At 72.3% G+C, this 229246-nt stretch carries 186 protein-coding genes and 20 pseudogenes (2 of these 206 cut by a window edge); 84 read left to right on the top strand and 122 right to left on the bottom strand.

The annotated features are described in order from the left end of the window. Positions 1-808: the 5' portion of an RNA polymerase sigma factor SigF gene (locus KGS77_RS05860; protein WP_242587308.1), read on the bottom strand. Its footprint begins 11 nt before the window's first position; 808 of the gene's 819 nt are visible here — the first part of the coding sequence; it begins with the start codon at positions 806-808; its stop codon lies off the left edge, out of view. Positions 809-1361: 553 nt separating this feature from the next. On the opposite strand from KGS77_RS05860, the gene KGS77_RS05865 reads away from it, so the two are divergent. The 10 genes and pseudogenes from KGS77_RS05865 to KGS77_RS05905 all read left to right on the top strand — a co-directional run bounded on the left by KGS77_RS05865 (position 1362) and on the right by KGS77_RS05905 (position 9418). Next, on the top strand, positions 1362-2453 hold the full coding sequence (locus KGS77_RS05865) for an enolase C-terminal domain-like protein (protein ID WP_242579173.1): 1092 nt from the start codon (positions 1362-1364) through the stop codon (positions 2451-2453). Between the two features lie 309 nt (positions 2454-2762). Beyond that, entirely contained in the window at positions 2763-2894 is a 132-nt protein-coding gene (locus KGS77_RS34570) for a hypothetical protein (protein WP_277994192.1), read from the top strand. Beyond that, on the top strand, positions 2891-3379 hold the full coding sequence (locus KGS77_RS05870; protein ID WP_242579175.1) for a DUF2269 family protein: 489 nt from the start codon (positions 2891-2893) through the stop codon (positions 3377-3379). The genes KGS77_RS34570 and KGS77_RS05870 overlap by 4 nt, the downstream gene beginning before the upstream one ends. A gap of 2 nt (positions 3380-3381) precedes the next feature. Continuing rightward, positions 3382-3666, top strand: a complete 285-nt coding sequence (locus tag KGS77_RS05875; protein WP_347404443.1) for a DUF3817 domain-containing protein — start codon at positions 3382-3384, stop codon at positions 3664-3666. A 445-nt stretch (positions 3667-4111) separates the two neighbouring features. After that, entirely contained in the window at positions 4112-4495 is a 384-nt protein-coding gene (locus tag KGS77_RS05880; protein WP_242579179.1) for a DUF2795 domain-containing protein, read from the top strand. Between the two features lie 97 nt (positions 4496-4592). Beyond that, complete coding sequence (locus KGS77_RS05885) at positions 4593-5096, top strand: CBS domain-containing protein (protein ID WP_242579181.1); 504 nt, start codon at positions 4593-4595, stop codon at positions 5094-5096. 156 nt (positions 5097-5252) lie between these two features. Then, a pseudogene (locus tag KGS77_RS05890) lies at positions 5253-6736 on the top strand (phosphatase PAP2 family protein). Between the two features lie 109 nt (positions 6737-6845). After that, a complete protein-coding gene (locus KGS77_RS05895) occupies positions 6846-7676 on the top strand; it encodes a methyltransferase domain-containing protein (protein ID WP_242579183.1) in 831 nt (276 codons plus the stop codon). Between the two features lie 111 nt (positions 7677-7787). Beyond that, a pseudogene (locus tag KGS77_RS05900) lies at positions 7788-9001 on the top strand (CapA family protein). Between the two features lie 36 nt (positions 9002-9037). Then, positions 9038-9418: a VOC family protein gene (locus tag KGS77_RS05905; protein WP_242579185.1), complete on the top strand. Its 381-nt coding sequence runs from the start codon at positions 9038-9040 to the stop codon at positions 9416-9418. 88 nt (positions 9419-9506) lie between these two features. On the opposite strand, the gene KGS77_RS05910 is transcribed toward KGS77_RS05905, so the two are convergent. From KGS77_RS05910 to KGS77_RS05930, 5 genes are all read right to left on the bottom strand, one after another. Then, positions 9507-9893, bottom strand: coding sequence for a VOC family protein (locus tag KGS77_RS05910; RefSeq protein ID WP_242579186.1), 387 nt, complete (start codon positions 9891-9893; stop codon positions 9507-9509). Beyond that, a complete protein-coding gene (locus tag KGS77_RS05915) occupies positions 9890-10183 on the bottom strand; it encodes a metalloregulator ArsR/SmtB family transcription factor (RefSeq protein ID WP_242579187.1) in 294 nt (97 codons plus the stop codon). Before KGS77_RS05915 ends, KGS77_RS05910 begins: the two co-directional genes overlap by 4 nt. An 89-nt stretch (positions 10184-10272) precedes the next feature. Next, complete coding sequence (locus tag KGS77_RS05920) at positions 10273-11196, bottom strand: NADP-dependent oxidoreductase (protein ID WP_242579188.1); 924 nt, start codon at positions 11194-11196, stop codon at positions 10273-10275. Positions 11197-11356: 160 nt separating this feature from the next. Beyond that, a complete protein-coding gene (locus tag KGS77_RS05925; protein WP_242579189.1) occupies positions 11357-13483 on the bottom strand; it encodes a DUF5107 domain-containing protein in 2127 nt (708 codons plus the stop codon). A gap of 250 nt (positions 13484-13733) precedes the next feature. Continuing rightward, complete coding sequence (locus KGS77_RS05930) at positions 13734-14639, bottom strand: arginase family protein (RefSeq protein WP_242579190.1); 906 nt, start codon at positions 14637-14639, stop codon at positions 13734-13736. Positions 14640-14841: 202 nt separating this feature from the next. Between KGS77_RS05930 and KGS77_RS05935 the strand changes: the two genes are divergently transcribed. Further along, complete coding sequence (locus tag KGS77_RS05935) at positions 14842-15177, top strand: DUF6204 family protein (RefSeq protein WP_242579191.1); 336 nt, start codon at positions 14842-14844, stop codon at positions 15175-15177. Between the two features lie 94 nt (positions 15178-15271). On the opposite strand, the gene KGS77_RS05940 is transcribed toward KGS77_RS05935, so the two are convergent. From KGS77_RS05940 to KGS77_RS05980, 9 genes and pseudogenes are all read right to left on the bottom strand, one after another. Beyond that, positions 15272-15643, bottom strand: coding sequence for a glyoxalase superfamily protein (locus KGS77_RS05940; RefSeq protein WP_242587309.1), 372 nt, complete (start codon positions 15641-15643; stop codon positions 15272-15274). A gap of 94 nt (positions 15644-15737) precedes the next feature. Continuing rightward, positions 15738-16301, bottom strand: coding sequence for a GNAT family protein (locus KGS77_RS05945; RefSeq protein ID WP_242579193.1), 564 nt, complete (start codon positions 16299-16301; stop codon positions 15738-15740). A gap of 193 nt (positions 16302-16494) precedes the next feature. After that, complete coding sequence (locus KGS77_RS05950) at positions 16495-17088, bottom strand: 4'-phosphopantetheinyl transferase superfamily protein (protein ID WP_242579195.1); 594 nt, start codon at positions 17086-17088, stop codon at positions 16495-16497. A gap of 387 nt (positions 17089-17475) precedes the next feature. After that, entirely contained in the window at positions 17476-20217 is a 2742-nt protein-coding gene (locus KGS77_RS05955) for a condensation domain-containing protein (protein WP_242579199.1), read from the bottom strand. Beyond that, entirely contained in the window at positions 20214-20444 is a 231-nt protein-coding gene (locus KGS77_RS05960; protein ID WP_242579201.1) for a phosphopantetheine-binding protein, read from the bottom strand. Before KGS77_RS05960 ends, KGS77_RS05955 begins: the two co-directional genes overlap by 4 nt. 8 nt (positions 20445-20452) lie before the next feature. After that, complete coding sequence (locus KGS77_RS05965; RefSeq protein WP_242579202.1) at positions 20453-21085, bottom strand: isochorismatase family protein; 633 nt, start codon at positions 21083-21085, stop codon at positions 20453-20455. Positions 21086-21213: 128 nt separating this feature from the next. Continuing rightward, a pseudogene (locus tag KGS77_RS05970) lies at positions 21214-23012 on the bottom strand (AMP-binding protein). A gap of 32 nt (positions 23013-23044) precedes the next feature. After that, complete coding sequence (dhbC, locus tag KGS77_RS05975; RefSeq protein ID WP_242587310.1) at positions 23045-24250, bottom strand: isochorismate synthase DhbC; 1206 nt, start codon at positions 24248-24250, stop codon at positions 23045-23047. A 616-nt stretch (positions 24251-24866) separates the two neighbouring features. Beyond that, positions 24867-25661 carry a 2,3-dihydro-2,3-dihydroxybenzoate dehydrogenase gene (locus KGS77_RS05980; RefSeq protein WP_242579205.1) on the bottom strand — a complete coding sequence of 265 codons (795 nt, stop codon included), beginning with the start codon at positions 25659-25661 and terminating at the stop codon, positions 24867-24869. 188 nt (positions 25662-25849) lie between these two features. Here KGS77_RS05980 and fhuB point away from each other — a divergent pair, with 188 nt between their 5' ends. Continuing rightward, the gene (gene fhuB, locus KGS77_RS05985; RefSeq protein WP_242579207.1) at positions 25850-28219 is read left to right on the top strand and encodes a Fe(3+)-hydroxamate ABC transporter permease FhuB; all 2370 of its coding nucleotides are present in this window, start codon (positions 25850-25852) and stop codon (positions 28217-28219) included. A gap of 122 nt (positions 28220-28341) precedes the next feature. Continuing rightward, a complete protein-coding gene (locus KGS77_RS05990; RefSeq protein WP_242579214.1) occupies positions 28342-29670 on the top strand; it encodes an alpha/beta hydrolase-fold protein in 1329 nt (442 codons plus the stop codon). A gap of 17 nt (positions 29671-29687) precedes the next feature. Here KGS77_RS05990 and KGS77_RS05995 read toward each other — a convergent pair whose 3' ends face one another. The 6 genes and pseudogenes from KGS77_RS05995 to KGS77_RS34895 all read right to left on the bottom strand — a co-directional run. Further along, positions 29688-29840: a hypothetical protein gene (locus KGS77_RS05995; RefSeq protein ID WP_242579216.1), complete on the bottom strand. Its 153-nt coding sequence runs from the start codon at positions 29838-29840 to the stop codon at positions 29688-29690. Continuing rightward, the gene (locus KGS77_RS06000) at positions 29837-30079 is read right to left on the bottom strand and encodes a hypothetical protein (protein WP_242579217.1); all 243 of its coding nucleotides are present in this window, start codon (positions 30077-30079) and stop codon (positions 29837-29839) included. Before KGS77_RS06000 ends, KGS77_RS05995 begins: the two co-directional genes overlap by 4 nt. 69 nt (positions 30080-30148) lie before the next feature. Then, positions 30149-31669: a DHA2 family efflux MFS transporter permease subunit gene (locus KGS77_RS06005; protein ID WP_347404444.1), complete on the bottom strand. Its 1521-nt coding sequence runs from the start codon at positions 31667-31669 to the stop codon at positions 30149-30151. A gap of 209 nt (positions 31670-31878) precedes the next feature. Further along, positions 31879-32043, bottom strand: a pseudogene (locus KGS77_RS06015) (MbtH family protein); the annotation flags it as partial. Beyond that, positions 32036-38200: pseudogene (locus KGS77_RS06020) on the bottom strand (amino acid adenylation domain-containing protein); the annotation flags it as partial. The pseudogenes KGS77_RS06020 and KGS77_RS06015, both read right to left, overlap by 8 nt. Before the next feature lie 233 nt (positions 38201-38433). After that, positions 38434-39519, bottom strand: a pseudogene (locus KGS77_RS34895) (condensation domain-containing protein); the annotation flags it as partial. 153 nt (positions 39520-39672) lie between these two features. On the opposite strand from KGS77_RS34895, the gene KGS77_RS06025 reads away from it, so the two are divergent. After that, positions 39673-41067 (top strand): amidohydrolase, encoded by a 1395-nt coding sequence (locus tag KGS77_RS06025; RefSeq protein ID WP_242579219.1) that lies wholly within the window; start codon positions 39673-39675, stop codon positions 41065-41067. Between the two features lie 10 nt (positions 41068-41077). On the opposite strand, the gene KGS77_RS06030 is transcribed toward KGS77_RS06025, so the two are convergent. Then, entirely contained in the window at positions 41078-42430 is a 1353-nt protein-coding gene (locus KGS77_RS06030; RefSeq protein WP_242579221.1) for an alpha/beta hydrolase, read from the bottom strand. A 45-nt stretch (positions 42431-42475) separates the two neighbouring features. Further along, positions 42476-43477 (bottom strand): ABC transporter substrate-binding protein, encoded by a 1002-nt coding sequence (locus KGS77_RS06035; RefSeq protein ID WP_242579222.1) that lies wholly within the window; start codon positions 43475-43477, stop codon positions 42476-42478. Between the two features lie 194 nt (positions 43478-43671). On the opposite strand from KGS77_RS06035, the gene KGS77_RS06040 reads away from it, so the two are divergent. After that, on the top strand, positions 43672-44517 hold the full coding sequence (locus KGS77_RS06040) for an ABC transporter ATP-binding protein (RefSeq protein ID WP_242579224.1): 846 nt from the start codon (positions 43672-43674) through the stop codon (positions 44515-44517). Positions 44518-44576: 59 nt separating this feature from the next. On the opposite strand, the gene KGS77_RS06045 is transcribed toward KGS77_RS06040, so the two are convergent. Next, positions 44577-46214 (bottom strand): CocE/NonD family hydrolase, encoded by a 1638-nt coding sequence (locus KGS77_RS06045; protein WP_242587312.1) that lies wholly within the window; start codon positions 46212-46214, stop codon positions 44577-44579. A 233-nt stretch (positions 46215-46447) separates the two neighbouring features. Between KGS77_RS06045 and KGS77_RS06050 the strand changes: the two genes are divergently transcribed. After that, positions 46448-47158 (top strand): TetR/AcrR family transcriptional regulator, encoded by a 711-nt coding sequence (locus KGS77_RS06050; RefSeq protein ID WP_242579226.1) that lies wholly within the window; start codon positions 46448-46450, stop codon positions 47156-47158. A gap of 104 nt (positions 47159-47262) precedes the next feature. Here the strand turns inward: KGS77_RS06050 and KGS77_RS06055 are convergent, their stop codons facing one another. Next, positions 47263-47451 (bottom strand): DUF397 domain-containing protein, encoded by a 189-nt coding sequence (locus tag KGS77_RS06055; protein WP_242587313.1) that lies wholly within the window; start codon positions 47449-47451, stop codon positions 47263-47265. 7 nt (positions 47452-47458) lie between these two features. Continuing rightward, positions 47459-48295: a helix-turn-helix transcriptional regulator gene (locus KGS77_RS06060; protein WP_242587314.1), complete on the bottom strand. Its 837-nt coding sequence runs from the start codon at positions 48293-48295 to the stop codon at positions 47459-47461. A 207-nt stretch (positions 48296-48502) separates the two neighbouring features. Here KGS77_RS06060 and KGS77_RS06065 point away from each other — a divergent pair, with 207 nt between their 5' ends. Then, positions 48503-48718: a hypothetical protein gene (locus KGS77_RS06065; protein ID WP_242579228.1), complete on the top strand. Its 216-nt coding sequence runs from the start codon at positions 48503-48505 to the stop codon at positions 48716-48718. A gap of 465 nt (positions 48719-49183) precedes the next feature. Here KGS77_RS06065 and KGS77_RS06070 read toward each other — a convergent pair whose 3' ends face one another. Beyond that, positions 49184-49636 carry a VOC family protein gene (locus KGS77_RS06070; RefSeq protein WP_242579230.1) on the bottom strand — a complete coding sequence of 151 codons (453 nt, stop codon included), beginning with the start codon at positions 49634-49636 and terminating at the stop codon, positions 49184-49186. A 21-nt stretch (positions 49637-49657) separates the two neighbouring features. Here KGS77_RS06070 and KGS77_RS06075 point away from each other — a divergent pair, with 21 nt between their 5' ends. Continuing rightward, entirely contained in the window at positions 49658-50278 is a 621-nt protein-coding gene (locus KGS77_RS06075; protein WP_242579232.1) for an ABATE domain-containing protein, read from the top strand. Positions 50279-50450: 172 nt separating this feature from the next. On the opposite strand, the gene KGS77_RS06080 is transcribed toward KGS77_RS06075, so the two are convergent. Further along, positions 50451-51473 (bottom strand): DUF2867 domain-containing protein, encoded by a 1023-nt coding sequence (locus KGS77_RS06080; RefSeq protein ID WP_242587315.1) that lies wholly within the window; start codon positions 51471-51473, stop codon positions 50451-50453. Positions 51474-51518: 45 nt separating this feature from the next. On the opposite strand from KGS77_RS06080, the gene KGS77_RS06085 reads away from it, so the two are divergent. From KGS77_RS06085 to KGS77_RS06095, 3 genes are all read left to right on the top strand, one after another. Beyond that, entirely contained in the window at positions 51519-52226 is a 708-nt protein-coding gene (locus KGS77_RS06085; RefSeq protein WP_242579234.1) for a TetR/AcrR family transcriptional regulator, read from the top strand. 237 nt (positions 52227-52463) lie between these two features. After that, entirely contained in the window at positions 52464-53651 is a 1188-nt protein-coding gene (locus KGS77_RS06090; protein WP_242579236.1) for a cytochrome P450, read from the top strand. Between the two features lie 26 nt (positions 53652-53677). Continuing rightward, complete coding sequence (locus tag KGS77_RS06095; RefSeq protein ID WP_242579238.1) at positions 53678-53872, top strand: ferredoxin; 195 nt, start codon at positions 53678-53680, stop codon at positions 53870-53872. Between the two features lie 175 nt (positions 53873-54047). Here KGS77_RS06095 and KGS77_RS06100 read toward each other — a convergent pair whose 3' ends face one another. The 7 genes from KGS77_RS06100 to KGS77_RS06130 form a co-directional block, all read right to left on the bottom strand. Further along, a complete protein-coding gene (locus KGS77_RS06100) occupies positions 54048-55877 on the bottom strand; it encodes a CocE/NonD family hydrolase (protein WP_242579240.1) in 1830 nt (609 codons plus the stop codon). 212 nt (positions 55878-56089) lie between these two features. Next, the gene (locus tag KGS77_RS06105) at positions 56090-57040 is read right to left on the bottom strand and encodes an LD-carboxypeptidase (protein ID WP_242579242.1); all 951 of its coding nucleotides are present in this window, start codon (positions 57038-57040) and stop codon (positions 56090-56092) included. Beyond that, entirely contained in the window at positions 57037-59037 is a 2001-nt protein-coding gene (locus KGS77_RS06110) for a prolyl oligopeptidase family serine peptidase (protein ID WP_242579244.1), read from the bottom strand. Before KGS77_RS06110 ends, KGS77_RS06105 begins: the two co-directional genes overlap by 4 nt. Positions 59038-59050: 13 nt before the next feature. Continuing rightward, positions 59051-60466, bottom strand: a complete 1416-nt coding sequence (locus KGS77_RS06115; protein WP_242579246.1) for a M20/M25/M40 family metallo-hydrolase — start codon at positions 60464-60466, stop codon at positions 59051-59053. Continuing rightward, the gene (locus KGS77_RS06120) at positions 60459-61292 is read right to left on the bottom strand and encodes a M55 family metallopeptidase (RefSeq protein WP_242587316.1); all 834 of its coding nucleotides are present in this window, start codon (positions 61290-61292) and stop codon (positions 60459-60461) included. Before KGS77_RS06120 ends, KGS77_RS06115 begins: the two co-directional genes overlap by 8 nt. 326 nt (positions 61293-61618) lie before the next feature. Continuing rightward, positions 61619-62341, bottom strand: a complete 723-nt coding sequence (locus KGS77_RS06125; RefSeq protein WP_242579248.1) for a class I SAM-dependent methyltransferase — start codon at positions 62339-62341, stop codon at positions 61619-61621. Between the two features lie 53 nt (positions 62342-62394). After that, on the bottom strand, positions 62395-64887 hold the full coding sequence (locus tag KGS77_RS06130; protein ID WP_242579254.1) for a SpoIIE family protein phosphatase: 2493 nt from the start codon (positions 64885-64887) through the stop codon (positions 62395-62397). Between the two features lie 549 nt (positions 64888-65436). Between KGS77_RS06130 and KGS77_RS06135 the strand changes: the two genes are divergently transcribed. Beyond that, on the top strand, positions 65437-66336 hold the full coding sequence (locus tag KGS77_RS06135) for a helix-turn-helix domain-containing protein (RefSeq protein WP_242579256.1): 900 nt from the start codon (positions 65437-65439) through the stop codon (positions 66334-66336). An 85-nt stretch (positions 66337-66421) separates the two neighbouring features. Further along, on the top strand, positions 66422-67423 hold the full coding sequence (locus KGS77_RS06140; protein WP_242579257.1) for a carbohydrate-binding protein: 1002 nt from the start codon (positions 66422-66424) through the stop codon (positions 67421-67423). 132 nt (positions 67424-67555) lie between these two features. On the opposite strand, the gene KGS77_RS06145 is transcribed toward KGS77_RS06140, so the two are convergent. Further along, positions 67556-70018, bottom strand: coding sequence for an MFS transporter (locus tag KGS77_RS06145; protein WP_242587317.1), 2463 nt, complete (start codon positions 70016-70018; stop codon positions 67556-67558). A 360-nt stretch (positions 70019-70378) separates the two neighbouring features. Then, positions 70379-70834, bottom strand: coding sequence for an SRPBCC family protein (locus KGS77_RS06150; protein ID WP_242579258.1), 456 nt, complete (start codon positions 70832-70834; stop codon positions 70379-70381). A 418-nt stretch (positions 70835-71252) separates the two neighbouring features. Here KGS77_RS06150 and KGS77_RS06155 point away from each other — a divergent pair, with 418 nt between their 5' ends. Next, a complete protein-coding gene (locus KGS77_RS06155) occupies positions 71253-71663 on the top strand; it encodes a RidA family protein (RefSeq protein ID WP_242579259.1) in 411 nt (136 codons plus the stop codon). Here the strand turns inward: KGS77_RS06155 and KGS77_RS06160 are convergent. Then, complete coding sequence (locus KGS77_RS06160) at positions 71620-72078, bottom strand: MerR family transcriptional regulator (protein ID WP_242579260.1); 459 nt, start codon at positions 72076-72078, stop codon at positions 71620-71622. The two genes, KGS77_RS06155 and KGS77_RS06160, sit on opposite strands and share 44 nt — an antisense overlap. 64 nt (positions 72079-72142) lie before the next feature. Continuing rightward, positions 72143-72916, bottom strand: coding sequence for an SDR family oxidoreductase (locus KGS77_RS06165; protein WP_242579261.1), 774 nt, complete (start codon positions 72914-72916; stop codon positions 72143-72145). Between the two features lie 58 nt (positions 72917-72974). Between KGS77_RS06165 and KGS77_RS06170 the strand changes: the two genes are divergently transcribed. Next, a complete protein-coding gene (locus tag KGS77_RS06170) occupies positions 72975-73607 on the top strand; it encodes a GNAT family N-acetyltransferase (protein ID WP_242579263.1) in 633 nt (210 codons plus the stop codon). 51 nt (positions 73608-73658) lie between these two features. Here KGS77_RS06170 and KGS77_RS06175 read toward each other — a convergent pair whose 3' ends face one another. Next, a complete protein-coding gene (locus KGS77_RS06175) occupies positions 73659-74282 on the bottom strand; it encodes a HEAT repeat domain-containing protein (protein WP_242579264.1) in 624 nt (207 codons plus the stop codon). Between the two features lie 365 nt (positions 74283-74647). On the opposite strand from KGS77_RS06175, the gene KGS77_RS06180 reads away from it, so the two are divergent. The 9 genes from KGS77_RS06180 (at position 74648) to pssA (ending at position 85643) form a co-directional block, all read left to right on the top strand. Then, entirely contained in the window at positions 74648-76504 is a 1857-nt protein-coding gene (locus tag KGS77_RS06180) for a 3-hydroxybutyryl-CoA dehydrogenase (RefSeq protein ID WP_242579265.1), read from the top strand. A 157-nt stretch (positions 76505-76661) separates the two neighbouring features. Then, positions 76662-77501, top strand: a complete 840-nt coding sequence (locus KGS77_RS06185) for a TetR family transcriptional regulator (RefSeq protein WP_242579266.1) — start codon at positions 76662-76664, stop codon at positions 77499-77501. 378 nt (positions 77502-77879) lie between these two features. Next, entirely contained in the window at positions 77880-79217 is a 1338-nt protein-coding gene (ccrA, locus tag KGS77_RS06190) for a crotonyl-CoA carboxylase/reductase (RefSeq protein WP_242579269.1), read from the top strand. A gap of 9 nt (positions 79218-79226) precedes the next feature. Then, positions 79227-81239: a protein meaA gene (locus tag KGS77_RS06195; RefSeq protein WP_242579271.1), complete on the top strand. Its 2013-nt coding sequence runs from the start codon at positions 79227-79229 to the stop codon at positions 81237-81239. Then, complete coding sequence (locus KGS77_RS06200) at positions 81236-82255, top strand: CoA ester lyase (RefSeq protein WP_242579274.1); 1020 nt, start codon at positions 81236-81238, stop codon at positions 82253-82255. Before KGS77_RS06195 ends, KGS77_RS06200 begins: the two co-directional genes overlap by 4 nt. A 4-nt stretch (positions 82256-82259) precedes the next feature. Continuing rightward, complete coding sequence (locus KGS77_RS06205; RefSeq protein WP_242579276.1) at positions 82260-82784, top strand: MaoC family dehydratase; 525 nt, start codon at positions 82260-82262, stop codon at positions 82782-82784. Between the two features lies 1 nt (position 82785). Then, positions 82786-83994, top strand: coding sequence for an acyl-CoA dehydrogenase family protein (locus tag KGS77_RS06210; protein ID WP_242579278.1), 1209 nt, complete (start codon positions 82786-82788; stop codon positions 83992-83994). 169 nt (positions 83995-84163) lie between these two features. Then, complete coding sequence (locus KGS77_RS06215; RefSeq protein ID WP_242579280.1) at positions 84164-84811, top strand: phosphatidylserine decarboxylase; 648 nt, start codon at positions 84164-84166, stop codon at positions 84809-84811. Further along, a complete protein-coding gene (gene pssA / locus KGS77_RS06220) occupies positions 84798-85643 on the top strand; it encodes a CDP-diacylglycerol--serine O-phosphatidyltransferase (protein ID WP_242579286.1) in 846 nt (281 codons plus the stop codon). Before KGS77_RS06215 ends, pssA begins: the two co-directional genes overlap by 14 nt. A 743-nt stretch (positions 85644-86386) precedes the next feature. Here pssA and KGS77_RS06225 read toward each other — a convergent pair. Together KGS77_RS06225 and KGS77_RS06230 are read right to left on the bottom strand one after the other, a co-directional pair. Further along, positions 86387-87514 (bottom strand): glycerate kinase, encoded by a 1128-nt coding sequence (locus KGS77_RS06225; RefSeq protein WP_242579287.1) that lies wholly within the window; start codon positions 87512-87514, stop codon positions 86387-86389. Positions 87515-88115: 601 nt separating this feature from the next. Next, positions 88116-88799 carry a TetR/AcrR family transcriptional regulator gene (locus tag KGS77_RS06230; protein WP_242579289.1) on the bottom strand — a complete coding sequence of 228 codons (684 nt, stop codon included), beginning with the start codon at positions 88797-88799 and terminating at the stop codon, positions 88116-88118. Between the two features lie 159 nt (positions 88800-88958). Here KGS77_RS06230 and KGS77_RS06235 point away from each other — a divergent pair, with 159 nt between their 5' ends. Next, a complete protein-coding gene (locus tag KGS77_RS06235) occupies positions 88959-90935 on the top strand; it encodes a carboxylesterase family protein (protein WP_347404445.1) in 1977 nt (658 codons plus the stop codon). 280 nt (positions 90936-91215) lie between these two features. On the opposite strand, the gene KGS77_RS06240 is transcribed toward KGS77_RS06235, so the two are convergent. The 7 genes and pseudogenes from KGS77_RS06240 to KGS77_RS06270 all read right to left on the bottom strand — a co-directional run bounded on the left by KGS77_RS06240 (position 91216) and on the right by KGS77_RS06270 (position 99023). Continuing rightward, positions 91216-91848 (bottom strand): methylated-DNA--[protein]-cysteine S-methyltransferase, encoded by a 633-nt coding sequence (locus KGS77_RS06240; protein WP_347404446.1) that lies wholly within the window; start codon positions 91846-91848, stop codon positions 91216-91218. Positions 91849-91855: 7 nt separating this feature from the next. Beyond that, positions 91856-93327 (bottom strand): annotated as a pseudogene (locus KGS77_RS06245) (DNA-3-methyladenine glycosylase 2 family protein). Positions 93328-94145: 818 nt separating this feature from the next. Beyond that, positions 94146-95138, bottom strand: a complete 993-nt coding sequence (locus KGS77_RS06250; RefSeq protein ID WP_242579291.1) for a winged helix-turn-helix domain-containing protein — start codon at positions 95136-95138, stop codon at positions 94146-94148. Positions 95139-95486: 348 nt separating this feature from the next. Further along, positions 95487-96032 (bottom strand): O-acetyl-ADP-ribose deacetylase, encoded by a 546-nt coding sequence (locus KGS77_RS06255; protein WP_242579293.1) that lies wholly within the window; start codon positions 96030-96032, stop codon positions 95487-95489. Between the two features lie 94 nt (positions 96033-96126). Then, positions 96127-97545, bottom strand: a complete 1419-nt coding sequence (locus KGS77_RS06260) for an NAD(P)/FAD-dependent oxidoreductase (RefSeq protein ID WP_242587319.1) — start codon at positions 97543-97545, stop codon at positions 96127-96129. A 43-nt stretch (positions 97546-97588) separates the two neighbouring features. Then, complete coding sequence (locus KGS77_RS06265; protein ID WP_242579295.1) at positions 97589-98533, bottom strand: inositol monophosphatase family protein; 945 nt, start codon at positions 98531-98533, stop codon at positions 97589-97591. 106 nt (positions 98534-98639) lie between these two features. Next, complete coding sequence (locus KGS77_RS06270; RefSeq protein WP_242579297.1) at positions 98640-99023, bottom strand: hypothetical protein; 384 nt, start codon at positions 99021-99023, stop codon at positions 98640-98642. Positions 99024-99164: 141 nt separating this feature from the next. Between KGS77_RS06270 and KGS77_RS06275 the strand changes: the two genes are divergently transcribed. Further along, positions 99165-100232, top strand: a complete 1068-nt coding sequence (locus KGS77_RS06275; RefSeq protein ID WP_242579299.1) for a biotin/lipoate A/B protein ligase family protein — start codon at positions 99165-99167, stop codon at positions 100230-100232. A gap of 32 nt (positions 100233-100264) precedes the next feature. Here KGS77_RS06275 and KGS77_RS06280 read toward each other — a convergent pair whose 3' ends face one another. Then, positions 100265-100873: a TetR/AcrR family transcriptional regulator gene (locus KGS77_RS06280; protein ID WP_242579300.1), complete on the bottom strand. Its 609-nt coding sequence runs from the start codon at positions 100871-100873 to the stop codon at positions 100265-100267. A gap of 178 nt (positions 100874-101051) precedes the next feature. On the opposite strand from KGS77_RS06280, the gene KGS77_RS06285 reads away from it, so the two are divergent. Further along, positions 101052-101717 (top strand): nitroreductase, encoded by a 666-nt coding sequence (locus tag KGS77_RS06285; protein ID WP_242587320.1) that lies wholly within the window; start codon positions 101052-101054, stop codon positions 101715-101717. Positions 101718-101787: 70 nt separating this feature from the next. On the opposite strand, the pseudogene KGS77_RS06290 reads toward KGS77_RS06285, so the two are convergent. From KGS77_RS06290 to KGS77_RS06305, 4 genes and pseudogenes are all read right to left on the bottom strand, one after another. Continuing rightward, positions 101788-101907: pseudogene (locus KGS77_RS06290) on the bottom strand (IS5/IS1182 family transposase); the annotation flags it as partial. 161 nt (positions 101908-102068) lie between these two features. Beyond that, a complete protein-coding gene (locus tag KGS77_RS06295; protein ID WP_242579301.1) occupies positions 102069-102263 on the bottom strand; it encodes a hypothetical protein in 195 nt (64 codons plus the stop codon). Beyond that, a complete protein-coding gene (locus tag KGS77_RS06300) occupies positions 102260-102418 on the bottom strand; it encodes a hypothetical protein (RefSeq protein WP_242579303.1) in 159 nt (52 codons plus the stop codon). Before KGS77_RS06300 ends, KGS77_RS06295 begins: the two co-directional genes overlap by 4 nt. Before the next feature lie 49 nt (positions 102419-102467). Continuing rightward, on the bottom strand, positions 102468-102734 hold the full coding sequence (locus tag KGS77_RS06305) for a hypothetical protein (RefSeq protein ID WP_242579305.1): 267 nt from the start codon (positions 102732-102734) through the stop codon (positions 102468-102470). 209 nt (positions 102735-102943) lie between these two features. On the opposite strand from KGS77_RS06305, the gene KGS77_RS06310 reads away from it, so the two are divergent. Both KGS77_RS06310 and KGS77_RS06315 read left to right on the top strand, forming a co-directional pair. Continuing rightward, the gene (locus KGS77_RS06310; protein WP_242579307.1) at positions 102944-103780 is read left to right on the top strand and encodes a helix-turn-helix transcriptional regulator; all 837 of its coding nucleotides are present in this window, start codon (positions 102944-102946) and stop codon (positions 103778-103780) included. Continuing rightward, the gene (locus KGS77_RS06315) at positions 103777-103983 is read left to right on the top strand and encodes a DUF397 domain-containing protein (protein ID WP_242579309.1); all 207 of its coding nucleotides are present in this window, start codon (positions 103777-103779) and stop codon (positions 103981-103983) included. Before KGS77_RS06310 ends, KGS77_RS06315 begins: the two co-directional genes overlap by 4 nt. A 118-nt stretch (positions 103984-104101) precedes the next feature. On the opposite strand, the gene KGS77_RS06320 is transcribed toward KGS77_RS06315, so the two are convergent. From KGS77_RS06320 to KGS77_RS06335, 4 genes are all read right to left on the bottom strand, one after another. After that, a complete protein-coding gene (locus KGS77_RS06320; RefSeq protein WP_242579311.1) occupies positions 104102-105103 on the bottom strand; it encodes a TIGR03842 family LLM class F420-dependent oxidoreductase in 1002 nt (333 codons plus the stop codon). A gap of 116 nt (positions 105104-105219) precedes the next feature. Then, positions 105220-106626: a dihydropyrimidinase gene (gene hydA / locus KGS77_RS06325; protein WP_242579313.1), complete on the bottom strand. Its 1407-nt coding sequence runs from the start codon at positions 106624-106626 to the stop codon at positions 105220-105222. A gap of 260 nt (positions 106627-106886) precedes the next feature. Next, positions 106887-107111, bottom strand: coding sequence for a hypothetical protein (locus tag KGS77_RS06330; protein WP_242579315.1), 225 nt, complete (start codon positions 107109-107111; stop codon positions 106887-106889). Between the two features lie 144 nt (positions 107112-107255). Continuing rightward, positions 107256-107648, bottom strand: coding sequence for a hypothetical protein (locus KGS77_RS06335; RefSeq protein ID WP_242579317.1), 393 nt, complete (start codon positions 107646-107648; stop codon positions 107256-107258). A gap of 252 nt (positions 107649-107900) precedes the next feature. On the opposite strand from KGS77_RS06335, the gene KGS77_RS06340 reads away from it, so the two are divergent. Next, the gene (locus KGS77_RS06340; RefSeq protein WP_242579319.1) at positions 107901-108785 is read left to right on the top strand and encodes an SDR family oxidoreductase; all 885 of its coding nucleotides are present in this window, start codon (positions 107901-107903) and stop codon (positions 108783-108785) included. Positions 108786-109017: 232 nt separating this feature from the next. Next, positions 109018-110520, top strand: coding sequence for an FAD-dependent oxidoreductase (locus KGS77_RS06345; RefSeq protein ID WP_242587321.1), 1503 nt, complete (start codon positions 109018-109020; stop codon positions 110518-110520). Between the two features lie 53 nt (positions 110521-110573). Here KGS77_RS06345 and KGS77_RS06350 read toward each other — a convergent pair whose 3' ends face one another. After that, a complete protein-coding gene (locus KGS77_RS06350; RefSeq protein WP_242579321.1) occupies positions 110574-110786 on the bottom strand; it encodes a hypothetical protein in 213 nt (70 codons plus the stop codon). Positions 110787-111018: 232 nt separating this feature from the next. Continuing rightward, positions 111019-111390, bottom strand: coding sequence for a hypothetical protein (locus tag KGS77_RS06355; protein WP_242579323.1), 372 nt, complete (start codon positions 111388-111390; stop codon positions 111019-111021). 466 nt (positions 111391-111856) lie between these two features. On the opposite strand from KGS77_RS06355, the gene KGS77_RS06360 reads away from it, so the two are divergent. Next, on the top strand, positions 111857-112684 hold the full coding sequence (locus KGS77_RS06360) for a SigB/SigF/SigG family RNA polymerase sigma factor (RefSeq protein WP_242579324.1): 828 nt from the start codon (positions 111857-111859) through the stop codon (positions 112682-112684). A gap of 89 nt (positions 112685-112773) precedes the next feature. Here KGS77_RS06360 and KGS77_RS06365 read toward each other — a convergent pair whose 3' ends face one another. After that, on the bottom strand, positions 112774-114048 hold the full coding sequence (locus tag KGS77_RS06365; protein WP_242587322.1) for an aspartate aminotransferase family protein: 1275 nt from the start codon (positions 114046-114048) through the stop codon (positions 112774-112776). Positions 114049-114209: 161 nt separating this feature from the next. Next, positions 114210-115052: a nitrilase-related carbon-nitrogen hydrolase gene (locus KGS77_RS06370; RefSeq protein ID WP_242579326.1), complete on the bottom strand. Its 843-nt coding sequence runs from the start codon at positions 115050-115052 to the stop codon at positions 114210-114212. Positions 115053-115241: 189 nt separating this feature from the next. Between KGS77_RS06370 and KGS77_RS06375 the strand changes: the two genes are divergently transcribed. From KGS77_RS06375 to KGS77_RS06385, 3 genes are read left to right on the top strand one after another with little or no spacing between them, the layout of a single operon-like run. Continuing rightward, a complete protein-coding gene (locus tag KGS77_RS06375) occupies positions 115242-115673 on the top strand; it encodes a MarR family transcriptional regulator (protein ID WP_242579328.1) in 432 nt (143 codons plus the stop codon). After that, entirely contained in the window at positions 115670-117118 is a 1449-nt protein-coding gene (locus KGS77_RS06380; RefSeq protein WP_242579330.1) for an MFS transporter, read from the top strand. Before KGS77_RS06375 ends, KGS77_RS06380 begins: the two co-directional genes overlap by 4 nt. A 46-nt stretch (positions 117119-117164) precedes the next feature. Beyond that, positions 117165-117734 carry an isochorismatase family protein gene (locus KGS77_RS06385; protein WP_242579332.1) on the top strand — a complete coding sequence of 190 codons (570 nt, stop codon included), beginning with the start codon at positions 117165-117167 and terminating at the stop codon, positions 117732-117734. Between the two features lie 97 nt (positions 117735-117831). Here the strand turns inward: KGS77_RS06385 and KGS77_RS06390 are convergent, their stop codons facing one another. After that, a complete protein-coding gene (locus KGS77_RS06390; protein WP_242587323.1) occupies positions 117832-118419 on the bottom strand; it encodes a TetR family transcriptional regulator in 588 nt (195 codons plus the stop codon). 56 nt (positions 118420-118475) lie between these two features. Next, a pseudogene (locus KGS77_RS06400) lies at positions 118476-120000 on the bottom strand (amidase). Positions 120001-120228: 228 nt separating this feature from the next. Here KGS77_RS06400 and KGS77_RS06405 point away from each other — a divergent pair. Further along, positions 120229-121386, top strand: a complete 1158-nt coding sequence (locus tag KGS77_RS06405) for an RNA polymerase subunit sigma-70 (protein WP_242579334.1) — start codon at positions 120229-120231, stop codon at positions 121384-121386. Positions 121387-121486: 100 nt separating this feature from the next. After that, positions 121487-121939, top strand: coding sequence for a hypothetical protein (locus KGS77_RS06410; protein ID WP_242579336.1), 453 nt, complete (start codon positions 121487-121489; stop codon positions 121937-121939). 35 nt (positions 121940-121974) lie between these two features. Here the strand turns inward: KGS77_RS06410 and ggt are convergent, their stop codons facing one another. Then, positions 121975-123864, bottom strand: a complete 1890-nt coding sequence (ggt, locus tag KGS77_RS06415; protein WP_242579338.1) for a gamma-glutamyltransferase — start codon at positions 123862-123864, stop codon at positions 121975-121977. A 215-nt stretch (positions 123865-124079) separates the two neighbouring features. Here ggt and KGS77_RS06420 point away from each other — a divergent pair, with 215 nt between their 5' ends. After that, complete coding sequence (locus KGS77_RS06420; protein WP_242579340.1) at positions 124080-124841, top strand: hypothetical protein; 762 nt, start codon at positions 124080-124082, stop codon at positions 124839-124841. A gap of 180 nt (positions 124842-125021) precedes the next feature. Here the strand turns inward: KGS77_RS06420 and KGS77_RS06425 are convergent, their stop codons facing one another. Next, the gene (locus KGS77_RS06425; RefSeq protein WP_242579342.1) at positions 125022-126296 is read right to left on the bottom strand and encodes a cytochrome P450; all 1275 of its coding nucleotides are present in this window, start codon (positions 126294-126296) and stop codon (positions 125022-125024) included. 803 nt (positions 126297-127099) lie between these two features. On the opposite strand from KGS77_RS06425, the gene KGS77_RS06430 reads away from it, so the two are divergent. From KGS77_RS06430 to KGS77_RS06450, 5 genes and pseudogenes are all read left to right on the top strand, one after another. Next, positions 127100-128074, top strand: a complete 975-nt coding sequence (locus tag KGS77_RS06430) for a cytochrome P450 (RefSeq protein WP_242579344.1) — start codon at positions 127100-127102, stop codon at positions 128072-128074. A 245-nt stretch (positions 128075-128319) separates the two neighbouring features. Next, a pseudogene (locus KGS77_RS06435) lies at positions 128320-128527 on the top strand (DUF1992 domain-containing protein); the annotation flags it as partial. A gap of 220 nt (positions 128528-128747) precedes the next feature. Beyond that, positions 128748-129329, top strand: a complete 582-nt coding sequence (locus KGS77_RS06440) for a TerD family protein (RefSeq protein WP_242579346.1) — start codon at positions 128748-128750, stop codon at positions 129327-129329. A 154-nt stretch (positions 129330-129483) separates the two neighbouring features. Continuing rightward, positions 129484-130035 carry an Rrf2 family transcriptional regulator gene (locus KGS77_RS06445; protein ID WP_242579347.1) on the top strand — a complete coding sequence of 184 codons (552 nt, stop codon included), beginning with the start codon at positions 129484-129486 and terminating at the stop codon, positions 130033-130035. A 72-nt stretch (positions 130036-130107) separates the two neighbouring features. Next, positions 130108-131319, top strand: coding sequence for a globin domain-containing protein (locus KGS77_RS06450; protein WP_242579349.1), 1212 nt, complete (start codon positions 130108-130110; stop codon positions 131317-131319). A gap of 166 nt (positions 131320-131485) precedes the next feature. Here KGS77_RS06450 and KGS77_RS06455 read toward each other — a convergent pair whose 3' ends face one another. Together KGS77_RS06455 and KGS77_RS06460 are read right to left on the bottom strand one after the other, a co-directional pair. After that, positions 131486-132727, bottom strand: coding sequence for a flotillin (locus KGS77_RS06455; protein ID WP_242579350.1), 1242 nt, complete (start codon positions 132725-132727; stop codon positions 131486-131488). A gap of 63 nt (positions 132728-132790) precedes the next feature. After that, positions 132791-133015: a hypothetical protein gene (locus tag KGS77_RS06460; protein ID WP_242579353.1), complete on the bottom strand. Its 225-nt coding sequence runs from the start codon at positions 133013-133015 to the stop codon at positions 132791-132793. A gap of 285 nt (positions 133016-133300) precedes the next feature. Here KGS77_RS06460 and KGS77_RS06465 point away from each other — a divergent pair. Then, positions 133301-134918: pseudogene (locus KGS77_RS06465) on the top strand (alpha/beta fold hydrolase). Between the two features lie 42 nt (positions 134919-134960). Here KGS77_RS06465 and KGS77_RS06470 read toward each other — a convergent pair. Genes KGS77_RS06470 through KGS77_RS06485 form a run of 4 tightly spaced genes read right to left on the bottom strand, consistent with a single transcriptional unit; the run spans position 134961 to position 138169 of the window. After that, entirely contained in the window at positions 134961-135824 is an 864-nt protein-coding gene (locus KGS77_RS06470; protein WP_242579355.1) for an amino acid ABC transporter permease, read from the bottom strand. After that, positions 135821-136465, bottom strand: a complete 645-nt coding sequence (locus KGS77_RS06475; protein WP_242579357.1) for an amino acid ABC transporter permease — start codon at positions 136463-136465, stop codon at positions 135821-135823. Before KGS77_RS06475 ends, KGS77_RS06470 begins: the two co-directional genes overlap by 4 nt. A 16-nt stretch (positions 136466-136481) precedes the next feature. Next, positions 136482-137411 (bottom strand): glutamate ABC transporter substrate-binding protein, encoded by a 930-nt coding sequence (locus KGS77_RS06480; protein ID WP_242579360.1) that lies wholly within the window; start codon positions 137409-137411, stop codon positions 136482-136484. Between the two features lie 14 nt (positions 137412-137425). Further along, positions 137426-138169 (bottom strand): amino acid ABC transporter ATP-binding protein, encoded by a 744-nt coding sequence (locus tag KGS77_RS06485; RefSeq protein WP_277994194.1) that lies wholly within the window; start codon positions 138167-138169, stop codon positions 137426-137428. A 224-nt stretch (positions 138170-138393) separates the two neighbouring features. Here KGS77_RS06485 and KGS77_RS06490 point away from each other — a divergent pair, with 224 nt between their 5' ends. After that, entirely contained in the window at positions 138394-139149 is a 756-nt protein-coding gene (locus tag KGS77_RS06490) for a GntR family transcriptional regulator (protein ID WP_242579362.1), read from the top strand. A gap of 87 nt (positions 139150-139236) precedes the next feature. Here KGS77_RS06490 and KGS77_RS06495 read toward each other — a convergent pair whose 3' ends face one another. Then, a complete protein-coding gene (locus KGS77_RS06495) occupies positions 139237-139755 on the bottom strand; it encodes a DUF6278 family protein (protein ID WP_242579365.1) in 519 nt (172 codons plus the stop codon). Positions 139756-140181: 426 nt separating this feature from the next. On the opposite strand from KGS77_RS06495, the gene KGS77_RS06500 reads away from it, so the two are divergent. Further along, positions 140182-141984: an SGNH/GDSL hydrolase family protein gene (locus tag KGS77_RS06500; RefSeq protein WP_242579367.1), complete on the top strand. Its 1803-nt coding sequence runs from the start codon at positions 140182-140184 to the stop codon at positions 141982-141984. 147 nt (positions 141985-142131) lie between these two features. Here the strand turns inward: KGS77_RS06500 and KGS77_RS06505 are convergent. Both KGS77_RS06505 and KGS77_RS06510 read right to left on the bottom strand, forming a co-directional pair. Continuing rightward, positions 142132-142910 (bottom strand): annotated as a pseudogene (locus KGS77_RS06505) (exodeoxyribonuclease III). An 80-nt stretch (positions 142911-142990) separates the two neighbouring features. Then, entirely contained in the window at positions 142991-143629 is a 639-nt protein-coding gene (locus KGS77_RS06510) for an MBL fold metallo-hydrolase (RefSeq protein WP_242579369.1), read from the bottom strand. Positions 143630-144151: 522 nt separating this feature from the next. Here KGS77_RS06510 and KGS77_RS06515 point away from each other — a divergent pair. Beyond that, positions 144152-144960: pseudogene (locus tag KGS77_RS06515) on the top strand (SDR family NAD(P)-dependent oxidoreductase). 270 nt (positions 144961-145230) lie between these two features. After that, a complete protein-coding gene (locus KGS77_RS06520) occupies positions 145231-146010 on the top strand; it encodes a GNAT family N-acetyltransferase (RefSeq protein WP_242579370.1) in 780 nt (259 codons plus the stop codon). A 195-nt stretch (positions 146011-146205) separates the two neighbouring features. Here the strand turns inward: KGS77_RS06520 and KGS77_RS06525 are convergent, their stop codons facing one another. From KGS77_RS06525 to KGS77_RS06570, 10 genes and pseudogenes are all read right to left on the bottom strand, one after another. Then, positions 146206-146883: a hypothetical protein gene (locus tag KGS77_RS06525; RefSeq protein ID WP_242579373.1), complete on the bottom strand. Its 678-nt coding sequence runs from the start codon at positions 146881-146883 to the stop codon at positions 146206-146208. A gap of 20 nt (positions 146884-146903) precedes the next feature. Beyond that, positions 146904-148025 carry an ROK family glucokinase gene (locus KGS77_RS06530; protein WP_242579377.1) on the bottom strand — a complete coding sequence of 374 codons (1122 nt, stop codon included), beginning with the start codon at positions 148023-148025 and terminating at the stop codon, positions 146904-146906. Between the two features lie 280 nt (positions 148026-148305). Further along, entirely contained in the window at positions 148306-149268 is a 963-nt protein-coding gene (locus tag KGS77_RS06535) for an ATP-binding cassette domain-containing protein (RefSeq protein ID WP_242579378.1), read from the bottom strand. Further along, positions 149265-150329: an ABC transporter permease gene (locus tag KGS77_RS06540; RefSeq protein WP_242579379.1), complete on the bottom strand. Its 1065-nt coding sequence runs from the start codon at positions 150327-150329 to the stop codon at positions 149265-149267. Before KGS77_RS06540 ends, KGS77_RS06535 begins: the two co-directional genes overlap by 4 nt. Then, positions 150326-151299: pseudogene (locus KGS77_RS06545) on the bottom strand (sugar ABC transporter substrate-binding protein). The gene KGS77_RS06540 and the pseudogene KGS77_RS06545 overlap by 4 nt, the downstream one beginning before the upstream one ends. Before the next feature lie 251 nt (positions 151300-151550). Further along, positions 151551-152624, bottom strand: coding sequence for a substrate-binding domain-containing protein (locus KGS77_RS06550; protein ID WP_242579380.1), 1074 nt, complete (start codon positions 152622-152624; stop codon positions 151551-151553). A 107-nt stretch (positions 152625-152731) separates the two neighbouring features. Continuing rightward, positions 152732-153505: a GntR family transcriptional regulator gene (locus KGS77_RS06555; protein WP_242579381.1), complete on the bottom strand. Its 774-nt coding sequence runs from the start codon at positions 153503-153505 to the stop codon at positions 152732-152734. Positions 153506-153701: 196 nt separating this feature from the next. Further along, positions 153702-154967, bottom strand: coding sequence for a cytochrome P450 (locus tag KGS77_RS06560; protein WP_242579382.1), 1266 nt, complete (start codon positions 154965-154967; stop codon positions 153702-153704). Between the two features lie 245 nt (positions 154968-155212). Beyond that, positions 155213-155875, bottom strand: a complete 663-nt coding sequence (gene eda, locus KGS77_RS06565; RefSeq protein ID WP_242579383.1) for a bifunctional 4-hydroxy-2-oxoglutarate aldolase/2-dehydro-3-deoxy-phosphogluconate aldolase — start codon at positions 155873-155875, stop codon at positions 155213-155215. Positions 155876-156401: 526 nt separating this feature from the next. Further along, positions 156402-156878, bottom strand: coding sequence for a ribonuclease domain-containing protein (locus KGS77_RS06570; RefSeq protein WP_242579384.1), 477 nt, complete (start codon positions 156876-156878; stop codon positions 156402-156404). 231 nt (positions 156879-157109) lie between these two features. On the opposite strand from KGS77_RS06570, the gene KGS77_RS06575 reads away from it, so the two are divergent. The 3 genes from KGS77_RS06575 to KGS77_RS06585 all read left to right on the top strand — a co-directional run bounded on the left by KGS77_RS06575 (position 157110) and on the right by KGS77_RS06585 (position 159032). After that, entirely contained in the window at positions 157110-157820 is a 711-nt protein-coding gene (locus tag KGS77_RS06575) for an XRE family transcriptional regulator (RefSeq protein WP_242579385.1), read from the top strand. 20 nt (positions 157821-157840) lie between these two features. Further along, entirely contained in the window at positions 157841-158218 is a 378-nt protein-coding gene (locus tag KGS77_RS06580) for a DUF6126 family protein (RefSeq protein ID WP_242579386.1), read from the top strand. A 382-nt stretch (positions 158219-158600) separates the two neighbouring features. Beyond that, positions 158601-159032 (top strand): hypothetical protein, encoded by a 432-nt coding sequence (locus KGS77_RS06585; RefSeq protein WP_242579394.1) that lies wholly within the window; start codon positions 158601-158603, stop codon positions 159030-159032. A gap of 119 nt (positions 159033-159151) precedes the next feature. On the opposite strand, the gene KGS77_RS06590 is transcribed toward KGS77_RS06585, so the two are convergent. After that, the gene (locus KGS77_RS06590; RefSeq protein WP_242579395.1) at positions 159152-159991 is read right to left on the bottom strand and encodes an NAD(P)H-binding protein; all 840 of its coding nucleotides are present in this window, start codon (positions 159989-159991) and stop codon (positions 159152-159154) included. Positions 159992-160085: 94 nt separating this feature from the next. Here KGS77_RS06590 and KGS77_RS06595 point away from each other — a divergent pair, with 94 nt between their 5' ends. Together KGS77_RS06595 and KGS77_RS06600 are read left to right on the top strand one after the other, a co-directional pair. Then, on the top strand, positions 160086-161144 hold the full coding sequence (locus tag KGS77_RS06595) for an AraC family transcriptional regulator (protein WP_242579396.1): 1059 nt from the start codon (positions 160086-160088) through the stop codon (positions 161142-161144). Positions 161145-161165: 21 nt separating this feature from the next. Next, entirely contained in the window at positions 161166-161900 is a 735-nt protein-coding gene (locus tag KGS77_RS06600) for a transcriptional regulator (protein ID WP_242579397.1), read from the top strand. A gap of 31 nt (positions 161901-161931) precedes the next feature. Here KGS77_RS06600 and allB read toward each other — a convergent pair. Next, positions 161932-163274 (bottom strand): annotated as a pseudogene (gene allB / locus KGS77_RS06605) (allantoinase AllB). A 254-nt stretch (positions 163275-163528) separates the two neighbouring features. On the opposite strand from allB, the gene KGS77_RS06610 reads away from it, so the two are divergent. After that, a complete protein-coding gene (locus KGS77_RS06610) occupies positions 163529-164362 on the top strand; it encodes an IclR family transcriptional regulator (RefSeq protein ID WP_242579398.1) in 834 nt (277 codons plus the stop codon). 84 nt (positions 164363-164446) lie between these two features. Here the strand turns inward: KGS77_RS06610 and KGS77_RS06615 are convergent, their stop codons facing one another. Beyond that, a complete protein-coding gene (locus KGS77_RS06615) occupies positions 164447-166306 on the bottom strand; it encodes a serine/threonine-protein kinase (RefSeq protein WP_242579399.1) in 1860 nt (619 codons plus the stop codon). A gap of 278 nt (positions 166307-166584) precedes the next feature. On the opposite strand from KGS77_RS06615, the pseudogene KGS77_RS06620 reads away from it, so the two are divergent. Together KGS77_RS06620 and aceB are read left to right on the top strand one after the other, a co-directional pair. Further along, positions 166585-167174 (top strand): annotated as a pseudogene (locus tag KGS77_RS06620) (nucleotidyltransferase family protein). 255 nt (positions 167175-167429) lie between these two features. Beyond that, positions 167430-169057 (top strand): annotated as a pseudogene (gene aceB, locus KGS77_RS06625) (malate synthase A). A 94-nt stretch (positions 169058-169151) separates the two neighbouring features. Here aceB and KGS77_RS06630 read toward each other — a convergent pair. Both KGS77_RS06630 and KGS77_RS06635 read right to left on the bottom strand, forming a co-directional pair. Then, positions 169152-170651, bottom strand: coding sequence for a YfcC family protein (locus KGS77_RS06630; protein ID WP_242579400.1), 1500 nt, complete (start codon positions 170649-170651; stop codon positions 169152-169154). Positions 170652-170759: 108 nt separating this feature from the next. Next, positions 170760-171836: an FAD-dependent monooxygenase gene (locus KGS77_RS06635; RefSeq protein WP_242579402.1), complete on the bottom strand. Its 1077-nt coding sequence runs from the start codon at positions 171834-171836 to the stop codon at positions 170760-170762. Positions 171837-171899: 63 nt separating this feature from the next. Between KGS77_RS06635 and KGS77_RS06640 the strand changes: the two genes are divergently transcribed. Further along, positions 171900-172454, top strand: a complete 555-nt coding sequence (locus KGS77_RS06640) for a TetR/AcrR family transcriptional regulator (protein WP_242579403.1) — start codon at positions 171900-171902, stop codon at positions 172452-172454. Positions 172455-172575: 121 nt separating this feature from the next. Here the strand turns inward: KGS77_RS06640 and KGS77_RS06645 are convergent. Beyond that, positions 172576-173474: pseudogene (locus tag KGS77_RS06645) on the bottom strand (bifunctional helix-turn-helix transcriptional regulator/GNAT family N-acetyltransferase). 147 nt (positions 173475-173621) lie between these two features. Between KGS77_RS06645 and KGS77_RS06650 the strand changes: the two are divergent. Further along, complete coding sequence (locus KGS77_RS06650) at positions 173622-174518, top strand: chitosanase (RefSeq protein WP_242579404.1); 897 nt, start codon at positions 173622-173624, stop codon at positions 174516-174518. Positions 174519-174597: 79 nt separating this feature from the next. On the opposite strand, the gene KGS77_RS06655 is transcribed toward KGS77_RS06650, so the two are convergent. The 7 genes from KGS77_RS06655 to KGS77_RS06685 all read right to left on the bottom strand — a co-directional run bounded on the left by KGS77_RS06655 (position 174598) and on the right by KGS77_RS06685 (position 182365). Next, complete coding sequence (locus tag KGS77_RS06655) at positions 174598-176052, bottom strand: nucleobase:cation symporter-2 family protein (protein WP_242579406.1); 1455 nt, start codon at positions 176050-176052, stop codon at positions 174598-174600. 355 nt (positions 176053-176407) lie between these two features. Continuing rightward, the gene (locus KGS77_RS06660) at positions 176408-177853 is read right to left on the bottom strand and encodes an 8-oxoguanine deaminase (RefSeq protein ID WP_242579408.1); all 1446 of its coding nucleotides are present in this window, start codon (positions 177851-177853) and stop codon (positions 176408-176410) included. Between the two features lie 75 nt (positions 177854-177928). Beyond that, positions 177929-179302 (bottom strand): nucleobase:cation symporter-2 family protein, encoded by a 1374-nt coding sequence (locus tag KGS77_RS06665; RefSeq protein ID WP_242579410.1) that lies wholly within the window; start codon positions 179300-179302, stop codon positions 177929-177931. A 157-nt stretch (positions 179303-179459) separates the two neighbouring features. Continuing rightward, positions 179460-180440 carry a factor-independent urate hydroxylase gene (gene pucL, locus KGS77_RS06670; protein ID WP_242579412.1) on the bottom strand — a complete coding sequence of 327 codons (981 nt, stop codon included), beginning with the start codon at positions 180438-180440 and terminating at the stop codon, positions 179460-179462. A gap of 7 nt (positions 180441-180447) precedes the next feature. Next, the gene (gene uraD, locus KGS77_RS06675) at positions 180448-181440 is read right to left on the bottom strand and encodes a 2-oxo-4-hydroxy-4-carboxy-5-ureidoimidazoline decarboxylase (protein WP_242579413.1); all 993 of its coding nucleotides are present in this window, start codon (positions 181438-181440) and stop codon (positions 180448-180450) included. Positions 181441-181655: 215 nt separating this feature from the next. Further along, the gene (locus KGS77_RS06680; protein ID WP_242579414.1) at positions 181656-182030 is read right to left on the bottom strand and encodes a helix-turn-helix domain-containing protein; all 375 of its coding nucleotides are present in this window, start codon (positions 182028-182030) and stop codon (positions 181656-181658) included. Further along, positions 182027-182365, bottom strand: coding sequence for a hypothetical protein (locus KGS77_RS06685; protein WP_242587325.1), 339 nt, complete (start codon positions 182363-182365; stop codon positions 182027-182029). Before KGS77_RS06685 ends, KGS77_RS06680 begins: the two co-directional genes overlap by 4 nt. Before the next feature lie 189 nt (positions 182366-182554). Between KGS77_RS06685 and KGS77_RS06690 the strand changes: the two genes are divergently transcribed. From KGS77_RS06690 to KGS77_RS06715, 6 genes and pseudogenes are all read left to right on the top strand, one after another. Next, positions 182555-183391, top strand: coding sequence for a TIM barrel protein (locus KGS77_RS06690; protein ID WP_242579415.1), 837 nt, complete (start codon positions 182555-182557; stop codon positions 183389-183391). Between the two features lie 89 nt (positions 183392-183480). Continuing rightward, positions 183481-184380 carry a 2-hydroxy-3-oxopropionate reductase gene (locus tag KGS77_RS06695; RefSeq protein ID WP_242579416.1) on the top strand — a complete coding sequence of 300 codons (900 nt, stop codon included), beginning with the start codon at positions 183481-183483 and terminating at the stop codon, positions 184378-184380. Between the two features lie 196 nt (positions 184381-184576). Next, positions 184577-186033: pseudogene (locus tag KGS77_RS06700) on the top strand (catalase). 250 nt (positions 186034-186283) lie between these two features. Next, on the top strand, positions 186284-187015 hold the full coding sequence (locus KGS77_RS06705; RefSeq protein WP_242579417.1) for a hypothetical protein: 732 nt from the start codon (positions 186284-186286) through the stop codon (positions 187013-187015). Positions 187016-187107: 92 nt separating this feature from the next. Beyond that, the gene (locus tag KGS77_RS06710; RefSeq protein ID WP_242579418.1) at positions 187108-187635 is read left to right on the top strand and encodes a GNAT family N-acetyltransferase; all 528 of its coding nucleotides are present in this window, start codon (positions 187108-187110) and stop codon (positions 187633-187635) included. A gap of 23 nt (positions 187636-187658) precedes the next feature. Beyond that, on the top strand, positions 187659-188030 hold the full coding sequence (locus KGS77_RS06715) for an MmcQ/YjbR family DNA-binding protein (protein WP_242579419.1): 372 nt from the start codon (positions 187659-187661) through the stop codon (positions 188028-188030). Positions 188031-188066: 36 nt separating this feature from the next. Here the strand turns inward: KGS77_RS06715 and KGS77_RS06720 are convergent, their stop codons facing one another. The 8 genes from KGS77_RS06720 to KGS77_RS06755 all read right to left on the bottom strand — a co-directional run bounded on the left by KGS77_RS06720 (position 188067) and on the right by KGS77_RS06755 (position 197503). After that, positions 188067-189809 (bottom strand): AMP-binding protein, encoded by a 1743-nt coding sequence (locus KGS77_RS06720; RefSeq protein WP_242579421.1) that lies wholly within the window; start codon positions 189807-189809, stop codon positions 188067-188069. Between the two features lie 198 nt (positions 189810-190007). Further along, the gene (locus tag KGS77_RS06725) at positions 190008-190664 is read right to left on the bottom strand and encodes a LuxR C-terminal-related transcriptional regulator (RefSeq protein ID WP_242579423.1); all 657 of its coding nucleotides are present in this window, start codon (positions 190662-190664) and stop codon (positions 190008-190010) included. A 231-nt stretch (positions 190665-190895) separates the two neighbouring features. Continuing rightward, positions 190896-191411 (bottom strand): hypothetical protein, encoded by a 516-nt coding sequence (locus KGS77_RS06730; RefSeq protein WP_242579425.1) that lies wholly within the window; start codon positions 191409-191411, stop codon positions 190896-190898. Positions 191412-191460: 49 nt separating this feature from the next. Further along, positions 191461-192765 (bottom strand): glycosyltransferase family A protein, encoded by a 1305-nt coding sequence (locus tag KGS77_RS06735; RefSeq protein WP_242579427.1) that lies wholly within the window; start codon positions 192763-192765, stop codon positions 191461-191463. Positions 192766-192814: 49 nt separating this feature from the next. After that, the gene (locus KGS77_RS06740) at positions 192815-193858 is read right to left on the bottom strand and encodes a GDP-mannose 4,6-dehydratase (protein ID WP_242579429.1); all 1044 of its coding nucleotides are present in this window, start codon (positions 193856-193858) and stop codon (positions 192815-192817) included. Further along, positions 193855-194637 (bottom strand): sugar phosphate nucleotidyltransferase, encoded by a 783-nt coding sequence (locus tag KGS77_RS06745; RefSeq protein WP_277994195.1) that lies wholly within the window; start codon positions 194635-194637, stop codon positions 193855-193857. Before KGS77_RS06745 ends, KGS77_RS06740 begins: the two co-directional genes overlap by 4 nt. Positions 194638-194681: 44 nt before the next feature. Continuing rightward, positions 194682-195713, bottom strand: coding sequence for a polysaccharide deacetylase family protein (locus tag KGS77_RS06750; RefSeq protein WP_242579433.1), 1032 nt, complete (start codon positions 195711-195713; stop codon positions 194682-194684). A 248-nt stretch (positions 195714-195961) separates the two neighbouring features. Then, on the bottom strand, positions 195962-197503 hold the full coding sequence (locus KGS77_RS06755; RefSeq protein ID WP_242579434.1) for an AMP-binding protein: 1542 nt from the start codon (positions 197501-197503) through the stop codon (positions 195962-195964). Positions 197504-197648: 145 nt separating this feature from the next. Here KGS77_RS06755 and KGS77_RS06760 point away from each other — a divergent pair, with 145 nt between their 5' ends. Then, complete coding sequence (locus KGS77_RS06760) at positions 197649-198593, top strand: helix-turn-helix transcriptional regulator (protein ID WP_242579436.1); 945 nt, start codon at positions 197649-197651, stop codon at positions 198591-198593. Between the two features lie 210 nt (positions 198594-198803). Then, positions 198804-200621 (top strand): protein-arginine deiminase domain-containing protein, encoded by a 1818-nt coding sequence (locus tag KGS77_RS06765; protein ID WP_242579447.1) that lies wholly within the window; start codon positions 198804-198806, stop codon positions 200619-200621. A 267-nt stretch (positions 200622-200888) separates the two neighbouring features. On the opposite strand, the gene KGS77_RS06770 is transcribed toward KGS77_RS06765, so the two are convergent. From KGS77_RS06770 to KGS77_RS06795, 6 genes are all read right to left on the bottom strand, one after another. Then, the gene (locus tag KGS77_RS06770; RefSeq protein WP_242579448.1) at positions 200889-201236 is read right to left on the bottom strand and encodes a PRC-barrel domain-containing protein; all 348 of its coding nucleotides are present in this window, start codon (positions 201234-201236) and stop codon (positions 200889-200891) included. 196 nt (positions 201237-201432) lie between these two features. Next, positions 201433-201615 carry a 4-oxalocrotonate tautomerase DmpI gene (gene dmpI, locus KGS77_RS06775; RefSeq protein WP_242579449.1) on the bottom strand — a complete coding sequence of 61 codons (183 nt, stop codon included), beginning with the start codon at positions 201613-201615 and terminating at the stop codon, positions 201433-201435. Between the two features lie 115 nt (positions 201616-201730). Beyond that, on the bottom strand, positions 201731-202654 hold the full coding sequence (locus KGS77_RS06780; protein WP_242579450.1) for a LysR family transcriptional regulator: 924 nt from the start codon (positions 202652-202654) through the stop codon (positions 201731-201733). Between the two features lie 120 nt (positions 202655-202774). After that, complete coding sequence (locus tag KGS77_RS06785) at positions 202775-204022, bottom strand: GNAT family N-acetyltransferase (protein WP_242579451.1); 1248 nt, start codon at positions 204020-204022, stop codon at positions 202775-202777. Positions 204023-204143: 121 nt separating this feature from the next. Continuing rightward, positions 204144-205181, bottom strand: coding sequence for a hypothetical protein (locus KGS77_RS06790; protein WP_242579453.1), 1038 nt, complete (start codon positions 205179-205181; stop codon positions 204144-204146). 279 nt (positions 205182-205460) lie between these two features. Next, positions 205461-206294: an MgtC/SapB family protein gene (locus tag KGS77_RS06795; protein WP_242579455.1), complete on the bottom strand. Its 834-nt coding sequence runs from the start codon at positions 206292-206294 to the stop codon at positions 205461-205463. A gap of 293 nt (positions 206295-206587) precedes the next feature. Here KGS77_RS06795 and KGS77_RS06800 point away from each other — a divergent pair, with 293 nt between their 5' ends. Continuing rightward, a complete protein-coding gene (locus tag KGS77_RS06800) occupies positions 206588-207601 on the top strand; it encodes an endonuclease/exonuclease/phosphatase family protein (protein WP_242579457.1) in 1014 nt (337 codons plus the stop codon). 120 nt (positions 207602-207721) lie between these two features. On the opposite strand, the gene KGS77_RS06805 is transcribed toward KGS77_RS06800, so the two are convergent. Further along, a complete protein-coding gene (locus tag KGS77_RS06805) occupies positions 207722-208174 on the bottom strand; it encodes a helix-turn-helix domain-containing protein (RefSeq protein WP_242579459.1) in 453 nt (150 codons plus the stop codon). Between the two features lie 199 nt (positions 208175-208373). On the opposite strand from KGS77_RS06805, the gene KGS77_RS06810 reads away from it, so the two are divergent. After that, a complete protein-coding gene (locus KGS77_RS06810) occupies positions 208374-209942 on the top strand; it encodes an MFS transporter (RefSeq protein WP_242587326.1) in 1569 nt (522 codons plus the stop codon). Between the two features lie 39 nt (positions 209943-209981). Here the strand turns inward: KGS77_RS06810 and KGS77_RS06815 are convergent, their stop codons facing one another. The 5 genes from KGS77_RS06815 to KGS77_RS06835 all read right to left on the bottom strand — a co-directional run bounded on the left by KGS77_RS06815 (position 209982) and on the right by KGS77_RS06835 (position 217092). Next, positions 209982-211328: an XdhC/CoxI family protein gene (locus tag KGS77_RS06815; RefSeq protein ID WP_242579461.1), complete on the bottom strand. Its 1347-nt coding sequence runs from the start codon at positions 211326-211328 to the stop codon at positions 209982-209984. A gap of 45 nt (positions 211329-211373) precedes the next feature. Beyond that, positions 211374-212891: an NCS2 family permease gene (locus KGS77_RS06820; RefSeq protein ID WP_242579463.1), complete on the bottom strand. Its 1518-nt coding sequence runs from the start codon at positions 212889-212891 to the stop codon at positions 211374-211376. 218 nt (positions 212892-213109) lie between these two features. Further along, entirely contained in the window at positions 213110-215566 is a 2457-nt protein-coding gene (gene pucD / locus KGS77_RS06825) for a xanthine dehydrogenase subunit D (protein ID WP_242579465.1), read from the bottom strand. A gap of 6 nt (positions 215567-215572) precedes the next feature. Then, positions 215573-216202 carry a (2Fe-2S)-binding protein gene (locus KGS77_RS06830; protein WP_242579467.1) on the bottom strand — a complete coding sequence of 210 codons (630 nt, stop codon included), beginning with the start codon at positions 216200-216202 and terminating at the stop codon, positions 215573-215575. After that, positions 216193-217092 carry an FAD binding domain-containing protein gene (locus KGS77_RS06835; RefSeq protein WP_242579469.1) on the bottom strand — a complete coding sequence of 300 codons (900 nt, stop codon included), beginning with the start codon at positions 217090-217092 and terminating at the stop codon, positions 216193-216195. Before KGS77_RS06835 ends, KGS77_RS06830 begins: the two co-directional genes overlap by 10 nt. A gap of 452 nt (positions 217093-217544) precedes the next feature. On the opposite strand from KGS77_RS06835, the gene KGS77_RS06840 reads away from it, so the two are divergent. The 4 genes from KGS77_RS06840 to KGS77_RS06855 all read left to right on the top strand — a co-directional run bounded on the left by KGS77_RS06840 (position 217545) and on the right by KGS77_RS06855 (position 222421). Next, a complete protein-coding gene (locus tag KGS77_RS06840) occupies positions 217545-219221 on the top strand; it encodes a PucR family transcriptional regulator ligand-binding domain-containing protein (protein WP_242579471.1) in 1677 nt (558 codons plus the stop codon). 424 nt (positions 219222-219645) lie between these two features. Continuing rightward, a complete protein-coding gene (locus KGS77_RS06845; RefSeq protein ID WP_242579473.1) occupies positions 219646-220425 on the top strand; it encodes a hypothetical protein in 780 nt (259 codons plus the stop codon). Between the two features lie 356 nt (positions 220426-220781). Beyond that, a complete protein-coding gene (locus KGS77_RS06850) occupies positions 220782-221669 on the top strand; it encodes a hypothetical protein (protein WP_242579475.1) in 888 nt (295 codons plus the stop codon). A gap of 323 nt (positions 221670-221992) precedes the next feature. Next, positions 221993-222421, top strand: a complete 429-nt coding sequence (locus KGS77_RS06855; RefSeq protein ID WP_242579478.1) for a hypothetical protein — start codon at positions 221993-221995, stop codon at positions 222419-222421. Between the two features lie 225 nt (positions 222422-222646). On the opposite strand, the gene KGS77_RS06860 is transcribed toward KGS77_RS06855, so the two are convergent. Beyond that, positions 222647-223606, bottom strand: a complete 960-nt coding sequence (locus KGS77_RS06860) for a GntR family transcriptional regulator (RefSeq protein WP_242579480.1) — start codon at positions 223604-223606, stop codon at positions 222647-222649. 130 nt (positions 223607-223736) lie between these two features. On the opposite strand from KGS77_RS06860, the gene KGS77_RS06865 reads away from it, so the two are divergent. Further along, entirely contained in the window at positions 223737-224576 is an 840-nt protein-coding gene (locus tag KGS77_RS06865) for a (2Fe-2S)-binding protein (protein ID WP_242579482.1), read from the top strand. A gap of 286 nt (positions 224577-224862) precedes the next feature. After that, positions 224863-225984, top strand: coding sequence for a DUF2637 domain-containing protein (locus KGS77_RS06870; protein ID WP_242579484.1), 1122 nt, complete (start codon positions 224863-224865; stop codon positions 225982-225984). Between the two features lie 131 nt (positions 225985-226115). On the opposite strand, the pseudogene KGS77_RS06875 reads toward KGS77_RS06870, so the two are convergent. The 3 genes and pseudogenes from KGS77_RS06875 to KGS77_RS06885 all read right to left on the bottom strand — a co-directional run. After that, a pseudogene (locus KGS77_RS06875) lies at positions 226116-226570 on the bottom strand (ATP-binding protein). A 261-nt stretch (positions 226571-226831) separates the two neighbouring features. Further along, positions 226832-228574: a pyruvate dehydrogenase gene (locus KGS77_RS06880; protein WP_242579486.1), complete on the bottom strand. Its 1743-nt coding sequence runs from the start codon at positions 228572-228574 to the stop codon at positions 226832-226834. Between the two features lie 189 nt (positions 228575-228763). After that, on the bottom strand, positions 228764-229246 hold the 3' portion of the coding sequence (locus KGS77_RS06885; protein ID WP_242579488.1) for a protein phosphatase 2C domain-containing protein. Its footprint extends 1083 nt past the window's final position; 483 of the gene's 1566 nt are visible here — the last part of the coding sequence; its start codon lies off the right edge, out of view — the gene reads right to left on this strand; its stop codon occupies positions 228764-228766.

Raw genomic sequence — 229246 nt, forward strand, 5'->3', positions numbered from 1 at the left:
CCTTGCCGCCCGCCTGGTCGCACAGCCGGGTGCAGGTGCGGTTGATGAGCCGGGACACATGCATCTGCGAGATGCCCAGCCGGTCGGCGATCCGGCTCTGCGTCATGTCGCAGAAGAACCTCAGGTACAGGATCTGCCGCTCCCGCTCGGGCAGCGTACGCAGCTTGGGCTTGACGGCCTCCCGGTCGACGATCAGGTCGAAGCCGGGCTCCGGCGCGCCCAGGGTGTCGACCAGGGCGTACCCGTCGTCGGCACCGGGGAGTTCGGCGTCCAGGGAGAGCGTGGAGTAACTCTCCAGGGCCTCCATGCCCAGGAGGACCTCTTCCTGTGTCATCCCGGTGTGCTCGGCGATCTCCTCGGCGGTCGGCCGGCGGTCGTCCGGGCTCTGGCTCAGTTCCTGGGTGGCGGTGCGCACCCGGTTGCGCAGCTCCTGCACCCGGCGCGGCACGTGCAGTCCCCACATGTGGTCGCGGAAGTGCCGCTTGACCTCACCGACGATCGTCGGCACGGCGAAGCTCTCGAAGGCGCACCCGCGGTCCGGGTCGTAGCGGTCGACGGCCTTGACCAGGCCGAGCGCCGCGACCTGCGCCAGGTCCTCGGTGCTCTCGCCCCGGTTGCGGAACTGCCGGGCCAGGCGTTCGGACATCGGGATCCAGGCGCAGACGATGCGCTGCCGGAGCGCGTCCCGCTCCGGGCCCGGCGGCAGTGCGATGAGCCGGCGGAAGTCCTCTCCGGTGTCCGGCGCGTCATCGTGCGGATGTTTGTTCTGCGGGCGGCGAGGACGGTGGATACGCTGCGGGCGCTGCATGAGCGGCGTACGTCCAGAAGGCATGGTCCGGCTCCCTGATCGGTGGGCGGGGAATCCTCGCGGGAGCGCGGCGACCTGCACGCTCGCAGAGCAGACTGCTCCCGCGGGCGTGCCTCCGGTCCGAAGCACATCAGTTCGCGTGCCCTCGCCTCCGGGCCGTAAACACCGATTCCGGAAGGCGGATTGCCGCCGTCCGATTGTGAGCACACTTGATCATCTTTGCCCGGCAGTTGGTAATTCTTCGCTGATTCACGCCTACTCGCCGGTCCCGGAAGGTTTCCGGCAGGTCGCCACGGCTACCCGGAGGTGACAGCCGCTCAGAAACAGGCGCGGACGCCGCGGACGCGTGCTTCACGCCTCCGGTCCGGCACGGCTGTTCCGGCACGACCGACGGCGGCCACGACCGACGGCGGTGCGACCGCCCCTACGAACGCCCCCTACGACCGATCCGTACGACCCGTCCCCGTACGACGGAAACGCCCAAGGCCCCCGGCCCGGCCGTCCTCGCCCCTGGGAGCCCGGCCCGACCCTCTGGAAGGAGCCACCGAGCCCCATGAACGTGGAGCGGCTGGACGTCACGGCCTACACGATCCCCACCGACGCCCCCGAAGCCGACGGAACGCTCGCCTGGGACACCACCACCGTCGTGGTGGTGGAAGCCAGGTCCGCCACCACCACCGGTCTGGGGTGGACCTACGCCGCCGCCGACGCCGGCTCGGTGGTACGCGACCTGCTGGCCCGGCCCGTGCTGGGGCGCAGCGTGCTGGACGTGGCCGGCGCGCACGAGGCGATGAGCCGCGCGGTGCGCAACGCCGGCCGGCCGGGCCTGGTCGCCTGCGCGCTGTCCGCGGTGGACATCGCGCTGTGGGACCTCAAGGCCCGGATGCTGGAACTCCCCCTGATGCGGCTGATCGGCGCGGTCCGGGACACCGTTCCGGTGTACGGTTCCGGCGGCTTCACCACGTACCACAGCACCCACCTGGCGACGCAGTTGAACGGCTGGGTGCACGGGCAGGGGATCGGCCGCGTCAAGATAAAGATCGGCGAGGAGTGGGGCCGGGCGGTCGAACGCGACCTCAAGCGCGTACGCCACGCCCGCAAGGCGATCGGGCCGCGCGCCGAACTGTACGTGGACGCCAACGGCGCCTACGCCCGCAAACAGGCGGTACGGGTCGGGCACGCCCTCGCGGACCTGGGGGTGGGCTGGTTCGAGGAGCCGGTCTCCTCCGACGACCTCACGGGGCTGGGGATCGTGCGCGACCTGGTCGTCAGCGATGTGGCGGCCGGTGAGTACGGCTACGACCTGCCGTACTTCGCGCGGATGGCGCCGGTCGTGGACTGCCTCCAGATCGACGCCACCCGCTGCGGGGGGCTGACGGTGTGGCTGCGCGCCGCGGCCCTGGCCGAGGCCCACGGCCTGGAGGTCTCCGCCCACTGCGCCCCGCACGTCCATGCCCACCCGGCCGCCTGCGTACCGAACCTGCGGCACGTCGAGTGGTTCCACGACCACGTCCGCGTCGAGTCGCTGTACTTCGACGGCGGGCTGGACCCGTCCGGCGGTGTGCTGCGCCCGGCCGCCAAGGGCGCGCCGGGGCACGGCCTGGACTTCCGTCACGAGGACGCGACACCGTACCGGGTTCTGTGAGTGCCGGAGCGGGCCTCGCCCCGGCGGACGGCCTGGAGGGCCGGGAGCCAGAGGCCGGGGGCCGGAAGCCGGAGTGCGCGGTTGCGCAGACGGCGGCAGGGCAGCAGGGCAGCAGCAGATGGCAGCGGACAGCAGCAGGCGGCGCCTGACGGCACCTGATGGCGGCAGATGGCAGAAATCCGGGGGAACTTGTCATTTGCGCCCATGGTGACCGGTGAACGGCCGTCCTAGCCTGTCGCTGCGCGCCTCCCCCCGCCCTCCGGGCCGTCCGCCGCGCGCACCCCATCGGAAGAAAGCACCCCGTTCACCATGTCTGTCAGCGCTGTCAGCGACGGTTCCCGGGACCCGGCCTCATACGCCCACCCGGAGAACCCGAACGTCCGTGGGCGGCTGCGCCCCGCGCCCGCCGTCACCCGTCAGGACACAGGAGCCGGCCGGTGACGAAGTTCCTGCTCTCCGTCCACGTCCTGGCGGCCATCATCGCCATCGGGCCGGTGACCGTGGCGGCCAGTATGTTCCCCGCGGCGGTCCGCCGCGCCCGGGCGGCCGGACCGGAGACCGCCCCACTCGCCGGAGTCCGGCTGCTGCACCGCATCTGCCGGGTCTACGCCGTCATCGGCCTGGCCGTCCCGGTCTTCGGCTTCGCCACCGCCAGCAGCCTCGGCGTGCTCGGTGACGCGTGGCTGATCACCTCGATCGCGCTCACCGCAGCCGCGGCCGGCGTCCTGGCGCTGCTCGTCCTCCCGGGCCAGGAGCGGCTGCTCGGCCGGCTCGACGCCGCGAACGACACCGCGAACGGCGCCGGGGCCACGGCGGGGCCGGATGCCAGCGCCCGGCTGGCCATGTTCACCGGCGTCTTCAACCTGCTGTGGGCCGTGGTGACCGTACTCATGATCATCCGTCCCGGCTCCACCACGGGAGTGTGACCGTGCACCGCACCGGAGCGCCGCTGCGCATCGCCGCCGCCGTCGAACTCGCCTCGCTGATCGTCCTGCTGGGCAACCTCGCCACCGTACATCTGCCCGCCGTCACCACGCTGATGGGCCCGGTCCACGGCTGCGCCTACCTCTTCACCGTCGTCGCCACCGCCCGTGACCCGCGGCGCACCTTCGCGGCCGTCGCCTCGTCCCTGCTGCCGGGCGTCGGCGGGCTGCTCGCCGTACGGCTGCTGAACAGGGCCACGGAGCGCGCCGGCCGGGCTCCCGCCAACTGAAGCGCCCGCACGCGAAGAAGCCGGCGTACTCAAGGAACCCGCAGTATCCGGCCTGGCCATGTACGTACGCGTCCGGGCGCGGGGCCCCACACCCCGCGCCCGGACTCCCATCCCCTTCTTCCTCGCTCCCCCCGGCCTCAGAGCCCCCAGGCCACTCGGCCGAGGCCCGGTGCCCGGGTGCCCGAGCGCCACGGCACCAAACTCCCTTTCCGTCAACGACCGCAGCCGGCACGGGAATACGCGCGGGAATCGGTGCGGGGATCACCGCGTCCGTGTGGCGTGTGGCCCGTCGGGTACCCGGCCGCCACAACCGCCCACCCGTGTCCGCGTACGCAAGGTCCGGAAAAAGGGCCGGGCGCGCGACACACCGAAGGGGTCCGCTCGCACCGGACCCGCAGTCACCGGGCGCACGCGGCCGGCGCGAGCGCCCAGGGAGGAGGCCGTCATGCAGCGTCGGAGCGACCGTATGAGTGCCCGCCGGGACGATGAGATGAAGCACGAGCTCAAGGGTCTGCTGAGGTCCGGGCACTCCACCCGCGTCGAGGAGTGGCACGATCCCGAGCCCGCCGCCGCCGACGACCCGCGGGTGGCGGCGGGCCCGGTCCCCCGCCCCGGGCCGTGGGGCGAGATGGAGCTGCTGCGCTTCGAACTCGCCCGTCACCTGGGGCGCAGCCGCTTCCCCGCCAGGCGGCGGGCACTGGTCCGTGAACTGCTGGAGCGGCGTGCGCCGGACCAACTGGTGGAGGCGGTACGGGCGTTGCCGGCGGAGGGTTCCTATCGCAATGTGCAGGAGGTCGTCTCGGCACTCCTGCGGGACGGCTCCGCATAGGGGACGCCCGTACGGGTACTGCGGCGAGGTCGGCCCCACCCCGGGCCGGCCCGTCGGCTCATCCGTCGGACGCGACCGAGAGAAGGCGAGCAGATTCATGGGACTGTTGGTAAGGGACGTCATGACACCGGCCGTCGCGGCGGTGCCACCGGACGCCTCCCTGGTCGAGGCGGCGCAGTTGATGCGTGCCCAGGACATCGGCGATGTACTCGTGGCCCAGGACGGGCTGCTGCTGGGGGTGGTCACCGACCGGGACATCACCCTGCGGGCGGTGGCGGACGGGGCCGATCCGCTCACCGTCTCGTGCCGGTCGGTGTGCACCCCGGAGCCGGTGTGCGTCGGCCCGGACGAGCAGATCTCGGCGGCGGTCGCCCTGATGCGGACCAACGCGGTGCGCCGGCTGCCGGTGGTCGAGAACGGCACTCCCGTGGGCATGGTCAGCATTGGTGACCTGGCCCGGGAGCAGGACCCCGACTCGGCGCTGGCGGACATCAGCCGGGCCGCTCCGGACACCTGGCCGGGGAACCCCGGGAACGGGATCCCGGGGATCGGCGCGCCGGGGCCGGGGGTGCCCGGAACCGGCATCCCGGGGCTGGCCTGATGAGGGCCGTGACACCGGGAAGCCGGGGTGGCCGGCCGTGACGCCGGGAAGCTGCGGCGTACGGCCGTGACGCCGGGAGGCCGTGGTGTGAGGAAGACGACGCGGGCCGCGCGCCGCCTGCGGCCTGTTCCGCCTTCCATGGGGTACAGGTGGCGCATGCGAAAGCTGTTGAGCACCTGGGACCGGGAGATCTTCGACAAGGTGGCGAGCCGGCACTGGCCGGGCGCGCAGCGTGTGCTGCCCCGGCTGACCCGGTGCGCCGACCACGGACTGCTGTGGATGGGCATCGCGGGCGGCGCGGCCCTCCTGGGCGGCCGGCCCGCACGCCGGGCCGCGCTGCGCGGGGTGGCCTCCCTGGCGGTGGCCTCCGCGACCGTCAACACGCTCGCCAAGCGTTCCGTACGGCGCGAGCGCCCGCTGCTGGACGCGGTGCCGGTGATACGGCAGCTCACCCGGCAGCCCTTCACCACCTCCTTCCCCTCCGGGCACTCGGCCTCGGCGGTGGCCTTCGCGACGGGCGTGGCCTTCGAGAACAAGTGGTGGGGCTGGCGCTGGCACCGGTGGCCGCCTCCGTGGCGTTCTCCCGCGTCTACACGGGCGTCCACTATCCCGGTGACGTGCTGGCGGGTGCCGCGCTCGGCGCGGGCGCCGCCTTCGCGGTGCGGGGCCTGGCGCCGACCAGGGCCCAGTTGGCGCCGCCGGCCCGGCCGCGGGCCGACGCCCCGGCGCTGCCGCGGGGCGAGGGACTGGTCGTGGTGGGCAACCGCGATTCGGGACAGCGGACCGGGCAGCGTACGGACCGGGCGCAGGAGGTACGGGAGGTGCTGCCGCGCGCCGAGGTGGTGCTGTGCGGCGGGCCGGAGGACCCGCCGCTGGAGAAGGCGCTGGAGGAGGCGGCCGAGAAGGTCAAGCGGCAGGGCGGCGCGCTGGGGGTGCTGGGCGGTGACGGCACGATCAACACGGCGGCCACGGTGGCGATGCGGCACGGGCTGCCGCTGGCGGTGATGCCCGGCGGGACCCGTAACCACTTCGCGTACGACCTGGGGATAGAGACCTTCGCCGAGGCGGCGCGGGCGGTGGGGACCGGTGAGGCGGTGGCCGTGGACCTGGCGCGCTTCAGGGCCGGGCCGCACGGGGAAGCGACGCACTTCCTCAACACCTTCTCCATCGGCTCGTATCCGGAGCTGGTGCGGATCCGCGAGGAGTGGGCGGGCCGGATCGGGGCGTGGCCGGCCGGGGTGCTGGCCGCGTGGAAGGTGCTGCGGACGGCCGCGCCGGTGACCGTGGAGGTCAACGGCCGGCGCCGCTCGGTGTGGCTGCTGTTCGTGGGCAACTGCGCCTACCGGGGGCTGGGGCTGGCGCCGGTGCGCCGCCACGACCTGGCGGACGGGGTGCTGGACGTGCGGGTGGTGCACGGCGGGCGGCTGGCCCGTACGCGGCTGCTGGCCGCGGCGGTGACGGGCGCGCTGCGGCACTCCCCCGTGCTGAGCGAGTCGCGGGTGCGGACGCTGCGGCTGAGCGGGCTGGCGCCGGGCGCCACGCTCGCGTACGACGGCGAGGTGGCGAACGCGCCGAAGGAGCTGGTGTTCGAGAAGGAGAACGAGGCCCTGACGGTCTATCGGCTGCTGCCCGATTCCTGAGGGTGCCCATGACTCCCTCTCTCCGTCCATGATGTGAGATCCGGTTCTCACAGTGCGGTCGTCCGGCGTACGGTGTGGTGGCCCTCCCCGGACAGCGAAGGAGCCCGCCGTGCCGCAGGATTGCGCCGTATACACCCATGGCCACCACGAGTCCGTACTGCGCTCCCACACCTGGCGCACCGCCGCCAACTCGGCCGGCTACCTGCTGGACGCGCTCACCGCGGATCTGCGCGCACCGGGCACGGAGATTCTCGACGTCGGCTGCGGGCCCGGGACCATCACCGCGGACCTGGCCGCGCTGGTGCCGCACGGCCGGGTGACCGGGCTGGAGCGTGCGCCGGAGGTACTGGAACAGGCCAGGGCCACCGCCGCCGCGCGCGGGCTGCGCAACGTCCGCTTCGCGGTCGGCGACGTCCACGCGCTGGACCACCCGGACGGCTTCTTCCACGTCACCCACGCCCATCAGGTGCTCCAGCACGTCGGCGATCCCGTCGGGGCGCTGCGCGAGATGCGCCGCGTCACCCGGCCCGGCGGGCTGGTCGCCGCCCGGGACGCCGACTACGCGGCGATGACCTGGTATCCGGCGCTCGACGGACTGACGGACTGGCTGGATCTGTACCGCCGGGTCGCGCGGGCCAACGGCGGTGAGCCGGACGCCGGGCGGCGGCTGCACTCCTGGGCCCGCCGGGCCGGCTTCGCCGCCGGGGACATCACCGCCTCCGCCGGGACCTGGTGCTACGCCACCGCGCAGGAGCGCGCCTGGTGGAGCGCGCTGTGGGCGGACCGTACCGTCCACTCGTCCTACGCCCGCCTGGCGGTGGAGGGCGGACACGCGAGTCGGGCCGAACTGGAGCGGATCGCGGACGCCTGGCGGGAGTGGGGCAGCCGCGAGGACGCGTGGTTCGCCGTGCTGCACGGCGAAATCCTCTGTCGCGTCTGAAGCCCTTTCCCAGAAGCCCCCACGAAGTCCCTTCGCTGATTTTCCGAGGATATGCCCTGCCTATGCCCGTATATGCAAGGCATATGGCACTACGCCCTGTATGAAGGGTTCGTGACACGGTGGGCGACACAGGGGGCGACGGGACTCCTGGCGGAGCTGGTGGCGTGGCTGGTGACGGCGGTCGTGGCGGTGCTCGTGGCGGGGGGCCAGACCGCGCGGCCCACCACCTCGGCCGCCACCGGCCCGGCCGCCACCGCGCCCACCGCCGGCTCCGCGGCGGGCCGCGGGTTCACCCTCCTGGCCACCGGTGACGTCCTGGCGCACACGGAGGTCATCGAGCAGGCCCGCAAGGACGCCCACGGCCGGGAACACGACTTCCGCGCCCTGCTCGCCGGGGCCGCGCCGGCCGTCTCCCGCGCCGACCTGGCGATCTGTCATATGGAGACGGTGTACGGGAAGGAGGGCGGCCCCTTCAGCGGCTACCCGGCCTTCCGGACCCCGCCGCAGATCGCCGCCGCCCTGAAAGCCACCGGCTACGACTCCTGCTCCACCGCCTCCAACCACTCCCTGGACGACGGAGCGGCCGGGATCCGGCGGACGCTGGAGGCCATGGACGCGGCCGGCCTGCGTCACGTGGGTTCGGCCCGTTCCGCCGCCGAGGCGGCCCGGCCGGCGCTCCTGAAGACGGCGGGGGCCACGGTCGCCCAGCTCGCCTACACCTACGGCACCAACGACATCCCGCTGCCCGAAGGCCGCCCCTGGGCCGTACATCTGATCGATCCGGAGGCGATCGTCAGGGACGCGCGGGCCGCCCGCCGGGCGGGCGCCGACGTGGTGGTGGTCAGCCTCCATTGGGGCACGGAATGGCAGCAGGCCCCCGACGAGCAGCAGCGCACCCTCGCGCGTACGCTCACCGCCTCCCGTACCGCCGGCCGCCCCGACATCGACCTGATCCTGGGCACCCACAACCACGTCCCGCAGGCGTACGAGAAGGTCAACGGCACCTGGGTCGTCTACGGGATGGGCGACCAGCTCGCGGGCTTGATGTACAACCCGCGGGGGCGGTGGACGGGCGCGGCAACCAGAGTTCGATGGCCCGGTTCACCTTCGCACCACCGGATGCGGCGGGCCACCGCTGGACGGTCCGTGCCGCGCAGTTCCGGCCCCTGCTCACCGACGTCAAGGGCGGCTTCCGGGTGGTCGACCTGACCTCCGCCCTCGCCCGTCACCCGCGGCGCGCCGACTTCCTCGCCGCCCGCGACCGCATCCGCGAGGCGGTCCTCTCGCGCGGCGCGGCGAAGGACGGCCTGGAGGAGGCCAGGTGACCACGCGCCGCGCCCGTCCCAACTACCCTTGCCCCTATGGACATTCTGGGGACCTCGCTGCGGGTCTGCGTCGATGACCTGGACTCCGCGATCGCCGTGTACGAACGGCTGACGGGCGCGCAGGCGATGCGCTTCCGGCACGGTGGCGTCTCGGTCGCGGCGGTCGGCTGCTTCTTCCTGATGAGCGGCCCCGAGCAGCAGATGGCCGTACTGCGGAGGATCACGGCGACGCTGGCGGTCGAGGACGTGGACGAGGCGGTCGCCGACCTGACCGCCGTCGGTGCCCAGATCGTCGCGGGCCCCCTGCCGTCCCCCATCGGCCGCAATGTCATCGCACGCCACCCTGACGGGTCGGTCTTCGAATACGTGGACCGGAAGGCCGCAAAAGCCCCCGCTTCCCCTCACCTCGGCAACTGAGCCGCCCACCCGTCACGGCACGCGCGTTGCGGTACGTCACCCACATGCCGCGGGAGCGGTTCCGGCCGATGGCGCCTGGCCCGGTTCCTTACTTGCTGTGCGCGATCTGGATCAGGTTGCCGCAGGTGTCGTCCAGGACCGCCAGGGTGACGTCATCCATCTCCAGCGGCTCCTGGGTGAAGTGCACCCCCAGCTCGCGCAGCCGGTTGAACTCCGCCGCCACGTCGTCCACGGCGAAGGAGATGGCCGGGATGCCGTCCTGGACCAGCGCCGTCTTGTACGGCTGCACCGCGGGGTGGTCGGAGGGCTCCAGGAGCAGTTCGGTCCCCTGGGGTTCCTCCGGTGAGACCACGGTCAGCCACCGGGCCTCGCCCATCGGGATGTCGTGCTTCTTCACGAAGCCCAGCACATCGGTGTAGAAACGCAGGGCCTTTTCCTGGTCGTCGACGAAGACGCTGGTCATATTGATCCTCATGGGGTGCCCTCCGGGGCATCGGGCCTGAGCCACCGGGTCACGATGCGCTCAAGAGGTTCGGTGTTCAGATCGTGCAACTTGTAGCGGCCCTGGCGCCGCGAGAGGACCAGACCCGCCGATTCCAGTACGGCCAGGTGCTGGCTGATCGCCTGGCGGGACAGCCCCAGGCCGTGCTTGGTCACCAGCCGGGTGCATATCTCGAACAGGGTCTGGCCGTCCCGTTCCGCCAGCTCGTCAAGGATGCGCCGGCGGGTGGGGTCGGCCAGGGCCTTGAAGACATCCTCCGCCATGACTCCACCATAGGCAAGCGAGAGCTTGCCTATCAAGCAGTGGCGGTGGCGGCCCGTGGAGGGAAGCGGGCCAAAGGCTCAGGAGACCTTCAGGAGACCTCCAGCACGATCTTGCCGCGGGTGCGGCCCTCCTGGCTGCGGCGGAACGCCTGCGCCGTCTCGGCCAGCGGCAGCACCGCGTCGATGTGCACGGTGAGCTGTCCGGCGTCGGCGAGTTCACCGAGCGCGGCCAGGCCGGCGGCGTCCGGGCGGACCCACACCATGTGACCACCCTTGGCCTTCACCTCGCCGTCGGTGATGGACACCACCCGGGAGCGGTCCTTGAGCAGTTCCTGCGAGACCTCGACGACCCCGCCGCCCACGAAGTCCAGGGCCACGTCCACGCCCTCGGGAGCCAGCGACCGCACCCGTTCGGCCAGGCCGTCCCCGTACGTCACGGGCTCGGCGCCCAGCGATCGCAGGAAGTCGTGGTTGCGCTCACTGGCCGTGCCGATGACCCGGGCGCCGCGGGCCACCGCGATCTGCACCGCCAGCGAACCGACGCCGCCCGCGGCGGCATGCACCAGGACCGTGTCGCCCTTGCCGGCCTCGGCCCGGTCCAGGGACTGCTGGGCGGTGAGCCCGGCCAGCGGCAGACCGGCGGCCTGCTGCCAGCTCAGGGCGGCGGGCTTGCGGGCCAGGGTCCGTACGGGAGCGGCAACCAGCTCGGCGAAGGTGCCGTGCTGGACCTCGTCCTTGCGGACGTAACCCATGACCTCGTCGCCGACCTCGAACTCGGTCGCGTCCACGCCGACCGCTTCCACCACCCCGGCCACGTCCCAGCCGGGGATCAGCGGGAAGTGGGCGTGCATTATGGGGTCCAGGTATCCGCCGACGATCTTCCAGTCCACCGGATTGACGCCGGCGGCCTTGACCCGGATCAGCACCGAGTCCGGGGCGACCTTGGGGTCCGGCTGGTCGGTGTAGCGAAGCACATCGGCGTCGCCATAGCTTTCCGCGATGATTGCCTTCATGATCGCTACAACGTGTGACGATCCGGGATGATTCCCGGATCGTCACCGAGTTCCGGACATGCACTCGAACGGCCTACGCGGCGTCAGTTGCCCACCGGACGCGCCCGCGCACGGAGCCGGCCGCCCGCCCGGTGCCCGGCCGCCGTGCCGGACATCCGCCTCACACCGGCCGCATCCGGAACTCGTACCGCCCGGGCAGTGGATGCTCGGCGCGCGCGGTCTCCCGTACGGCGTCGGTGACCGGGCCGTCGCCCGCCACGAGCCGTTCGGCGATCGCGTACCAGGTGTCGCTGATCGTCTCCTCGCTCTCGCGCAGGTCGGCGACTTCGAAGCCGCGGTCGAAGACGGCACGGGCCCCGCGCGCATCGCCCAGCGCGCACATCACCTGCGCCGTCAGCAGTTCGAAGCGGCCGTGCGGAATCCGGTCGGCGGGCGGCAGTTGGGCCAGCGCGTCCGCCGCGTCCCCGGCCCGGCCCGCGGCGAGCAGGACGGGAACCGCCTGGCGTACCAGCGCCCGCAGGACGGCGCCCCACCCCTGGGCCTCCTCCTCCGCCTGCCGCTGCCCGTGCCCGCCCCGTTCGGTCCGCGCGCGCAGGGCGGCGCCGGCCGCCTCCGTCCGGGCCAGGGACGCGCAGCGGCATGCCTGCGTGTACAGCTCGGCGGCCCGTTCCGTCTCGCCCGCCACCCACTCCGCCTCGGCCAGACAGTACAGCGGCCGGCAGTCCGCCCCGCGGGTCAGCGCCCGCTCCCAGCTCCGTACGGCCTGTGCCCGGTCGCCCGCGTGCCACTGCGCGATACCGAGGTGGTAGTCCGTCACCGGGCCGGGGTGGGCGCACTCCAGCAGGTCGCGCCAGGGCCGCGAGACCAGGGGAGCCGCGGGGACGGGGCCGCCGGCCGGGAAGTCGCCGGTGTGCAGCAGTTCCAGCCAGGGCCGCTGCTCCTCACCTAGGGTGTCCTCCTCGAACGGGGTGCCGGGCAGGTCGTAGTCGCCACGGGCCCGTTCGAGCGCTCCCCAGCCGGAACCGGTGGCCAGGCGTTCCTTGGGTTCGGCGTCGGCGTACGGCCGCCAGGCGGCGTAGGCGGCGTCCACCTCGGTACGCGGCAGGGCCGCCGCGAGCCGGGAGCCGGCCTCGGCACGGGCCGCCGCCCAGTCGGCACCGTGCACCGTCGCGGGGTCGGCGGCCAGCGGCCCGTACGCCTCCAGCCAGGACAGCTCCCCGCCGCCTTCCAGGCGCAGGTGTTCCAACTGGGTGCGGGCCAGGCCCGCCTGGATCTCGGCGTAGCCGCCGGCGCCCGGCTCGGTGAGCCACTCCTGCCAGCGGCGCCCGGCCCGGCCCGCGCCCCACAGGAACAGCTTGCGGCCACGGAGTGTGTCGGTGGAGGTGTGGACCAGGCCGTGGCCCTCGCCGTCCAGGGAGGCGATCCAGCGCCGGGCGCCGTCGGGGATCTCGTAGAAGTAGTCCGCGGGGAACTCGCTGTTCAGCGGGTACGTACGGTCGACGCCGTCGCGCACGGGGACGGGCACGCGGCGCAGCGAGCGCTCGTACCCGAAGTGCCATGCCTTCTCGGCCGGGGCCAGGACGCGGGTGGCGGGCCCTTCGGGGACGGCGATGTTGGACCACCAGTACACGGGCGCGGCGTGGAGGTGGGGATTGCGGACGCGGACGCCGACGTAGAGGAAGTCGGAGTCCGCCGGGAGCCAGAGGTCCACCTGGAAGGGCAGGTCACGCAGCCGTTCCCATTCCCACAGCCGCAGCATGGTGCCGCCGTCGGGCGCCGGGACGCGGGCGGCGTGCAGCGGGGCGCAGGTGAGGGCGGAGTGACCGGTCGCGCCGATGTTCCATTCGATGCCGCCGGAGAACCAGGCGCCGTTGAGGGCGAAGTCGGCCGGCTGCAGGACGGGGTTGCGGTGGAGCAGTTCCCGGTCGGTGGGCTTGTGGTGCAGGGAGTACACGCGTCCGCCGAGGCCCGGCAGGACGGTGGCGCGCAACCGGTCGTTCTCGATCACGATCGCGTCGAAGGTGGTCAGCGAGCGCTGCCGCCCGTAGCCGTCCCGGCGGCGTACGGGCAGCAGGGAGCGCAGCGGCTCGTAGGCGATCCCACGGGCCATGTCGGCGGGCAGGGCGGCGTCCGGGTCTGTGCCTACGCCGCCTGCGTCCTCTTTGGCGGCCGGCTCGATCGCTGCCCGGTGGGCGTCGCGCGGGGGCCGCAGGGCGGGCAGCGGGTTGTCCGGGCCGAGGGGAGCCGCGGGGAGGGTCAAGGTGGTGCGTCGCACACGGGTGGCCACGGCTGCCTCGCAAAGTGGACCGGGCCACCTCGGTTACGGCGGCCGTCTGTTGACCATGGAACCTCGTCGGCTCGCCGCTGAACAGGGCCTTTTGCGGCCAGGTGCGGGGGAAAGGGATCAGGCGGCTCGGGAGGGTCAGGCGGAACAGGCTGAGGCTGATCAAGCGGATCAGCGGGCTCGGGGCGGGCCGTGGCGGCGCCGGCCGTCGTTCGTGGGGCGGTGCCAGGAGGGCGGTGATAGGAGGGCGGTGTCAGGAGGGCGCCAGGACGCTCTCCAGGAGGTCGGCCAGGAGCACCGCACCGGCCCCGTCGGGGTCACGGTCCGGGTCGTAGATCGTCAGGTTCAGTCCGACACAGCGCGGCGAGGCGGCCAACGGCGCCAACAGGTCGTGCAGTTCGCCGGTGAGCAGACCGCCGGGGTCGGGGGAGTCGACGGCGGGCATGACGGACGGGTCCAGGACGTCCGCGTCCAGATGGATCCAGAACCCGTCGAGCGGGGAGCGGCCGATCCGGGTGAGTACCTCGCGCGCCACGGCGTCCGGCCCCACGCGCCGGATGTCCCCGACCGTCCGGGCGTCGATGCGCAGCGAGGTCAGTTCCGCGTGGTCCTGGTCGCCGTCGCGGATGCCCAGGACGCTCAGGTCTTCGTCACGTACGTACGGCTGCCGTCCCTCGATGCCGGTGAGGTCGGCCTGTCCGCGCCCGGTGATCTGGGCGACGCCCTCACCGGCCGCGGCGCCGAGGGGCCCGGAGGTATCCGTGTTGCCCGGGTGCCGGAAGTCGCCGTGCCCGTCGAGGTAGGCGACGCCGTACCGTCCCAGGCGGCGCAGAGCCAGCACGGCGCCCAGCAGGATGCTGCAGTCCCCGCCGAGCAGTACGGGGAACCCGCCGGCGCGGACATGGCGTTCGACGCGGTCGGCGAGGCGGCGGGTGTACCCGGCGAGGGCGGCGGCGTTGAAGTCGCCCTCGCCCTCCTTCCAGTCGCCGAAGTCGTAGCGGGGCGGCACCACGACGCCGCCTTCCTGTGCGCCCAGGCGCCGCAGCAGGTCCTGGTCGCGCAGCGCGCCGGCGAGCTTGTAGCAGCCGGGTACGGTGCCGGGCGCGGGCGGGCGCAGGCCGAGGTTGGACGGGGCGTCGATCAGTACGGTGCGGCGCATGCCGCCATCCCACCGGACCGGCAGACGATCTTCAAGCGATCTTCGAGGAAATTGTCCACCGCGAAATGGTCCGCCGCGAAATTACCCGCCGCCATGAACGATCATCAACTACCGTCGACGCTCAAGAACGACCGCGAGGCGGTCATGCGCGGTACGGCACCCACGCGGCTGTGCCGCAGCGGGGCACACAAGGACAGGAACAATGGGAACTCAGCACACATACCGGGTGATCGTGCGCGGCAAATGGGACGGGCTGTCCGAGGCGGCCCGCGCGCGACTGCTGGCCGAGGTCGAGCAGCACGGCCTGGCACAGATGCAGTTCACGCCCGAGGGGTCGCTGTCCTACGACGCCGCGCTGAAGTCCTTCACGTACCGCTACGTCATCGTCTCCGACGCGCAGGACGGCGAGGAGATGGCCGCCGCCCTCGCCGAGGAGAAGGCGGAGAACGCGCTGTCCGCGGCCGGTTACGGCTTCCGGGACCTGCGGTCCTTCCCCACCGACATGGACACCATGAAGGTCAACCGCAAGCGGCGCTGACCTGGCGCCGCTGACCTTGCCCCGCCGGCCTGACGCCGCTGTCCTCGGCCTCGCCCGGGTCCGCGCCCCTCCCTTCGTTTCTCGGGGGGAATCGTTACTTCGGAGGCTCGTTGAAGCGGAGGCGGTTGCCGAAGGGGTCGGTGAGCGTCAGCGACGTACCGATTTCACCGTCCTCCTCCAGCTCGGGCGCCAGGAAGGCGTACTGCTTCGCCGCCAGCTCGGCGTGCAGTGCGCGGACCCCCTCCAGCTCCACGTACACCGCGGAGCCGGGGGTGGCGTCCCCGTGGTGCTCGGACAGGTGGAGGACGAGATCGCCCCGCGATACCTGGGTGTAGAGCGGCATGCCCGGGGCGAAGCGGTGTTCCCAGTCGACGGAGCACCCGAGGTGGTCGAGGTAGAACTCGTGCGCCTTGGCCACGTCGAAGATGCGCAGGATGGGCACCGCACGGCTGATGCGGATCTCCATCGGGTCGCCGTTCGTCATGGATTCGCCGGTCTCCGTGGGGTCGCCGATCCCCGTAGGGTCGCCGGTCTCCGTGGGGTCGCTGTTTTCCATGACGTCACTGTGCCTCATGGGGTGCGGTGGTGTCGCGGCACATTTCGGCGGTCATCGCCCAGCGCTGATGGTCCCGCCAGGCACCGTCGACGAACAGGAAGTCCGGCGAGTACCCCTCCAGCCGGAACCCGGTCCGCTCCACCAAGGCGATCGAACGGTGGTTGTCCGGCTGGATGTTCACCTCCAGCCGGTGCAGCCCCAACTCACCGAACGCGTAAGGGATGACGAGTCCCAGCCCCTCGCTCATCAGGCCGCGCCCGGCCGCGTGCGCGAAGGCGCCGTAGCCGATCGCCCCGCAGCCGAAGGCGCCGTGGACGATGTTGTTGATGGTGAGGTAGCCGGCGATCCGGCCGGTGTCGTGCTCGCAGAACAGGAAACCCTCGCGGGAGGGCTCGCACACGCCGGCGAAGTAGGTGTCGTAGGCGGCGTCGGTGGTCGGCGGGAAGAGCCAGGGACGGTGCAGCGGCACGCTCGCGCGTGCCAGGGCGGTGAACTCCTCCCGGTCCGCGGCCGAGAAGGGACGGATGCCCACACGGGGTCCCCGGGCGAGGTAACGGTCGTCAGCCATCAGGAGATCGTACGGAGTGACAGGGGCGTCCGGCCACGGCGCGCGGAGGGGGTTGACAGTGGCGCACGTATGAACTCACGCATCTGTGGGCCGATGGACGTCGTGGACGTGTGGGCATGTGGGCGTGTGAACGTGTGGGTGTGCGGGCGTGTGACGGACCGGCCCTCAAGCCTGAGGGGAGAACTGGCCCGGCCTATGAAGGGCTGCCCGCCGTACGTACTGCGCAGGCTGCCGCGTACCCCTCGGGCACCGGTACGTCCACCGTCTCCCAGCCCTCCACCGGGGCCGGGTCGGGACCGGTCCCGACCAGCGTCGTCGTCATCAGGTCCCCCGCCAGCCCGGTACCCATCCCCTTCAGGCACGCCTCCTTGCGGGTCCAGCAGCGGGCGAAGGCCGCGGCCCGTCCGGCGGGCGGCAGCGCGGCCAGTTCCGCGCGCTCCTGTGGATGCAGCACGCTCGCCACCTCGTCCACGACCTCGGGTGCGGTCAGCGTCTCTATGTCGACACCGATGGGCGTACGGGCGAAGCCCAGCAGCGCCAGCCCGCGGGTGTGGGACAGCGAGAAGTGCAGCGGCGCGCCGGCCAGCGCGGGACGGCCGTGCGGCGCGTCGCAGCACGGGCAGGGCTCGCGTACGAACCGGAGCGCCGCCGGGTCGCGGTCCAGGTAGGCGCCGAGCAGCCGGCGCAGCGCGGAGTGGGAGGCGATGTAGACATCGCGGTCGACGGGGCGTACGAAGGTGGCGGCGCGCCGGCGCTCGGCCGCGTCGAGTACCTCGGTGTCCCGCACGGCCGCCTCCTCGGGAGCGCTGAGTACGAGCCACAGAGCGACGCGGGGGCCGTTGTCTTCGTTGGCGCCGAGCGGGGACGGCAAGGCGCTCGGGTCGTAGGTGCGGAGGACGGGACGGCCGTTGGTCAAAGAGCTTGTAAGGCTTTTGGGATTTGTGGGGCTTGTGGGTTCCGTGGGTTCCGTCGGGCTCATAGGGCCCGTGGGGCGGATTTCGCCGGTGGTCATCCGTCGCTCTCCTCTTCGGCCGCTCGCAACTGGGGGTGCTGGCTGACCGTACCGGTGCGGCGGGGGCCCGAGCAGCGTGGGCCGCCCGTTCCGGTCTTCGGTTCTTCCGGGGCCGGAAGGGGCGACCGGTCCCGGCGGCGGCATCCACCGGGACCGGAGCTCTCACCGCCGGGACACTTCCTGAGCCCCGGGCCCCGCGAGGCGTTCGACCTCGCCTCCGGCGGTCCGGCGGGCCCGCTCACCGGTGCGGTACATCCGGGAACCCGCCGGCCCGTACGGATCGGCGACGAAGCGGGCGGCGGTACGGGCCGGGCCGCGTACGTACCCGGTGGCGAGCGACGCACCCGCGACGTACAGCTCGCCCGGGACGCCGGGCGGGCAGTGCCGCAGAGCCGCGTCCAGGACGTACAGGCGGGTGTTCCATATGCACTCGCCGACGGCGGTCACCGCTTCGGTGCCGACGGTGCCGGCGATGTCGATCGTGGCGACCGTGGCGGCCGTGGCGGCGGTTCCGGCGCTGCCGGCCGTGGCGGCTTCCTCGGTGAGGACGAGTGTGGCTCCGGCGCGCAGCGTCCGGAGGATGTCGACCAGGTCGTCCGTCATGTCGTCCGTCATGTCGTCCGCTGCCTTGCCCGTCCCGCCGCCCGGCTCCCCGTACGGCACCCGCTCCCCGGCCCGCGGCCCGTACATCTCCTGCGACCAGCGCAGCCGGTTGTCCAGGGCCGAGTGCGCGAGGAGCACTCCTGTGGGGCGGTCGCCGCCTGCCGCGGAGCGGGCACGGGGGTAGCCGACGCAGGCCGGGTGCCGCGGGGTGAGCGCGCGGCCCGGGTCGGTGGGCAGGTACGCGGACAGATCGGTGCCGTCGACGAGGACCACGGAGGTGACCGCGGGGGTGCCGGCTCCGGCGGCGAGCGCGGCCCGTACGGCGGGTGCGGTGGCCGTGTCGGTCAGGAGGCGGACCGGCCCGGCGTCGGCCGTCGCGTACGCCAGGTGGCCGGGCGGACCGTACGGATCGAGCGGCAGACAGGCGCCGCCCGCCTTGAGCACCGCCAGCAGGGCGACGATCCGGCCGACGCAGCGGGGCAGCACCACGGCGGCCACCGTGCCGGGCCGCACGCCCAGGGTCTTCAGATGCCGTGCGAGACGGTTGGCGCGGGCGTTGAGTTCCGCGTACGTCAGGTCGTGGGCGCCGTCCGTCAGTGCGACGGCGGCCGGGGTCCGGCGCACCCGGGCCTCGAAGGGACCGATGAGCGTGGTCGGCGGAAGGTCGCGCCGGGTGGCGTCGAGGGCGTCGCGGAGCGCGGCGCGTTCGTCGGCGGTGGCGGTGTCGTGGCCGGCGAGCGGGGTGTGCGGGTCGGCCCTGGTGAGGCTGGTGAGCAGGTGCAGGAAACGGTCCTGGTGGGCGGCGAGTTGGTCCTCGTCGTAGAGGGCCGGGTTGGCCTCGTGCACCAGACGCAGGCCACCGGCGGCACGCGTCCCCGCACGGCCGTCCGCATCCCTGTCGGCACGCACGTCCGCACGCCCGTCCGCATGGCCGTCCGCATGACTGTCGCCACGCCCGTCCGCGTGACTGTCCGCGTGGACGGTGAGCGCGAGGTCCTCCACCGGCCCCGACGCAAGGGGACGGACCCACGAGGGCGCGCCCGCGAACACCGGCCCGCGACCGCCCGGCAGCACCGTGACCGGCGGTCCGGCCACCGCTCGCGCGTCCGGCAGGCCGAGGTCGCGCCGCAGGTCGGCCGGCCGGTAGCGCTGGTGCCCGCGGGCGGCGCGGATGCCGAGGACGACCTGTCGGGTCAGCTCGGCGAACGTCCGGTCCGGGGTGACCGTCAGGGGCAGCGGCAGAACGTTGCGGGCCAGGCCGGGGACGCGCAGGGCGGCGGGCGCGGTGCGTCCCATCACCGGCAGGCCGAGTACGACGCGCGCCGAGCCGGTGGCCCGCGAGAGGTACAGCGCCTGCGCGGCGATCAGGACGTCGGTCGGCCCGGCGCGTACGCAGGAGGCCAACTCCCGCAGGGCGGTGATGGCTTCGGGGGCGAGGCGGACCTCGCGGCGCAGCGCGGCGCGGGACGCGGGTGCCGTACGGCCGGCCGGTGAGGGAATGTGCGGGTGCTCCGCGAAGACCGCACCCCAGTAGGCGCGGTCCCTGTCGTACGCCTTGGAGGAACGGTACGCCGCGTCCTGCGCGACGAGGTCGGCGAGCCGGCCGAAGGGGCTGGGGCCGGGGGCCCGGCCGTCGGCGAGGGCGGTGTAGACCTCGGCGACCCGGCGGGCCAGCAGCCCGAGCCCGAAGCCGTCCATGACGGCCTGGTGCACGCGCTGGTACCACAGCCAGCGCTCTTCCCCCGTACGGAAGAGCGCCTGGGCGAACAGCGGCCCGGTGTCCAGCCGGAAGGGTTCGCCGAGGTCGGCGCGCATCCACGCCCCAGCCAGGGCGTCGGGGTCGGCCGAGCCCCGGAGGTCGAAGACGCGCAGCGGGAACGGCACCGCCGCCCCGCCGTCACCGGATGCCGACGCGCCGTCCGCCCGGCCCGGGCCCACCGGCTGCCGGTACGCCTGCCCTCGGTCCGCCGGCCCCCGCGCCCCCTGCCACCGGTCCGCCGGCAGGCCGTTCTCCACCACCAGGGGCCGTGGCACCGGGCCGATGAGCAGCGGCACCTGCCGCGGCCCGTCCGGCGTCCCGGCGAACCGCACCCGCAGCGCCTCGGCCTCGCCGGCCACCCGGTGCAGCGCCAGCGCGAACACGGCGGCCTCCAGCGGGCCGTGGATCTCCACGCAGGTGCCGGTGTTCTGCGCCGGGCTGTCCGGGTCGAGGGCGTGGGCGTGCCACAGCTCCGACTGGGCGGCGGTGAGCGCGAGGCCCGGCGCCAGCGCGCCGACGGCCGCATCGAGCAGGGCGGTCACGGCCGGGCGCCCAGCAAGGGTGCCCACTGCTCGATCGCGGGCTTCTCGGCGAGGTCCACGAAGGTCGCCTCGATGCCGTGGTCGGCGCGCCAGCGTTCGACGAGGGTCATGATGCGGATGGAGTCCAGACCGTAGTCGACGAGGTTCTCGTCGTCGGGGATGTCGGCGGGGTCCTCGCCGAGCACATCGGCGACGTCCGCGCGGATCTGTTCGACCGTCAGCGCCATGGCCGGGCTCACTTTCCTTCGAAGACGGAGTCGGTACGGGTGACCACGGCACACTTGGCGGCGGCCCAGCGCAGCGCCATGTGGTGGTCGGCCTCGCTGAAGTCGGCGACGGCGTCGGCGACGACGAATGCCTGGATGTCCCGCATCCAGGCGTCACAGGCGGTCATCAGGACACCGATGTGGGCGTAGACGCCGACGACGACCAGTTGGTCGCGGCCCTGCTCCCGCATCCGCTCGGCGAGGTCGGTCCGTACGAACGCGCTGTACTTCCACTTGGTGAGGACGGTGTCGTCCGGGCCCGGCGCGACGGGCGCCGCGATGGCCTTGGCCCGCTCCTCGTCCGGCAGGCCCGGCCCCCAGAAGTCCTGCTGGAGACCTCGCTCGGCGGGGGTCTGGCCGCCGGGCTGGGCGGAGTAGACGACCGGTACGCCGAGCCGCGCGCAGTCCTTCTTCAGACGGGCGATGTTCTCCAGGAGGGGGGTCAGCGGGGAGGTGTCCTGGGTGAAGGCGTCCAGGAAGTAGTTCTGGAGGTCGTGCACGAGCAGGACGGCCCGGTCCGGATCCACGTCCCAGTCGACCTTGTTGGCGGGCAGGGCGTCCCTGGCGGGCATGGGATACGGGGCGATGGCGGGGAGTGCCATGTCGGGGCCTTTCGAGGAGCGTGGGGGTGGTGACGAGGAGTACAGGCGGGGACGAGGGATACAGGTGAGGGCGAGGGATTCAGGTGGTGATGAGGGGGTTCAGGTGGCCTGCGCGGGCGTACGCGTGACTACGAGGAGGGCGGCAGGGCGCGCAGGTCCTTCTTGCTGACCTTGCCGATGCCGGTCTGCGGGAAGGCGTCGACGAACTCGACGCGGTCGGGGACCTTGTAGGCGGCCAGGCCCCGTTCCCGGACGAACTTCTTGATGGTGACCGGCCGGACCGGACCGGTGTCCGTCCCTCCCCCGCGCCGGCTGCCCCGTTCACGCCGTCCGCCCCGTTCACGCCGTCCGCCCCGTTCGCGCCGGCCCGGTCCCGCTCCGGGCGCAGGATCACGTACGCGCAGGTCCGCTCGCCGAGATAGGGGTCGGGCACAGCGACCACGGAGACGTCGTGGACGGCCGGGTGGGCCAGGATGACGTTCTCGACCTCCTCGGCCGCGATCTTCTCCCCGCCGCGGTTGATCTGGTCCTTGGCTCGTCCTTCGACGACCAGGTGGCCGGTTTCCGTCAGCCGTACGACGTCGCCCGTCCGGTAGAAGCCGTCCTCGGTGAAGGACCTGGCGTTGTGCTCGGGGGCGCGCCAGTAGCCGCGGATGGTGTACGGGCCACGGGTGAGCAGATGCCCCGTTCCGCCCGGCGGGACGTCCCGGTCCTGATCGTCGACGACCCGGATCTCGTCGTCCGGGGAGATCGGCCGGCCCTGGGTGGTGACGATGGTCTCCTCGGGGTCGTCCAGGCGGGTGTAGTTCACCAGCCCCTCCGCCATGCCGAAGACCTGCTGGAGGGTGCAGCCGAGCGCCGGGCGCACCCGCCGGGCGGCCTCCTCGCTGAACTTCGCGCCGCCGACGAGCAGCACCTCCAGGCTGGAGAGGTCGTGTGCCGCGTTCTTCGCCGCCTCGGTCCACACCAGCGCCAGCGGCGGTACGAGCCCGGTGAGGGTGACCCGCTCGCGTTCGATGAGGGGGAAGGCGGTCTCGGGGTCGGGGCGCGGGCACAGGACGACACGGCCGCCGGCGTAGAGGGTGCCGAGCGAACCGGGCGAGCTGAGCGGGAAGTTGTGGGCCGCGGGCAGCACGCACAGGAACACGCTGTGCTCGTCCACCGCGCAGATCTCGTTCGAGCCCCACAGCGAGTAGATGTAGTCGTCGTGGGTGCGCGGGATCAGTTTGGGCACGCCCGTACTGCCGCCGGAGAGCTGGAGGAAGGCCAGGTCACCGGGGGCGGGCCCGTCGGTGACGGCGACCGGTTCGCGTCGCAGGTCGCTCAGCGGGGTGTGCTCGCCGGGCTCGCCGACGACGAGGACGTGCCGCAGGGTGGGGACCTGGGACCGTACCGAGGTGGCCAGTTCGCGGTGGTCGAAGCCGCCCTCGACGTCCGGGATCACATAGGCGACGGCCTCGGTGAACTCGCAGAAGTAACGGATCTCCGTCTCGCGGTGCGCGGGCAGCGCGAAGACCGGCAGCGCGCCGATCCGGAAGAGCGCGAAGATCACTTCGAAGAACTCGGCGACGTTGGGGAGCTGGACGACGACCCGGTCGCCCTTCTTGACGCCCTCGGCCAGGAAGCCGGCGGCCAGGCGGTCCGCCCGGTCGTCCAGTTCGCCGTACGTCCAGTGCCGGCCGGCGCCGCCGGGGTCGGTGATCGCGACGCGGTCGGGATGGTTCAGGGCCCGCTCGCGCAGCATCTGGCCGAAGGTCTCGCCGCGCCAGTACCCGGCGGCCCGGTAGCGCTCGGCGAACTCGGCGGGCCACAAGGGCGCGTCGGCGGGCGCGTACGCGGGCGCGTTCCCGGATGCGTGCGCGGGCGCGTCCACGGGCTGGTGCGCGGGCGCGGGCGCGTCCCCGGTCAGCGGTCCGTCGGCGGTCATCGCTCCGTCCACGGTCATCGGTCGGTCCTCGGTCATCGGTCGGCTCCCACCGCGTGCAGGAAGGTACGGAACTTCGCCTCGGTCTCGTCGGTCTCCGCCTCGGGCGAGGACCCTGCCACGACCCCCGCGCCCGCGTACAGACGCAGCCGCCGCTCCTCGGCCTCGGCACAGCGGATGGTCACCACCCACTCGCCGTCGCCGCTCGCGTCGCCCCAGCCGACCATGCCGGTGTAGAGCCCGCGGTCGAACGGTTCGAGTTCGCCGATGACTTCGCGGGCGAGGGCGGTGGGGGTGCCGCACACGGCCGGGGTCGGGTGCAGGGCGCAGGCCAGTTCCAGCGCCGAGGTGGCGGGGTCGGCCAGTTCGCCGGTCACGGTCGTCGACAGGTGCCACATCGCGGCGGTCCGTACGAGCGTGGGGCGTACGGGCACCTCCAGCGTGCGGCAGTACGGCGCCAGCGCCGCGCGCACCGCGTCCACCACGACCGCGTGCTCGTGCAGGTCCTTGGCCGACTCCAACAGGGCCGCGGCCCTGCGTACGTCCTCGGCGAGGTCCGTGCTGCGCGGTGTGGAGCCGGCGAGCGGGTTGGCCACGACACGGCCGGCGCGGCGGGAGACCAGTAGTTCGGGGCTGGCGCCCAGGAGGGTGCGGCCGGGTCCGCAGGGCAGCGCGAAGGTGTAGCCGCCCGGGTCACGGCGGGCCAGGCGCTGGAGCATGGCGGGCAGGTCCACCTCGCGCGGGGAGGTCAGTTCCAGGGTGCGGGCCAGGACGACCTTGTCGAACTCCCCGGCGCGCATCCGGCGTACGGCCTCGGCGACCGCGCCGGCGTACTCCCGGGGCGCGGGCACCGGCCGCAGCTCCCAGTCGGCCACGGGAGTGTGCGGCGCGGGCAGGGCGATCAGGGGGTCCTCGCGCAGCGCGGTGGCCCGGCGCACGGTCTCGGGGACGACGAGGGCGGCGGGGGCGGTGTGGTCGAAGGGCACGGCGCCGACCACGAGGGGCGCGGGGGCGCCCGCGCGCCGGCGCGCGTCCAGGATGTGGGCCACGCGCTGGGCCAGGGGCCGTTCGTCGTGGGGTACCTCGGCCCGTACGCCGCCGGTGAGCAGGGTACGGGTCGGGGAGGCGAAGAAGCGGTCGGTGCCGGGGCGGTAGGCGTCCAGGAGCGCGGTGGCGGCGCCGACGGTGCCGGCCGGGGACGTGCGGTCGGCCTGGGGCGGGCGCGGGGTCGCGCGACGGATGGCCGCGCGCCGTACGGACACCGTCGCGCCGGGCGCGTCGGACGTGCGGGGCGCATCGGCCGGTATGGAAACGTCGGCCCGTACGGGGGCGTCGGCCCGTACGGGCGCGGCACCAGCCGGCGTCGCGGCATGAACTGCTGTGGGGTCACCGACCGCTCCGGGAACGTCGGCCGGTTCGTGCGGTTCGTGAGTAGCGGCTGTTACAGAAACCACGGCCCGTTCGGGGCCGGGGTCCGCCGGTGCGGCGCCGTCCGCCCGCGGGCCGGGTCCCGGCCGCTCGGCGACATCGTGAGCCGTTATCACCTGGTGCTCCAATTCTCTCGGTGCGCCGGCACCGTGTCTTCTGGTCGGGCCGGTGGTGGCCGGCCGGGTCCGGTCGGGGCCCGGCGCCGGCCCGGCCCGGCCGCCGGTCGGACCGCTCGTCGCCGGTCCGGCGGGATCGGTCCTGGGGTCGGGGGGGTGGGTGGTCACGGATGTACGGCGGGCCGCTGCCGGTCCGCCGGGGCGCGAGGTGCTCTCGGACGTTCGGACGTTCAGGCGCTCGTACAGCGCGCGAGTCACCCGATGCGCCGTCAGGCGGCCCCGTACGCCGCCTGGCGCGCCGCCCGTCGCGCCATCAGGCGCGTAGCGTCGCACCGCCGTCGACGTACAGGTCGTGCATCGTGATGTGCCGGGCCCGGTCGGAGACCAGGAAGGCCACGGCCTCGGCGATGTCGGCCGCCTCGGCGAGCCGGCCGAGCGGGATGCCGACGCGGTAGCCGGCCGGGTCGCCGTCGATGACGCGCAGCGGAGCCTGCGGGTCGGTCCACAACTGCCGCTGCATGGCGGTGTCCGTGGAGCCCGGGGAGACGACGTTGCACCGTACGCCGCTGCGGGCCAGTTCCAGGCCCAGGCACTTGGTGAACATGGTGGCGGCGGCCTTGGACGCGGCGTAGGCGGCCATGCTGGTGCGCGGCACGCCGGCCGCGTTGGAGCCGACGGTCACCACGCAGCCGCCGCGCCGCTCGCCCATCCGGCGGGCGACGGCGCGCGAGGTGTGGAAGACGCCGGTGGTGTTGACGGCGAAGGTGTCGTGCCAGTCCTGGTCGGTCAGCTCCACGACGGGCGAAGTACGCAGGATCCCGGCGACGTTGACCAGGATGTCCAGCGGGCCGATCTCCCGCTCCACGTCGTCCACCACGGCTTCGACGGCCGCGCTGTCGGTGACGTCCAGCGTCCGGGCGGTGATGTGCGGCGCACACTCGCCCTCAAGGGACTTCACACCGTCAGGGCTCCGGTCGGTGGCCACGACCCGTGCGCCGCGGTCGGCGAGGACCCGGGCCACGGCCTCGCCTATGCCCTGTCCGGCACCGGTGACCAAGGCGGTGCGCCCGGCGAGTTCTGGCTGCTGCACGGAATATCTCCTCGACATCCGACCAACGGAATTAAGGTAAGCCTAACCTAACTTTTCAGCCCCCGGCGCCACGAAGGAGGGACTTCCGCACCCCGTCCCGCCCCACACCCACCCCCAGGCATCCCGCATTCCCACATCTCACATCCCGCATCCCGCATCCCGCATCCCGCACACAGGCGCGAATACCATTAGGTTAGCCTTACCTTATGACCCTCCCGCAAGTGGGCCCGCGCACGCCGGACGGCCTGACGGACACCTCCACCCCCGCGCCCCCCGGCGCGCACCCGTCGCCCCAAACGGACGCCCTCGACGCCCCGTTGACCCGTCCGCACGGCTTCCGCAAGCCGCTCCTGATCGCCGCCGCCGTGACGCTGGCCGTCCTGGTCCTCGCGGCGGTCTCACTGTCCGTGGGCGCGGGCGAGGTCGGCCCCGGCAGGGTGCTGGACTACCTGCTCGGCCGGGCCGGCGCGCGCGAGGACTCCCGGCTCATCCTGGTCGTACGGGACCTGCGGCTGCCCCGCACCCTGACCGCGCTGCTGGTCGGCTCGGCGCTGGGCGTGGCCGGCTGCCTCCTCCAGGCCGTCACCCGCAACCCGCTGGCCGAGACCGGCCTGCTCGGCGTCAACGCGGGCGCGTCCCTGGGCGTCGTCACCGGCATCGCCTTCCTCGGCGTGCAGACCAGCTACGGCTATCTGCTGTGGGCCTTCGGGGGCGCGGTGCTCGCCAGCGCGCTGGTGCTGCTCATATCCGGCAGCCGGGGCGGCGGTTCACCGATGCGGCTCGTCCTGGCGGGCGCCGCCCTGGGCGCCACCTTCGGCGGCGTCACCAGCCTGATCGTGGTCAACTCCGCCGCGGCCTACGACGGCTTCCGCCACTGGGTGCTCGGTTCGCTGGCCGGTGTGGAGGGCTTCGGCGCGCTCGGGCCGCTGACCCCCGTACTCCTGGCCGGGTTCCTGGTCGCGCTGCTGGTCTCCCGGCCGCTGTCGGCGCTGGCGCTGGGCGACGACCTCGCCCGCGGCCTGGGCCACCGGCCGGGTCTGATCCGGGTCGTGGTCGCCCTCGCCGTCACCCTCCTCACCGCGTCCGCGGTCGCCCTGGTCGGCCCCATCTCCTTCCTGGGGCTGCTGGCCGGCTTCCTCGCCCGTGCCGTCACCGGGCCGCGGCTGGCCGCGCAGACCGTGCTGGCGGGGCTGATCGGCGCCGGCGTCCTGACGGGCTCGGACGTCCTGGCGCGGGTGGTCTCCCAGCCGTACGAGGCGCCCGTCGCCGTGATCGTCGCCCTCATCGGCGCACCGGTCCTCATCGGCATCGTCCGCTCCAAGCGGCTCGGCGCGATGGGCATGACCGAACCGGCCACCGGGGAACCGGCGCCGCGCGCGGTCCGTTGGAGAGGCAGGCGGGGCGGCCGGGGCCGGAGCGGACAGGAGGGCGCGTACGGGCAGAAGGAGACCTGCGGGCAGGAGCACACGTACGAGCAGGTGAACGCGTACGGACAGGAGCACGCGTACGGACAAGGCGCGGCGAACCCCGCCGGGCGGCCCCGGCGCGAGGCGCTGGTGCTGCGGCGCGGACCCGTCTCCGTACTGCTGGCCTACCGGCCCGCGCTGGCGGCGCTCGCACTGGCCGGACTGCTGCTGGTGGCCGTGGTGTTCGGCGCGTACGCCGGCCAGAGCGACATGGACGTGGCCCGCACCTTCCGCGCGGTCTTCGGAGTCGGTGACCACTTCGACGTCCTGCTGGTCCAGAAGTTCCGCCTGGGCCGGATCGTGGCCGCGCTCACGGCGGGCGCGGCCCTGGGGCTCGCGGGCTGCCTGACCCAGACCCTCGCCCGCAACCGCCTGGCCACGCCCGAACTGCTCGGCGTCAACGACGGCGCGACCGCCGCCGTCCTGGTGTCCGTCACGCTCTCGGCCACCGGCGGCTTCGGCGCCTGGTGGGCCGGCCCGATCGGAGCCCTGGTGGCCGTCCTGGTCGTCACGACCGTCTCCGGCGGCCTCGGACAGCGGGGCCACCGGGTGCTCGTGGTGGGCCTGGCCATGTCGGCGCTGGCCTCGTCCGTCACCCAGGTCGTGCTCTCCCGCCGGTCCCTGAACTCGGCGAGCGCGCTGTACACATGGACCTCGGGCAGCCTGAACGGCCGCGGGTTCGACGTGGCCGGGCCCGTACTCATCGGCCTGGCCGTGCTGGTTCCGGCCGCCCTGGTGGTGGCCCGGCAGCTCAACGTCCTGCGCTTCGACGACTCCACCGCCGCCTCGCTGGGCGTGGCGCCGGCCCGGGTCCGCACCGTCTGCCTGCTGCTGGCCGTCGCGCTCGCGGGGCTGGCGGTCGGCATCTGCGGTCCGGTCGGCTTCGTCGCGCTGGCCTCGCCGGTCATCGCCGGCCGGCTCGCCGGGCCGCTGCGGGTGCCGGTGCTGGGCTCCGTACTGGTCGGTGCGGCGCTGGTCGTCCTGGCCGACACGGTGGGGCGGACCGCCTTCGACGGCACGGAGATCCCGGTCGGCGTGGTCACGACGGTGCTGGGCGGCCCGTTCCTGCTGTGGGTGCTGCTGGGACGGTCCTCCGCCGCCCGCGTGTAGCGATACGTACGCGGACGTGCGGACGCCCGAAGCCGTGTTGCCGTACGCGTCGCGGACGCCTGACGCCCGTCACCCCGCTGCCCATCCACCCACCACCCCACGAACCGAAGAGGAAACCGCCCATGGAAAGCCCGTCGCTGCGCGCGCTCGCCGAGGACGTGCGGGCCGGCCGGCCCGGCGCCGTACGCGAGTTCTGGGAGCGGACCGCCGCGGCGGGGACGCCGCTGGTCGAGCCCGACCCCACCGACCCGGCGTACCGTCTCGTCACCTTCCTGTGGCGGCAGGACCCGGACGCCCCGGCCGATGACGTCCTCGCGCTGCTGCACACCGTCACGGACAAGGACCGGCACGCCCACGACCTGACGCCCCACCTGATGTCCCGCCTCCCGGGCACCGACGTATGGGCGCTCACCCACCGGCTGCGCGCCGACCACCGTGCCTCGTACCAGTTCCATGTGGCGCGCGGCCCCCGTGAGGAGACGCTGCGTACGGACCGGGAGGCGTGGCTGCGCGTCCTGGACGCGGCCGTGCCCGACCCGTTGAACCGCGCGCCCGTACTGGCGGCGCGGGACGGGCGGCACCCCTCGTCCGTGATGGAGCTGCCGGACGCCCCCGCCCAGCCGTGGTGGCGGCCCACGGCGGCGGCTCCGCGCGCGGCGGGCCGGACGGTGGAGCGGGAGGTGTCGGGCCGCCGGGTTCATGTGCACCTGCCCGCCGGGCACCGCCTCCTCGCCGCGGACGGGGACGGGGACGGCGCCCCGTCTGTGGGGCACGTCGGGCCCGCAGGGGACGCCGGCTCCGTGGTCGCGGCCGACGGTCCGTACGCCGTCGCGGTGCTGCTGGACGGGGAGATGTGGGGCCCGGTGCTGCGGTTCGGTGACACGCTGGACGCCCTCATGGACGACGGGTGTCTGCGGCCGACCGTGGCCCTGCTGGTCGACACCATGGGCCGGGAGCGGCGGATGGCCGACCTCAGTTGCAGCGAGGCGTTCGTGGACTGGCTCGCGGACGAGCTGCTGCCGTGGGCGGGCGCCGAGTTCGGCGCCAGTACGGATCCCGCGCACACGGTCGTGGCCGGGCAGAGCGCCGGCGGACTGACCGCCGCCTTCGCCGCCTTCCGCCGCCCGGAACGGTTCGGGAACGCGCTCTCCCAGTCCGGCTCCTTCTGGTGGCCCGACGGGACGGAGTTCGACACGGGCAGCGAGTGGCTGACCCGCCAGTACGCGCGCACGCCCCGGCGGCCGGTCCGCTTCCATCTGGAGGTGGGCCTCCAGGAGTGGATGCTGCTGCCGCAGAACCGCCACCTGCGCGATGTGCTCCAGGCCCGCGGTTACGAGGTGAACTACCGGGAGTTCAACGGCGGTCACGACTACGCCTGCTGGCGCGGCGGCCTCGCCGACGGCCTCGCCGCCCTCCTCCCGCCGGCCGGTACCCCGACCGCCGCCGGCTGACACCCGGCCCGGTGCGGCTATCTGCGCCAGGTGGACCAGGTGCCCGAGACCGTACCGAGGGCGACCACGAGCGTCCCGGCCCAGACGAAGCCCGGGTGGATGCCGGTGCCGAAGAACCTGGCGGGGCTGTCGCGCACGCCCAGCTCCGGGCGGTCCGGGGCGTATGTCACATGGGCCGTGCTCCCCGGCTTCGGCTCCCCACCGTACGGCCGTTGCCTGCCTTCAGCACCTCGGCGGTCCACGCCGCCGCCTGGCCGCCCGGGCCGACCGCCTGGCACAGGGCGGCACCGCTGGTCAGCGCGAGAGCGAAACCCGGCGCGCAGCGCATCGCTTGCGACGCCGGAGCGAGGCCCGGCACGGTCGCGACGTACGCACAGAGCAGCGTGAGCCACCCGGTCAGCCTGGTCATGTCCGCTGCGTAGGCGCGCACCGGGCCGGGGAGCGGCCGGGCTTCGGGCGGCGCTCGTCCTCCTGGCGCTCAGGCTGTCGCGGACCCTGAAGTCCCTGTAGATCCCGTAGACCCTGAAGTCCCCGCAGAACCCGCAGACCCCGCAGACCCCGCCGACTCCGGCTGTGAGCCCGGCGCCTCACCCTCGCCCTCGCCCTTCTCCTCGTCCTCGAAGGGCGGCGGGGGCGGCAGGGCCTTGGGCAGGCACAGGGCGCACAGCGCGCCGAGGGCGACGACGACGGCGGTGGTGAGGATCGCCACCTGGTACGGGAAGGGGTCGGCGGCGCGGGTGCCGGCGGCGCCGAGCGCGCCGGTGACCGCCGCGACCGCGGCGATGCCCAGGGCCCCGCCGAGCGTACGGACGATGGTGAACAGCCCCATCGCCTGCCCCATGCGCGGCGGCGCGATGTCCTGGAATCCGGCGATCTGCACCGTCAGGACGCCGCTGCCGAGTATCAGCCCGACGCAGAACATCACGCCGCGTACGGCCCAGGGGCTGTCCGTCACCGCCCGTACGGCGAGCGCGGCGAAGACGGCGGCGGCGAGCAGCAGGGCTGGTACGGCCAGGGCGCGCGGGCCGGTCCTGGGCAGCAGCCGGTCGGCCACTTGGGAGGCCAGCATCAGGCCGAGGGCCTCAGGAAAGACGCTCAGGCCCGCGTCCAGCGCCGAGCCGCCGAGCACCGCCTGGTACAGCAGCGGGAAGACGAACAGCACGCCCATCAGTCCGGCCGAGGTCAGCGCGGCCAGCAGCGTGGCCGCGCGGAAGACCTTGTCCGCGAGCAGACGCAGTTCCAGCAGGGGGTGGCCGGCGCGGAGCTGGTGGATGACGGCCGCGGTCAGCAGGAGGAGCCCGAGCAGGGCGCCGAGGGCGACGGGAGGCGTGGACCAGCCCTGGGAGGGGCCGAAGCCCAGGGCGTACGTGAGGAGCCCGAGGGCGGGGGTGGCCAGCAGGAATCCGGGGACGTCGAAGCGGGCCGCGACGCCCTCGACCTGCTCGCGCAGGCCCAGGACACCCAGCAGGACGGCGACGGCGCCCAGCGGGACGTTGACGAAGAACAGCCAGTGCCAGGAGAGGTGTTCGGTGAGCAGGCCGCCGAGCGGCGGGCCCAGCGCCGGCATCAGGGCGGTGGGCACGATCAGTACCTTCGACAGCTTCGTCCGCTCGTGCGGCGGGAAGGCGCGGAAGAGCAGCGTCATGCCGACGGGTGTCAGCAGCCCGCCCGCCAGTCCTTGTACGGCGCGTGCCAGTACCAGGGCGGTCAGGTCCTGGGAGAGGCCGCAGGCCGCCGAGGCGGCGGTGAACAGGGCGAGCGCGGTGAGGAAGACCCGCTTGGTGCCGAAGCGGTCGCCGAGCCAGCCGGCCACCGGCAGCGTGAGGGCCAGGCTGACCAGGAAGGCCACTTCGACGGTGTTGGCGGACGGGGCCGGTGCGCCGAAGTCCTGGGCGATGGTGAGCAGGGCCGGGTTGACGATGGTCGAGTCGAGCCCGTTCATGCACATCGCCGTCGTGTAGACGAGCACGACGGCGATGCGGGGCGGTATGCGGCTCACCGGGCCGCCGTTGCGGGGGCGGAGGGGCCGGCGCGGTCGGGGGCGGGTGCGGACGCGGGCTCGGGGCCGGGCACGGGTGCGGTCACGGGCGCGGGCGCGTCGGTGTGGCCGGGAGCCGGCTCGGGCGCGGGCGCGGAGTCCGCCTCGCGCTCCGGCGCGCACGCCGGTGCGGGCTGTGCGGCGGGCGGCGCCAGGTCGGTCCAGCGCTCGGTGATCCAGTCCAGGGCGTGCTGCCGCTCGCAGGGCCCCAGTCCGGTCCTCCAGCCTTCCGGTACGGCGGCGAAGGCCGGCCACAGGCTGTACTGGCCCTGGTCGTTGACGAGGGCGAGGAACTCGCCGTCGCCGTCGAAGGGTCCGGCGGGGGCGTCACTCATGGTCGTTCTCCAGGTGGGCGGCGACCACGCGGGCGATGTGCGCGATCGGTCCGGGCAGGGTCATGTCCTTGTGCGAGCAGGCGACGTCGGTGTTGTCGATCCGGCCCGTGACGTACGGCGCCCAGGTGCCGGGCGTCAGTGTCTCGTCGATGGTGTCGACGGTGGCGCGGAAGAACAGCACGTCCCCCTCGAAGGGGCGGTGGTCGAACCCGCGTACCAGATGGTTGGTGTTGAGGTAGATGTCGTTGAGTGCCTCGATCGTCGCGTCGTCCAGGCTGGCCAGCGGGCTGCCCTCGCAGCGCAGCACCTCGGTGACGGTGCCCAGTTCCAGCGGCTTGCCGTCCAGGCTCTCCGGCCCGTACCCGCCCATGGTGAGCAGTGCTTCCAGGGCCTCGGCCTGGTCGGGTACGGGCAGTTCGCGGAAGCCCTCGGCGGGGTAGGCGTCCAGGATGGCCAGCAGCGCCACGTCCTCGCCGAGTTCCTGGAGGCGGGTGGCCATGGCGTGCGCGATGATGCCGCCGGTGGACCAGCCGAGCAGCCGGTACGGCCCGCTGGGCTGCACCTCCCGCAGCCGCTCGACGTAGTGGGCCGCCAGTTCCTCCAGGCTTTGCGGGAGCGGCTGTCCGGCGGTGGCGGGGCCGACTCCCTGTGCCTGGAGGCCGTAGATCGGCACGTCGGCGGGGAGATAGCGGATCAGGCCGGCGTAGCACCAGCTCAGGCCGCCCGCCGGGTGCACGCAGTACAGCGGGGCCCGGTCGCCTTCGGTGGCGGGCCGCAGCGGCAGCAGCACGTCCAGGGCGTCCGCCGCTCTCCCCGGCGCGGTCCAGGGCCTCGTCCAGAGCGGCCGGGGTGGGTGCCTGGAAGAGGGTGCCGATGCCGACGTCGGTGCCGAGCGCGGCCTTGATCCGGCCGGCGAGGCGTACGGCGAGCAGCGAGTGGCCGCCCAGGTCGAAGAAGTTGTCGTGCACGCCGGCCCGGGGCAGGCCCAGCACCTCGGCGAACAGGGCGCACAACTGCTCCTCGCGCGGTCCGCGCGGGGCCCGGCCGCCGCCGGCGTCGGCGGTGAGGTCCGGCGCGGGCAGCGCCTTGCGGTCCAGCTTGCCGTTGGCGGTCAGCGGCAGCCTCTCCATGAGGACCACGGCCGAGGGGACCATGTGGGCGGGGAGGCCGGCGGCGGTGTGCGCCCGCAGTCCGGCGGGCGTGGTGGGGCGTGCGGGGACCGCGTAGCCGACCAGCCGCTTGTCTCCGGGTGTGTCCTCGCGTACGACGACGGCGGCGTCGGCGACGTCCGGGTGCCCGGCGAGCACGGCCTCGATCTCGCCCAGTTCGATGCGGAAGCCGCGGATCTTGACCTGGTGGTCGGCGCGTCCGACGTACTCCAGGGTGCCGTCGCGGCGGCGCCGGGCGAGGTCGCCGGAGCGGTACATCCGGCTGCCGCGCTCGCCGAAGAGGGGGGCGAAGGGGTCGGCGACGAAGCGTTCGGCGGTCAGGGCGGGGCGGCCGAGATAGCCGCGGGCCAGGCCCTCGCCGGCCACGTACATCTCCCCCGTGACGCCCGGCGGTACGGGCTGGAGGTAGCTGTCCAGGACGTAGACGCGCAGGTCGGGGAGGTTGACGCCGATGGCGCTGCCGGGGTCGGCGGCGGCCGTGGCGCGGTCCAGCGCGAGGTAGGACACGTGCACGGTCGTCTCGGTGATGCCGTACATGTTGACGAGCGTGGGGGCGTCCTCGGCGTGCCGGGCGTACCAGTCCTCCAGGCGTGCCGGTTCCAGTGCCTCGCCGCCGAAGATGACGTACCTCAGGGCCAGTTTGGTGCCGGGGTTCTCCCGGTCGGCGGCGCTGAGCTGGTGGAAGGCGGACGGCGTCTGGTTCAGGACGGTGACGCGCTCTTGGCCCAGCAGGGCGAGGAAGGCCGCCGGGTCACGGCTGACCAGGTGCGGGACGACCACGAGCCGGCCGCCGTGCAGCAGGGCGCCCCACAGTTCCCACACCGAGAAGTCGAAGGCGTAGGAGTGGAAGAGCGTCCATACGTCGTGCGGCCCGAACCCGAACCAGTGGTCGCTGGTGGAGAACAGCCGCAGCACGTTGTGGTGGGTGACCTGGACGCCCTTGGGACGGCCGGTGGAACCGGAGGTGTAGATGATGTACGCGGTGTCCTCGGGGTGCAGCGGACGGGTGCGTTCATGCTGCCCCAGGGGCGTGCCGGCGAAGGCGTCCTGTGCGCAGCCGTCGACGAGGATGCGCGGCCGGTCGTGGGCGGGCAGCCGGGGCGCGGTCACGGCGTCGGTCAGGACGGCGGCCGGGGCAGCGTCCTTGAGCATGTAGGCCAGGCGGTCGGCCGGGTAGTCGGGGTCCAGCGGCAGGTAGGCGGCGCCGGAGGTGGCCACGGCCAGCAGGGCGACGACGAGGTCCGCGGAGCGGGGCAGGGCGAGCGCGACCACCGATCCGGGGCCGATGCCGCGGGCGGCCAGCAGGCGGGCCAGGCGGTTGGCGCGGGCGGCCAGTTCGGCGTAGCCGAGGGAGGTGCCCTCATAGGTGACGGCGGTACGGGCGGGGTGTTCGCGGGCGGTGCGGGCGAACAGGTCGGGGAGGGTGGCCGGGGCGCCTTGGGTGCTCGCGGCCTCGGGTGTGGTCGCGGTGTTCCAGGTGACGATCGCGCGCCGCCGTTCGTCCTCGTCCAGGAGCGGCAGCACTCCGATGGGCGTGTCCGGGTCGGCCGCGGCGGCGGTGAGCAGCCGGGCGAGCCGGGTGGACAGGGCTTGGGCGGTGGGGCGGTCGAAGAGGTCCGTACGGAATTCCAGGAAGCCTTCGATGCCGCCTTCGGGCCGCTCCCCCGCGTTCAGGGTGAGGTCGAACTTGGCGGTCCCGGAGGGCACCGCGGTCGTGCGGGCCGTCAGCGGTCCCATGGTGAAGGGCCCGTCGGGTACGGACTGCCAGGCCAGCATGGTCTGGAACAGCGGGTGCCGGGCGGTGGAGCGCACCGGGTTCAGGTCCTCCACCAGCCGGTCGAAGGGCAGGTCGGCGTGCTCGTACGCGGCCAGTACGCAGGTGCGGACGCGGCGCAGGAGGGCGCGGAAGGTCGGTGTGCCGGCCGCGGTCTCCTCGGGGTGCGGGGGGCGGTGTCGGTGCGCAGCACCAGGGTGTTGACGAAGAAGCCCACGAGGTCGCGGGTGGCCTCGTCCTCGCGGCCCGCGACCGGGATGCCGAGCGGGATGTCCGTACCGCAGCCGTGGCGGGTCAGGAGGGTGGCCAGCGCGGCCTGGACGACCATGAAGACGCTGGTGCCGGTGGCCCGTGCGAGTGCCTGTACGACCGTGTGGCCGGCGGCGTCGAGCCGGAAGGGGACGGTGTCGCCCTCGTAGGAGGCGGTGGCCGGGCGTGGGCGGTCGGTGGGGAGTTCGAGGTGGTCGGGCAGGCCGGCCAGGGCGTGGCGCCAGTGCGCGAGCTGGCGCTCGGCAAGGGGTGTGGGGGCGTCGGCGGTGCCCAGGAGGCGTTCCTGCCAGGCCGTGTGGTCGGTGTACCGGACGGGCAGCTCGGGGAAGCGGGGCGCCTTGCCCTGGACCCGGGCGGCGTAGGCGGTGGCGAGGTCGCGGGCGAGAGGGGTGGTGGAGGCTCCGTCGGCCGCGATGTGGTGCAGGAGCAGCAGCAGGAGGTGGCGCTGCCCGCCGTCGGTGAACAGCGTCGCGCGCAGCGGGGGTTCAGCGGCCAGGTCGAAGCAGTGGCGTACGGCGGCACGCAGTTCCCGCTGGTCGGGGCCGGCCGGCAGGGGCTCGACGGACAGCCGCTGACCTGCCTGTTCCGGCGGCAGAACGGTCTGGAACGGCTCGTTGTCAGTGGCCGGGTATACCGTTCGCAAGGACTCGTGACGCTGCGTGAGGTCGTCCAGGGACTGCTGGAGCGCGCCGCGGTCGAGCGGCCCGTCGAGGGTGAGGAGGAGAGGGATGTTGTAGGTGGGGCTGGGCCCTTCGAGGCGGTGCAGGAACCACAGCCGCTTCTGGGCCGGGGAGAGCGGGGACCGCTCCTGACGGGGGGCGGGTTCCAGGGCGGGGCGCGCCTCGGGGGCGGCCAGGTCCTGGAGGACGGTGGCCAGCGCACGGGGGGACGGATGGCGGAAGATGTCGGCGAGACCGAGGCCGTGGGCGGCCGGGAAGGTCTCGCGTATGCGGGCGGCGAGCCGCCCGGCGAGCAGCGAATGGCCGCCGAGGGCGAAGAAGTCGGCGTCGGGGCCCGGGGTGCGCTCCAGGTGGAGCACGTCCGCGAACAGGCCGCGCAGGATCTCCTCGCGGTGGGCCCGGGGGCCCGCGGGCGCGCAGACCGCCGTCGGCGCCCCGCCCGTGTCCGGCGTGGTGTCCGCGCCGGGTTCCGGGTCGGGTTCCGGGTCGGGGAGCGCCCGGTGGTCGAGCTTGTCGTTGGCGGTACGGGGCAGCGCGTCCAGGAGGAGTACGGCACCGGGCACCATGTGGGCGGGCAGCCGCTCGGCGAGGTGGGCGCGCAGGGCCTCCCCGTCAGGAGCGGCGGCGTCCGGGCGGGGTACGGCGTAGCCGAGCAGGCGCTTGCCGTGTGCGGTGTCGCGGGCGATCACCGCGGCCTGGGCCACGCCCGGGTGGGCCGCCAGGGCGGCCTGGATCTCGCCGAGTTCGATGCGGAAGCCGCGGATCTTGACCTGGTCGTCGGCGCGGCCCAGGAATTCCAGGGTGCCGTCGGCCCGGCGCCGTACGAGGTCCCCGGTGCGGTACATCCGCGCGCCGGGCTCGCCGTGCAGGGGGCCGAAGGGGTCGGCGACGAACCGTTCGGCGGTCAGGTCGGGCCGGCCCAGGTAGCCGCGGGCCAGGCAGGCACCGGCGAGGTAGAGCTCGCCGGTGACCCCGGTGGGGGCGGGGCGCAGGGAGCCGTCCAGGACGTAGGCGCGCGAGCCGCGTACGGGCCGGCCGAGCGTGGGGTATCGGACCGCCGCTTCGGTCCGAGCGCTCTGTGGGCCGTTGCCCTGCGCGCCCTTTGTGTCCTGTACGCCGGCCGCACCTGCCGCGCCCTCGCCGCTCTCCGTGCCGTCCGCGCCATCCGTGGCGTCCGTGCCCTCTGCGCCGGAATCGGCGGGCAGCCAGAAGTAGGCGTCGACGGTGGTCTCGGTCGGCCCGTAGAGGTTGACGGGGGTCAGGCCCTCGGTCGTGGCGAGTTGGTGCCACAGCCCCTCGGGGACCGTCTCCCCGCCGACGACGAGCACCGCCGGGCGGTACCGGCCGTCCTCCAAAAGCCCCTCGGCGATCAGGGCCTGGGCGTAGGAAGGGGTGACGTCCAGGTAGTCGATCCGCCGCTCGTGGACGTAGGCGGTCAGCGCGGCCGGGTCGCGGTAGGTCGCGTCGTCCAGCATGTGCAGCTCGTGGCCGTGGACCATCCAGATCAGCGGGTCCCAGGAGGCGTCGAAGGCGAAGGACGCGCTGTGCGCCACCCGCAGCCGGTCCCGGCCGGTGCGGCGCAGGACGGGCGCGAGGAGGTCGGTGCCGTGTCCCGCGTGGAGGTTGGCCAGGGAGGCGTGGGTGACGACGACGCCCTTGGGGCGGCCGGTGGAGCCGGAGGTGTGGATGATGTAGGCGGCCTGCTCCGGGAGCGGCGCGGGCGGCGCCGTCGCCGGGCGCGCGTCGATGCGGGCGCAGGTGGCCGGGTCGTCCAGGAGCACGGGCCGCGCCGGGTGCGGCGGCAGCGCGCGTACGGCCCCGGCGGTACCCACCACGCAGACGGGCCGGGCGTCTTCGAGGACGGCCGTGAGCCGCTGCGCCGGGTGTCCGAGGTCCAGCGACTGACAGACGCCGCCCGCCTTGAGGACGGCGAGCAGGGCGGTCACGGTCCGCGCGCCGCGCGGCATGGCCAGGGCCACGGCGCTGCCCGGTCGCACCCCGGCGGCCAGGAGTTCGTGGGCGAGCCGGTTGGCGGCCGTCTCCAGCTCGGCGAAGGTCAGGGCCGTGGTGCCGTCGCGCAGTGCGATTGCCTCGGGGGTACGAGCGGCCTGGGCGGCGAAGAGTTCGGGCAGGGTGTGCGGCGCGGCGCCTTCGGCGCGCCCCGCCGTGACGTGGCGGATCTCCTGCGGCTCCAGGAGGTCCAGGGTGCCGACGGGCCGCTGCGGGTCGTCCAGGAGGAGCGCGGTGAGCCCTTCGAGGTAGCGGCGCAGACCGGCCTCGTGCCGGGCGAGGGCGGCGGCGTCGTAGCGGGCGGGGTTGGCGTCCAGGCCCAGCCGTACGGTGCCGTCCGGACCGGGGTGAGGGTGACGGCCAGGTCGTCGACGGGCCCGGCGGCCAGGTTGCGTACGACCCCGGGGAGGTCGCCGAACCGCAGGTCGCCCTCGAACGCCTTGATGTTGACCATCGGTCCGAACAGCGCCCGGTCGTCCCCCGAGAGCCCGAGGTCGTGGCGCAGCTCCTCCAGCCGGTAGCGCTGGTGCCTGCGCACGGCCCGCACCTCCAGGACGACGCGGCGCAGCAGTTCGGCGCCGGTGTCCTGGGGCCGTACGGCGATCCGCAGCGGCATGACGTTGACGGCCATCGCCGGGGTGCGCAGCGCGGCGGGGCTGCGGCGGTTCATCAGTGGCAGGCCCAGGACGACGTCCTGGGTCCCGGTGGCGCGGTGGAGGTATCCGGCGACGGCGGCGATCACCAGCTCCGCCCAGGTGGCCTTGGCGGCGCGCGCGGCCCGGTCCAGACGGGCCGCCGGGCCGGCGGGCAGCGCGCGGGTACGGCGCGGGGCGGGCTGCGCGGGGGCCGGCGGCCGGTCCGAGAGCGAGGCGGGCCGGGGCCGGTCGGCGAGGCGGTCGAGCCAGAAGTCCCGGTCGGCGGTGTGCTGTTCGCCGGCGAGGTAGGCGTTCTCCTCCTCCAGCAGTTCCTGGAGGGTGCCGAAGGGACGGGGGGCAGGCTCCTGGCCCGTCACGAGCGCGGTGTAGACCTCGGCGACGCGGCGGCCCAGGAGGACCAGCGCGTAGGCGTCGACGGCGATGTGGTGGACGCGCTGGTACCACCAGTAGCGGTCATCGGCCACGCGTATCAGGGCCTGGGTGGCGGGGCCCTCCTGGGCCAGGTCCGCGACCCGTGCGAGGTCCGCCCGCATCCACGCCTCGGCCGCTTCCTCCGGCCGGTCGGCCGTGCGCAGGTCCAGGCGGTGCAACGGCCAGGCGCGGCCGGTCTCGACGCGCTGGGCGGGGGTGCCGGTGGTGGCGGTGGCGGGGGTGCCGGCAGCCCGGGTTCCCTCGGCGGCGTCGCCGTCGGGGCAGGTACCGTCCGAGACGAGGATGTTCAGCGTGTCGGCCTCGGCGACCGTGCGCCGCAGTGCGCGTTCGAAGGCGTCCTCGTCCAGCGCCCCCGTGATCTCCACGACGTCCCCGGTGTTGTACAGGGGGTTGTCCGGGTCGAGGGACTGACCGTGCCAGATACCGGACTGGGCGGCGAGCAGCGGCAGTTCGACGGCTCGGGAGGTGGCCTCGGAGTGCGGCATGACGTGGGGATCTCCCTGGAAGGAAATGGCAGACCGGCGCACACCGGACCCCCGGAGCGCCACTTAGGTAAGCCTAAGCTATGTTCTGGTCGGGCGGTGCCGCGCCCCGTCCACACGGGCCGGAGCCGAGCCGGGACGAACAGGAGACATGCGATGGCCACCCCTCAGCACACCTCTCAGGACGCGCCGCCGGGTGCGCCGGACATCGCGCGCCCGGCCGGGGCGGACCTCCCGCCGGGCGCGCCCCCAAGCGTCAAGGACGGTATCCGCGACCGCATCACCGGGCAGCGGGAAGCCCTGCTCTCCTTGAGCCGGCGCATCCACGCCCACCCGGAAACCGCGTTCCAGGAGCACCGCGCCGCCGCCTGGTGCGCCGAACTCCTCGCCGAGCACGGCTTCGAGGTCCTGGCCCCGGCGTACGGCCTCGACACGGCCTTCCGCGCCACGATCGGGTCGGGCCCGGTCACCGTGGCCGTCGCCTGCGAGTACGACGCGCTTCCCGGACTCGGGCACGCCTGCGGCCACAACCTCATCGCCGCCGCCGGGGTGGGCGCCGCGCTCGGCCTGGCCCCGTACGCGGACGAACTGGGACTGACCATACGGGTTCTGGGCACCCCGGCCGAGGAACGTGGGGCCGGCAAGGCGCTGCTTCTGGAAGCCGGCGCGTTCGAGGGCGTGGACGCCGCGATGATGGTGCATCCGTGCCCGTTCGACATGGCCGAATTCCGCTCGTTCGCGCTCGGCACCCTGGACGTGGCCTATACGGGAAGGTCCGCGCACCCCAGCCTCAACGCCCACGAGGGCCGTAACGCCGCCGATGCCCTCACCGTCGCCCAGGTCGCCCTCGGCCTGCTGCGCCAGCAGCTCCCGCCGCACTGGAAGGTGCACGGCATCACGACCGCGGCGGGCACCTCCCCCAACGCGATCCCGGACAGCGCCACGGCCTCCTACGAAATACGCACCTCGGCCGCCGAGGACCTGCGCGAACTGCGCGAGCGCGTCGAGGCGTGCTTCCGGGCCGGTGCCCTGGCCACCGGGTGCGAGGTCACGCTCACCCGCCCGGAGCCGGACTATCTCGACTTCCGTACCGACCCCGTGCTGATATCCCTGTGGCGGGCCAACGCCCGCGCGCTGGGCCGGCCCGAGCCGCAGTCGCGGGAGCCCTTCGCCTGTACCGACATGGGCAATGTCTCCCATGCCGTCCCGTCGATCCATCCGGTACTGGACATCAGCGGAGGCGACTGCGGCCCGCACGAAGCCGCCTTCGCCGAGGCGGCGACATCGGCCAGGGGCGAGGCGGCGCTGCTGGACGGCGCCGTCGGCATGGCCTGGACGGCAGCGGACTTCGCCGCGCGCCGCACCACGGCCGGGGCTTCCAGGACCGCCACGACCGCCGGAGCCGCAGGGACTTCCAGGACCGCCGGGGCCGGTGGGGTCGCCGGTGCCGGTGGGACTGCCGAGGCCGCTGGGACCGCCAGGGCCGATGTGACCGCCGAAGCCGGCCGGACTGCCGAGACCTTCGGAATCTCCATACGCTCCGGGACCTGAACGCCCGGCGTCAGGAGCGCCAGGGAATGGTGACCTCGGGGAAGCGGCTGCCGGGATCGTCCAGTTCCGGCGCCGGCCGGCCGCGCAGCCGGTGGTCGAAGAAGGCCCGGACATAAGCCGCGGTCACCTCCTGGGAGCGGCGGCCGTCGATCGTGCCGAAGTACTTGGCGAACTGTTCGGGCGTCCAGACCTGGGCCAGGCCGAGCCCGACGCCCAGGGGCGCCAGGTCGGTGAAGCTGTAGTGGCGGGCGCCGGCCAGGACCATCCGGCGGCCCCAGGCCCGGTGTCCCGCCATGAAGTCGCGCCAGCTCGGCAGCTCCAGCGGCTCGGTGAAGAGCATGAAGGGACGCGTCAGGCCCGTTTGCGCCGCCGCCGTCTGCAACGCGCCGTCCAGGCAGGCGCCGGCGGCGAAGCGGTCGTCGGTACGCATGACTTCGGCCGCCGCCGAACCACCCAGCGAGTGCCCGAAGACCCCGACGCGCTCACGGCTCACGGCGGCCGTCAGACACGGCGCGGGACCGGGCCCCCGGCGTCCGGTGAGCGCGTCGAGCACGAAACTCAGGTCGGCGGCGCGGACGTCGGAGTACTTGCGCAGCAGCGCGGGGTCGCCCGTGGCCGGGTTCTGTTCGATGACCCGCCCGTCCGGGAACTCCACCGGGCCGTCGTAGGTGTGGTTCACGCCGAGGACGACATAGCCGTGGGAGGCGAGGTCCTGGGCGAACGCGGTGCCGGTGGCGGCCGGGTCCTGCCGCCCGGGGCCGAAGAACACCACCGGCGCGTCCCGCAGCGCGGGGTGGACCGGCGCGCCCGGCCGGGCATCGGTTCGTACGCGTTCCAACGAGCCCTGGGGCAGCGTGAAGCGGCGCTCGACCATGGGGACCAGGCCCGCGCTGAGGTACGGTGCCCGCCCCCGCCCGCCCTTGCCGTACCCCGATGCCGCCGATACTGCCGGTACTGCTGATGCCGTAGATACTGCCGATGTCTCCGACGCGGAGGCCGCCGGGCCGATCGTCGGGTACCAGACCTGGACCATCAGTTCGCGCGGTGTGACGGTCGGCGCGAACGGGTCGTTGCGCCGGTCGTCCACCAGGTGCAGGTGGCGCGTCCCGACGGCGTACGGTCCGGTCGGCACCGGCAGCCGTACCGGACCGTCCTCGGCAACCCGCGTCCCCGCGGCTCCCGTAACAGCGCGCGCCCCCGTGTCCGCCACGTCGCCCGTGGCCGCCGGACCGGATGCGGCAGGAGCAGCCGCCCCTGCCGGTCCCGCGCCCGCGCCCTGGGCGGCGACGGCGGCGAGCGTCACCGCTCCCGCCGCCCCCGCCCGCAGCAACGACCTACGGGAGAGCGAAGCCCCCGTATCCACCGGCGTGCCCCCTTGAGTCCGTGGTTCCGGTCACCGGCGCCGTCCTCACTTGTCCAGCGCCTTCTTGAAGTCCTCGATCACCTTGTCCGCCGCGAGCGGGCCGCCACGGGTGGACCACACCGAGCCGTCCACCGTGACCACGTGCCCCTTCTTCACGGCGTTCAGTTCCTTGTACGCGGGCTTGCCCTGCACGTCCTTCAGCGCCTTGGCGCCATCGGCCGTGAGCGTGCTCAGGAAGATCCAGTCGCCGTCGATCTCGTCGATCTTCTCCAGGCTCAGCGTCGGGGTGTGGGCGTTGCCGTCCTTGTTCTGGTTCTTGGGCCGCTTGAGGCCCATGTCCGTGGCGACCAGGCTGGCGAACTGCTTGTTCTCCATCCAGCTCGGCCCGTCCGGGTTCCAGCGGACGATGCTGACCTCGGCGCCCTTGCCCTTGCCCAGTTCCCCGCCGGTCTTCTTGGCCTTGGCCTCGTAGTCGGAGATGACCTTGTTCGCCGTGTCCAGCTTGTTGACGGCGTTGCCGACGCCGCGCAGGGACAGCTTCCAGTCGTCGGTCGGGGCCATGGTGACCAGGGTGGCGGGGGTGATCTCCCGGAGCTGCTTGAGCACCTGCTCGTCCTGCATGTCACCGGCCAGGATGAGGTCGGGCTTGGCCTTGATGACCTTGTCCATCACCGGCTGCAGCAGGTTGCCGACCACGTCGACGTCCTTGACCTTGTCCTTCAGGTAGGCCGGCGGCTCGCCGAGGCCCTGCCCGTTGGTGATGCCGACCGGCTTGACGCCGAGTGCCAGCACCGCGTCCAGGTCCTCCTGCGTGAGCGTCACGACCCGCTTGGGGTGGGCCGGCACCTGGACCGCCCGCCCGGTCGCGTCCTTGACCGTACGCGTACCGCCGCCGTCCGCCGCGGACTTGGCGTCCGCATTACCCTTGCCGTCGGAGTCCGACCCGGACCCGCAGCCGGCCAGCAGCACCGCGGCGGCACCGAAGGCGGCGACGCCCCGGAACGTACGGCGGCGGGTGGAGGAGGAACGGCGACTGGTGGACGTCATGGGAATGCTCCGGTCATCAAGGGACAAGCATCGAAGGGCAGGTCACGAACAGCGGGTCATGAACAGGGCGCAAGGCAGGCGTACGCGGGGGATTTCGAGCCCCCACACCGTACCCGGCAACCATTAGGTTAGCCTTACCTTACGACTTTCCCGCACAGGGGATCGCACAGGGGATCCAGAAAGGCCCGGTATCCGTGGAACTCCAGGTCGACCAGCTCACCGCCGGCTACCCCGGTCACCTCGCCGTCAGCGGCGTGGACCTGACCATCCCCTCCGGCCGGGTCGTCGCGATCGTCGGCCCCAACGGCTGTGGCAAATCCACCCTGTTGCGCACCATCGCCCGGCTCCACCAGCCGCAGTCGGGCACCGTACGGGCCGGCGGCGCGGACATCTGGCAGCTCAAACAGCGCCGGGCCGCACACCGCATCGCGCTCCTCCCCCAGTCCCCGCAGGCCCCCGAAGCGGTCACGGTCGCCGGACTCGTACGGTACGGGCGCCACCCGCACCAGGGCCTGTTCCGCCAGTGGTCGCGCGAGGACGAGGCGGCCGTGCGCGAGGCACTGGCGGTCACCGGCACCACGGAGCTGGCCGAACGCCGTCTGGACCAGCTCTCCGGCGGCCAGCGGCAGCGCTGCTGGCTGGCGATGGTGCTGGCCCAGCAGACCCCGATCGTCCTGCTGGACGAGCCGACCAGCGCCCTCGACCTCGGGCACGCGGTCGAAGTCCTGGAGCTGGTACGGGAAGTGGCGGCGGCGGGCCGTACGGTCGTCATGGTGCTGCACGACCTCGCCGGTGCCGCCCGCTACGCCGATGTCGTCGTGGCGATGCACGGCGGCCGGGTCGTGGCCCAGGGGCCGGCCCGCGAGGTCGTGGACGCGGCGCTGGTCAAGCGGCTGTACGGCATCGAGGCGGACATCCTCGCAGCGCCCGGCGACGGCTCCCCCGTCGTCGTCCCGGCCGCCCGTGTCCCGTCACCCACATCACCCCCGGCGCCGGTCCCAGCGCCGGCCGCCGCCACGGCCTCCGCACCGGCAGCCTGACGCGGCGGACCGCCGCAGGCCCCCGTACATCCTCGTACGGCTCCCCACGCCCGCAACGCCTATGACTCTTCCGGCACCTCCGCGACGGGCAGGACGAGCGCGGAGGGGTGGTGGAGGGAGACCTTCGTGGCCACGAGCCGAGTGGCCGTCGCCATCGGTTCACCCGTACCGGTGTTACGGGCGAACCGCGGATGGGCCCCGCCGCTGATCTGCAGCCGGATCCGGTGACCGGCCGGGAAGCAGTGGGCGGTGGCGCTCATCGGTACGGTGACATCGACCGGGTCCGCCGCAGCGGCCGGATCGCCCCCGGCGGGCCGCAGCCGCCACAACCCGTCGCAGACGTTGACCGAGCGGCCCGACCTGTCGACGTCGCAGAGACGGGCGAAGACATCGGCATGGCCGGTGTCCGTGCTCACCCGCAGCTCCACGCCGACCGGCCCGATGACGCACAGCGGCTCGGCGAGCGGCGCGCCGGTGAAGGTCAGTACGTCGTCCCTGGCCTCCAGGGCGGTGTTGTCCCGGGGCCCGGACTTGTCGGACAGCAGGGGCCCGCCGACCGAAGGGGTGGGGTCGGCCGGGTCGTAACGGAAGGACGGCAGCGCCGCGGCAGCATCTTGAGGGGCCCGGTCGTCCAACGTACCGTCGGCGCCCGGATACCAACGGCGTTCCGTGGTGGCGGCCGAGGGCCAGTCGGGAAGGTCGTGCCAGGTCTGCCGGCCGCCACCCAGGTGTACCCGTACCCTGCTCTCCCGTAGCCCGGAGGGGTCCAGGCACAGATGAGCCCGCAGCCAGGCGAGGCTGTCGGCGAAGACCTCCGGCCAGCCCTGCGCCAGCGCGGAGTTGTGCGTCCAGGGGCCGACCAGCAGGGCCGCCTCGCAGTTGGCCCGGCGCAGCCGGTCGTACTGCTGGAGGGTCTGGTCCAGGCACACGTCGTACCAGCCGGTGATCAAGCTGGTCGGTACGGACGAACGCCCGGCCGCGGCCCCGGCGTCCGCCCCGCGCCAGTGCGGGTCGTCCGCGTCGGGGTGGGCCATCGCCTCCTCCAGGAACGGCACCCGGCCGCCGAGACCGGGCACATACGCCTCACCCAGGGGAAGGGCACGCGCGATCTTCGGGAGGTGGCGCCGCAGCCGCAGGGCGGACCACATCAGACGGGCCGCGCCCCGGTGGGACGAGACCCGGCCCATGGTCATGATCAGGGAGTTCTCCAGGGAGAAGGACCCCGACGGGTAGAAGAAGCCGTGGATGTCGTGCAGACTGACCTGCACCACCATCGCCCGCAGCTCCGGCGGCGGGTCCACGGCCAGCGCCCACTGGACGTAGGCCAGGGCGCTGGGGCCGATCGTTCCCAGGACCCCGGTGAACCAGGGCCGACCGCGCAGCCAGTCTACGGTGGCCAGGCCGTCGGCGGCCTCGTGCTCCCACAGGGCGTACGTACCGCCGGAACCTCCCGTGCCGCGGCAGCTCTGCAGGACGACGTGGAAACCCTGTTCGGCCAGGAGCACCCCGTACATCGGCGCCCAGGGAAGTTTCCGGCCGTACGGCGAGCGGACCAGCACGGTGGGGAAGTCGCCCTCGGCCAGGGGGAAGTAGTGGTCGGTCAGCAGCGGGCTGCCGTCGGCGGCGGGGACGGCGAGGGCGGGCTCGTAGCCGACGTCGTACAGCTTGGGAGGCAGGCCCTTCCAAGAGCGCCTCATGAGACGGGCGGACAGGGGCGGCTTCTTCGCGGTCGGGCGGTGTGCCTTGTCTGCCGGGCGGTGTGTAGCCGTCGTCACGGTGCCTCCTCGATTCCCGGAGCAGCGCACGGCGCCACCCCCGCATTCATTCCCGTACTAAGTACGAGAATAGCGGGTGGTTGGATGGACGGCGAAGACAGGGAGAGGTTGAGGTTGCCGTGACGCGTACAGGCTCATCCGGCCGCAGAGCCGGCGTGGACCCCGAGACACTCTGGTCGCGGGCCGAACGCCCGCGCCGCGGACGGCCACCGGCGCACAGCCGCGCCACGATCACCGCCGAAGCCGTCGCGCTCGCCGACGCCGAAGGGCTCGCCGCGGTCACGATGCGCGCGGTCGCGGCCCGGATCGGGGCCGGGACGATGTCCCTCTACAGCTACGTCCCCAACAAGGAGACGCTGCTGGAGCTGATGATCGACCAGGTCGGAGGCGACCACCGGCTGCCGGCCCGGCCCTCCGGCGACTGGCGCGAGGACCTGCGGCAGCTCGCCCACGAACAGCGGGCGCTCATGCGGCGCCACCCCTGGCTGCCCGGGGCGCTGCTGGTACGGCAGACCTTCGGCCCCAACACCCTGGCCGTCCTGGAGTACGCGCTCGCCGCCCTGGCCCCGGCCGGGCTGGAGGGCCGGGCGGCGCTGGAGACGTTCAGTCTGCTGACCGGCTTCGTGTCCAGCCATGTCTCCTACGAACTCACCCAGGAACAGATGGCCGAGGCGGCGGAGGCGCCCGGCCCCGCCTCCGCCGACCTCGGCGCCGCGCAGGCCCGCTACCTCCGCTCCGTCGCCGCCGCGGGCACCCACCCCCGAGTCGCCCGGGCCCTGCTGGCGCCGAGCGAGGACCCCACCCCCGAAGCCGTCTTCGACCGCCTCCTCACCCGCCTGATCAACGGCCTGACAGCAGGCGCCTGACCCCCGCGCGACCTGCACGGATAGCAACGGGCCGCGTAGGACATGAAGATGCCCCGCCGCCCGGTTGGGGGTGGCGGGGCTCGTGGGCGGGCCGGCCGCGTAGGTCAGATGGCGGCTTGCCGGGCGAACTCGACCAGTCCGGTGAAGGTGGCGGGATGCAGCAACAGGACCGGACCGTTCGGGTCCTTGCTGTCCCGCACGGGGACCACGCCGCGTGAGGCGACGAGGTTGGTGGCGACCTCTATGCAGTCGCCGCCGTTGTTGCTGTATGAAGACTTGACCCAACGGGGGATTCGGTGGTCACAGGGTGCCCTCTCGTAACTGCTTGATCATGGCCACAGATGCCGCCTGCGACAACGCTTCGGCCTGCAACTGATGGTATGCCGTCAGCACGGGCGCCACCGAGGTAGTCTCCCGGTCCAGGTTTCCTTGGGCCTGAGATTCGGCATAACAGATCAGGGATCGGTCCGGCAGCGTCAGGATGTTGACGGGCAGGTCAAACGTACGGCGCTCCCCTAGTTCGTACGGTGCCACCTGCAACAGCGTGTTCGGCAAGTCGGCAAATTCGACCAGCCGAACCAACTGTGCGTCCATGACAGCGGGGCCGCCGACCTGCCGACGGATACAGCTTTCGTCCATGGTCACGAACACCATGGGTGGCTGAAGCCGCTCCAGCGCTTCCTGGCGCTTGGCCAGGAACGCGACTCGTTCATCCGCCTGTTCGGGCGTGATGGCCCCCCGCCGCACGGCGCTGTCCGCCAGCACGCGTGCGTACTCCGGTGTCTGCAACAAGCCGGGGATGATGCCGATGTTGTAGAGACGGATTTCTACTGCCCGACCTTCGTACTTGACGTACTCCGGGAATCCCTCCAGCAGGCTGCCATGTTTGATCTCGCGGAACTCGCGCTCGAACGTCTCCGCGGAGCCGACGAGCCCAAACGCCCTGTCTGCACTACGCGAGAACGGAAGGGTTGGAACCTTGCGACCAGTTTCGACCGCCGAGATATGCACGCTGGAGTACCCCATGCGTCCGGCCAGGTCTTCCTGAGTCCAACCGCGCGCCTCGCGCAAGCTGCGCAGACGCGCCCCGAAGGCCGCCTGCGGGCTACTGTCAGGGTTCAACTTCTTGCGATTCAGGGGGGATCACTGACCTTCCATGCCGATCTGGTGAGTGGTCGTGTTCGTGGGCCCGGTCGGCGGCGGACGCGAATGGACCACCAGCCCCGCGACACTGCACCGGCTGGAACGGATGCGGTGACCACCGACACGGATCAGCCCAACTCGTCCGAATGACACGGGCCTTATCCGTGGCCGGAGTGGGGCTCCAGCGCAAGGAATGGTCAGATGACCCGACGCACCCAAGCCGAGATCAAAAAGGCCCAAGCCGCAGTGATTGCCGACAAGGAGAACGTGACCAGGCAATACCAAAGCGGCAAGAGCGCGACACAGATCGCCGCACAACGTGGCGTGGACCGGTCATGGTTGGCCCTTCAGCTTGACCTGTGGAATGTCCCACGCCGAGGACGCGCCGAAGCAGCAAGAACCCGCAGAGCCCATTGACCCCACCAGCCCCCGTCCGTCTGGCCACCCCCTGGCCGGACGGGCGGGGCGCCTCCATGTCACCGTCCGCACTTCCACCCGCCTTTGCGTAGCTGGAGATTACAGGGCTGTGTCACCTCAACTGCCGTCCACGGCGCCCCACGATCAAGGTGAGCAGACAGGTAACGTGTCGCCCTCAATCAGCGTGCACCACTGGAGTATGGAAAAGGGTGATCCCGCAGCACCCGGCTGGGGAGCTTTCAAGAAGGCTCGGGAAGAGTTCGTAAGCGCTGCAACGGCGCACCTCAAGAGCATTCTTCCGGAAACCTGACCCGCAGGCCCCGCTGACTTTTCCGTATGACCCCGTACACGCCACCCCGCCAGGGCGGGCCACCCCGGCTTGGACGAGGGAGCACCAGACAGCGGGGCTCACACCACGAATCGGGCTCGCGGCAGGACCGGATGCCGAGCTCCACCGCCAACGGCCTAAGCCGCGCAGAACTCATTCCCTTCCGGGTCCCGCATGAGCCACCAATGCCCGGCAGGACCCTTGTTCACCTCGCGGACACGGGTCGCCCCCAAGTCCTCCAGTCGGGCCACCAGCTCATCGAGGCCGCCGGGTCCGCTGTGGATGTCCAGGTGGAGGCGGTTCTTGCCGGTCTTGCCCTCGGGCACCTCCTGGAAGAGCAGCCGTCGGCCGCGGCCGACGCCGCTGGTCCGGTCGAACGGGTCCTCGGGGTGGCGGATCGCGGCGTACCCGCGGAAGATCTTGCGGCCACGGTGCTCGGTGACCGCGCCCTCACCGATGTGGCCGGCGGCCAGCAACTGCCCGATGAGCGCGCTGGGGTCCTCGACCTCGTAGTCCAGGGCCGCTGCCCAGAAGTCCGCGAGGGCGGGCGCGTTCGTGCTGTCGATGACCAGCTTCCAAGTCAGTGCCATGTAACTAGTTATATTGGTTACATGGACTCGCCCGCAAACAAGGCACCGGCCCCGGCCAGGGGGCTGACGCTCTATTCGCACACCGGCGCCGCCTACCGGTTCGACCCCGGAGCGCTGTGCCTGGAGCTGCTGACCACCGGCGGTCCCGGCCCCTATCGGCGGTACGAAATCCTGTACGAGCCCGCCGACCTCGCCGGCTGGGCGGACCGGTCGCGGCTGACGCCGACGCCCGTACTGGAGATCTCCGAGGCGGAGGTGGCGGAGGCTCGCCGACTGCGTGACGCGCTGTTCCGGGTGGTCCTCGCCCATACGCGCGGCGAACCGTACCCGTACGGGGAACTGAAGGCCGTCAACGAGGCAGCCGCCCGCCCGGCCCTGGCTCCCGTCGTCACCCCGGCCGGACAGCGGCAGTGGGCCGGCACGCCCAGTGGCACACAGCTTCTGGCCACCGTCGCGCGGGACGCCGTCGAGTTGCTGACCGGTCCCTTCGCCCACCGCGTCCGGCTCTGTGCTGCCGAGGACTGCCACCTCCTCTACGTCGACACCTCACGCCCCGGCCGGCGCCGCTGGTGCTCCATGGAGCACTGCGGCAACCGGCACAAGGTACGGGCGCTGCGGGCCCGTAGTGCCGGGGAGGAGTGACCGCGAGGGCGAGCGGCCTCACGGGGACGCTGCCCCGTGCGGCGGGTACGGCCGCGGGTGGCGGGTCGGCCGCGGGTGGCGACCTGGCCCCGCACGGTGACTCGGATCCGTTCGGCGGCTCAGACCCGTTCGGCGGCTCAGACTCGTTTGACGGCTCAGACTCGTTTGCGGCTCAGGCCCGTCCGGCGGTGTGGGGCGCGGCGAGTTCCCGCTCCCCCGCGCTCGGGGCGGCCAGGGCCAGCCGGCGGTGCGTACGGCGCAGCATCCGCCGTGCCATCAAGCGGTGCCCCGGTTTGATCGCGGCCATGTAGAGCCGGCCGCCCGCGTGGTGAGTGCGTACGACGGTGCTGAGCGTGACACTCTCCTCCTCCACCAGGATCGAGGCCCGGAAATCGAGGTGGCCGGCGTCCTTGCCGAGCAGGATCTCCCCGTCCGCACGGCCGAGGACGGGGAACGCGCCGCGCAGCACACCCTCCCATGCCCCGGGCTCCCTCGGCATACCGGGCGGCAGCGACATCCGCCAGGCGTCCTGGAAGTCGGTACGGGCGAAGGCGGTACGGGCCAGCCGCGCCCCGGCGGGGATCTCGGCGGCCCGGGCACGTTCCCATTGGAGGCCGTTGAGCAGCCGTACCCACCGCGACCAGCGGACCGGTTCCCGCACCCGGCCGGTGACGACCCGTTCGACGTTGTCCAGGACCTCCTCGACCACGGTGCTGTGCAGCGGGCGCAGCACCGTGATCCACAACAGCGTCCGGGCCGCACCCATGCGCTCCTCCAGCTCGTGCACGACCCGGCAGCGCCCGTCGCCCAGCGGCTCGACCCGGATCTCGTGGTACCCGCCGGTCCCGGAAGCAGGCGCCTCGGAAGCAGGCGCCCCGGAAGCGGACGGCCCGGAAGCGGACGGCCCGTAGGTGCGCGACTTGGAGACACGCGGCCCGCGAGCGCGCGACTGGACCGCGGGCGAGGTGAAGTCGAAGCGGATACGGCGCCCCGGATCGTACGCGCTGACGCGGTAGCGGACGGGGCCGTGGCCGCCGTACGCGCCGACGCCCAGCGGCCGGTCGAAGCGCATCGGGGGCCAGGCTGGCGTCGGGAAGAGCGGGTCGCGCTCGCCGGCCAGCCGCTCCAGCAGCGCTCCGGCGTGCTGTGCCGGAACCTGGAGTGTGCGTACGTGGACGTCGCGGACCGTGCGTATCGGGCACCTCCATACGGTGGCGTATGTTTGACCGTACGGTAGCGTATGGACATGGCGCCACAGCGAGAGACGACGGCCCGCACGGGCGGGGCACGGCAGCGCGGAAGCGGGACCCGGCAGCGGCTGACCGCACAGGACTGGGCCGACGCCGCCCTGGCGGCCATCGGCGAAGGGGGTCTGGCGGCGGTGGCCGTCGAGCCGCTCGCCGCCCGCCTGGGCACCACGAAGGGCAGCTTCTACTGGCACTTCGCCAACCGCGAGGCCCTCATCGAAGCCGCGCTCGCCCGGTGGGAGCAGTCCCGGACCGAAGCGGTCATCACGGCGCTGGAGACGGAACCCGACCCGGAGAGCCGGCTGCGCGTGCTGTTCGCACGGGCCACCCGCACCGCCGCCGAGGACCCGCTGGAGATGGCGTTGCTGGCGACCGCCGCCCACCCGGGCGTCGCCGCGGTACTGCGACGGGTGACCGACCGCCGGATCGGCTATATCGCCGCGCTCTTCGCCGAGTTGGGCTTTCCGCGGGCCGAGGCACGTCGGCGCGGCCTGCTGGCGTACACGTCCTACCTGGGGCACAACCAGTTGGGGCATGCCGTGCCCGGGGCCGTACCGAGCGGTGCGGAACGGGACCACTACCTGGATGCCATGATCGACGCCCTTCTCCACCGCGACGGGGACGACCGCGGTGACGGGGGCGGCCATCGCGGCGGGGACGGCCGCAGTGACGAGGACGACCGCCGCGACGGGGGCGGCTGAAACGCCCGCAGCGATCGGGCGTCCGGAGTGACCCGCACGGACGGACAGTTCAGGACAACCGGGGCACAAAGGGCCTCCCGGGAGGCATGAAGTGCCCGGCAGGCCCTGGCCAGGATCCACCCCGCTTTGGCCGGTCTACGCATAGACGATTCACATGTAGACGGCATGAAGTGGAGATCAGCACCTCTCGCACCACCCTTTTGGCCAACCGCCAAGAAGTGACTTCGGAGGCCCCTCGTGCCGGACATCATGTCCTTCCCCCAGGACCGCACCTGTCCCTACCACCCGCCCGCCGCCTACCAGCCGCTGCGGGACCGGCGTCCGCTCTCCCGCGTCTCGCTCTACAACGGCCGTACGGTATGGCTGGTTTCCGGCCACGCCGAGGCACGTGCGCTGCTGACCGATCCGCGCATCTCCTCCGACCGCCTCAACCCCGCCTTCCCGACCCCCGCACCGCGCCTGGAGCGTGTCCAGAAGATCAGGACCCCCCTTCTGGGCGTCGATGACCCCGAGCACAACAGGCAGCGCCGGATGCTGATATCGAGCTTCAGTCTCAAGCGTGCCGCCGCCATGCGGCCGGGCATCCAGCGCATCGTCGACGAGCTGATCGACAAGATGGTCGAGCAGGGGCCGCCCACGGAGCTGGTGTCGGCGTTCGCGCTGCCGCTCCCGTCCATGGTGATCTGCTCCCTGCTCGGAGTGCCCTACGCCGACCACACGTTCTTCGAGGAGCAGTCGCGGCTGGTGCTGCGGAGCAAGACCGCCGAGGACGCCGAGCGGGCCCGTAGCACCCTGGAGGCGTACTTCATCGACCTGGTCGCCCGCAAGGAGGAGAACCCCGGGGACGGCCTGCTCGACGAGCTGATCGCCGAGCAGCTCAAGACGGGCGCGCTGGGGCGCGAAGAGCTGGTCCGCATGGCGATGCTGCTGCTGGTCGCGGGCCACGAGACCACCGCCAACATGATCTCGCTGGGCACCTTCACCCTGCTCCAGCACCCGGAACAGCTCGCGGCACTGCGCACCCAGGACTCCTTGATTCCCACCGCGGTCGAAGAGCTGCTGCGGTTCCTGTCCATCGCCGACGGCATGGTGCGGCTGGCGACACAGGACATCGAGGTCGCCGGGGAGACCATACGGGCCGGTGACGGCGTGGTGCTCTCGACGTCGCTGATCAACCGGGACGAGTCGGCCTACCCGGAACCGGACACGCTGGACTGGGAGCGGTCCGCCCGCCACCACGTCGCCTTCGGGTTCGGTATCCACCAGTGCCTGGGCCAGAACCTGGCGCGCGCGGAGATGGAGATCGCTTTTCGGACACTCTTCAGCCGGCTGCCGGGCCTGCGGCTCGCCGCGCCCGCGGACGAGATCCCCTTCAATTCCGCGGACACCCTTCAGGGCATGGTCGAACTTCCCCTGACGTGGTAGCACTTGACGGACGAAAGGGAACGGTCATGCGCATCGACATCGACAGGGACGTCTGCATCGGCGCCGGGCAGTGTGTCCTGACAGCGCCGGGGGTCTTCACCCAGGACGACGACGGCTTCAGCGAGCTGCTGCCCGGGCGGGAGGACGGCGGCGGGGATCCGCTGGTACGGGAAGCCGCCCGTGCCTGCCCCGTCCAGGCCATCACGGTCACGGACGGCTGACCGGCAGCCACCGGCCAGGCCCGGCCCGTACAGCCCGGCCCGTACGGCACGGCACGTACGGCACGGCACGGCATCGGCCGGACATGGCACGGCATCGGTACGGCACGGTACGGCACCACATCGGTACGGCATCGGCACGGCCGGTCGATGGCCGCTCCGCCCCGGCCCGCCCCGGTTACTCCAGTGACCCGCCGACGACCGGAAGCTGGAGAACGCCGGTGTCCTCGGGCGCGCTGGTCACCGTCACCGGCTTGATCCCCCGGTTGCCGACGTAGGCCGTGTCACTGGCCGCCACCACCAGCCGTACGCGATGCCCCGGCGCGAAGCGGTGCACGATGCCCGGGAGTTCCACGGTGAACTTCCTGGTGACATCGGGTACCCGCGCCGGGGCGACCAGTCTGTGCACCAGGGACTGCGAGCCGTCCGGAGCCACGTCGTAGAGCTTGACGAACAGCACCAGCTTGTCCGCCGCGTCGCGGGAGAGCTGGGCCTTCTCGGCCTGCGGGGAGATGACCCGCAGTGTCAGTCCGGGGGCGCCGACCACGTCCACCGGGGCGCCCTTGACCCGGCCGGACGTCCAGTCCAGGAACGTGCCCTTGATGTCGTACGGCCGTCGGTCCCGCAGCCCCAGCATTCCGGCCATCGAGCTCTCCGAATGGCTGCTGGCCCGCCGGCGGTTGCGGTACTCGCGGCTGCCCCGCGTCACCTTGCTGCGGCGGGCGACCAGTTGGCCGTCGGCCGAGAGGTAGAGCGTCTGTACGCTGCCCACGGGGAAGGTGTCGGACGTCCCGTACGCCGGCCCGCCGCGTACCCAGTCCCGGTAGTACGCGAAGGCCGGCCCGGTGTCGGTGGTCCGCCGGTCGCGCAGATAGCGGTCGAACCACGCCAGGATCCGCCGTCCCACATAACTGGTGTGCAGGTTCCCGCGGGCGAGGTCCAGTTCGCCCGGGCGTGGGTGGGAGATGCCGCCGCTGTGCCCCCAGGACTGCCAGATCATCTTGGTCTCGGTGCCCTGTGCGGCCAGCGCCCGGTAGGTCGCCGTCGCCTCGTTGAGGTTGAAGAGACTGTCCGCCTGCCCCTGCACCAGCAGGGTCGGCGTGGTGATCGCCTTCAGGTACGACACCGGCGACACGCCGCGGGTGTGGGCGAACATCTTGGCGGTACCGGCGGCCGGGAAGCGCCCGCTGCTCAGCAGCTTCTTGGTCTCGCAGGCCGGCGCGACGAAGTGCAGACAGCCGGCGCCACCGCCCCGGGACGGGTCCAGGCGCGGGTGGATCAGCCCCTGGGCCTCGCCGATGAGGAAGAAGCCGTTGGTCCACTGGTACTTGTACGCGCCGGGCAGCCCCTCGGCCCTTCCGGACTCGCGTTCGGCGTTGTTGGGGGCCAGGGAGTACGCCAGGTCGTGCCAGGTGATCAGCGGCACCAGCGCGTCCACCCGCCGGTCGATGGAGGCGGTGGCCATCTGGATCGCGCCGCCGTACGAGCCGCCGATCATCCCCACCCGGGGGTCGCCGTCGCCGTCCTTGGTGACGAAGTCGATCCGGGTGCCGTCGTCCGCCGCCCGGGTACCGGCCAGGAAGTCCAGCAGTTGGGCGGCTGCCCGGCCGTCCACCCTCGGGTCGTCCAGGGAGATCGGGCATCCGGTCTTGCCGAAGCCCAGTCCCGAGTACGCCAGTACGACATAGCCACGGGAGGCGAACGCCTTGGCGAAGGCGTCGGTGGAGCCGTCCGCCTTGCTGCCGCCGAAGCCGTTGGTGGTCACCACGGCGGGCGCGGGGTGGGCGGCGCCGGCCCCGGCCGGGCGGTAGAGGTCGGCATCCAGGACGCACCGGCGGCCTCCGGCCCGTACGGTCACCTTCACAGCGGTGACCTTGTACGGGCCCTTGCGCGGACCGGAGGCCGTCGCGTCGCCGGGGGCGGCGAAGGCCAGCGGTACGGCGAGGACGGCGCCGGCCGCGAAGGCCAGGGACATCCGCAGGACGGGGCGGGCGGCGGCCCTGGCCATCCGGGACGTCAGGCGGACGGGGGTCGGCTCTGTCGGACGGGGCTCGTGTGACTCAGGGGATCGGGTGGGCACCAGGACCTCCACAACGACGCGTCGTACCGGCAACACGACGTGTCAACGCGCGGGCCCGAGGACAGGTTGTGTCCCCACCCGCCATGCGGCCGTCCCGCGTACCCCTCCCCCGGTTCTGTCCGGCCGGGCGGATCAGGCTCTCAAGGGGCCGGGCACAGCGCCGGTACGTCGTAGGTCAGCGTGCCGGCGTCGGCGTCCAGCACCGCGGGGAGGCCGAGAGGGAGCGTCAGCGAGGAGTCGCCGTGGCCGAAGCCGAACTCCTCGACCACGGGGACCCCGAGCCCGCCCAGCCGGTCCAGCAGCACCGCCCGTACGGCCTCGTACGGGCCGCAGCCGGCCCAGGACCCCAGGACGATCCCGGCGACGCCGTCCAGGTGGCCGCAGCGCAGCAACTGGGTGAGCGAGCGGTCCAGGCGGTACGGCGGCTCGCCCACGTCCTCCAGCAGGAGGATGCCGCCGGCGGCGTCGGGCCGGGCGTGCGGGGTGCCCAGGTCGGAGGCGAGCAGGGTAAGGCAGCCGCCGAGGGTGACGCCGGCCGCCCGCCCCGGTATCAGGGTCCGGGCAGTCGGCGGCGCCAGGGCGCGGACGGATTCGGGGGCGAAGAGCGTACGGCGCAGGTGCTCGCGGGTCGGCTCGTCCTTGAGGAAGACCTCTCCGGCGACGGCCGGGCCGTGCAGGGTGGCCACGCCCGCGCGGACCGCGAGCGCCTCGTGCAGCACCGTGATGTCGCTGAAGCCGACCAACGGCTTGGGGACGGCCCGGCGGATGGCGTCCCAGTCCAGCAGGTCGACCATGCGCTGTGCCCCGTAGCCGCCGCGCGCGGCGAAGACCGCGGCGATCTCCGGGTCGCACCACGCCTCCTGGAAGTCGCGGGCGCGCTCCTGGTCGGTTGCGGCCAGATGCCCGAGTGCGGGGTGTACGCCCCGTACGTGGGGCGCCGGGACGGGGTCGAGGTCCCAGCCGCGCAGCAGGTCCAGTCCGGCGTCCAGCCGCTCCGGCGCGATCGGGCCGCTCGGCGCCAGGACGCTCACCCGGTCGCCGGCCACCAGCCGCCGGGGCCGCAGGGCGTGGGCCCCGGCACGTACGGTCATTTGCTCAGCTCCAGGGTGGGGACGTCCGTCCGGGGGACTCCGAATGTCTGTGCGTACAGGGACAGCTCGGCCTCGACGGCGCGCACGATGGTCTCCGCGCGGCGGAAGCCGTGCCCCTCGCCCTCGAAGGCCAGGTAGGCGTGGGGTATGCCGCGCCCGGCGACCTCCGCGAGGAACCGCTCGCTCTGTGCGGGCGGGCAGACCACGTCCGCAAGGCCCTGGAGGAGCAGGAAGGGCGCGGTGATGCGGTCGGCGTGGTGCAGCGGAGAGCGGTCGCGGTAGCGGTCGGGCACCTCGGCCACCGGGCCGACCAGCGACTCCAGGTACCGCGACTCGAAGTCGTGGGTGCCATCGCTCACCCAGCCGAGCAGGTCCAGGACCGGGTAGCTGATGGTGCCGCAGGCGTACAGGCCGGTGGTGGTCAGGGACGCCGCGGTGGTCCAGCCGCCCGCGCTGCCGCCGCGGATCGCCAGCCGGGTGCGGTCGGCGGTGCCCTCGTCCGCCAGCGCCTCGGCCACCGCCGCGCAGTCCTCGACGTCCACCACGCCCCACTGCTCGCGCAGCCGCTCGCGGTAGTGGCGGCCGTAGCCGGTGGAGCCGCCGTAGTTGACGGCGGCCACGCCGATGCCGCGCGAGGTGAAGTAGGCGATCTCCAGGTCCAGGACGAGCGGCGCGTAACTGGTGGGGCCGCCGTGTGCCCATACCACGTACGGGGGCAGTTCGCCGTCCGGGGCGGCGTGGTCGGGGTTGTGCGGCGGGTAGATGTGGGCGTGGATGTCCCGGCTGTCGGGGCCGGTGAAGGTACGGATCTGCGGCTCGGGGTAGTACGCGGGGTCCAGCGCGTCGATGTGCCGGGCGGCGATCACCCGGGCGCGGCCCGTACAGGTGTCCAGCTCGACGATCTCGAAGGAGCTGCGGGGGCTGGCGGCCACACCGACGACGCGGCTGCCCTGTACGGCCAGGTTGGGCGCCCATTCCGTCCAGGGGCCGGCCGCGTCCACCAGTTCGCCGGTGACCGGGTCGAGGATGCCCAGCGAGGTGGCGCCGCGGCCGTGGATCACCGCGATCGTCCCGTTCTCCAGCGGCAGGAACCAGCGCTGCCCGATCTTCCACAGCGGCCCGCCGAACTCCTCCTCGCGGCCCCGGCACAGGCCCGTGCCCACCGCCGCGCCGTCGCCGGCCGCGCCCGGGGCGATGCGGTGCAGCTCCCACCAGCCGCTGATGTCGGAGACGTACAGCAGCGTCCCGTCGGCGGCCCATTCGATCTGTGCCACGGATTCCTGGTCGCCCCCGACCAGCGGCCGGACGGCGGTGAACGCGCCGTCCGCGGTGATGTCGGCGAGCATCACGACCGTGCCGTCCCACGGCATCCGCGGGTGGTCCCAGGCGATCCAGGCGGCCTGCCGCCCGTCCGGGGAGATACGCGGCCCGGTGACGAAGCGGTGCCCGTCCCCGCTCAGTTCCCGTACGGCGGACCGGTCCCCGGCGGCGGAGCCGTCCAGGGGGACGGCGGCCACCACCCTGCGCAGATCGGTGGGAGCGGGGCCGGTGAACTCCTCCAGGACGCACCACACCTCGCCGCGGTCCAGCCGCAGCACCGGGTCGGCCCAGCGCAGACCGAGGCCCACGGGTGAGAGCGGGGTCAGCGGCCGGGGCGGGGCGCCGGCGTCCGGCTCGTACGCGTACAGCCGCTGGTCGGCGAAGTCGCTGAAGACGATCAGCGGCCGGCCGTCGTCGGTGAGCGCTCCGGCCCAGGGCTGGCCGCCGTACTCGATGACCCGGGTGCGGACGTTCCACGGGGCGGGCAGCACCGATTCCTCGGCGCCGTCGGGCCGGCGCCGGATCAGCGCGCGCCGGCCGCCCTCGGCGGGGCGCGGCTCGGTCCACCACACCTCGTCGCCGACCGCTCCCACGTACTCGGGGCGGCCGTCGTGGACGGCGACCAGCCGGGCGTCTATCGGGGACTGCCAGGCTCCGTAGGGGGCCGTGGTCACCATGTGGTGCTCCTCCTTACGCGTGGGACCGCCCAGCCTTTCGTACGTACTGCGGCTGTTCAACCCGCCCGACACCACCGGCCACCGCCGGCCCGTCCGCGCGGCCCGTCAGGAAGTGGTCCAGCACCCGGACGCCGAAGTGCAGGGCCTCCACCGGAACCCGCTCGTCCACGCCGTGGAACAGCGCCTGGTAGTTGAAGCCTTCGGGGAGCCGCAGCGGTGAGAAGCCGTAGCCGGTGATGCCCAGGCGGGCGAACTGCTTGGCGTCCGTGCCCCCGGACATGCAGTACGGGACCACATGGCCGTCCGGGTCGAAGCGTTCGAGCGCCGCCCGCATCGCCGCGTAGACCGGCCCGTCGACCGGTGCCTGCAGGGCGGATTCGCCGTGGTGGTAGTCCCAGGAGACATCCGGCCCGGTGAGGTGGTCCATGGTCCGGCGGAACTCGGCCTCGCCGCCGGGCACCACCCGCCCGTCCACATAGGCGACGGCGTTCCCCGGGATGACGTTGACCTTGTAACCGGCTTCCAGCATCGTCGGGTTGGCGCTGTTGCGCACCGTCGGCTCGACCAGGGCCGCGGAGGGCCCCAGTTTGCTCAGCAGGACGTCCACGTCGAAGTCCGGCGCGTCCAGGTCCGTCTCGATGGCGTGCAGCGCGGCGAGTTCCCTCAGCGCGGCCCGTACGGTCGGGGTGAGCCGGGCCGGCCAGCGGTACTCCCCGATGCGGGCCACCGCCGCGGCCAGCCGGCTGACCGCGTTGGAACGGTTGACCTTGGAGCCGTGTCCGGCCCTGCCCTGGGCGGTCAGTTTGAGCCAGGCCGTGCCGCGCTCCCCCGCCCCGATCGGGTACAGCCGCATCCCGCCGCCCGCGTGGAAGGTGAAGGCGCCCGATTCGCTGATGCCTTCCGTGCAGCCCTCGAAGAGGCCGGGGTGGTGATCGGCGAGGAAACCGGCGCCGTCGACGGCGCTGGCCTCCTCATCGGCGGTGAAGGCCAGGACGATGTCGCGCCGTGGCCGTACGCCCGAGCGGGCCCACCGCCGCACGACCGCCAGCACCATCGCGTCCATGTTCTTCATGTCGATCGCGCCGCGGCCCCACACCACCCCGTCCCGGACCTCCCCGGAGAAGGGGTGCACGCTCCAGTCGGCGGGCTCGGCGGGCACCACGTCCAGATGCCCGTGGACCAGCAGGGCGGGTGCCCCGGGGTCGGTGCCCTCGATGCGCGCGACGACGTTCGTACGGCCCGGGGTGCGCTCCAGCAGCGTCGGCTCGATGCCCGCGTCGGCAAGTTGCCGTGCGACGTACTCGGCCGCCGGGCGCTCCCGGCACTCCCCTCCCCCGCGGTTGGTGGTGTCGATGCGGATCAGGTCGGACGTCAGGCGCACGACCTCCATCAGGGCCTGCTCGTCGACCCCGTCGGCGTGGTCAGCCATATTGTTCCTCCACCGCCGAGGAGACGACGGTCGTGACGGCCTTGAAACAGCGGATGCCTTCGTACATGTCCGGACTGGTGTACGCCACTTTGCGTTCGCCCGTGCGCTCCACACCCGGCACGCAGGTCGCCGCGCCCACCAGGTGCTCGGCGTCGAACTCCATCTCTATGGTGACCGGGCCGCGCCGTACGGGTTCGTGGCGCACGGCCGACGCCGCCGCTTCGCGCGCCGCTTGCCTGATGTCCGCGGCCGTCCGGGCCGGCGGCCGGCAGACCGCCGCGTACCGCGACACGTAGTCCTTGACGGCGACGGTCCGCGCCCGGGCGGCGTACCCCTTCGCGTCCTCGCACGTCCGGTCGTCACCGGTCACCAGCACCACGGGCACACCATATTCGGCCACCACCAGGGAGTTGAGGTATCCCTCGCTGGCGCGCGTGCCGTCCACCCAGACGCCGGTGAGGGTGTTGGCGAGGTAGGTGTGGGCCAGTACGCCTTCCGTACCGGCGCCGGTGTGATAACCGACGAAGGCGATGCCGTCCACGTCGCCGTGCTGGACGCCTTCGACCATGCTCAGTGACTTGTGCCGCCCGGTGAGCATCCGCGCCCGCTCGTCGAGCTGTTCCAGCAGGAGGTTGCGCATCGACCAGTGCGCCTCGTTGACGAGCACCTCATCGGCCCCGCCGTCGAAGAACCCGGTGATCGCGGCGTTGACGTCCGAGGTGAACATATGCCGGCACCGCTCCCACTGCGGCGTGCCCGGCAGTACGTCGGCGGGCCAGGTCACGCCCGTGGCCCCCTCCATGTCCGCGGAGATGAGGATCTTCACTGGCACCAGTCCCAACACAGCTAGGAGGCATGCGCCCGAAGCCGGCACCGCGGTCACGGCGCCGCCCCGGAAACGCCGGGCACGCTCCCCGCCCCGTTCCCCTGGCGGCGGAGATCTTCATGCCTCGTCACGGTACGCGTCGGCGCAGACCCGTACCAGGGCTGTGGATAACTGCCGGACGGGCTTGCGCCGGCGCCCCGACCGGTTATGGAGCGCTCCCCGAGCCACCGCCCGCGGGCCCCGTGGGACCACCGCCCGCAGCCCGCCGTGCCACCGTCCGCAGCATCACCAGCCGCCGGGCCGGCCGCACCGCCCGGCATCCGCCGTCAGCCGGCCGGCTCCGCCACCAGCCAGTTCGTCGGGATCTCGATCCGCGTGCCGTCCGGCCGGTACTCGGTGGTCATCAGCGGCAGTTGGCCGCCTCCGACCATCCGCAGCCCGTACGCGGCCAGCAGTTCGGGAATCACCGAGTCGGCCATCTCGGCGGGTGCGATGCCGTGCTCGAAGATCGCCTGCAGCTTGGCCGGCGGCCCGCCCGGGCTGTGCGCCAGCGCCATCATGACCTCCTTGGAGGCTTCGGCCGGCTCCACCGCGAAGATCCGGCCACGGCGCCCCAGCAGCCGGGCGATGTTCTCCACCACCCGCGCGCGGTCGGCGGTTTCGCACTGGTGCAGTACGCCCCGCATGTAGATGTTTGCGTCGCCCAGTTCGTCGTGCAGGGCACCGATCGCCTCCGGGTCCGCGGCGTCGAGCCGGCGGAATTCGGCCACGCCCGCGGGGTCGTCCGCCCGCGCGTGGCCGATCGCCGCCGCCGACAGGTCGATGCCGATCGCGCGGCCGTACCGGGATGCCAGGAAGCGCGTCTGCGTCCCGTTGCCGCAGCCCAGGTCCACCACCGGCAGCGCGGAATCGAAATGCGCCTCGAAAAGCGGCAGATGGATCTCGGCGGTCAGTGACGGATCGGAGTCCCAGAAGACCTCGCCCTCGCCTGCCGGCGCGTCGCGCCAGAAATCTTCCCACGCCCGCAGATAGTGGCTCGATGCGCTCATGGCCAATTGCTACTGCTGCCGGGCGGCCCCCCGCAAGAGCGACGACACCTCTTTCACGCGATGTTCGAGCCCCGCGTACGCCCGGTCCGCGGCAGGGCCTGTTCGAACCAGACCGTCTTCCCGGAGGCCGTACGGCTGGTCCCCCATTCGCGGGCCAGCCGGCTGACCACCCGCAGCCCCCGCCCGAACTCGTCCTCGTCGGCCGCGTCCAGCAACTGCGGCAGCGCGTGGTCGTCGTCGGAGACCTCGCACAGCAGCGCCTGGGTCCGCACCAGCCGCAGCACCACATGATGGGTGTGCGCATGCCGCACCGCGTTGGTGACGATCTCGCTGACCAGCAGCTCGGCCGTCTCGGACGCCGCCCGCAGGCCCCAGTGCGCGAGCTGGTCGTGCACCAGCCGCCGGGCCCGGCCCACTTCCCGGGCCTCTATCGCCAGCCGCCATTCGGCGACGTCCTGCGGCGCGATCCCGTTGAGCCGCGCCATCAGCAGCGCCACGTCGTCCTTCCGGCCGCCGCGCACGTTCAGCGCCCGGATGATCGCGTCACAGGCGTCGTCCATGGAGGCCGCCGGATGGGCCGCGGACTCCGCGAGCGCCGCCAGCCCCACCCCGATGTCCTCGCCGCGCACCTCCACCAGGCCGTCCGTGCACAGCACGAGCCGGTCGCCCGCTTCGACCGGCAGGGTGACGGCCTCGAAGGGCACCCCGCCCACCCCGATGGGCGCGCCGGTCGGCAGCTCCAGCAGCTCGCTGCGGCCGTCCGCGGCCCGTACGAGAACCGGCGGGATGTGCCCGGCGTTGGCGATCGTCAGCTCCTGCCCGATCGGGTCGTACACGGCGTACAGACACGTCGCCAGGTAGGTGTCGCCCAGGCGCTGCGCCAGGTCGTCCAGGCTGCGCAGCAGTTGCGCGGGGTTCATGTCGATGGCCGCCATGGTCTGGACGGCCGTACGCAACTGGCCCATCATCGCGGCGGAATTCAGGCCGTGCCCCATCACGTCGCCCACGACCAGCGCGGTCCGGGAGCCCGGCAGCTTGATGGTGTCGAACCAGTCGCCGCCGACCCGCCCCAGGCGGGTGCCCGGCAGATAGCGGGTGGCGGTGTCGCAGCCGGCCATCTGCGGGGCGATGTGCGGCAGCATGCTGTCCTGGAGCGTCTCGGCGACGTTCTCCTGGTAGGTGTACATGCGGGCGTTGTCCAGGACCAGACCGGCCCGGGCGGCCAGTTCCGCGCCCGTGACCCGGTCCATGTCGTTGAATTCCGCACGCTCCGGGTGGCGCAGCAGGATCATGAAGCCCAGGACGACGTTGCGCGCCTTGAGGGGCACGACCAGTAAGGACCGCCCGTTGATGAGCGGGCTGATGTCGCGCTTCTCGAACTGCGCGGCGATCGCGTTGCCCATCTGCTCGCTGATCCGCGGCACCAGCACCGGCTGACCGGTGGTCATGCACTGGAAGAACGGCGTGTGGACGGGGAAGGGCATCGACTCGCCGACCGGCACGACGTCGTCCCACCGCCCCGGCTCGTCGTTGTGCTCCACCGCGACGCGGTGCCACATCGTCGTCGCGTCCGGCGGCCCGTCGGGGAACCCCTCGCCCGCGATGACCTGCTCTCTCAGGTACGTGCCGGCCACGTCCGTGAAGCGCGGTACGACGGCCTCGCTGACCTCCTGGATCGTACGGGAGAGGTCCAGCGAGGAGCCGATCCGCCCGCTGACCTCGTTGAGGAACTCCAGCCGCTCGCGGACGGCGGCGTACTCCAGGTCCGACTCCAGTTCGGCCACGGCCGCGGCGGCGGCCCGCGGGTCGGTGTCCGCCGCGCGGGCGGCCCGCAGCAGCCGCGTACGCCGCTCCACCCGCCGGGGCACGCCCCAGTCCGGCGTGACCGGGAAGCGCTCCTGCTGGCTTATCTCCAGTACGGGATAGCCCAGTTCCAGCACCTGGGAGACGATCCGGGCGCTCTCCTGGGGGCTCATGCTCGGCAGTATCTGCGGGAGCTGACGAGCCAGTTCCGCCGAGCCGGGGAAGTCGGTGTGCAGGGCGAACCCGGGCGCGAACCGCTCGCGGTCCTCCCCGTCCTCCGCGCTCTCGCCGTGCAACTGGTCGGCGTCCGCGGCCAGCACGAGCATCCGCTCGGCACCCGGCCCCACCAGGGGATAGGCCCACCACAGGATGTCGACCGTACCGCGCGCCACATCGGCCATCCGTGCCCGCCCGGCGGTGGGATAGGAGGTCTCCCCGCCCAACGACGCCTCCAGATCGGGGCCGCGGCCCTCGACGGGTCCCTCCGCACGCGTGCCCCAGCCCCACTCCTCCTCGGCCAGCGCACCCGACACGGGCATCAGATCGACGGCCGGCACCCCCACCGCCTCCTCGCGCGAGGGGCCGAAGAGCCGCCGGGCGCCGGTACTCCAGTGGGAGACCAGGCCGTCGGCGTCCACCACCACGACGGCGAGCGGAATCCGTCCGGGCACGGTGTCCCGAGGCGCGGGCACCTGCGGCACCGCGCCCACCCTGTCGTCGCCGTGCGACGGGCCACGCTCCATGGGCGGTTGCTCCTTCGTACACCGATCTTGCACCACCGATACCACGGTACGGCGACGACGGGACGCCGCGTGCGGCATTCGGGGAATAGGTGGTGCGCCCCGCGTGAAGGTGCTCCGCGGGCGGTCCGCCTGTTGCGGCACTCCCACATCACCCGTATGGCGGTGCGGGCGCGCCGACGGTCTCTTGCGGGCACTCGTATGGTGAGGACGTGCCGAGACGGACCGAAGTGCCGCGTCACTCAGGGCGTCCCGCCCTTTCCCGGCGTCCCCGGGGGCGCCCGAAGGGCTCGCCGGCCGAACGGCCTCCGGGCCGGCCGCTGGCCGGACCCGCGAGACCCGTGGGACCGGCGGGGCCGACCGGACCATCGGGGCCGGGTGGACCGGCGGGAGCGGCACGCCGTGCCGCGTAACGGGCGCGGCGCGGGGCCGGCACCGGACGTGTTCGTACCCCGCGGCGGCACCGATGAGGCGGGCAACCTCGCACCGGGGGACGGGGGGAGTGGGAGGGGCGCGAGCGCCAAGAGGTCCGAGAGGGCCGCCGTCGATGGAGTGGACGATCCGGTGCCGCTGCACCGCCTGGACGTTCCCGCGCCGCACGTCCTGTCCTTCGCCGTCGGCTCGTTCGACACGATCGGCCCGCTCTCGCGCGCGAGCTTCCCGCACCGGCACACCTTCTACGAGATCGTGTACGTCACCGGGGGCGAGGGCACCCACGTCATCGATCTCGCCCGCTGGCCCCTGTGCCCGCCGCACCTGTGCGTCATCGTGCCCGGTCAGGTCCACTACTGGGACGGCGTACGCGGTCTGTGCGGCCAGGTGGTCCTGTTCACCGAGGACTTCCTGGTGGCGCACCCGGCGGACCGGCACGCGCTGGCGACGCTCGCGGAGCGCCCGTGGCTGTGCCCGGGCCCGGCGGAGGCGGTACGGCTGTCGGCACTGATGGGCGAGATGGTACGGGAGTTCGCCGAGCGCGCCGAGGGACACGTGTCCGTACTTCAGGCGTATGCGCACATTCTCCTCACGTGTGCGCTGCGGCTGCCCGGCGCCCGCAGACCGCAGGTCCCCACCAGCCGGTCCGCTCTGGTGGCGCGGGAGTTCACCCGGCTGCTCGGGCGTCCGGCCGCGTTCGGCCGTACAGTGGGGTCCTACGCGGACGAACTGGGAGTTTCCCTCAGCTATTTGACCGAGGCCGTCAAGCGCGGCACCGGACGCACACCGGGCCAGATCATCCGGCACGCGCAGACGGTGGAGGCCAAGCGGCTGCTGACCGTCACACGGCTGACCGTGGCCCAGGTGGCGCGCCGGACGGGCTTCGGCGACCCCGCGTACTTCTGCCGCTTCTTCCGCCGTGAGACGGGGCTGAGCCCGGGTGATTTCCGCCGGAGGACCGGCGGAATTCACCACGACCCCGGTGGCGAGTCCATCGAAGACCGTGCGCGGCCCTCCTAACGTCGGGCAGCGCCGGCGCGAGGCAGGACGGTGGCCCCCGCGCCGGCCGCCAGGCAGGACCAGCCTCGCCCCCAAGGAGCACGCGATGGATCGCGAGCACGACCACCGGCCCGGGCACGCGGGAAGAAACCGGCCCCGGGCGGGGTCCGTCCCGAGGAGTACGCAGGGCAACACCCCGGAGCCCACCCAGGACGGCACCCCTGAGAACGCCCCACAGTCCGCCCCACAGCCCGGTCCGCAGCCCGGCTCACGGCCCGGTCCGCAGCCCGGTCCGCAGTCCGGTCCCAAGGCCGGGATCAGCCGCAAGAACCTGCTCAAGGTGGCCGTCGCCGCCGTACCGCTGCCGATGCTGTTCGGCGGTGTCGCGCTGGCCCGTGACACGCGGGCCACCGACCGTCCGCTCGTCCCCACGCCCTACTGCGACGACGGGGACGACCCCACCCCGCCGCAGATCGAGGGCCCGTACTTCAAGCCGGACTCGCCGCTGCGCGCCTCTCTCATAGAGCCCGGTACGCAAGGCGTCCGGCTGACGGTGAGCGGCTATGTGTTCGGGCTGACCTGCCGGCCCATACCCCACGCCCTACTGGACTTCTGGCAGGCGGACGCGGACGGCGCGTACGACAACACGGGGTTCCGTCTGCGCGGACACCAATTCACCGACGCGCGCGGGGCCTTCCGCCTCACCACGATCGTGCCGGGGCTGTACCCGGGCCGTACGCGGCATCTGCACGTCAAGGTGCAGGCGCCGAACGAGCCGGTGCTCACCACTCAGTTGTACTTCCCGGGCGAGCCGCGCAACACCACGGACCCGCTCTTCAACTCCGCGCTGCTGATGAACGTACGGCCGGCCGGCCCCGCCAGGGAAGCCACCTTCGACTTCGTCCTGCGGGTCGATCAGCGGCCCGGCCCCACCCCGACGCCCACCGGCACGCCGACCGGGCCGGGGGACACCTGGGCGGCGGGCACCGATTACCGGCCGGGCGACCGGGTCACCTACGGCGGCGCTCCGTACGCGTGCCTCCAGGCGCACACCGCGCGCGCCGGGTGGGAGCCGCCGGCCGTCCCGGCGCTGTGGCAGCGCCTCTGAGAGGGCGTCCTGTCGCCATGCCCCCATCACCGGGGCGGACCGGCCCGCAAGGCACAGGGCGGATCGGCCCCCGGTACCGCAAGGCCGCCCGGCCCTCTCAGCCCTCTCAGTCTCTCAGTCCTCTCCGTCCTCTCAGTCCTCGTAGCCGAGCTGGAGGTCCCTTTCGGTACGGCCGCCACCGGCGATCTGGAGCACCGTGGCGACCGGCGGATAGCCGGAGGCGATGACGGTGTACTCGCCGGCCGAGAGGTCCACGAAGCGGAAGCGGCCGTCGGCCCCGGTCGTCGCGGTGTCCACGACGTTGCCCGCGGCGTCCAGGAGGGTGACCCGGGCGTCCTCCACCGTACGGCCGCCGGTGGCCCGTACGGTCCCGCGCAGTACCGCGCCGCCCGCCAGCTCGATGTCCTGGCGGGTCTCGCGGGACGCCTGGACCGTCACGGGCAGGGCGGCGGGCCTGAAGGCCGGGGCGCTGGAGGCGAGGGTGTACTCGCCGGCCACCAGCTCCGCGATGACATAGCCGCCCTCGCGCCCACTGCGGGTGGTCGCCACGACCTCGCCGCGGACGTCGGTGAGCGTGACGATCGCATCGCGCACCGGCGTGCCGTCCGCGGTGGTCACCGTCCCCGCCAGCCGGCCCGCGCCGCCCAGCACCACGTCCAGTTCGACCGGGCGCTCGCCGACCGTGACGCTGACCGCCTGCGGCTGGTGTCCGCCCGCGGACGCGATCAGTACGTAGGACCCGGTGCCGGGTGTGCTCAGCGCGTAGCGGCCGTCCTCGCCCGTCGCGCCACGGCCGATCTGCCGTCCGGTGACGTCGATCAGGGTGAGCGCGGCGCGCGGCACGATGGTCCCGTCGTGGTGCTGGACGGTGCCGCACACCGGGACTCCCGGGACGAGCCCGCCGTACGGCGCCCCGGGGGGGGGCACGGGCGGCCCGGCCTCGGGCGTGGTGCGGGCGTAGGGGACGCCGGGGTCCTGTGGAGGGGCGTACGCGGCGCCGGTGTCCGGCCGGCCGGCGTACGAAGGCTGCGGCACCTCGGCGGCCGGGGGGACCTGGTGGGGGGCGTGGGGGGCGTGGGACACCAGTGGTTTCTCTTTCAGGAAGACGGCGAGCACGAAGCCCAGGACGAGCACCGGCGCGAGGTGGAAGAACATGCGGGGCACGGCGTGCGCGTACGCCGCGGCGATGCCGTCCCGCAGGGCGGCGGGCAGCGCCTGGACCAGGCCCGCGGTGAGCGACTCGGGATGCGGCAGGCGGGTGGGGCCCGGCAGTTCACGGGTGAGCTGATCGCCCAGGCGGCGGGCGAAGAGCGTGCCGAAGGCCGCCGCGCAGGCACTGCCGCCGATCTGCCGGAGGTAGAGGTGGGCGCCGGTGACGGTGCCCACGTCGGCAGGGGCCACGGCGTTATGTACGGCCAGGACCAGGACGGGCAGCACACAGCCGATGGCGGCGCCGAGGATGCCCGTCCAGATGCTGAAGACCGGGCGGGGGGTGTCCGCGTCCAGGTGCGAGAGCAGCCACATCGCCACGGACGCCACCGCACAGCCCATGAGCGGGAAGACCGTGTAGCGGCCGGTACGGCTGACGAGCAGGCCGCACAGCAGGGAGGTGAGGGCGACGCCGCCCATCAGGGGCAGCATCAGGACGACGGTCCTGGTGACCGAGGAGCCGTCCACCATCTGGAAGAAGGCCGGCAGACAGGTGGCGGCGCCGAAGAACGCGACGCCGCTGACCGCGCCGAGGAGCGTGGTCACCACGAAGACCGGGTCGCGGAAGAGGCGGAGCGGGATCAGCGGTTCGGCCGCGAAGTACTCGGCGGTGACGAAGAGCATGCCGGTGCCCAGCGCCCCCGCGGCGAGCCCCAGCACGATCCGCGAGTCCCACGCGTACCGCAGCCCGCCCCAGTTGACCATCAGCACCACGAAGGTGGAGAACGCTCCGAGGAGCAGCGCGCCGGTCACGTCCAGGCCCGGACGGCCGGAGGGCCGGGGCCGTGGCGTGGTGAGCGCGAACAGGACGATCAGCAGCGCCGCCAGGCCGACGGGCAGGTTGGCGTAGAAGCACCAGCGCCAGGAGACGTGATCGGTGACCAGGGAGCCCAGCAGCGGCCCGGCCACCGCCATGCTCCCGAAGACCGCGGCGATCAGGCCCATGAAGCGACCGCGGGCGCGCGAGGGCACGAGGTCGGCGACGACGGCGTGGACACCGACCAGCAGGCCGCCGGCCCCGGCGCCCTGGACGGCCCGGAAGACGACCAGCTCGTCCATCGTGCCGGCCCGGCCGGCCAGCGCCGAACCGGTCAGGAAGACCAGGACCGCGAAGAGGAGTACGGGCTTGCGGCCGACGAGGTCGCCCAGTTTCCCGTAGACGGGCAGCAGGACGGTCGAGGCCAGGAGGTGGGCCGTCACCACCCAGGGCGCCCGGTCCGCGCCGCGCAGCTCGCCGACGATGCCGGGCAGCGCGGCGGCCACGGTCGTCTGGTCCAGTACGGCCAGCGCCGTCAGCAGGAGCAGGCCCAGGAAGACGATCCGTACGCGGCCGGGGCCCGGCGGCAGGGGATCGTCGGTGGCCGCCTCATGGGCGGCCGGTTCCACGGCCGGTCCAGGAGGCGGGTACAGGGCCGGATCGGGGGCGGGCGGCACCGCCCACCCGTCCTCCTCGTCCCGCTCCGTCAGGATGGACCCGCCCACGTACCGCTCCCCTCGTCCCGCCTGCGCCACCGCCCATTTCTCGCACCGGGCGACACAGCGATCAAGCGCCGCGAAAGGGGGCGCGCGGGGCGCGAAGGGCCCATAACTGGCGCCTTTACGCCCCCCGTTGGGCCCTCATCAGGGCTTTCTGTGCGGATACGGTACGGAAGGGACGCCGGCGGACGGTCCCGAAGACCACCCGAAACGGTGAGCGCACCTATACGGCCCTTCCCGGCACGGCCGATGCCGGCCGACGCCAGCCGGTTACGCCTTCTCCTGCTTCTCCGTCTCGGCGGCGAGGCGGGCGAGGATCTGGTCGTAGATCCGCCCCAGGCCCTTGGGGGCGAAGGTCCGCTCGAAGAAGCCGCCGACGCCGCCCGCGCCCTGCCAGGTCGTGGTGACGGTGACCAGCGCGCGGCCCTCGCCCGCCGGGGTGACCACCCAGGTGGTCACCATGGAGGAGGTGCGGTCCTTCTCCACGAGCTGCCCGTCGGTCGGCTCGTCGACCTCCATCAGGCAGTCCCGCACCCGCTTGCTCGTGGCCTGGAGCTTCCAGTGCACGAGGGTGCCCTTGCCGTCGCCGCCGGCCCGGACCTCGTACTCGCTGAAGTGCTCGGGAAGCAGCCGCCGGCGGACGCCGCTGTAGTCGGCGAGCGCGTCGAACACGTCCTCCGGATCCGCCGCGATCTCGCGCTGCGTCGTGGCCTCGACCTGCCCCATGCGTCTTCCTCCATCACTCGGCGGCCGGTCCTGTCCGTCCCGCCCGGTCCCGCCCGGCTCCTCGCGGTGCGCGCGGACCGGTGCTGTGGCGCTCAGCCAACCACTCCGGCGCTCGGCGCCCAAAATCCGGCGCGGCACGGAGCGGCTGCACCGGCCCCGGGCACCGGAAGGCGGTGGCCCCATGACATGGCCACCGGCCGCAGCGTGCCCGTCCCCCGGACCGATGACCCCGAAGCGTGGAAGCAACACCGGCCGTGGCGGCGGCCCGTCCCGAGCACGGTTTCGTGTGCCCGGGAGAGGGCCGTCACCGTCCCCCACGGCCCGCCGACGCTCGGCCCCGTACGATCTTCGTGAAACCGCTCAGTTGACGTCGCTGTGAACGGCCCGGCCCGCGCACGGCGCAGATGAGGAGTTGACCATGTCGTCTTCTTCGCTCAGCCATGTGACCGCTCCGGACGGTGTCGCCCCGGGGAACGGCTACAGCCATGTCGTCCACGGCACCGGGCGCTGTGTCGCCGTGTCCGGGCAGATGCCGCTGGACGCGCAGGGCGAACTGGTCGGCGCGGGGGACCCGCTCGCGCAGGCGCGGCAGGTCTTCACCAACATCGGCCGCTGTCTGACAGCCGCCGGGGCCGGCTTCGGGGACGTGGCGAAGCTGACGTATTACGTCACCGACATTGCCGTCATCCCGGCGCTGCGCACCGCCCGCGACGAGGTCATCGACACCGCACGCCCGCCGGCGAGCACCGCGGTCCAGGTGGCGGCGCTCGTCCGCCCGGACATTCTCATGGAGGTAGAGGCGCTCGCGATCGTGCCGGAGGGTGCCTGACCGCCGTACCTGCCATGACCGCCGTACCTGCCGTGACCGCCGTACCGGGTACGTCTGCCGTGTTCGCCGCGTCCGCCGTACGGAGGGCGCGGGCGAGCCGGTTCCTGGCCTCGGTCTGGGCGGCTATGCGTGCGTCGATGACGGCCAGTCGCTCACGGGCGATGCGCAGGCCCTGGGGCGACGGCGGGGCGGAGGTCATGTCGCCGTCCAGGCAGCCCGTGAAGCACGCCACGTCGGCGAGGGTGAGTCCGGACTCCAGGAGGTGGCGTATGTTGCGCACCCGTACGGCCGCGCGCTCGTCGTACAGCCGGTAGCCGTTGTCCGCCCGTTCCGAGCCGATCAGGCCCGCCCTCTCGTAATGCCGCAGGGCCCTGGGGGACGCCCCCGTCACCGCGGCCAGCTCGCCGATCCGCACCGGTCCTCACCTCCGGGACCGTTCTATCAGGCGGCACCGACAACGGCCCCGGCAGCGGTTCCGGTCAGGCGATCACCGCGCCGCCGTCCACGGGAAGGACCACCCCGGTCACGAAGGACGCTTCGGGAGAGGCGAGCTGCGCGACCGCCCAGGCGACTTCTTCGGGGCGGCCCACACGCCCCAGGGGCGTGTGGGCGATCTGCCACTGCCGTAGGGCCGTCAGCCGTTCCTGGTCATACCCGGCGTGCTCGCCGATCGGGGTGTCGACCGCGCCCGGCGCCACAGCCACCACGCGGATGCCGCGCGGCGCCAGTTCCACCGCCCAGCTCCGGGTCAGCAGCTCCAGGGCCGTCTTGGTCGCCGCGTAGAAGGAGTTGCCGGGCCAGGCCCGCTGCCCCACGGAGGTGGTGACGTTGACGATCACCCCGCCGCTGCCCTCCAGGGCGTCCAGGGCCGCCCTGGACAGCAGGACCGGGGCGAGGAGGTTGGTGTCGAGCTGCGGCACCATCCGCTCGCGGCCGAGCGTGGCCAGCGGCTCGCCGCGGGCGATCCCGGCGTTGTTGACCAGCACGTCCAGCCGTCCGTACCGGTGCGCCACGTGGCGGACGATCTCTTCCGGAGCCCCGTCGGCGGTGATGTCGGCGGCGTACGGCTCGATCGTCCCGTACCCGTCGGCGGTCTCGGCCAGCGGCCCGGGACGGCGCCCGACCGCGACCACCCGCGCGCCCTCTTCCGCGAACCGGCGCGCTGTCGCCCGCCCGATGCCCGTGCCCGCGCCGGTCACGATGACGACGCGGTCATGTTCCTGCTGTGGCCCTTGCGGCTGTTGCGTGTTCATGTGGCGCAGTGTGAAACGTTGTCGCCGGTGTCAGGGTCAAACACCTAGTGTCGCGCTCATGGTGGAGCGCTTACGGATACGGAACATGACGCAGGACGACATCGACGCGGTGGCGGACATCCGGGTGCGCGGCTGGCAGGCCGCCTACGTGGGGCTGGTACCGCAGGCGTACCTGGACGGGATGAGTGCCGCCGAGGAGGCCGCCCATCGGCGCGCGTTCTTCGCCGCGCCACCGCCCGGGGTGGTCGCTCTCGTGGCGGAGCGGGACGGCGAACTCGTCGGCTTCGCCGGCTTCGGGCCCGTCCATACCTCCGACGAGGACACGTCAGGGCCGCCGGCGTCCGCAGAAGAGCCGTACGAAGGAGGGTCGTCCGAAGGAGAGCTGTACACCCTCTACCTCCTGCCCGAGTGCATCGGTACGGGGGTCGGGCGCGCCCTGTTGGACGCCTGCCTGGAGGGGGCCGCGCGGAACGGTTTCCGCACACTGCGCCTGTGGGTGCTCAAGGGCAACGCGCATGCCCGGCGTTTCTATGAGAAGGCCGGTTTCCGGGCCGACGGGGCCGAGCAGACGTTCGAGGTGGCGGGCGTTGTCGTACCCGAGGTGCGCTACCGGCGCCCCCTCCCGACAACCGGAAACAGTACGGATGGCCCGGATGACCCGGATGACGCGGACGGCCTCAACGCCCCGTAGACCCCGTACACCCCTGACACCCCTGACACCCCCGACGGCCCCCGGCCCCACTCAGGGCGCCCGCTCCTCCGGCTCCTCCTGAACACCCAGGCGCGCCAGGGATGCTGCCGCCGCGGCGGCCAGGCGGGGGTGGTCGCGGGCCGCCGTGAGGACGGGCACCGCGCGCCGGTCCCCCAGCGCGCCCAGCCCCTCCACACAGGCCAGCGCCACCCGCCAGTAGGGGTTGTGCGGGGTGAGCAGCCGGTCCAGGGTGGCGATCAGGGCCGGTACGGACTCGGGGGCGCGCAGTTCGGCCAGCAGCCGTACGGGGTGCAGCGCGTAGGCCGTACGCAGCGGATTGGTGGCCAGCGCCGCGGCGGCGCGGGCGGTGCGCGGGTCGCCGAGGCGGCCCAGGGCGTGCGCGGCGGTGGCGCAGCGCACCGGGTCGCGGTAGTTCAGGAGCAGGACGAGCGTCTCGAAGGCCCGGCTGTCGCCCGCGCGGCCCAGGACGAATGCGGCGATCTCCCGGGCCCATAAGGGGCGCTCGTGAGCGGTGAGCACCCGGGCCAGTTCCTCGCGGCTGGCGGGGGTGTCCTTGCGGGCGAGCCCGAGCAGCCGCTCGTAGGCGACCAGGTCCTGTGGGGAGCGGAGTTCGGCACGCACCCGGTCGGTCAACTCATGGAACTCGTCTTCCATTTGCCGCTCCCCTCCGGCGGACCGCCACGGCAGTGTGACGTGGCCCGCGCCACAGCCTAATTCCCCGCGCCACCCCTGGCGCTCATGGTTACCGGCGAGTTAATGTGCTGGAACGAGCAGCACCCCAGCTCGGGCGGCCTGGTGACGCAGCCGCCGCGCAGTGAAGTCGGTTCGGCATCGAACACGGCGTTCCCCCGGCCGCCGCCGGGCGGGGCGTCCGGGCACGGCCCCGGGACAGGGCCCGCCACCTCTCACGCTCACCTCCCGCTCCCCGTACGCCTGTTGTGCGCAGGCCGGCGGACGCGGGCACTCCTCAGTCGTCACTTCTCCCCTGCTCCCAGGGGAACACCCTCTGGAGTCTCGCGATGGACCGTAAGTCCACCCCTGATCTCTCGACCTCCCTGTCCCCCGCCTCCCCCTCCGCCGCGTCCTCCCTTTCCCCGCCCGCGCTGTCCACGATCGCCGTCGTGGGCCTGGGCACGATGGGCACCGGTATCGCCGAGGTCCTCACCCGCGCCGGCCGCGAGGTCATCGGCATCGACATCGACGACGCGGCGGCTCTCAAGGCCGTCACCGCGCTGGACGCGGCCACCGCCCGCGCGGTGCGCCGCGGACGCATCAGCGAGCGCGAGCGGCAGGACGCGCTCGCCCGCTTCCGTACCTTCCGCGACCTCCAGGCCGCCGCCGACGCCGATCTCGTCATCGAGGTCGTGCCGGAGGACTACGAGCTCAAGCGCCAGGTGTTCGCCGCCCTGGACGGCATCGTGCGCCCGGGCACCATCTTGGCCACCGGCACCAACGCGCTGTCCGTGACCCGGCTGGCGGCCGACTCCCGCCGCCCCGAACGCGTCCTGGGTCTGCACTTCTTCAACCCGGCGCCCGCGATGAAGCTGGTCGAGGTGGTCTCCTCGGTGCTCACCGCGCCGACCGCCGTGGCGGCCGTCACCGCGCTCGCCCGCGAGCTGGGCAAGGACCCGATCGCGGTCGGCGACCGGCCCGGTTTCGTCGCCGACGGCCTGCTGTTCGGCTATCTCAACCAGGCCGCCGCGATGTACGAGTCGAAGTACGCCACCCGCGAGGACATCGACGCGGCCATGCGGCTCGGCTGCGGCCTGCCGATGGGGCCGCTGGCGCTGCTGGACCTGATCGGCGTGGACACCGCCCGTACGGTCCTGGAGGCGATGTACGCCGCCTCCCACGACCGGCTGCACGCGCCCGCGCCCGTCCTGGGCCAGCTCGCCGAGGCCGGGCTGACCGGCCGCAAGGCGGGCCGCGGCTTCTACACGTACGAGAGTCCCGGCAGCGCCACGGTCGTGCCGGACGACGCGACCCCCGCGGTCACCGGCGAGGTGCCCGCCGGCGCCCGCCCGGTGCGCAGCGTGGGCGTGGCCGGGTCGGGCACGATGGCCGGCGGCATCGCGGAGGTCTTCGCCAAGGCGGGTTTCCAGGTCGTGCTGGCCGCCCGCGGGCTGGAGAAGGCGGAGGCCGCCAAGGCCCGGATCGCCAAGTCCCTGGCCCGGTCGGTGGACAAGGGGCGGCTGACCGCCGAGGCCCGGGACGCGGCGCTGGCGGCCGTCACCCCGGCCGGCTCGCTGGAGTCCTTCGCCGAGGTGGACCTGGCGGTCGAGGCGGTCGCGGAGGACCTGGAGATCAAGCAGCAGCTCTTCGCCGCCCTGGACAAGGTGTGCAAGCCGGGCGCCGTCCTGGCCACGACCACCTCGTCGCTGCCCGTGGTGGCCTGTGCGCGGGCCACCGCGCGCCCCCAGGACGTCATCGGGATGCACTTCTTCAACCCGGCGCCGGCGATGAAGCTGGTGGAGGTCGTCCGTACGGTGCTGACCGCCGACGACGTCCACGCCACCGTGCGCGCGGTGTGCGCGAAGATCCGCAAGCACCCGGTCGACTGCGGCGACCGGGCCGGGTTCATCGTCAACGCCCTGCTGTTCCCGTACCTGAACAACGCGATCAAGATGGTGCAGGAGCACTACGCGTCGCTGGACGACATCGACGCCGCGATGAAACTGGGCGGCGGCTATCCCATGGGGCCGTTCGAACTGCTGGACGTCGTCGGGCTGGATGTGTCCCTGGCCATCGAGAAGGTGCTGCACGCCGAGTTCCGCGATCCGGGCCTGGCCCCGGCGCCGCTGCTGGAGCACCTGGTGGCCGCGGGCTGCCTCGGCCGCAAGACCGGCCGCGGCTTCCGTGAGTACGCCCGGCGCTGACGCCTGGGGCGACCCCCGGCCACCGGCCGGATCCGGGTGGGGCGGACTGCTGGAACCTTCCGGCGGCCCGCCCCCGGCCCCGGGAGCTTCCCCGGCCTGCGGGGGTCCCTCGGCACCTCATGCCACGGCCCGCAGGAATATGCAGTACCGTCCCCACATGTCCCAGCCCGCCCGTACGCAGTCCTCCGACGGCCAAGACGCCACCACCCCCGGCACCCGCCGCGCCGCCGCCCAACGGCTCAAGATGCGCCGTGAACTGGCCGCGGCGGCCATGGAGCTGTTCGCGGCCAAGGGCTACGAAGCGACCACGGTCGATGAGATCGCCGCAGCCGCCGGGGTCGCCCGCCGGACGTTCTTCCGGCACTTCCGCTCCAAGGAAGAGGCGATCTTCCCCGACCACGACGACACCCTCGTACGGGCCCAGGCCGTCCTGGAGGCCGCCCCCGCGCACGAGCACCCGCTCGACACGGTCTGCCGCGGCATCAAGGAGGTCATGCGGATGTACGCGGCCTCCCCGGCCGTGTCCGTGGCCCGCTACCGCCTGACCCGGGAGGTCCCCACGCTGCGCGAGGCGGAGATCGCCTCGGTGGCCCGCTACGAGCGGCTGTTCACCCGTTATCTGCTGGGCCACTTCGACGAGGGCGCCCACCGGGAGGGCGATGACGACCCGCTGCTGGCGGAGGTCGCGGCGTCCGCGGTGGTCACCGCGCACAACCACGTGCTGCGGCGCTGGCTGCGGGCGGGCGCCGAGGGGGATGTCGAAGCGCAGCTCGACCACGCCTTCGGGATCGTACGGGAGACCTTCGGCACCGGCATAGGCGCGGGCCGGTCGGTCAACGGCGCGGTGCCCGGCACCGGTGGCTCCGGCGGCGCCAGGAGCGTACGGCAGGGTGAGGTGCTGGTGACGGTGGCCCGTACGGACGCGCCGTTGGACGAAGTGATGCGCACGATCGAGCGGGCGCTGAAGAACGAGCGGAATCCACGCGAGAACCCCTGATACCGCGAGATCATCACGTTTCTGTAGTCATAACCCCACACAACGCGACGGCCGCCCCTCATTTGGGCGGCCGTCGTTGCTCATGCGTGCCACCCGGATGACATCTGAGAGAAATTCTTGGCACTCAGTGTCTTGTCGCCTGGCACGCGGTGTCATACCTTGAAGTCGTCCGGGCGGCCGGCGGGCGGTGCAACCCCACCCGCCGGCTGTCCCCGCAACCCTTTGCGGCTGCGCGCCCGGACGCCTGCGTCACAGGCACCTCACCGCGCTCACCAGCGCTGCCGGAACACCCCTCAGCCGAACCGACGGCACCGCCTCTGCACCACCCCCGACGTCCCCTCAAGCCGTTTCCCTCGACAGGCTTCGCCGGAGGCAACCGTGAACCAGATACTTGACGCGATCCTCGCGCCGGAGAGCACCGGCGAGGACTTCGCCGCTCTGCCCATCCCCGAGTCCTACCGCGCGGTGACCGTGCACAAGGACGAGGCCGACATGTTCGACGGCCTGTCCACCAAAGAGAAGGACCCCCGCAAATCCCTGCACGTGGAGGAGGTGCCGGTGCCCGAACTCGGGCCCGGTGAGGCCCTGGTGGCCGTCATGGCCTCCTCGGTGAACTACAACTCCGTGTGGACCTCCATCTTCGAGCCGATGTCGACCTTCGGCTTCCTGGAGCGCTACGGCAAGCTCTCCCCGCTCACCAAGCGGCACGACCTGCCGTACCACGTCATCGGCTCCGACCTGGCGGGCGTCGTCCTGCGTACGGGACCGGGCGTGAACGCCTGGAAGCCGGGCGACGAGGTCGTGGCGCACTGTCTGTCCGTGGAGCTGGAGAGCGCCGACGGGCACAACGACACGATGCTCGACCCCGAGCAGCGCATCTGGGGTTTCGAGACCAACTTCGGCGGCCTCGCCGAGATCGCGCTGGTGAAGTCCAACCAGCTCATGCCCAAACCCGGGCACCTGAGCTGGGAGGAGGCGGCGGCGCCGGGCCTGGTCAACTCCACCGCGTACCGGCAACTGGTCTCCCGCAACGGCGCCGGCATGAAGCAGGGCGACAACGTCCTGATCTGGGGCGCCAGCGGCGGACTGGGCTCGTACGCCACGCAGTTCGCGCTGGCCGGCGGCGCCAACCCCATCTGTGTGGTCTCCAGCGACCAGAAGGCGGAGATCTGCCGCAAGATGGGCGCCGAGGCGATCATCGACCGCAACGCCGAGGGCTACAGGTTCTGGAAGGACGAGCACCACCAGGACCCGCGCGAATGGAAGCGGTTCGGCAAGCGCATTCGCGAACTGACCGGCGGCGAGGACGTGGACATCGTCTTCGAGCACCCCGGGCGCGAGACGTTCGGCGCGAGCGTGTACGTCACGCGCAAGGGCGGCACGATCGTCACCTGCGCCTCGACCTCCGGCTACACCCACGAGTACGACAACCGCTACCTGTGGATGTCGCTCAAGCGCATCGTGGGCTCGCACTTCGCCAACTACCGCGAGGCGTGGGAGGCCAACCGCCTGATCGCCAAGGGGAAGATCCACCCGACGCTGTCCAAGACGTACACGCTGGAGGAGACCGGGCAGGCGGCGTACGACGTGCACCGCAACCTCCACCAGGGCAAAGTCGGCGTGCTCGCGCTCGCCCCGCACGAGGGCATGGGCGTACGCGACCCGGAGATGCGCGCCAAGCACCTGGACGCCATCAACCGCTTCCGGAACGTGTGAGCCACCGGCATGACCGAGCGTCACAAGGACCGTCCGTGGCTGATGCGGACCTACGCCGGGCACTCCACCGCCGAGGCGTCCAACGAGCTGTACCGGCGCAACCTGGCCAAGGGCCAGACCGGGCTGTCGGTCGCCTTCGACCTGCCGACGCAGACCGGTTACGACCCCGACCACGTCCTCGCCCGCGGTGAGGTCGGCCGGGTCGGGGTCCCGGTCTCCCACCTGGGAGACATGCGCCGGCTGTTCCAGGACATCCCCCTGGAGCAGATGAACACCTCGATGACCATCAACGCCACCGCCATGTGGCTGCTGGCGCTGTACCAGGTGGTGGCCGAGGAGCAGGGCGCGGACATCACCAAGCTGTCGGGCACCACGCAGAACGACATCGTCAAGGAGTACCTCTCCCGCGGCACCCATGTCTTTCCGCCGGGTCCGAGCCTGCGGCTGACCACCGACATGATCACGTACACGGTGGCCCACATCCCCAAGTGGAACCCGATCAACATCTGCAGCTACCACCTCCAGGAGGCGGGCGCCACGCCCGTCCAGGAGATCGCGTACGCCATGAGCACGGCCATCGCCGTCCTGGACGCCGTACGGGAGTCCGGTCAGGTGCCGGCGGAGAAGTTCGGGGACGTCGTCGCCCGGATCTCCTTCTTCGTCAACGCCGGGGTCCGCTTCATCGAGGAGATGTGCAAGATGCGGGCGTTCGGCCGCATCTGGGAGCAGGTCACCCGTGAGCGGTACGGCGTCCAGGACCCCAAGCAGCGCCGCTTCCGCTACGGCGTCCAGGTCAACTCCCTGGGCCTGACCGAGGCCCAGCCGGAGAACAACGTCCAGCGGATCGTGCTGGAGATGCTGGCGGTCACCCTGTCCAAGGACGCGCGCGCCCGCGCCGTACAGCTCCCGGCCTGGAACGAGGCGCTGGGGCTGCCGCGGCCCTGGGACCAGCAGTGGTCGCTGCGCATCCAGCAGGTGCTCGCCCACGAGAGCGACCTGCTGGAGTACGAGGACATCTTCGCCGGCTCGCACGTCATCGAGGCCAAGGTGGAGGCGCTGGTCACCGACTGCCTGGCCGAGATCGAACGGATCCAGGAGATGGGCGGGGCGATGGCCGCCGTCGAGTCCGGCTACCTCAAGGCGCAGCTCGTCGCCTCGCACGCCGAGCGCCGGGCGCGGATCGAGTCCGGCCAGGAGAAGATCGTCGGCGTCAACTGCTACGAGTCCACCGAGCCCAACCCGCTCACCGCGGACCTGGACACGGCCATCATGACCGTCGACCCGGCGAACGAGGCACGGGTCGTACGGTCCCTGCACCGGTGGCGGGACGACCGCGACGAGGGCCGGGCCCAGGAGTCGCTGTCGGCGCTGAAGAAGGCCGCGGCGGGAGACACCAACCTCTTCGCGGCGACCCTGGAATGCGCCCGCGCAGGCGTGACGACCGGCGAGTGGGCCTGGGCCCTGCGGGACGTCTTCGGGGAGTTCCGGGCGCCCACGGGCGTCGCGGGCGCGCCCCTGGCCGTCACCGCCGAGGCGGGCACACCGCTGGCGGCCGTACGGGAGAAGGTCGAGCGGACCGCCGCCGACCTGGGCGGCGGCCGGCTGCGCCTGCTGGTGGGCAAGCCCGGTCTGGACGGGCACAGCAACGGTGCCGAGCAGATCGCCGTACGGGCCAGGGACGCCGGCTTCGAAGTGGTCTACCAGGGCATCCGGCTGACCCCGGAACAGATCGTCTCGGCGGCCGTGGCCGAGGACGTGCACTGTGTGGGCCTGTCGATCCTCTCCGGCTCGCACGCCGAGCTGGTGCCGGACGTACTGGCCCGGCTGCGGCGGTCCGGTGCCGGCGACATTCCCGTCATCGTGGGCGGAATCATTCCCTCCGCCGATGCCGCCGCGCTCCGCGAAGCCGGGGTGGCGGCCGTCTTCACCCCCAAGGACTTCGGTATCACGGAGATCATCGGCCGTATCGTCGACGAGATCCGTACAGCGAACCAGCTCGACCCTCTGGAGGTCCCCGCATGACCGCGACCGCCGCCGGCACCACCACCGGCTCCACCGGCACCGCAGATGCCGCCGCCGGACCCGTCAACCGGCTGCGCCCGCGCCGCTCCTGCCTGGCCGTGCCCGGCAGCAACCCGCGCTTCCTGGAGAAGGCCCAGGGCCTGCCCGCCGACCAGGTCTTCCTGGACCTGGAGGACGCCTGCGCGCCGCTCGCCAAGGAAGGCGCCCGGCACACCATCGTGGACGCCCTGAACAACGGCGACTGGACCGGCAAGACGCGGGTCGTACGGGTCAACGACTGGACCACCCACTGGACCTACCGGGACGTCATCACCGTCGTGGAGGGCGCGGGCCCCAACCTGGACTGCATCATGCTGCCCAAGGTGCAGGACGCCCAGCAGGTCGTGGCCCTGGACCTGCTGCTGACGCAGATCGAGAAGACGATGGGCTTCGAGGTCGGCCGGATCGGCATCGAGGCGCAGATCGAGAACGCCAAGGGCCTGGTGAACGTCGACGCCATCGCCGGCGCCTCGCCGCGCCTGGAGACCATCATCTTCGGCCCGGCCGACTTCATGGCGTCCATCAACATGAAGTCCCTGGTCGTGGGTGAGCAGCCGCCGGGTTACGGGGCGGACGCCTACCACTACATCCTGATGCGCATCCTGATGGCTGCCCGTACCTACGATCTCCAGGCCATCGACGGCCCGTACCTTCAGATCCGTAACGTCGAGGGCTACAAGGAGGTCGCGCGGCGGGCCGCGGCCCTGGGGTTCGACGGCAAGTGGGTGCTGCACCCCGGTCAGGTCGAGGCGGCCAACGAGGTCTTCTCGCCCTCGCAGGAGGACTACGACCACGCCGAGCTGATCCTGGACGCCTATGAGTGGCACACCTCGGAGGCGGGCGGGGCCAAGGGATCGGCGATGCTCGGCGACGAGATGATCGACGAGGCCAGCCGCAAGATGGCGCTGGTCATCGCCGGAAAGGGCCGGGCCGCCGGCATGACCCGTACGTCCAAGTTCCAGGCCCCGGAGGCGTAGCGCGATGCAGTTCGGCCGGATCTACGAAGAGTTCACCGTCGGCGACGTCTACAAGCACTGGCCCGGAAAGACGGTCACGGAATACGACGACCATCTTTTCTGTCTGCTCACGATGAATCACCACCCGCTGCACATGGACAGCAACTACGCGGAACAGACCACGGACTTCAAGAGAAATGTCGTCGTGGGCAACTACGTCTATTCGCTGCTGCTGGGCATGTCGGTCCCGGACGTCTCGGGCAAGGCCATCGCCAATCTGGAGATCGAGTCGCTGCGGCACATCGCACCGACCTTCCACGGCGACACCCTGTACGGCGAGACGACCGTACTGGAGAAGATTCCCTCCAAGTCCCGCAGCGACCGCGGGATCGTCCATGTGGAAACCAAGGGATACAAGCAGGACGGCACCGTGGTGTGTGTCTTCCGGCGCAAGGTGATGGTTCCCACGGCCGCGTACGTCCAGGAGCGCGGCGGCGAACAGCCGGGCCGCCCGGAACCGGTGGCCCCGCCGGCCAAGAAGGAGAAGTGACATGAGCGGCCGTCTCGCGCAGACCGAGGGTCTGACCGACATCCAGCGGGAAATCCTGGCCACGGTCCGTGACTTCGTCGACAAGGAGATCCTGCCGGTCGCCACCGAGCTGGAACACCGCGACGAGTACCCGACGCGGATAGTCGAGGGCCTGAAGGAACTGGGCGTCTTCGGCCTGATGATTCCCGAGGAGTACGGCGGGCTCGGCGAGTCGCTGCTGACGTACGCGCTGACCGTGGAGGAGATCGCCCGCGGCTGGATGAGCGTCTCGGGCATCATCAACACCCATTTCATCGTGGCGTACATGCTCAAGCAGCACGGCACGCAGGAGCAGAAGGACTATTTCCTGCCGAAGATGGCGGCCGGTGAGGTCCGCGGCGCCTTCTCGATGTCCGAGCCGGCTCTGGGTTCGGATGTGTCGGCCATCACCTCCAAGGGCGTGCGGGACGGCGACGAATACGTCCTGACCGGCCAGAAGATGTGGCTGACCAACGGCGGTTCCTCGACGCTGGTCGCGGTGTTGTGCCGTACGGACGAGGGGCATCCGGAAGGAACTGCTCCGCACAAGTCCATGACGACTTTCCTGGTCGAGAAGGAGCCCGGATTCGGGACCGTACGGCCCGGGCTGACCATCCCCGGGAAAATCGACAAGATGGGCTACAAGGGGGTCGACACCACCGAATTGATCATGGATGGGCTGCGGATTCCGGCCGACCGGGTTCTCGGCGGAAAAACCGGGCGTGGTTTCTATCACATGATGGACGGCGTCGAGGTCGGCCGGGTCAATGTCGCCGCGCGCGGCTGCGGTGTGGCCCAGCGCGCCTTCGAGCTGGGCATTTCCTACGCGCAGCAGCGGCAGACGTTCGGAAAGCCGATCGCCCAGCACCAGGCGATCCAGTTCAAACTGGCCGAAATGGCGACAAAGGTCGAAGCGGCCCATGCGATGATGGTCAATGCCGCCCGCAAAAAGGACTCCGGTCAGCGAAACGACCTGGAGGCGGGCATGGCCAAGTACCTGGCTTCCGAGTACTGCAAGGAAGTGGTGGAGGACGCGTTCCGCATCCACGGCGGTTACGGCTTCTCCAAGGAGTACGAGATCGAGCGCCTCTACCGGGAGGCCCCGATGCTGCTGATCGGCGAGGGAACCGCCGAGATCCAGAAAATGATCATTGGCCGACGACTGCTGGAGGAGTACCGGATCCAGGGGTGAACGCACCTTTTGTTCCGATTTCCCCTAGACGAAGATCACACCCCGTCATCGCACTTCGGCCACGGATTGGCGCTGGCTCTTGGCCAGTTGCCGCCCGCAACCGATAGCATCCACGGAAAGCCGCCGTCCCCCATCGCATATGCGGCATCCTCCGCTACGAAGGTCATCCATGCCCCACAGCCAATCCTCTGCACAACGCGGTCGCGTCCGCCTCGCGCGCGGAGCGTCGCCGTGGCTTCTGCCGACCGTCGCGACGGCAGCGGTCAGCCTCGCCCGTTCCCGTCGCTCGGGACGCTGGGCCGCCGTCGCCGTGCCCACCACCGCCCTGGCGGCGGGCATGCTGTGGTTCTTCCGCGACCCCGAGCGAGAGATCGCTCAGGGCCGCGTCATCTCTCCGGCCGACGGCGTGGTGCAGAGCATCATGCCGTGGAAGGACGGGCGCACCCGCGTCGCGATCTTCATGAGCCCGCTGAACGTCCACGTCAACCGCGCGCCGCTGGCCGGCACGGTGACGTCCGTGGAGCACATCCCCGGCGGGTACGTTCCGGCGTTCAACAAGGAGAGCGAGAACAACGAGCGGGTCGTCTGGCACTTCGACACCGAACTCGGCGACATCGAGATGGTGCAGATCGCCGGCGCGGTCGCCCGCCGCATCGTCCCGTACGTGCCCCAGGGCACCAAGGTCGAGCAGGGCGAGCGCATCGGCCTGATCCGCTTCGGCTCACGCGTCGACGTCTACCTCCCGGAAGGCGTCGAGGCCGCGGTCGAGGTCGGGCAGGCCACCACAGCGGGGGTGACTCGCCTTGACCGTGATTGATCCCGAAACACAGGCGGGGTGGGCCCCCGAGGCCGACGACGAGGACGACATGCCGCTGTCCATGCGGCTGTCAATAGCGGACACCCTGACGCTGGGCAACGCGATCTGCGGCTTCATGGCCGTGTACTTCACGACCACCGGCGTCCTGATCCCGCACCTGACGGGCAACGAGGACGGCGGCATGGCCCGGCACAGCGCCGCCATGGCCGTGATCCTGATGCTCCTGGCGTCGGTCTTCGACCTCTTCGACGGACTGGTCGCCCGCAAGCTGCGCAGCTCCGCGATGGGCGCCGAACTGGACAACCTCTCGGACCTGATCAGCTTCGGCCTCGCGCCGGCGTACTTCGTCGTCACCTGGGGCATGGTCGCCCAGGACGCCCACCAGCGGGTCTCGGTGGTCGCGGCGGTGGTGGTGCTGCTGGCGGTGGTGCTGCGGCTGGCCCGGTTCTCCTGCGTCACGCTGCGTGACGGCATCTTCCAGGGCATGCCGAGCCCCTTCGGCGCCCTGACCGTCGTCGCCATCGTGCTGCTGGAGCTGCCGTTCGTGCCCACGCTGCTGGCGATCATCGGGGTGGCCTGGCTGATGGTGAGCCGGGTCGAGTACCCCAAGCCGCGGGGCCGGCTCGCGGTGGCGATGCTGAGCTGGATCGTCCTGAGCATGGGCATGCTGGCGGCCTGGGCGCTGGACGCCCCCGGCGGCCAGCTCCTCCTTCAGACCGGCTGCTCGCTCCAGGTGGTCCTGGGCGCGATGATCCCGCTGTTCGCCACGGCCCGCCGCGTCAACACCTTCCGCGACAACCGCCGCGAGGCCCGCGCCGCACAGCTCCCGTAACCGATAGGGACGGCGGGCGGGTGGCGTAAGGCTTCCGAAGCGGCGGCACAGGCAGACCAGGCACATAACGAGAGCCAACGAGAGCCCCGGACGATTTGATCGTCCGGGGCTCTCGGGTGTTGCGGTGGGCTTTGCTGGGTTTGGATCGGCTCGGTTCCGTTCGGTTTGGTTCTGGGGCGGGCCTGAAGGGAGCTGACGGCCGGGGCGGCGCCTTGGACGACCCAGGAGGCGAGGGCTCGTCGCCGTCGGGCGGGGCCGGTGGTCGGCCCGGGCAGGGGCTCGGACGGCCCGGGCGAGGACAGACGATCCTGACCAGGCTGGGCGGCCCCGGCAGAAAGACGCCGACCGACCGACCCGGCCGCCCTACAGGGCAAATCGAACGCACCTTTCCCCCCGACTGGGGGTTACCCACAGGCGCGGGGCGAGAACCCTGGGCCGGGAGTGAGGCGGGGCGGCGAGCGGGCGCCCCGCGGGCGTCGGGTGGGGGTGGGGTGGAATGGGGACGGAGCGGTGAACCGGCGCCCCGCGCGGTGAGGTGGGCTTCTCGGGGGCGGCGGGAAGAGTCGTGCGCCCGGGCCCCATGTGGCTGGTGGCCGGGAGCCGAGCTCGTACGGACAGTGGCTGGGGGCGGACGGCCGGGCTTGTACGGAGAGTGGCTGGGGCGGGCAGCCCGGCTCGTACGGACAGTGGCTGGGGGCGGGCAGCCGGCGGCTCCGTACGAGCGCGGGTGCCCGCGCCGGGCGTCAGTGGGTCAGGAAGTCGCGGGCCAGGGACTCCGCCGCGCGTTCCAGGAGGGGCCCCGCCTGGGCCATGCAGCGGGCCGGGTCGGGCTCCAGGTCCGTCAGGGCGTAGGCACGCCGGATGCCCGCCCTCTCCAGGGCCTGCGGCGGCAGCGCCAGCCGCCCGCAGACCGCGGCCACCTCCAGCCCGGCGGCGCGGGCGGCGGCGGCCACGCCCGCGGGCGCCTTGCCGTGCAGCGTCTGCTCGTCCAGCGAGCCCTCGCCGGTGACGACGAGCGTGGCCCGCGCCAGGGCCGGCGCGAAGCTCAGGACCTCCAGCATGACCTCGATCCCCGGGCGGAAGGCCGCGTCCAGCCCGACCAGCGCGCCGTACCCGACGCCGCCCGCCGCGCCCGCCCCGGGCGCCATCGCGCACCCGGCGGCCTTCGGGCCGACCGCGGCCTCCATGACCTCGGCGTAGTGTGCCAGGGCGGTGTCCAGCGCCGCGACGTCCGCCGCGCTCGCGCCCTTTTGCGGCCCGTAGACCGCCGCCGCGCCCTTCGGCCCGGTCAGCGGGTTGTCGACGTCGCCGGCCAGTACCACGTCCGTACGGGCCAGGCGCGGATCCAGGCCCGAGAGATCGGCCGTGGCCAGCGCCGCGAGCGGGCCGCCGCCGGGCGCGACCGGCTCGCCGGAAGCGTCCAGGAAGCGGGCCCCCAGCGCGGCGAGCATGCCCGCGCCGCCGTCGGTCGTGGCGCTGCCGCCGACCCCGAGGACGACCGAGGTGGCGCCCGCGTCCAGGGCGGCGCGCAGCAGTTCCCCGGTCCCGTACGTAGTGGCGGTCATCGGCGCGAAGACGCCCTCGGGGAGGTGCCGGAGGCCGGATGCCTCGGCCATCTCCACCACGGCTGTCCCCCGGTCCGACAGCGCGAACGTGGCCGTCACCGGGTCGCCGAGCGGACCGGTGACCTTGGCCCGGTGCCGTACGAAGCCGGCGGCCAGCGCCGCCGCGACCGTACCGTCACCGCCGTCCGCCACCGGAAGCGCCTCCACCGAAAGGCCCGGGACGACGCGGCGCAGACCGGCCGCGACATGCCCGGCGACCTCGGCGGCCGTGAGGGAGCCCTTGAATTTGTCCGCGGCGATCAGCACGTGGACGTTATTAGCGCTATTCGTCCGTGCTGTGTCCGCTGCGTCCGCCATATCTTTTTCCCCTTGCTTTCGAAGTGGCAGTCGCGCCGCTGTGACCTTATCCGGCACGGACCCCGGCGAATAGAGAGCGGTATTCACGAAAAGCGCGACGGTCGGCCGTCAGGGGATGCGAACGGTCATGGCGGGGCCTTGGGCGTGCCGCTTTCCCCTCCGGGCCCGGCCGTACGACCATGGGCCACGCCACGTACATCGCCGTGCTGCCGCGCGTGCTCGCGGGCGCCGGTGTCGTCTTCCGTGGGCCGAGGAGCGCGTCCTGCTGGTCGAGTCCCACTGCCGCGGCTTACCGCGACACCTGGTTCCTGCCGGGCGGAACGGTCGGGTCCGTCACGCGGGCTCCCCGGATGGCGCTCCTGACGTTGTCCGCCTGTTGTCGCGAGGGCCGGCACTTGATGGTCGTCACCGGACGCCGCAGTCATGGATGTTCCGCCCGGCGGTGATCCGAGGGCTGAGCGGCGGGCGTTTCGCGAGCGTATCCGGATGGATGCGGCCGGGATGTTCGCCGCCGGGCAGGTCAACGGCGTGATCACACAGTATCTGCGGGTCAGCTCCTGCTCGGTGCAGCGGTGGTGCCGGGTTCGGGAAGGCGGCTTGTCGTACCGGTTCCGCGTTTCGCCCCCGGGCGATGCTCTTCTTGGATGAACAGCCGGTCCAGGTACCGGTCGACAGAGGTGAGGACCTCTTGAGGGTCGAGCACATTCAGTTCGATCAGGGGGGTGAAGCCGGTCAGGGCGAGAAGCAGGTTGGTCTCGGTCACCGGGTCGCGGTCGGGGCTGATGTGTCCGTCGGCGATGGCCTGGCGGACCAGCCGCTCCACGGCGGCGCGCCCTTGGAGCATCCCGTCGCGCGCCCGTGCGTGAACGCTCTCGTCGTGCAGCGCCTCCAGGACGTAGGCCGCGCTCATCCGGCTGGTCGCACGGGCGTCGGCATGCAAAGGGAGCATTTCGGTGAGCATCAGCCGGAGCACGGCGCGGGGGTGCGGCCGGTCGCCGAGTTCTTGGACGCCCCGGCCGACGCGCAGTGCGGTCTGTTCGGCCGCGAAGTCCATCGCGAAGGTGAGCATCGCCTCGCGGGAGGTGAAGTAGTGCTGCACCGCCCCGTGGGAGAGGCCGGCCTCCTGTGCGACCTCGCGCATCGTCAGGTGCACCGCGCCGCGCCGCTCGACCACTCGCCACAGCGCCCGGGCGATCGTCTCGCGGCGTTCGCGGTGGTCCACCTGCTTCGGCATGGTCGGCCTCTCTGTGGCTGGTCGTCTCGGTGCCCGCGGTCCGCCCGCGTTCCCATACAGTTGACATAATACAGTTGGCCGATAACGCTGGGGCCCTTCGACGTGACGACCTGACGACGTGACGACGTGACGACCGGCCGACCGGAGAGGGGCAGCACCATGTCTGAGCAGCCAAGAGTGCGTACGACGGAGGGCGTACTGGAGGGCCGCCGGCGAGGCGGGCACGTGATCTTCCGCGGCATCCCTTATGCCCAGCCGCCCGTGGGCCGGCTCCGGTTCGCCGCACCGGCCCCGCCCCGGCCTTGGGAGGGGACACGGCAGGCGGCGCAGTTCGGGCCCCTGGGGCCGCAGTCCACGCCGCTGCACGTACCCCCAGCGAAAGGCACCGACTGGCTGACGCTCAACGTCTGTACTCCGGACCCGTCAGCGGCGGGGCTGCCGGTGCTGGTGTGGTTTCCCGGCGGCGGCTACATGACGGCAGACTCCAGCGACCCGATGTACGACCCGACGGCACTGGCCGAAGCCGGACTCGTCGTGATCAGCGTCAACTACCGGGTGGGCGCGGAGGGCTTCGCCCTGCTCGACGGCGCCCCGCCCAACCGCGGCTTCCTCGACCAGATCGCGGCGCTGCACTGGGTACAGCGCAACATCGCCCGCTTCGGAGGAGACCCTGACCTGGTCACCGTTGCCGGACAGTCCGCCGGGGCAGGATCGGTCGCCGCCTTGCTGACGATGAAATCGGCGCGCCCCCTGTTCCGCCGGGCCATCACCCACTCGGTGCCGGGCTTCCACTGCAACCCCGCGCTTGCCCAACAGGTCGCCGCCGCGCTCGCGGACCGGCTCGGCACCGCGCCCACCGCCGCGGCCCTCAGCGACATCGCCCCGCAACGCCTGGCCGACGAGGTCACCTCCCTGGGCGCCGACCTCCCCCGCTACCAGCAGAGCTGGGGGCGGCTCGCCCACGTCGGTATCGCCGTGTGCCCCGTGGTCGACGGCGAAGTCCTGCGCGAAACGCCCTGGACCGCATTGTCCGGTGGCCGTGCGAGCGGCATCGAACTCCTCGCCGGCCATACCCGCGATGAGTTCCGGCTGTTCAGCGTCATGACCGGACGGCTGGGCACGTTCACCGACGAGGACGCCCGCACCGCCTTGGACCTGCTCGCCCCGGCACCGGGCGGCCCGGACGCCTACCGTGCCGCCCACCCGCGCGCCACCCCGGAAGAACTACTGGAAACAGTGTTCTCCGATGCCACCTTCCGGATGCCGTCGCTGCTGCTGGCCGAGGCGAACGCGGCAGCCGGCGGCAGCTCGTACCTGTTCGAGCTGGGTCTCGCCTCCCCGGCACTGGGAGGCAACCTGGGTGCCTGCCACAGCCTCGACGTGCCCCTGGCGTTCGGCACGATGGACAGCCCTACCGGCAAGCAGCTCCTCGGTGACCAGCCGACCCCCGAGGCCGTCGCGGTATCCCAAGAACTCCGGCAGGCGTGGGTCCGGTTCGTCGCCACCGGTGACCCCGGATGGCCCGCTTACCACCCTGACCAGCAGCTCACCCGCATCCTGGCCGCCGAATCGCAAACCGTTCCCTACCCCGAGCACACCTCGCGCCGGATCTGGGCGGGCCATCCCCCGCTCCCTTCGACCTCACCACGGGAAGCTGACCGACGCCAACACGCCTGCCGGTCGGCTACTGACGTTGTCGGTGCGTTGTTTTGTATGAGGCAGTCCGGTTGCAGCGAGGCAACTGTCGATGACGTCGCTGCGGTACTGAAGCTGGCGCAGACCGCGACGAGGGCATGCATGAGGTCGTCGGGGTCGTGTGGGAGGGCCGGGCCGGGTTGGAGGGGCCAACCGGGGCGCCTACGGGGCAAATCGAACGCGCGCTTACCCCCGACTGGGGGTTACCCGGCGGGGCGGGAGGAGAACCCTCGGGCGGCGCAGGGCGGGGCGGGCGGCATAGGGCGGGGTAGGGGGCGAGCGGGGGATGGGGGTGGGCGGGGGCTACCTGGGCACCTACGGGGTAAATCGAACGCACGTGTCCCCCTGGCTGGGGGTTACCCAAAGGGGCAGGGAAAGAACCCTGAGTGGGGCGGAGACGAGCGGCCTGGGGTAGGGCCGAGCGGTCAGGGGCGGAGTTGAGCGGCACGCGGCGCCCGGGGAGGGGAGCTGAGGCGCCCCGGGGGGAGCTGAGTCGCCAGGGGCGCCCCCGGTAGAGCCGAGCGGTCTGGGGTGCGGGCGAGCGGCGCAGGGCGCCCGGGGTGGTACGGAGGCTGGAGTGAAGCGGGGTGTACGGGCGCATGTGGGGTGAGGTGTACGGGCGTATGTGGGGCGGGGTGTACGGGCGTATGTGGGTGGGTGTGCTGGGTGTATGGGGCGTGCCGGGGTGGGCAGGGGGCTGGGGTGTGCGTGTCTTTGGTGGTCACCAGATCGGTTGTTGGGTGCCGGACCGTTCGAAGTCCAGCAGGAGGCGCTTGCGGGCCAGCCCGCCCCCGTACCCCGTGAGGCTGCCCGTCGAGCCGACGACGCGGTGGCAGGGGACGACGATGCCCAGCGGGTTCTTGCCGTTGGCCAGGCCCACCGCGCGGGACGCCGTCGGGCTGCCGATGCGGTCGGCGAGTTGTCCGTAGGAGATGGTCTCGCCGTACGGGATGTCGCGCAGGGCCGTCCAGACGCGCTGCTGGAAGGGCGTGCCGTGGAAGGTCAGCGGGAGGTCGAAGACGGTCAGCTCGCCGTCGAAGTAGGCGCGGAGCTGGCGGATGGCGGCGGCGAAGGGGGCGGCCCGGGGGTCTTCCGGGTGGCCGAAGGTCTCCTGCGGCGGGCGGTGGCGCTGGTCGGTCATGTAGACGCCGCTGAGGGCCTCGCCCCGGGCCACGAGGGTCAGGGCGCCGACCGGGGTGTCGTTCATGAGGGTGTGCACGACAGGCTCGGGGCGGGTCACGGATGTGGGGTGGGTCTCGGGCCTGGGGTGGGCCACGGGCCTGGGCTGGGTGGCGGGCTTCGGGTGAGTTACTGAGGGGATCGAGGGTGGTGTGACAGGTGTCGAGGGTGGCATGGGGGCCTCAGTTCGTGGGGAGGTGGTTGATGGGGTGGTCGTCGGTGGCCCAGAGGTACTGCACGGCGTACGCGCGCCAGGGACTCCAGCGCGCGGAGTGGCGTACGAGCGCCGCGGGCGTGGCGGGCAGTCCCAGACCGGCGGCGGCCCGGCGCAGGCCGAGGTCGGTGGCGGTGAAGGCGTCCGGGTCGCCGAGGGCGCGCATGGCGATGCACTCGACGGTCCAGGGGCCGACGCCGGGCAGTGCGGCGAGCTGTGCGCGGGCCCGCTCGCGGTCGCTGCCGACGCCGAGTTGGAGCTGTCCCCGGCGAGGGCGGCGATCAGTCCGGTGAGCGTGGCGCGACGGGTGCGCGGCATCGCCAGGGTCTGCGGGTCCAGTTCCGCCAGCGCGGCGGGTGGCGGGAAGAGGTGGGTGAGGCCGCCCTCGGGGTCCTCGATCCGCTGTCCGTGGGCGGTGACCAGGCGTCCGGCGTGGGTACGGGCCGCGGCGGTGGAGACCTGCTGTCCCAGTACGGCCCGTACGGCGAACTCCTCCGCGTCGACGGTCCGCGGAACCCGGCGGCCGGGGGCCTTGGCGACGAGCGGGGCCAGCAGCGGGTCGTCCGCGAGCAAGGCGTCGACGGCTTCAGGGTCGGCGTCCAGGTCCAGCAGGGCGCGGCAGCGGGCGATGGCGCCCGCCAGATCGCGCAGGTCGGTCAGGGAGAGCCGGCACAGGACGTGGTCGGGGCGCGGGGCCAGGGCGACGATGCCGGGACCGTAGGGGAGGTCGAGCGTGCGGCGGTAGGCGCCGTCGCGCCACTCCTCCACGCCGGGCACCGCCGTGGCGGCGAGGTGCCCGAAGAGGTTGTCGGGGCACAGCGGCTGCCGGAAGGGCAGCCGGAGGGTGAGAACGCCGGGATGCCCGGCACCGGGCGCGGGGCGGGCGCGTTCGCGCAGTTGGGTGGGGGTGAGGGCGAAGACCTCGCGTACGGTCTCGTTGAAGGCCCGGATGCTGGCGAACCCGGCCGCGAACGCCACCTCCGCCATGGGCAGGCCGCTGGTCTCGATCAGCAGCCGGGCGGTCTGGGCGCGTTGGGCGCGGGCCAGCGCCAGTGGTCCGGCGCCGAGTTCGGCGAGCAACTGGCGTTCGACCTGGCGGGTGCTGTAGCCGAGCCTGGCTGCCAGGCCCGGCACGCCCTCGCGGTCGACGACGCCGTCACCGATCAGCCGCATGGCGCGGGCGACGAGGTCGGCCCGTTCGTTCCACCGGGGCGAGCCGGGCGCCGCGTCGGGCCGGCACCGTTTGCACGCCCGGAAGCCCGCCTGCTGCGCGGCGGCGGCGCTCGGGTAGAAGGACATGTTCTCGGGCTTGGGCGGCACGACCGGGCAGCTCGGGCGGCAGTAGATGCGGGTGGTGAGCACGGCGGTGAAGAACCACCCGTCGAAGCGGGCGTCCTTGGACTGCACGGCACGTATGCAGCGCTCGGTTTCGGTGTGCATGGCTCAAGGATTCAGTACGGGCCCGGGCACTGGCTGGCGAATTTCCGACATCGACGTCGTGCTGCCTGCGCGTCCGCCCTCTCCGTCTCAGGTCGTTCCTGTCCGCCTGCAGGGCCGCGGCCGGCCGTCTCCGTCGTTCGCGCTCGCGCCGCCACAGGCCGGGGACATGGCGGTTTAAGCCCCGTCTTCTCTTCCTTGCCCACCGGTCCCCTGTGGCCACACGATGGTTGGGAGCGCGGCCGGTCCGCGCTCGGCCGTCGGCGGGCGCGCGGGGGCGCTCGACGGCGGGGCACGGCAGGACGGTGGGACCGTACGACAGCAGGACCGTACGACAGCAGGGCAGCACGACAGTACGAACGGCGCGGCGGCAGGAGAGCAACGCGCCGGACCGGGCACGGTGCGCGCCATCGCCACCGGTGCCCGCCCGCGGACTTCGCTCACGCGGGGCCGTGTCCGGCGTCGCGGGGGGCTCTCCTGTACGGCACCGTCGGCACTGCTGGTCGCTGCTGGGCACGCGTGCCGTCGGCCTGCCGGGCCTCCCACAGGGCCGCGCACGCCGTACGGATACGTGCGGCGTGCGCGGTCGGCCCGGGTCTCCCCGTACGGGTCGGGCACCGGGCCGCCCCGGGGGCTTTCGTGCGGGTCACCTCGGAGGCTTTCGTACGGGTTGCCTCGGAGGCTTTCGTACGGGTCGTCTGCGCTGTCGTACGGGGCACCCCGGGCCTGTGAACAGGCCGTCCCGACTCCCGTACGGTCGGCCACAGGCCCCGTACGGCCGTCTCGTGGCGGCGGCCACCGGTGGCCGTACGCGGCGCGGTTCAGCCGGAGTTTCCGCCCGGTACGCACCGCAGCAGGGCCCGGCCCTCGGCCGTGGCGACGTGGAGGGCACGGCCGGCCTGCCGGACGGTCATCAGCAGCCCGGCCTCGCGCAGTACGGCGACGTGCTGGCTGACGGCGGGTGCCGTCACGCCCAGTTGGCGGGCCAGTTCGCTGGTGGAGCAGCCGTGTACGGCGGTTCTGAGGACGGCGGCGCGGGTGTTCCCCAGCAGCGCGCCCAGTGGGTGGGGACGCTCATAGGGCGGCGCGGGGCCACGGGCCATGTCCAGGTCGTGCGGGACGGGATAGACCAGGACGGGCATCAGGTCGGCGTCGGCGAGCGAGACGGGGGCGGGCCAGCAGAAGAAGGACGGCTGTAGGAGGAGGCCCCGCCCCTCAAGGCGCAGGACCTTCTCGACGGGGTAGTCGACCTCCAGCACCGGCGGTTTCCAGCGGAAGTGCGGGCCGAGTCCGGCCAGCAGCCCCTCGACGCCCCCGGTGAGCAGGGAGCGCATGCGCAGCATGCGGTCGGCGTCGATGTGGGCGTGGATGGTGTTCCACAGCGGGGCGATGGCCTGCGCGTGGTACGTACGGATGGCCTCGCCCAGCCGGTTCAGGGTCTCGGTGTCCCCCTCCGCCAGGTCCGAGGTCCACCGGGGCAGCGGGCGGGTGGCGTCCAGACGGGCCAGGTCGGTGCGCAGCCGAGAGCGCGGGGTACTCAGGAGCGTGTCGAGTGCCGTGTCCAGGGACGCGGGGGTGTCCTGGGAGGGGGTGAGGAAGTCCGGCGAGTAGCCGCGCGGCGGCAGCAGGACGGACAGCAGTGGGCGGGTGCCTGTCAGCCGGGCTCTGGCCCAGCCCCGCCAGGTGCCGAACACCGGGGCGCCGTCCCGCCGTTGCAGGGTCTGGACACTGTTCGCGATCTCCCACAGGTAGTCCGGTTCGGGCGCGACGCGCACCCGGGCCAGGTCTTCGGGGGTGAAGTGGATCCGCAGCATGCCTTCCCTCGTCCGCCGCCGTCGCCGTACCGCCGCCTCGCGCCTTACCGGAGAGCTACCCGTTGCCCGGGCCGCCCCTTCGCGCCGTCGCCGTCGTCGTCACCGGGCTGTCGCCCTCACCGCACTGTCGCCGTCATCGTCACCGCGTCGGCGCCGTCACCCCGCTGTCTTTATCACCGCGCTGTTTTCGTCACCGCGCTGTTGCCTTCCGACCTTGCTCGTACGGACGGCCGGTGACCAGCGGACTTCAGGCCCACCTGCACCGCCTTGCGCCGACAGCCACAGTGGCGCACACTGCGCCGCCCGGCACCCGGCACCCGGCACCCGGCACCCGGCACAGTGCCCCGCTCAGCGCGCCCGTGCGGCGGCGAAGGCGGCGTACGCCCGGTCGTCGAAGAGGACGAAGCGCACCTCTTCGACGGCGGTGTCCGTATGGCGGACCGTCTCGACGGCGATGCGGGCGGCGTCTTCCAGGGGCCAGCGGTAGACGCCGGTGGAAATGGCCGGGAACGCGACGGTGCGGGCGCCGAGTTCGTCGGCGACGTGCAGCGAGGCGCGGTAGCAGGAAGCGAGCAGATCGGAGCGGTCCTCCTCCTGGGACCAGACGGGGCCCACGGTGTGGATCACCCAGCGGGCGGGGAGGCGGCCGGCCGTGGTGGCCACGGCCTGGCCGGTGCCCAGACCGCGGCCGTAGTGGGAGGCGCGCAGGTCGCGGCAGGCGGCGAGGATCTCGGGGCCGCCGCGGCGGTGGATGGCGCCGTCGACTCCGCCGCCGCCCAGCAGGGAGGAGTTGGCGGCGTTGACGACGGCGTCCACCGTCTGTTCGGTGATGTCACCGCGTAGGAGGGTCAGGCTGGTCTCAGAGGCGTTGGTGCCGTTCCCGGAGGAGTTCATGGCGGTCCATGGGTGTTCGTGCCGGTCCCTGTGGGTCCCGGGACCGGGGCGGGGTCGTGCCGGATCGTGCCGGATCGTGCCGGATCGTGCCGGGTCATCGCGCGGCGCGCAGGCGGCGCCAGACGAACTTGGCGGCATGGTGGCCGGACATGCCGTGGACGCCGGGGCCGGGCGGGGTGGCCTGGGAGCACAGGAAGACGGCGGGGTGGGCGGTGGTGTACGGGACGCGGGCGAGCTTGGGGCGGATGATCAGCCTGAGCCCGGCGGCGGAGCCGGTGCCGATGTCACCGCCGACGTAGTTGGCGTTGCGCCTGGCCAGTTGGGGCGGGCCGGCCACGGCGCGGGCCAGGACCAGATCGCGGAAGCCGGGGGCGAAGCGCTCCAACTGCCGCTCCATGACGTCGGTGGCGTCGCCCTCCCAGCCGTGGGGGACGTGTCCGTACGCCCAGAACGTGTGCTTGCCCTGGGGCGCGCGGCTCGGGTCGGTCAGGGTGGGCTGAGAAGTGATCAGGAACGGTACGGAGGGGTCGCGGCCGTCCACGGCGGCGCGCAGTGCGGTGTGGATCTCGCCGCTGGTGGGGCCGATGTGGACGGTGCCGGCCCGGCGGGCCTGCGGCGAGGTCCACGGGACCGGCCCGGACAGCGCGTAATCGATCTTGAAGACGCCGGCGCCGTACCGCACGTTCCGGTAGGCGTTGCCGAGCCCCGCGATCCGGGCGAGGTCGGTCGGCGAGGTGTCGAAGACGTACGCGCGGGCCGGCGGGAGGTCGTCCAGCCGCTTGACCTCGAAGTCGGTGTGCACCACGCCGCCGTGGGCGCGCAGCAGTCCGGTCAGCGCGTCGGGAATGGCCTGGGAGCCGCCGCGCGGGACGGGCCAGCCGTTCGCGTGCGCGGCGAGGGCGAACAGCAGGGCCGCGCCGCCCGTACCGAGGCTGGTGGTCGGCGCGATGACGTGCGCGGCGAGCCCGGCGAACAGGCCGCGCGCCTTCTCGTCCCGGAAGCGGCGGTTGAGCAGTGCGACGGGCTGGGCGGCGGTCAGGCCGAAGCGGGCGAAGCCGACCGGGTCGCGGGGCAGGCCGTCCCACTGCGTGCGCAGGAAGTCGGCGGCGATGGCGTTCCACTTGCCGAGGAAGGGCGTCACCAGCCGGCGGTAGGCGCCCGCGTCGCGGGGGCCGAAGGACATCGCGGTCTCGCCGACGGAGCGCGAGAGCACCGCGGCGCTGCCGTCGGGGAAGGGGTGGGCGAGCGGGAGGTCGGGGTGCAGCCACTGGAGGCCGTACCGCTCCAGGGGCATGGCGGCGAAGGCGGGTGAGCCGACGGCGAGCGGGTGCACCGCCGAACAGGGGTCGTGCCGGAAGCCGGGCAGGGTCAGCTCTTCGGTACGGGCGCCGCCGCCGACCGTGCCGTGGGCCTCGAAGACCTCGACGGACAGGCCCCGGCGGGCCAGTTCGACGGCCGCGGTCAGCCCGTTGGGCCCCGCTCCGATCACCACGGCGTCCAGCATCCCGGGCACCTGCGCCACTCCCCTCACGTCCGGTCCTCGTCCCTGATGAGGATCAGTTGGCGGCTGCCAGCAGTCCGAGGATACGCCGCGCGGTGGCGGCATCCCGCGCCGCGGCGAAGGGCAGCGCGTTGCCGCCCGCTATACGGAACGGCTCGCCGGCGACCGTCCCGCCGGCACCGCCCGCTTCCTGTACGAGGAGCAGCCCGGCCGCATGGTCCCAGGCGTTCTCCCAACTGAAGGCGAGCCCGTCGATGGCGCCCTGCGCGACGTGCAGGTACTCCAGTCCCGCCGAGCCGCAGGGGCGGGTGGCGACACCGCCGGCGTCCAGGGCGGCCAGCACCCGCTTCTGCTCGTCGGTGGTGAAGTCGTAGTGGGATATCGCCACCCGCAGGGCCTGGCCGGGCTCCGGGGAGCCGGCTTGCAGCGGGGAGCCGTTGAGCCTGGCGCCACCGCCGCGGCGGGCGACCGCCATCAGGCCCAGCGCCGGGGCGTACGTCCAGGAAGCCAGCAGCTCGCCGTGGAGGGCGAGGGTGACCAGCGTGGCGAAGCCGGGGTCGCCGTGGACGAACTGGCGGGTGCCGTCGACGGGGTCGACGATCCACACCGGGTCCGGGCCGCTGAGCGCGCCCAGCACGGAGGGGTCGGCGTGCACCGCTTCCTCGCCGACGACCATGGAGCCGGGCAGCAGGGACGTCAGGGCGGCGGTGAGGTGTTCCTCGGCGAGCCGGTCGGCGGTGGTGACGAGGTCGTGCGGCCCGTTCTTCTCCGCTATCTCCTCGGCCGCGAGCTGCCGGAAGCGCGGCGTGATCTCGGCCGCCGCCGCGGCCCGGACGGCGGCCTCGACCGCCGCCCCGTCCACCGCCCGCAGCACCTCGGCCGCGGCGCGCTCCGCCGCCGCCGTGCCCGCTGTCGCGTCCGCCGTGTTCGCCGCCGGGTTCGCCGCGTTCGCCCGGTTCGCTGTCGTTCCTGCCGCATCCGTACGCATAGCCTCGATCATGCTTCCATCGAACCACGCCCCACTGACACCGGGCCTGGATTCCGGGTGAACTCCCGGCGCGGAGCGCGCGGCGCCCACCCGGTGCGGCGCTCACCCGGTGCGGCGCTCACCTGGTGGTGTGGGACGGCCCTTTCAGGAAGGGCCTGACGTAACTGTCGAGCATGGGCCCGATGATCGGCGCGCCCAGGATGGTGTCGTTGCCGGGTTGCAGATTGGGCACCAGGTCGGCGCCGCCGCACTGGTTGAGGGCGCTGGCGAACGGCATGGTGGTCAAGTTGTTGCTGCCCGGTCCGTCGTTCAGTACCGCACCTCCATAGGCGTGGCCGTCCGTCGTGGGGTTGGCGCACTCCGTACCGATCGCGGGCGACAGGAAGGACCCGATCCCGCCGGCGGAGGCGGGCGTGGCACAGATGAGCACCGCCGCCAGTCCCGCCGTGCCGACCAGTGGGGTGACCGCTGTGGCGACCGCATGACGAACCGCATTGAGCATGATCATGACTGTTGAACGACGCGTCGGCCCCCAGGTCACCGATGATCACCCGTCCCGCCGTCACCGCGGCGATGGCGTTACGGTGGAGACGGCTGCCGGCCGCCTGGGCCGTGCGCAGGTTCGGGTGAAGGAGAGACCGCCGTGCAGGGCGAGTACCACGGTGAGTACAAGGTGCCGGGCGGCAAGCTCGTCGTCGTCGACCTCGGCGTGAGCGACGGGGTGCTGTGTGACGTACGCGTCGCCGGTGACTTCTTCCTTGAACCGGACGAGGCGCTCGACGCCATCAACCAGGCGCTGGAGGGCGCCCCTGCCGACACCGACGCCCGGGGCCTGGCGGCCCGTATCGAGGCGGCGCTGCCGGCCGGCGCGGTGCTGTTCGGCTTCACCGCGGAGTCGGTGGGCGTCGCGGTGCGCCGGGCGGTCGCCCAGGCCACCGACTGGAACGACTACGACTGGCAGATCATCCACGAGGGTCCCCAGCCGCCCGCCCTGCACATGGCACTGGACGAGGTGCTGACCACCGAGGTCGCGGCCGGGCGGCGGCCCCCGACGCTGCGCGTGTGGGAGTGGGACCGCCCCGCGGTGATCATCGGCAGCTTCCAGTCGCTGCGCAACGAGGTCGATCCCGCGGGCGCCGAGAAGCACGGCGTGACGGTCGTACGGCGCATCAGCGGCGGTGGGGCGATGTTCGCGGAGCCGGGAAACACCATCACGTACTCCCTGTGCGTACCGGCCTCGCTCGTCCAGGGCCTGACCTTCGCCGAGAGCTACGCCTATCTGGACGACTGGGTGCTGGCCGCCCTGGGCGACATGGGCATCAACGCCTGGTACAAGCCGCTCAACGACATCGCGACCGACGCCGGGAAGATCGCGGGCGCCGCCCAGAAGCGCGTGGTCGCCGGGGACGGCGCCGTGCTGCACCACGTGACGATGTCCTACGACATCGATGCGGACAAGATGGTCGAGGTGCTCCGCATCGGCAAGGAGAAGCTCTCCGACAAGGGCACCCGCAGCGCCAAGAAGCGGGTCGACCCGCTGCGCCGCCAGACTGGTCTGCCCCGCGCCGAGGTCATCGACCGCATGATCGCCTCCTTCCGCGCCCGCTACGGCGGCACGGACGGCACGGTCACGGACGAGGAGCTGGCCCGGGCACGGCAACTGGCCGGCGGCAAGTTCAGCTCCCGGGAGTGGCTCACCCGCGTGCCGTAACGGATGACCGATCGATGTATTCGAACTGGCTTCTACGTGGCTAGGTTCTCGATCGTGGTCGGCAGGGCGTTTTCCAGGAGGGTCTTTGCCGCTGTCCGTGCGTGCCGGCCGTAGTTCGACTCGCCCAGCACCATGGCGCGGCTGGCGGCGCCGTCCGCGAGGGTCACGAGTTGCTCGGCGAGGACGGCGGGCTCCCGGCAGCCCAGTTCCGCTACCAGGTCGGTCACCAGCCGCACCATCAGCAGTTTCTGTTCGCGGGCGTAGGAGTGGACCGCGTTCTGGGGGTCGGGGAACTCCGCGGCGGCGTCGATGAACGGGCATCCGCGCACGGGATCCGTGCCGGTCGGGGGCGGGTCGAACAGTGCGAGGATGCGCTCCTTGGCGGGGATGTCCTCGCGTGCCAGCACGCCCTCCAGGGTGCGTCCCGTCGAGGAGAGATCCTTGAGATGGGCGAGGACCAGCTCGTCTTTGGTCCTGAAGTGCGCGTAGAGGGTGCGCTTGGACACCGGAGCCCGCTCCGCGATCTGCTCCATGCCGGTCGCGTTGATCCCCTGGGCCGCGAACAGTCCGGCCGCGGCGGCCAGGATGCGCTCCCGCCCTCCGCGCCCCGGCCGTCGAGACGCCGTCGTCATCGTGGTCATGACGTAAGTATACGTTCCCGTTTACTTCGGAGGGGATGGCTGGCTATAGTGCCACTTCAAGTAAACGGTTACGTTTACTTTGGTGAATCCTGAGGAGAGTTCCATGAGCGGACCGGTCTTCACCCGGACGCGCACGAGCGAGGCGCCCACCGGCCGGACACAGCCGGGCGGGACGCAAATGTCGGAATACGCCGAGCAGTTGATCCGCGGGCGCCGCGCGACCCGCGCATTCCGTCCCGACCCGGTACCCGAGGACACTCTGCGCAAGGTCTTCTCCCTGGCCGGCACCGCGCCGTCCAATTCCAACGCGCAGCCGTGGCGGGTCGAGGTGGTCGGTGGCGCAAGGCGGGACCGTCTGGCCGACGCCCTGCGAACGGCCCACGCCGAGCGACGCGTCACGGCCGACTACCCGTACTCCGAGGACATGTACGCACCCGTCCACCAGGAACGACGGGCCGCCTTCGGTGCCGGTCTGTACGGAGCGCTGGGCATCGGCCCCGACGACCACCCGGCTCGCGCGGCCTACGACGCGGAAAGTCTGGGCTTCTACGGGGCGCCCCATGCCGCGTTCCTGTTCGTCACCGGCGACGGCGGGCCGCGACTGGCCGCCGACGCCGGCGCTTACCTGCAGACGCTGCTGCTGGCCATGGCCGGCTACGGCGTGGCCAGTTGCCCGCAGGGCCTGCTCAGCTTCTACGCCGACACCGTCCGCGATCAACTCGGAGTCGGAGAGGGGAAGCTGCTCGTGGGTATCTCCTTCGGCTACGCCGACGAGAACGCGCCGGTGAACCGGGTCGCGACCGGCCGGGCGGCCCTGGAGGCAACCACCACATTCCACACCTAGAGTCGGTCCCGAAAGCGCTGGTCACAGCCACTCGTTGAGGGCTGCGACCAGCACGGTCGCCTCATATCGGACGGCGAGTTCGGTTGCGTACCTGGTCGGCCTTCTCCGGGATGGTGCATCCGATCCTGTGTCTGCGCAGGTAGAAGCGGTTCGCCCGGGATCCGTAGGCTTTGTCGGCACGGACCCTGTCCGTCAGGTCCCCTCGCGCCGCGCCATGACCGTTACAGTTCAAGATCCACTCTCGCAACAGACCCTAGTTCGGCCCGGGTGTTCTTCTGGTCTTCAACGGCCCGGCGGTCTTTGGCGACGATGGCGCCACGGGGGTTGCGCTTGGGCAGGTTGCATGGGCAGTCAGGCATGGTCGTCCTCTTTCAGCAGTTGGAGGCATGCTTCGCAGTTGACGGCGCGACGCCATTCGGTGGTCTCCTCGTCGGCCTTTCCGGCGCCGCAGTGCGGGCGGAGAGTGCCCCCGGCCAGGAGGGGCTTGTGGGTGGTCAGAAGGTCGTCTCCGACGGTGACGGCCCTCTCCACCTGCTTGGGGGTCACCGCTGTGCCTTGCTCGTCTTGGGTGCGGGGACCGGAGGCTCGTGGTCGGGGTGCCGGCCGATGAGGATTCGGCAGTCCGCGGCCTTGGATTGATCGCCTTCGGCCACGGCGGCTTTCAGGTCGCGGGTCAGCTTCTGGCAGCGTGCGCACGTCATGGGGGTTCCCGGGGTTCGGGTCGGCGGGTTCATTGGGGAAGCGGCCCTTTTATGTGGGCGCTGACTGTCGCCGTCCGTCAGTGGTGTTCTTGGCGGGAACGGTCACGGGCTCCGACCAGCACCGGTCGTACGTGCCGTGCCCGGTCTCGTCTGCGTGCGCGCGCATCCATGCGTTGGGCCGCAAGGGGTTGTCCCACAGGGACGACCGCGCACCGCACACGTTTCCGTCGGTCTCGGTGGTGCACTCCGCGAAGTGCTTCCGGACGCCGTTGATCTCGATCACTCGGCGGTCGCGGGAGGGGGCGGGGGTGGCCATGGGCGTACCTTCGGGTCGGTGGGTGGGGAGGGTTGCGTCACTGTTGGCGTGCGGGTGGGAGGCGATGGTCCGGTTCCGGCCTGCCGTGGTCTCCTGGGGCACTTTCGTTCCTCTCCGTGGCGGTTTCGCTACCGAGGGGGTTCAGCGTGGCCTAGTGTTGAGCCACCCATCAACCTGCCGATTCCGCACGAAAGGGTTGGTGACTGCCCATGAACCGACGCGAGTTGCACCCGGATAGCAGCCCCCAAGCGGCCTACGGGGCACGCGTACGGAGATTGAGGGATGCGCGCGGCTGGACGCAGGATGAGCTGGCCGAACGCATGGGGTACTCAAGCGTCCACATCTCAGCAGTCGAAGTTGGTCGCAAGCCTCCAACTCTCCGCTTCTCGCGTAGTGCTGACGTCGCCTTTGGCCTCGTGGGGACAACCGAGACGTTCGAGCGGGAGTTCCGCGAGATCCGGCAGGGCTCGCTTCTTGAAGGCTTCCCGGAGTTCGTGGAGCACGAAGGGCGCGCGGCAGAGATCAGGCTGTACGAAGTCGGCGTGATCCCAGGACTGCTACAGACGGCGGAGTACGCGTCCGCCCTTGCGGAGAGCGCTGTTAGACGGGGGATGATCACGAAGGAGCAGGCAGACGAACGGGTCGCACTCGTCGCCGAGCGACAGGCGGCGTTACTCCGGACTCCCCCGCCACTGGTGTTGGCGGTGTTGGACGAGAGCTGTCTACGGCGCCCCGTTGGCGAGCCGGGTGTGATGGCTGCTCAGTTGGAGCGGCTGACCGACTTCGCCACACTTCCCACCACCATCCTTCAGGTGGCTCCGTTCACCATGGGAACGGATAGGCCGTTCAGCCTGCCCATCACGATTCTGACGATGGCGAACCGCTTGCTGGTGTCGTACGCGGAGTCTGCTCAAGCCGGGCACCTTGAACGCGAATCCACCTCCGTGGTGCCCCTGCTGACGGCCTACCATCAGTTGCAGGCCGGAGCCCTCTCTCAGTCGGCTTCCGTAGCCATGATCGAACAGCTCAGAAAGGGCACTCCGTGACCACCGAATCCCTGAAATGGTTCAAGTCTTCGTACAGTGAGAACGGCGGCCAGTGCATAGAGGTCCGTGGTGACCTCGCCGTTACCCATGCCGTGGTCCCCATCCGCGACAGCAAGGACCCGGACGGCCACGTCCTGACCATCCCCTCCGGTTCGTTCGCCGACTTCATCTCCGGTGTGAAGGCGGGCGCGTTCTCCGCCTGATCACGGAGCGCTCCCGCCGGCCCAGCGCTGTGTGGGTGGCCGAGCGGCCCCCTTCGTCGTGCGATGAAGAGGGCCGCTCTCGTGCCGTAGGGCCGTGGACGGTCAGAGCGTCAGCGGCTCAGCCGGTCAGTGCCGGGATGACGTGCTGCCCGTAGGCGTCGATCGTGGCTTCCTTCGCGTCGTGCATCGCGTACAGCGCGAACTGGTCCACGCCCAGGTCCCTCAGCGCCCGCAGTTTCTCGATCTGGGCGGCGGGCGGGCCCAGCAGGCAGAAGCGGTCCACGATCTCGTCGGGGACGAAGGCGGTGTCCGGGTTCCCGGTGCGGCCGTGGTGGGCGTAGTCATACCCCTGACGTGCCTTGATGTACGAGGTCAGGGCCTCGGGCACCAGGCCGGAGTGCTCGCCGTACCGGCTCACCAGGTCCGCGACGTGGTTGCCGACCATGCCGCCGAACCACCGGCACTGCTCCCGCGCACGGTCCAGGTCCTCGCCGACGTAGGCGGGCGCGGCGACGCAGATCGTGACCGTGCCGGGGTCGCGGCCCGCCTCGGCCGCCGCCGTCCGTACGGCCTTGATCATCCATTCGGTGAGAAAAGGGTCGGCGAGCTGGAGGATGAACCCGTCCGCCAGCCGGCCGGCCATCGCCAGCGCCCTGGGCCCGTACGCGGCCATCCACACCGGCAGCCGGCCGTCCCGTACCCAGGGGATGCGCAGCCTGCGGCCGTCCACGTCGGCCTCGCGGCCCTCGGCGAGGTCCCGGATGACGCCGATGGCCTCCCCCAGGCGCGCGAGGGTGTCGGGTTTGCGGCCCGCCACGCGCATCGCGGAGTCGCCGCGGCCGATGCCGCAGACCGTCCTGTTGCCGTACATCTCGTTGAGCGTGGCGAAGGTGGAGGCGGTGACTTCGGGGGTACGGGTGGAGGGGTTGGTGACCATCGGGCCGACGATCATGCGTTCGGTGTGTTCCAGGACGCGGCTGTAGATGACGAACGGCTCCTGCCACAGTACGGAGGAGTCGAAGGTCCAGCCGTAGCGGAACCCCTGCCGTTCGGCGCGGCGCATCAGGGCGACGACCGCCGAGCCGGGAGGGTCGGTCTGAAGGACGACTCCGAAGTCCACAGCGACGCTCCTTGAGTTGCTCGGGTTGCTGGGTTGCTGGCCTGTTTCTCTTCCCTGCTCGGGCTCCTCGGGCCTCTCGGCCTCTCGGGCTCTCAGGCTCTCGGCCTCTCGGGCTCTCAGGCGAGGTACTGGCAGGTGCCGCGCGGAACGTACTGGCCGTGCCCCGCGCGCCCGGTGAACCGACGCTCCTCGACGACGGGTTCGCCGCGGGAGAGCACGGTCCGGACGCGTCCGGTGATCTTCTTTCCCTCGTACGCCGAATAGTCGACGTTCATGTGGTGGGTCCCGGCGGAGATGACCTGTTCAACGCCGGGGTCGTACAGGACGATGTCGGCGTCCGAACCCGGGGCGATGGTGCCCTTCTTCGGGTAGAGGCCGAACATCCGCGCAGGGGTGGCGCAGGCGATCTCGATCCAGCGGCGGCGGCTTATGCGTCCCTCGACGACCGCCTGGTGGAGCAGGTCCATGCGGTGCTCGACGCCCGGCAGGCCGTTGGGGATCTTGGAGAAGTCACCGCGTCCCAGCTCCTTCTGCCCGCGGAAGCAGAAGGGGCAGTGGTCGGTGGAGACCACCTGGAGGTCGTTGGTGCGCAGGCCGCGCCACAGGGCCGCCTGGTGTTCACGCGGACGCAGTGGCGTGCTGCACACGTACTTCGCGCCCTCGAAGTCCGGTTCGGCGAGGTTGTCGGTGGACAGGAACAGATACTGGGGGCAGGTCTCGCCGAAGACGTTGTGACCCGCGTCCCGGGCCTGCGCCAGCTCGGCGACGGCCTCCTGGGCGGAGACGTGCACGACGTACAGGGGGGCGCCGGCGACCCGGGCGAGCTGGATCGTACGGTGGGTGGCCTCGGCCTCCAGGAGGGCGTGCCGGACCTCGCCGTGGTGGCGGGGGTCGGTCTTCCCCGCGGCGAGTGCCTGTTCGATCAGTACGTCGATGGCCGGGCCGTTCTCGGCGTGCATCATCACCAGCCCGCCGTTGCCCGCAGCCCGTTGCATGGCGCGCAGGATCTGCCCGTCGTCGCTGTAGAAGACGCCGGGGTAGGCGGTGAACAGTTTGAAGGAGGTCACGCCCTCCTCGACCAGCAGGTCCATCTCCTTGAGCGCGTGCTCGTCGACGTCGGAGAGGATCATGTGGAAGGCGTAGTCGACCGCGCACCGGGCGTCGGACTTGGCGTGCCAGCGGTCCAGGCCCTCGCGCAGCGTCCGGCCGCGCGACTGGACGGCGAAGTCCACGACGGTGGTGGTGCCGCCCCAGGCGGCGGCGCGGGTGCCGGTCTCGAAGGTGTCGCTGGAGGAGGTCCCGCCGAAGGGGAAGTCCATGTGGGTGTGGGCGTCCACGCCGCCCGGGATCACGTACGTGCCGGTGGCGTCGATCGTACGGTCCGCGGCGGCGGGCCAGTCCTCGGCCAGGGAACTGCCGTGCGCGGCCAGGGCGGTGACGCGGCCGTCCTCGACCAGGACGTCGGCGTGGATCTCGTCGGCAGCGGTGATCACCAGTCCGCCGCGGATGACAGTACGGCTCATGCTTCCTGCTCCCTTCCGCACCGGTGACGCTCGGCGGTGTCGGGGAGCGGAAGCGGGTGCGGGCCGTCGCCGGTCCTCACCCCTGTACCTGACGCCGCGTCACGACCGGTCTACACCCGTAGAGCCGGGCCGTGCAGGAGACCGTAGAAGCATGTCACCGGGAGGGGCAAGAGGCCCGACGGCGGGATGCGGCTTCCTTGGCTTCTTCCTCGGCTTTATTAGTTCCTTCCTTGGCTTCTTTCCTGCTTCCTCGCCGCCCTTCAGCCGTTTCCGGTCCTGCCCTCGCCCTTCCCCGTGTCCGGGTCGTCCTCCGTGATCTCCTCGGCGGATTTCTGCCCCTGGTGGCTGGGGGTGTGGGGGTAGCCGGCCTTCCCGTAGCCCTCGCTGGGCCGCCCGGGGTTCGTCACATCGCGTGTCTCGGCTTCCTCCACCTCTTTGAGGACTTCGTCGAGCGCGCTGTCGGTCTTCTTGCGCTGGGGAGTCACGGGGCCCTCCTGCTTCCTGGGTCTGCTCCGGCATCACCGGTATTCATGGCATCTCCGGCATCCCCAGTACCCGTGACGACGCCGCGCAACCCCACGGTCGGTGTCACACGTTCCAGCGAGGGTGAGGGCCGCACGGCCGGTGGGTCAGTTTCCCCGCCGCGTCAGCTCCGCCCGGCGCGTCCGGCGGTGCGCGGTGCCGCCGATGGCGGTGGCCCCGTGGAACTGCGCGAGGGTGAGCGGTGGGACGGCCGGCGGGGTGGGCCGTACGGTTCTGCCGACCGTGCCGCGTCGCCGGGGCGAGAGGTCGCGCAGGTCGCGGCCCTGTCGTACGCAGCGCTGCCCCGGCCCGCGTACGTACGGTTCGGTGCCCAGGTGCGTGGGGCGGCGGCCCGGGCGGCGGTGCCGGCCTCCGTGCCGTGCGCCGGGTCCGTTGCCGCCGGCTGTACGGCGGGGCCGGAGCATCGCTTCTTCGTACCGGCCCAGAGCGATGAGAAGTGCGAACATCGCCAAGGGCACCAGCGCGGCGAGGGCTGGCATGGGCGTGTCCCTTCGCTGGGGAAACCGCGCACGCTCCGAGGGAGCGCGACGGCTCACTCTTCGGGTCACCCGGCACCGGGACGACAAACCTGCCGGGGCACACGGGTTCCGTTCCGCCCGCCGCGCCCGCCCCGGGACGGCTGTTCACACGGCCGGAGCACGTTTCCGGACGGATTTCCGGGCGGGTTTCCGGCCGTCGGCGGCGGGCACCCGGCTCCTCGCAACCTGGCACCTTCCGGAGGTTCTTTCCCCATGGACAGCCGCGAACAGCGCAATCCCGCCGAACAGTACCCCCGCCCGGAATTCCCGCAGCAGGACCAGCCCCACCCCGGCCGCACCGACGCGATGGAGCCCCGCCCCGACCACGGCGAGGACTCCTATCGCGGCAGCGGACTGCTGCGGGACCGGCGCACCCTGATCACCGGCGGGGACTCGGGCATCGGACGCGCTGTGGCCCTGGCCTTCGCCCGCGAGGGCGCCGACGTGATGTTCACCTATCTGGAGGAGGAGAAGGACGAGGCGCGGGAAACCGCACGGCTCGTGGAGGAGGCGGGCCGCCGCGCGGAGGCCGTCTCCTGCGACATCCGTGAGGAGTCCGAATGCCGGCGGCTGGTGGAGCACGCGGTCCAGGAGTTCGGCCGGATCGATGTGCTGGTGAACAACGCGGCGTATCAGATGGCCCAGTCGGACGGCATCGAGGGCATCACCACCGAGCAGTTCGACCGGGTCCTGCGGACGAATCTGTACGGGATGTTCTGGCTGTGCAAGATGGCGCTCCCGCACATTCCCGAAGGCGGCAGCATCATCAACACCGCCTCCGTGCAGGCGTACAAGCCCTCCCCGCACCTGCTGGACTACGCCACCACCAAGGGCGGCATCGTGACCTTCACCCAAGGTCTGGCGCAGAGCCTCGCCGAGCGCGGCATCCGCGTCAACGCGGTGGCGCCCGGACCGGTGTGGACCCCGCTCATCCCGTCCACGCTGCCCGACACCAGCGAGTTCGGGGCGCAGAGTCCGCTGGGGCGTGCGGCGCAGCCGGCGGAGATGGCGCCTGCCTATGTCTTCCTGGCGTCCCAGCACGCCAGCTACATCACCGCGGAGATCGTCAACGCGACAGGAGGCACGCCGCTGCCGTAGGAGCCGCTGCCCGTACGGGGACGGAGCGCCCGTACCCGTACGGGTACCCGTAGCCGTGCGCAGGGTCCGCAGCCGTACGCATGGCCCGTACCCGCCGTCCGTACCGCCCCGCCGTCCATACCGTCCCGCCGACCGTCCGAGACCAGGGGACCGTTCCATGGCCGATTCCCGTTCCGATGCCCATGCCGGTGCCGGTGCCGCCGGCCCGCCCGCCGACGCCGAGTCCTACTGGATGGCGACCGCCCCCGCCGCCGCCCCCTACCCCGCGCTCACCGCGTCCCTGGACGTGGACGTGGCGGTGGTCGGCGGCGGTGTCGCGGGCCTGAGCACCGCCTGGGAGCTGGCCCGCACCGGCCGCTCGGTGGCGCTGCTCGAAGCCGGCCGGATCGCCGCGCAGGTCACCGGGCACACCACCGCCAAGGTGTCCTCGCTGCACACCCTGGTGTACGACAAGCTGCGCCGTACGCGGGGCCCGGAAGGGGCGCGTCTGTACGCGCGTTCCCAGCAGGAGGCCATCGAGCACGTCGCCGAGGTCGCGGCGGAGCTGGGCGTCGACTGCGAACTGGAACGGCTGCCCGCCTTCACGTACGTCACCGAGCCGGCGTCCTGCGCGGAGCTGCGGGCGGAGGCGGAGGCGGCGCGTGAGGCCGGGCTGCCGGCGTCCTTCGTACGCGAGACCGGGCTGCCGTTCCCGGTGGCGGGCGCGGTCCGGGTGGAGGACCAGGCCCAGTTCCACCCGCGCAAATATCTGCTGGCGCTGGCCGAGGACCTGGTGGCGCGCGGCGGCGCGGTGCACGAGCACACGCGGGTCACGGGCCTGAGCGAGGGCTCGCCGTGCCGGCTGACCACGGAGTCCGGGGCCACCGTGACCGCCCGGGACGTCGTGGTGGCCACCCACTACCCCGTCTTCGACCGGGCGCTGCTCTTTGCGCGCCTGGTGCCGCGCCGGGAGCTGGTGGTGGCCGGGCCGGTCCCCGCCGACCAGGACCCCGGCGGGATGTTCATCACCGAGGAGCAGGGCAAGCGGTCGGTGCGCACCGCTCCGTACGAGGACGGCCGGCGGCTGCTCATCGTCACCGGGGAGAACTTCAAGCCGGGGACGCGGGACAGCGCCGAGGGGTACGCGCGCCTGGACGCCTGGGCCCGCGAGCACTTCCCCGGCGTACGGATGGCCTATCGCTGGGCCGCCCAGGACACCGACCCCACCGACACCGTTCCGCTGGTCGGCCCCTTCCATCAGGCCGCCCGGCACACCTACGTCGCCACCGGCTTCGGCGGCTGGGGGATGAGCGGCGGCGTCATGGCGGGGCGGCTGCTGACCGATCTGATCGCGGGCAAGGAGCCGCCGTGGGCGGGCCTGTACGACCCGCGGCGGCTGCGCAGCGCGCTGCGCGAGGCCCCGGCCTTCCTCAAGCACCAGGCGGAGGTGGCGCAGCACTTCGTGGGCGACCGGCTGTCCGGTACGCATGTCGGCTCCGTACGGGACATCGCCCCGGGCAGCGGTGCGCTGGTCCGGGTCGGCGGCAGGAGCTGCGCGGTCCACCGCGACGAGGACGGTACGCTGCACGGCCTGTCGGCACGCTGTACGCATCTGGGGTGCCTGGTGGCCTTCAACCAGGGCGAGCGGGCGTGGGAGTGCCCGTGCCACGGCTCGCGCTTCGGTACGGACGGCACGGTGCTCCAGGGGCCCGCCAACCGTCCGCTTGAGGAGCGGCAGGTGCCCGACGAGGCGTGAGCCCGGGGTGTGCCGGGGCACCGGCCCGCTCCCCGTACAGGGCACCGGCCCGCTCAGGGAAGGGCGGAGCCGGACTCCCTCCCCAGCACGCCGGAGCGCGGGCGTGGCTCCCCGTCGCGCTCGGGGTGCAGGTCGAGCATGTCGAGGAGCTCGGCGAGGTCCTCGGCGTCACGGGCGTGCTGGGCCAGTGCCAGGCGGGCCCGGCGCCGCTCGTGGTCACGGCCGGCGGTGCCCCGCCCTGCGGCGGGATCGCGTTCGTCGTTCACCCTGGCATTCTGCGGCGCCCCGCGCCGACCTCGCCTGTCCTCCGCCCGGCCAGAGGACCAAACGGGGCCGGCCGGGGCGGGTCGGCGGCATCACCGGGGGCTCACCGGTGAGACCTGGTAAGACGTCACCGGACGGCCTCAGAGAACGTCACCCAAGGCGTCGCCCAGGACGTCACTCATGACATCGCCCAAGACGTCATCGAGAGGCGGCTGCGCAGGGCCCCGGGACACCTCAGCGGGAGCGCAGCAGCAGGTCCAGCTCCTTCTCCTGGTCCCCCGCCGAGGCGCCCTCGGTCTCCACGACGAAGACCTCCCCCAGCGCCCGCGCCAGCCGGTCGACCGCCCGGTTGCCGCCCTGCAACTGCGCCTGCACGGAGCCGCCCAGCGAGGCGGGCACCGGTTCCCCCTGCCCGTCCGAGACGTCGAAGACCGCGTTCCAGACCGTGGGGTGGTCGCCCGGTGCGTCCCTGGGCCGGTCCCCGGCCTCGCGGTCGGAGGCGAACGCGCCGCCCAGCGCGCGGAAGACGGCCTCGGCGTCCTCGTGCGCGCAGTCGCTGAGCTGCACGGTCACATGGGCTTCGGACCGCTGGGAGCTGATGGGCATGACCCTTCTCCTTCATCGTCTTTCGTCGGCCATCGTCGTTCGCCGGCCTCGACCGGCCTTCGCGCCTGCTCATGGGGCCGGTGGATCACACAGGTACCCGGTGCGGGCCGCGGTATCCGCGCGCACGGCTGCCCGCGGCCTGTGGGCCCCTCGGCTCACTCCTTCGGCCCATAGGGACGGTGAGGGCGCCTGGCCTCCTACGGGGTACCCGGGCGTCCGGTACGTACGCGGTACGTACCGGACGCCGGGCATGCGATATCCGCCCGCACGTACGCCCCGGTATGCACCCGTATGCCACGGCGGAAAAGGCGTCCGGTCCCCGGCCGATACCCGGCCGACTTCCGGATGCCGGGCGAATGCGGCGACCTTAATGTGGGCCCAGAACGCGTGGGAAAAGCGCTTCTCCCGTGTCGTGGGCAATGGACGGGCCACGCGCTTCCGTGCACCGTTGGGAGAGCGAAACGCCATGACCAGCAAAGCTGCTCCGAACACCGCCCGCCGCCGGGTCCATTACGACGCCCCGGACACCGCCGAGGCATTCCTGCGGATGGCGAGTCTGCCCGACGGCCCGGAAAAGCAGCGCCTGCGCGAGCAGGTGACCTGCGCCTGGCTCCCGATGGCGCAACGGCTCGCGCTGCGCTTCCGTGACCGCGGGGAATCCCTGGAAGACCTCAAACAGGTGGCGGCGCTCGGCCTGGTCAAAGCCGTCGACCATTTCGACCCCGGGCGCGGTGACGCCTTCGCCAGTTATGCCGTGCCCACCGTCGTCGGTGAGATAAAGCGGCATTTCCGCGACCATACCTGGGGTGTCCATGTTCCGCGCCGGGTACAGGAATTGCGGGCCAAGGTCCGTACGGCCGTACGGGAGCTGTCCGCCACCGCCGACGACCGCTCCCCCTCGGTCGCCGCGATCGCCGCGCACACCCAGCTCTCCGAGGGCGACGTCCTGCTCGGCATGGAGGCGCTGCAGAGCTACAAGTCGCTGTCCCTGGAGGCCGAACGCCCCGGCGCGGACGACGGGTTGAGCCTGCACGGCAGCCTGGGCCTGACCGAGCCCGCCTACGAGCTGGTCACCGACCGGGAGGCGGTCAAGACCTATGTGCGGCGGCTGCCCGAACGTGAGCGGCGCATCCTGTACCTGCGGTTCTTCTGCGACATGACGCAGAGCCGCATAGGTGAGGAACTCGGGCTCTCCCAGATGCATGTGTGCCGGATCATCCGGCGCACCTGCGCGACCCTGCGCGAACAGGTCGAGACGCAGACGCAGGGGGAAACGGTTCTGTCGGGGCCCTGAGCGTACGCGTCCGGGGCCCTGAGCGTACGCACATGCATGCGCTCAGGGCCCCGTGCGCCCTGCCCCGTACCCGTATCACCTGTGGCGGCTCAAGACCGCCGGCCCGTCATGTGGTCCTGCGCCGCGTGCAGGGCCTGCCCGAGGAGTTCCGCGCCCTCCTCCGCCTCGGCGACGGTCAGCGACAGCGGCGGCGCGATACGCAGCGCGACGCCGCCCGTCCCGCCCCTGCCGATCAGCAGGCCGCGCTCGCGGGCCGCCTCCAGGACGAGCCCCGCGGCCTCGGGCGAGGGCTCGTCCGTACCGGGCCGCACCAGTTCGACGCCGATCATCAGGCCGCGGCCCCGCACCTCCCGTACGAGGCCGAGCCCGGCGGTGACGGCCCGCAGGCGCTCGGCGAGCAGCCCGCCCACGCGCCGGGCGTTGCCCTGGAGGTCGTGTTCGAGCAGATGGGTGAGGTTGGCGAGGGCGGCGGTCATGGTGACGGGGCTGCCGCCGAAGGTGGAGACGGAGTGGGCCGTCAGGCAGTTCATCACCTCGGCGCGGGCCACCACGCCGCCGACGGACATGCCGTTGCCGATGCCCTTGGCGAACGTCAGCAGGTCCGGCGGGCCGTTGCCGGCGTGCGCCTGCCAGCCCCAGAAGTGCTCGCCGGTACGGCCCCAGCCGGTCTGCACCTCGTCGCTGATCCACAGGATGCCGTGCCGGTCCAGGACCTCGCGGAACGCCGCGTACAGGCCGTCCGGCGGCATGGTGAAGCCGCCGACGCCCTGCACCGGCTCGGCGATCAGCGCGGCCACGCCGCCCGCCGTCTGCCCGAGCATGTCCTCCAGGTCGGCGACGCAGGCCGCGATGTACTCGGCGTCGCCGAGGTGGGCGTACGGTCCCCGGCCGCGTACGCCGCCGTGTACGTACAGCGTCTGCACGGGCGAGAGGCTGGTCGGCGACCAGGCGCTGTTGCCGGTGATGCCGACCGAGGAGAAGGACCGGCCGTGGTAGCTGTTGCGCATGGCCAGGACCTGGTTGGAACGGCGGTACTGCGTGGCCAGGAGGAGGGCGGTGTCGTTGGCCTCGGTCCCGGAGGTGGTGAAGAAGACCCGGGCGTCCGGGATGCCGGAGAGCCCGGCGATCCGCTCCGCCAGTTCCACCATGGGGCGGGAGAGGTAGAGGGTGGAGGTGTGCAGGATGCGGCCGGCCTGCTCGCCGATCGCCTTGGTCACCTCGGGCAGGGCGTGCGCGGTCATGGTGGTGAGGATGCCGCCGAAGAAGTCCAGGTAGCGGTTGCCCTCGGCGTCCCAGACGTGCCGGCCCTCGCCGTGGGTGAGCTCGATGGGCTGCTCGTAGTACAGGCTCAGCCAGTCGGGCATGACGGCGGCGTGCCGGGTGCGCAGGTTCCGGGTCTGCTGGTTCGCGCTCCGGCGGTTCGCGCCCTGGTCGTTGCCGCTGTGGCCGTTCACGCTCTGCTCGTTGCCGCTGTGGCCGTTCACGCTCTGGTGGTTCGCGCCCTGGTCGTTCGCGCTTTCGGGGGTCATGGCCGGACCAGCCCCTCGTACGCGTCCGGGCGCCGGTCCCGGTAGAAGGCCCATTGCGTACGGACCTCCTCGATGAGGCCGAAGTCCAGGTCCCGTACCACCAGTTCCTCCTTGGTGTCACTGGCGGGGGCCCCGACGAACTGCCCGCGCGGATCGACGAAGTAGCTGGTGCCGTAGAAGTCGTTGTCGCCGTACTCCTCCACCCCGACCCGGTTGATCGCGGCGACGAAGTACTCGTTCGCCACCGCGGCGGCGGGCTGTTCCAGCTTCCACAGATGGGCCGACAGGCCGCGCGAGGTGGCGGAGGGGTTGTAGACGAGCTGGGCGCCGTTCAGGCCCAGTTGGCGCCACCCCTCGGGGAAGTGCCGGTCGTAGCAGATGTAGACGCCGACCCTGCCCACGGCGGTCTCGAAGACCGGCCAGCCCACGTTGCCGGGCCGGAAGTAGTACTTCTCCCAGAAGCCCTTGACCTGCGGGATGTGGTGCTTGCGGTAGGTGCCGAGCACGGTGCCGTCGGCGTCGATGACGGCGGCGGAGTTGTAGTAGAAGCCGGACCGCTCGATCTCGAAGACGGGGACGACGATCACCATGCCGGTCTCCCGGGCGAGCGCCCGCATACGGCGGACGGTCGGCCCGTCGGGGACGGGCTCGGCCCAGCGGTAGTGCTCCGGCTCCTGCACCTGGCAGAAGTACGGCGCGTTGAAGACCTCTTGGAACCCGATCACCTTCGCGCCTTGCGTGGCCGCCGCCCGGGCGTGCTCCTCGTGCTTCGCGATCATCGATTCGGTGTCGCCGGTCCAGGTCGCCTGGACCAGTGCGGCACGGACAACATCGGCCATGAGCTGCTCCTTTGTCGGGGCGTCAGCCGTGTGCCACGCGGTCTACGCGTGTGGAGGTGACCGTAGGCCCCCGACAGGCGCCAGGCAAGACCATCACCGCCGCGGCGGCAGGTGCGGACCACGGCGGGAGCGATCCGCAATTGACAGAAAAACTTGCAAGTTAACCTGTCGACTCTCTACGCTCACCCCATGCCCGACAAGGAACAAGAACGTCTCGCCACCGATCTGAGCGCCACCGTCTCCCTGCTCATGCGGCATCTGAGAGTCGCGTCCCCCGAGGGCGAGCTGACACCCACCCAGCGGGCGGTCCTCGGCCGGATCACCAACGAGGGCCCCACGACCACCGCGGCACTCGCCCGCGCCGAACTGGTCCGCCCGCAGTCGATGCGGATCACCCTCGCCGCCTTGGAGGAACGCGGCCTGGTCGCCCGCAGCCCGCATCCGACCGACGGCCGGCAGGTGGTCTTCGCCCTCACCGAAGAGGGTCACCGGCTGGTGGGCTCCGTACGGCAGGCCAAGCAGAACTGGCTCGCCGTCGCCATCGCCGAGCAACTGGACGAGGCCGAACAGCGCCTCCTGGCCGAGGCGAACGAGCTGATGAAGCGGCTGATGCGGGCATGAGCCCGAAGCGGCCCGGTACGGAGGCTCCGGCACCGGGAAACGGCCTGTCGGCCGGCGGCCCGGCCCCGCACCCGCGCAGGCAACGGCCTCCGTTCGGCGCCTGGCTCATGACGCCGCTCCTCCTGGGCTCCCTCCTCAACCCCTTGAACTCCACGATGATCGCCACCGCGCTGGTGGCCATCGGCCGGGACTTCCACACCGGCGCCGCCGACACCGCCTGGCTGATCTCGGCGATGTATCTCGCCAGCGCCGTCGGCCAGCCCGCCATGGGACGGCTCGCCGACCGCCTCGGCCCGCGCCGGGTGTTCACCGGCGGCCTGGTGACGGTCTGCGCCGCGGGCCTGATCGGTGCCCTGGCCCCCACCTTCACCCTGCTGATCGTCTCCCGCGTCGTCCTGGGCGTGGGCACCTCGGCCGCCTACCCGGCCGCGATGGCGATGCTGCGCGCCGAGTCCCGGCGCACCGGCCGGGCCGCGCCCCGGTCCGTCCTGGGCCGGCTCTCCCTCGCCGCACTGGGCAGCGCGGCCGTGGGTCCCGCACTGGGCGGGCTGCTGGCGGCCACGGTCGGCTGGCGCGCGGTCTTCGCCGTGAACCTGCCGTTCGCGCTGGTCGCACTGGGGTGCGCGGTCGCCTGGCTGCCCGCGGACGGCCGGGGCGGCAGCGGTACGCAGGAGGCCAGGCACTCCCTCGACCCGCTGGGCATCGCCCTGTTCGCCGCCACCCTGGCCATCACCATGTTCTTCCTGCTGGACCTGGCCGACCCGCGCTGGTTGCTGCTGCCGCCCGCCGCCGTGCTCGCGGCCGTACTGGTGTGGTGGCAGTTGCGCCACCCCGAGCCCTTCCTCGACCTGCGGATGCTCGCGCGCAACGGCGCCCTGACGCTCACCTACCTCCGGCACGGTCTGACGTACCTGGTCATCTACTGCGTCCTGTACGGATACAGCCAGTGGCTGGAGGAGGCGCACGGCTACTCCTCCTTCCACTCCGGGCTTCTCCTGCTGCCGATGTCCGCGACCGCCGCCCTCTGTTCCCTCGTGGGCGCCCGGACCAAGGGCATCCGCGCGCCGCTGTCGGTCGCGGCGGTCTGTCTGGCCGCGGGCGGCGCGGTCCTGTTCCTGCTGGACGGGGGTACGCCCATGGCCGCGCTGCTCCTGGCCGGTGCCCTGTTCGGCATTCCCCAGGGCCTGGCCGCCACCGGCAACCAGGCCGCCGTCTACGCGCAGGCCCCGGCCGACGGCGTGGGCGCCGCCGCCGGTCTCCAGCGCACCTCCCAGTACCTCGGGGCGATCACCGCCGCCGGCCTGATCGCGCTGCTGTACGGCCACCGGGCCACGGACGCCGGGCTGCACGAGATCGCCGTGCTCGGCACCGTACTCGGCGTCCTGCTGCTGGCCCTGACCGTCGCGGACCGCACCCTGCGCCGGCCCGCCCCGGCCACCCCGTGAACCACTCCCCCAACGCCCGCGAAACCACCTCCACTTGGAGCCCCGTATGCCTGCCACCGCACTCGACACCACCACCGCACTGGTCCTGATCGACTTCCAGAAGGGCATCACCGCCCTGCCCTGCGTCCACCCCACCGACGAGATCGTCGCGCGCGCCGCCCGTCTGGCCGCCGCCTTCCGGGCCCGCGATCTGCCGGTGGTGCTGGTCAACGTCACCGGCGCGGCCCCGGGCCGTACGCAGATCGCCCGGCCCGCCGGCACACCGCCCGCCGACTGGGCCGAACTGGTCCCGGGACTTGGCCGGCGGCCGGGTGACATCCTCATCAGCAAGCGGCGCTGGGGCGCGTTCCACGGCACCGGCCTGGACGAGGAGCTGCGCCGCCGCGGTGTCACCCAGGTCGTGCTCGGCGGCATCGCGACCAGCATGGGCGTGGAGTCCACGGCGCGGGCCGCGCACGAGCACGGCTACCACGTCACCGTCGCCACGGACGCGGTGACCGACCCGGACGCCGAGGCGCACCACCGCGCCGTCGAGAAGATCTTTCCCCGGCTCGGCGAGACCGGCTCCGTGGACGCGATCATCGCCCTGCTGGAACAGGGCGGAGCGCGCGGGTAGTTCGCGCGGCGGCATGGAGATTCCGTACCGCCCGCCACAACAGCATGAAGCAGGCCGGAACAGGGCGGGCGCCGGGGAAGATCCGGGCGCCCGCCCGTCAGTCCCCCTCCGCCGTCGCCCCCTGGGCGAGGTACAGCAGGGTGTCGACCAGATCCTCGGTCGAGGCGCCGGTGGCCAGGCGGCGCAGTTGCTGCCCCAGGACCAGGGCCACGACGAGGCCGCCCAGCCGGTCCGCCTCCGGCACTCCCAGCGCGGTCAGGGTGCGGGCGGCAAGCCGGTCGTACGCGGCGAAGCACTGATCCGCCGCGGCGCGCAGCCGCTCGTCCCGCCCCGCCTGGACGTACAGTTCGAACGGCGCGATGTGCTCGCTGTCGAACGCGGTACTCCCGGCGACCTGGCCGACCAGCGCCGCGGCCTCGGCCGGCCCGATGCCGTCGGCGTGGCGCGCCTCGGCGAGTTCGGTGAAGCGGCGGGTCTCCTCGCCCACGAACTCCAGCAGCGCCTCGCGCAGCAGGTCATGCTGGGTGGCGAAGTGGTAGGTGACCGAACCGAGGGAAACGCCCGCCTCCTTGGCGATGCGCCGGTTGGTGACCGCGGCCACGCCGTCCCGGCCGATGATGCGCAGGACGGCGCCGACGATGCTCCGGCGGGTCCCCGCCGCACCACCGCCGCCCGTTCCCCCCACCGCACCGCGGCCCGCTCCGGCTGCCGCCCCGTTCCCGACGGCCGCCTCCGCGCCCGTCACCCCCGCACGCCTCCGTCTCGTACCCGCTCCTGCCCCGGCCTGCGCTCCCTGTCCTGCCCCTGCCTGTGTTCCTGCTCCTGCTCCCAGCGGGAGGCGTCCCGTGCCCCGCTGCCCGGCCGCGCCGCGGGGGGCCACCGCTCGTACCACCGCAGGTCGTCCTCCAACTGTGCGGCCAGCGAGATCAGCAGCGGTTCACTGTCCGCGGGCCCCAGGAGCTGGGCACCCAACGGCAGTCCGCCGGAGCTGAATCCGGCCGGGACGCTCACCCCCGGCCAGCCGAGCACGTTCCACGGCCAGGCGTACGGGCAGGCGGCGATCATCGCCTGGTCCGTCCGCCAGCCGCTCAGCTTCGCCAGCGCGCCGACACGCAGCGGCGGGGTGGCGGTGGTCGGTGTCAGCAGGACGTCGTACGCCCCGAACAGCGCCCCGACCCGCTGCCGCTGCCGGGCCTCCGCGGCCCGTGCCCGGCGCAGCGGAGGTCCGCCGAGCAGCCGTCCCAGCTTGGCCGCCTCCCGGGTACGGCGGTCCAGCAGCGCGCGGTCCGGGACCCGGCCGGCCCACTCCCGTACGCCCGCGGTGGCGCGCGGCACGAACGCCAGGCCGATCAGTCCGTAGTCCGGTTCGGCCTCCTCGACCAGGTGGCCGAGGCGGGCGAGCGTACGGGCGAGGCCGGTGACGGCGGCGCGTACGTCCGGGTGCAGGGACTTGGGCGTGCCGGTGAACGCCGGCTTCCACGACAGCGCGATCCGCAGCCGGCCGGGGTCGCGGCCCGCCGCCGCGCGCGCGTCGATGCCGGGCGGGCGGTGCAGATCGCCCCGGTGGCTGCCGCTCGCGGCGTCCAGCAGCAGCGCCGCGTCCGCGACCGTACGGGCCAGCGGGCCGATTCCCGTGATGCCCTGGAAGGACTCGGGGTCGGGCCAGGTCGATATGCGTCCGCGCTGCGGTTTGATGCCGACCAGGTGGGTCCAGGCGGCGGGGATACGGACCGAGCCGGCGCCGTCCGTGCCGAGCGCGGCGGGCACCATCCCGGCCGCCACCGCCGCGGCCGAGCCTCCCGAGGAGCCGCCGGGGGTGTACCTCGCCGAACGCCGGCCCCTCCGTGAACGGCCACTGCCCCAGCTCGCAGGCGTTGGTCTTGCCCACGACGACGGCTCCGGCCGCGCGCAGCCGCCGTACGGCCTCGGAGTCGGCAGCCTTGGGCGGGAACTCCCCGGCACAGCCGAACGCGGTGGGCTCCCCCGCCACGTCCATGTCGTCCTTGACGGCGACCGGCACCCCCAGCAGGGGCAGCCGCTCGCCCGCCGCCAGCCGCCGGTCGGCGTCGGCGGCCTCCTCCAGCGCCGCCTCGCCCCGTACCAGCCGAAAGGCGTTGACGCTCGCCCGGCCGGCCGCAGCGATGCGCCGCAGCGACCGCTCCACCAGCTCGACCGAGGTCACCCGCCCCTCGGCCAGCGCCGTGGCCTGCTCGGCCAGCCCCTCGAAGTCCCGTTCCCGCCGCCCCGGATTCTCGCTCACGCCCACAGCACCCCCCGCGGAACTGTTCGTTCGAACGAACGACCAACTCCCGCAAGCGTAACGGCCACCGGACCCGTCATCAACGCTCCGTCCGGCGGGATCAGGAGCCCTCGGCCGGCGGGGACCACGTGCTTGTGGGCCGTGACCCCGTCACCACGCCACCGGCGCCGAGGACTAACCTCACAACGACACGGACGGACCCACCCCGGCCCACGGCATGGAGGAAGGACAGCGATGACGGTGACGAGGCCGGGAACGGGCGGAGGGAGGGAGACGGAGAAGGAGAAGGAACACCGGACGGCAGCGGTACGAACCGCGCCCGCAGCCACGTACGAGGTTCCGCGCGAGGCCACGCACAAGGTCCCGCACGAGGCCACGCACAAGGTCCCGCACGAGGCCGCGTTCGCCGAACTCGCCGAGCGCCACCGGCACGAACTGCGGGTGCACTGCTACCGGCTGCTCGGCTCCTTCACCGACGCCGAGGACATGGTGCAGGAAACCCTGTTACGGGCCTGGCGCCGGCGGGAGACCTTCGAGGGCCGGGCGACGTTCCGGGCCTGGCTGTACCGGATCGCCACCAACGTCTGCCTGGACGCCCTGGCCGACCCGGCCCGGAAACGGGAGGTCAGGACGGCGACGGACAGCGCGGGCCGCCCGGCCCGCGCCCGTGCGGCGACGGCGGAGGTCACCTGGCTGGAGCCTTACCCCGACCGGCTCCTGGACCTGGCGGCACCGGACGACGCCGGACCGGAGGCCGCGGCGATCACCCGGGAGACCGTCGAGCTGGCGTTCCTGGCCGCCGTCCAGCACCTTCCACCGCGTCAGCGGGCCGTACTGATCCTCCGGGATGTCGTGGGCCAACCGGCCCAGGAGACGGCCGAGGCGCTGGAGATGAGCGTTCCCTCGGTCAAGAGCGCGCTGCAACGGGCCCGCGCGACACTGCGGGAGCAACTGCCCGAGCGGCGTACGGACTGGCGCCGGGCCACCACGGCCGACGAGACCGAACGCGCCCTCCTCCAGCGGTACATCACCGCATCCCGGCAGTCCGACCTGACCGCCCTGGCGGCCCTCCTCAGAGAGGACATCCGCCAGACCATGCCCCCTGCCCACCTGGTGTTCGACGGCCGCCGGGCCGTCCTGGACATGTGGCGGGCGGCCCTGGAGGACCAGCAGACCTGGGGCGACTGGTTCGCCGTACCCCTGGCCGCGAACCGGCAGCCCGCGGTGGCCAACTACGTACGCAGGCCGGGCGAGAGCCACTGCACCGCGATCAACATCGACGTGCTGTGCGTCCAGGGCGGCCTGATCACCGAGATCACCACCTTCGGCCCCGAACTCCTGCCCGCCTTCGGCCTGGAACCGACCGCCGCCCCCGAGACCCTCACCCTGTGACGCAGGTCACCTGTCTGGACCGATTCCTTTCCGCACCCCACCCGGTCCTACGAGCGCTGCACATTCACGTTCCCGCACCAGAAAGGACCGGCCCACCACCATGGCCCAGAACACCCAGGACGCACCCACCACCGAGCCCGACGAGCAGATCAAGGCCCTCCACCAGCGGCTCACCGGCCGCTGGCGGGTGACCGGCGGCACCGAGGGCACGGTGACCTACCGCCCGATGGACGGCGGCTTCTTCCTCATCCAGGACGTCGACCTCGCACAGTACGGCCGACGCGTCACCGGCTTCGAGGTGATCGGCCGCGAAAAGCCCTTCGGCGCACCCCACCCGGGCCCGGACATCGTCTCCCGCTTCTACGACGACCAGGGCCACACCTTCGACTACGTCTACGAACTCGACGGCACCACACTGACCATCTGGGGCGGCGAGAAGAGCTCCCCCGCGTACTTCAAAGGCACCTTCGACACCGACGGCAACACCCTCACCGGCGCATGGGTCTACCCCGGCGGAGGAGGCTACGACTCCACGATGACCCGCATCGGCTGACACCCCCTGAGGGTCCCGAAGGGGCTGAGGGTGTGTCAGCCGTTGGCCGGGTGTACCACCATCGCCGAGCCGCCGCCGCGGCGTACCTTTTCCGCGGCGGCCAGCCAGCGGCCGTCCGGGAGGTGCTGGATGCCGGTGGCCGCGCCGATTTCGGGGTTGGGTTTGAAGACGTGGCCGAGGGCTTCCAGTTGAGGGCGTAGGGGGCTGTTCCACAGGGCGGGTTCGAGTTCGGTGGTGGGGGTGTTGCGCTGGCTGGCGCGGGGGGCGGCGATAGCGTCGACGAGGGGCATGCCTCGGTCGAGGTGGTTCAGGAGGGTCTGGAGGACGGTGGTGATGATGGTCGCGCCGCCCGGGGAGCCCAGGGCGAGGACGGGTTCGCCGTGCCGGAGCAGGATCGTGGGGGCCATGGAGGAGCGGGGGCGCTTGCCGGGGCCGGGGAGGTTCGGATCGGTGCGCGGGTGGGCCGGGTCGGCGGGGACGAAGGAGAAGTCGGTCAGTTCGTTGTTCAGGAGGAAGCCGCGGCCCGGTACGACGATGCCGCTGCCGCCGGTCTGTTCGATGGTGAGGGTGTAGGCGACGACGTTGCCCCATTTGTCGGCGACGGTGAGGTGGGTGGTGTTGTCGCCTTCGTACGTTGCCGGGGCGGCCCGCCCGCCCGTACGGCACGGCTTGGGGTGACGCGGGTCGCCGGGCGGTACGGGGCTGGTGAGCACCGCGTCGTCCCTGATCAGGCAGGCGCGGGTGTCCGCGAAGCGCTGCGAGGTGAGTTCCTTCGTCGGTACGTCCACGAAGGCCGGGTCGCCGACCCAGCGCCCGCGGTCGGCGAAGGCGATCCGGCTCGCCTCTATGAAGCGGTGCAGGTAGCGGGCCTCGTCGAGCCGGGAGAGGTCGCCGCGCTCCAGGATGTTCAGGGCCTCGGCGACGCCGGTGCCGCCGGAGCCGGAGGGCGCCATGCCGTAGACGTCCAGGCCCCGGTAGGAGGTCCGGGTCGGGGCCTGGCCGCGTACCTCGTAGGTCCGCAGGTCCTTGGCGGTCAGCTTGCCGGGCCGTACCTTGCGCGGTGCGCCGGGGCGTACCGGGGGCTTCTGCACGGTCCGTACGACGTCCCGGCCGAGCCGGCCGCGGTAGAGCGCGCCGACGCCCTGGTCCCCCAACTCCCGGTAGGTGCGGGCCAGATCGGGGTTCTTCAGGGTCGAGCCGACCACCGGGAGCTTGCCGCCGGGCAGGAAGAGCGCGGCGGTGTCGGGGAAGTCGCGAAAGCGCGCCTCGTTGGCCTGGGTCTGCTTGCGGAAGGTCTCATCGACCGTGAAGCCGCGGCGGGCCAGCTTCTCCGCCGGGGCCAGGACCTGGCGCAGCGAGCGGCTGCCCCATTTGTCCAGCGCGGTGCGCCAGGTGGCGGGGGTGCCCGGGGTGCCGACGCCCAGTCCGCTGGTGACGGCCTCGTCGAAGGGGATGGGCCGGCCGTTCTCCAGGAAGAGGTCCTCGCCGGCGCGGTGCGGGGCGGTCTCCCGCCCGTCCAGGGTGCGTACGCTGCGGGATCTGGCGTCGTAGGAGACGAAGTAGCCGCCGCCCCCGATGCCGGAGGAGTACGGCTCGGTGACGCCCAGGGCCGCCGCGGTGGCGACCGCGGCGTCCACGGCGTTGCCGCCCTTCTTGAGCACCTCGATGCCGGCCGCGGAGGCGTCCGCGTCGACACTGGCCACGGCGCCGCCGTAGCCGGTGGCCACCGGGGTCTTCGCGGGTGCGGAAGGCTTCTGGCCGGGCGTCTGCTGTACGGGCGCCTGTTGTACGGGCGCCTGTCCTGCGGGTTTCTGCCGTGCGGGGGCCCGCCCGGGATCCGCCTGCGCGACGGAGGGGGCCGCCAGCAGCGAGCCGGCCAGTACGGCCGCCGCTACCGGCACGGAAAGGCGTCGGGCGTTCGTCATGCGGGTGACCTCCCAAGCGAGCGCGGTCGGCAGCGGCCGGAGCCTACCTGCGGGAGCACGGCGTGGACAGGGGAGCGGCGGGTGCCGCGGCCCCGCGCCCGTACGGAGCAGCCGGTACGGACCGGGACAAGCTGCCCGTACGGATCAGGGCAAGCCACCCAGCCGCCCGCCCCGGCATCGGACGGGCAACCGGGCGGTCGGTACGCTCCCCCGCCATGAACGACACCTTGCAGCTCCTGATCGCGGCGGTCGCGGCACTGGCCGTGGGCCTGGCGGCCGGCTGGGCCGTGCACAGCGCGGTCCTCGGCCGCAGACGCCTGCGCGAACAGGGCTTCTTCGGCCTGCCGGACGGCTCGGAGTGCGTCCTGGTCACCCACCGGGACAGCGCCTCCGCCCACTGGAGCATCCCGCGCCACGACGCGCTGGCGCTCCTGGGACTGGCGTCGGTGATCGAGAACTGCGGGGCGCACGCCGAGGTCGCCCCGCACGACACCGGCCTCCAGGGCTTCGGGGCCCGTACGGAGTTCTGCGTCGGCGATCCCACCGCCCATCACCGCCTCGCCTCCCACATGGCCAGCCTGCTGCCCGGCGTCAAGGTCCACCCCGGCGACGCGACCGGCGCGGGCCGGTGCACCTTCACCGTGGACGGTTCCACCTACCGCCTGGAGCCGGGCGCGGTGGAGTACGTGCTGCTGGCCCGGCTCACCGCCGGGGAGGGTGACCGGCCGCTCTTCCTGGCGGCCGGACAGCGCCCGGTCACCCACCGCGCCGCCGTACGCCACCTGGTGCGCAACCGCGCCCGGCTGGCCCGCAGGTACGGGCGGGACGGGCAGTTCTGTCTGCTGCTGAAGGTCGTCAACTCGCGGTCGTACGGGCCGGACGTGGTCGAGCTGGTCGCGGATGTCACCAAGGCCGCCACCGCGCCGCCGGAGATCAGGAGCCACCGGGCCACGAGCGGCAGCAAGTCGGTGTCATGACCCTGGCGATGCGGGCGGTGTGACGACCTGGGCCGGTGTCATGAGCCGAGGCGGACGTCATGACCCGAGCGGGTGTCATGGCCCTGCCCGGTGGCCCGTCCCGGATGGCGTCCCCTCGGCCCGTCGGCCCGCGCCCGTCCGGCGGGCGGCTCGCCACGAGACGCGGCTCAGCGGCACGGCTCACCACGAGACCGGCAAGGTCAGGGGCGACTTGCTCGGTGAGGCGTCGTCCCAGGTCGGCTGCCGGCCCTCGGCGATCCGCAGGCCGGGGAAGCGGTCCAGGAGCGCGCTCAGGCCGACGGAGAGCTCGGCCCGGGCCAGATGGGAGCCGACGCAGTTGTGCACCCCGCGCCCGAAGGCCAGATGGGGGTTGGGCTGCCGGTCCAGGACCAGCCGGTCGGCCTCGGGAAAGACCTCCGGGTCCCGGTTCGCCGCCGCCAGGACGGGCAGCACGGCCTCTCCCGCCCGGATGGTGTGTCCGTGCAGCGTGATGTCCTCGGTCGCCAGCAGCACCACGACCCCGTTCATCACCGGGACGTACCGCAGGAACTCCTCCACGGCCGCGGGCAGCTCCCTGCGGTCCTTCGCCAGCCGCCCGTACGCACCGGGCTCCTCCAGCAGGGCGAGGACCGCGTCGGAGAGGAACATCGTGGTCGTGCGGTAGCCGGCCACCAGCATCGACAGTCCGAAGGCGAGCACGCCCTCCTCGTCGAGGGAGCCTTCGGCCTGACACCGCACCAAGAGGCTGAGGACGTCCTCGGCGGGTGTCCTGCGTTTACGGGCGATCAGGTCGGCCAGGTAGGCATGGAGCGGGCCCACGGCGGCCCGCCCCTCCTCCAAGGTGACCATCGCCCCCAGGGCCGCGTCGGCCAGCGGGAGGTAGTATTCGCGGTCCTCGTACGGGATGCCGGTCAGCTCGCACATCACCAGGAGCGGGAAGGGCTCGGTGAAACCGGCGATCAGGTCGCCGGGCGGTCCGTCCGCGGCGAAGTCCGCCAGCAGCCGTGCGGCGGCCCGGCGGATGTCCGGCAGCCGGCCGCGGACCGAGCGGGCGCTGAAGACGTCGCCCAGGGCCCGGCGCAGGGCCCGGTGGGCGGGGCCCTCCAGCTCCATCATGGTGGTCAGCTTCGGGCCCGGGGCCGGTTCCCTGTCCGGGCCGGGCGGCCACTCGTCGATGGTCGGCCTGATCAGGCGGCCGTCCGCGATCAGTGCCTTGACGTCGGCGTAGCGGGTCACGTACCACCCGGTGCTCTCGGACGGCCCGCCGATCCGGGCCACGGGGCACTCCCGCCGCAGTCGCTCGTACGCGGCGGGCGGGCCCATGCTGCCGGGAGGCGCGAGCGGCAGGCCCTCCAGCGGTTCCGGCCGTGCCTGCGGCTCCGGTGCCGGTGCCGGCTCGGGTGGATGGTCCGCGGCCGGGGCGGGGCACGGCGTGGAGAGCGGGGCACTGGGCATCTGGGTCACCTCCGGGGCGGGGCACGATCACCCGCGTGGACGGGCGGAGCCGGTCGCGCGGCACCGCGGGAGGAGGCGGCCGGGCCGCGCCGTACGGACGGGTCCGGCGCCGGACACGGCTGCTTCCCCTCAGAGCGGTGCTGCGATGAAGCCTCCCTGACCGGCGAGGCGTCGAATCACAATCCGGCGCACACCCACACCAATGGACGGAAGAAGTGCGCCGAAACGTTTACTTTCGCACCGTCTTGTGCACAGTGCAGGCGACCACCCGTGACCGGGGGGCGACGGCGCGCGCCCGCCGGTCCCCGGGCGCCGGGAGCCGTGGGCGCGCCGCCGGTGCCCCGGTGTCCGGCGTACGGGTACCGCGCGCCCGCCGCCGGCCCGGCCGCTCCCCGGGCCGGTGACCGGTACGCGGACGGCGGCACCGACCGCTCCGGCGACCAGGAGAACCAGATGAGCCAGACCCCACAGCCAGCCCTCCCCAGCCCCCACCCTCCGGGCCCTCCGGATCTTCCGCCCCCTCCGGGCCTTCCGCCTCCGCCGCCCCGACGGCCGCCTCCGCCGCACCGGGCACCGCGGCGGCCCCCTCCCCCGGCCCGTCCCCCGCGGATCTGCCCGCCTACCCCTTCAGCTTCCGCGGGGACGTCCTGGCACCGGAGCTGGCGCACTTCGTACGGCACGCACCGGTCACCCGGGTCCGCGCCCTCAGCGGCGACCCCGGCTGGCTGGTCACCGGCCACGCACTGGCCCGGCAGGCCCTCACGGACAGCCGGCTCAGCAGGGGGAAGGCCAGCGACCCCGCCATGCCGAAGGAGGACAAGGAGCCCCCGCCGCCCGCCGTGGTCGCCACCATGGCGATCCTGCGCAGCGCCGGGCTGCGGGACGAGGCGGTCAAGGGGATGAGCCCCCGCCAGCAGGACGTGCCGCCGGCCCGGGTACGGCAGATCGCCGGCGAGCTCCTGACGGACATGGTGCGCAAGGGCGATCAGGGGGACCTCGTCGAGGACTTCGCCCTGCCCTGGGCCGCCCGGGTGACCTGCGAACTCCTGGGCCTGCCGGACGACGCCGCCGCCGAGATCACCAGGTGGTTCCCGCTGTTCTCCATCGGCCCGGAGGCCGATGCCAACCTGCCGGACCTCTGGCCCAGAAGCCTGTTCCGCTTCGGGGACTGGATGGGGCGGCTGAAGCCGACCGGTCTGCTGCCCCGGCTGATCCGTCTGAACGGCCGGTCCGCCCGCCCGCTCTCCGAGCAGATGATGGTGGAGATCGGCCATATGCTGGCCTTCTCCGGCCTGGGCAATCCGGCCGCGTTCCTCGCCACGTGCGGGCTCGTACTGGCCCGTGACCGGCATCTGACGGAGCGGCTGCAGGCGACACCGGGCCTGATGCCGCGTCTGGTCGAGGAGATCTACCGCTGGGCGCCCCTGCTGGGGGACTCCATCACCCGGATCGCCACCGAGGACCTGGACCTGGGCGGCACCCGGATCGCCGCCGGTGAACTGGTGCTGATCTCCACCGACGCGGCCAACCACGATCCCGCCGTCTTCCCCGAGCCCGAGCGGATCGACCCCGACCGCCCCGCCTGTCCTCATGTGCGCTTCGGGCAGGGGCGTCACTACTGCCCGGCGGCGGCCCTGAACAAGCTGCAGACGGAGGCGGCGCTAAGCGCCCTCCTCGATGTGATGCCCGGGCTGCGGCTGGCGACCGGGGCCTCGGCGGTCACCTGGCGCCAGTACCACGCCGTCCTGATGCCGGTCGCCGTGCCGGTGCGGTGGTGAGTGTGCCGGCGCGGCACTGAAGGCCCGTCGCCACGGCGCGCATCCCGCCTCCTCCCCCGCCTTCTCCCTCGCTCTTCGTACCGCCCCCGCCGGTGTACGTGTGGAGTCCGCGCGTGCACCGGCGGGGGCGGCTGCCGTGCGGGCGCCTCCGTACCATGGGAGGGCGCGAACATTCCGTACGCCCGTACGCCCGTACGTCATCCCGCCCTGGGCCACCGGCAGTTGGGAGATGGGGAGAGAGGCACATGACCGAACGCAAGCCGCCCGGCCTGGACTTCGAGACCTGGGTCGACCGGCAGATACGGGAGGCGGCGGAGCGCGGTGCGGCGGATCGTGACGGAGATCAACGAGAGAATCCGCGAGGCGGTCCGGCGTCCGCCCGCCGGTCCGCCGCTGAACCTGAGGCCCTTCGACGTGGAACACGTCGTCCGCGAATGGCGGGAGCGGCAGGGAGCAGCGGCACGGGAAGGCACAGGGCCAGGGCCAGGGGCAAGGGCAGGGGCAGGAACAGGGGCAGGAGCGGGAGCCGCGGGAGGGGTGAGACGTGGTTCGGCGCCCCTCCCCCGGGTGTCACCTCCGCTTTACTTCTACATTGCTGTAGATTTCACCGGGCGGCCCGCCGGGCGCCGGCCGCTCCACCGCGAGCCGACGAACGACAGGAGAGAGACCGAAGATGACCGTGAACCTGGGCAAAGGTCAGCAGGTCAGCCTGAGCAAGTCCGACGGGGGCGCGCTGAGCGTCGTACGGATGGGGCTGGGCTGGCAGGCCGCGCCACGCAAGGGGTTCCTCGCCAAGCTGATGTCCCGCGACATCGACCTGGACGCCTCGGCCGTGCTCTTCGCCGGCCAGGAGCCCGTGGACGTGGTGTTCTTCCAGCAGCTCATCAGCAAGGACGGATCCGTACGGCACAGCGGCGACAACCTCGTCGGGGGCGCCGGCCAGGGCGGCGACGACGAGTCGATCACGGTCGACCTGCGCAAGGTGCCCGCCGACATCGACCAGATCGTCTTCACCGTGAACTCCTTCACCGGCCAGACCTTCGCCGAGGTGCAGAACGCCTTCTGCCGCCTGGTGGACGAATCCACCGGCCAAGAGCTGGCCCGGTACACCCTGACCGGCGGCGGCAACGCCACCGCGCAGGTCATGGCGAAGGTCCAGCGCAGCGGCGGCGGCTGGCAGATGACCGCCATCGGTGAGCCCGCCACCGGCCGTACCTTCCAGGACCTGATCCCGGCCATCGCCTCCCACCTGTAAGAGGCGGCGCGGGCCGCGGAAAGCGGCCCTGCGGAAGGCGGCCTTCCGGGGGCGGCCGGCCTGGCGGTCGGCCGCCCCCGCTCCATAGGGCGTGTGACCCGCATAACCCGCCCAATAATTGGTATCCAAAAATCCAATTAGATACGCTCGGTACGTGCGACTGACCAAGAGCACCGACATCGCCCTGCGCATCGCCATGCGCCTGGCGGTCCTGGACGACACCGGCGAAGCGCCCACCACACGCGAGGTGGCCGGCGCCGTCGACGTGCCGTACACCCACGCCGCGAAGGTCGTCAGCAAGCTGCGGCACCTGGGTGTCGTCGAGGCCCGGCGCGGACGCGGCGGCGGGCTGGCGCTGACCACGGCGGGCCGTACCGGCTCCCTGGGCCAACTGCTGCGGCAATTGGAAGGCGTCGGCGACGTGGTCGGCTGCGAGGACGAGACGCCCTGCCCCCTGCGGGCCGCCTGCCGGCTGCGCGGGGCACTGCGGACGGCGCAGGAGGCGTTCTTCGCGGCGCTGGACCCGCTGTGCATCGACGATCTCGTACGGGCGCCGACCGGCCCCCTGCTGCTGAGCCTGTCCCCCGGCCGGGAGGCTGAGGCCCGCCACCGCCGCCCGCGTCCCCTTGGTCCGCCCCCTGCCCCCTCCCCCGCGGCCCGTCAGCCCTCCCGTGCCCCGGCCCGGGTCGGCACTCGCCGCCCATAAATACGCATCTGAGTTGCGTATTTCACAGCTCCGCGCCACCAGCGGAAGAACATCGAAGAAAACGGAGTCCCGATGCTGTCACCGAAGTCCGCCGAGACGGTACGTGCCACCCTCCCCGCCGTCGGAGCCGCCATCGGCGAGATCACCACGCTCTTCTACGACAAGCTCTTCACCGCTCACCCCGCGCTGCGCCGCGACCTGTTCAACCGCGGCAACCAGGCCGCCGGCACGCAGCCGCAGGCGCTCGCCGGCTCCATCGCCGCCTTCGCCACCCACCTGCTCGAAAACCCGGACGCCCGGCCCGACACGATGCTCGCGCGCATCGCCCACAAGCACGCCTCCCTCGGCGTGACCGAGGCCCAGTACCCGGTCGTGTACGAGCACCTCTTCGCGGCCATCGCCGAGGTGCTCGGCGAGGCCGTCACCGCGGAGGTCGCCGAGGCCTGGACCGAGGTGTACTGGCTGATGGCCAACGCCCTCATCGCCATCGAGCGCCGCCTGTACGCCGAGGCGGGCACCGCGGCCGGCGAGGTGTGGCGCACCTACCGCGTCGAGAGCCGCCACCAGGAGACCGACACCGTCACCACCTTCGTCGTACGGCCCGCGGACGGCGGCGAGGTCCCGGCGTTCCGGCCCGGCCAGTACGTCTCCGTACAGGTGGAACTGGCCGACGGCGCGCGGCAGATCCGGCAGTACAGCCTCAGCGGGCAGCCGGACGGCGCGCTCCAGTTCTCCGTCAAGCGGGTGCTGGGCGAGGAGGCCGGCGGGTCCGCCGGCGCGGCGGTGGACGGCGAGGTCTCCAACCACCTGCACGACCACGTCCAGGCCGGTGACACCCTGACCGTCAGCGCCCCGTTCGGTGACGTGGTCCTCGACGAGGGCGAGGGCCCGCTGCTGCTCGCCTCGGCGGGCATCGGCTGCACCCCGATGATCGGGATGCTCGGGCACCTGGCGGCCACCGGCTCCACGCGCCGCGTCATCTCCGTGCACGCCGACCGCTCCCCGGCCACCCACGCCTTCCGCGCGGAACTCCAGCAGTTCACCGGCAAGCTGGCGAACGCCACCGCCGAGGTCTGGTACGAGCACCCCGGCGCGGACGCCGACTGGCCGGCCGACCGTACCGGCCGCGCCGACCTCAGCGGCCTGGAGATCCCCGCCGGCACCACCGCCTACCTGTGCGGCCCGGTCCCCTTCATGAAGGCGGTCCGCGCCCAGCTCCTGGAGGCCGGGGTCCGGGCGGCGGACATCCACTACGAGGTGTTCGGTCCCGACCTGGGGATCTGATCCCGGGGCCCGGGGGTCAGGGCGGCCCGGGGGCGGGCGCGGGACGCCGGCCCCCGGGCGCAGGGCCTGGCCCTCGGGCCGAGGACACCGGCCCCGGGCGATGGACGGGCGGAGGAGGGCGAACGGGCCGGGCCGCTCCCGTCTCCCCTGCCCCGCACGGACGCGCTCAGCCCCGCTCGGACGCCGTCGGCTGCGCCACGGCCGGGTCCGGCGCCCCCCACGGAGCCACGGCCGGGCCGTCCGCAGCCTGCCCGTCGTACGTGGACCGCGCCGCCGCCTTCTTCAGGGTGTCCAGGATCGCCAGCCCCTGCCCGACGATCCCGGTGGCGATCTCGCCGACGCCCTCCGCGCCGTTGAGCACGGTCAACTGCGCCCCGGACAGGCCCCGGGCGGCGGCTTCGGCCAGTGCGGGCAGGTTCTCCACGATGCGGTTGGCGGCGATCAGTTCCTGGTTGCCGTCCCGCAGCGAGGCCGCCCGTGCCGCGTTGGCGTCGGCCTGTGCCTGGGCGATCGTACGCTGCGCGTAGGCGTCGCCGTCCGCCGCGAATTTCGCCTGGTCACGGTGGGCCTCGGCCAAGGTGCGCTGCCGGTAGGCGTCGGCGTCGGCCGGGCGCCGCACCTCGGCCTCCAGGCGCTGTGCGGTCAGTGCCGCCTCGCGCCGGGCCAGCGCGGTCTGTTCCTCGATGACCTCCTGCGAGGCCCGGGCCAGCGCCAGCGGTCCGGCCTGCGCGGAACGGGCCCTGGCCTGTTCGGTCTCGGCCTCGAACCCGGCCCGTTTGATCGCGGTGTCCCGCTCGTACCTCGCCCGCAGGGCCGCGGCCTCCTGCTCCCGTTCGGCGGCTTCCTGGTCCGCCTTGGCGCGGGCGATGCGCGCCTGTCCGGCGACGGCGGCGACATGTGGCGCCGCGAGGTTGGTGATGTAGTCCGAGGGGTCGACGATCTCCTGGATCTGCAGGGCGTCCACGACGATGCCCAGCTTCTCCATCTCCGTGTGGCTGCCCTCCTTGACCTCCTGGGCGACCCGGTCCCGCTCCCGGATGATCTGTTCGACCGTCAGGCCGCCGATGATCGAGCGCAGATGGCCGGCGAAGATGCGCCCGACCAGCTCCTCCATGCGGTGCTGTTCGGACAGGAAGCGGCGGGCGGCGTTGGCGATGGACACCGGGTCGTCACCGACCTTGAAGACCGTCACCGCGCGTACGGTGAGCCGGATGCCCTGCTTGGTCACGCAGTCCTCGGCGATCTCCGCCTCCCGCAGGGCCAGGGACAGGACGCGGGCCTTCTGCTTGACCGGGAGGACGAAGCAGCCGTGCCCGGTGACGATGCGGAACTGGGTGTCGTGCTCCTGACGTTTGGAACCGGAGACGAGAACCGCCTCGTTGGGTGCGGGAACGTGCCAGAAAAACATGGGCGGACTCCTTGAACTCCTCGAACTCCTCGAATCTCTGAAGGGCTTCCGTCACGGCGGCCGTCACGACTGGGGGAAGGGGGCCACGACGACCGAACGGGCCGACAGGGATTCCACGACGATCACCCGGGCGTGCCGGGGCACCGGCTCCTCACACCAGGCCGCGAACGCCTCGGTTCCGCCGCGCACGGCCACCAGCACCTCGCCCGGCCCGTCGGGCGGGATGGATACGGTCACCCGCCCGATCGCCCCGACCGGGTCGTGTGCCGCGCTGTCCGGTCCGTCCATGCTGCCCGCTCCCCGCGGCGGCGCCCGGTTTCCCCCCGGCGCGCCGACGCCCCCGTATCCGTAGAGCCGCGCCATCGGCGATCGGTTCCATCTTCCGCCCATATCACGGCAGTTGAGCGTACGGAGCAGGGAAATCCCGATGTTACCGAGCCGTAACGCGCCGATGGGTTACCAACGGTAAGTGCAGACCTTTACTCTCCAGTCACTCCGGGCCGTCCGCCCCCTCGCGTCGCCACGGACACCGTGGTGACGCCGGACGGCTCGCTTCGAGATGTGGAGCAGCAGATGACGTCCATCCACCCCTCTGTGCGGGCCGCGGTCGGCGCGGCCTGCGCGGCCGTGCTCGCCGCCGGCTCCCTCAGCAGCGCCCCGGCCGCCACCGCGGCCTCCCCCGCGAAGACCCCGACGGCCCTCACGGCCCCGGCCACCGCGACCGTCGCCGGCGCCCCCGCCCTGCGCTTCGTCGACATCGAGGGCGACGGCGGCACCGTACTGAAAGCCAATGTCTTCACCCCGGCGACGCCGACGGGACCCGGCGCCACCCCTGATCGTGCTCCCCACGAGCTGGGCCATGCCGCAGGTCGAGTACCTGGCGCAGTCCGGGAAGCTCGCCGCCTCCGGATACGTGGTCATCGGCTACAACTCCCGCGGCTTCTGGCAGTCCGGCGGGCAGATCGAGACGGCCGGCCCGAAGGACGTCGCCGACGCCTCCAAGGTCATCGACTGGGCCCTGGCCCACACCCCGGCCGATCCGCGGAAGGTCGGCATGGGCGGGGTCTCCTACGGAGCGGGCATCAGCCTGCTGGCCTCCGCGTCCGACAAGCGGATCAAGGCCGTGGCGGCGCTGAGCGGCTGGGCCGACCTGGTCGGCTCGATCTACAGCGGCCGTACGCAGCACCGCCAGGCCGTCGAGCTGCTCAGTGGCGCCGGGTCCCTCACCGGCCGCCCCGGGCCCGAACTGACCACGGTCCTGAAGGACTTCCTCGGCTCCCGCCTCGACAAGGAACAGGACCTGATCGCGTGGGGACGCAAGCGCTCCCCCGTCACCTATCTGGACCGGATCAACGCCAACGGCCCCGCCGTCCTGCTCGGCAACGCCTGGGGCGACTCCCTCTTCCCGCCGAACCAGTACGCCGACTTCTACGAGAAGCTCACCGGCCCCAAGCGCCTGGAGTTCCGGCCCGGCGACCACGCCACGGCCGAGGTGACCGGCCTGTTCGGCCTGCCCAACGACACCTGGACCAACACCAGACGCTGGTTCGACCACTACCTCAAGGGGGAGCGCAACGGCATCGACCTCGAACCGCCCGTCCAGCTCAAGTCCCGCTCCACCGGCGCGTACGAGGGGTACAAGAGCTGGAAGGACGTACCCTCCGCGCACCGCCGGATCGAGCTGAACGGCAGCCGGCGGATCGGCAGCAACCTCGACTCGGGCGCCAACGGCGGGACGGTTCTCCTGTCCAATTTGCTGGACCAGTTCCTCAGGCTGCCGCCGATGGCCGCGATCCCGCTGCTGCCGCGCTCCCACGCCGCGGTGTGGCAGTCCGAGCGGTACGCCACCGCGCAGCACGTCCGGGGCACCACCAAGCTGCACACCACGCTCACCAGCACCGCCGAGAGCGGCACCTTCGTCGCCTACCTGTACGACGTCGGGCCACTGGGCGTGGGCAAGCTGGTCTCCCACGCGCCGCTGACCTTCCACGGCAAGACCCCGGGCCGCCCGTTCGGCGTGGACCTGGAGCTGTTCTCCACGGCGTACGACGTCCCGGCGGGCCACCGGCTCACGCTGGTCGTGGACACCGTCGACCCGCTCTACATCGAGCACAACCCGGACGGCGCCGAACTGACCTTCTCCTCCCCCGCGGACGACCCCTCGTGGGTGTCGGTTCCCGTACGGGACTGACGGACCGACGGACTGACGGGTTCACACGGCCGGCGGCCGGCGTCAGGGCTGCCGGCCGCCGGGCAGCAGCGTGCCCGGCTCGGCGGCGTGCACCTCGACCGCCTCGGTCTTGGGGTTGCGCCGCTGCCGCTTGGCGACCCAGTTGGCGAACCACGACAGCACGATGCACAGCCCGATGTAGATCGGGGAGATGACCATGACGACCGGGATGAACGGCAGGTCGTAGTCGAGGCTGGAGGCGATCAGCTTGCCCGCGTGCAGGAATTCCTCGTACGTGATCAGGTAGCCGAGCGAGGTGTCCTTCAGGGCGACCACGAGCTGGCTGATGATCGTCGGCAGCATGGCGCGTACCGCCTGCGGAACCAGGACGTGCGTCATGACCTGCGTCTTGCGCATGCCCAGCGCGTACGCCGCCTCCCGCTGCCCGCGCTCGACGGAGTTGACGCCCGTACGGAAGACCTCGGCGAGCACCGAGCCGTTGTAGAGCGTCAGCCCGGCGACCAGCGCGGTCAGCGGCTCGGCCTTGAGCGCCACGTAGATGAAGAAGATCATGACCAGGACGGGCATCGCGCGGAAGAACTCCACCAGCAGCGTGCACACCCAGCGCAGCGGCCGGTGCTCGGAGAGCCGGCCCGCGGCCAGCACCGCGCCCAGGACCAGCGAGAGCACCGCCGCGTACGCGAACGCCTTGAGGGTGTTGCCCAGGCCCTTGAGCAGCATCTCCTGGATGCCCTGGTAGATGAAGGGCGTCCATTTGCGGGCGGTGAACTGGCCGGTGTCGAACAGCAGATGGACGATCCAGGCGGCCAGCGCCAGCAGGACGGCGGTCGCGGCCAGGCCGTACAGGCGGTGCCGCCGCCGGGTCCTGGGCCCTGGCACGTCGTACAGGGCGGTGGAACCGGTCATCGGGTCACTCCCCAGCGCTGTTCCAGCACGTTGAACAGCGCGCTGATGGTCAGGGTCACGATCAGGTAGCCGACGGCGATCCAGATGAAGGACCAGATGATGCTGTAGCCCATCTCGTTGAGCGATTTGTAGGTGCCCAGCAGCTCCACGACGCTGAAGGAGCCGGCGATCGCGGAGTTCTTGGCGAGTGCGATGAGCGTGGAGCCGACGGGCGGGATGACGGAGCGGAACGCCTGCGGCAGCACCACCGAGCCCAGCGTCCGGGAGAAGGTCATGCCCAGGCTGCGGGCCGCCTCGCCCTGGCCGACGGGCACGGTGTTGATGCCCGAGCGCACCGCCTCGCAGATGAAGGCGGAGGTGTAGCAGCCCAGCGCCAGGACCGCGAAGACCTTGAAGGGCAGCACCAGACCGAAGCGCGGCAGGCCCAGCAGCACCGCGAAGAACAGCAGGGTCAGGGGCGTGTTGCGCAGCACCGTCACCCATACGGTGCCGAACAGCCGTAGCGCGCCCACGGGTGCGACGCGGAAGGCGGCCATCAGGATGCCCAGGGCCAGGGCGAGCAGCGAGGCGAAGACGGTCAGTTCGACGGTGCCCAGCAGCCCCCTGCCGTAGAGGGAGAAGTTGTCGAGGAGGACGTTCATCAGGATTGCTGGCTCCTCAGCTCGCCGGGTAGCGGTCGATCGCGGGCGGCTGCGGGGCGGGCACGCCGGAGCGGCCCAGGGTCGCCTCGTACGCGGCCTTCCAGTCGCCGTTCTTCTCGTGGGCGGCGAGCGCGTCGTCCAGCGCCAGACGCAGCGCGCTGTCGCCGCGCGGCACGCCGATGCCGTACGGCTCCTTGGAGAAGGGCTTGCCGACCAACTTCAGCTCGTCGGGCACCTTGGCGGCGTAGCCCATCAAGATGGCGTCGTCGGTGGTGACGGCGTCGACCTGATAGGTGAGCAGGTTGTCCACGCACACCGAGTACGTGTCGTAGGCGACCAGGTTGGCCCTGGGGTAGTCGGCGCTGATCCGCTGGGCGGGGGTGGAGCCGGCCGCCGAGCAGACCCGCTTGCCGTCCAGGTCGCCCGGCCCTTTGATGGCCTTCTCGTCCTTGCGTACGAGCAGCCCCTGGCCGGCCTGGTAGTACGGCCCGGCGAAGCCGACCTGGAGCTTGCGCTTGTCGTTGATGGTGTAGGTGCCCACGTAGTAGTCGATCTGGCCGTTCTGCAGGGCCGTCTCGCGGTTGGCGGAGGCGATGGTGCGAAAGCGCACGGAGCGCGGGTCGAAGCCGAGGGAGGCCGCCGTCATCCGGGCGATCTCGATGTCGAAGCCGGAGTAGTTCCCGGAGGCCGGGTCCTTCTCGCCCATGTAGGGCTGGTCCTCCTTGGCGCCTACGACGAGGTGGCCGCGGCGGTGTGCCGCCTGCCAGGTCCCCGAGCCGGGCAGGCTGACGTCCTTGGCCACCCGGTAGGCGGGCAGCTTGCTGCCCTGGGGGCCCTTGACCGGCGGGCTGCCGGCCCGGCCGCAGCCGCCGCCGGCCAGGGCGAGCACGGTGAGCGCCAGCGCCCCGAGGGCCCGGCGCAGACGCTGGTGGTGAGAGTGCGGCATGACGGCGCCCCCGTTCAGTGCTTGAGGATCTTGGAGAGGAAGTCCTTGGCGCGCTCGCTCTCGGGCGCGGTGAAGAACTCCTCGGGGGTGCGGTCCTCGATGATGCGGCCGTCGGCCATGAACACCACGCGGTTGGCGGCGGAGCGGGCGAAACCCATCTCGTGGGTGACCACCACCATCGTCATGCCCTCCTGCGCCAGCCGCTGCATGACGTCCAGGACCTCGTTGATCATCTCGGGGTCGAGGGCCGAGGTCGGCTCGTCGAACAGCAGCGCCTGGGGATCCATGGCCAGCGCCCGGGCGATGGCGACGCGCTGCTGCTGGCCGCCGGAGAGCTGGGCGGGGTACTTCTCGGCGTGTGCGGCCAGCCCCACCCGGTCCAGGAGTTCCCGGGCCCGGCGCTCGGCGTCCTCCTTCTTGTGCCCGCGGACCTTCACCGGGGCGAGCATCACATTGGCCAGCACGGTCTTGTGCGCGAAGAGGTTGAAGGACTGGAACACCATCCCGACCTCGGCCCGCAGCCGGGCCAGCTCACGGCCTTCTTCGGGGAGCGGGCGCCCGTCGAGCAGGATGGTGCCGGACTCGATGGTCTCCAGGCGGTTGACGGTCCGGCACAGGGTCGACTTGCCCGATCCCGAGGGGCCGATGACCACGACCACCTCCCCGCGGCCGACGGTGAGATCGATGTCCTTCAGGACATGCAATGCTCCGTAGTGCTTGTTGACCCCGCGCAGCTCGATCAGCGCCTCACCGGCCATATGCAGCCCTGCTCACTCTCATCCGTACAGCGGAGAGACCGCAAGCTACCGGTACGAAACCGGCAGTTCACAACTGACACGCACATAAGCCTGGAAGTCGCAGCAGGCCGCCCCATATGGTCGCCGTACGCTTCTCCTCCTCGTCGCTGCCTCGTCGCTGTGCGCCATGCTCATCCCGTCGCCCTAGGTACACAGAGCGTTCCTGCGTACCTAGCCTTTCGGTCATGGGTGACAACAGACCTGTCTTCCAGCGCATCGCCGACGACCTGCGGCGTCAGATCGACGAGGGGGTGCTCGCCGTCGGCGCGCGCATCCCCTCCCGCACCGAGCTCAAACGGGCCTACGAGGCCAGCGACCAGACCGTGGACCGGGCGGTACGGGTCCTCAAGGCCGCCGGGTACGCGGAAGGCCAGTTCGGGCGGGGCGTCTTCGTCACGGACCGGGCACCGATAGGAACGCTGCTGCGCTCCACGGGAGCCGTGGACTCACCCTTCGCCGCCCGGATCGCGCTGGAGGGCTCACCGGACGGCACGCCCCTGACGTGGGAGGCGTCCTCCACGACGGACTCGGCGACGGAACGGGTGGCCCGCCGGCTGTCCATCGTCCCCGGCACGAGCGTGGTGTGCTCGGTCTACGAGTACCTGGCCAACCGTCAGCCCGTGCAGCTCGCCACGAGCTGGGAGCCGCTGGCGATCACGGAGGGCACGGACGTCGTCTACCCCGAATGCGGTCCCTACGCCCGGCGGGGGGTGCGGGGCCGGATGGCCGCCATCGGCATCAGGGTGGTGCGGGCCGAGGAGCGGGTGGGATCGCGGCCCGCGTCCAGCTCCGAGGCGGAGACGCTGGGCTGTTCGCCGGGACAGTGCGTCACGGTCGTCGAGCGGACGCACTTCGACGCGGACGGGCGGGCCGTGGAGACCTCGGACATCGTCGTCCGGGCGGACCGCTGGCGGCTCGCGTACGACATCGCGTTCGTATAGGTCCGCCTGTCGTCCATATGGGCGCGCACAGGGGCGTACGCACAGACGTTCGCGGACGTCTGTGCGCGGGTGCGGGCAGCGGCCCGGTCAGCTCTCGGCCACCTCCGCGTACACGTGGGAGAGCTCGGGCGCGCCGTCGTCGGCCCATTCGTGGCCCGCCCGTACCACGTCGACCTCGCGGCCGGACTCCAGCCGTACGACGGGCAGTCCGTCCGGCCACACCTGCCAGACGGCGCCCCGGACCGTCCGTACGAGCACCGTGCCGAGGTAGAGGCCCGCGTCGTTGCCGAGCCAGGGCAGCACCTCGGGGTCGTCCCGCCAGACCGGCTGGAGCTGGTCCAGCGCCTCCAACGACCGTGGTGTGTCGTCCAGTTCCACTCCGGCCTCCGCCGCCTGGGCGCGCAGCAGCTCGCACTCGGACAGCAGCTCGGTCACGCTTCCGGGGTCCTCGCCGGAGCCGGAACCCGAGCCGGGGCCCGTGCCGGGGCCCGCGCCGGACGCCCCACTGCCCGGCCCGCCCTCCGGCCCGGCGGCCGGGCCGGCGAACGGGAGCGGGTGGTCCGGGTCCGCCCGCCTGCGCCACTTGTCCAGGAAAGACAGGTTCATGGGGCGTAGCGTCCCACCCGCGCCGGGCGTCGGCCACCGGCGTGCGGCACGGCACCGGTCCGATTGTCGTCTTGACGCCCATCTCGTGTCTCCCTACCTTCATGGCGATTCCGCCGGACCTGCCTCATCATTCGTCCCGTTCGCACCATCCGGCCCCTACGATCGACCCGATCGAGCCCGACCCGATTCCGATTCGACCCGATCCGATTCGATTCGACCTGACGCGATCCCACTCGATCAGATTCCACTCGATCAGTTCCGACCTGCTCAGATCCGACCGATCCATCCGGTATGCCGCGTCAGGCCCGTCACGACCGGGCCTGTTCGACCGGCCGGTCCGTACGGCCCGCCGGGACCAGCGGATCGCCGGGACCACCGGATCGCCGCCCGCCCGCCGCCCGTCGGCGCCACTGGAGGGAAGGACCGATGCGCGTACGACTGTGGGGCACGGCCCTCGTGCTCGCGCTGAGCGGGACGGTGTCGCCCGCCGCCGCCGCACCGCCGCGCCCGGACACACCGGCACCCCTGGAAGAACTCTTCGACAACACGGCGATCAGCGAGGACACCGATCCGGGCGACGCCGACTTCGACGGCGCCGGCCGCTCACTGTCCGCCCAGGACCTGCGCGCGGCGGGCTGGACGCCCGGCCGGCTGCTGGCGATCGACTCGGCGCGGCTGACCTGGCCGCGCTCGGAGCCGGGTGAGCCGGACAACGTACGGGCGGACGGACAGGCCGTACGGGTGCGGGGGCAGGGCGGCGCGCTCTCCTTGCTGGTGGCCGCCACGGCGCCCGGGCCCGGCGGGACGGTGACCGGGACGGGCACCGTGCGCTACCGGGACGGCTCGCGCAGCACGTACGAACTGAGCGCGCCGGACTGGCGGACCGGTCCGCTGAGCACCAAGGCCGTGGCGCTGCCGCACCTGAACTCCCCCGAGGGGCAGCAGGCCGGGCCGGCCCGGCTGTACGCGGTGAGCGTGCCGCTGCGGCCCGGCCGCGAGGTGTCCTCGGTCGTGCTGCCCCAGGACCCGGGGCCGGCGGGCGACCTGCACGTGTTCGCGGTGGGGGTGCGCGACGCGGGGCGCGGCTGGACCGCGAGCTGGGCGGCGAGCACCGGCGGCTATCCGGCCGTCGGGCCGTGGACGGACCGCACGCTGCGGCTGGTGGTGCACGCCGGCGCGGGCGGGCCACGGGCCCGGATCCGGCTGGCGAACACCTTCGCCGCGGCGCCGGTGACGATCGGGGCGGCGAGCGTGGCAGTGCAGGGGCAGGGGGCGCAGGCGGCCGGCCGGCCCGTACCGCTGACCTTCCAGGGCCGCAGATCGGCCCGGATTCCGGCCGGGGCCCAGGTGTTCGGCGACCCGGTGGACTTCGCCGTGCCCGCGGGTGCCAACCTGCTGGTGAGCATCCATCTGCCGGGGACGGTGACGGCGGCGCCGGTGCACCAGATGGCGACACAGCGCTCGTACCTGAGCGCGCCCGGCAGCGGGGACCGCACCGGGGACGGGGGCGGGGCGGCGTTCACGGGAACGCTGGAGACCTGGCCGTTCCTGACGGGCGTGGACGTGCGGGGCGGGCCGGGAACCGTCGTCACGCTCGGGGACTCGATCACCGACGGGGCGAGGTCGACGGCCGGCGCGAACCGGCGCTGGCCGGACGTCCTCGCCGAGCGCCTGCGCGCACAGGACACGCTGCCGCGGTACGGGGTCGCCAACCACGGCATCGGCGCCAACCGGGTCGTCACCGACCGCTACCAGGGGGACGGGGTGAGCAAGGAGACCGGCGGGGTGAGCGCCCTGCACCGGCTGGACCGGGACGTGCTGGCCCAGCCCGGGGTCCGTACGGTGATCGTCTTCGAAGGCGTCAACGACCTCCTCGGGCGGGCCGCGGCGCCGGAGGTGACGGCGGGGCTGCGGGCCATCGCGCGGCGCGCCCACGAGCGGGGGCTGCGGGTGCTGGCCGCCACCGTCGCGCCCTGCGAGGGCTTCGTCTCCTGCACCCCGGCGGTGGAGGCGCAGCGGTCGGCCGTCAACACGTTCGTGCGCAACAACGTCCGTACGGGGGACTGCGGGGCGTTCGACGCGGTGCTGGACTTCGATGCGGTGGTGCGCGATCCGCGGCGGCCCCAGCGGATCGCGCCGACGTACGACAGCGGCGACCATCTGCACCCCGGCGACGCGGGCCTGCGGGCGCTGGCCGAGTCGGTCGACCTGCGGCTGCTGGTGCCCTGAGCGCGGGCCGGGGTGGAGCGGCCGGGGGCGGGACTCCTGACGTACGAACCAACCGGGAGCCCGCCCGGCCCGTCCGCACCGCCGCCATCCGGCTCGGCTCGCCCGCACCGCCGCCTCCGGCCCGGCTCGTCCCGGCCCGTCCCGGGCTCAGACGTTCAGGTCCACGACCACCGGCGCGTGGTCCGAGGCGCCCTTGCCCTTGCGCTCCTCCCGGTCGACATAGGCGTCCGAGACCGCCTTGGCGAACGGCTCGTTGCCGTAGACCAGGTCGATGCGCATGCCCTTGTTCTTGGGGAAGCAGAGCTGGCGGTAGTCCCAGTAGGTGTACGGGCGGTCGTACTTCAGGGGGCGCGGCACGATGTCCGACAGACCCGCCGCGCGCAGCTCGGTCAGAGCCGCGCGCTCGGCGGGGTGACATGCGTCGCCCCCTCGAACGCCGAGAGGTCCCATACGTCCTCGTCCGTCGGCGCGATGTTGAAGTCGCCCAGGACCGCGAAGGGGCGCCCGCCCGCCGCGTCCCCGGCGACCGCCGCCTTCAGCGCCTCCAGCCAGTGCAGCTTGTACGCGTAGTGGGCGTGGTCCACCTCGCGGCCGTTGGGCACGTACACCGACCAGACGCGGGCCGCGCCGCAGGTCGCCGCGACGGCGCGGGGCTCCTGCGCGCCGTCGTACTCCGGGCCCGCGGGCAGGCCGGTGACCACGTCCTCCAGCCCCACCCTGGAGAGCACCGCGACGCCGTTCCAGCGGCCGGTGCCGTTGACCGCGGCCTCGTACCCCAGCTCCCGCAGTTGCTCGTAGGGGAACTGCTCGGCCGAGCACTTGAGCTCCTGGAGGCACAGCACGTCCGTGCCGGTGCTCTCCAGCCAGGCCAGCAGCCTCGGAAGACGGGCGGTGATCGAATTGACGTTCCAGGTCGCGATGCGCATGTCCGTAAACCTACAGCGGGGGTACGACAGCGGGCCGCCCACAGGCCCGCGGCCGTACGCTCACGCCCCCGGCCCGGCTTTCACCTCAGCCCGGTGTGCTCGCCGGGTGCGAGGCGGCCGTGGTCGGTGCCGCCCAGCTTGTCGATCATGGAGTCGTACACCGGGCGGGCGTGGTCCTGCAGCAGGCTGTCGTGGATGTCCACGGCCCGGCGCGGCTTGACCTCCCGCAGGTAGTCGATGATCTCGGCGACCTTGTTCCACGGCGCGTGGACGGGCAGCAGAAGAGTGTCCACCGAGCGGCCCTCCGGGACGGTCAGCGCGTCGCCGGGGTGGAAGACGGAGCCGTCCAGGAGGAAGCCGACGTTGGTGATGCGCGGGATGTCCGGGTGGATGACCGCGTGGAACTGGCCGTGCACCTCCACCTCGAAGCCGGCGGCGGTGAAGGTGTCGCCCTCGCCGACGGTGTGCACCCGGCCGGGGAAGGCCGCCGAGATCTGCTCGGCGACGGCGGCCAGGGTCCAGATCTCGGCCGCCGGATTGGCCTCCATGGCCGTGCGCAGCCGGCCCTCGTCGAAGTGGTCCATGTGCTCGTGGGTGACCAGCACGGCGTCCGCGCCGGCCGCCGCGTCCCGCTCGCTGAAGACGCCGGGATCGATGACGAGCACCCGCCCGTCCTTCTCCAGCCGGACGCAGGCGTGGGTCTTCTTCGTGAGTTCCATACCTGCCATCCTGCCGCGTCACGGGCGTCGCGGCAGGCCCTGAACCAGGTGCGCCCGCCACCTGCCTGCGGCACGGCACCCCGGCTCCGGGACGGCCCGCACGGTTCCCGTCACTGACGGGCCGTTACGGCACGGCGGACACCCTGCGGCCTCACGGCAGTGGTCCGAGCCCGTACTGCCGAGCGCGTGCTGCCGGGCACGTCGGCCGGTGCGGTGGCCGGGAGCGGAGGGTCATCAGGGGTCCGTCAAGGGGGACGGGGAAGTCTTGCGGCCCGGGGCGGCACGGCATTCGATGGGATCGTGAACAGCGCCTGGCTTCTGCTCGACCGTCCGCCTCATCAGGCGGTGCCGTGTCGTGCGCCGCGCTGCCCGGAGAGATCCGCCTCCCGCTGATCTCTTTCCCGCACCCGCACGGGGCGCCGTGACCTGATCCGGCGCCCCGTGCGCGTTCTGCCACCCGTACGCCACCGCCCCCCGGGGCCGGCTCGGCGTGCCCACCCACTTTCCCGACCGGAAGGGACCATGTCCGTCTTCGACCTTTCCTCCCGTACTGTCCTGGTGACCGGCGCCACCTCCGGCATCGGCCTGGAGACCGCCCGGCAGCTCGCCGAGCGCGGCGCCACCGTCCTCCTCCACGGCCGCACCCCCCATGACGCCCAGGCCGCCGCCGACAAGCTGATCGCCACGGCGGGCCTCGACGCGGCCCGTCTGCACCCCTACGGTGCGGACTTCGCCCGTCTGGAAGAGGTCGAGGCCCTGGCCCGGCGGGTGGTGGCCGAGCACCCGCACCTCGATGTCCTGGTCAACAACGCCGCCACCGCCGCCCCGAACGGCACACCCTGACCGACGACGGCAACGAGGTCGCCTTCCAGGTCAACTTCCTCGCCCACTACCTGCTGACCTGCCTGCTGGAGCCCGCGCTGACCACCGACCCCGGCGGCCGGGTCGTCAATGTGTCCTCATCGCTGCACCGCACCGCCTCCATCCAGTGGAGCGACCCCCACCGCACCCGCCGTTACTCCCGGCTCGCCGCCTACGCCCAGTCCCAGCTCGCCCTGACCGTCTTCGCCGCGGACCCCCGGGTGACCGCGGTCTCCGTCCACCCCGGCATCTGCACCACCGACCTGCTGCCCCTGTACGCCCTGGACGGCGCCCCGGCAGCCGACGGCGCCGCCCATGTCGTACGGCTCTGCGACCCGGCGGTCGAGATCGTCAACGGCGCCTACTACGACCGTGACCAGCGCGTCGACCCCGCCCCCGCGGCCACCGAGGACCGCACCGTCAGGCGCCTGAGCAAGCTCGCGGACCAGCTCGTCGGCCAGCACCGCTGAACCGCACCACCACCGGGCAGTTCCCTCCTCTTGGGACACCACTGTCCCAGGCACCACACAACGCCTCCCCACAACGAAAGGCCGGCTCCGCCATGTCCAAACGCGCCCGCAAGAAGAAGACCCGCCGCAAGAAGAAGGCCAACCACGGCAGCAAGGCCGGCCAGGGCTGAACGGCCGGGTGGGGCGGTGCCCGCACCGCCCCACCCGGCCCGCCCCACGAACGGCCCGTTCCCCGCACGGCCCGCCCCACGAACGTCACCAGGAGTCATCGTGATCGAGCTCTCCCGCGATCAAGCCGCCGCCGTCTCCCACTGGTTCGCCGCCGGACCGCCCGGCACGGCAGCACTGGCCGAACACGCACTGGCCCAAAAGGGAGCCGGCCGCTGGTGGGCCGACCGTCCCCTCGCCCCCCGAGCCGTCGCCGTGGCCTGCGCGGGCCACGTACTGCTGCGCGGCGAACCCACCGCCCTGGCCCCGCTCGCGCTCGCCCCCTTCGCCGAGCACCACATCCAGGCCCCGGCCCGCTTCCTGCCCCTGCTCGGCCACGCGTTCGACCTCCTCCTGCCGTGGGAACGCATGGTGTACGTCCACCGCGTCCCCGCGCCGCACCCGCACGTGCCCCGCGGGGTGACGGTGCGCCGGCTGACGCCGAAGGACGCGCCCGCGCTCGCCGCACTGGGACCCGAGTCGGCCTGGGTCCACGCCAGTTGGGGCGGCCCGGACCACCTCGCCGCCTCCGGACACGCCTGGGCGGCGTTCGCCAGGGACCGCATCCTCGCCATGGCCTGCACGTACTTCCGCGGCAGCACTCACGAGGACATCACCTGCCTCACCGTCCCCGAACACCGCCGACAGCACCTCGCACTGGCCTGCGTCACCGCCCTGTGCCAGGACATCGCCGCCCGCGGCCACACCCCGAGCTGGACCTGCTCACGCGACAACCGCCCCAGCCGCCTCCTCGCCTGGACCGCCGGCTTCCGTCTGGAGCACGAGTACGTCCACCACCTCACCGGCCGGCCCGCACGCCGCGTCACAGGACTCGCCGCCTGACACCGTCATCGTGTGCTCCGGCGCCCTGCCGCGCCCATGGCGCACCGGCCACCGTTGACAGGACGCCAGCCGCCGGGAGTGTCCTCGGGGGTCAGGGTGCCGCCCATCGCCTCGGTCAGCCCCCGGGAGAGGGCCAGGCCGAGCCCGAGGCCGGTGGTGTTGTCATCGCGCTTTGGAACCGTGCGGTCCGGACGGCTAGAACCGTACGGTCGAGACGACGTAGACGATCGGGTAGCCGGCCTCGTCGAGGTTGACGGTGATCGCCTGCGAGGGCTCCGGCGACGGCTGCTCGTGGACGACGCCTCCCCACTGTCTGTGCCCGCCGAAGTCCCAGCCGACCTTGGCCGCCTGCTCCTGGCTGATCGTGACCCGGCCGCTCTTGAGGTCCTTGCGCTCCAGGCCGTAGTTCTGCAGGAACAGCCGCAGGCCCAGGTCGTTGGTGCGGAACTGCACGAACAGCGAGCTGGTCTTCCAGGAGTTGGTCTCGTAGTAGTAGACCGAACTGATCTGGCCGGGGACCGGGACGTTGTACGTACGCATCTGGACCCGGGAGGGCCAGTCGTTGTAGAGGCCGGTGGACGCCGCCTCCTGCTCCTTGTTCTGGCCGCTGTCACGGCTCTGCTCGGCGGAGATGGCGATGTAGCCGGCCGGGATCGCGATCAGCAGGAAGATGACGAACGCGGTCAGCCAGCGGCGCCCGCGGGTGGGGCGGGGCGCGCCGTCGGGTGACCGGCCGGCCCCGCCGTTTCCGGTGCTTGCGGCGTTCTCGGCGTTTTCAGTGTTTCCCGTGTTTCCGGCGTTCTCAGTGTTTCCGGCGTTACCGGCGTTCTTGAGGTTGTCGGGGTTCTCGGGGCTGTCGAGGTTCTCGGTCATGGCTGGGGTGTCCGGTTCGGTCATCGCCGCCCCGCCCGTGCGTAGCGTTCGTGGCGCTCCACGCGGCGGCGGTTGGCGCGGCGGAAGCGGCGGGCGACCAGGCGGGCGAGGTCGGCGGCGCCGACCATACCGGCCTCCGGGCCGAGCTGGGCCTTGGCGATCCGGGCCTCGGGCCGGTAGCCGCGGCCGGTCAGCGTACGGCGGAAGGCGTCCCTGGCCGGGCCGATGAGCAGGTCGTCGGCGGCGCTGACGCCGCCGCCGATGACGAAGCAGGAGGGGTCCAGGGCGGCGGCCAGGTTGGCGATACCCACGCCGAGCCACTGGCCGATGTCCTGGAGCAGTTCCACGCACATCGCGTCGCCCTCACGGGCCAGCTCGGTGATCAGCGGGCCGGTGATGTCGGCGACGCGCCCGCCGACCCGGTCGATGATGTTGTACGCGACCGGCGAGTCGGCGGCGGCCAGCTCGCGGGCCTCGCGGACCAGGGCGTTTCCGGAGCTGTACTGCTCCCAGCAGCCGCGGTTGCCGCACGGGCAGCGGTGGCCGCCGGGCACGACCTGCATATGGCCGAACTCGCCGGCGACGCCGTACTTGCCGCGCTTGACCTGGCCGTCCTCCAGGATCGCGCCGCCGATGCCGGTACCGAGCGTGATCATGACGAGGTGGTCCTCGCCGCGTCCGGCGCCGAAGCGCCACTCGGCCCAGGCCGCGGTGTTCGCGTCGTTGTCGACCATGACGGGGACCGCCAGACGGCCGGCGAGCCGGTCGCGCAGCGGCTCGTTGCGCCAGTTCAGATGGGGGGCGAACAGGACGCGGCTGCGGTCGGCGTCGACCCAGCCGGCCGCGCCGATGCCCACCGCGTGCACGTCGTGCCGGTCGGAGAGGTCCAGCACCAGTTCGGTGATGACGTCCTCGACGACCTTGGGGCTCTTGGACTTGTCCGGGGTCTCGGTACGGACCTTCTCCAGGATCGTGCCGTCGGCGTCCACCACGCCCGCCATGACCTTGGTGCCGCCGATGTCGATGCCCACGGTGGGCACCCGGGGGGCGGTCAGCAGCGAGCGCCGCTCCCGCGTCCCGACCGTGCGCAGCACCGTCGCCCGCGCCGACCCCCGGTGCACCGTGTCTTTGTACGTGCTCATGCCCGCGCCCCGCAGTCCCCCGGGCCACGCCCGGCGCCGGCTGCGCCCGGGGCGGGCCGTCCGCTGCCCGGTCCGCCGCGCTCGTACGGGGGACCCGCCTCTTCGCCGTTACGGCTTGCGTTACGGTCACGGCGGCTGCGTGCTCGCAAGAGTCGTCTCGCCCCTGTGGGTCTCGGGAGGCCGGGGCCTCGGCGTGCATGGTCCGCTGCGATTGTGCCTTACCGGCGGTCCGCGTCGCATGGCGGAGCGGCGCCGCCCGGGGCCGCCGGGCGGCGCGCGGTCAGTGGGTGGGATGGCCGCCCAGGTGGCTCGGGGCGGGCGCCTGGGCCAGCTCGTGGCTGAGCTGCTCCAGCTCGCTGCCGCCCGCCATCTGGCGGGTCAGCTCCTCCAGCGCGATCTGCGATCTGGTGTGGCTGCCGGCCATCGCACCGCGCTTGAGCAGGACGAAGCGGTTGCCGACGAGGTAGGCGTGGTGCGGGTTGTGGGTGATCAACACCACGCCGAGCCCGGCGTCGCGGGCGGCGGCGACGTACTTCAGGACGACGCCGGACTGCTTGACGCCGAGCGCCGCCGTCGGCTCGTCCAGGACCAGGACCTTGGCCCCGAAGTAGACGGCGCGGGCAATGGCCACGCACTGCCGCTCGCCGCCGGAGAGGGTGCCGATCGGCTGGTCGACGTCCCGCAGGTCGATGCCCATGCGCAGCAGCTCGGCACGGGTGGTCTCGCGCATCAGCTTCACGTCGAGCCGCTTGAAGGGGCCGCTGCCCCTGGTGGGCTCGGAGCCGAGGAAGAAGTTGCGCCAGACCGGCATCAGGGGGACGACGGCCAGGTCCTGGTAGACGGTGGCGATGCCCCGGTCCAGGGCCTCGCGCGGGGAGGACAGCCGGGCGGGCTCGCCCTCGATGGTGAAGGTGCCCGTGTCGTGCTGGTGCAGCCCCGCGATGATCTTGATGAGGGTGGACTTGCCCGCGCCGTTGTCCCCGAGGACGCAGGTGATCTCGCCCGCGTGCACCTCCAGGGACACGTCCGTCAGCGCCCGGATGTTGCCGTAGAACTTGCTGACGCCGTCGAGCCGGACGAGCGCGGGCGTCCGGTCCCCTTCCGTGGACGCCCGGTCCGCTCCCGCGGGCGCCCGGTCCGGGCCGTCCGCCCGCCCGGGGCCCGTGGTGTCCTCGTCCCGGGACGTGGTGCCGCCGGCCGTCATGGTGTCCTCGGGCTGGGGTGTGGTGCCGCCGTCCGTCATGTCCTCGCCTCCGCGCGCTTGCGGACCCATGCGTTCAAGAGCGTGGCGAGCAGCAGCATCGCCCCGAGGAAGAACTTGTACCAGTCCGGGTTCCACTGGGCGTACACGATGCCCTTGCTGGTCATGCCGAAGATGAACGCGCCGACCGCGGCGCCGATCGCCGAGCCGTAGCCGCCGGTCATCAGACAGCCGCCGACCGCGGCGGCGATGATGTAGAGGAACTCGTTGCCCACGCCCTCGCCGGACTGGACGGCGTCGTAGGAGAACAGCAGGTGCTGTCCGGAGATCCAGGCGGCGAAGGCGACCCCCATGTAGAGGCCGATCTTGGTCCTGGTGACCGGGACGCCGACCGCCCGTGCGGCGTCCGCGTTGCCGCCCACCGCGAAGATCCAGTTGCCGACGCGGGTGCGCAGCAGGATCCAGGTGGCCAGGGCCACCAGTGCGAGCCACCACACGATGGTGATCTGGATGTCCACGCCGCCGACGCTCAGGTGGGAGGCGAAGACCGTACGGGCCGAGTCGAAGCCCTCCATGTCGGCGACGGACTTCGTCGAGACGGTGCCGCTGATCAGCTTGGTGAAGCCCAGGTTCAGCCCGGTCAGCATGAAGAACGTACCCAGCGTGATGATGAAGCTGGGGAGTTTGGTACGGGTCAGCAGGAAGCCGTTGAAGAAGCCGATGGCGAGGGTGACCAGCAGCGACACCCCGACGCCGACCCAGGTGTTGGCCGTCATCTGGTAGCTGAACATGGAGGAGACCAGCGCCGAGCTGACGACCATGACGCCGGCCGACAGGTCGAACTCGCCGCCGATCATCAGCAGCGCCACCGGTACGGCCATGATGCCGATCGTGGAGGAGGCGTACAGCACGGTCGAGAGGCTGGAGGCGCGCAGGAAGGTGTCGGCGGCGAAGGAGAAGAAGACGAAGACCGCGGCGGCGCCGACCACCGCGCCGAGTTCGGGGCGGCCCATCAGCCGGCGGGGCAGCGAGCGGTGCACCAGCCGCTCGTCCGGGCCGCCCTGCGGCGCGCGGTCCACGGTGGATGTGTCGGTGGTGCTCATCGGGTCCCCCGCTTGGTGTACTCGCGCAGCGCGGCGGCGTCCTTCTTGGTGATCACCTGGGGTCCGGTGAGCACCGGCCGGCCGCCGCCCAGGGCGTCGGCGTTGTACTTGTAGAGCCACAGCAGGTCCACGGCCTGGTAGCCCTGGAGGTAGGGCTGCTGGTCGACGGCGAAGCCCAGCGAGCCGTTCGCCAGGCCGTCGGCGACCTCGGCGTTGAGGTCGAAGGTGTCGATCTCGGCGTCGCTGCCGGCCTGCTGCTTGGCCTTGACGGCGGTGGGCGCGAAGGGCGCGCCGAGCGTGACCACGGCGTCGACGCCACGGTCCGCCTGAAGCTTGGACTCGATGGTGGACTGTACGTCGGGCATGTTGGTGCCCTCCACGTACAGCTTCTGCATGTCGCCCTTGAAGGTCTTCCGCGCGCCGTCGCAGCGCTGCTCGTGGCCGACGTTGCCCTGCTCGTGCAGGACGCACAGGGCCTTCTTGCGTCCGCGCTTGTTCAGCTCCTCGCCGACGGCCTCGCCGGCCACCGTCTCGTCCTGGCCGATGTGGGACAGGGCGCCGAACTGCTTGGAGACCTCGGAGCCGGAGTTGACGGTGATCACCGGGATGCCGGCCTTCTCCGCCTTGGCGAGGACGTCCTTGAGGGCGTCGGGCTTGGCGAGGGTGACGATCAGCCCGTCGACCTTCTGGTCGATGTAGGTCTGCACGAGCTGGCTCTGCCGCTGGGCTTCCTTGTCGTGCCCGTAGAGGAACTTGATGTTGTCCTTGGCGGCGGCCTGCTTGGCGCCGTTCTGGACGATGTCCCAGAACGTGTCGCCGTCGCCCGAGTGGGTGACCATCGCGAAGGTCCACCGCGGGGTGTCCACGGCGGCCCGGCCGCCGGCGGCCTTGGCGGCACGCTCGTCCTCGGCACGTTTGCCCCCGTGCTGCTGCACCCCGCCAGGGATGCGCCGAGCACTGCTGCCAGCACGGCGCTCACCGCGCGTACCCCTGTCCGAACCCTTGCCACGAGGTCTTGCCCTTCTCGCTGTCGTCACTGTGCGTTACTGTGCGTTGTGGTGCGTACGGGCGCCGACGGATCGGTCCCGGCCGCCCAAGTATCCGTTACGGCTGTTCTGGGTGGGTTCATCGGGTCCCGCGCGTGGGGGCCGGCCGGGTCCTGTACCGGTCGGTTCACCGGGTCCCGTACTCGTGCTTCCACCAGGTCCCGTGCCTGTGGTGTCACCGGCTGCCACGCCCGGTGTACGCCTCCAGCTCCGGTACGTCCGCCGCGCTCACCAGGGCCGGGCCGGTCAGCACCGGCCTGCCACCGCCCAGGACGTTGCGATTGGCCTTGTAGAGCCACAGCAGGTCCACGGCCTCGTACCCCTGGAGGTAGGGCTGCTGGTCGACGGCGAAGTCGACGTCCTTGGCCTTCAGGAGCTTCACCACGGCCACGTTGAGGTCGAAGGTGGCGATCCGCGCGCCGCTGTGGGCCTGCTTCCTGGCCTTGACGGCGATCGCGGCCATCGGCGCACCGAGCGTGACGACACAGTCCACCGTCCGGTCCGACTGGAGCCTGGCCTGTACGGAGGACTGGGACGCGGGGGCGTCGGTGCCCTGGACGCCGATGTTCTCCACCTGCCCCTTGAAGGCCGCGCGCACCGCGGCGCACCGCTCCTCCAGCGAGACGTTGCCCTGCTCGTGGATGACGCACAGGGCCTTCTTCAGGTGCCGCCGGTTCAGCTCCTGGCCGACGGCGCGGCCCGCCACGGTCTCGTCCTGGCCGATGTGGGTCAGCGCTCCGGACGCCGCCGAGAAGCGCTCGCCGGAGTTGATGGTGATCAACGGGATGCCGGCCTTCCTGGCCCTGGCCAGGACGTCCTTGAGGGCGTCGGGCTTGGCGAGGGTGACGATCAGCCCGTCGACCTCCTGGTCGATGTAGGACTGGACCAGCGCCGCCTGCTCGGCGCCTTCCTTGTCGTTGGCGTACAGGAACTTCACGTTGTCCTTCTCGGCGGCCCGCTGGGCGCCGTTCTGGACGATGTCCCAGAAGGTGTCCCCCTCACCGGAGTGGCTGACCATGCCGAAGGTCAGCCGCTGGGTGCCGGCCAGGGCACCGCTGCCGCCCGCCGCCGAGGGCCGTTCCTCGGCGCCCTTGCCGCCGGAGCCACTGCACCCGCCGACGGCGGCCAGCGCCGCGACCGCCGCCGTCAGGAGGGCGGCGTGGCGCAGGCGGGGACGCGGCCGGGACCGGGGCCGGGGGCGGCGCGGGCGGCGCTCGGTTCGGGCCGTGTCCGGCTGTGCGGTGCGCATCGGTGGACCGCCTTCCGTCCCCGCCGCCCGGTTGCGGCTGGGGGAGTTTCTAGCGGCGCGCGACAAGCCACGTCAATACTTTGTCAGAACATTCTTACCGCCGTATTTCACGGCCGTACGAGCAACTGGAACTCGAAGGTGTAGCGCGAGGCCCGGTAGACGTGCGAGCCGAACTCCACCGCCCGGCCCGTGTCGTCGAACGTCGTACGCCGCATCGTCAGCAGCGGTGCGCCCTCGGCCTCGTCCAGCCGCCCGCCCTCCTCGGCGCCGGCGGCCCGCGCCCCCACCGCCTGGCGGGCGCTGTGCAGGGTGATCCCCGCGGCGCGCATCAGCCGGTACAGGCCGGTCTCCTCCAGCTTGGCGGTGTTCAGGTCCAGCAGCCCGAGGGGAAGGTGGTTGCGCAGATGGGCGACGGGTTCGCCGTGCGTCAGCCGCAGCCGCTCGACCAGCGCGACCTCCGTGCCCTCGGCGACGCCGAGGGCCGCCGCAACCTCCGCGGTGGCCTCGGTGGTGGTGTTCAGCAGCACGCGGGTGGCCGGCTTCTGCCCGGCCGCCTCCAGGTCGTCGTACAGGCTGCTCAGCTCCAGAGGGCGCTTGACCTGGCTGTGTACGACCTGGGTGCCGATGCCGCGCCGACGGACCAACAGGCCCTTGTCGACCAGCGACTGGATCGCCTGCCGGACGGTGGGGCGGGACAGGCCCAGCCGCCCGGCCAGCTCGATCTCGTTGCCGAGCAGGCTGCCGGGAGCCAGCCCGCCGGTCTCGATGGCGGCTTCCAACTGCTGGGAGAGCTGGAAGTACAGCGGGACCGGACTGCTGCGGTCCACGCTGAACTGGACGGGGCCCTGGGCGCCCGCGGAGTCTGTGTCGCGTTTCCCCACGCTGGGGAGGGTATCCGCCCGGGTCCATGACGGGAAGTCCAGAGGTCACATTGTCCGGACAAGGGGTACGGCCACGGTACGGCGCGGTGGCGAGCTGAGCGGCCCGCGCGGTGCGGCACGCCGGTGCGACCCGCGCGGTGCGGCGCCGGTGCGGCACGAGGCACCGGATGCCGGAGCCCGTCGGCCGGGCGGGTCCTCAGCCCGTGAGGGCACCGTCCGCCGTGCTGTCTGCCGTGGCGTTGGCCGCGCCTGCCGCCGTGTCCTGCGCCGCCCCGGCCCAGCGCACCGGGAGGTGGTGGGTGCCGCGGATCAGCATGCCGGTGCGCCAGCTCAGGGAGGCCGGGTCGGTGTCCAGGGCCAGGACCGGGCAGCGCTCCAGAAGGGCGCGGATGGCGATACGGGCCTCCATACGGGCCAGCGGGGCGCCGAGGCAGAAGTGGATGCCGTGGCCGAAGGCGAGATGGCCGCGGGTCTCGCGCCGGATGTCGAAGTCGTCGGCCGCCGGGAAACGTCCGGGGTCGCGGGAGGCGGAGGCGAGGACGGCCAGGACGGCTTCACGGGCGGGAATCGTGGTGCCGCCGATCTCCACCTCCTCGGCCGTGAAACGCAGGGTGGCGCTCTCCACCGGGCCGTCGTAGCGGAGCATCTCCTCCACGGCGTTGTCCATCAAGGTCAGGTCCGCGCGCAGGGCCGCCAGTTGGTCCGGGTGCCGCAGCAGCGCCCGTACCCCGTTGGAGATCAGGCTGACGGTCGTCTCGTGGCCGGCGACCAGCAGCAGGAAGGCCATACCGACCAGTTCCTCGCCGGAGAGCCGGTCGCCGTCCTCGTCGCTGGTGCGGATCAGCGCGCTGAGCAGGTCATCGCCGGGCGTGCGCCGCTTGTGGCCGATCAGGGTCTCCAGGTACCCGGCCATCGCGACGGTGGCGGCCTGCAGCTCCTCCTCCCCCGTCGGCGCCACGAACTCGCTGGACCAGGCGCGGAACTCCGCCCGCTCCGGGGCCGGCACGCCGAGCAGTTCGCAGATGACGGTCATGGGCAGCGGGAAGGCGAGCGCCTCCACGAGGTCGGCGCGCCCGTCCGGCGCGGCGAGCATGGCGTCCAGCAGCTCGTCGGTGATCTCCTGTACGCGCGGGCGCAGCGCGTCGACCCGTCGGCTGGTGAACTCCCTGGCCACCAGCTTCCGCAGCCGGGTGTGGTGCGGAGGGTCGGCGTCCAGCATGTTGGTGAACAGCGGCGAGTCCCCGGTGTCCGGCCACCGGCCGGTCGCCCGCCAGTCCTTGTTCAGACGGGGATCGGCCAGCGCCGCCCTGGCCTCGTCGTGGCCGACGACCAGCCACATCTCCTCGCCCTCGGACAGCCGGGCCCGGTGCACCGGCGCCTGCGCGCGCAGCTTCGCGTAGTACGGGTACGGGTCGGCGACGAAGTCCGGTCCGTACGCTTCCAGGTCAACGATGTCCGACATGGTGACACCCGCCCCTCGTGTTGGTTGCGGTCACCGTAGGCACCGGGTGATCACAGAGGCATCGGCCCTGCGGAGGAGACGGACCGCGCCGCATCCTCCGTCGGTAGTGCTGCGCTCGCTGTAGGAAGAAGGGAGCCAGAGGGAGGAGAGGGGGGAGAGCGAGGAGGGAAGGGAAGGAGAGGGCCGGACGGATGGCGTCAGACGCCGGCCCGGTCCCGCGTCGGCTCCCGTACAGCCCGTCGTCGTCAGCCCCCGTACAGCCCGTCGTCGTCCGCGCCGGACGCCGGGGCGGCGTCGGCGAGCCGGGCCAGCAGGTCGGCGGCCCGCTTGGAGACCGTCTCGCGGTCCCCCTCCGAGAGCGCCGCCCCCATCCCCACCGCGACCGCCCCCGCGGCGATCCACTCCGGGGCGCTCTCGACGGAGACACCGCCCGTGGGCAGCACGGCGGCCTGCGGGAGGGCCGCCCGCACGTCCTTGAGCCATCCGGGGTGACAGGCGGAGGCGGGGAAGAGCTTGACCGCGTCCGCGCCCAGCTCCAGGGCGCGCACCATTTCCGTGGGCGTCGCCACGCCGGGGAAGACGGGGACGCCGTAACGGTGGCCGGTACGGATGACCTCGGGGTCCAGGCTCGGCGAGACCAGGAAGCGGGCGCCCGCGTCGACGGCCATCCGCGCGGAGGCGGCGTCCAGGACCGTCCCGGCGCCGATGACCGCGTCGTTGCCCAGCTCACGGGCCAGGGTCGTGACGGCCTCCAGCGCGAAGGGGGTGGTCAGGGATATCTCCAGGCTGGTGATCCCGGCCGACAGCAGGGTGTCCGCGGTCGCGCTCGCCTCGTCGTAGGTCTCGCTGCGGACAATGGCGAAAACGCGCTGCGCCAGTGCGGCCCGGGTGATCTCCCAGCGGTACACGGCAGTTCGCCGCCCTTCCTTGTCTCCATCGCCCTGCGCGCGATGTCGCCGTCGCTGTGTCCCACGCACGACACAGCGCTTCACGGGCAGCACGCCGTCGCCGGTGACCCTTTCGTGGTCCCTTTGCCACCGATGCCCGCCCATTGGTCGTATCCACCGAAACGCTACCGGCATCCACTGACAATGCGTCGGCTGGGGTACTCACGGCGTGCTCACTTCCCCGCATTCCGCACCCCGCGAGCCGGGAAGGCATCGGCGCGGGAGCACGGCCGCGGACCCCGTACAAGGACACGGTAAAGCCGTACGGCGGGCCGCGGGCCCCGGAACGGACGGGGAACCGGAGCGCACATCCGGCCACCGGAACGCCTGAGCGGCGGTGACCGGGGCACCGGGTGCGGTGCTCCGGCCACCGCCGCGGCAGCCGTATGCGGGTCTCAGCGGCCCTGGTGAACCCGGCGCGGACTCAATGGCCTCGGCGGGCTCAGCGGCCTCAGTGGCCTTGGCGGCCTCAGTGGCCTCGGCGGGCTCAGCAGGAGAAGTCGACGCGGGCGAAGGACCTGTAGTGGTCGGAGGTGTAGTAGTCCTCCTGGTCCTGCGCCCCGGTCACGATGCGCCGGGCGCCACGGTCGGGCGAGCCGGGGGTGATGACGGTGTATTCGTGGTAGTAGCCGGACGTCTTCCGCGGCAGGGCGCCCTCACGGTTGGAGAAGACGGTCCCGTCCTTCGGGAAGGGGAAGGGGCCGCCTTCGTCGATGAGCTTCAAGGTGTCGTGCGCCTGGGAGGGCAGCCTGGACTCACAGATGCGGCCCACGGAAGCGGCGCGCACGGCGGCGGTGTGCGGCGCGGTCGCGTACGAGGTGGTCCGGTAGGAGGCGGCGGCATGGGCCGCGGGAGCCGCGTTCGCCGTGCCGGGCAGGGCGGCGACGGCCGGGGCGGCGGCGAGCAGGGCGGCGCCCAGGAGGCCGAGGGCGCGGTTACGGATGGTCCGAGGGGGGTTTGTCATGCGACCACCATGACGCGCGTAGACAGGTACCTGTCAATGGCGGTCGGCGGGAGTTCCCCCGGCGTTCACAAGATCACCCCGAACGGCGGAGCGGAAGACACCCGTCCGTCACATTCACGCCGGCGGGACACGTCACTTGGAACGAGGCCCACCCTCCGGGCATCCCACGGGCTGACTTACCTCTCAGGCAAAACTTTTGCCCCAGAGGTCAAAGCTGGCTATACCGGATACATGACCGAGCCGTCCGGCGACCCGGCCGCCGACCTCCTCGCGGAGCCCGGCCCGGGGCCCGCCCCGCACTCCCCCGCGCACCCTTCGGCACCGGCCGCCGCGGACCCGCCGACCGATCCGGCCGCGGACCTTCCCTCGGTCGCGCCCCGACTGCGTGACCTGCGGCAGCGCAGCGGTCTCACCCTGGAGGCGGCGGCCCGGCGGGTGGGGCTCTCGCCCGCCCACCTCTCCCGGCTGGAGACCAACCGCCGCCAGCCCTCCCTGCCGGTGCTGCTCGCCCTGGCACGTACGTACGGAACAACGGTATCCGACCTGCTCGGTGAGGCCGCGCCCGAACGGAACCCGATCGTGCGGGCCGACCGTACGGAACCCTCCGAGGCCGGCGGCTGGACGTACTGGACCGTCGGCGCCGCCGGGCGGGCGATGCAGGCCCTGCGGGTGCACGTCCCGCAGCGGGCACAGGGCGACCTCGTACGGGTACATCCGGGCGAGGAGTGGCTGTACGTCCTCAAGGGACGGCTGCGCCTTATCCTGGGTGAGGCCGTCCATGTCCTGGAGCCCGGTGACGCCGCCCACTTCGACTCGACGACCCCGCACCGCATCACCGCGGCCTCCCCCGGCGGCGCGGATCTCCTGTTCGTCCACACGCTGCTGCGCAGTGGCGCGGCCGAACTGTGCCTCGGTGACGCCGTACCGCGCCGCGGCCTGTGACCATGGAAGGAACCCCCGCCGTGCCCGACACGACCCGTCCCCCGGCCACCGCCGCCGGCGCCCCTGCGGACGTCCCGACGAACTCCACGCGCTCCGTGCCGCCCGCGGGTTCCTCCATACCGGAGGCCCGGCGGAGCGCGGAGAGTACGGACAGTGCGGAAAGCACGGACCGTGCGGTGAACGCCGAGAGCGCCGAGAGCTCCACGTCCACCCGGCCGCCCCACACCACTGAGCCCCCGGCCGGGACCCCGGCACAGGCCGTCGCCGCTCCCGGCCGTAAGTACGTCGAGGACAAGCCCTCGCGCGGCCTGTATTGGCGCGTCTTCATCTACGTCGTGGCCACCCACGTCCTGCTGGCCTTCATGAGCCTCATCGTGATCATCGCCAAGTCCCGCTGAGCGGTCGGCCGCGGCCGTTCTCCGGGGAGGCCCGGGTACGAAACGCCGGAAACGTAAGTGCCGGAACGGACGGAGCCGTACGGGGGCGGGAAAAGCGCCCCGTTCCGCGTCACGGGGCGTCTCCGGCAAGGCGGGAAGTCGGTGACGCCCGGCCGTACCACCACTCGCGGTCCGTCCACCGTGGCACACCCGGCCCATGGGCGCGCCTGCGGACCGCCCGGCGCCGGGACGTCAAGCGGCGGTTGGCGCCGTACACATCCGCCCTGATTCGCACGGCGCGCGCCCTCGCCCCCTTTGCCGGCCCGAGGGCTCCGGTAGCTTTCCTGCCGCACGGATCCATGGCACTCGCCACCAGCCGATCTCGACAGAGGAAGGCACGGACATGGCCAACGTTCCTGTGGAGCCCGGGGTCTACATCCTCGGCGCGCACATCGGATTCCGCAGCGTGCTGACGCCTGCCGGGCACGCCATCGACAAGGGCGTTCCCGTCATCACCCAGCCCGAGATGCAGCCTCCGCTCCACCAGGCGATCATCATCCAGCCCGCAGGGCAGGACAGTTACTACCTGAGCCTGTTCGTCAGGCCGCAGGTCAAGATCGTGTACTCGGACGACAAGGTGTTCGCCAACGCCACCTCGCCCGTCCCGTGGACCTTCGACCCGTCCATCCGGGGTCTGAACATCGTCTCCGACAAGGGCCTGGCCATCCGCGCCGACTACCCCGGCGCGCAGTTGCGGCTGACCCAGCAGGAGGACATTCCCGAGGACACCTGGTCCCTGATCCACCTGCACCTGCCCATCCCGCCGGAGATGTAGCACCCGGCCGGACCACGGGGTTCCGGCGCCCGGTGCTCCCGGGCACCGGAACCCTTCGTGCTGCCGACGGCGACACATGCCGGTCGCGCCGTCTGCCGGTCAGCCATGTGCCGGTCGCGTTATTCGCCGGCGCTCTCCTCCGCCGCCCACACCGCCGCCGTGCGCTTGACGAAGTCGGTGAAGTCGCGCGGCTCCCGGCCGAGCACCCGCCGGACGCCGTCCGACAGATGGGCGTCCAGGCCGTCCCGTACGACGCCCATCCAGGTGGCCAGGGCTTCGGCGAGTTCGGCCGGCGCGCCCTGCCCGGTGAGCAGGCGTACGTACTCCTCGCCCGACACCGGTACGTACCGGATGTCCCGGCCCGTGGCCCGCGCGATCTCCTCGACGGCCTCGCCGAAGGTCATGGAACGGGACCCGGACAGTTCGTAGAGCTGCCCCTCGTGCCCGTCCTCGGTGAGCGCCACCGCCGCGACCTCGGCGATGTCCTCGGCGTCGATGAACGGGGACCTGCCGTCCCCGGCGGGCAGCCGCAGCTCACCGCCGATGACCGGATCGCGCAGATACGCGTCCTCGCTGAAGCCCTGGGCGAACCAGCTCGGCCGCAGGATCGTCCAGTCCGCTCCCGACTCGCGGACCGGCCCTTCGACGTTCAGCTCCTGGGGCACCGCGGTCACCCCGCGGGCGGAGAGGAGCACCAGCTTCCGTACGCCCCTGGGGACCGCGAACTGCGTGAAGGCGCGCATCCGTGCCACGGCGTCCAACTGCTGGGAGTCCACGATGTACGCGGCGCACGCGCCCTCGACGGCCGCGGGCCAGGTGCTCTCGTCATACCAGTCGAAGCGGACGCGGCCGGAGCGGGAGGCCGCGCGGGCCACCGCGCCGCGCCGTTCCACGTGTTGCGCCACCCGGCGGCCCGTCTTGCCGGTGCCGCCCAGGACCAAGATCTCTTTATCTGCCATGCCGTGAAGTCAACCGCCCGGGGATGAGACGGACCATGGCTGAAGATCTCCGTTCCATATTCATCCGTCTCAGCGGCGGTCTACGCTGACGGATGTGGACGCTCTGACCAGCCTTCTGCACGAAGCCCGTGCGCGCGGCGCGCAGATCACCCGGTCCGTGCTGGAGGCGCCGTGGTCCCTGCGTTTCACCGACGGCGCGCCGCTGACGCTGATCACGCTGTTGCGCGGCAGCGCCTGGATCATCAAGGAGAGCCCTGGGCACGGGGCCGGGGCAGGGCGCGCGGAACGTGCGGGGCGTGCGGACCACGCCGGGCGTCGCGAGGCGGACCACGCCGGGCGTCGCGAGGCGGTGGCCGAAGGCTCTCGTGGGCCGTTGCTCATCAAGCCCGGCGACATGGCCGTCGTACGGGGACCGGGCCCGTACGTCATCGCCGACGACCCGGCCACCGCGCCACGGGTGGTGATCCACGGGCCGGACCGGTGCACCACCCCGGACGGCAGGGACATCACCGCGGAAATGGCGCTGGGCCCACGGACCTGCGGCGAGCGTTCCGCAGACTCGGCCGTCCTGCTCGTCGGCAGCTACCAGGCGGACGGTGACGTCTGCGACCGCCTGCTGAGTGCGCTGCCCGACGTGCTGGTGGTGCCCGACGAGAGCGAGCACTGTGCCGTCCTGGACCTGGTCGCCGCCGAGCTCAGCCGGGACGCGCCGGGCCAGCAGGCCGTACTGGACCGGATGCTGGACCTGCTGCTGGTGGCAACGCTGCGCGAATGGTTCGAACGGCCGGAGGCACACGCCCCCGGCTGGTACCGGGCGCTGGACGACCCGGTCGTCGGCACCGCGCTGCGCCTGCTGCACGACGATCCGGCGCGCCCCTGGACGGTGGCGACGCTGGCCGCCGAGACCGGGGTCTCCCGCGCCTCGCTCGCCCGGCGCTTCACCGCGCTGGTCGGCGAGCCGCCGATCGCCTATCTGACGGACTGGCGCATGGCCAAGGCCGCCGATCTGCTGCGCCGGCCGGATGTGACGGTCGGCTCGGTGGCCCGTCAGGTCGGATACGCCAACGCCTTCGCGCTCAGCGCCGCCTTCAAGCGGCTCCGTGGCCTGAGCCCGAGCGAACACCGCGCGGCCGTACGTGCCGTACGTCCATGAGCTCCAAAGGAGACCGACACCATGACGCCGACACCCGGCCCCCCTCCCGACGTCCCCGAGCCCGCCGGCATCCCCGGAACACCCGGAGCGGCCGTGCCCCCGGGGACGACGGCCGCCGGTCTGCTGACCGCCGTCATCCAGGAGCTCTCCCCGGACGCGGACGCCAACCGCCTCCTCCCGCGGATCGCCGCGGGCGAGGCGCCCCGGGAGGTCTTCGCGGCGTTCGTCCTCGAACAGCGCCACATCCTCGCCTCCGACCGCCGCAGCTTCCGTCACCTGGCCCGGCGCTCCCACCTGGAGCCGCCCGTGGCGTCCTTCTTCCACACCCTCGCCGAGGGCGAAGCCCTGGCCCTGGGCAAGCTGGAGGGCCTGGCGGCGGCCTGTGCCCTGTCCCGGGCCGACCTGGCCGCCCACGAGCCGCGGGCCGGCTGCCAGGCGTATCCGTCGTACGTGGCGTGGCTGGCGCTCGGCGCCGAACCGGTCGACGTCGTGATCGCGCTGACCGCCAACTTCGCCGCCTGGGGCAGCTACTGCGCGACCGTCGCCCGGGCCATGCGCGAGCGGTACGCCTTCCCCGACGACGCCTGCGGCTTCTTCGACTTCTTCGCCGAACCCGACCCCGCCCTGGCTGAACGGGCTCGCGCCGCCGTCGAGCACGGCCTGGCCGCGGGCCGGGTGACGCCCGCCTGTGCCCGCCGGTACGGCCGCCTCCTCCAGTCGTACGAGATCATGTTCTGGTCGGCGCTCTCCCCTTGACGCGCCCTTCTCCGCAGGCGAGTCAGGGCAGTCAGGAGGCGAGCGGGCGGGTGAGGAGGGTGCCGGTGGGCGCGCCCACCGTGCTGCCGTCGTAGATGCGCCGGCCACGCAGCCAGGTGGACCGTACGACGCCGTGCAGGGTCCGGCCGGCATAGGCGGTGATCTTGTTCCGGTGCTGGAGCCCGGCCGGGTCGACGGTGAAGGTCTCCTCCGGCGCCAGGACCACGAAGTCGGCGTCCCGGCCCGGTTCGACGGCGCCCTTGCGGTCCAGGCCGGCCAGGGCCGCCGGAGCGGTGGACATCCAGCGGGCGACGTCCTCCAGGCCGTGCCCGCGCGCCCGTGCCGCGCTCCAGACGGCGGGCAGGCCGAGCTGGAGGGAGGATATGCCGCCCCATGCGTCGCCGAAGTCCGGGGTCTTCAGGTCGGGGTGGAGGGCGAGTGGTCGGAGACGACACAGTCGATCGTGCCGTCGGCCAGGCCCCGCCACAGCGCTTCCTGGTTGGCCGCCTCCCGGATGGGCGGGCAGCACTTGAACTCCGTCGCGCCGTCCGGGATCTCCTCGGCGGTCAGGGTGAGGAAGTGCGGGCAGGTCTCGGCGGTGATCCGTACGCCTTCGGCCCTGGCGGCGGCGATCAGCGGCAGCGCGTCACAGGAGGACAGGTGCAGTACGTGGACGCGGGCGTCCCGCTCCCTGGCGAGGGCGATGAGCAGGGCGACGGCGTCGTTCTCGCCGGCGCGCGGGCGTGAGGCCAGGAAGTCGGCGTACCTGGGGCCCCGGGGCGGCGGCGCGGCGTCCAGGCGGGCCGGGTCCTCGGCGTGCACGATCAGCAGGCCGCCGAAGCCCGCGATCTCACCGAGCGCGACCGCCAGTTGCTCCCGGTCCAGCTCCGGGAACTCCTCCACGCCCGAGGGCGACAGGAAGCACTTGAAGCCGAAGACCCCGGCGTCGTGCAGCGGGCGCAGGTCCTTGACGTTGCCGGGGACCGCGCCGCCCCAGAAGCCGACGTCGACGTGCGCCTTGGGGCGGGCGACCGCGCGCTTGGTGTCCAGGTGGGCGGTGGTGGTCGTCGGCGGGATGCTGTTGAGCGGCATGTCCAGCACGGTGGTGACGCCGCCGGCCGCGGCGGCGCGGGTGGCGGTCCAAAAGCCCTCCCACTCCGTACGGCCGGGGTCGTTGACATGGACGTGGGTGTCGACGAGGCCGGGCAGCAGGGCGTCGTCCCCGAAGTCCTCGACCCGGGCGCCGGGCGGGGCCGGGGTGTCGTACGGCAGCACCGCCGCGATCCGGCCGTCCCGGACGGTGACGCACGCCGCACGCGTGCCCTGCGAAGTGACGACCCGCGTGGAACGCAGCGCCAGTCCTGCTTCGGACACCCGGTCCTCCTCCTCGAAAAGGCCAAGCGAGCAAAACTTCAACAAACCGTTGAAGAGTTTTCCCCCGCCTTCCCGCGCCGTCAAGGGGCGTGGACAGCGCGCCGCTTCAGCGAGTTCCACGGAACGAAGGACCGCTTTCGCCATGCAGAACAGCCGGTGTGTCCCCGGGAACGGACCGGTAGGCTGCTCCGGATCGGTCCCGGCACCCGCAAGACCGAGCCGCGTCCGACACCCCCGCCCGAAAGGAACGCGACGTGCCGTCGTCCAGCGCCAGCACTTCCGCCGCCGCAGCCCCGTCTCCGGCGAAATCCGCCGCCAGGCCCGCAGCCGGCGGCGGCAGCGGTGGCGTCCAGTCCCTGGAGCGCGCCTTCGACCTGCTGGAGCGGATGGCCGACGCCGGGGGTGAGGTGGGTCTGAGCGAGCTCTCCGCCGGCAGCGGACTGCCGCTCCCCACCATCCACCGCCTGATGCGGACGCTGGTCGTCTGCGGCTACGTCCGCCAGCAGCCCAACCGGCGCTACGCCCTGGGCCCCCGCCTGATCCGCCTGGGCGAGAGCGCGTCCCGGCTGCTGGGCACCTGGGCCCGGCCCTTCCTGGCGCGGCTGGTCGAGGAGACCGGCGAGACCGCCAACATGGCGCTGCTGGACGGCGACGAGATCGTGTACGTGGCACAGGTGCCCTCGCGGCACGCGGTACGGATGTTCACCGAGGTCGGCCGCCGGGTACTGCCGCACTCCACGGGCGTGGGCAAGGCGCTGCTGGCCAACCACCCGCCCGAGGAGGTCCGGGCCCTGCTCAGCCGTACGGGAATGCCCGCCGCCACCGAGAAGACCATCACCGACCCGGACCGCTTCCTGGAGGCGCTCCAAGAGGTACGGCGGCTGGGCTACGCGGTGGACGACAACGAACAGGAGATCGGCGTCCGCTGCATCGCCGTCCCGGTGCCCGACTCCCCCACCGCCGCGGCCATTTCCATCTCCGGGCCGACCGGCCGCGTCACCGAAGCGTCGATCGAGCGGACCGTCCCGGTCCTCCAGCACCTCGCCTCCGAACTGTCCACCGCCCTCACCACCCAGAACCCGTCCTGACCCCCTGAACCCGTCCTGAAGCCGACCTGAACCCGGACGGCGCCCGGCCGAGGGTGGCCCGGGCGCAGTCCCTGGGGGACGGGGTCAGTTGTTCTCCTGGGCTGTCACGGCGTTACGCCATACCGTGACGTCGACCGTCATGTACTTGCTGGGGTCCGACTCGGGCGCGTACCCCTTGACGGTGATCAGGGCGAGGTGCCCGGCGTTCGTGGTCAGGCACATCTGGGCGCCCCGGCCGAGGCGCTTGGTGGGGATCTTGGTGGTGAAGCGGGTTTCGTTGCGGCAGGTCTCCAGGCTGCCCTTCTGACCCGGGTTGAGCAGGACGAGCTTTCCGGTTTCGGTGGAGACCTCGTCGTCGCTGTAGCTGTTGTCCTGGTAGACGAAGTCCCGGTCGGTGTCGTGGTCGGCGTCGGTGGGCCTGAGCTGCTCGTCGGAGAGCGCCAGGTGGTACTCGTCGGCCACGTTGATGCTCTTGTGCTCGGCGGCGGCCGGGTCGGGCAGCGGGGAGGCCGGAGGCTGCTGGCTGCCCGACGGCGAAGGCGTGCCGGTGGCGGGGCCGGTGGGCGCGGTGGTCGGCTGCGTCTTCGTGGTGTTCTTCGTGGTGCCGGTGGCCTGCGCGCTCTTCTTGCCGTCGTCCTTCATGAAGTAGTAGACGGCGCCGCCGCCCGCGCCCGCGAAGGCCAGCAGCCCGATCAGGACGAGTGAGACCATCAGGCCGGTGCGCTTCTTCTTCGGCTGTCCGTCCGGGGACGTGACGGCGGACACGGTGGTGGTGCCCGGGGCCGCCGGAGTCCCCGGGGTGCCCGGGGCCGGGGGTACCGGTCCGGTGGCCGTCGGGGCGTAGGCGGCTGCCGGCCCGAACCCGGTGGGCGGGGTCTGCGGAGTGCTCAGCTCGGTCGGGGACGGCTGCTGGGGCACCTGAACCGGCATGTTCGGACCCTGGGCGCCCTGCGCGGCAGCGGCCGGAGGAGCCGTGGGCGGCGCCGGCGGGACGGCGGGCGTCTCCAGCGGGGGCGGCGGGGTCGGCGCGGGCGCGGGGGCCGCCGCACGGCCGGTGATGTCGGCGGCGACCGCGGTGGGCAGCCAGTCCTCGGGGCGGCGCAACTGCGTCTGCCCGGAGGCCGCGCCGCACAGGGCGATGACGTCCGCGACGGACGGCCGGCCTTCGGGGTCCTTGGTCAGACACCGGGTGACCAGCTCCCGCAGTTCCTCCGGGAGCCCGTCCAGGTTCGGTTCCTCGTGGACGACGCGGTACAGGACGCCGTGCGAGGTGCCCTCGCCGAAGGCCGGGGTGCCCAGCGCCGCGTACGCCGCGACCTGGCCGAGCGCGAAGATGTCGGTGGCGGCGGTGACGGCGCGCCCGGCGGCCTGCTCGGGCGCCATGAAGGTGGGGGTGCCCACCGTGACGCCGCTGCTGGTCAGGGACGTGGCGTCGGCGGCGCGGGCGATGCCGAAGTCGATGACGCGCGGGCCGTCGGCCGCCAGCAGGACGTTGGAGGGCTTCAGGTCGCGGTGCACGATGCCCGCACCGTGGATGACCTGGAGCGCTTCGGCGATGCCGGCGACGAGCAGCAACACCGTCGGGACCGGCAGCCGCCCGTGCTCGGCGACGGCCGCGGCCAGCGAGGGCCCGGGGACGTAAGCGGTGGCCAGCCAGGGCGTCGGGCCGTCCGCGTCACTGTCGATGACGGGCGCGGTGAACAGCCCCTGTACGCGCTGTGCGGACTGCACCTCCTGCTTGAAGCGCCGCCGGAACTCGGCGTCCTCGCTGAACTCCGGCCGGATCACCTTGATGGCGACGGGCCGGCCGCCGGGCGTGTAGGAGAGGTAGACCTTGCCCATACCGCCGGCGCCGAGCCTGGCGGTGAGACGGTAGCCCGCGATCACCCGCGGGTCGTCCGCCGCCAGTGGCGAGAAGATTCCGGCCGAATCCTGGCTCTGCATCAACTACCGTCCCCCGGCTCGCATATCACCCGTCGAGCCGCGAATCGGCACACGACAGGCAGGATTTCCATGATTTTCCGCAACGGGGCAGAACTTTATCCGGCCCACACACCGCCCGGTGACATCCCCCACGCGGGAGGGCGGACCGGGGCGGCCCGACCGGGGGTGCCGCCCCGGTGATGCGGTAAGCAGGGCGCATGTCTCATACACACGCACACACGCGCACCTCGCAGGAACGGGACCGGGCGGGCGGGGCGCCCCCGGGACCGGTCGCCGGGCTGCTGCTGGCGGCCGGGGGCGGGCGGCGGCTGGGCGGGCGGCCCAAGGCGCTGCTGGGGTTCCGCGGGCGTCCGTTGGTGGAGCACGCGGCCCGGGTCCTGCGGGAGGGGGCTGCGCGACGGTGCACATCGTGCTGGGGGCGGCTGCCGATGCCGTACGGGAGCGGGCGGATCTGTCGGCGTACGGGACGGTGGAGAACCCGGACTGGGCCCGGGGCATGGGGACGTCGCTGCGGGCGGGGCTGGCGTCGCTGGCCGGGTCGGGGGCGCGGGCCGCGGTGGTCGCGCTGGTGGACCAGCCGGGGATCGGGGCGCAGGCGGTGGCGCGGGTGGTGGCCGCGTACGAGGGGCCGCTGAGCCTGGCCGCGGCGGCGTACGAAGGCAGGCGCGGGCATCCGGTGCTGTTCGGCGCCGGGCGGTGGGCGGACGTGGCGGCGAGTGCGCGGGGGGACCGCGGGGCACGCGCGTATCTGGAGGAGCACGCGGCGGCGGTCCGGCTCGTGGAATGCGGGGACGTGGCGCAGGCGTACGACATCGACACCCCGGGGGACCTGTTCCGGCTGGATTCTTCTGTGCGGGGCGGGAGTTGAGATGGCGACAGGGGGAATGGCACGGGGAGTCAGACGATCCCGGCTTGTGTCGACGGGGAGAATCTCGACATCAACAATCCATTGAACTTCCGCGATGAGGAAACTAGTCTCCACTGGTCAGAAGTGCTTCAGGCGTACTTCAGAAGTGCCCCGTTTCCCCCGGTGCCCGCGACCGCGACCGGGAGCCCACGGCACCCCGTGCCGCGCGGGTGCCCCACGGCCGCCGTGTACCGCCGCCGAATGGAGTGAGCGCCCATGTCCGCACCAGCGCCGTCCCCGCTGGCCGTCGTCGGGTCCGGCCCCGGCACCACCCCGAGCGCCAGGACGAGGTGCTCACCGACGCCGCGCTGGCCTTCGTCGCCGAGCTCCACCGCCGCTTCACGCCGCGCCGCGACGAACTGCTCGCCCGCCGCGCCGAGCGCCGCGCCGAGATCGCCCGTACCGCCACCCTGAACTTCCTCCCGCAGACGGCGCACATCCGGGCCGACGAGTCCTGGCAGGTGGCCCCGGCGCCGCCCGCGCTCCAGGACCGCCGGGTGGAGATCACCGGCCCCACCGACCGCAAGATGACCGTCAACGCCCTGAACTCCGGCGCCCGCGTCTGGCTGGCGGACTTCGAGGACGCCTCCGCCCCCACCTGGCACAACGTCGTCCAGGGCCAGATCAACCTGATCGACGCCTTCGAGCGCCGCATCGACTTCACCGACGCGGACAGCGGGAAGTCCTACGCGCTTCGCCCCGCCGAGGAGCTGGCCACGGTCGTGGTCCGGCCGCGCGGCTGGCATCTGGACGAGCGCCACCTGCGCCTGGACGGCACGCCCGTGCCCGGCGCGCTGGTCGACTTCGGCCTGTACTTCTTCCACAACGCCCGGCGCCTGCTCGACGCCGGCCAGGGCCCGTACTTCTATCTCCCCAAGACCGAGTCGCACCTCGAAGCGCGCCTGTGGAACGACGTCTTCGTCTTCGCCCAGGAGTACGTGGGCATCCCCCGGGGCACCGTCCGCGCCACCGTCCTGATCGAGACGATCACCGCGGCGTACGAGATGGAGGAGATCCTCTACGAGCTGCGCGAGCACGCCGCCGGGCTGAACGCCGGCCGCTGGGACTACCTGTTCTCGATCGTGAAGAACTTCCGTGACGGCGGGGCGAGGTTCGTACTGCCGGACCGCAACGCGGTGACGATGACGGCGCCGTTCATGCGCGCGTACACCGAGCTCCTGGTCCGTACCTGCCACAAGCGCGGCGCGCACGCCATCGGCGGCATGGCGGCCTTCATCCCCAACCGCCGCGACCCGCGGGCGAACGAGCAGGCGCTGGCCAAGGTCAGGAGCGACAAGGACCGGGAGGCCGGCGACGGCTTCGACGGCTCCTGGGTCGCCCATCCGGACCTGGTGCCCGTCGCCCGGGCCAGTTTCGACGCGGTGCTCGGCGACGCGCCGCATCAGAAGCACCGACTGCGCGAAGACGTACGCGTCGGGGCCGCCGATCTCATCGCCGTGGACTCCCTGGACGCCCGGCCGACCTATCAGGGCCTGGTGGACGCCGTCCAGGTCGGCATCCGCTACATGAAGGCGTGGCTGCGCGGCGTGGGCGCGGTGGCCATCTTCGGCCTGATGGAGGACGCGGCCACCGCCGAGATCTCCCGCTCGCAGATCTGGCAGTGGGTGGAGGCGGGTGTGGTGTTCGAGAACGGCGAGCGGGCCACCGCCGAGCTGGTGCGCCGGATCGCGGCCGAGGTCCTGGCGGGCATCCGTACGGAGAGCGGCGAGGAGTCCTTCGCGGCCGGGAAGTGGCAGCAGGCCCACGACCTGCTGCTGACGGTGGCGCTGGACCGTGACTACGTGGACTTCCTGACGCTGCCCGGCTACGCGCTCCTGGACTGACGCCCGGCACCCATGGATGACGGTCCGGTGCCGGGGCAGGACCCGGGCCGTCAGGCCACCGCCACGGTCCGGTGGCGGGGCAGGGCCCGGACCGTCAGGCCACCACCGCGCCCAGCGCCACGAAGCCGCAGATGAGGGCGGCCAGGACGGCGAGCAGCGGCCAGACGAAGCGCAGATACGCGTCGTACCCGATCCCGGCCAGCGCCACGCCGCCCATGACCACGGCCGTGGTGGGCACCCACAGGTTCATCCAGCCGCTGGCCGCCTGCCAGGAGGTGACCGCCACCGACCGCGCGACCCCCGCGAAGTCGGCGAGCGGGGCGAGGACGGGCATGGCGAGCGTGGCGTGGCCGGAGGTGGAGGGGATCAGGAAGGCCAGCGGCAGATTCACCACGTACACCATGATCCCGAAGAGAGCCGAGGGGGTCTGGGAGACGACGCCCTCGACAGCATGCAGGACCGTGTCGGTGATGTGGCTGTTTGTCATAATCACGGTGACGCCTCGGGCCAGCACGATCACCAGGGCGGGCGCCAGGAAGTCCGCCGCGCCTTGGACGAATGTCGAGCTGATCCGCGCCTCGCCCATCCGCGCGACGATTCCCACGAGTACGGACGCGACCACGAACAGCGCCGCCAACTGGGGGAAGGTCCAGCCCAGTTCGAAGGAGTACGGGCGCGCGTCGGTGTCCCCGGTGAGCGCGCCGGCCCAGGGGATCACCGAGAAGATCATGAAGGCGAAGACCAGCGCCACCGTCACCAGCACGGCCTTGTGCAGACCGGTCAGCGCGGGCGGCGCCTCCGCCTCCCGCGCGTGCTCGCGGTCGCCGGGCCCGAAGCCGACGAGCGAGCGCCCCGGGTCGGCCCGCACCCGGCGCGCGTAACGGACGACGTAGGCGATGGTGACGCCGGTCAGCACCAGCCACATCGCCACCCGCAGCACGATGCCGTCACCGAGCGGGACATCGGCGGCGGAGGAGGCGACCCCCGTGGCGAACGGGTTGACGGTGGAGGCCAGCACGCCGACGCCGGCGCCCAGGATGATGGTCGCGGTGGCCACCAGCCGGTCGTAGCCGAGCGCCAGTATCAGCGGCACGACCAGCCCGTAGAAGCCGAGCGTCTCCTCGGCGAACCCCTCGACCGTCCCGAGGAGCGAGAAGACGGTCATCACCCCGGCGATCAGCAGCGCGCCACGGTCGCGCAGCCGGTGCGCCAGACGGGCGATGCCGCGGTCCAGGGCGCCGGTGGCGAAGACGACGGTGATGAACGCCCCGATGGCCAGCACGAAGAGGAACACCCCCGCGCTGCCGAAGAGGTCACCGCTCAGGTCCGGCCCGACCTCGCCGGTGTGCGCGTCCCGTACTCCGTACAGCCCGTTGACCGGCGAGAGGAAGAGGTCCTCCAGACGGTCCACGAGAGCCCGCCCGGACGCTTCCCGGTGGTACGAGCCCTGGACCGGGCTGCCCCGGCTGTCGCGCGTGTAGCTGCCCGGCGGGATGACGAAGGCCAGGAGCCACACGGCGACGGTGACGACGGCCAGCACGGTCGGCGCACCGGGGAAGGTGAAGCCGCGCCTGCCTTCGGCGGGATCACTCATCGATCGGTCTTTCCGGCATGCCGCCCGCACTCACCTTGCTGACTGACCTTCAGGACGGTCGCAGCATATAGCGCGAAAAGCCGCATATGGCGGAGACTCGGGCGCGACTCAGGCGGGCGGCCCGCTCAGCGTCAGGGCCGCCCGCATCGCCGCGTCCCGCAGACCGGTCAGCCGGCGGGCGTGCGCCATCCGGTTCATCAGGCGCGAGGTACGGGCCAGCCGCTGCGTCACCGGGCGGCGGCGCCGGTCGTACGCGCGCAGGGCGGTGGGCACGTCCGGCGCGGCCAGCAGGGCACGGGCCAGCACCACCCCGTCGATGAGCGCCTCACAGGCACCCCGCCCCAGGTCGGGCGTCATCGCATGGGCGGCGTCCCCGATCAGTGCGGTGCGCCCCTTGACGTACGAGGGCAGCGGCGGATCGAGGTGATACAGGTCCAACCTCAGCACCTCGGGTTCCGTCACCTTCTCCACAACCTGCCGCACCCCGGCGTGCCAGTGGCCGAACCGGCCCCGCAGCCAGGCCGCCTCTCCCCCCGGGAAGTACGCCCCCTCCGGCAGGACCGCACACGCGAACCAGTTGGTGCGCCCGCCGGACGTCGGAGTGATGCCGAACCGCAACCCGTCCCCCCAGGTCTCGGTGACGGATCCGATGTCCCCGTCGACCGTTCCGCGCCACGAGGTGGCGCCCGCGTGGACCGCCCGGTGGGCGGAGCCGAAAAGCGCGGTACGGGCAGCGCTGTTGAGGCCATCGGCTCCCACCACCACCTCGTACGAGCCCTCCAGCGCCCCCAGGTCCGCCACCCGCTCACCGAAGCGCACCACCCCCTCGCCGAGCGCGCCGTACAGCAACGACAGCAGGTCGGGACGGGACAGGAGGTGCACCACATCACCGGTACGCCGGCGCAGCGCCGTGACGTCGATGGTGGCGATACGGCTCCCGTCCGGACGCAGGAAGGCGCCGGCACTCTGCGCCCGCCCCACGGCCCGCACCCGTTCCCCCACGCCGAGGGCGTCCAGGGCCTTCAGCGCGGACGGCCACATCCCCAGGGCCGTTCCGGTCTCCGGGAGAGCCGGGGACCGTTCGAAGACGTCGACCGACCAGCCTCCGTCCCGAAGGAGAACGGCCGTGGCGAGTCCGCCGATACCGCCGCCGACAACGGCTGCCTTACGAGGATTCCGCGTCATGGCAGCAGGCTACTATGTTTGTAGTGCCCGTGCACTACAAACATAGTAAGAGGGAGGCGCAGCGTGGCAGGACGGCGGGAGCAGGTACTCCGGGCGGCGATCGAGGTCCTGGGGGCGGAGGGGTCCCGGCGGCTGACCTACCAGGCCGTCGACACCGCCGCCGGCGTCCCCTCGGGCACCACCTCCAACTACTTCCGCAACCGCGTCGCCCTGATCGACGGCATCGTCGACCACCTCCAGGCCCTGGAACGCCGCGACTGGGAAGCGTTCGCCCGCGAGGCCGACCCGGCGGACGTACACGAACTCGCCGAGGCCCTCGCCCGGTTCCTCACCTACGCCACCGGCCCCGAACGCGCCAGGACCGCCGCCCGCTACGCCCTCTTCCTGGAGTCCGCCTCCCGCCCCGAACTGCGCGCGCCCCTGACCCGCGGCCGGCAGACCGTCCTCGCCTGGGGCTCCGAATGGATCCGCCGCTTCGGCTCCCCCACCCCCGAACGGCACTGCGAGATCCTCCTCGACTACCTCGACGGCGCAGCCCTGCACCAACTTGCCTTCCCCGCCGACGACTTCGACCCCCTGCCCGGCATCCGGGACCTTCTACGGGGCCTGCTGGCCTGAAGCGGGGGCCGGGTGAAGGGCTGTGCGAAGTCCGAGCAGGCGAGGTGGGTCGCGGTTTTCGTCCGCCACGCGCCACGGACACTGCCGCCCACCAGGCGGCTGACCACTACCCGCGGGCCTGTCACCGCGGCGCCCCTTCGGTGATCCGTTTTTCGAACCAGTGGTGGGCGTACGGCTCGTCGTTGAAGGCGGTGACCTCCTGGAAGCCGCAGGAGCGGTACAGGGCGATCGCGCCGGTGAGGACTTTGTTGGTGTCCAGGCGGAGTACGGTGCGGCCGTGACGGGCGGCCCGGGCCTCCAGCTCGGACAGGAAGCGGCGGCCGAGGCCGAGCCTTCGGGCGTGGGGGCCACCCACATGCGCTTGATCTCGGCCGCGCGACCGGGCGGCAGCTTCAGACCGGCGCAGCCGACGGGCTCGCCGTGCAGCCGGGCGACCAGCAACAGGCCGTTCGGCAGGCGGAGTTCACCGGCGTCGGGCAGCAGGCTCCGCGCGGGGTCGAAGCCGGCCTCGAAGCGTTCTTGCAGTTCGGTGAAGTAGGAGTTCAGGCAGTGCCGGGCGTCGGGGTGGGCCGGGTCCAGGACGTCCAGTGCGACCGTCGCGGCGGTCAGCAGCCGGTCGACCTCGGCCATGGCGGCGATCAGCCGGGCGCGCTGGGCGGTGTTGAGGGGCTCCAGCAGGGAGCCGGCCAGCTCATTGCTGCGGTCATCGAGCAGGGCGTGCTCCATACGCCCCGCTTCGGTGAGCCGGACGGTGCGCACCCGCCGGTCCTCGGGCAGCGGCTCCACCGTCACCAGGCCGTCGGCTTCCAGGAAACGGAGCAGTCGGCTCACGTAACCGGAGTCGAGCCCGAGGCGTTCGCGCAGCCGCCGTACGTCCTGACCCTGCTCACCGATCTCCCAGAGGAGCCGGGCCTCGCCGATGGACCGGTCGCGGCCGAGATAGCGGTCGTGGAGCACGCCCACGCGGGCGGTGACGGTGCGGTTGAACCGCCGTACCTGATCGATCTGCGCGGTATCCATTCTCTGACTTTAGTCAGAGAAACGGTGACGAGACTAGAGTGCGAGGCGCCCCTGACGGGTTCCGGTCAAGTCGCGTGTCTGGTAGGAAAGTTTCCTAACGGTTGGGGAAATCCCCCCTCCATGGCTTACTCCTGACCGGAGGTCACCATGCGCACCCGATCGTCAGCCAAGGCACTCGGCAAGCCCGTAACCCGCGTCGCCCTCGGCCTGGCCCTGCTCGCCGTACCGACGACCGCTGTCGCCGTCGACGCCCTGCCGGCCGGCCACCCCACGGCGACCGCCACCGCGACCGCGACCGCGACCGCCCGTACCGTACCGTCCGCGCCCCGCGCCGCGGTGGGGCTGGACGACCCGCAGAAGAAGGAGATCGCCATGAAACTGGTCTCCAGCGCGGAGAACTCCTCGCTGGACTGGAAGGCCCAGTACAAGTACATCGAGGACATCGGTGACGGCCGCGGCTACACCGCCGGCATCATCGGCTTCTGCTCCGGCACCCACGACATGCTGGAGCTGGTGGAGCTCTACACCAAGCGCAAGCCGGGCAACGTCCTGGCGAAGTACCTGCCCGCGCTGCGCGCCGTCGACGGCAGCGACTCCCATGAGGGCCTGGACCCGGACTACCCCAAGGACTGGAGGAAGGCCGCCCAGGACCCCGTCTTCCAGCAGGCCCAGAACGACGAGCGGGACCGGGTCTACTTCAACCCGGCGGTCAAGCGGGGCAAGGCCGACGGGATCGGCGTGCTCGGCCAGTTCGCGTACTACGACGCACTGGTGATGCACGGTGACGGCAGTGACCGGACCAGCTTCTCCGGCATCCGCAAGCGGGCGATGGCCGAGGCGAGGACCCCGGCCCAGGGCGGCGACGAGAAGACGTACCTGAACGCCTTCCTCGACGCCCGGGTGTGGGCCATGAAGCAGGAGGAGGCACACCGCGACACCAGCCGTGTGGACACCGCACAGCGGGTCTTCCTCAGGAAGGGGAACCTGAACCTGGATACGCCGCTGGACTGGAAGGTGTACGGGCAGAGCTTCCACATCGGCTGAGCAGGCGGGACCTGCCCGCCCTGTCGGCCGACGGACCGGCGGACCGGCGGACCGGCGGACCGGCGGCAAGCAGTACCGCTCAGTGGGCGGACACCGCTCCGGGCTCCGCCGTGCCGGAGCCGTGTTGGTGCGGGACGCCTCCCAGAGGCGTCCCGTCACGCCTCTTTCCCCTCTTCCCGCTCTCCCCTCTTTTCCCCTTCCTCCCCCGGTGGTTGAAGGCCAGGTTCAGCAGCACGGCGACCAGACAGCCGGTGCTGATGCCGGAGTCCAGGACGACCAGCAGCCCCTGGGGGAAGTGGTGGTAGAAGCGCGGCGCGGCGACCGGTATCAGTCCGATGCCGACCGCCGCCGCCACGATCAGCGCGTTCTCGCCCTTGTCCAGCGCGGCGGTGGCCAGGGTCTGGATGCCGCTGGCCGCCACGGACCCGAACAGGACGATGCCCGCGCCGCCGAGCACCGGCAGCGGGACCAGGGAGATCACCGAGGCGGCGACCGGGCACAGCCCCAGGAGGACCAGGATGCCGCCGCCGGTGGCGACCACGTAGCGGCTGCGCACCCCGGTCATCGCCACCAGGCCGATGTTCTGGGCGAAGGCACTGGTGGCGAAGCCGTTGAACAGGGGGCTGACGGCGGTGCCGAGGGTGTCGGCGCGCAGTCCGCCGGCGATGGTCCGCTCGTCCGCCGGCCGCCCCACGATCCGGCCCAGCGCCAGCATGTCGGCCGTCGACTCGGTCATGCACACCAGCATCACCACGCACATGGAGACGATCGCGGCGGCGTCGTCGAACCTCGGGGCGCCGAAATGGAAGGGCGTGGGGAAGCCGACGAGGCCCGCGTCGCCGAGGGCGCCGAAGTCGGTGAGGCCGGCCGGGACCGCCAGGACCGTACCGATGGCCAGGCCGATCAGGATCGCTGTCTGCCGCAGGAAGCCGCGCAGCACTCGCCGCAGGACCAGCACGGTCACCAGCGTCAGCGCGGCCAGGGCGATGTTGGCCGGCGAACCGTAGTCCGCCGCCCGCGCGTTGCCGCCCTGGGCCCAGTTGAAGGCCACCGGCAGCAGGGAGACGCCGATCAGGGTGATGACGGTGCCGGTGACCACCGGCGGGAAGAACCGCAGCAGTCTGGAGAAGTACGGCGCCAGGACGAAGCCCAGCACGCCTGCGACGATCACCGCGCCGAAGATGACCGGCAGCGCGTCGCGGGGGCCGTGGGCCGTACCGATGGCGACCATCGGGGTCACGCCCGCGAAGGAGACGCCGTTGACGAACGGCAGTCTGGCACCGACCTTCCACAGGCCCAGGGTCTGGAGGAGGGTGGCCAGGCCGGCCGTGAAGAGCGCGGCGCCCATGAGGAAGGCGGTGCCGGTGGCGTCCAGCCCGCAGGCCGGCCCGACGATCATCGGCGGGGCCACCACCCCCGCGTACATCGCGGCGACGTGCTGGAGGCCGCTGGTGAACATCTTCAGGGGCGGAAGGGTCCGGTCGACCGGGTGCTTGCGGTCGTCCGCCGGCTGGTGCCCAGAGGTTGCGGCCACTGCGGGCCTCCTGTCGATTTCTGCTCCGCCGCGGAACGGCGGTGCGAGGCTGTCACGGAGGACGTGCGGGGCATGCGGTACGGGGCGTGGCGCGGTGTGGAATTGCGGCGCGGTGCGGTACGAGTACGAGTACGTGGTGCAGTGCGTGGAGCGGTACGAGTGCGTGGTGCAGTGCGAGTACGTGGAGCGGTACGTGTATGTGGTGCGGTGCGAGTACGTGCGTGATGCCGGCCCGGGGACGCGGACCGTTGCCCGCGCCCCGGGTTCCGGCGCCCGCGGACCCTGAGGTCCGCGGGCCCGGCCGGGAGCCGTCCCTCCCGGCCGGGTCCTGTGTGCCGTAAGGCCGCGGCCGGGATCAGCCCCCGGCGGCGATACGGGCCAGACGCCGTGCCTGCGTCCGCGCCGCGCGGGCGACGGCCTCCTCGTCCACGTTCGTCAGGTGGTTGTCCTCGACGACCGGCTCACCGCCGACCAGGGACAGGGTGACGGGAGCGGCCGGTCCAAATACCAGCGCGGTGACCGGGTCGGCGATGGTGGAGTGGCCCAGGCCGTCCAGCTTCCACAGCACCAGGTCGGCGAGCTTGCCGGCCTCGATGGAGCCGGTCTCCCGCGCCCGGCCCAGGACCTGTGCACCGCCGTACGTGCCCAGGCGCAGCGCCCGGCGGGCGTCCAGGGCGGCTTCCCGGTGGGCGCCGAGGCGGTTGATCAGCAGCGCGTTGCGCAGTTCGGTGTGCAGTTCGCCGGACTCGTTGGAGGCCGTGCCGTCCACGCCCAGGCCGACCGGGACGCCGGCCCGCAGCATGTCGGGGACCCGGGCGATCCCGGCGGCCAGGCGTGCGTTGGAGGACGGGCAGTGGGCGACGCCGGTGCCCGTACGGGCGAAGGCGGCGATGTCGGCGTCGTTCATGTGGACGCAGTGCGCCATCCACACGTCCTCGCCGAGCCAGCCGGTGGACTCGAAGTAGTCGGTGGGGCCCATGCCGAACAGTTCGTGACAGAACTTCTCCTCCTCCACGGTCTCCGAGCCATGGGTGTGCATCCGGACGCCCTTGCGCCGCGCCAGCAGGGCGCCCTCCCGCAGGAGTTCGGTGGAGACGGAGAAGGGGGAACAGGGGGCCACGGCGATGTGCACCAGGGAGCCGAAGGAGGCGTCGTGGTGGCTGTCGATGGCTTCTTCCGTGGCTTTCAGGGCGCCTTCGGTGGTCTCCACGGCGAAGTCCGGCGGCAGCCCGCCGTCCTTGACACCCCGGTCCATGGAGCCGCGGGCCAGGGTGATCCGGGCGCCTATGCTGGCCGCGGCGGCCAGTTCGGCGGCGACCAGGTCGCCGGAGCCCCGGGGGAAGATGTAGTGGTGGTCGCAGGCGGTGGTGACACCGCCCTTGACCATCATCGCCAGCGACCCCTGGGTGGCGGCGGCGAGCATCGGCGCGTCGATGCGGGCCCAGGTCGGGTAGAGGGCGACCAGCCAGTCGAAGAGGTTGTGGTCGGTGGCCAGGCCCCGGGTGATCCACTGGTAGAAGTGGTGGTGGGTGTTGACCAGGCCGGGGGTCAGGAGGTGGCCGCTGCCGTCGATCCGCCGGACGACGTTCTCCAGGCCCTTGGGGGCCGGTCCCGCGCCGACCGATTCGATGACCTGGCCGGCGACGACGACATGGCCCGCGGCGTGTTCGGTGTCCTGGGCGTCGACGGTGGCGACAGCACAGTTCTCGATGACGGTGCGCTCGGCCGGTGGTACGGCCGGCGGTGTGTCCAACGGTGTGTCCGACGCTCCTGGTGCTCCCGGTGCTGCTTGTGCTGCCATGGCGCGTCCTTCTTCTGTCGGTGGCATGACGTCGGGACGCTGCCTTGGCGCGTCCGTGGAGGGCACGGCCGGACCCTAGGAGGATTCGAGTGCCGCGGCCGGACGGCCGCGGGTGCCGAGGTGGTGGAAGAACAGGTTGAGCGCGACCGCCACCAGCGCGCCGGCGCTGATGCCGGAGCCGAGTACGGTACGGGCCCAGGCGGGGAAGTCGGCGTAGAAGGCGGGCGCGGCCAGCGGGATGATGCCGGCGCCCAGCGACACGGCCACCAGGACGATGTTGGAGCTGTCGTCCAGGCCGGCTTCGGAGAGCGTACGGATGCCGCTGACCGCTATCGAGCCGAACAGGACGATGCCGGCGCCGCCCAGGACGGGCATCGGCACCAGGGAGACGACCGCGCCCAGGACGGGGAAGGCGCCCAGGACGATCAGCGCGCCGCCCGCGACGGCGACGACATAGCGGCTGCGGACCCGGGTCAGCGAGACGACGCCGACGTTCTGTGCGAAGGCGCTGGTGGGAAAGGTGCCGAGGACGGGCCCCAGGAGGGTGGCCAGGCCGTCCGTACGCAGTCCTCTGGTGATGGTCCCCCGATCGCACTCCCGTGCGCAGATCTCTCCCAGCGCCAGCATCCCGGCACAGGATTCGGTCATCAGCACCAGCATCACGATGCACAGCGAGAGGATGGCCGCGGGCCGGAACTCGGGGGCGCCGAACGGGAAGAGGTCGGGCAGCGCGGCCAGCGGCGCCTGGCGCAGCGCGCCGAGGTCCGCCATGCCGAAAGGAAGGGCGGCCAGGGTGCCGGCGGCCAGCCCCAGCAGCAGGGCGACCTGTTTGCCGAAGCCGCGGGCGAAGCGCTGGAGGAGCAGGATCACCACGAGGGTGAAGGCGGCCAGTGCCAGGTTCTTCATGGCGCCGAAGTCGGCGGCCTGCTTGTTGCCGCCCTGGGCCCAGGCGACGGGTACGGGCATCAGCGTCACACCGATGAGGGTGATGACCACACCGGTGACCAACGGTGGGAAGAAGCGCAGCAGCCGGCCGAAGAAGGGGCCCACGGCCAGGCAGAAGACGCCGGCGACCAGCACCGCGCCGTAGATGGCGGGGAGTTGGTGTCCTTTGGCGGTGGTCTCGGCGATGGCGAGCATCGGGGTGATGCCGGCGGAGGAGGCGGCGTTGACGAACGGCAGCCGGTTGCCGGCGAGGGTGCCCAGGCCGAGCGTCTGGAGGAGCGTGGCCAGCCCGGCGATCAGCAGGCTCGCGGCGATCAGCCGGGTGCTGCCCGCCGCGTCCAGGCCCACGGCCTGGCCGATGATCAGCGGCGGGGTGACCACGCCCGCGTACATGGCGGCGATGTGCTGGAGCGCGGCGGGGAGCAGCCGCTTGGGGGACAGCTTCTCGTCCACCGGGTGGACCGGCGGAACGGGGACTTTCTCGGCGTGCGGTTGCTGTGCCATGGGTCGTTCCCCTCAAGGATCGCGGGCCCCTCCCCGCTGCGGGACGGGGAGGGGCGGCGAGGCACGGCGCGGCGTCGGTGACCGACGTGTCACGGGTTCGCCCGTAAGGGACCCGTGACGTACTCGTACGGAATAGGCAGGAACCCGTACGGAACCGTCAGAGGTTCGTCAGGTCGACCGGGATCCCCGGTTCGGCGCCGTCGCGCAGGATGGTGGCCTCTATGAGGCCGTACGGACGGTCCGCCGCGTAGTACACGGCCCCGTCGGGGGTGTCGTTCTTCAGCCCGAACGGCTCCAGGTCCACCAGGAAGTGGTGCTTGTTCGGCAGCGAGAACCGCACCTCGTCGATCTCCGCGCGGTGGGTGATGACGCGCGAGCCCATCTGGTAGAGGGTCTGCTGGAGCGAGAGGCTGTAGGTCTCGGCGAAGGCCTGCAGCAGGTGTTTCCTGACCTGCTCGTACGAACGGTCCCAGTTGGGCATCCGCTGCCGGTCGTCGGTCCAGTTGAACCGCCAGCGGCCAAAGACCTCGGTGGCCAGGATGCGGTCGTACGCCTCCTTCAGTGTGGTGTAGCGGTCCTTGATGTAGCCCCAGAACTCGGAGTGGGTGGAGTTCATCACGACAAGGTCCTTCAGACCGGAGATGACCTGCCACCGCTCGCCGTCGTAGGTGACCTGGGTCAGCCGGGTCTCCTGGCCCTTGCGGACGAAGGAGTGCTTGACCTCGTCGGCCCCGATGAAGCGTGAGTTGGCATCGGAGGTGGCGATCCGTTCCCAGGCGTACTCCTCGATGCGGATGCGGGCCCGCCCGATCGGTTCCTGGCTGGTCACGAAGTGCCGCGCCAGGTGGATGCCGAACTGCTCGGCCGACTCGATCCCGTACTCCTTGGCGAAGGCGTAGACGGTGTTCTTGGTGGTGTCGGTGGGCAGGCAGTTGGCGTTGGAGCCGGAGAGGTGGACCTCGTCGAGGTCGCCGGAGAGGGCGACGGAGACGCTGAGGTCCTTGATGTGGTGGGTGGCGCCGTCACGGGTGATCTTGACGACGCGGGTCTCCGCCTTGCCGTACTGGTTCTGGCCGAGCATCGTGACGCCGGCCGGACGGGGCACGGCCGTGCGGGCCGGATGGGACGGTACGGTCATCTCGGTGCTAGCTCCCTCGGTATACGGAGTAGCCGAACGGGTTGAGCAGCAGCGGCACGTGATGGTGCTCGCCCGGGTTGACGGCAAAGGTGACCGCCACCTCCGGGAAGAAGGCTCCGCTGTCCCTTGCGCGGGGGGCGTCCTGCTGTTCCGCGGCTTGCTGGTCGGCCGGGGCGGCCTGGTGGGCGAGGTACGCCCCGGTCGCGAACTCCAGGCGTACGTGGGTGGTGCCTTCCGGCAGTGCCGGCAGATCCTTGCAGCGGCCGTCCGCGTCGGTCTTGGAGGCCCCGTGGGCGCTCCAGGGTCCGTCCGGCGCGGAGCGGACCGAGAGGGTGAGGGCCACGCCCTCGGCGGGGCGGCCCGCGCTGGTGTCCAGGATGTGCGTGGACACCGAGGTCTCCTTCGCGGTGTCTTTCGCGGTGTCCCTTGTGGCGTCTTTCGCGGTGTCCGGTGAGTCTGCCGGGTCTGCTGTACGTGCTGTGTCTGTCATGTCTGCCATGTCTGCCACGAGACGGGCCAGCCGAATACGGTTGATCTTGCCCAGCTCCGTACGGACGGTCTCCCGCTCGCGCTCCGGCGAATTGCCCAGACGGTGCCGTACGGCGTCCCGCATCTGTTCACCGGTCAGACCGGTGGCGCAGATGAGGAAGACGTGCCCGAACCGCTCCTGGTAGGCCAGGTTGAGTGCGAGCATCTCGGCCCTGAGCTCCTCGGACGCCCCGGCCATCCCGCTCTGTTCACGGGCGGAGGCCGCGTCGCCCGGCTCCGGCCGGCCGATGGGCGGGTGCCCCGCCATCGCCTGTGCCAGGTCCTCTGCGGTGAGCTCGGCCGTGGCGGCGTCGCTCGCGGCAAGGAGGGCGTCGGTGGTGGCGTACGGACGCCGGCCGGCGATCCGGCTCCCCCACGCCTGGCTGGCGCACACCTCGCGCAGCACGGCTCGCGCCTCGCTGTCGTCTGCGGTGTTGAACCGGGTGAGACCCGGTGTCGGACTCGAAGACACGGGAAGCCTCCGTGGCCTGTCGCTGGAGCGTGCTGCTGGGCTGGGCTCGCTTGGCTGGGCTCTGCTGGGGCTGGGCTCTGCTTGGCTGGAAACAGCTAAGACCTCCGGCAACACGACGTCAACAGTTTGTTGAAAACTCGGCGACGCAAAAGCCGCCGTCCGGAGGAACCGGACGACGGCTCGCACTCTTCCGCCCCGCGGGCGCCCCCGATGGCTCAACCGGCGCCTTCGGTCTCCCTGTTCAGGTAGTTGTAGATGGTGAAGCGGCTGACTCCCAGGGCGCTCGCCACCGTCTCCACGCCGTGCCGCACCGAGAAAGCTCCCCGCGCCTCCAGGACCCGTACGACCGACTGTTTCGTCTTGCGGTCCAGCTCCGCCAGCGGCATGCCGTGCCGGCGCTCCAGCTCCGTCAGGATGTGCCCCAGGGAGTCCGACAGATGCGGCAGGCGTACGGCGACCCGCTCCCGCCCCTCCCAGACCAGGACCACGTCGTCCCCCTGGGCCAGTTCGGGAGCGACCATCTCGCCGCCCATGGCGTCCACGAGCGGCTTGACCGCCTGGACGAACGGGTGATCGGCGGGCCCGGTCACACGCCGCTCCCCTCGGCGCCGCAGGACTCCGGCCGCCCGGGGCCCGACTCGCGTTCCGGCCCGGGACCGGGCTCCGGCCCGGAACCGGACTCCGACTCGGCTATCGCGTTGACCTGCAAGGAGATTCGGGTGGCTCCCGCCTCCAGCGATCCGCGCAGCAGCGCCTGCACGGCCTCCAGCACCCGGTCCGCCTCCCCCTCGGCGGTGTTGCCGAAGGGACCGACGTCGACGGCGTCCAGTCCGGCGCCCGTCACGATCTCGCGCGCCGCCACCGCATGGGGCGGCGGTTCGTCCAGATCGAACGGTTCCGTCGTGAACTCGACTCTCAATCGCACCATACCCACAAGGTAGCCGTGCCGACGGCGCCCATCCCCGGCCGTCGGACACCGGCTTCCGGCGACCTCTTGACAGCCTTCCGCCTCCACATGCACTCTTCCGTAAAACAGAAGGCAACTTCCGCCATACGGAATCGCAGCGCATCGCAGCATCTACGGAATTCCCAACGGAAGGAGCGCGGACCGCTCATGGGCTTCACGGACGGGCGCTTCAACGTCAACCTGTCGATCCTGTTCACCGAACTTCCGCTGCTGGAGCGACCCGCCGCGGCGGCTGCGGCCGGGTTCGGCGCGGTGGAACTGTGGTGGCCGTGGGTGGACACCCCCACGCCCGCGCAGTCCGAGCTGGACGCCCTGCGGGACGCGCTGAAGGCCGCGGACACGCGGCTGGTGGGACTGAACTTCTACGCCGGCCGGCTGCCCGGGCCGGACCGCGGGGCACTGTCCGTACCCGGCGAGGAGTCCGAGCGCTTCCGCGCCAACATCCCCGTGGCGGTGGAGTTCGCCCGCTCGCTGGGCTGTACGGCCCTCAACGCCCTGTACGGCAACCGGGTGGCGGACGCCGAGCCCGGGGCGCAGGACGAACTGGCCCTGGAGAACCTGGCGCTGGCCGCCCGGGCGGCCGACTCCATCGGAGCCACCCTGCTGATCGAGGCGCTCAACGCCGTGGAGTCGCCGGACTGCCCGATCGTCTCCGCGCCCGCCGCCATCGAGGTCGTGGACGCGGTGAACGCCACCACGGGGCTGGGCAACGCCGCGTTCCTGATGGATCTGTACCACCTGTCCATGAACGGCGAGGACCTGGACACGGTCATCGACACGTACGCGGACCGGACCGGGCACGTACAGATCGCGGACACCCCGGGGCGCGGCGCGCCGGGCACCGGGACGCTGCCGCTGGAGGGCCTGCTCGACCGGCTGGCCAAGGCCGGTTACCGCGGCTGGACCGGCCTGGAGTACAAGCCCGGCGACCGGCCGAGCGCCGAGTCCTTCGACTGGCTCCCGTACGCCGCCCGCCGCCCCTGACCGGCACGGCCGACCGGTACGGACCATCGGTACGGACCACCGACCCGCCCCACCCGTTCGCACCCACGACGAGAGAAGCAGGGCATCCGATGAACAATCTCCCCAAGATCGCCTGGATCGGTCTCGGGATCATGGGCTCACCCATGGCCGAGAACCTGATCAAGGCCGGATATCAGGTCACCGGTTACACGCTGGAGAAGGAGAAGCTGGACCGGCTGGCGGCGGCCGGCGGCACCCCCGCCGCCTCCGTGGCCGAGGCCGTCCGCGGCGCGGACGTCGTCTTCACCATGGTTCCCGCCTCCCCCCAGGTCGAGGCGGTCGCGTACGGGCCCGGCGGCATCCTGGAGAACGCGGAGCCCGGCGCGCTGCTGATCGACATGTCCTCGATCACCCCGCAGACCTCCGTCGACCTGGCGGAGAACGCCGCGGCGAAGGGCATCCGGGTCCTGGACGCCCCGGTGTCGGGTGGCGAGGCGGGAGCCGTCGAGGCGGTGCTGTCCATCATGGTGGGCGGCCGGCAGGAAGACTTCGACGCCGCGCGCCCCCTGCTGGAGGCGCTGGGCACGACCATCGTCCGGTGCGGCCCGCACGGCGCCGGACAGACCGTCAAGGCCGCCAACCAGCTCATCGTCGCCGTCAACATCCAGGCGTGCGCGGAGGCGGTGGTCTTCCTGGAGAAGTCCGGCGTGGACCTCCGGGCCGCCCTGGAGGTCCTGGGCGGCGGGCTGGCCGGCTCCACCGTCCTGGCCCGCAAGAAGAACAACTTCCTGACCCGCGACTTCACGCCCGGCTTCCGGATCGACCTGCACCACAAGGACATGGGCATCGTCACCGACGCCGCCCGCGCCGTCGGCGCCGCGCTGCCGGTCGGCGCCGTGGTCGCGAACCTGGTCGCCTCCCTGCGCGCCCAGGGCGACGGGGGCCTGGACCACTCGGCCCTGCTGCGCGGCGTCGAGCGGCTGTCCGGGCACAACGCCGCCATCATCTGACGGCCCGTCACGCCCCTCGTAACTTCCCGGCGGTGGCGCCGACACCTGTCCTGTCGCGCCCAGGCGCCGCCGCCGGGAACCCCTCCGCCATTTTTCAACAAACTGTTGACGACTGGCCGGGGCCGTTCCTACGCTCCGGCCTGCGGAAGCCGGCTTCCGCTCTCCCGTACGGAAGGTCATCATGCCCGAGCCCACACTGACGACGCGCGTCCTCACCACGGAGTCCGGCGCCCCGGTAGCCGACAACCAGAACTCCGCCACCGCCGGCGTCGGTGGCCCGCTGGTCCTCCAGGACCAGCACCTCCTGGAGAAGCTCGCCCGCTTCAACCGCGAGCGCATCCCGGAGCGGGTGGTGCACGCCCGGGGTTCGGGCGCGTACGGATACTTCGAGGTGACCGACGACGTCACCGGCTTCACCCGCGCCGACTTCCTGAACACTCCCGGCGGGCGGACCGAGGTGTTCGTCCGCTTCTCCACCGTGGCCGACAGCCTGGGCGGCGCGGACGCGGTACGCGACCCGCGCGGCTTCGCGGTCAAGTTCTATACCCGTGAGGGCAATTACGACCTGGTCGGCAACAACACCCCGGTCTTCTTCATCAAGGACCCGCTGAAGTTCCCGGACTTCATCCATTCGCAGAAGCGTGACCCCTTCACCGGCCGGCAGGAGCCGGACAACGTCTGGGACTTCTGGGCGCACTCCCCGAGGCCACCCACCAGGTCACCTGGCTGATGGGCGACCGCGGCATCCCGGCGTCCTACCGGCACATGAACGGCTACGGCTCGCACACCTACCAGTGGACGAACGCGGCGGGCGAGGCTTTCTTCGTCAAGTACCACTTCAAGACCAACCAGGGCATCCGCTGCCTGAGCAGCGACCAGGCCGCGGAGCTGGCCGGCCGGGACCCCAGCAGCCACCAGACGGACCTGCTGCAGTCCATCGAGCGTGGCGTATACCCGTCCTGGACGCTGTACGTGCAGGTCATGCCGGCGCCCGAGGCGGCCGGTTACCGCTTCAACCCCTTCGATCTGACCAAGGTCTGGCCGCACCGCGACCACCCCCTCCAGCGGGTGGGCCGGCTGGTCCTGGACCGCAACCCGGACGATGTCTTCGCCGAGGTCGAACAGGCAGCGTTCTCCCCGAACAACTTCGTGCCGGGCATCGGCCCCTCGCCCGACAAGATGCTCCAGGGCCGGCTGTTCGCGTACGCCGACGCCCAGCGCTACCGCCTGGGCGTCAACCACACCCGGCTCGCGGTGAACGCCCCGAAGGCGACCGAAGCCGCCAACTACGGCCGGGACGGGCTGATGGCCGCCGGCGCCCACGGCCGGCACGCCAAGAACTACGAGCCCAACTCCTACGGCGGCCCGGTGGAGACCGGCCGCCCGCTGTCCGCCCCGCTCGCGGTGTCCGGGCACGTCGGCACCCACGAGGCGCCGGCCCACACCAAGGACGACGACTTCTTCCAGGCCGGTGAGCTCTACCGGCTGATGTCGCAGGAGGAGAAGGACCGTCTGGTGGCCAACATCGCCGGCGGCCTGGCACAGGTCACCCGTGAGGACGTGGTCGAGAAGAACCTCGCCCACTTCCACGCCGCCGACCCCGAGTACGGCGAGCGCGTGGCGGCCAAGGTCCACGAACTGCGCGAGGACTGACGGGAACCGGCCGCCCGCGCGGTCCGTACCGCGTACCGGCCGGGGCGGGCGGGGCGGGCGGCCGGTACGGCTCCAGGAGCGGCGAACCACGGCTCCAGGAACAGCGGACCACGGCCCCGGGCACCGGCCGCTGCTCCGTCCGATGTGACTCTCCGCAGAAATCCACCCCCCGATCGTGCTTCCGTAGGGAAAATGGTCGGCAACGGCAGGCCAATCTGCCACCGCCCGCCCTACCCGCCAGGAGCCGACCATGGCCGACAGCGTGCCGGTGCGCTGCCCGACGTGCCGCCGCGAGAACGCCTTCACCCCGCCCACCTTCCCGTGCGCCTGCGGCGCCCCGTTGACGCTTCCGGTGCTGCGCGGCGGCGTGCCCGTCGAGATCCTGCACCGCACCTGGGAGAGTTCATGGGTGGAGGTGCGCTGTGACTCCTGTGGCCGTCAGGACCAGTGGCCGGCGCCGGAGTCCGGCTGTGTGTGCGGCACGGTCGTACGGATCCCGGTGGTGCCGGTCCCGACCCCGCCGCCCCCGGCCCTCCCCGCCCCCGGCAGCGTCGCGGCCCGTACCTCCGCGCTGTCGCCGGCCGCGCCGCCCCTGCTGCGGCCCGCCTTCCGCCCGGTCACCATCCGTACGGCCCGGGACTGTGTCACCGCCGCCGCCCAGTACTTGAAGTGGCTGGGTTTCACCGATGTCGTACGGGCCCAGGAGCGCACCGCCTGTGGCGTGGACCTGCGCGGACCCGGCGTGGTGGCCCAGGTCGACCCGACGACCCGCTCCACGAACCTGCGGGAGATCGAGTGCGTCTGGCTCAACGGACTCAACGAGTCGGCGATCGCGGTGTTCTTCTCCCTGGCCGGGTACTCCCGTGACGCGCGGGCCCGCGCCGACGAGCTGCACCTGCCGCTGTTCGTCATGGACCTCACCGGCACTCCGCAGCCGGTCAACGACCCGGCCGACGAGCTCATCAGGGTCGGGGCGGGGTGATGCGGGGGAGAGCGCCGGGGCGGGCGGCCTCCCCCGCGCCCGTACGGAAAACTCAGGCGCACCGGCACCACCCCTCCTGAAACCATGACCCCATGGACCACCCTGTGCACATACGTCACGCGTCGGCCGACGAACTCCCCGCGCTGCGCGCCGTCGAACGGGCCGCCGGACAGGCGTTCCGCCCGCTGGGAATGGCGCGGATCGCGGATGACGAGCCGCCCTCCCTGGAGGAACTGCGCCACTACCAGCAGGCGGGCCGGGCCCTGGTCGCCTGCGCGGACCCGGCTCCCGGCGGCGCCCCGCTGGCGTATCTGCTGTGGGAACCGGTCGACGGCGCCGCGCACATCGAGCAGGTCTCGGTCCACCCGGACGGCGCCCGCCGCGGGATCGGGCGGGCGCTGATCGACCGGGCCGAGCGCGACAGCGGGCTTGCGGCGGTCACCCTGACCACCTTCGCGCACGTGCCGTGGAACGCCCCGTACTACGCGCGGATCGGCTTCCGCGAGCTGGCCGAGGACGAGCTCACGCCCGGTCTGCGCGCCATCCGGGTACGGGAGGCGGCGCACGGCCTGGACCGCTGGCCCCGGGTGTGCATGCGCCGTACCGCCTCGGACCGGTAGACCGCCGGGGCATCATGGCACTCATGCTCGATGCGAACGCTCTCAGAACGGCGTGCCTGGACTTCAACGGCGCGTCCGAGGAATTCCCCTTCCCCGGCTCGGAGGTGTCCGCCTTCAAGGTCGGCGGCAAGATCTTCGCCCTCAGTGTGCTGGGCGGCCGGCCGCTGACCGTGAGCCTGAAGTGCGACCCGGAACTCGCCCAGCGGCTGCGCGCCGCACACCCGGAGGTCGTACCGGGCTACCACCTCAACAAACGCCACTGGAACACCGTCTCGCTGGCCGGCGGCCTGACGGACCGCATGGTCCTGGACATGATCGAGGACTCCTACGACCTGGTCGTCGCCTCGCTGCCGCGCGCCCAACGCCTGGCGCTGGACTGGCCGGGCCAGAAATGACCGGCCGGGCCTAGGATGCCGGCTGACCGGCCGGGCCTAGGATCCCGGCGGCCGGGGCGCGGCGGCCTCCGCCTCCTGCGCCCCCTTCGTGCTCTCCGTTCCCTCCGTTCTCTCCGTCCCCCTGTCCAGTTCCCGCGCCAGGCGCTCGCGCAGTTCCACCTTGCGCACCTTGCCGCTGACGGTCATCGGGAAGGCGTCCAGGATGTGGAGATAGCGCGGCACCTTGTAGTGCGCAAGGCGGGAGCGGCAGAAGCGGGCCAGTTCGTCGCGGCTGAGCGTGTCCTGCGGGTCGCGCAGGATGACGCACGCGGCGATCTCCTCGCCGTACTTCTCGTCCGGCACGCCGACCACCTGCACATCGGCGATCTTGGGGTGGGTGTGGAGGAACTCCTCGATCTCCCGGGGGTAGACGTTCTCCCCGCCCCTGATGATCATGTCCTTGATGCGGCCGACGATCCGCAGGTACCCGTCCTCGTTCATGACGGCCAGGTCGCCGGTGTGCATCCAGCGTTCGGCGTCGATGACCTCGTCCGTCCGCTCCGGCTCCTCCCAGTAGCCCAGCATCACGCTGTAGCCGCGGGTGCACAGCTCCCCCGGCTCGCCGCGCGGCACCGTACGGCCGCTGACCGGGTGGACGACCTTGACCTCGATGTGGGGCAGCACTCGTCCGACCGTCGCGGTGCGGTGCTCCAGGTCGTCCTCGCGGCGGGTCTGGGTGGAGACGGGCGAGGTCTCGGTCATGCCGTAGCAGATGGAGACCTCGGACATGTGCATCTCGGACACCACCCGCCGCATCACCTCTTCCGGGCAGGGCGATCCCGCCATGATGCCCGTACGCAGCGACGTCAGGTCGTACGAGGCGAAGCCGGGGTGGTCCAGTTCGGCGATGAACATCGTCGGGACGCCGTACAGGGAGGTGCAGCGCTCGTCCTGGACGGCCTGGAGGGTGGCGGCGGGGTCGAAGGAGGGCGCCGGGATGACGACGCACGCGCCGTGCGAGGTGGCGGCGAGGTTGCCCATGACCATGCCGAAGCAGTGGTAGAAGGGCACCGGCAGACAGATCCGGTCCCGTTCGGTGTAGCCGAGGGTCCGGCCCACCCAGTAGCCGTTGTTGAGGATGTTGTGGTGGGAGAGGGTGGCGCCCTTGGGGAAGCCGGTGGTCCCTGAGGTGTACTGGATGTTGACCGGGTCGTGCGGGGACAGCCGCTCCAGCGCCGCGGCCAGCTTGGCGTGCGGCACGCCCGCCCCGGCCGCCAGCAGCCCGCCCCAGGTCGGGTCGTCGATGTAGATGACGTCGCGCAGTGCCGGGCTCTCCGCGCGGACCTGTTCGATCATCCGGCGGTAGTCACTGGTCTTGTGGGCGGTCGCGGAGACCAGGACCCCTATGGCGGCCTGCTTGAGCACGTACGCCAGCTCGTGCACCCGGTACGCCGGGTTGATGTTGACCATGACGGCGCCGATGCGCGCGGTGGCGTACTGGACCAGCACCCATTCGGGGCAGTTAGGCGCCCAGACCCCGACCCGGTCCCCCTTGCCGACGCCCTTGGCGAGCAGCCCGAGCGCGACCTCGTCCACGGCCCGGCCGAACTCGGCGTACGTCCAGCGCCGCCCGCCGGCCATGTCGACCAGGGCCTCGCGGTCGCCGAACTTTTCGATCGTACGGGCGAGGTCGGCGCCGATGGTGCGGTCGAGCAGCGGCGCCTCCCGCGCTCCGCGCGCGTAGGCCAGGCCCTCCTGCGCCAGGTCGTGCACCACGGGGGCCGGCGGGGTCGATGTCATCGGTGGTCCTCCTGCCGGTGTAACGCTCGTACGGCGCGAGCACCTCACGCGAGTGGGCAACGCCCAGCGCCCCGGTGCGCGGCCCCGGCGCTCAGCCTACCGTCAGCACCGCGGGCCACGGGGAATCACACCGCGAGGAACGTCCACGGGTCGGCAGCCGGCCTGGACGGCGGAAAGCCGCAGGCGCGAGGGCCGGCGTCACAGCGGCGCCTGGGCGGATGAGGACACCGCCTTCGCCAGCGCCTCGTCGTCCACGAGGCCCGCCTTGATGGCCTTGACCACCGCACTCGTACGGTTGGCGGCGTCAAGCTTCAGGAGCACGCTGCTCACCAGGCGTTTGGCGCCGTGCTCGGAGATGCGCAGCCGCCGGCCGATCTGTTTGTTGCTCAGCCCGTGGACCAGCAGCATGAGTGTCTCGGTCTCCCGGCCGGTCAGGCGGGCGGGGCGGTGCCCGGCCGCGGGTACGCCACCGGCCTGGCGGATCAGTTGCCGCCCCACTTCCAGCGGGATCGCCATCTCACCGGCGGCCAACTGGCCCAGTGCCCGCCCCAGTGCCTGGGCCGACAGCTTCCGGCGGACCAGATAGCCGTCGGCGGCGCACACGGCCAGCTCCGCTCCCGTGCCCATCTCGTGTTCTTCGACGATCACCAGCCATCGGCACCGTGGTCCGCCGATCTCTTCCCGCTGCGCCTGAGTGCGCCGGCGCAGCGCGCTGCTCACCACGATCACATCGGGGGCGAACGCCCGTACCGCGGGGGCGAATTCCCTTTCGTCGACGACGAAGGACGCTTCGATGTCGAGCGGGAGAGCGGGAATCAGCGCCTGTAGCCCGAGCCGGAGTATTTCGTCCTCCACGAATAACGCCACCCGAATCCGGGACCGCTCCGACGACTGGTCCGGATGGGCTGGGTGTGCGATTTCCATGAATCCCCGTATCTCCGGCCGGTGGACCTCCGTATGCATCGGGACGCTACTCAGCGGACAAGCACGTGTCAACACATTCACTTTAGTTGACAACCAAATGCCGTATCGGCCACGGAATACCCGACTCCACTTCCGGGAAATAGGGGCGGCCGAGGCCCGGCTTCAGAGCCCCTCGGGGCCCGTGGAATGAGCGCCGGCCCCGCCTTTTGGAACGTGCGGACACGAAAGGCCGCGGGCATCGTCCCCACCGGAGAGTTTGCGCATCTCGCGCACCATACCGAGCAGCGCGTCGAGCGTCGCGTCGGACAGTCCTTGCGCCTGAACGGCCAGCGTTCGCACCCGTTCGTCGTCGAGCGCCGCGGCCAGCTCCAGTTCCCCGCCCAGCCGCCCGGAGACCTCCTCGTTGAGAAAGTACTCCGGTGGCACTTTGAAGTACTCGGCCAGTACGTCCAGTTGCTCCAGCGTGACATTCCGCTTCCGGCCCGTCGCCAGCTCCCAGAGATACGTACCCGAGATGCTGCCGCCGGTCGCTTCACGGATGTCCCGGGCGATCCTTCCGTAACCCGGGCGCCCGGGTCCGTCCGGGAAGCGGGCCGCGATCAGGCCGCTCAGCCGCTGTGCGAACTTCCTCTGCAAAAGACGGCGCGTCGCGGCGGACATCGGCTCATTTCTGGTCATGTGCCGTCCTTGAGAAGGTGACGGGAGTCCTTGCCCGCTGTACGTCGGCTCATCCACTTATCAAGGTGTACGGCAGCCCGTGTTCCGCACATACCCGCCGCAGTTCTTCCGGCGACACGCGCGCCCGGCCCGGAAAGGGCATCGGGCCGGCCGAGTGCACGAACACCGCCCGCCGCGCGACCCGGCGTACCTCGGAGACCAGCATGTCCAGCAGGCCGACGCGCGGCCCGGCCGCGGGATGCGCCAGCCAGCGCCATACGTCGCCGACCACCACCAGGTCCAGGGAGTCCTCGGGCAGCGGAATGATGATGCCGGCGCACGACCAGAGGCTGTCCGTGGAGACGGCCGCCTCGGAGAACAGGGTCACCTGGCCGAAACGACCGGCGTCCGTGACCTTGCCGCCGATGAGCAGCGAGGAGGGGGCGTCGCCGGCTGCCGCCTCCCGCGGTACGTCCGGCAGCCGCGCGCAGCCGTCCCCCAAGGCGTTGAGATAGGGAAGCAGTTCCTCCATACGGTGCAGATGGAGCAGTACGGGGTCGCCTGGCGTCTCGTTCCGGTTGGAGTAGCGTTCCACTTCCAGTGCCAGGCTCCGGTGAGCGGTGTAGGACTTCCACCACCCGGCGAAATCGGCCGCCGCCAGCTCTTCGGCGGGCTTGCGCGGGTGGGGGTAATGAATTCCCCAGCCGTCCTGGACGAAATGGAAGCTCTTTCCGGCGATATGGAGGCGGTAGGCCAGGTCGCTGTCCTCGTACCCGTAGGTACGGGACGCGTCGAAGCCGCCGGCCTCCATATAGGCGGACCGTTCCAGCGACAAATTGCCCGACCACCCCCATACCCACGGCATCCGCAGGTCCGTCAGCGCGGGCAATCGCCATCTGACGTCCGCCATCTCGCGGTTCTCTTCGATCGCGCCGGTGGATTCGTCCACGGAAAGACGGGCGAGCAGCCGGGCCCAGTCGTCCCCCTGTTCGGTGCCCGGGGAATGGCCGTGGCACATCCCCACGCCGATACGGCCCGCTCCCGCACGGTGGAAGGCCAGATGGGCGGCGACGTACCCGGACGGGACGAGAATCCCGCAGTCCAGGAAGGCGATCACCGGGCTCGTGGCGAGCCGGCTCCCCTCGTCACGGGCCCGTGAGGGGGACTTGGGCTCGGCCGTGGAGACATGCAGCTCAAGGTCCAGCAGGTCGCGGTAGCGGGAGCAGACCTGGTCCGTCCCGTCCTGCGAATCGTCGTCCATGACCAGCACCTTGAAGTTCCGGTGGCTCTGTCCGGCCAGCGTCCCCAGGGTGAGGTCGAGCATGCCGGCATGCTGATAACTGGGGATCACCACGGTCAGGTCGGGTGCGGGCACGGAACGGCTCCTTGGTTCGGCGAGGGGACATCGAAGGGGCGGGCAGCGCTCATATGAAGCTGCCGACCGAGGCGGCCGAGCGGCGTTCGTGGTCGAGCACCTCGCGCAGTCCCTCCTCCAGCGGGGTACGGGGCCAGGGGCCGATGACGCCGCGCAGCCGGCTGCTGTCCGCCCGGAGGCGGAGCACCTCTACACCGTGCGGGCGCAGCCGGGACTCGTCCGTCTCGAACACCACGTGCCGGCCGGAGAGTTCGCTGAGCAGGTCGGCGACCTCTTTGATCGAGACGCTGACGTCGGACCCGATGTTGAACGTCTGTCCGACCACCCGGTCCGCGGGTGCCAGCCCGATGCGCTGCATCGCCTCCACGGTGTCCTGGACGAAGTTGAAGTCCCGTGAGGCCGAGGTGTTGCCCACACGGACCACGTCCTGGTGCACGATCTGGTGGGCGAGGCTGGGGATCACCGCCCGCCGGCTCTGCCCGGGCCCGTAGAGGTTGAAGGGCCGTACGGTGACGACGGGCGCCCCGAAGGCGCGGTGGAAGCTCTCGCAGACCTTCTCGACGGCGATCTTCGAGGCGGAGTAGGGCGACTGGGCCACCAGCGGGTGGTCCTCGGTGATCTGCTCGGTCTGCGCCGTGCCGTAGACCTCCGAGGTCGACACCACGATCATGCGGCCGACTCCCATCCGCTGGGCCGTGGTCAGCACACGGCAGGTGCCCAGCGTGTTGACGCTCAGGTAGGCGCCGGGGTCCTGGCGGCTGTACGGCACCGAGACCAGCGCGCCGAGGTGGTAGACGGCATCCGCGCCCTCCAGGAGTGGCGGCAGTCCCGCCTCGTCGCGCAGGTCGCCCCGGTGGATCTCCAGCCGTTCGTGCTCACCGAAACCGGAGAGCCGGCCGATCCCGCCGTCCGACCGGTAGCGTACAAAGGCGCGTACGTGCGCTCCGGCGTCCAGCAGGCGGCGCGTCAGCCTGCTGCCGAAGAACCCGGCGGCACCGGTGACCGCCACGGTCCGCCCCTCCCACGACGGTCCGGGCCGCTGGTCCCGCTCGTCCTGCTGGTCCTGCTCGTCGGCGGTGGTGTGTGCGTTCATGGACGTACCTGTTCTCTTGAGTGTCGGGCGGGTGGAGCGGACGGGCCGGCGGGTGGTGCGGTGGTCGGGCCGGCGGGCGTGGCGCCGTATTGCAGACAGCGGCGGTAGCCGTCTTCCGTGCCGAGGTCGAACCACGCGCCGCCGAGCAGCCGGTGCGTGCCGACTTTCAGGCCCGCTTTCATGCAGCGCCGGATGAGGTCGGGCATGTCGTCGGGCCCCTCTCCCGGGACTTGGGCGCGCGCCCTGGATCCCAAGACGTAAATACCGGCACTGACCCGGAATTCCAGCGACGGCTTCTCGTCGACGGTGACCAGGCGGGAGCGGTCGTCGCTGTGCAGCACCCCGTAGGGGACGGTGACCGGGTAATCGGTGGTGGCAACCGTGAAATCGTTGCCTTCGTCGTGGTGCCTGTGGATGAGTTCTCTGAGATCGGCCGTGGTGAGCACGTCCCCGTTCATCACGAGCAGGGTTCCCGGTCCCGTGCGGATACGGCTGAGGGGGCCCGCCGTTCCCAGGTCACCGGTGTCCGTGTGGAAGCACAGCCTCATCTGCTCGGTGAGCTGCGGGCGGCCGTCCGCATAAGCCCGTACGAGATCCGCCTGGTGCCCGAGCAGCAGATGGGTCCGGGTGATTCCCAGGCCGGCGAGCTGACCGACGAGGACGTCCAGCATGGCCCGGTCGCCGACCGGCACCAGTACCTTGGGCAGCACATTCGTGATGGGTGCGAGCCGCTTCCCATATCCTCCGGCAACAATCACACCCGCGCAGTCGAACTGCATGGCAATCCTCGCTCCGTTTGCTTCACAGGGATGTGGCGATTGCTTCACAGGGATGTGGCGATCTCATCGGCCGTGACGAATTCATGACCGCGGGCGGCGAGTTGCCCGATGATCCCGGGAAGGGCCGCGACGGTCTGCGACCGGTCGCCGCCACCGTCGTGCATCAGCACGATCGAGCCGTTGCGGGTCTGCTCGACGACGGCCCCGGCGATGGCCTCGGCGCCGGGCACGGCCCAGTCGCAGGGGTCGTTGTCCCACAGCACCGTGGTCATCCCCCGGTCCGCGAGCCACCGCAGCACCTCTGGGGTACGTGACCCGTACGGCGGGCGCAGCAGACGGGGCTCGGTGCCGGTGACCCGGCGCACGGCCCGGTTCGTGGCGTCGATCTGGAAGTCGAGCTCGGCGCGCGTGAGATCGGGAAGGTAGGGGTGGGACCAGGTGTGGTTCCCGATGTGGTGCCCCTGGGCCGCGATGCGTTCCAGGACTTCCGGGTGGGCGTCGGCGTGCAGCCCCACGCAGAAGAAGGTCGCCGGCACCTGATGGACCCGCAGCACGTCCAGGATTTCCCCGGTGTACGGCGGGCAGGGCCCGTCGTCGAAGGTCAGCGCCACCTTGGGGGCCGAGGCCGGGCCGCGTCGGACGTACAGGCCCCTGCGGGCCAGTTCGCGCTCGGCCGGAGCGCACTCCTCGATGTGCCGCTCCATTTCCCCGGCCCGCCCGGCCAGCGTCCCGGTCCGTGTGGTGAGCCGTACCAGGGCGTCCTGGGAGGCGAGCGCGTGCCGTGCGAGGTCGCCCGCGCCGACCGACGCATCGTGCGGCCGGCGCGGCAGCAGCCACGGGTCGGCCCGGAAGACCGGCAGCCCGGCGGCCAGCAGCGGCCCGTCGAGCAGACCGTTGGTGCTCTCCACGACGGCGGCGACCTCCTCCCCGCCGGACGCCGCGAGGTCCTTCAGCCGGGCGATGAGCCGGTCGACCTGGCCCGCGCCGACGCGCCACGGCGTAAGGCCGCCTCCGCCGGTGTGTACGCAGACCACCTCGTAGCCGCGCGCGTCCCATGCGAGGGCAGCGATCCACATGAGACCTCCTGGGCTCCTACCGGCCGGGCCCGCGCCGGCCGCTCCGTACGAGGAGTGAGCCTCGCGGACCGGCCGGCGCCGCGGAAGATCTGCTCGCGCGCCCATGCGGGGTAACCGATCGGCCAGGTCCGCACGTCGCACGACCGGTCCCGGCGACGGTGCGGCGACGCGGCAGCCAGGAGCGCGGCAGCCAGGAGGACGGTGACGCGGCAGCCGGGAGCGCGGTGGCCGGAAGGGCGGAGTACCGGTCAGTTGATCTGCCGGTCCGCATCGGACCAGTAGGGCCGGCGGAGCTTGAACTTCTGGATCTTCCCGGTCGCCGTGCGCGGGATGGCGTCGCGGAACTCGACGGTCGTCGGCGCCTTGTAGCCGGCGATGCGCTGCTTGCAGTGGGCGATGATGTCGGCCTCCTGTGCCGTGGCCCCTTCGGCGAGGACGACGAGGGCCTTGACCGTCTCGCCCCACTTCTCGTGCGGCACGCCGATGACGGCGACCTCGGCGACCGCCGGGTGGCTGAAGATCGTGTCCTCGACCTCGATCGAGGAGACGTTCTCGCCGCCGGTGATGATCACGTCCTTCTTCCGGTCGGAGATCGTCAGGTGGCCGTCGGCGTCGTCGATGACGCCGCCGTCACCGGTGTGGAACCAGCCGTCCTCCAGAGCCGCCGCGGTTTCCTCCGGCTTGTCCCAGTAGCCGTCGAGTACGACGTTGGCGCGGGCCAGCACCTCGCCGGACCCGGAGACCCTGAGTTTGACGCCGAGTGCGGGCAGCCCCGCGCGGGAGAGCTTGCGCGCCCGCTCCGCGGCGGGCAGCCGGGTGTCGGCGGGCCGGGTCCGGTTGAAGGTGAGCAGCGGGGAGGTCTCGGTCAGACCGTAGATCTGGGTGAACTCCCAGCCCAGTTCCTCCTCCACCCGCTGGATCATCTTGCTCGGCGGCGGGGCGCCCGCGCACACGATGCGGACCCGGTCCCGGCCCGGGATGCCGCCTTCCCAGGTGGCCGCCGCGTCCAGGACCGCGTTCCACACGGCGGGGGCACCGCACATGAGCGTGACGCCGTGCTCCTCGACGCGGCGCAGGATCTCCGCGCCGTCGACCTTGCGCAGCACCACCTGTTTGACGCCGAGCCCGGCCATCACGTACGGCATGCCCCAGCCGTTGCAGTGGAACATCGGCAGCGTGTGGAGGTACACGTCGCCCTCCCACGCGCGGGTGTGCAGCCCGAAGGTGACACCGTTGACCCAGATGTTGCGGTGGGTCAGCCGCACCCCCTTGGGGCGGGCCGTGGTGCCCGAGGTGTAGTTGATCGTCGCGGTGGCGTCCTCGTCCGGGTCCGACCAGGGGCGCGGCTCGGTGCCGAACCGCATCAGCTCGGTCTCGGTCTGCTCCCCGAGGACGAAACGGTGGTCCGCCTTGACGCCGGACAGCGCGTCCTCGAGCTCCGGATCGACGAGCAGGACCGAGGAGCCGCTCTGCCGCACCACGTACGCGACCTCCTCGGGCTTGAGGCGGAAGTTGACCGGCACACAGATCCGGCCGCTCATCGGCACCGCGAACAACAGCTCCAGCAGCCGCGCGGAGTTGTGGCTGACCACCGCCACCCGCGCGCCCTCCCCGACGCCGAGCGCGTCCAGGCCCGCCTGCCAGGCCCGGACCCGCTCACCGAGCCGGCCGTAAGTCGCCACGGGCACCGGCGGGCCGGGCTGGTGCGGTTCGTCGACCACGCCGGCGCAGGAGGAGAAACCCAGCTCCGCCCGGTCGAGGAAGTCCGCGATCGTCATCGGTGTCCGCATGCTCTCTCCCTGTTCGCTCTCGGCCGGGCGCGTGGTGTTCCGTGCCGGCCGTACGTTCTTTCCGTTGCCGCACCGCTTCCCGCCATCGTGTAATCAGTGACGCAGGTCTCACCACCCCCGAACGGGGGGAAGCGGAGGTTTCGGGGTGCGGGACGAGGACGGGCCGGGCGGCTCGGTGGAGGTACGGGCGGCCCTGTCGCGGCTGCGCCGGGGCAGCGGGCTGCCGGTGGCGTTCGGCGGTCTGTCGGCCGGTACGGGGCGCTATCGCATCAGCGAGCTGTCCGGTACGGCCACGGCCGTGCTGCGGGGCCTGAGCATTCATCACGGCACCGGGCTGGGCGGCAAGGCCGCCGCGCTGACCCGGCCGTTCGCGGTCACCGACTACCACTCCTCCGCCGTGATCAGCCACGAGTACGACGCGGCGGTGACGGCCGAGGGGCTGCGGTCGGTGCTCGCGGTGCCCGTGGTCGTACGCCGCCGGGTGCGCGGAATCCTGTACGGGGCGCTGCGCCGGCCGCTGCAGCTCGGCGACCGGGCGCTGACGGCCGCGATGGAGGCGGCCCGTGAACTCGAACAGGCGCTGCTGCTCCAGGACGAGGCGCAGCGGCTGCTGTCGGTCGCCCGGCAGCCGACCGCCGCGGACCCGGCGATGTGGGAGGAGGTCCGCGAGGCACACGGTGACCTGCGGGCGCTCGCCCGGCGGATCACCGACCCGCTGCTGCGCCAGGAGGTGCTGGCGGTGTGCGGCCGAATCGCGGCGGCCACCACGCCGGGCCGCGCGGGCACCGGCGTACGGGACGGTGCCGGCGTACGGGACGGCGTCGGCGTCGGCGTACGGGACGGTGCCGGCCTGTACGGCAGCGCCGGCCTGCGGGGCGGTGCTGCCGTACAGGGCGGGCGGCTGTCCCCGCGCGAGGTGGACGTCCTGGCGTGCGTGGCGTCCGGTGCGACCAACGCGGAAGTGGCCGAGCGGCTGGGCCTGCGGCCGGAGACGGTCAAGAGCTATCTGCGCTCGGCCATGCGCAAGCTCGGCGCCCGTACCAGGCTCCAGGCGGTGGTGGCGGCCCGCCGGACGGGCCTGCTGCCGTAAAGAGCGCGTGCCTGTGTGGCTCCTCCCGCTCCGGGTGGAGAGGATCCACCCCCGGGTGCGTCGAAGGGTCCACCCGGGAGTCGGACCGGCGCAGGAGGCGACGGCGGCGGACGGCGGGAAGAGTGGTGATCGTCCACCAACCCGGCCGACCGCCCGCACGGCACGTACCCGTGCGCCCGTACGCGTCGGCGGATCAAAGAAGGGCCTGCGATGAAATCCGCGACGAAGGCTTCGTACGAGCGGGGACGCCGCCCACGGCGCACCACCGTTCCCGCCGTGACCCTCCCCGCCGTGATCTGCGCCGCCGCCGTGGCCGGCACGCTGCTGGTCCCGGTCCCGGCGCGGGCCGACGCCCCGCCCGCGCCCGTCCTGCGGGCGCCGCAGGGCACGGTCGTGCTGCCCAACCTGGACGACGACGCGCGGCGCTGCCGGCTGCTCCCCGGCGACCTCGACCGGCTGGAGGTGGCCGTGGACGAGCGGCTGGCCGCCTGCCACGACGCCGCCGACGAGGTCGTCAACGGCCCCGGCGACCTCAAGGACCTCACTCCGGTGCGGGTGGCGGCGATGCGGGTGGGCCGTGAGGCGTCCGGCCGCGTCTTCGTCCCCGCCGCGCAGCGCCCGTACGTACGGGTCTTCGTCGAACGCGGGGGGCGGTGGGTCTCGCTGGGGAGCGACGGGCGGCTCGGCGGCGCGGAGCTGCGGCACGGGGCGCGGCTGGCCGTCGAAGGGCGCGACATCGTGCGCGACCCACGGCGCTGGGACGGCCGGCTGACGCTCTCGCTGTCCGTGACGGACCGGGGCCGCACCAGTGGTACGGAGCTGGCGCTGCGTATCGCGCCCGTCCTGCTCCAGAACGATCTGCAACGGGCACAGCACGTCTTCGCCGCCGCTCCCGGCCCCGGGACGGGCCAGCCGGCCGAGGTTCCCGCCTCCCATCGCCGGCCCGGCCAGTGGCGGCAGTTCGCCGACTCGCTGCGCACAGCGACCCGGGCGGCCGGGCTCGGGGAGGGCCGGCTGCGCTTCCAGCGCGGCACCGCGCAGTGGTGGCGGGACATCTGGCGGCAGGACATCGCCGAGCCCGCGTACGTCAGCAGGCCGACCCCCGACGGCCCGCAGACCCTGCGCATCCTGTTGCGCTCCCCCAACTACTGGAAGTCCGCCGACGGGAAGTCCGCCAGCCTGCGCCGGGCGGGACGGCTGCTCTTCCGCGACCTGCGCGGCCCGGACGTGGGCATCGTCCAGCAGTACACGACCCGGCGCGGGCCCGGTGTGGACGAGCTGCTGAACTTCACCGGTAACATCGAGTCGCTGCCGCCGTACAAGGGATTCCCGCAGGGCCGGATCGTCTACGGCAGCACCCCGCAGCGCCGCCCCGACCCCTCCTTCGTCCGGATGCTGCGCGCCCAGGGCAAGCAGCCGCCGGTGGTGCTCGACACGTCCTGGCTGGTGGTCGGGCACGCGGACGAGACGGTACATGTCGTACGGGCCGACAACGCGCGCGGCTGGACGCTGGCCGTCTCCGACCCCCGGCTGGCGATCGGCCTGCTCAAGCGGGCCCGGGACGCGGGCCAGGGCGGACAGCGGCTGTTCGCCGGCACGGTGGCCGAGCACAAGCCGACCGTCGAGGAGTTCTTGCGCCAGGACGCCGCCACCGGCGACAGCGCGGACGCCGCCCGGCACATCGACGGCCAACTGAAGGTGCTGCTGCGTGCCACCGGTCTGAAGGCGACGGAGATCGTACGGCTGCCGACGCTGTATGTGCGGCTCGACCCGGGCGGCGGCCTCCCGCGCCGCCATCTGGCCTTCTCCCCCGCCCTCGTCAACGGACTCTCGCTGACGTCCCGCGACTTCGCCGCCCCCGACCCGCACGGCCCGCGACTGGCCGGCCGCGACCTGTTCCGGGAAGAGGCCGAACGCCAACTGACCGCGAACGGCGTACGGGTGCACTGGGTGGAGAACTTCTCCTGGGCCCACCTGGGCGGCGGCGAGGTGCACTGCGCGACCAACGCACTGCGCGAGATCCCGTGACCGCCGTGACCGCAGCGCGTACGGCGCGGCGCGGCACCGGACGCGGGGCGGTGGACGCCGGCGCGTATGAAGGCAGCGCGTATGAAGGCGGCGGGCCGGCCGGAAGGTTTCCGGCCGGCCCCGCCCTTGCGCACCGCGCCGACGGCGTACGGGCCGCCTCGGCGGCGTGCGTACGGCGTCATCGGCGTACGCACGGGTGCCGGTGGCGGGCGTACGGTGCCGGTGGCGGGCGCACCGCGTCGGCGGCCGTGTGGTGCCGATGCGGCGTCAGTTGTGCGGTGACCGGTAGTACGTGCCGATGCTCTGGTGGTAGTCCGGGTCACCGAGGTGCTTTTCCTTGTCGAACTCCGGGGAGTTCTTGATCTCTTCCTTGGTGCGGGACACATAGATCGTCTGCTCGGCGGCGTCCACCGAGGAGATGGTGCCGGCCGGCAGCAGCACCTGCTTGCCGAAGATCCACGGGCCGGTGTCGACCACGATGTACGCGGAACCCACGTCATCGGAGTGCTTGTCCACCTTGCCGATGCTGCCGTCGGTGGCCTCGACCTTGAAGCCGGTCAGGTCCATGCCGGCGGTGTGGCCGGCGGCGGCCGGGTAGCCCCAAATGTCGCTCACGGAGATCTCCTTCGCTCGATCGGGACCGGGAACGCGGACCGAGTGCCCGACCGCAATGCCCCCAAACCGGTCAGGCCGCGGAATTCGGAGCCCAGCGACGCCGCCCGGCTCCGATCCCCCGTTACGTTCCCGTTCCCGTTCCCCGTTCCCTGCCCCCGCCGTTACCGGCCTCCGTTACCGGCTCCCCGGCCCGCCGCTACTTGTCGGCGGTCAGCTTGCCCGCCGTGCCCCAGCTATCGGTGGGCACCTCCTGGATCCACACCTGCACGGTCTCGGCCGGGATGTGGTACGCGTCCACGAACGCGTCGGTGATCTGCTTGACCAGCTCCCGCTTGAGCTCGACGCTGCGCGGACCCTGCTGGACGGTGACGACGGGCATGACCGACTCCTTGTCTCCGCGGCGGCCACCCGGCCCTTCCGGGCGGCTCACCGGCATGTCCCCAGTTCACCCGGTGCGGACCGGCCGGCCAAGAAGCACTTCGCGCACACAGCGATCACCGATCGCGATCGTTGTCCGGGGGCGGGGCGGCGCAGGCCGCGAGCAGCGCGTCCAGGCAGGCGGGCGGGGCGGCCCGGCGTACGGCCAGGCAGGTGGTCAGTTCCAGGCCGGGCGTGCGGAAGGGCTGGAAGGCCACCCGGGGCGCGTGGAGCTGCCGGGCGTGCGAGGCATAGACGACCGTCCAGGTCGGGTCGGTACGGCCGCCGGCGCCGATCGCGGCGAGATTGTCCTGGAGCGAACCGGAGGAGGCCCTGGGCACGGGCTCGAAGCCGGCGTCGTGGCAGGCGGTGACCACCAGGTCGACCAGGGCGGGATGGTTGCGGCGGGCGGTCAGCCGCAGCGGTACGTCCGCCAGGTCGGTCAGGTGCAGGCCCCCCGTGACCGCGGCCAGGGGGTGGGCGGCCGGCACGACGGCGACCAGCGGGTCCTGCCACAGCGGGTGGAAGCGCAGCCCCTCCCCCCGGCCGTCCGGCGCCCGGCCCCGCACGAATGCCGCGTCCAGGTCACCGGCGGCCACCGCCGCCAGCCGCTGCCCGGTCGGCGCGGAGACCAGTTCCACGCCGAGGCCGGGAGCGGAGGCGGCAAGGGCGTCCAGCACCCGGTCCAGGTGCGTTCCCAGGCCGGTGCTGGTGCCCAGCCGCAGGGTGCTGCCCTGTGCGGCCGTCAGTTCCGCCACGACGGCGCGGGCGCGGGCCTCGGCGGCCAGCAGCGCCCGCGCCTCGGGCAGGAAGCGCGCGCCCGCGGCCGTCAGCCGCACCTGCCGGGCGGACCGGTCCAGGAGGTCGGTCCCCAGCTCCCGTTCCAGCCGCCGTACCTGCTGGCTGACCGCCGACTGCACGATGTGCAGCCGCTCGGCGGCCCGTCCGAAGTGCAGCTCCTGCGCGACCATGACGAAGTACCGCACCTGGCGCAGCTCCACGTCCGCCCTCTTCCCTCACGCCTGTGACCGGTGGTCCGGCGACCGTGGTCCCTTGATTCCGTCGTCCGTCGTCCGTCGTCCGTCGTCCGTCGGGACCAAGGGATCACGGTCGCCCGCCGATCAGTAATTCTCTCCGGCGAAGGGCTCGTACTCGGTCGCCAGGGCGGCGTCCAGGCGCCGGACCGCTCCCGGGGTGTGCTCGGTGACCAGCCCGGCCGTCACCAGATGGCGCAGCGGGGTGCCGCCCAGGTAGCAGGCCGCCAGCTCCCGTACGTCCAAGGAGAGGTCGGCCGCCGTGCCGGGGGCGGTCACCGCTTCGTACGCGGCGCCGTCCGGTCCGGCCGTCAGCCGGAAGCGGCCGGCGTTGGCGGGCAGCGCGTCATCCCGTACGTCCAGGACCAGGTCGACGGGCGCCGCCCAGGAACGGGCCGTCAAGGCGGCGCGGACATCCACCAGGCGCAGCCACTGCGCAGGGAAACGGCCGGTGACGCGCACCTGGTCGCGGTCGGCGGCGAAGTGCAGCAGCGGATCGTCGCACGGGCGGATCCAGGACCGTACCCTCTTCGTGAGGTCGATGGAGGCGAGGTAGGACCACAGGGCCGCGGCGGCCGGGGCGTCGACCGCCTCCAGTTCGTCCACGCTCACCCGGCCGGGGATGCCGGCGACTCCGGCCTCCTCGTCCTCGCCCTTGGTGCGGTAGACCGCGTACCCGGCCGGCGCCTCGCGCGCCTCCCCGAGGACGACCACACGCACCGGTCCGTCGTCGTCATCGTCGTCCTCCGGGACGAACAGCGTCCCGTTGTGCCACCGTGCCTCGTCGCGGGCCAGTTGACCGGCCCGCCTGGCCCGGCCCGCCTCGTACACCGGGCCGATCAGGGCGGGCGCGTCCGCCGGGTCGACCAGCCGCAGCGGCCGGTCGTCGGGGGTGATGCGCAGCGCCAGCGGGCGCGAGGAGTCGATCTCGACGGTGCACGCCTCGGTGGCGGGCCCGAACCCGAACCGGCCGTAGATGGCGGCCTCGGACGCCCACAGGCAGGCCAGCGGCTGCCCGGCCGCGGCGCACCGGCGCCACAGCTCGTCCATCATGGCGGTCAGCACGCCCCGCCGGCGGTGGGTGGGCGCGACCGAGACGAAGTCGAGCCCGGCGGTGGGCAGTTCGCCGCCGGGGACGGACATGTGGAGCCGGTGGGCGGCGATCTGTCCGACGAGCACGTCACCGTCGTACGCGCCGACGCGCTCGCACTCCAGCAGGATGTCACGGTGACGCTTGCGGGTGCTGTCCCCCGTCTTCTCGTGGAAGGCGAGATCGGCGAGGTCCAGGGCACGGTCGACGTGGGCTTCGGGGATCACCCGGATGTCCTGAGTCACGTAGGGACGCTAACTCCCCGCGCCGTGGGCGTCATCCGGTTTTTGCGGTGCCGGCCGGGCCGTACCCGTACGGGCCGGCAGATGGCCGCCGGTACCCGTACGGGCTGGTACGCGTGCGTGGTCAGGCCCAGGTCTGCCGCTGGAGCCACAGGTTCCGGGGCGCGCCGGAGCCCTGGGTGAAGACGTACAGCAGCCCGTCGCGGTTGGCGATGACCGGGCTGACGTCGGCGTCGCCGATGACGCCGGCCAGGCTCTGGAAGTGGCCGTACGCGGAGTCGTTCTCCTGGTTCTGCACCGCCACCCACAGGGCCTTGTCACTGCCCTTGACGATGACGTTGACCCGGCCGTCCAGCCCGAGGGCGGCCGTGGGGCGGTTGATGATCTGGCCGCGGAGCGAGACGGAGGTGTGGAAGCGGTCGTAGTCGTCCTGCTGTCCGACGCGCCAGGCGGAGCCGTCGGAGCCGCGGTAGAAGATCTGGACCCGGCCGGCCGCGTCCGCGACGACTGTCGGGCGGGTGGTGACGCCGGTGGTCTCCTGCTGGAAGGACTCCCACGCGTCGGGGTCGCTCGCCACCTTCTGCTGGATGGTGTGGAGGGTGTCGTTGCCGCCCTTGACCGCGACCACGATCCGGCCGGAGCCGTCCAGGACGGGCGAGGGGGTCGCGTGGATGGTGCCGCCCAGGGACGCCGGGCCGGTGTACTGCTCGTACTGAAGTCCCTGGTTGCGGGTGTACCACAGGGCGCCGTCGGAGCCGCGGAAGAAGACCTGGATGCGGCCGTCGGCGTTGAACGCGGCGGCCGGGTCGCCGCCGATGTTCGTCACGATGCGCTTGGGGGTGTCGAAGCCGCCGTTGACGACGGACTGGGTGATGACTTCCAGGTGGTTGTCGGGCGTACGGTAGTAGACGCGGATCTTACCGTCCCTGCCGAGGACCGCGCTGGGCACACCGGCGATGTTGGCGCCCTCGTGCTTGAGGTAGCTGCTGTTCCAGGAGCCGTCGCGCTTCTCCCACTTGCTGTAGAGGCCGTTGCTGCCGCCCTGTACGAAGACCTGCACGCGGTTGTCGGCGTTGAGCACCGGGGCGGGCTCGGCGAAGATGCCGCCCTCCAGGTTGATCCAGGTGCCCCAGTTGACGCCGGGCGTGGTGGAGACGGGCATGAGAACTCCTCGCTCAGGAATGGGTTTCTCCGACGGGTTTCTCTGACAGGTTTCTCTGACGGGCTTGCCTGATGGGCCTGTCTGACGGGCCTGTCTGTCGCGCCTGGTTTTCTTCTCGCGCCGGGATTTCTCCTCGCGCGGACCACAACGTAGACAGTGCCGCCGGGGTGCCCAGCGGGCCGGGGACTTTGGCCGGATGGTCCGTACCCCGCCACGCGTGTCGGCCACCGGCTCGTCCCGGTCCGTTCCGGCCGTCTCCCCCGGCCCGCGCCGCCCGCTTCAGTGCCGCCGCCCGCCGCCCGGCCCGGGGAAGAAGTCCCGGACCCGGTGACGGGAACGGGAGCGGGCACGGGCGGGGGCGTCCCGGCCGAAGTCCTCCTCGCCGCCGTCCGGGTTGTTCAGCACCGTCCAGCTCACCGCGCTGACCGCGGGCTCCAGCGACAGTCTGCTCACGGCCTCTTCCAGGAGGCTGTCGTCACGGCGGTCGGTGGTCAGCTCCGCGGCGACCGTCACCTGCTCCGGTGCCTCGCCGTGGGCGCCCGCGTCCCGGCTGTGCACGGCCCGCAGCCGGAAGCCGGGCCGGCTGACGGCCTGGACCACCAGCGCCCGGATGTGTGCCTCTTCGGGCTCGGTGCACACCGCCTCGAAGTAGTAGTCGGTGGCGACCTCGGCGCCGCCCCCGGGCTCCCGGTCCAGCCGCCGGCCCAGCGGTCGCAGCACCAGGTTCGCGCCGACCACACCTGCCGTGCCCAGCGCCGCGACCGCGTACAGGCCGGTGCCGGCGAGCGCTCCGACGGCGGCCGAACACCACAGTGTGGCGGCGGTGTTCAGGCCGCGTACGTTCAGACCGTCGCGCATGATGACGCCGGCGCCCAGGAAGCCGATGCCGGAGACGATCTGCGCGGCCACGCGTGAGCCGTCGTAGCCGGTGGTGCTCGTGGCGGCGGCGAAGCCGTACTGCGACAGCAGCACGAACAGCGCGGACCCGGCGGCGACCAGCGCGTTCGTCCGCAGTCCGGCCATCCGGGCGCGCCACTGGCGCTCCAGGCCGATGACCGCCCCGAAACCGAGTCCGGCGGCGATGTTGCCCGCCAGGTGCCACTCGTTCACCATGGTCCGCTCTCTTCGTCCCGGTCCTCGTCCGTACGGGTGTGCTCGTCCGTACCGGCGGCCTCGCTTCGTTCCGGCCGCCTCGTTCTGTTCCAACCGCCTCGTCCGTACTGCGCTCCCCTCCTGTATCGGCCGTTACCGGTCAGGTGTTGAATCGGCGGGGCCCGTCGCCTGGTCCGTCCCTGTTCCGGCCAAGACCTCCCCATGAACGGGTACGACGGGTGTCGGCCGCCCGGCGCGGTCCGGCAGCATCGCCGCATGGCGACGGGGGCGGTGAACGAGCGACCGCGGCGGCGATGGCCACGGGGGCGGTGGCCCTGGGGTCGGGGCGGTGGCCGCGTAGGTCGGGGCGGGGGCTCCGGCGGCGGCCGGTGGCGTGGTGTGCGGGTGCGCTGCTGGCCGGCGTGAGCCTGCCGCTGGCCTTCCGGGCCGCGGGCTGCGACGGCATCACGCCCGTCCCCCAGCTCCTGGCCTTCCTGCCCTGGCTGGCGGTGCCGGCCGGGCTCGCCCTGCTGCTGGCCTTCGCCGCCCGCTGGCGGACCGGCTGCGCCTGGGCGGCCGGGGCGCTGCTGGTCACCGCCGCCTTCATCCGTCCGTACGGGGCCGAGCCGCCCGCGGCACACGGGCCCGCCGTGGCCACGCTGCGCGTGCTGAGCGCGAACCTGGAGTTCGGCCGGGCCACCGGCGGACTGCTGGAGGTGCTGCGGCGGGAGCGGCCGGACCTGGTGTCCCTCCAGGAATGCGATCCGGTGCGGTGCGCCGCCGCGGTGGGCTCCGCCGAGGTCCGGGCCGCCTATCCGTACCGGATCTCCGCCGGTGACGGTGCCGCCCAGGGCTCCGCGATCCTCAGCAGACATCCGCTCGTCCCCGACGGCGAGGTGGCCGGCGAACTGGCGATGCCCCGGGCCCAGGTCACCGTCCGCGGCCACCGGCTGCGCTTCCAGGTCGCCCACCCCATGCCGCCGCTGCCCGGCACGCTGGACACCTGGCGTGCCGAACTGGGCCGGCTGCGCGGCCTGGCCGCACGGCACGACGGCCGGCCCCTGGTCATCGCGGGTGACTTCAACGCCTCACAGGACCACGCCGCCTTCCGCGCCCTGCTCGACACCGGTCTGCGGGACAGTGCCCGGGCGGTGGGCAGTGCCCGTACGCCTTCCTGGCCGGCGGGCACCGCGCCACCGCTGGGCGCACAGATCGATCATGTGCTGGCCGGTGACGCGCTGCGGCCGTGCGCCGCCCGCTTCCTGGACCTGCCGGACACCGACCACCGCGCCCTGCTCGTCCGGCTCACCCTGTATGCGGGGCACTGACCGGCTCACCCCGCACTCAGGGCGCCGGGAGGCCGGGCGCCGCGTCCGCGTCCCTGTCCGCGTCCGCCGTCCCTGTCCGCGTCCGCACCCTGTCCGCGTCCGCGTTCACGCCGGGCGCGGTCACTGCGTGCGGGCGTCGTACGCGGCGCGCGCGGTGGCGATCTCGTTCTGGTGCTCCTCCGTCCATGTCACCAGCGACTGGATGGTGTCGTGCAGCGTGGCGCCGAGCGGCGTGAGGGCGTAGTCCACGCGCGGCGGGACGACGGGGTGCACGGTGCGGCGTACGAGCCCGTCACGTTCGAGCTGACGCAGCGTCACGGTCAGCATGCGCTGGCTGATGCCGTCGACCTCGCGCCGCAGTTCGGTGAAGCGCAGGGTGCGCCGGTCCAGGAGGGCGATGACCAGCAGCGACCACTTGTCGGCGACCCGGTCCAGGATCTGCCGGACCTCACAGCCCTCCCGTACGTCCCACTGCCGCGCGTCGTAGTCGTAGTCGCACGGTTCTTCCGGCGCCCCGGCGGGCGCCATGGTTCCCGTGGAGTGAGCCGGTGACTTCAAAGTGCCTTCTTCCATACCTCCTCACAGTGCCGCAGGATGCGGTCGGTAACAAGAGGGAACCGACCGACGGTTCAGGAACCGTCCAGGCCAGGCCGACGGAATCTTCCCCTCCGCCTTCCCGTTCGCGAGGAGCACTGTCATGCCCACATCATCTACCTCTGAACCCACCCCTGATCCCACCCCTGATCCCGCACCCGAACCCACACCACACCGGATGAGCCCGCGCGCCTGGGGCATCCTCCTGGTGCTGTGCGGAGCGGTCTTCCTGGAGGGCATCGACATCGCGATGCTGAATGTGGCACTGCCCTCCATCCGCGCCGACCTGGGCCTGTCCACCGGCAGCCTCCAGTGGGTGATGAGCGCGTACGTCCTGGGCTACGGCGGTTTCATGCTGCTGGGCGGGCGCGCCGCCGACCTGTTCGGACGCCGCCGGATGTTCCTGGCCCCGCTGGCGGTCTTCCTGGTCTTCTCGGGCCTCGGCGGGTTCGCGACCGAGGGGTGGGTACTGGTCCTCGCCCGTTTCGTGACGGGGGTGTGTGCCGCGTTCATGACGCCCGCCGGCCTGTCCGTCATCACCACGGGCTTCCCGGAGGGCCCGCAGCGCAACAAGGCGCTCCTGATCTACTCGGGCACCGGAGGCGGCGGCTTCTCGGCCGGTCTGATCGTCGGCGGTCTGCTGACGTCGGTGGACTGGCGCTGGGCCTTCTTCGCCCCGGTCGCCCTGTCGGCCGTCATCCTGGCCTTCGGACTGCCGCTCATCCCCCGGCCACGGGAGGCGCGGCCGGCCAGGGGCGGCGTGGACCTGCCCGGAGCGCTCACCGTCACCGGGGCGATCCTGCTGCTCGCGCTGACGGTGGAGCGGGCCGGCCACGCCCCCGCGCTCCAGACCCTGGGCGCCCTCGCCGTCTCCCTCGCCCTGTTCGCCGCGTTCGTGGCCATCGAGCGCCGGTCCGCCGCCCCGCTGGTGCGGCTGGGCATCCTGCGTACGGGCTCCCTGCTGCGTGCCAACCTCGTGGCGCTGCTGTTCACCGCCGGATTCTTCGGTTTCCAGTTCGTCGCGGTGCTCTACCTGCGGGAGCTGCGCGGCTGGTCGACGCTCCAGACGAGCTTCGCGCTGCTGGCGGTGGGCGTCGACGCGGTGCTCGCCCCGACCGTCACGCCCCGGCTCGTACAGCGCTTCGGGAACGCGCGGGTGATCCTCGGCGGCCTGTCCCTGGCCGCCGTGGCCTACGCGCTGTTCCTGCCGGTCGGCGCGGACTGGACGTACCCGGCCATGTTCCCGAGCATGTTCCTGCTCGGCCTCTCCTTCGCCCTCGCCTACGGGCCGCTCACCATCGTGGCCACGGACGGCGTCAAGGAGGACGAACAGGGCCTGGCGGGCGGCCTGTTGTACACCTCCTTCCAGTTCGGCGCGGCACTCGGCCTGGCGTCGGTCACCGCGGTCGCCACGGGCGTCATCGGTGACGGCGGTGTGGGCGGTGCCGGTGGTGCCGGTGACGGCCGGTCGGCCGGAGAGATCCTCGCGGGCTACCGGGCGGCGCTGCTGGTACCGCTGGGTACGTCCCTACTGGGCCTGGTCATCGGCGCACTGGGGCTGCGCGGGCGCCGCAACCGCCTCGACGGGAACGACGGGAGCGATGGGAGCGATGGCACGAACGGGGCCGATGGGGCCGATGCGACCGATGGGGTCGTCGCGGTCGGCGGAACGGCGCAGGCCACCGTCACCGCGGACCCGGCCTCGGCGCGAACGTCCGCCCTCGCGCAGCCGTCGAACCGCGCGTAGCCGTCGCGCCGCGCGTAGCCGCCGGGCCGTTCCGGCGCGTCAGGCCACCGAGCCGATGCGCCGGACCGCCGGGGCCGCCGGGGCCGCCGCGTCGTGATGGATCGGGGTGTGGGCGCCGGTCAGCGGGACGCCGGTGCCACCGCGCCGGCTCGCGACGATCTCCGCCGCGATGGACAGCGCGGTCTCCTCTGGCGTACGGGCACCGAGGTCCAGGCCGATGGGCGAGTGCAGCCGGCCGAGTTCGGTCTCGGTGAGGCCGGCGGCACGCAGCCGTACGAGCCGGTCCTGGTGCGTACGGCGTGAGCCCATGGCGCCGACGTAGGCGACCGGCAGCCGCAGGGCCCGCTCCAGCAGCGGCACGTCGAACTTGGCGTCGTGGGTCAGGACGCACAGGACCGTACGGGAGTCCAGCTCCTGGGTGTCCAGGTAGCGGTGCGGCCAGTCGACCACGACCTCGTCGGCCTCGGGGAAGCGGGCGGCGGTGGCGAAGACCGGGCGGGCGTCGCAGACGGTGACGTGATGGCCGAGGAACTTGCCGGCCCGCACCAGCGCGGCGGCGAAGTCGACGGCCCCGAAAACAATCATGCGGGGTGCCGGGACCGAGGACTCCACGAGCAGGACGACGGGCTCGCCGCAGCGGCTGCCGCCGCCCGCCGCGCCGCCGGGCTCCCCCGGCCCTCCCGTTTCCCTGCGCCCTTGCGAGGTGAAGCCGGCGCCGATCTCCACGGTGGTGGTGCGGCCGGCGTCCAGCAGCGCGGCGGTCTCCCGGGCGGCGGTACGGTCCAGCTCGGGGTGGCCGCCCAGGCTGCCGGTGCTGCTGCCGTCGGGCCGTACGAGCAGGGCGCGGCCGAGCTGCGCGGCCGGTCCGCCGACGACCCGGGCCAGGGCCGCCGCCTCGCCGCCGGCCGCGGCGGCCAGCGCATGGGCGAGCGTCTCGTGGTGTCCGTCCGGCAGTCCGGGAAACCGTCCCGCTCCGCCGTCCACGCGGACGCCCGCCCCTGCCTCCCGTACTCCTCCTGCCTCCCGTACTCCTCCTGCCTCCGGTTCCGCCCGTACCGCCCGTACCGGCCGTACCGCCCGTACCGGCGTGACGAGGACGTCGATCACACCGCCGCAGGTCAGCCCGACCGCGAAGGCGTCCTCGTCGCTGTACCCGAAGCGCTCCAGAACCGTTTCCCCGCTGCGCAGTGCCTCCTGGCACAGTTCGTACACCGCCCCCTCCACGCAGCCGCCGGAGACCGACCCGACCGCCGCTCCGTCGGCGTCCACGGCCAGCGCGGCACCGGGGCGGCGGGGCGCGCTGCCCCGTACGGCCACCACCGTGGCCACCGCGAAGTCGCGGCCCTGCCCGACCCACCGGTGCAGCTCCTCGGCGATGTCCAGCATGTCGGTCTCCTAACGGACGGTCGGATCGGGCGCGGCGGTCGTGCGTTACTTGACGCCGAGCCAGTGCTCGATGGGGTGGAGGCAGAAGTAGACGAGGAAGACGGCGGTCAGCCCCCACATGAAGGCGCCGACCTCGCGCCACCGTCCCTGCGCCGCCTTGATGGCGCTGTAGGCGATGACGCCCGCGCCGACACCGGCGGTGATGCTGTACGTGAACGGCATCAGGGCCATGGTCAGGAAGACCGGGACCGATACCGAGCGGTCACTCCAGTCGACGTGCTTGGCGGTGCTCATCATCATCGAGCCGATCACGACCAGGGCCGCCGCCGCCACCTGGGCGGGCACGAGGCGGGTGAGGGGGGTGAAGAACAGACAGGCCGCGAAGAACAGGCCGGTGACCACCGAGGACAGTCCGGTACGGGCCCCCTCGCCGACGCCGCTCGCCGACTCGATGAACACGGTCTGCCCCGACGCGCCGGCCACGCCGCCGATCGCCCCGCCCGCGCCGTCGACGAACAGCGCCTTGGACAGGCCCGGCATCCGGCCCCGTTCGTCGGCCAGCCCGGCTTCCGTACCGACGCCGATGACGGTCGCCATGGCGTCGAAGAACCCGGCCAGCACCAGGGTGAAGACGATCAGGCCCACGCTCAGCGCGCCGATCCGCTCCCAGCCGCCGAACTCGACCTGCCCGAAGAGCCCGAAGTCGGGGGCGGCGACCGCGCTGCCGTGCAGTGCCGGGGCCACGCCGCCCCAGTCCTTGTCGGTGAGAGCGCCGGCCTTGCTGACGGTGACGGCCAGCAGCGTGCCGGCGGCGATGCCGATGAGGATGGCGCCGGGCACCTTCCGGGCCTGGAGCATGAAGATCAGCAGCAGGGTGACGCAGAAGAACAGGACGGGCCAGCCGGCCAGTTCACCGCCCGGTCCGAGCTGTACGGGTCCGCCGCCGCCCTTGCCGACGAACCCCGCCTTCACCAGCCCGAGCAGGGCGACGAACATGCCGATGCCCATGGTGATCGCGTGCTTGAGCGCCGGCGGGATGGCGTTCATGACCCGCTCGCGCAGGCCGGTGACCACCAGGAGCATGATGACGGCGCCGTAGACCACGCACATCCCCATGGCCTGCGGCCATGTCATGTGCGGGACGACCTGTGCGGTCAGGGCGGCCGAGACGTTCAGTCCGGCGGCCAGGGCGAGCGGCACCTTCCCGAAGAAGCCCATGAGCAGGGTGGTGAGCGCCGCCGCGAAGGCCGTCGCGGTCACCACGCCGCTCGGGGCCAGGGCGTTGCCGTCCACGTCGGGGGTGGCGAGGATCAAGGGGTTGAGCAGGAGGATGTAGCACATCGCCATGAAGGTGGTGATGCCGCCGCGTACCTCCCGGGCGACCGTCGACCCCCTGTCGGATATGTGGAAGTAGCGGTCGAGCCAGGACCGGCCGGCGGGCGGACGCGAGCCCGCGCCCGCGTCCTGCGCCGTGGTCGCCGTGGTCGCCGGATGAGCCGCCGGTACCGGGGCCGGGTGCCCGGTGGCCGCCGTGGCGTCCGGCTCGATGGACTGCTGGGTCATGGTGCCTGACTCCCAAGGTTCATAGGGGCACTCGCATCACGCTGCGAGATTTGGGATGGAATTTCGGCTGCACGACCCGGGGGACGGCCCGAGACGGACGGGGTGTTCGCTTCTGGTGGTCTCTCGGAGGGTGGTTCGCGATACGGAAGGTGGACACGGGGTTACGGGGCTGCGGGGTTACGGGGTTACGGGGTTACGGGAGGCGGATACGGACGTCCTCAGGTGCCGGTGATGTGCTCCGGGCGCACCGGCACCCTGGGCAGCGCGAGCCCGGTCGCCGCCCTGATCGCGGAGACGACCGCGGGGGTGGACGAGAGGGTCGGCGCCTCGCCGACACCGCGCAGCCCGTACGGAGCGTGCTCGTCGGCGAGTTCGAGCACGTCGACCGGGATGGCCGGGGTGTCCAGGATGGTGGGGATCAGATAGTCGGTGAAGGAGGGGTTGCGGACCTTGGCGTCCCGGGAGACGACGATCTCCTCCATGACCGCCAGGCCCAGGCCCTGGGTCGTACCTCCCTGGATCTGGCCGACGACGGACAGCGGGTTGAGTGCCTTGCCGACGTCCTGGGCGCAGGCCAGCTCGACGACCTTGACCAGGCCGAGTCCGGTGTCCACCTCCACCACCGCGCGGTGGGCGGCGAAGGAGTACTGGACGTGGCCGTTGCCCTGGCCGGTGCGCAGGTCGAACGCCTCGGTGGGGCGGTGGCGCCACTCCAGCTCCAGGTCGACCGCCTCGTCCTCCAGGACGTCCACCAGGTCGGCGAGCACCTCGCCGCCGTCGGTGACGACCTTGCCGTTCTCCAGGAGGAGTTCGGCGGTGGCCCAGGCCGGGTGGTACGTACCGAACTTGGCGCGGCCGATGTCCAGCACCTTCGCGCGTACCGCCGCACAGGCGTTCTTCACCGCGCCGCCGGTCACGTACGTCTGGCGGGAGGCGGAGGTGGAGCCCGCCGAGCCGACCCGGGTGTCGGCCGGCTGGATGGTCACCTGCTGGACACCCAGTTCCGTACGGGCGATCTGGGCGTGGACGGTGACGCCGCCCTGACCGACCTCGGCCATCGCGGTGTGCACGGTGGCGACCGGCTCGCCGGCCAGCACCTCCATGCGTACGCGGGCGGTGGAGTAGTCGTCGAAGCCCTCGGAGAACCCGACGTTCTTGATGCCGACGGCGTAGCCGACGCCGCGTACCACGCCCTCGCCGTGGGTGGTGTTGGACAGCCCGCCGGGCAGCGCGCGGACGTCGGGGGCACCGCCGGCGCTCTCCCACTGCCGTTCGGGCGGCAGCGGCAGGGCCTTGACGCGGCGCAGCAGTTCGGCGACCGGTGCTGGCGAGTCCACCGGCTGCCCGGTCGGCATGATGGTGCCCTGTTCCATGGCGTTGCGCTGCCGGAACTCCACCGGGTCCATGTCCAGTGCGGCGGCGAGCTTGTCCATCTGGGACTCGTACGCGAAGCACGCCTGCACCGCGCCGAAGCCGCGCATCGCGCCGCAGGGCGGGTTGTTGGTGTAGAGGGCGATGGCCTCGATGTCGACGTCGTCGATGACGTACGGGCCCACCGACAGGGAGGAGGCGTTGCCGACGACGGCCGGGGAGGCCGAGGCGTAGGCGCCGCCGTCCAGCACGATGCGGCACCTCATGTGCGTGAGCTTGCCGTCCTTGGTGGCGCCGTGTTCGTACCAGAGCGTGGCCGGGTGCCGGTGGACGTGCCCGAAGAAGGACTCGAACCGGTTGTAGACGATCTTGACGGGTCTGCCGGTGCGCAGCGCCAGCAGACAGGCGTGGATCTGCATCGACAGGTCCTCGCGGCCCCCGAAGGCGCCGCCGACGCCGGAGAGCGTCATGCGGACCTTGCGCTCGGGCAGGCCCAGGACCGGCGCGATCTGGCGCAGGTCGGAGTGGAGCCACTGGGTGGCGACGTACAGGTCCACGCCGCCGTCCTCGGCGGGCACCGCAAGGCCCGACTCGGGGCCCAGGAACGCCTGGTCCTGCATGCCGACCTCGTACGTGCCGCTGACCACGACATCGGCGCGCCGGGCCGCGGCGTCCGCGTCGCCGCGCACGATCGGCTGGCGGTGGACGATGTTGGGGTGCGGTACGTGGTCGGCGTGGTGGTCGGTGCGGCCGGGGTGGAGCAGCGGCGCGCCGGGGGCGGTCGCGGACTCCTCGTCGTGTACGACGGGCAGTCCGGCGTACCCGACCTTGATCTTCGCGGCGGCGCGGCGGGCGGTCTCGGGGTGGTCGGCGGCGACCAGGGCCACCGGCTCGCCGTGGTGGCGGACCCGGCCGTGGGCCAGGACGGGGGTGTCCCGGATCTCCAGACCGTAGTTCTTGACCTCGGCCGGGAGGTCGTCGTAGGTGAGGACCGCGTGGACACCGGCCTGGGCGAGCGCCTCGGAGGTGTCGATGGAGGTGATCTCGGCGTGGGCGTGCGGGCTGCGCAGGGTGAAGCCCCAGAGCATGTCCTCGTGCCACAGGTCCGAGGAGTAGGCGAACTCGCCGGTGACCTTGAGCGTGCCGTCGGGGCGCAGCGTGGACGCGCCGATGCCGGCTCCGGTCCGGCCGCCCTGGGTGAGGCTGGTGGGGGTGCGGGTGACTTTCGGGCGGGTGGACTTCTGGCCGGTGACTTCTGAGCGAGTGGCTTCGGAGCGGGTGGCTTCCGAGCGGCTGGTTCCCATGGCGGGTCAGGCCCCCTGTCCGGCGGTACGGGTCGTGCCGCGGGCGGCGGCCAGCCGTACCGCGTCCAGGATCTTCTCGTAGCCCGTGCAGCGGCACAGGTTGCCCGACAGGGCCTCGCGGATGTCGGCGTCGGAGGGGTCGGCGTTGCGCTCCAGCAGTTCGTCGGCGGCGACCAGCAGGCCCGGCGTGCAGAATCCGCACTGGACGGCGCCCGCGTCGATGAACGCCTGCTGGACGGGGGCGAGTTCGGCGGCCTCGACGGTGCGTCCGCCGGCGGTCCGTCCGTCGGTGGTCCGTCCGTCGGTGGGCCGTCCGTCGGTGGGCCGGGCCCGCCAGGTACGGGCCGCGTCCAGGCCGGTGCCGCCGGACGTCCCCTCGGCGCGCCGCCTGGCGTGGTCCGCCAGGCCCTCGACGGTGACGATCTCGCGCCCCTCGGCCTGGCCGGCCGCCACCAGGCAGGCACACACCGGCACCCCGTCCAGCCGCACCGTGCAGGAACCGCATTCGCCCTGTTCACAGGCGTTCTTCGAGCCCGGAAGGCCCAGCCGCTCACGCAGCACGTACAGCAGGCTCTCGCCTTCCCATACGTCGTCGGCCTGCTGCGCGCGGCCGTTGACGGTGAAGTTCACGCGCATTGTGTGCCTCCCTTGGTGCCGTGGGCGTTGCCGCGGTAGGACTCCCAGGTCCAGCCGAGGGTGCGGCGGGCCATGACCCCCACCGCGTGCCGGCGGTACGCGGCGCTGCCGCGCACGTCGTCGATCGGATTGCAGGCACCGGCGGCGAGCTGCGCGAACTGCCGGGCGACGGACGGCGGGACGGGCTTGCCCGACTCCCACAGGCCGCCCTCCTCCAGCGCCGCCGCGAGGAACTCCTCGGCCGCTTCGGCCCGTACGGGCGTGGGCGCGGCCGAGCCGATACCGGTCCGTACGGTCCTGGTCCGCGGGTGCAGCGCCAGGCCGAACGCGCACACCGCGATGACCATGGCGTTGCGCGTGCCGACCTTGGAGAACTGCTGCGGGCCGTCCGCCTTGGGTATGTGGACGGCGCGGATCAGCTCGTCCGGCTCCAGCGCGTTGCGTTTGACCCCCAGGTAGAAGTCGTCGATCGGGATCATGCGCCGGCCGCGTACGGACTCGGCCTCGACCAGGCAGCCGGCGGCCAGCAGCGCGGGGTGGGCGTCCCCGGCCGGGGAGGCGGTGCCCAGGTTGCCGCCGACGCCGCCGCGGTTGCGGATCTGCGGCGAGGCCACGGTGTGCGAGGCGAGCGCCAGGCCCGGCAGCTCGGTCCGCAGATGCTCCATGATCTGCGTGTACGGAACGGACGCGCCCAGGCGTACGGTCTCCTCGCCCACCTCCCACTCGCGCAGATCGGCGATGCGGTTGAGGTCCATCAGGCAGTCGGGGCGGCGGTGATCGAAGTTGATCTCGACCATCACGTCCGTTCCGCCCGCGATCGGCACGGCGGTGGGGTGCTCGGCCTTCGCGGCGAGCGCCTCCTCCCAGCGTGCGGGGCGAAGGAAGTCCATGACGCGGCTCTCTTCCTGAAAGCAATGAACGCCGAAAACACTGAAAACACTGAAAACGCTGAAACGCTGAAAACGCTGAGCGATGGACACCGACGTATGCCGGCGCATGCCGTCGGAAAGCGACGAAAAACGACGGATAACGCCGGAAAACACCGCATGTGACGAGGGCGGTCGGCCCTGCGCGTCGAGGGCCGCCGGGCCTGGTGCGGCGGTGGCCGGTCCTCCGGGAACCGGGGCCGTTCGGCCCCTCGCCCCCGTCGAGCTGTTCCTGTCTTGTTCACGCTGTTACGCCCAGTGAACGCGCCCCGGGCCCGCCCGGTGCAGTCACCGAAACCATGAAGCGGTTGGCTGGCCAGGCCACACGTCTTGTAGATTCGAACGAAAAGCGGGGCTCAGAAACCTCGCGGAATTTCACCGGCAACACGAGACAGACAAGATCGGCGGGCGAGGTCATGCGGCTCCGCACACTCCTGGACACCGACTCCCTGGGCCTGCGCCTGCTGGGCGGCGAGGACGAGCTGGACCGTGCGGTACGGGGCGTGATGACCACGGACCTGCGCGACCCCAGCCGTTACCTGTCCGGCGGCGAACTGGTCCTGACGGGCCTGGCCTGGCGCCGCGAGCCGCAGGACTCCGAACGCTTCGTACGCATCCTGGCCTCGGCCGGGGTCGCGGGGCTCGCGGCGGGCGAGGCGGAGCTGGGCGCGATCCCGGACGATCTCGTACTGGCCTGCGCCCGCCACCGGCTGCCGCTGTTCTCCGTCGTGGAGGACGTCTCCTTCGCCTCGATCACCGAGTACGTCGTACGCCAGGTGTCCGGCGAGCGGGCCGGGGACCTGGCCGCCGTGGTGGACCGGCACCGCCGCCTGATGACCTCCGGCCCGGCCGGCGGCGGCCCCGAAGTCGTACTGGACCTGCTGGGCTCCGACCTGGACCTGCGCGCCTGGGTGCTCTCGCCCACCGGCCGGCGGATCGCCGGCTCCGCCCCGGCCGGCGCCGGACCCGAGCTGCCGGCCGAGGTGGGCGTCCGGCTGGCGGGCGAGCACCTGGCCGCTTCCCGTACGGGCCGCCGCGGCCCGCACCGCGTCACCCTGCCCACCGGCACCTACTCCCTCTTCCCGATCCGCAGCAGCGGCCGGGACCTGCGCGAGACCGTGCTCTCGGACTGGCTGCTGGCCGTCGAGGCGGACGCCGGCGACTGGCCCGAGGAGCGGCTGGACCTGCTGCACGGCGTCACCCAGCTCATCGCCGTGGAACGCGACCGGCGGGATGCCGCCCGTACGGTGCGCAGGCGGCTCGCCCAGGAGGTCCTGGAGCTGGTCCAGGCGGGCGCGGCACCGGCCGAGATCGCCGCCCGGCTGCGGGTGGCCGCGCCCGTGCTGCTGCCCGGCCTCGGCACGGCGCCGCACTGGCAGGTCGTGGTGGCCCGCGTCGAGTGGGAGGGCGGGGAGGCGGCCGGCGGGGAGCTGGCCGGCGGTGCGGTGGCCCAGACGCTCCTGGAAGAGGTACTGGTCGACCCGGGCGCCTTCGGGCCCGAGCCCTCGGACCGCATCGCCGTCGCCCACACCGGTGACGAGGCGGTCGCGCTGGTCCCGCTGCCGGCCGTACCGGACGACCGGGACCCGCTGTCCGCCGGGCTGCGCGCCGAGCGCCTGCTCGCCGTCGTCCGGGAGCCGCTGACCCGCGGCCTGGACGACGACGGCCGGCTGACCCTCGGCGTCAGCGCGACCGTCCACTCCGCGGAGGGCCTGCGCGGCGCCCTGGAGGAGGCCCGGCATGCCCGCCGGGTCGCCGCCGCCCGCCCCGGCCGGGTCTGCGCCGCCGGCCACGAGGAACTCGCCTCGCACGTCCTGCTCCTGCCCTTCGTCCCCGACGACGTACGCCGCGCCTTCACCGCCCGCCTTCTGGACCCGCTGCGCGACTACGACCGCCGCCACCGCGCGGAGCTGATCCCCACCCTGGAGGCGTTCTTGGACTGCGACGGCTCCTGGACCCGCTGCGCCACCCGCCTCCACCTCCACGTCAACACCCTCCGCTACCGCGTCGGCCGCATCGAGCAGCTCACCGGCCGCGACCTGTCCCGCCTGGAGGACAAACTCGACTTCTTCCTCGCCCTGCGGATGAGCTGAGCGCTCACGCCCCCGCCCGGGGAACGCGAAGAGACCGGTGCGGCGGTCCGCGTTGCTCCGATCGGGCGAACTGTCGCGCGGTCATGGTGGCGCGCGATGGCCGAATCGCGCCCAACCCGAGCCTGCGAGCAGGCAATTGACGGGTGCTCCGGGGGCCGGTGCGATTGTGAAAACATTCACCCGCCCCCTTGGCCGCACCGCGGCATTCGTGCTGAGATTCGCCCACGGCTTCCACTTCCAGCTCGATGGCGTGCTCGGGGAGGGCAATGTGGCGGACACCGCCATGTCAGGGTCTACGGAAACCGCGCGGACCGCGGAATCGACGCCGAAAGCACCGACAGCACCGACAGCACCGACAGCACCGACAGCACCAACGGGACCGGCAGCAGGAACAGGGCCGGCGGCGGCAGCAGGGCCGGCGGCGGTGCCGGCGGCCAGGACGGCCGGGCAGGAGGACGCCCTGGCACGGGCCGTGTGGCGGCTGCGGTCCCGGGGGTGCTGGGAGGACGCCGCCGCCCTGCTGGAGCCACACGCCTCCCACCACGCCCCGTCGGCGCTGCGCCGGGCGGCGCTCCTGGCGGAGCGGTGCATGTTCACCGGTGCCGGCTGGGCCGACGCCGAGGACGCGCTGCGGTCCGCCGAGGCGCTGGCGGGGGACGACGACGAGCGCGGCGCGGCAGCCTGCGAGCGCGGCCACCTCGCGTACGCCTCCACCGTCCTGGGCGTACGGGACCGCGCCGACGAGGCCCGGGCGGCGCTGGGCCGGGCGGCGGCGCTGCTGGCACCCACCGCTCCCGGCCGCCCGCTGCTGGACTTCCGCCGGGGACTGATGGCGGAACACCTCGCCGACAGTCCGGACTCGGCCCGTGCCGCGTACCGCCGTGCCCACGCGGGTGCCACCGCCCACGACGACGCCCTGCTGCTCTCCTCCACCTGGCGTCACCTGGCCGGACTCGCGCTGCGGGACGGCGAGTTGGCCGAGGCCCGGCACGGCTTCGCCGAGTCCCTGCGGATCCGCGAGGAGCTGGGTTTCCTGGTCGGCACCGCACCGGCCCTGGCGGCACTGGCCGACGCCGTCCCCGAGCCCGACGCGCAGCGGCTGCGCGACGAGGCCGCCCGGCTGCTCCGCCTCATGGGCGGCGTTCCCACCTGGCTCGCCGGCCATCTCTCCACGCAGACAGAGACAGAGACAGAGACGGGATGAGGTGACAGCAAGACGGGGGTGGGGACAGGGGACGGTTACCGTTACGGTTCCCGGGCCCGCAGGGTACGGAGTGGCGGACGGTGCGGTGGGGGCGTACGTGACGTACCGTGCCGCGCTGCATGACGTCCGGCGTACGGGGGCTGCCGCGCCGTACCCCGCCCCGTCGGCCCCACACACCCATTTTGGCCACAAGTCGCTCTGTCAGCGCCGGGCGCCGGACTGGATGCTTGACCGGCACCGGCCGACGCCCGCCCGCGGCGTCCACTCCGGCGCCGGCACCGGCCCTCATCCGGGCGTGGGGCGTCCACCGTCGGCAGAGTCGGCGCCGCCCACTCAGAGCCTTTCAGGAGGCCACCTTGGCAAGGGAAATACCGCGTACGACGACCGGTTCGGACTGGGGCAAGGCGGACTTCGCGGCTATTTACGACCGCCCCGACCCCCGGGCGTACTTCTCCGTCCTCCAGCCACTGGACTACCAGGTCCCGCACCACGGACAGGCCGTTTTCCGCATGCTGACCGACGCGCTGCGCCGGCTGCCCCCGGATACGTCCCGCAGCACGTCCCCGCAAGTCCTCGACCTGTGCTGCTCCTACGGGGTCAACGCCGCGCTCCTGAACCACCGGCTGGACCTGGGGGACCTCTACGCCCACTACACCGGCCTGCCCGGCGAGGACCGGCTGACGGCACACCAACTGGCCGATGAGGACAAGGCGTTCTACGCGGAACAGCGGCGTCCGGACGCGGTACGGGTGGTGGGTCTGGACGCGGCGCCGCGGGCGGTGGGCTACGCGCGCGCCGTCGGCCTGCTGGACGACGGGTTCGCCGAGGACCTGGAGACCGGCGCGCCGACGCCGGCGCTGCGGGACGCCGTGGGCGGCACCGACCTGATCACGGTCACCGGCGGGGTGGGGTACATCGGCGCCCCGACCTTCGACCGGCTGCTCGACTGCATGTCCGCCCCGCCGTGGGTCGCCGCCTTCGTCCTGCGGACGGTGTCCTACGCGCCCGTCGCCGCCGTCCTGGAGCGCGCGGGCCTGGTGACGGAGCAGGTGCCCGGACGGACCTTCCGGCAGCGCCGCTTCGCCGACGGCGGGGAGCGCGAGGGGGTGTTCACCGCGCTCGCCGGGCGGGGGCTGGACACCGAGGGGCTGGAGGAGGACGGCTTCTACCACGCCGACCTGTACCTCTCCCGGCCCGCGGCCGATGTCGCGGCCGTTCCGCTGGAGCGTCTGCTGCCGGTCTGACGGGAGCCGATGGGAACCGACGGGGGCCGGCGGCAAGTAATGACGACTTGCGGCTGCTGACGGGGTATCACCCGGTGTGCCTGGCTTGGGGCATGGAGAATCACACGACGAACGGATTTGGACGTTATTTGACGCTGTACAGCCACACGCCATCACATGTCGCGGGATAGATTGACGCCGCGTCCTGATCCCGGTCGGCCGGGCCGGGGCGCAGTCACCTCCGGTCGCCGACCGGCGTGAATCAGCCACATTACGGCCGTCCGCGCACCGGTCCGGTCCGGATCTGTTCAGTTCTGTTCAGTAACGGAAATCGAGGAAGTCACTTGAAGCCGTCCCGTCTCCGCCACCGCGCTGCCGGTACCGCCCTGACCGCTCTCCTGGTCACCGCCGCCGGAGTGGCCATGGCCTCCCCGGCCGCCGCCAAGGCCAACTCCATGACCATCGGCGCGATATCCCTGAGCACCGGCAACGTGCCGGCCGTCTCGGTCGACGTCACGTACTCCTGCGACGTCGGGTCGGACGTCCACCTCGGCGTCACCGCCAAGGCCCTCAACAAGAAGTCCGTGGCCACCGGCACCGTGCCCAACAGCGCCCTCAAGTGCGACGCGGGCCGGCACGTCGTACGCGTGAAGCTGAAGAACAAGCCCGGGACGCCGTTCTTCGCCAAGAAGGACGCGGTGAAGATCACCGCGGATGTCCTCACCCCGGCCAACGTCAGCTACGCGAGCGACGAGAAGATCGCCACGCTCTGACCGGAGTCCGGCTGGATCCGGACCGGTCCGGCCGAAACCGACGGCGTTGTGCCGGGTTCGGCCGAGCCTGTCCGGGTGCCTCTGCGTCCGTCACGACGGCCCGGCTCGGCCCGCCCTCCGTTTCCGCCCGTCCGGCGCGGGAACGGAGGGCGGCCCGCTATATGCGCGCTATATGCGCGCCGTAGACGCGCGGTACCGGCCACGCGGCGCGGTGGCTCGGAGCCGTCAGTGCGGATGGCGCACCGCGGACAGGTGGCCGCGGGCGATGCGTTCGGCGACCGCGTACTCCTGGGAGATCAGCGCGTCCAGCAGCGCGGTGTGCTCCGAGGCGTCGGCCAGCAGCTCGGCCGTACGGACCGGCGACCGGCCGCCGACCGGCCACTGCGTGCGCCGGTGCAGATCGTCGGCGACCTGTACGAGCTGGCGGTTCCCCGTCAGGGCGAGCATCGCGTGGTGGAAGGCGCGGTCCGCCTCCGCATAGCCGACGCGGTCGCCGTGGGCGGCGTGCGCCACCGTCGCGGCGGCCAGCGGGCGCAGTTCCTCCCAGCGCTCGGCCGGGAGCGTACGGGCCAGCCGCAGCACCGCCGGCACCTCCAGCATGGCGCGGACCTCGGCCAGCTCCGCGAGGTCGCGCGGGCTGCGCTCGGCGACGCGGAAGCCGCGGTTGAGGACGACCTCGACGGCGCCCTCGCCCGCAAGCTGCTGCATGGCCTCGCGTACGGGGGTGGCGGATACCCCGAAGCGCTCGGCGAGCGCGGGTGCGGAGTAGACGTCGCCGGGAGTCAGCTCGCCGGCGAGGAGCGCCTCGCGCAGGGCCGCCAGGACCTGGCCGCGGACGGAGTGCCGCCGGGCCCGCCGCGGTGCGAGGGAGGACGGCCCGGCCGCCCCGCACCCGTACCCGTCGGTGCCACCGGCTCCGCGCGCACCGGTCGCACCGGCCCCGTTCGCCGTATCGTCTCCCTCCGCCCTACAGGCTCCGTCCGCCCCACCGGGCACGGCAGCACCTTCGGCCCCATGGTCACGTACACCCGCGGTACGGACGCCCGGCCCGCCCGCGCCACCGCCGTCCTCGGCGTGCTCATGGGCGAGGGGCCCGACCCCGCCCGGCCCGCCCGGCCCGCCCTGCGCGGGCACCCGCGTACGCAGCCGCGGCTTGCGCTCCGCTCCCGCTCTGCCCTGCTCCATGGGGATTCCTCCTGACATCCCCAGCACCATAGGCGCCTCCCGCGGCGGTTCACACCTCAAGGGCACCGGGCATACACATCGGATAAGGTAAGGCTTACCTGCCAACGATCGCGATTCGGTGGTCACCCGCATGTCTCCTGCTCTCGCCGCTCCCGCCCGCAGCCACCCCCTCACCAGCGCTTATGCCCGGCTGACCGAGGTGTTCCCCGGGCTGCGGGTGACCGAATGGGAGACCGCCCCACCCCGTGGAGAGGGCTGGGTCACCGCGGCGGAGCTGGCCTGTGACGAGCGGGCCCGGGAGGCGTTTCTCGCGTGGGACGACGCGCAGGCGCTGCAAAACTACGGGCAGCGCGCCCGCCCCGACGTCGTCGCCACCTTCGGCCTGCACCGCTACGCCTGGCCCGCGTGCCTGCTGATCACCGTGCCGTGGTTCCTGCACCGCCGGGTGCCTCGGCTGCCCGTCCAGGACGTGGCCCACCACCGCGAGCTGGGCCGGATGGCGGTGCGGGTGCGCTCCTTCGCGTGCCTGCCCGGCGACCCCTTGGCCGGTCTGCCCGGCGCCCGGGTCGTACCGGACGAGGAGGCGCTGCGTACCGAGGTGCGGGAGGCGGTCGCCGAGCACCTCGGGCCCGTACTGGACGGCTTCCGCCCCCGGATGCGGCGCGGCCCGCGCGCCCTGTGGGGCATGGCCTCGGACGAGATCGTCGAGGGCCTCTGGTACGTGGGTCACCTGCTCGGCGAGGAGCCGCGCGCGGTGGCCGAGCTGGCGCGGCTGCTGCCGGGCGGCACCGCGCCGTACGTGAAGGGCGCCGCGTTCCGCGAGCTGACCGGCCCCGGCGGCGAGGCGCTGGCCACCCGGGACCGGGCGAGCTGCTGCATGTTCTACACCCTGCGCCCCGAGGACACGTGCGTCACCTGCCCGCGTACGTGCGACGCGGACCGCGTCAAGCGCCTCACGGCCGCCGCCTGACCCGTACGCCGTCATGATCGCGGCCGGCGTCCGGCCCGTAGGCCGTCATGGTCCCAACTGTCACAGGACCTCACTTCGCCCGCCCCTCATGCCACCCGCCGAGCGGAGGGAATCGAACGCAACTGGCCCCTTTCCTAGGTGAGTTCGATCGGAAACGCACCTATCCGTAGGTCCCTGGCCTCACTTGACGCCCTCTTGCCACGAAACCCCCAGCGGGCACGGCCGATTCCGTCAGGATGTCGCGCGAAACCGTGTAGGTGAGTAGCGCGATGTGAGGGATCCCAGAATGAGAATGACCGACATATCACTGAATTGGCTGGTTCCGGGGGCCCTGCTGCTCTTCGGTGTGTCAGCGGCGGTGGTCGTCGTCCTGCGGGGCAGGCGCGCGGCCGACGCCGCCGGCGGCGAGGACTCCTGGGAGCGCAGCGAGGAGCGCCGCCGCCGCAAGGAGGCCGTGTACGGCACCGCCTCCTACCTGCTGCTGTTCTGCTGTGCGGCGGTCGCCGCGGCCCTGTCCTTCCACGGGCTGGTCGGCTTCGGCATGACCAACCTCAACCTCTCCGGGGGCTGGGAATACCTGGTGCCCTTCGGGCTCGACGGGGCCGCGATGTTCTGCTCGGTGCTGGCCGTACGGGAGGCCAGCCACGGCGATGCGGCGCTCGGGTCGCGGCTGCTGGTGTGGACGTTCGCGGGGGCCGCCGCCTGGTTCAACTGGGTGCACGCGCCCAGGGGGACGGGGCACGACGGCGCCCCGCAGTTCTTCGCCGGGATGTCGCTGTCGGCCGCGGTCCTCTTCGACCGGGCGCTCAAACAGACCCGCCGGGCGGCGCTGCGCGAGCAGGGCCTGGTGCCGCGCCCGTTGCCGCAGATCCGTATCGTGCGCTGGCTGCGGGCGCCCCGGGAGACCTTCGCCGCGTGGTCGCTGATGCTGCTGGAAGGCGTACGCACGCTGGACGAGGCCGTGGAGGAGGTACGGGAGGACCGCCGGCAGAAGGAGCAGAACCGTCACCGCAGGCGGGAGCGGAACCGGCTCGACCGGGCCCGGATCAAGGCGATCAACCGCCAGCACCGGTCGTGGAGGCTGGGCCGCGCCGGGCGGCAACTGGAGGTGTCGGCCGGCTCTGCCGCCGCCGGGCAGCAGATCGGCGCGGAACCCGCCATAACCGGCGAACCGGAACCTGTGCCGCCGCCTGGACGCATTCCCGTAGGGGCCGCCGGCTCCCCGCCTTTTTCCAGCTCCCGCCCGGCTCTCAAGGCCGTGGCGGGCGCCGACACTGAGACGGTGGCCACGTCTGCCGCGGCGCGGCAGCGGACCGTGGACCTGACCGCCGAGGACGACACCCAGGCACTGCCGCGGCTGGACTCGTTGGAGGAGAAACTCGCCGCGATCGAGCGGCAGTTCGGCTGACCCACGGCGGACCGGCGATCCGGGCCCGGGCAGGGCGGCCGGGGGTCGGCCGTACGCGACAGGCGTACGTGGCGGCCGGCCGTGTGTACCAGGCCGTACGTACCAGACGTACGCGCTTTGGCCCCGGACCGTCAGGCCGGTCCGCCGCCCAGCTCGAACCACACGCACTTGCCCACGCCGTGCGCCCGCACCCCCACGCGTCCGCGAGGGAGTGCACCAGCATCAGCCCTCTTCCGGAGGTGCCGTCCGACGAAGGCGGACGCAATTTCGGGCGCCGGGAGACGAAATCCCGGACCTCCACGCGCAGCCGGTCGGTGAGCGTGGCGGTGACGACAGCGCCCCCGTTCGTATGCACGAGGGCGTTGGTGACCAATTCGCTGGTGAGCAGTTCGGCAATGTCCGAACGTCCTTTGTCCCCCCAATGGCGCAGCAGTTGCCGCAGTTCGTCGCGGACTTCGGCGACCGCCGTCAGATCCGAGTGGCCCAGCTTGCGCTCCAGCACCCCGGCTTTCCGCCCATCGGTGATCCCCTCGCGTCCGCCGATCCACCCTTCCCGTTCCTGGCGCCGCACAGACTGACGCTTCATCCTCCCCGCCCCGAGCGCTCCCTTGTCGTTCTCCCTCGAACAGCTTCACGGAAATGCATGCCCACCGGGCCCGGCGCCATGCTTCGGGTTTGTCCGCCGTCCCCCTTTCGCCCTGGTGCCGACAGCCTCACGACCGCGCCCGTTTCTCGCCCCACGGCGCGCCGCTGACCTGCCACGCGCTCCCGGCAACGGGGTGATCAGGCCGTTTGCGCCGGGGCGCCGCCCCCGCCCGTACCCCCGTCGGGGAATGGCCGCCGACTCCTAAATACGCGGAATATTGCGCAGGTTCGAGCGGGCCATCTGCAGCATTCGGCCGACGCCGCCCTCCAGCACGATCTTGCCGGCCGACAGCGCGAAGCCGGTCACCATGTCCCTGCTGATCTTCGGCGGAATGGAGAGCGCGTTCGGGTCGGTGACGATGTCCACCAGCGCCGGGCCCTTGTGCCGGAAGGCGTCCCGCAGCGCACCCCGTACCTGCTTGGGCTTTTCGACCCGTACGCCGTACGCGCCGGCCGCCGTCGCGATCGCCGCGAAGTCCGGGTTGCGGTTGCCGGTGCCGTGCGAGGGCAGCCCCGCGACCAGCATCTCCAGCTCGACCATGGCCAGGGAGGAGTTGTTGAACAGGACGACCTTCACCGGCAGGTCGTACTGGGCCAGGGTGAGGAAGTCGCCCATCAGCATCGCGAACCCGCCGTCGCCGGACATCGAGACGACCTGGCGGCGGCGGTCGGTGAGCTGCGCGCCGATCGCCTGCGGCAGCGCGTTGGCCATCGAGCCGTGGGTGAACGAGCCGATCACCCGGCGGCGGCCGTTGGGGGTGAGATAGCGGGCCGCCCATACGTTGCACATACCCGTGTCGACGGTGAAGACCGCGTCGTCCGCGGCCTCCTCGTCCAGGACCGAGGCGACGTACTCGGGATGGATGGGGGTGTGCTTCTCCACCTTGCGGGTGTAGGCGGAGACCACGCCCTCCAGCGCGTCGGCGTGCTTCTTGAGCATCCGGTCCAGGAACTTGCGGCTGCTCTTGGCCCGCACCCGGGGCGTCAGACAGCGCAGCGTCTCGCGGACGTCGCCCCAGACGGCGAGGTCGAGCTTGGAGCGGCGGCCCAGGTGCTCGGGGCGTACGTCGACCTGGGCGATCTTGACGTCGTCGGGGAGGAAGGCGTTGTACGGGAAGTCCGTGCCGAGCAGGATCAGCAGGTCGCACTCGTGGGTGGCCTCGTACGCGGCTCCGTACCCCAGCAGGCCGCTCATACCAACGTCGTACGGATTGTCGTACTGGATCCATTCCTTGCCGCGCAGCGCGTGGCCGACCGGGGCCTTGAGGCGCTCGGCGAACGCCATCACCTCGGCGTGCGCGCCGGCCGTGCCGCTGCCGCAGAACAGCGTGACCTTGTCCGCCGCGTCGATCATGCGGGCCAGCTCGTCGATCTCGGCGTCCCCGGGCCGTACGGACGGGCGCGTGGTGACCAGGGCGTGTTCGATCGCGCGCTCGGGCGCCGGCTCGGCGGCGATGTCGCCGGGCAGCGAGACCACCGAGACGCCGCTGCGCCCGACGGCGTTCTGCACGGCGGTCTGCAGGACCCGCGGCATCTGCTGGGGGCTGGAGATCAGCTCGCAGTAGTGGCTGCACTCGGTGAACAGGCGGTCGGGGTGGGTCTCCTGGAAGAAACCGGTGCCGATCTCGCTGGAAGGGATGTGGGAGGCGAGGGCGAGGACCGGGGCCATGGAGCGGTGGGCGTCATAGAGACCGTTGATGAGGTGGAGGTTGCCGGGGCCGCAGGAGCCGGCGCAGGCGGCGAGCCGGCCGGTGATCTGCGCCTCGGCGCCGGCCGCGAAGGCCGCGGCCTCCTCGTGGCGGACATGGACCCAGTCGATGCCCGCGGTGCGGCGGACCGCGTCGACCACGGGGTTGAGGCTGTCGCCGACGACTCCGTAGAGCCGCTGCACCCCCGCGCGGACCAGGATGTCCACGAACTGCTCGGCCACGGTCTGTTTCGCCATGTCGCGCTCGCTCCTTCGGACCTGCTTCTTGGGACGCTCTGCTCGGGGCCTGCTGGTTCGGGCCTGCTGCTTCGGGCCTCGCGTGGGGCCTTGCCGGGGCCCCGCTTCGGACCTCTGCCGGGATGTCGCCTGGGGGTGACTCCTGTGGGTGACTCGTGTGAGTAACGCGTGTGAGTGACGCGTGTGGCGTCAGCGCTCCTCAGGTGCCCACTGACCGGCGGCGTACGCCTCCCACACCGCGACGGCCGTACGGTCCCGGGCGTACCCCTCGGCCGGGAGCTGCGCGTCGGCGAGGAAGTCCGCGAGCTCAGGCGGCGCGGCGACCGCCCACCGCCGGGCCAGCCGCCCCGCGAAGTCCGGCTCGCGGCTCAGCGGCTCGGCCAGCCCGGCGCTGCACAGCAGCAGCGTGTCCCCGGGGCGGGCGACGCAGGCGCGGAAGAGGAAGGGGCCGGGCCCGGCGCGGGGTGCGGCGGCGGGTGCCGGGGGCCACTGCTCGGCGTACGCGTACGGATCCTGGGGGACGCCGGGAGGCGGCAGCAGGCCGGGGACCAGCAGTGGGCCGGACTGTCCGGGGGGCACGGAGAGGCCGGCCCCGGAGCCGGCGGCCGGGCCGCCCACCGAGTCGTCCTGTGCCGGATCCGGTTCCAGGTCCTGCCGGACGCCGTCCCGCAG

The organism is Streptomyces sp. MST-110588, assembly GCF_022695595.1.
GTDB lineage: Bacteria > Actinomycetota > Actinomycetes > Streptomycetales > Streptomycetaceae > Streptomyces.

What these genes read in the sequence shown, in the direction of transcription:
- KGS77_RS06340 (WP_242579319.1), top strand. Translation starts at nt 107,901, where the DNA reads ATGGACAGCCGCGAACAGCGCAATCCCGCCGAACAGTACCCCCGCCCG.
- KGS77_RS06540 (WP_242579379.1), bottom strand. Translation starts at nt 150,329, where the DNA reads ATGAGCACCACCGACACATCCACCGTGGACCGCGCGCCGCAGGGCGGC.
- KGS77_RS06650 (WP_242579404.1), top strand. Translation starts at nt 173,622, where the DNA reads ATGCGCACCCGATCGTCAGCCAAGGCACTCGGCAAGCCCGTAACCCGC.
- KGS77_RS06450 (WP_242579349.1), top strand. Translation starts at nt 130,108, where the DNA reads ATGCTGTCACCGAAGTCCGCCGAGACGGTACGTGCCACCCTCCCCGCC.
- KGS77_RS05910 (WP_242579186.1), bottom strand. Translation starts at nt 9,893, where the DNA reads ATGAGGATCAATATGACCAGCGTCTTCGTCGACGACCAGGAAAAGGCC.
- KGS77_RS06365 (WP_242587322.1), bottom strand. Translation starts at nt 114,048, where the DNA reads ATGCCCGACTGGCTGAGCCTGTACTACGAGCAGCCCATCGAGCTCACC.
- KGS77_RS06210 (WP_242579278.1), top strand. Translation starts at nt 82,786, where the DNA reads ATGAGCGGCCGTCTCGCGCAGACCGAGGGTCTGACCGACATCCAGCGG.
- KGS77_RS06405 (WP_242579334.1), top strand. Translation starts at nt 120,229, where the DNA reads ATGACGGTGACGAGGCCGGGAACGGGCGGAGGGAGGGAGACGGAGAAG.
- KGS77_RS06285 (WP_242587320.1), top strand. Translation starts at nt 101,052, where the DNA reads ATGTCGGAATACGCCGAGCAGTTGATCCGCGGGCGCCGCGCGACCCGC.
- KGS77_RS06805 (WP_242579459.1), bottom strand. Translation starts at nt 208,174, where the DNA reads ATGGAAGAAGGCACTTTGAAGTCACCGGCTCACTCCACGGGAACCATG.
- KGS77_RS06865 (WP_242579482.1), top strand. Translation starts at nt 223,737, where the DNA reads ATGTCTCCTGCTCTCGCCGCTCCCGCCCGCAGCCACCCCCTCACCAGC.
- KGS77_RS06335 (WP_242579317.1), bottom strand. Translation starts at nt 107,648, where the DNA reads ATGCCAGCCCTCGCCGCGCTGGTGCCCTTGGCGATGTTCGCACTTCTC.
- KGS77_RS06710 (WP_242579418.1), top strand. Translation starts at nt 187,108, where the DNA reads ATGGACCACCCTGTGCACATACGTCACGCGTCGGCCGACGAACTCCCC.
- KGS77_RS06095 (WP_242579238.1), top strand. Translation starts at nt 53,678, where the DNA reads ATGCGCATCGACATCGACAGGGACGTCTGCATCGGCGCCGGGCAGTGT.
- KGS77_RS06615 (WP_242579399.1), bottom strand. Translation starts at nt 166,306, where the DNA reads ATGCAGAGCCAGGATTCGGCCGGAATCTTCTCGCCACTGGCGGCGGAC.
- KGS77_RS06525 (WP_242579373.1), bottom strand. Translation starts at nt 146,883, where the DNA reads ATGACCGAGAACCTCGACAGCCCCGAGAACCCCGACAACCTCAAGAAC.
- KGS77_RS06375 (WP_242579328.1), top strand. Translation starts at nt 115,242, where the DNA reads ATGCCCGACAAGGAACAAGAACGTCTCGCCACCGATCTGAGCGCCACC.
- KGS77_RS06165 (WP_242579261.1), bottom strand. Translation starts at nt 72,916, where the DNA reads ATGAACACGCAACAGCCGCAAGGGCCACAGCAGGAACATGACCGCGTC.
- KGS77_RS06585 (WP_242579394.1), top strand. Translation starts at nt 158,601, where the DNA reads ATGGCCAACGTTCCTGTGGAGCCCGGGGTCTACATCCTCGGCGCGCAC.
- KGS77_RS06660 (WP_242579408.1), bottom strand. Translation starts at nt 177,853, where the DNA reads ATGGCAGCACAAGCAGCACCGGGAGCACCAGGAGCGTCGGACACACCG.
- KGS77_RS06870 (WP_242579484.1), top strand. Translation starts at nt 224,863, where the DNA reads ATGAGAATGACCGACATATCACTGAATTGGCTGGTTCCGGGGGCCCTG.
- KGS77_RS06240 (WP_347404446.1), bottom strand. Translation starts at nt 91,848, where the DNA reads ATGCCACCCTCGACACCTGTCACACCACCCTCGATCCCCTCAGTAACT.
- KGS77_RS06045 (WP_242587312.1), bottom strand. Translation starts at nt 46,214, where the DNA reads ATGAGGCGCTCTTGGAAGGGCCTGCCTCCCAAGCTGTACGACGTCGGC.
- KGS77_RS06635 (WP_242579402.1), bottom strand. Translation starts at nt 171,836, where the DNA reads ATGACGCGGAATCCTCGTAAGGCAGCCGTTGTCGGCGGCGGTATCGGC.
- KGS77_RS06305 (WP_242579305.1), bottom strand. Translation starts at nt 102,734, where the DNA reads ATGGCCACCCCCGCCCCCTCCCGCGACCGCCGAGTGATCGAGATCAAC.
- KGS77_RS06440 (WP_242579346.1), top strand. Translation starts at nt 128,748, where the DNA reads ATGACCGTGAACCTGGGCAAAGGTCAGCAGGTCAGCCTGAGCAAGTCC.
- fhuB (WP_242579207.1), top strand. Translation starts at nt 25,850, where the DNA reads ATGACCCTCCCGCAAGTGGGCCCGCGCACGCCGGACGGCCTGACGGAC.
- KGS77_RS06280 (WP_242579300.1), bottom strand. Translation starts at nt 100,873, where the DNA reads ATGACCACGATGACGACGGCGTCTCGACGGCCGGGGCGCGGAGGGCGG.
- KGS77_RS05940 (WP_242587309.1), bottom strand. Translation starts at nt 15,643, where the DNA reads ATGGAGATCCGCATCAGCCGTGCGGTGCCCATCCTGCGCATCTTCGAC.
- KGS77_RS06695 (WP_242579416.1), top strand. Translation starts at nt 183,481, where the DNA reads ATGAACAATCTCCCCAAGATCGCCTGGATCGGTCTCGGGATCATGGGC.
- KGS77_RS06530 (WP_242579377.1), bottom strand. Translation starts at nt 148,025, where the DNA reads ATGAGCACGTACAAAGACACGGTGCACCGGGGGTCGGCGCGGGCGACG.
- KGS77_RS05920 (WP_242579188.1), bottom strand. Translation starts at nt 11,196, where the DNA reads ATGAAGGCAATCATCGCGGAAAGCTATGGCGACGCCGATGTGCTTCGC.
- KGS77_RS06420 (WP_242579340.1), top strand. Translation starts at nt 124,080, where the DNA reads ATGAACGACACCTTGCAGCTCCTGATCGCGGCGGTCGCGGCACTGGCC.
- KGS77_RS06745 (WP_277994195.1), bottom strand. Translation starts at nt 194,637, where the DNA reads ATGCAGTTCGACTGCGCGGGTGTGATTGTTGCCGGAGGATATGGGAAG.
- KGS77_RS06860 (WP_242579480.1), bottom strand. Translation starts at nt 223,606, where the DNA reads ATGGAGCAGGGCAGAGCGGGAGCGGAGCGCAAGCCGCGGCTGCGTACG.
- KGS77_RS06765 (WP_242579447.1), top strand. Translation starts at nt 198,804, where the DNA reads ATGAAATCCGCGACGAAGGCTTCGTACGAGCGGGGACGCCGCCCACGG.
- KGS77_RS06300 (WP_242579303.1), bottom strand. Translation starts at nt 102,418, where the DNA reads ATGACGTGCGCACGCTGCCAGAAGCTGACCCGCGACCTGAAAGCCGCC.
- KGS77_RS06730 (WP_242579425.1), bottom strand. Translation starts at nt 191,411, where the DNA reads ATGACCAGAAATGAGCCGATGTCCGCCGCGACGCGCCGTCTTTTGCAG.
- KGS77_RS06480 (WP_242579360.1), bottom strand. Translation starts at nt 137,411, where the DNA reads ATGCCGCACTCTCACCACCAGCGTCTGCGCCGGGCCCTCGGGGCGCTG.
- KGS77_RS06255 (WP_242579293.1), bottom strand. Translation starts at nt 96,032, where the DNA reads ATGAACTCCTCCGGGAACGGCACCAACGCCTCTGAGACCAGCCTGACC.
- KGS77_RS05960 (WP_242579201.1), bottom strand. Translation starts at nt 20,444, where the DNA reads ATGGCGCTGACGGTCGAACAGATCCGCGCGGACGTCGCCGATGTGCTC.
- KGS77_RS06490 (WP_242579362.1), top strand. Translation starts at nt 138,394, where the DNA reads ATGGGTGACAACAGACCTGTCTTCCAGCGCATCGCCGACGACCTGCGG.
- KGS77_RS06140 (WP_242579257.1), top strand. Translation starts at nt 66,422, where the DNA reads ATGGATCGCGAGCACGACCACCGGCCCGGGCACGCGGGAAGAAACCGG.
- KGS77_RS06550 (WP_242579380.1), bottom strand. Translation starts at nt 152,624, where the DNA reads ATGCGCACCGCACAGCCGGACACGGCCCGAACCGAGCGCCGCCCGCGC.
- KGS77_RS05935 (WP_242579191.1), top strand. Translation starts at nt 14,842, where the DNA reads ATGGGAACTCAGCACACATACCGGGTGATCGTGCGCGGCAAATGGGAC.
- KGS77_RS05880 (WP_242579179.1), top strand. Translation starts at nt 4,112, where the DNA reads ATGCAGCGTCGGAGCGACCGTATGAGTGCCCGCCGGGACGATGAGATG.
- KGS77_RS05945 (WP_242579193.1), bottom strand. Translation starts at nt 16,301, where the DNA reads ATGGCTGACGACCGTTACCTCGCCCGGGGACCCCGTGTGGGCATCCGT.
- KGS77_RS06100 (WP_242579240.1), bottom strand. Translation starts at nt 55,877, where the DNA reads ATGGCCAGGGCCGCCGCCCGCCCCGTCCTGCGGATGTCCCTGGCCTTC.
- KGS77_RS06720 (WP_242579421.1), bottom strand. Translation starts at nt 189,809, where the DNA reads ATGACATCGACCCCGCCGGCCCCCGTGGTGCACGACCTGGCGCAGGAG.
- KGS77_RS06835 (WP_242579469.1), bottom strand. Translation starts at nt 217,092, where the DNA reads ATGGACTTCCTTCGCCCCGCACGCTGGGAGGAGGCGCTCGCCGCGAAG.
- KGS77_RS06510 (WP_242579369.1), bottom strand. Translation starts at nt 143,629, where the DNA reads ATGGAACTCACGAAGAAGACCCACGCCTGCGTCCGGCTGGAGAAGGAC.
- KGS77_RS06070 (WP_242579230.1), bottom strand. Translation starts at nt 49,636, where the DNA reads ATGGCACTGACTTGGAAGCTGGTCATCGACAGCACGAACGCGCCCGCC.
- KGS77_RS06705 (WP_242579417.1), top strand. Translation starts at nt 186,284, where the DNA reads ATGGCCGACAGCGTGCCGGTGCGCTGCCCGACGTGCCGCCGCGAGAAC.
- KGS77_RS05990 (WP_242579214.1), top strand. Translation starts at nt 28,342, where the DNA reads ATGGAAAGCCCGTCGCTGCGCGCGCTCGCCGAGGACGTGCGGGCCGGC.
- KGS77_RS06690 (WP_242579415.1), top strand. Translation starts at nt 182,555, where the DNA reads ATGGGCTTCACGGACGGGCGCTTCAACGTCAACCTGTCGATCCTGTTC.
- KGS77_RS06130 (WP_242579254.1), bottom strand. Translation starts at nt 64,887, where the DNA reads ATGGAGCGTGGCCCGTCGCACGGCGACGACAGGGTGGGCGCGGTGCCG.
- KGS77_RS06815 (WP_242579461.1), bottom strand. Translation starts at nt 211,328, where the DNA reads ATGCTGGACATCGCCGAGGAGCTGCACCGGTGGGTCGGGCAGGGCCGC.
- KGS77_RS05865 (WP_242579173.1), top strand. Translation starts at nt 1,362, where the DNA reads ATGAACGTGGAGCGGCTGGACGTCACGGCCTACACGATCCCCACCGAC.
- KGS77_RS06470 (WP_242579355.1), bottom strand. Translation starts at nt 135,824, where the DNA reads ATGACCGGTTCCACCGCCCTGTACGACGTGCCAGGGCCCAGGACCCGG.
- KGS77_RS06195 (WP_242579271.1), top strand. Translation starts at nt 79,227, where the DNA reads ATGACCGAGCGTCACAAGGACCGTCCGTGGCTGATGCGGACCTACGCC.
- KGS77_RS06475 (WP_242579357.1), bottom strand. Translation starts at nt 136,465, where the DNA reads ATGAACGTCCTCCTCGACAACTTCTCCCTCTACGGCAGGGGGCTGCTG.
- KGS77_RS06800 (WP_242579457.1), top strand. Translation starts at nt 206,588, where the DNA reads ATGGCCACGGGGGCGGTGGCCCTGGGGTCGGGGCGGTGGCCGCGTAGG.
- KGS77_RS06200 (WP_242579274.1), top strand. Translation starts at nt 81,236, where the DNA reads ATGACCGCGACCGCCGCCGGCACCACCACCGGCTCCACCGGCACCGCA.
- KGS77_RS06105 (WP_242579242.1), bottom strand. Translation starts at nt 57,040, where the DNA reads ATGACCGTACGTGCCGGGGCCCACGCCCTGCGGCCCCGGCGGCTGGTG.
- pucL (WP_242579412.1), bottom strand. Translation starts at nt 180,440, where the DNA reads ATGACCGTACCGTCCCATCCGGCCCGCACGGCCGTGCCCCGTCCGGCC.
- KGS77_RS06215 (WP_242579280.1), top strand. Translation starts at nt 84,164, where the DNA reads ATGCCCCACAGCCAATCCTCTGCACAACGCGGTCGCGTCCGCCTCGCG.
- KGS77_RS06270 (WP_242579297.1), bottom strand. Translation starts at nt 99,023, where the DNA reads ATGCTCAATGCGGTTCGTCATGCGGTCGCCACAGCGGTCACCCCACTG.
- ggt (WP_242579338.1), bottom strand. Translation starts at nt 123,864, where the DNA reads ATGACGAACGCCCGACGCCTTTCCGTGCCGGTAGCGGCGGCCGTACTG.
- KGS77_RS06360 (WP_242579324.1), top strand. Translation starts at nt 111,857, where the DNA reads ATGACCAGCAAAGCTGCTCCGAACACCGCCCGCCGCCGGGTCCATTAC.
- KGS77_RS06205 (WP_242579276.1), top strand. Translation starts at nt 82,260, where the DNA reads ATGCAGTTCGGCCGGATCTACGAAGAGTTCACCGTCGGCGACGTCTAC.
- KGS77_RS05885 (WP_242579181.1), top strand. Translation starts at nt 4,593, where the DNA reads ATGGGACTGTTGGTAAGGGACGTCATGACACCGGCCGTCGCGGCGGTG.
- KGS77_RS06460 (WP_242579353.1), bottom strand. Translation starts at nt 133,015, where the DNA reads ATGGACGGACCGGACAGCGCGGCACACGACCCGGTCGGGGCGATCGGG.
- KGS77_RS06250 (WP_242579291.1), bottom strand. Translation starts at nt 95,138, where the DNA reads ATGCTGCGGATCCACTTCACCCCCGAAGACCTGGCCCGGGTGCGCGTC.
- KGS77_RS06820 (WP_242579463.1), bottom strand. Translation starts at nt 212,891, where the DNA reads ATGACCCAGCAGTCCATCGAGCCGGACGCCACGGCGGCCACCGGGCAC.
- KGS77_RS06600 (WP_242579397.1), top strand. Translation starts at nt 161,166, where the DNA reads ATGACGCCGACACCCGGCCCCCCTCCCGACGTCCCCGAGCCCGCCGGC.
- KGS77_RS06230 (WP_242579289.1), bottom strand. Translation starts at nt 88,799, where the DNA reads ATGCCGAAGCAGGTGGACCACCGCGAACGCCGCGAGACGATCGCCCGG.
- KGS77_RS06180 (WP_242579265.1), top strand. Translation starts at nt 74,648, where the DNA reads ATGGACCGTAAGTCCACCCCTGATCTCTCGACCTCCCTGTCCCCCGCC.
- KGS77_RS06880 (WP_242579486.1), bottom strand. Translation starts at nt 228,574, where the DNA reads ATGGCGAAACAGACCGTGGCCGAGCAGTTCGTGGACATCCTGGTCCGC.
- KGS77_RS06795 (WP_242579455.1), bottom strand. Translation starts at nt 206,294, where the DNA reads ATGGTGAACGAGTGGCACCTGGCGGGCAACATCGCCGCCGGACTCGGT.
- KGS77_RS06065 (WP_242579228.1), top strand. Translation starts at nt 48,503, where the DNA reads ATGACCCGACGCACCCAAGCCGAGATCAAAAAGGCCCAAGCCGCAGTG.
- KGS77_RS06715 (WP_242579419.1), top strand. Translation starts at nt 187,659, where the DNA reads ATGCTCGATGCGAACGCTCTCAGAACGGCGTGCCTGGACTTCAACGGC.
- KGS77_RS34570 (WP_277994192.1), top strand. Translation starts at nt 2,763, where the DNA reads ATGTCTGTCAGCGCTGTCAGCGACGGTTCCCGGGACCCGGCCTCATAC.
- KGS77_RS06790 (WP_242579453.1), bottom strand. Translation starts at nt 205,181, where the DNA reads ATGCCCGTCTCCACCACGCCCGGCGTCAACTGGGGCACCTGGATCAAC.
- pucD (WP_242579465.1), bottom strand. Translation starts at nt 215,566, where the DNA reads ATGGGAACCAGCCGCTCGGAAGCCACCCGCTCCGAAGCCACTCGCTCA.
- KGS77_RS06830 (WP_242579467.1), bottom strand. Translation starts at nt 216,202, where the DNA reads ATGCGCGTGAACTTCACCGTCAACGGCCGCGCGCAGCAGGCCGACGAC.
- KGS77_RS06355 (WP_242579323.1), bottom strand. Translation starts at nt 111,390, where the DNA reads ATGCCCATCAGCTCCCAGCGGTCCGAAGCCCATGTGACCGTGCAGCTC.
- KGS77_RS06665 (WP_242579410.1), bottom strand. Translation starts at nt 179,302, where the DNA reads ATGGCACAGCAACCGCACGCCGAGAAAGTCCCCGTTCCGCCGGTCCAC.
- KGS77_RS06385 (WP_242579332.1), top strand. Translation starts at nt 117,165, where the DNA reads ATGCCTGCCACCGCACTCGACACCACCACCGCACTGGTCCTGATCGAC.
- KGS77_RS06000 (WP_242579217.1), bottom strand. Translation starts at nt 30,079, where the DNA reads ATGACCAGGCTGACCGGGTGGCTCACGCTGCTCTGTGCGTACGTCGCG.
- KGS77_RS06150 (WP_242579258.1), bottom strand. Translation starts at nt 70,834, where the DNA reads ATGGGGCAGGTCGAGGCCACGACGCAGCGCGAGATCGCGGCGGATCCG.
- KGS77_RS06125 (WP_242579248.1), bottom strand. Translation starts at nt 62,341, where the DNA reads ATGAGCGCATCGAGCCACTATCTGCGGGCGTGGGAAGATTTCTGGCGC.
- KGS77_RS05980 (WP_242579205.1), bottom strand. Translation starts at nt 25,661, where the DNA reads ATGTCGAGGAGATATTCCGTGCAGCAGCCAGAACTCGCCGGGCGCACC.
- KGS77_RS06025 (WP_242579219.1), top strand. Translation starts at nt 39,673, where the DNA reads ATGGCCACCCCTCAGCACACCTCTCAGGACGCGCCGCCGGGTGCGCCG.
- KGS77_RS06170 (WP_242579263.1), top strand. Translation starts at nt 72,975, where the DNA reads ATGGTGGAGCGCTTACGGATACGGAACATGACGCAGGACGACATCGAC.
- KGS77_RS06840 (WP_242579471.1), top strand. Translation starts at nt 217,545, where the DNA reads ATGCGGCTCCGCACACTCCTGGACACCGACTCCCTGGGCCTGCGCCTG.
- KGS77_RS06430 (WP_242579344.1), top strand. Translation starts at nt 127,100, where the DNA reads ATGCCGAAGGAGGACAAGGAGCCCCCGCCGCCCGCCGTGGTCGCCACC.
- KGS77_RS06560 (WP_242579382.1), bottom strand. Translation starts at nt 154,967, where the DNA reads ATGTCGGACATCGTTGACCTGGAAGCGTACGGACCGGACTTCGTCGCC.
- KGS77_RS06115 (WP_242579246.1), bottom strand. Translation starts at nt 60,466, where the DNA reads ATGGCTGACCACGCCGACGGGGTCGACGAGCAGGCCCTGATGGAGGTC.
- KGS77_RS06750 (WP_242579433.1), bottom strand. Translation starts at nt 195,713, where the DNA reads ATGTGGATCGCTGCCCTCGCATGGGACGCGCGCGGCTACGAGGTGGTC.
- KGS77_RS06110 (WP_242579244.1), bottom strand. Translation starts at nt 59,037, where the DNA reads ATGGTGACCACGGCCCCCTACGGAGCCTGGCAGTCCCCGATAGACGCC.
- KGS77_RS05915 (WP_242579187.1), bottom strand. Translation starts at nt 10,183, where the DNA reads ATGGCGGAGGATGTCTTCAAGGCCCTGGCCGACCCCACCCGCCGGCGC.
- KGS77_RS06085 (WP_242579234.1), top strand. Translation starts at nt 51,519, where the DNA reads ATGGACATGGCGCCACAGCGAGAGACGACGGCCCGCACGGGCGGGGCA.
- KGS77_RS06485 (WP_277994194.1), bottom strand. Translation starts at nt 138,169, where the DNA reads ATGGCCGGTGAGGCGCTGATCGAGCTGCGCGGGGTCAACAAGCACTAC.
- KGS77_RS06630 (WP_242579400.1), bottom strand. Translation starts at nt 170,651, where the DNA reads ATGAGTGATCCCGCCGAAGGCAGGCGCGGCTTCACCTTCCCCGGTGCG.
- KGS77_RS06380 (WP_242579330.1), top strand. Translation starts at nt 115,670, where the DNA reads ATGAGCCCGAAGCGGCCCGGTACGGAGGCTCCGGCACCGGGAAACGGC.
- KGS77_RS06500 (WP_242579367.1), top strand. Translation starts at nt 140,182, where the DNA reads ATGCGCGTACGACTGTGGGGCACGGCCCTCGTGCTCGCGCTGAGCGGG.
- KGS77_RS06345 (WP_242587321.1), top strand. Translation starts at nt 109,018, where the DNA reads ATGGCGACCGCCCCCGCCGCCGCCCCCTACCCCGCGCTCACCGCGTCC.
- KGS77_RS06535 (WP_242579378.1), bottom strand. Translation starts at nt 149,268, where the DNA reads ATGACGGACGGCGGCACCACACCCCAGCCCGAGGACACCATGACGGCC.
- KGS77_RS06570 (WP_242579384.1), bottom strand. Translation starts at nt 156,878, where the DNA reads ATGACAAACCCCCCTCGGACCATCCGTAACCGCGCCCTCGGCCTCCTG.
- KGS77_RS06155 (WP_242579259.1), top strand. Translation starts at nt 71,253, where the DNA reads ATGTCGTCTTCTTCGCTCAGCCATGTGACCGCTCCGGACGGTGTCGCC.
- KGS77_RS06590 (WP_242579395.1), bottom strand. Translation starts at nt 159,991, where the DNA reads ATGGCAGATAAAGAGATCTTGGTCCTGGGCGGCACCGGCAAGACGGGC.
- KGS77_RS06035 (WP_242579222.1), bottom strand. Translation starts at nt 43,477, where the DNA reads ATGACGTCCACCAGTCGCCGTTCCTCCTCCACCCGCCGCCGTACGTTC.
- KGS77_RS06265 (WP_242579295.1), bottom strand. Translation starts at nt 98,533, where the DNA reads ATGATCGAGGCTATGCGTACGGATGCGGCAGGAACGACAGCGAACCGG.
- KGS77_RS06425 (WP_242579342.1), bottom strand. Translation starts at nt 126,296, where the DNA reads ATGCCCAGTGCCCCGCTCTCCACGCCGTGCCCCGCCCCGGCCGCGGAC.
- KGS77_RS06495 (WP_242579365.1), bottom strand. Translation starts at nt 139,755, where the DNA reads ATGAACCTGTCTTTCCTGGACAAGTGGCGCAGGCGGGCGGACCCGGAC.
- KGS77_RS05930 (WP_242579190.1), bottom strand. Translation starts at nt 14,639, where the DNA reads ATGCGCCGCACCGTACTGATCGACGCCCCGTCCAACCTCGGCCTGCGC.
- KGS77_RS06575 (WP_242579385.1), top strand. Translation starts at nt 157,110, where the DNA reads ATGACCGAGCCGTCCGGCGACCCGGCCGCCGACCTCCTCGCGGAGCCC.
- hydA (WP_242579313.1), bottom strand. Translation starts at nt 106,626, where the DNA reads ATGAGCCGTACTGTCATCCGCGGCGGACTGGTGATCACCGCTGCCGAC.
- KGS77_RS06455 (WP_242579350.1), bottom strand. Translation starts at nt 132,727, where the DNA reads ATGTTTTTCTGGCACGTTCCCGCACCCAACGAGGCGGTTCTCGTCTCC.
- KGS77_RS06810 (WP_242587326.1), top strand. Translation starts at nt 208,374, where the DNA reads ATGAGCCCGCGCGCCTGGGGCATCCTCCTGGTGCTGTGCGGAGCGGTC.
- KGS77_RS06370 (WP_242579326.1), bottom strand. Translation starts at nt 115,052, where the DNA reads ATGGCCGATGTTGTCCGTGCCGCACTGGTCCAGGCGACCTGGACCGGC.
- KGS77_RS06175 (WP_242579264.1), bottom strand. Translation starts at nt 74,282, where the DNA reads ATGGAAGACGAGTTCCATGAGTTGACCGACCGGGTGCGTGCCGAACTC.
- KGS77_RS06310 (WP_242579307.1), top strand. Translation starts at nt 102,944, where the DNA reads ATGAACCGACGCGAGTTGCACCCGGATAGCAGCCCCCAAGCGGCCTAC.
- dmpI (WP_242579449.1), bottom strand. Translation starts at nt 201,615, where the DNA reads ATGCCCGTCGTCACCGTCCAGCAGGGTCCGCGCAGCGTCGAGCTCAAG.
- KGS77_RS06410 (WP_242579336.1), top strand. Translation starts at nt 121,487, where the DNA reads ATGGCCCAGAACACCCAGGACGCACCCACCACCGAGCCCGACGAGCAG.
- KGS77_RS05905 (WP_242579185.1), top strand. Translation starts at nt 9,038, where the DNA reads ATGGACATTCTGGGGACCTCGCTGCGGGTCTGCGTCGATGACCTGGAC.
- KGS77_RS05965 (WP_242579202.1), bottom strand. Translation starts at nt 21,085, where the DNA reads ATGGCACTCCCCGCCATCGCCCCGTATCCCATGCCCGCCAGGGACGCC.
- KGS77_RS06185 (WP_242579266.1), top strand. Translation starts at nt 76,662, where the DNA reads ATGTCCCAGCCCGCCCGTACGCAGTCCTCCGACGGCCAAGACGCCACC.
- KGS77_RS06755 (WP_242579434.1), bottom strand. Translation starts at nt 197,503, where the DNA reads ATGCGGACACCGATGACGATCGCGGACTTCCTCGACCGGGCGGAGCTG.
- KGS77_RS06740 (WP_242579429.1), bottom strand. Translation starts at nt 193,858, where the DNA reads ATGAACGCACACACCACCGCCGACGAGCAGGACCAGCAGGACGAGCGG.
- KGS77_RS06075 (WP_242579232.1), top strand. Translation starts at nt 49,658, where the DNA reads ATGGACTCGCCCGCAAACAAGGCACCGGCCCCGGCCAGGGGGCTGACG.
- KGS77_RS06235 (WP_347404445.1), top strand. Translation starts at nt 88,959, where the DNA reads ATGTCTGAGCAGCCAAGAGTGCGTACGACGGAGGGCGTACTGGAGGGC.